Source organism: Ramlibacter sp. MAHUQ-53, from assembly GCF_052600055.1.
Genome location: NZ_JBQWTS010000003.1, coordinates 56629 through 280472, shown reverse-complemented (window position 1 = coordinate 280472; position 223844 = coordinate 56629). Strand labels below are relative to the sequence as shown.

Annotated in this window: 206 protein-coding genes, 2 tRNA genes and 1 pseudogene (1 of these 209 running past the window's edge); 87 read left to right on the top strand and 122 right to left on the bottom strand. The window is 71.3% G+C overall.

From position 1 onward, the window contains the following. The first annotated feature begins 91 nt into the window (after nt 1-91). Nucleotides 92-445, top strand: coding sequence for a c-type cytochrome (locus ACT80S_RS07295; protein WP_377414473.1), 354 nt, complete (start codon nt 92-94; stop codon nt 443-445). Nucleotides 446-469: 24 nt separating this feature from the next. On the opposite strand, the gene ACT80S_RS07290 is transcribed toward ACT80S_RS07295, so the two are convergent. From ACT80S_RS07290 to ACT80S_RS07260, 7 genes are all read right to left on the bottom strand, one after another. After that, nucleotides 470-1741, bottom strand: coding sequence for an amidohydrolase family protein (locus tag ACT80S_RS07290; protein ID WP_377414471.1), 1272 nt, complete (start codon nt 1739-1741; stop codon nt 470-472). Nucleotides 1742-1755: 14 nt separating this feature from the next. Further along, nucleotides 1756-2385 carry a uracil phosphoribosyltransferase gene (upp, locus tag ACT80S_RS07285; protein WP_377414469.1) on the bottom strand — a complete coding sequence of 210 codons (630 nt, stop codon included), beginning with the start codon at nt 2383-2385 and terminating at the stop codon, nt 1756-1758. 43 nt (nt 2386-2428) lie between these two features. Next, nucleotides 2429-3703, bottom strand: coding sequence for a URC4/urg3 family protein (locus tag ACT80S_RS07280; protein ID WP_377414466.1), 1275 nt, complete (start codon nt 3701-3703; stop codon nt 2429-2431). Further along, a complete protein-coding gene (locus ACT80S_RS07275; protein ID WP_377414464.1) occupies nt 3700-4971 on the bottom strand; it encodes a GTP cyclohydrolase II in 1272 nt (423 codons plus the stop codon). Before ACT80S_RS07275 ends, ACT80S_RS07280 begins: the two co-directional genes overlap by 4 nt. A gap of 95 nt (nt 4972-5066) precedes the next feature. Further along, nucleotides 5067-5372 carry a hypothetical protein gene (locus tag ACT80S_RS07270; protein ID WP_377414462.1) on the bottom strand — a complete coding sequence of 102 codons (306 nt, stop codon included), beginning with the start codon at nt 5370-5372 and terminating at the stop codon, nt 5067-5069. A 10-nt stretch (nt 5373-5382) separates the two neighbouring features. Further along, the gene (locus ACT80S_RS07265) at nt 5383-5853 is read right to left on the bottom strand and encodes a hypothetical protein (RefSeq protein WP_377414460.1); all 471 of its coding nucleotides are present in this window, start codon (nt 5851-5853) and stop codon (nt 5383-5385) included. A 108-nt stretch (nt 5854-5961) separates the two neighbouring features. Further along, nucleotides 5962-7500: a helicase HerA-like domain-containing protein gene (locus tag ACT80S_RS07260; RefSeq protein WP_377414457.1), complete on the bottom strand. Its 1539-nt coding sequence runs from the start codon at nt 7498-7500 to the stop codon at nt 5962-5964. A gap of 68 nt (nt 7501-7568) precedes the next feature. On the opposite strand from ACT80S_RS07260, the gene ACT80S_RS07255 reads away from it, so the two are divergent. The 10 genes from ACT80S_RS07255 to ACT80S_RS07210 all read left to right on the top strand — a co-directional run bounded on the left by ACT80S_RS07255 (nt 7569) and on the right by ACT80S_RS07210 (nt 16607). Then, nucleotides 7569-8294 carry a YebC/PmpR family DNA-binding transcriptional regulator gene (locus ACT80S_RS07255; RefSeq protein ID WP_377414454.1) on the top strand — a complete coding sequence of 242 codons (726 nt, stop codon included), beginning with the start codon at nt 7569-7571 and terminating at the stop codon, nt 8292-8294. Then, a complete protein-coding gene (purD, locus tag ACT80S_RS07250) occupies nt 8291-9577 on the top strand; it encodes a phosphoribosylamine--glycine ligase (protein WP_377414452.1) in 1287 nt (428 codons plus the stop codon). Before ACT80S_RS07255 ends, purD begins: the two co-directional genes overlap by 4 nt. Continuing rightward, complete coding sequence (gene hemF / locus ACT80S_RS07245; protein ID WP_377414449.1) at nt 9577-10500, top strand: oxygen-dependent coproporphyrinogen oxidase; 924 nt, start codon at nt 9577-9579, stop codon at nt 10498-10500. The genes purD and hemF overlap by 1 nt, the downstream gene beginning before the upstream one ends. Nucleotides 10501-10520: 20 nt before the next feature. Further along, the gene (gene nadD / locus ACT80S_RS07240; RefSeq protein ID WP_377414557.1) at nt 10521-11102 is read left to right on the top strand and encodes a nicotinate (nicotinamide) nucleotide adenylyltransferase; all 582 of its coding nucleotides are present in this window, start codon (nt 10521-10523) and stop codon (nt 11100-11102) included. After that, nucleotides 11102-11845: a ribosome silencing factor gene (rsfS, locus tag ACT80S_RS07235; protein ID WP_377414447.1), complete on the top strand. Its 744-nt coding sequence runs from the start codon at nt 11102-11104 to the stop codon at nt 11843-11845. The genes nadD and rsfS overlap by 1 nt, the downstream gene beginning before the upstream one ends. Continuing rightward, a complete protein-coding gene (gene rlmH / locus ACT80S_RS07230) occupies nt 11842-12309 on the top strand; it encodes a 23S rRNA (pseudouridine(1915)-N(3))-methyltransferase RlmH (protein ID WP_377414444.1) in 468 nt (155 codons plus the stop codon). Before rsfS ends, rlmH begins: the two co-directional genes overlap by 4 nt. Before the next feature lie 4 nt (nt 12310-12313). Continuing rightward, a complete protein-coding gene (locus tag ACT80S_RS07225; RefSeq protein WP_377414442.1) occupies nt 12314-12919 on the top strand; it encodes a Maf family protein in 606 nt (201 codons plus the stop codon). Nucleotides 12920-12924: 5 nt separating this feature from the next. Continuing rightward, nucleotides 12925-14409: a ribonuclease G gene (rng, locus tag ACT80S_RS07220; protein WP_377414440.1), complete on the top strand. Its 1485-nt coding sequence runs from the start codon at nt 12925-12927 to the stop codon at nt 14407-14409. A gap of 64 nt (nt 14410-14473) precedes the next feature. Then, nucleotides 14474-15616 carry a UDP-galactopyranose/dTDP-fucopyranose mutase family protein gene (locus ACT80S_RS07215; protein WP_377414438.1) on the top strand — a complete coding sequence of 381 codons (1143 nt, stop codon included), beginning with the start codon at nt 14474-14476 and terminating at the stop codon, nt 15614-15616. A 13-nt stretch (nt 15617-15629) separates the two neighbouring features. Further along, nucleotides 15630-16607, top strand: a complete 978-nt coding sequence (locus ACT80S_RS07210; protein WP_377414436.1) for a hypothetical protein — start codon at nt 15630-15632, stop codon at nt 16605-16607. Nucleotides 16608-16628: 21 nt separating this feature from the next. On the opposite strand, the gene ACT80S_RS07205 is transcribed toward ACT80S_RS07210, so the two are convergent. Genes ACT80S_RS07205 through galE form a run of 5 tightly spaced genes read right to left on the bottom strand, consistent with a single transcriptional unit; the run spans nt 16629 to nt 22576 of the window. Beyond that, nucleotides 16629-17453 (bottom strand): glycosyltransferase family 2 protein, encoded by an 825-nt coding sequence (locus tag ACT80S_RS07205; protein WP_377414434.1) that lies wholly within the window; start codon nt 17451-17453, stop codon nt 16629-16631. Then, nucleotides 17450-18712, bottom strand: a complete 1263-nt coding sequence (locus tag ACT80S_RS07200; protein WP_377414432.1) for an O-antigen ligase family protein — start codon at nt 18710-18712, stop codon at nt 17450-17452. Before ACT80S_RS07200 ends, ACT80S_RS07205 begins: the two co-directional genes overlap by 4 nt. Beyond that, nucleotides 18709-19806 (bottom strand): glycosyltransferase family 9 protein, encoded by a 1098-nt coding sequence (locus tag ACT80S_RS07195; RefSeq protein ID WP_377414430.1) that lies wholly within the window; start codon nt 19804-19806, stop codon nt 18709-18711. The genes ACT80S_RS07200 and ACT80S_RS07195 overlap by 4 nt, the downstream gene beginning before the upstream one ends. Then, complete coding sequence (gene msbA, locus ACT80S_RS07190) at nt 19803-21578, bottom strand: lipid A export permease/ATP-binding protein MsbA (protein WP_377414428.1); 1776 nt, start codon at nt 21576-21578, stop codon at nt 19803-19805. The genes ACT80S_RS07195 and msbA overlap by 4 nt, the downstream gene beginning before the upstream one ends. Continuing rightward, nucleotides 21575-22576 (bottom strand): UDP-glucose 4-epimerase GalE, encoded by a 1002-nt coding sequence (gene galE, locus ACT80S_RS07185; RefSeq protein ID WP_377414426.1) that lies wholly within the window; start codon nt 22574-22576, stop codon nt 21575-21577. The genes msbA and galE overlap by 4 nt, the downstream gene beginning before the upstream one ends. Nucleotides 22577-22658: 82 nt before the next feature. Here galE and ACT80S_RS07180 point away from each other — a divergent pair, with 82 nt between their 5' ends. From ACT80S_RS07180 to ACT80S_RS07150, 7 genes are all read left to right on the top strand, one after another. Next, nucleotides 22659-23423: a glycosyltransferase family 2 protein gene (locus ACT80S_RS07180; protein WP_377414424.1), complete on the top strand. Its 765-nt coding sequence runs from the start codon at nt 22659-22661 to the stop codon at nt 23421-23423. Further along, entirely contained in the window at nt 23420-24295 is an 876-nt protein-coding gene (locus tag ACT80S_RS07175) for a glycosyltransferase (protein ID WP_377414422.1), read from the top strand. The genes ACT80S_RS07180 and ACT80S_RS07175 overlap by 4 nt, the downstream gene beginning before the upstream one ends. Next, a complete protein-coding gene (gene tolB / locus ACT80S_RS07170) occupies nt 24292-25587 on the top strand; it encodes a Tol-Pal system beta propeller repeat protein TolB (protein WP_377414420.1) in 1296 nt (431 codons plus the stop codon). Before ACT80S_RS07175 ends, tolB begins: the two co-directional genes overlap by 4 nt. A 72-nt stretch (nt 25588-25659) precedes the next feature. After that, on the top strand, nt 25660-26220 hold the full coding sequence (gene pal, locus ACT80S_RS07165) for a peptidoglycan-associated lipoprotein Pal (RefSeq protein WP_377414417.1): 561 nt from the start codon (nt 25660-25662) through the stop codon (nt 26218-26220). Beyond that, the gene (gene ybgF / locus ACT80S_RS07160; protein ID WP_377414414.1) at nt 26220-27002 is read left to right on the top strand and encodes a tol-pal system protein YbgF; all 783 of its coding nucleotides are present in this window, start codon (nt 26220-26222) and stop codon (nt 27000-27002) included. Before pal ends, ybgF begins: the two co-directional genes overlap by 1 nt. A gap of 19 nt (nt 27003-27021) precedes the next feature. Next, on the top strand, nt 27022-27813 hold the full coding sequence (locus ACT80S_RS07155; RefSeq protein WP_377414411.1) for a tRNA threonylcarbamoyladenosine dehydratase: 792 nt from the start codon (nt 27022-27024) through the stop codon (nt 27811-27813). Nucleotides 27814-27878: 65 nt separating this feature from the next. After that, nucleotides 27879-27954 (top strand) — tRNA-Lys (locus ACT80S_RS07150). A gap of 56 nt (nt 27955-28010) precedes the next feature. Here the strand turns inward: ACT80S_RS07150 and ACT80S_RS07145 are convergent. Beyond that, nucleotides 28011-28841 (bottom strand): class I SAM-dependent methyltransferase, encoded by an 831-nt coding sequence (locus ACT80S_RS07145; protein WP_377414408.1) that lies wholly within the window; start codon nt 28839-28841, stop codon nt 28011-28013. Nucleotides 28842-29000: 159 nt separating this feature from the next. On the opposite strand from ACT80S_RS07145, the gene ACT80S_RS07140 reads away from it, so the two are divergent. Next, nucleotides 29001-29384, top strand: a complete 384-nt coding sequence (locus ACT80S_RS07140; RefSeq protein WP_377414406.1) for a hypothetical protein — start codon at nt 29001-29003, stop codon at nt 29382-29384. Nucleotides 29385-29527: 143 nt separating this feature from the next. Here the strand turns inward: ACT80S_RS07140 and ACT80S_RS07135 are convergent, their stop codons facing one another. Continuing rightward, nucleotides 29528-30886 (bottom strand): MBL fold metallo-hydrolase RNA specificity domain-containing protein, encoded by a 1359-nt coding sequence (locus ACT80S_RS07135; RefSeq protein WP_377414403.1) that lies wholly within the window; start codon nt 30884-30886, stop codon nt 29528-29530. A gap of 269 nt (nt 30887-31155) precedes the next feature. On the opposite strand from ACT80S_RS07135, the gene ACT80S_RS07130 reads away from it, so the two are divergent. Continuing rightward, nucleotides 31156-31683 (top strand): porin family protein, encoded by a 528-nt coding sequence (locus ACT80S_RS07130; protein WP_377414401.1) that lies wholly within the window; start codon nt 31156-31158, stop codon nt 31681-31683. 47 nt (nt 31684-31730) lie between these two features. Here ACT80S_RS07130 and ACT80S_RS07125 read toward each other — a convergent pair whose 3' ends face one another. The 6 genes from ACT80S_RS07125 to dapC are packed head-to-tail and all read right to left on the bottom strand — an operon-like array spanning nt 31731 to nt 38916. Then, nucleotides 31731-33680 (bottom strand): ABC-F family ATP-binding cassette domain-containing protein, encoded by a 1950-nt coding sequence (locus ACT80S_RS07125; protein WP_377414399.1) that lies wholly within the window; start codon nt 33678-33680, stop codon nt 31731-31733. Next, on the bottom strand, nt 33677-34540 hold the full coding sequence (prmB, locus tag ACT80S_RS07120; protein ID WP_377414397.1) for a 50S ribosomal protein L3 N(5)-glutamine methyltransferase: 864 nt from the start codon (nt 34538-34540) through the stop codon (nt 33677-33679). The genes ACT80S_RS07125 and prmB overlap by 4 nt, the downstream gene beginning before the upstream one ends. A 2-nt stretch (nt 34541-34542) precedes the next feature. After that, on the bottom strand, nt 34543-35691 hold the full coding sequence (gene dapE, locus ACT80S_RS07115; protein ID WP_377414394.1) for a succinyl-diaminopimelate desuccinylase: 1149 nt from the start codon (nt 35689-35691) through the stop codon (nt 34543-34545). Between the two features lie 15 nt (nt 35692-35706). After that, entirely contained in the window at nt 35707-36852 is a 1146-nt protein-coding gene (locus ACT80S_RS07110; RefSeq protein WP_377414392.1) for a PilT/PilU family type 4a pilus ATPase, read from the bottom strand. Nucleotides 36853-36883: 31 nt separating this feature from the next. Beyond that, complete coding sequence (dapD, locus tag ACT80S_RS07105; protein WP_377414390.1) at nt 36884-37708, bottom strand: 2,3,4,5-tetrahydropyridine-2,6-dicarboxylate N-succinyltransferase; 825 nt, start codon at nt 37706-37708, stop codon at nt 36884-36886. 5 nt (nt 37709-37713) lie between these two features. Then, on the bottom strand, nt 37714-38916 hold the full coding sequence (gene dapC, locus ACT80S_RS07100) for a succinyldiaminopimelate transaminase (RefSeq protein WP_377414388.1): 1203 nt from the start codon (nt 38914-38916) through the stop codon (nt 37714-37716). 107 nt (nt 38917-39023) lie between these two features. Between dapC and smc the strand changes: the two genes are divergently transcribed. The 4 genes from smc (at nt 39024) to ACT80S_RS07080 (ending at nt 46203) form a co-directional block, all read left to right on the top strand. Continuing rightward, entirely contained in the window at nt 39024-42539 is a 3516-nt protein-coding gene (gene smc / locus ACT80S_RS07095) for a chromosome segregation protein SMC (protein WP_377414386.1), read from the top strand. A gap of 85 nt (nt 42540-42624) precedes the next feature. Beyond that, the gene (locus tag ACT80S_RS07090) at nt 42625-43674 is read left to right on the top strand and encodes a cell division protein FtsZ (protein WP_377414384.1); all 1050 of its coding nucleotides are present in this window, start codon (nt 42625-42627) and stop codon (nt 43672-43674) included. Nucleotides 43675-43718: 44 nt separating this feature from the next. Then, entirely contained in the window at nt 43719-45773 is a 2055-nt protein-coding gene (gene ligA / locus ACT80S_RS07085) for an NAD-dependent DNA ligase LigA (protein ID WP_377414381.1), read from the top strand. 97 nt (nt 45774-45870) lie between these two features. After that, nucleotides 45871-46203 (top strand): KGG domain-containing protein, encoded by a 333-nt coding sequence (locus ACT80S_RS07080; RefSeq protein ID WP_377414379.1) that lies wholly within the window; start codon nt 45871-45873, stop codon nt 46201-46203. 19 nt (nt 46204-46222) lie between these two features. Here ACT80S_RS07080 and ACT80S_RS07075 read toward each other — a convergent pair whose 3' ends face one another. The 7 genes from ACT80S_RS07075 to ACT80S_RS07045 all read right to left on the bottom strand — a co-directional run bounded on the left by ACT80S_RS07075 (nt 46223) and on the right by ACT80S_RS07045 (nt 56130). Then, nucleotides 46223-47443, bottom strand: coding sequence for a hybrid sensor histidine kinase/response regulator (locus ACT80S_RS07075; protein WP_377414376.1), 1221 nt, complete (start codon nt 47441-47443; stop codon nt 46223-46225). Between the two features lie 154 nt (nt 47444-47597). Next, nucleotides 47598-48536, bottom strand: a complete 939-nt coding sequence (locus ACT80S_RS07070) for a sodium-dependent bicarbonate transport family permease (protein WP_377414373.1) — start codon at nt 48534-48536, stop codon at nt 47598-47600. Between the two features lie 84 nt (nt 48537-48620). Next, nucleotides 48621-50957 (bottom strand): ATP-dependent DNA helicase, encoded by a 2337-nt coding sequence (locus tag ACT80S_RS07065; protein ID WP_377414370.1) that lies wholly within the window; start codon nt 50955-50957, stop codon nt 48621-48623. 49 nt (nt 50958-51006) lie between these two features. Then, complete coding sequence (gene fahA, locus ACT80S_RS07060; RefSeq protein WP_377414368.1) at nt 51007-52320, bottom strand: fumarylacetoacetase; 1314 nt, start codon at nt 52318-52320, stop codon at nt 51007-51009. 16 nt (nt 52321-52336) lie between these two features. Further along, entirely contained in the window at nt 52337-52870 is a 534-nt protein-coding gene (locus ACT80S_RS07055) for a VOC family protein (RefSeq protein ID WP_377414366.1), read from the bottom strand. Nucleotides 52871-52896: 26 nt separating this feature from the next. Further along, nucleotides 52897-55239, bottom strand: a complete 2343-nt coding sequence (locus ACT80S_RS07050; protein ID WP_377414364.1) for a cytochrome P450/oxidoreductase — start codon at nt 55237-55239, stop codon at nt 52897-52899. Between the two features lie 87 nt (nt 55240-55326). Then, complete coding sequence (locus ACT80S_RS07045) at nt 55327-56130, bottom strand: IclR family transcriptional regulator (RefSeq protein ID WP_377414361.1); 804 nt, start codon at nt 56128-56130, stop codon at nt 55327-55329. Nucleotides 56131-56239: 109 nt separating this feature from the next. Between ACT80S_RS07045 and ACT80S_RS07040 the strand changes: the two genes are divergently transcribed. After that, nucleotides 56240-57217, top strand: a complete 978-nt coding sequence (locus tag ACT80S_RS07040; RefSeq protein ID WP_377414359.1) for a Bug family tripartite tricarboxylate transporter substrate binding protein — start codon at nt 56240-56242, stop codon at nt 57215-57217. Between the two features lie 81 nt (nt 57218-57298). On the opposite strand, the gene ACT80S_RS07035 is transcribed toward ACT80S_RS07040, so the two are convergent. After that, nucleotides 57299-57562, bottom strand: coding sequence for a DUF6139 family protein (locus ACT80S_RS07035; protein WP_377414357.1), 264 nt, complete (start codon nt 57560-57562; stop codon nt 57299-57301). A 187-nt stretch (nt 57563-57749) separates the two neighbouring features. On the opposite strand from ACT80S_RS07035, the gene ACT80S_RS07030 reads away from it, so the two are divergent. The 5 genes from ACT80S_RS07030 to ACT80S_RS07010 all read left to right on the top strand — a co-directional run bounded on the left by ACT80S_RS07030 (nt 57750) and on the right by ACT80S_RS07010 (nt 62892). Beyond that, complete coding sequence (locus tag ACT80S_RS07030) at nt 57750-58190, top strand: hypothetical protein (protein WP_377414355.1); 441 nt, start codon at nt 57750-57752, stop codon at nt 58188-58190. Nucleotides 58191-58318: 128 nt separating this feature from the next. Further along, entirely contained in the window at nt 58319-59389 is a 1071-nt protein-coding gene (locus ACT80S_RS07025; protein ID WP_377414352.1) for a response regulator, read from the top strand. A gap of 12 nt (nt 59390-59401) precedes the next feature. Then, a complete protein-coding gene (locus ACT80S_RS07020; protein WP_377414350.1) occupies nt 59402-59857 on the top strand; it encodes a MarR family winged helix-turn-helix transcriptional regulator in 456 nt (151 codons plus the stop codon). 83 nt (nt 59858-59940) lie between these two features. Further along, the gene (locus ACT80S_RS07015; protein ID WP_377414348.1) at nt 59941-60447 is read left to right on the top strand and encodes a CHRD domain-containing protein; all 507 of its coding nucleotides are present in this window, start codon (nt 59941-59943) and stop codon (nt 60445-60447) included. A gap of 93 nt (nt 60448-60540) precedes the next feature. After that, nucleotides 60541-62892: a YgiQ family radical SAM protein gene (locus tag ACT80S_RS07010; RefSeq protein ID WP_377414346.1), complete on the top strand. Its 2352-nt coding sequence runs from the start codon at nt 60541-60543 to the stop codon at nt 62890-62892. A gap of 17 nt (nt 62893-62909) precedes the next feature. On the opposite strand, the gene ACT80S_RS07005 is transcribed toward ACT80S_RS07010, so the two are convergent. Together ACT80S_RS07005 and pobA are read right to left on the bottom strand one after the other, a co-directional pair. Further along, nucleotides 62910-63782: a CoA transferase gene (locus tag ACT80S_RS07005; protein ID WP_377414344.1), complete on the bottom strand. Its 873-nt coding sequence runs from the start codon at nt 63780-63782 to the stop codon at nt 62910-62912. A gap of 71 nt (nt 63783-63853) precedes the next feature. Next, a complete protein-coding gene (pobA, locus tag ACT80S_RS07000; protein WP_377414342.1) occupies nt 63854-65026 on the bottom strand; it encodes a 4-hydroxybenzoate 3-monooxygenase in 1173 nt (390 codons plus the stop codon). A 127-nt stretch (nt 65027-65153) separates the two neighbouring features. Here pobA and ACT80S_RS06995 point away from each other — a divergent pair, with 127 nt between their 5' ends. The 7 genes from ACT80S_RS06995 to ACT80S_RS06965 all read left to right on the top strand — a co-directional run bounded on the left by ACT80S_RS06995 (nt 65154) and on the right by ACT80S_RS06965 (nt 71293). Then, nucleotides 65154-65912: an IclR family transcriptional regulator domain-containing protein gene (locus ACT80S_RS06995; RefSeq protein WP_377414340.1), complete on the top strand. Its 759-nt coding sequence runs from the start codon at nt 65154-65156 to the stop codon at nt 65910-65912. A gap of 140 nt (nt 65913-66052) precedes the next feature. Further along, nucleotides 66053-66694, top strand: coding sequence for a peroxiredoxin (locus ACT80S_RS06990; protein WP_377414338.1), 642 nt, complete (start codon nt 66053-66055; stop codon nt 66692-66694). Between the two features lie 21 nt (nt 66695-66715). Continuing rightward, nucleotides 66716-67711 carry a sulfate ABC transporter substrate-binding protein gene (locus tag ACT80S_RS06985; RefSeq protein ID WP_377414336.1) on the top strand — a complete coding sequence of 332 codons (996 nt, stop codon included), beginning with the start codon at nt 66716-66718 and terminating at the stop codon, nt 67709-67711. Nucleotides 67712-67715: 4 nt separating this feature from the next. Next, a complete protein-coding gene (cysT, locus tag ACT80S_RS06980; RefSeq protein ID WP_377414334.1) occupies nt 67716-68561 on the top strand; it encodes a sulfate ABC transporter permease subunit CysT in 846 nt (281 codons plus the stop codon). Between the two features lie 85 nt (nt 68562-68646). Then, complete coding sequence (gene cysW / locus ACT80S_RS06975) at nt 68647-69534, top strand: sulfate ABC transporter permease subunit CysW (RefSeq protein WP_377414331.1); 888 nt, start codon at nt 68647-68649, stop codon at nt 69532-69534. 82 nt (nt 69535-69616) lie between these two features. Beyond that, nucleotides 69617-70717, top strand: a complete 1101-nt coding sequence (locus ACT80S_RS06970) for a sulfate/molybdate ABC transporter ATP-binding protein (RefSeq protein WP_377414328.1) — start codon at nt 69617-69619, stop codon at nt 70715-70717. A gap of 69 nt (nt 70718-70786) precedes the next feature. Then, a complete protein-coding gene (locus tag ACT80S_RS06965) occupies nt 70787-71293 on the top strand; it encodes a disulfide bond formation protein B (RefSeq protein ID WP_377414555.1) in 507 nt (168 codons plus the stop codon). Nucleotides 71294-71560: 267 nt separating this feature from the next. Here ACT80S_RS06965 and ACT80S_RS06960 read toward each other — a convergent pair whose 3' ends face one another. From ACT80S_RS06960 to argA, 5 genes are all read right to left on the bottom strand, one after another. Continuing rightward, nucleotides 71561-75094, bottom strand: a complete 3534-nt coding sequence (locus ACT80S_RS06960) for a hypothetical protein (RefSeq protein WP_377414326.1) — start codon at nt 75092-75094, stop codon at nt 71561-71563. Between the two features lie 101 nt (nt 75095-75195). Beyond that, nucleotides 75196-76563, bottom strand: a complete 1368-nt coding sequence (locus ACT80S_RS06955) for an erythromycin esterase family protein (protein WP_377414324.1) — start codon at nt 76561-76563, stop codon at nt 75196-75198. Nucleotides 76564-76585: 22 nt separating this feature from the next. Beyond that, a complete protein-coding gene (locus ACT80S_RS06950) occupies nt 76586-77254 on the bottom strand; it encodes a phosphoribosyltransferase (protein WP_377414322.1) in 669 nt (222 codons plus the stop codon). Then, nucleotides 77251-77925 (bottom strand): dienelactone hydrolase family protein, encoded by a 675-nt coding sequence (locus ACT80S_RS06945; protein WP_377414320.1) that lies wholly within the window; start codon nt 77923-77925, stop codon nt 77251-77253. Before ACT80S_RS06945 ends, ACT80S_RS06950 begins: the two co-directional genes overlap by 4 nt. A 61-nt stretch (nt 77926-77986) precedes the next feature. Then, entirely contained in the window at nt 77987-79336 is a 1350-nt protein-coding gene (argA, locus tag ACT80S_RS06940) for an amino-acid N-acetyltransferase (protein ID WP_377414317.1), read from the bottom strand. Between the two features lie 169 nt (nt 79337-79505). Here argA and hrpA point away from each other — a divergent pair, with 169 nt between their 5' ends. Together hrpA and def are read left to right on the top strand one after the other, a co-directional pair. Beyond that, entirely contained in the window at nt 79506-83357 is a 3852-nt protein-coding gene (gene hrpA / locus ACT80S_RS06935; RefSeq protein WP_377414553.1) for an ATP-dependent RNA helicase HrpA, read from the top strand. Nucleotides 83358-83451: 94 nt separating this feature from the next. Beyond that, the gene (gene def, locus ACT80S_RS06930; RefSeq protein WP_377414314.1) at nt 83452-83991 is read left to right on the top strand and encodes a peptide deformylase; all 540 of its coding nucleotides are present in this window, start codon (nt 83452-83454) and stop codon (nt 83989-83991) included. 24 nt (nt 83992-84015) lie between these two features. On the opposite strand, the gene ACT80S_RS06925 is transcribed toward def, so the two are convergent. The 6 genes from ACT80S_RS06925 to map form a co-directional block, all read right to left on the bottom strand. Then, nucleotides 84016-85014 (bottom strand): DnaJ C-terminal domain-containing protein, encoded by a 999-nt coding sequence (locus ACT80S_RS06925; protein ID WP_377414311.1) that lies wholly within the window; start codon nt 85012-85014, stop codon nt 84016-84018. 51 nt (nt 85015-85065) lie between these two features. Further along, nucleotides 85066-85830, bottom strand: a complete 765-nt coding sequence (locus ACT80S_RS06920; protein ID WP_377414308.1) for an SDR family oxidoreductase — start codon at nt 85828-85830, stop codon at nt 85066-85068. 60 nt (nt 85831-85890) lie between these two features. Continuing rightward, entirely contained in the window at nt 85891-86244 is a 354-nt protein-coding gene (locus tag ACT80S_RS06915; protein ID WP_377414305.1) for an HVO_A0114 family putative DNA-binding protein, read from the bottom strand. Beyond that, nucleotides 86241-86525, bottom strand: a complete 285-nt coding sequence (locus ACT80S_RS06910; RefSeq protein WP_377414303.1) for a toxin-antitoxin system TumE family protein — start codon at nt 86523-86525, stop codon at nt 86241-86243. Before ACT80S_RS06910 ends, ACT80S_RS06915 begins: the two co-directional genes overlap by 4 nt. A 108-nt stretch (nt 86526-86633) precedes the next feature. After that, nucleotides 86634-89282, bottom strand: a complete 2649-nt coding sequence (locus tag ACT80S_RS06905) for a [protein-PII] uridylyltransferase (RefSeq protein WP_377414301.1) — start codon at nt 89280-89282, stop codon at nt 86634-86636. A gap of 5 nt (nt 89283-89287) precedes the next feature. Continuing rightward, on the bottom strand, nt 89288-90097 hold the full coding sequence (map, locus tag ACT80S_RS06900) for a type I methionyl aminopeptidase (protein ID WP_377414298.1): 810 nt from the start codon (nt 90095-90097) through the stop codon (nt 89288-89290). A gap of 136 nt (nt 90098-90233) precedes the next feature. Here map and purL point away from each other — a divergent pair, with 136 nt between their 5' ends. Beyond that, nucleotides 90234-94202 (top strand): phosphoribosylformylglycinamidine synthase, encoded by a 3969-nt coding sequence (purL, locus tag ACT80S_RS06895; RefSeq protein WP_377414296.1) that lies wholly within the window; start codon nt 90234-90236, stop codon nt 94200-94202. A gap of 26 nt (nt 94203-94228) precedes the next feature. Here purL and ACT80S_RS06890 read toward each other — a convergent pair whose 3' ends face one another. Next, nucleotides 94229-95164: an SAM-dependent methyltransferase gene (locus tag ACT80S_RS06890; RefSeq protein WP_377414294.1), complete on the bottom strand. Its 936-nt coding sequence runs from the start codon at nt 95162-95164 to the stop codon at nt 94229-94231. A 134-nt stretch (nt 95165-95298) separates the two neighbouring features. On the opposite strand from ACT80S_RS06890, the gene ACT80S_RS06885 reads away from it, so the two are divergent. Beyond that, nucleotides 95299-96099 (top strand): DUF2189 domain-containing protein, encoded by an 801-nt coding sequence (locus ACT80S_RS06885; RefSeq protein WP_377414292.1) that lies wholly within the window; start codon nt 95299-95301, stop codon nt 96097-96099. 30 nt (nt 96100-96129) lie between these two features. On the opposite strand, the gene ACT80S_RS06880 is transcribed toward ACT80S_RS06885, so the two are convergent. Next, on the bottom strand, nt 96130-98019 hold the full coding sequence (locus ACT80S_RS06880; protein ID WP_377414290.1) for a sensor histidine kinase: 1890 nt from the start codon (nt 98017-98019) through the stop codon (nt 96130-96132). Between the two features lie 7 nt (nt 98020-98026). Further along, nucleotides 98027-100012, bottom strand: coding sequence for a peptidase U32 family protein (locus ACT80S_RS06875; RefSeq protein WP_377414287.1), 1986 nt, complete (start codon nt 100010-100012; stop codon nt 98027-98029). Nucleotides 100013-100052: 40 nt separating this feature from the next. On the opposite strand from ACT80S_RS06875, the gene ACT80S_RS06870 reads away from it, so the two are divergent. Beyond that, on the top strand, nt 100053-100793 hold the full coding sequence (locus tag ACT80S_RS06870; RefSeq protein WP_377414284.1) for a heparan-alpha-glucosaminide N-acetyltransferase: 741 nt from the start codon (nt 100053-100055) through the stop codon (nt 100791-100793). A 57-nt stretch (nt 100794-100850) separates the two neighbouring features. On the opposite strand, the gene ACT80S_RS06865 is transcribed toward ACT80S_RS06870, so the two are convergent. The 5 genes from ACT80S_RS06865 to ACT80S_RS06845 are packed head-to-tail and all read right to left on the bottom strand — an operon-like array spanning nt 100851 to nt 104407. Beyond that, nucleotides 100851-101630, bottom strand: coding sequence for a peptidylprolyl isomerase (locus tag ACT80S_RS06865; RefSeq protein ID WP_377414282.1), 780 nt, complete (start codon nt 101628-101630; stop codon nt 100851-100853). 11 nt (nt 101631-101641) lie between these two features. Beyond that, nucleotides 101642-101932 carry a BolA family protein gene (locus ACT80S_RS06860; protein WP_377414280.1) on the bottom strand — a complete coding sequence of 97 codons (291 nt, stop codon included), beginning with the start codon at nt 101930-101932 and terminating at the stop codon, nt 101642-101644. Continuing rightward, nucleotides 101929-102489, bottom strand: coding sequence for a septation protein A (locus tag ACT80S_RS06855; RefSeq protein ID WP_377414278.1), 561 nt, complete (start codon nt 102487-102489; stop codon nt 101929-101931). The genes ACT80S_RS06860 and ACT80S_RS06855 overlap by 4 nt, the downstream gene beginning before the upstream one ends. Before the next feature lie 20 nt (nt 102490-102509). Continuing rightward, nucleotides 102510-102920, bottom strand: a complete 411-nt coding sequence (msrB, locus tag ACT80S_RS06850) for a peptide-methionine (R)-S-oxide reductase MsrB (RefSeq protein ID WP_377414276.1) — start codon at nt 102918-102920, stop codon at nt 102510-102512. After that, nucleotides 102917-104407 (bottom strand): protein adenylyltransferase SelO, encoded by a 1491-nt coding sequence (locus ACT80S_RS06845; RefSeq protein ID WP_377414274.1) that lies wholly within the window; start codon nt 104405-104407, stop codon nt 102917-102919. Before ACT80S_RS06845 ends, msrB begins: the two co-directional genes overlap by 4 nt. 114 nt (nt 104408-104521) lie before the next feature. On the opposite strand from ACT80S_RS06845, the gene ACT80S_RS06840 reads away from it, so the two are divergent. After that, the gene (locus ACT80S_RS06840; protein ID WP_377414551.1) at nt 104522-106162 is read left to right on the top strand and encodes a 3-(methylthio)propionyl-CoA ligase; all 1641 of its coding nucleotides are present in this window, start codon (nt 104522-104524) and stop codon (nt 106160-106162) included. Here ACT80S_RS06840 and ACT80S_RS06835 read toward each other — a convergent pair. From ACT80S_RS06835 to ACT80S_RS06815, 5 genes are all read right to left on the bottom strand, one after another. Beyond that, nucleotides 106110-108242, bottom strand: coding sequence for a hypothetical protein (locus ACT80S_RS06835; RefSeq protein WP_377414271.1), 2133 nt, complete (start codon nt 108240-108242; stop codon nt 106110-106112). The two genes, ACT80S_RS06840 and ACT80S_RS06835, sit on opposite strands and share 53 nt — an antisense overlap. A 19-nt stretch (nt 108243-108261) precedes the next feature. Then, nucleotides 108262-108681 (bottom strand): hypothetical protein, encoded by a 420-nt coding sequence (locus ACT80S_RS06830; protein WP_377414269.1) that lies wholly within the window; start codon nt 108679-108681, stop codon nt 108262-108264. 126 nt (nt 108682-108807) lie between these two features. Continuing rightward, complete coding sequence (locus ACT80S_RS06825; RefSeq protein WP_377414267.1) at nt 108808-109473, bottom strand: hypothetical protein; 666 nt, start codon at nt 109471-109473, stop codon at nt 108808-108810. A gap of 13 nt (nt 109474-109486) precedes the next feature. Continuing rightward, entirely contained in the window at nt 109487-109891 is a 405-nt protein-coding gene (locus tag ACT80S_RS06820; RefSeq protein ID WP_377414265.1) for a type III secretion system chaperone, read from the bottom strand. Next, entirely contained in the window at nt 109888-110292 is a 405-nt protein-coding gene (locus tag ACT80S_RS06815) for a type III secretion system chaperone (protein ID WP_377414263.1), read from the bottom strand. Before ACT80S_RS06815 ends, ACT80S_RS06820 begins: the two co-directional genes overlap by 4 nt. Nucleotides 110293-110468: 176 nt before the next feature. On the opposite strand from ACT80S_RS06815, the gene ACT80S_RS06810 reads away from it, so the two are divergent. The 3 genes from ACT80S_RS06810 (at nt 110469) to ACT80S_RS06800 (ending at nt 113638) form a co-directional block, all read left to right on the top strand. Beyond that, a complete protein-coding gene (locus ACT80S_RS06810) occupies nt 110469-110897 on the top strand; it encodes a PaaI family thioesterase (RefSeq protein WP_377414549.1) in 429 nt (142 codons plus the stop codon). Nucleotides 110898-110994: 97 nt separating this feature from the next. Next, entirely contained in the window at nt 110995-112626 is a 1632-nt protein-coding gene (locus ACT80S_RS06805) for an acyl-CoA dehydrogenase family protein (protein WP_377414261.1), read from the top strand. 58 nt (nt 112627-112684) lie between these two features. Next, the gene (locus tag ACT80S_RS06800) at nt 112685-113638 is read left to right on the top strand and encodes a glutathione S-transferase family protein (protein WP_377414259.1); all 954 of its coding nucleotides are present in this window, start codon (nt 112685-112687) and stop codon (nt 113636-113638) included. On the opposite strand, the gene ACT80S_RS06795 is transcribed toward ACT80S_RS06800, so the two are convergent. Then, complete coding sequence (locus ACT80S_RS06795) at nt 113625-114239, bottom strand: hypothetical protein (RefSeq protein ID WP_377414256.1); 615 nt, start codon at nt 114237-114239, stop codon at nt 113625-113627. The genes ACT80S_RS06800 and ACT80S_RS06795 overlap by 14 nt on opposite strands. A gap of 148 nt (nt 114240-114387) precedes the next feature. Here ACT80S_RS06795 and ACT80S_RS06790 point away from each other — a divergent pair, with 148 nt between their 5' ends. The 4 genes from ACT80S_RS06790 (at nt 114388) to ACT80S_RS06775 (ending at nt 120587) form a co-directional block, all read left to right on the top strand. Beyond that, nucleotides 114388-116715, top strand: coding sequence for a Tex family protein (locus ACT80S_RS06790; protein WP_377414254.1), 2328 nt, complete (start codon nt 114388-114390; stop codon nt 116713-116715). 95 nt (nt 116716-116810) lie between these two features. Continuing rightward, the gene (locus tag ACT80S_RS06785) at nt 116811-118343 is read left to right on the top strand and encodes a hypothetical protein (protein ID WP_377414252.1); all 1533 of its coding nucleotides are present in this window, start codon (nt 116811-116813) and stop codon (nt 118341-118343) included. Nucleotides 118344-118389: 46 nt separating this feature from the next. After that, on the top strand, nt 118390-119490 hold the full coding sequence (locus ACT80S_RS06780; RefSeq protein WP_377414250.1) for a patatin-like phospholipase family protein: 1101 nt from the start codon (nt 118390-118392) through the stop codon (nt 119488-119490). Then, nucleotides 119487-120587, top strand: coding sequence for an acyltransferase family protein (locus tag ACT80S_RS06775; RefSeq protein WP_377414248.1), 1101 nt, complete (start codon nt 119487-119489; stop codon nt 120585-120587). Before ACT80S_RS06780 ends, ACT80S_RS06775 begins: the two co-directional genes overlap by 4 nt. On the opposite strand, the gene leuD is transcribed toward ACT80S_RS06775, so the two are convergent. From leuD to ACT80S_RS06755, 4 genes are all read right to left on the bottom strand, one after another. After that, nucleotides 120538-121152, bottom strand: coding sequence for a 3-isopropylmalate dehydratase small subunit (leuD, locus tag ACT80S_RS06770; RefSeq protein ID WP_377414246.1), 615 nt, complete (start codon nt 121150-121152; stop codon nt 120538-120540). The genes ACT80S_RS06775 and leuD overlap by 50 nt on opposite strands. 5 nt (nt 121153-121157) lie before the next feature. Continuing rightward, nucleotides 121158-122585 carry a 3-isopropylmalate dehydratase large subunit gene (gene leuC / locus ACT80S_RS06765; RefSeq protein WP_377414243.1) on the bottom strand — a complete coding sequence of 476 codons (1428 nt, stop codon included), beginning with the start codon at nt 122583-122585 and terminating at the stop codon, nt 121158-121160. Further along, nucleotides 122582-123133, bottom strand: a complete 552-nt coding sequence (gene rraA, locus ACT80S_RS06760; protein WP_377414241.1) for a ribonuclease E activity regulator RraA — start codon at nt 123131-123133, stop codon at nt 122582-122584. The genes leuC and rraA overlap by 4 nt, the downstream gene beginning before the upstream one ends. 65 nt (nt 123134-123198) lie before the next feature. Continuing rightward, nucleotides 123199-124179, bottom strand: a complete 981-nt coding sequence (locus ACT80S_RS06755; RefSeq protein WP_377414239.1) for a Bug family tripartite tricarboxylate transporter substrate binding protein — start codon at nt 124177-124179, stop codon at nt 123199-123201. 158 nt (nt 124180-124337) lie between these two features. Here ACT80S_RS06755 and ACT80S_RS06750 point away from each other — a divergent pair, with 158 nt between their 5' ends. The 3 genes from ACT80S_RS06750 (at nt 124338) to ACT80S_RS06740 (ending at nt 127819) form a co-directional block, all read left to right on the top strand. Beyond that, the gene (locus tag ACT80S_RS06750; RefSeq protein WP_377414237.1) at nt 124338-125252 is read left to right on the top strand and encodes an alpha/beta hydrolase; all 915 of its coding nucleotides are present in this window, start codon (nt 124338-124340) and stop codon (nt 125250-125252) included. Further along, complete coding sequence (locus ACT80S_RS06745) at nt 125249-125752, top strand: GNAT family N-acetyltransferase (protein ID WP_377414235.1); 504 nt, start codon at nt 125249-125251, stop codon at nt 125750-125752. Before ACT80S_RS06750 ends, ACT80S_RS06745 begins: the two co-directional genes overlap by 4 nt. Nucleotides 125753-125842: 90 nt before the next feature. Beyond that, nucleotides 125843-127819, top strand: coding sequence for an O-antigen ligase family protein (locus tag ACT80S_RS06740; RefSeq protein ID WP_377414233.1), 1977 nt, complete (start codon nt 125843-125845; stop codon nt 127817-127819). Nucleotides 127820-127914: 95 nt separating this feature from the next. Here ACT80S_RS06740 and ygfZ read toward each other — a convergent pair whose 3' ends face one another. Further along, nucleotides 127915-128820 carry a CAF17-like 4Fe-4S cluster assembly/insertion protein YgfZ gene (ygfZ, locus tag ACT80S_RS06735; RefSeq protein ID WP_377414231.1) on the bottom strand — a complete coding sequence of 302 codons (906 nt, stop codon included), beginning with the start codon at nt 128818-128820 and terminating at the stop codon, nt 127915-127917. Between the two features lie 68 nt (nt 128821-128888). Between ygfZ and mltG the strand changes: the two genes are divergently transcribed. From mltG to ACT80S_RS06705, 6 genes are read left to right on the top strand one after another with little or no spacing between them, the layout of a single operon-like run. Next, the gene (gene mltG, locus ACT80S_RS06730) at nt 128889-129884 is read left to right on the top strand and encodes an endolytic transglycosylase MltG (protein ID WP_377414229.1); all 996 of its coding nucleotides are present in this window, start codon (nt 128889-128891) and stop codon (nt 129882-129884) included. Nucleotides 129885-129890: 6 nt separating this feature from the next. Continuing rightward, a complete protein-coding gene (gene tmk / locus ACT80S_RS06725) occupies nt 129891-130523 on the top strand; it encodes a dTMP kinase (protein ID WP_377414227.1) in 633 nt (210 codons plus the stop codon). Next, nucleotides 130520-131512 (top strand): DNA polymerase III subunit delta', encoded by a 993-nt coding sequence (locus ACT80S_RS06720; RefSeq protein WP_377414547.1) that lies wholly within the window; start codon nt 130520-130522, stop codon nt 131510-131512. The genes tmk and ACT80S_RS06720 overlap by 4 nt, the downstream gene beginning before the upstream one ends. A gap of 5 nt (nt 131513-131517) precedes the next feature. Further along, nucleotides 131518-131880, top strand: coding sequence for a PilZ domain-containing protein (locus tag ACT80S_RS06715; RefSeq protein WP_377414225.1), 363 nt, complete (start codon nt 131518-131520; stop codon nt 131878-131880). 43 nt (nt 131881-131923) lie between these two features. Beyond that, complete coding sequence (locus ACT80S_RS06710; RefSeq protein ID WP_377414222.1) at nt 131924-132727, top strand: TatD family hydrolase; 804 nt, start codon at nt 131924-131926, stop codon at nt 132725-132727. Between the two features lie 14 nt (nt 132728-132741). Then, nucleotides 132742-133389 carry an ankyrin repeat domain-containing protein gene (locus tag ACT80S_RS06705; RefSeq protein ID WP_377414219.1) on the top strand — a complete coding sequence of 216 codons (648 nt, stop codon included), beginning with the start codon at nt 132742-132744 and terminating at the stop codon, nt 133387-133389. Between the two features lie 120 nt (nt 133390-133509). On the opposite strand, the gene ACT80S_RS06700 is transcribed toward ACT80S_RS06705, so the two are convergent. Beyond that, a complete protein-coding gene (locus ACT80S_RS06700) occupies nt 133510-134304 on the bottom strand; it encodes a GNAT family N-acetyltransferase (protein ID WP_377414217.1) in 795 nt (264 codons plus the stop codon). A 145-nt stretch (nt 134305-134449) separates the two neighbouring features. Here ACT80S_RS06700 and ACT80S_RS06695 point away from each other — a divergent pair, with 145 nt between their 5' ends. Beyond that, nucleotides 134450-135382: a 1-phosphofructokinase family hexose kinase gene (locus tag ACT80S_RS06695; protein WP_377414215.1), complete on the top strand. Its 933-nt coding sequence runs from the start codon at nt 134450-134452 to the stop codon at nt 135380-135382. A 173-nt stretch (nt 135383-135555) separates the two neighbouring features. Then, nucleotides 135556-135900, top strand: a complete 345-nt coding sequence (locus ACT80S_RS06690) for a hypothetical protein (RefSeq protein WP_377414214.1) — start codon at nt 135556-135558, stop codon at nt 135898-135900. A 75-nt stretch (nt 135901-135975) separates the two neighbouring features. Here the strand turns inward: ACT80S_RS06690 and ACT80S_RS06685 are convergent, their stop codons facing one another. The 4 genes from ACT80S_RS06685 to ACT80S_RS06670 form a co-directional block, all read right to left on the bottom strand. Beyond that, the gene (locus ACT80S_RS06685) at nt 135976-136887 is read right to left on the bottom strand and encodes an LD-carboxypeptidase (RefSeq protein WP_377414212.1); all 912 of its coding nucleotides are present in this window, start codon (nt 136885-136887) and stop codon (nt 135976-135978) included. Continuing rightward, nucleotides 136884-138014 (bottom strand): tRNA adenosine(34) deaminase TadA, encoded by a 1131-nt coding sequence (gene tadA, locus ACT80S_RS06680; protein WP_377414210.1) that lies wholly within the window; start codon nt 138012-138014, stop codon nt 136884-136886. Before tadA ends, ACT80S_RS06685 begins: the two co-directional genes overlap by 4 nt. 46 nt (nt 138015-138060) lie before the next feature. Further along, nucleotides 138061-138447 carry a translational machinery protein gene (locus ACT80S_RS06675; protein ID WP_377414208.1) on the bottom strand — a complete coding sequence of 129 codons (387 nt, stop codon included), beginning with the start codon at nt 138445-138447 and terminating at the stop codon, nt 138061-138063. 65 nt (nt 138448-138512) lie between these two features. Further along, nucleotides 138513-139802, bottom strand: coding sequence for an MFS transporter (locus ACT80S_RS06670; RefSeq protein WP_377414206.1), 1290 nt, complete (start codon nt 139800-139802; stop codon nt 138513-138515). A 132-nt stretch (nt 139803-139934) separates the two neighbouring features. Here ACT80S_RS06670 and ACT80S_RS06665 point away from each other — a divergent pair, with 132 nt between their 5' ends. Beyond that, complete coding sequence (locus tag ACT80S_RS06665; protein WP_377414204.1) at nt 139935-140525, top strand: DUF2878 domain-containing protein; 591 nt, start codon at nt 139935-139937, stop codon at nt 140523-140525. Here the strand turns inward: ACT80S_RS06665 and guaA are convergent. From guaA to guaB, 4 genes are all read right to left on the bottom strand, one after another. Next, nucleotides 140476-142095 (bottom strand): glutamine-hydrolyzing GMP synthase, encoded by a 1620-nt coding sequence (gene guaA / locus ACT80S_RS06660; RefSeq protein WP_377414202.1) that lies wholly within the window; start codon nt 142093-142095, stop codon nt 140476-140478. The genes ACT80S_RS06665 and guaA overlap by 50 nt on opposite strands. A gap of 5 nt (nt 142096-142100) precedes the next feature. After that, complete coding sequence (locus ACT80S_RS06655) at nt 142101-142517, bottom strand: type II toxin-antitoxin system VapC family toxin (RefSeq protein ID WP_377414200.1); 417 nt, start codon at nt 142515-142517, stop codon at nt 142101-142103. Next, nucleotides 142504-142815, bottom strand: coding sequence for a type II toxin-antitoxin system Phd/YefM family antitoxin (locus ACT80S_RS06650; protein ID WP_377414198.1), 312 nt, complete (start codon nt 142813-142815; stop codon nt 142504-142506). The genes ACT80S_RS06655 and ACT80S_RS06650 overlap by 14 nt, the downstream gene beginning before the upstream one ends. 99 nt (nt 142816-142914) lie before the next feature. Continuing rightward, on the bottom strand, nt 142915-144390 hold the full coding sequence (gene guaB, locus ACT80S_RS06645) for an IMP dehydrogenase (RefSeq protein WP_377414196.1): 1476 nt from the start codon (nt 144388-144390) through the stop codon (nt 142915-142917). Between the two features lie 83 nt (nt 144391-144473). On the opposite strand from guaB, the gene ACT80S_RS06640 reads away from it, so the two are divergent. Then, nucleotides 144474-144956, top strand: a complete 483-nt coding sequence (locus ACT80S_RS06640) for a DUF4124 domain-containing protein (RefSeq protein ID WP_377414194.1) — start codon at nt 144474-144476, stop codon at nt 144954-144956. Nucleotides 144957-145021: 65 nt separating this feature from the next. On the opposite strand, the gene ACT80S_RS06635 is transcribed toward ACT80S_RS06640, so the two are convergent. Together ACT80S_RS06635 and ACT80S_RS06630 are read right to left on the bottom strand one after the other, a co-directional pair. Then, nucleotides 145022-145360, bottom strand: a complete 339-nt coding sequence (locus ACT80S_RS06635; RefSeq protein ID WP_377414191.1) for an RnfH family protein — start codon at nt 145358-145360, stop codon at nt 145022-145024. After that, nucleotides 145353-145793, bottom strand: coding sequence for a type II toxin-antitoxin system RatA family toxin (locus ACT80S_RS06630; protein ID WP_377414189.1), 441 nt, complete (start codon nt 145791-145793; stop codon nt 145353-145355). The genes ACT80S_RS06635 and ACT80S_RS06630 overlap by 8 nt, the downstream gene beginning before the upstream one ends. Nucleotides 145794-145851: 58 nt before the next feature. On the opposite strand from ACT80S_RS06630, the gene smpB reads away from it, so the two are divergent. Next, nucleotides 145852-146325 (top strand): SsrA-binding protein SmpB, encoded by a 474-nt coding sequence (gene smpB / locus ACT80S_RS06625; protein WP_377414187.1) that lies wholly within the window; start codon nt 145852-145854, stop codon nt 146323-146325. Between the two features lie 27 nt (nt 146326-146352). On the opposite strand, the gene ACT80S_RS06620 is transcribed toward smpB, so the two are convergent. Together ACT80S_RS06620 and ACT80S_RS06615 are read right to left on the bottom strand one after the other, a co-directional pair. After that, on the bottom strand, nt 146353-147570 hold the full coding sequence (locus ACT80S_RS06620) for a hypothetical protein (RefSeq protein WP_377414184.1): 1218 nt from the start codon (nt 147568-147570) through the stop codon (nt 146353-146355). A gap of 9 nt (nt 147571-147579) precedes the next feature. Next, entirely contained in the window at nt 147580-148059 is a 480-nt protein-coding gene (locus tag ACT80S_RS06615) for a CesT family type III secretion system chaperone (protein ID WP_377414182.1), read from the bottom strand. Between the two features lie 137 nt (nt 148060-148196). Here ACT80S_RS06615 and ACT80S_RS06610 point away from each other — a divergent pair, with 137 nt between their 5' ends. From ACT80S_RS06610 to ACT80S_RS06600, 3 genes are read left to right on the top strand one after another with little or no spacing between them, the layout of a single operon-like run. Beyond that, nucleotides 148197-148577, top strand: coding sequence for a COG4315 family predicted lipoprotein (locus ACT80S_RS06610; protein WP_377414180.1), 381 nt, complete (start codon nt 148197-148199; stop codon nt 148575-148577). A gap of 39 nt (nt 148578-148616) precedes the next feature. Further along, complete coding sequence (locus tag ACT80S_RS06605) at nt 148617-149135, top strand: sigma-70 family RNA polymerase sigma factor (RefSeq protein WP_377414177.1); 519 nt, start codon at nt 148617-148619, stop codon at nt 149133-149135. A 10-nt stretch (nt 149136-149145) separates the two neighbouring features. Further along, nucleotides 149146-149922 (top strand): anti-sigma factor family protein, encoded by a 777-nt coding sequence (locus ACT80S_RS06600; RefSeq protein ID WP_377414175.1) that lies wholly within the window; start codon nt 149146-149148, stop codon nt 149920-149922. 34 nt (nt 149923-149956) lie between these two features. On the opposite strand, the gene ACT80S_RS06595 is transcribed toward ACT80S_RS06600, so the two are convergent. From ACT80S_RS06595 to rimP, 8 genes are read right to left on the bottom strand one after another with little or no spacing between them, the layout of a single operon-like run. Further along, entirely contained in the window at nt 149957-151036 is a 1080-nt protein-coding gene (locus ACT80S_RS06595; protein WP_377414173.1) for an enoyl-CoA hydratase/isomerase family protein, read from the bottom strand. After that, nucleotides 151033-151908, bottom strand: coding sequence for a DMT family transporter (locus ACT80S_RS06590; protein ID WP_377414170.1), 876 nt, complete (start codon nt 151906-151908; stop codon nt 151033-151035). The genes ACT80S_RS06595 and ACT80S_RS06590 overlap by 4 nt, the downstream gene beginning before the upstream one ends. A 13-nt stretch (nt 151909-151921) precedes the next feature. Next, nucleotides 151922-153754: a translational GTPase TypA gene (typA, locus tag ACT80S_RS06585; protein ID WP_377414168.1), complete on the bottom strand. Its 1833-nt coding sequence runs from the start codon at nt 153752-153754 to the stop codon at nt 151922-151924. Between the two features lie 5 nt (nt 153755-153759). Further along, nucleotides 153760-154731 (bottom strand): tRNA pseudouridine(55) synthase TruB, encoded by a 972-nt coding sequence (gene truB, locus ACT80S_RS06580; protein WP_377414166.1) that lies wholly within the window; start codon nt 154729-154731, stop codon nt 153760-153762. After that, nucleotides 154728-155108 (bottom strand): 30S ribosome-binding factor RbfA, encoded by a 381-nt coding sequence (gene rbfA, locus ACT80S_RS06575; protein ID WP_377414164.1) that lies wholly within the window; start codon nt 155106-155108, stop codon nt 154728-154730. The genes truB and rbfA overlap by 4 nt, the downstream gene beginning before the upstream one ends. Before the next feature lie 21 nt (nt 155109-155129). Next, a complete protein-coding gene (gene infB, locus ACT80S_RS06570) occupies nt 155130-157976 on the bottom strand; it encodes a translation initiation factor IF-2 (protein WP_377414162.1) in 2847 nt (948 codons plus the stop codon). A 23-nt stretch (nt 157977-157999) separates the two neighbouring features. Then, nucleotides 158000-159490: a transcription termination factor NusA gene (gene nusA / locus ACT80S_RS06565; protein WP_377414160.1), complete on the bottom strand. Its 1491-nt coding sequence runs from the start codon at nt 159488-159490 to the stop codon at nt 158000-158002. A 1-nt stretch (nt 159491) separates the two neighbouring features. After that, complete coding sequence (rimP, locus tag ACT80S_RS06560; protein ID WP_377414157.1) at nt 159492-160061, bottom strand: ribosome maturation factor RimP; 570 nt, start codon at nt 160059-160061, stop codon at nt 159492-159494. A 402-nt stretch (nt 160062-160463) separates the two neighbouring features. On the opposite strand from rimP, the gene ACT80S_RS06555 reads away from it, so the two are divergent. After that, nucleotides 160464-161438 (top strand): hypothetical protein, encoded by a 975-nt coding sequence (locus tag ACT80S_RS06555; protein WP_377414155.1) that lies wholly within the window; start codon nt 160464-160466, stop codon nt 161436-161438. A gap of 12 nt (nt 161439-161450) precedes the next feature. Here the strand turns inward: ACT80S_RS06555 and arfB are convergent, their stop codons facing one another. Genes arfB through ACT80S_RS06530 form a run of 5 tightly spaced genes read right to left on the bottom strand, consistent with a single transcriptional unit; the run spans nt 161451 to nt 167389 of the window. Beyond that, a complete protein-coding gene (arfB, locus tag ACT80S_RS06550) occupies nt 161451-161861 on the bottom strand; it encodes an alternative ribosome rescue aminoacyl-tRNA hydrolase ArfB (protein ID WP_377414152.1) in 411 nt (136 codons plus the stop codon). After that, the gene (locus ACT80S_RS06545) at nt 161858-163516 is read right to left on the bottom strand and encodes an ABC transporter ATP-binding protein (RefSeq protein WP_377414150.1); all 1659 of its coding nucleotides are present in this window, start codon (nt 163514-163516) and stop codon (nt 161858-161860) included. The genes arfB and ACT80S_RS06545 overlap by 4 nt, the downstream gene beginning before the upstream one ends. Continuing rightward, nucleotides 163513-164550, bottom strand: coding sequence for an ABC transporter permease (locus ACT80S_RS06540; protein ID WP_377414148.1), 1038 nt, complete (start codon nt 164548-164550; stop codon nt 163513-163515). Before ACT80S_RS06540 ends, ACT80S_RS06545 begins: the two co-directional genes overlap by 4 nt. Beyond that, on the bottom strand, nt 164543-165577 hold the full coding sequence (locus tag ACT80S_RS06535; RefSeq protein ID WP_377414146.1) for a microcin C ABC transporter permease YejB: 1035 nt from the start codon (nt 165575-165577) through the stop codon (nt 164543-164545). Before ACT80S_RS06535 ends, ACT80S_RS06540 begins: the two co-directional genes overlap by 8 nt. A gap of 3 nt (nt 165578-165580) precedes the next feature. Then, entirely contained in the window at nt 165581-167389 is a 1809-nt protein-coding gene (locus ACT80S_RS06530; RefSeq protein ID WP_377414144.1) for an extracellular solute-binding protein, read from the bottom strand. A gap of 36 nt (nt 167390-167425) precedes the next feature. Here ACT80S_RS06530 and fabI point away from each other — a divergent pair, with 36 nt between their 5' ends. From fabI to ACT80S_RS06515, 3 genes are all read left to right on the top strand, one after another. Continuing rightward, complete coding sequence (fabI, locus tag ACT80S_RS06525) at nt 167426-168220, top strand: enoyl-ACP reductase FabI (RefSeq protein WP_377414141.1); 795 nt, start codon at nt 167426-167428, stop codon at nt 168218-168220. Nucleotides 168221-168341: 121 nt separating this feature from the next. Then, entirely contained in the window at nt 168342-168884 is a 543-nt protein-coding gene (locus ACT80S_RS06520; RefSeq protein WP_377414545.1) for a CesT family type III secretion system chaperone, read from the top strand. Between the two features lie 6 nt (nt 168885-168890). After that, nucleotides 168891-170189, top strand: coding sequence for a lipase family protein (locus ACT80S_RS06515; protein WP_377414138.1), 1299 nt, complete (start codon nt 168891-168893; stop codon nt 170187-170189). A gap of 26 nt (nt 170190-170215) precedes the next feature. On the opposite strand, the gene ACT80S_RS06510 is transcribed toward ACT80S_RS06515, so the two are convergent. Together ACT80S_RS06510 and ACT80S_RS06505 are read right to left on the bottom strand one after the other, a co-directional pair. Further along, a complete protein-coding gene (locus ACT80S_RS06510; protein WP_377414135.1) occupies nt 170216-172483 on the bottom strand; it encodes an Orn/Lys/Arg family decarboxylase in 2268 nt (755 codons plus the stop codon). An 89-nt stretch (nt 172484-172572) separates the two neighbouring features. After that, on the bottom strand, nt 172573-174183 hold the full coding sequence (locus tag ACT80S_RS06505) for a hypothetical protein (RefSeq protein ID WP_377414132.1): 1611 nt from the start codon (nt 174181-174183) through the stop codon (nt 172573-172575). A gap of 368 nt (nt 174184-174551) precedes the next feature. Between ACT80S_RS06505 and ACT80S_RS06500 the strand changes: the two genes are divergently transcribed. Further along, nucleotides 174552-174740 carry a hypothetical protein gene (locus tag ACT80S_RS06500; protein ID WP_377414130.1) on the top strand — a complete coding sequence of 63 codons (189 nt, stop codon included), beginning with the start codon at nt 174552-174554 and terminating at the stop codon, nt 174738-174740. A 376-nt stretch (nt 174741-175116) separates the two neighbouring features. On the opposite strand, the pseudogene ACT80S_RS06495 reads toward ACT80S_RS06500, so the two are convergent. The 4 genes and pseudogenes from ACT80S_RS06495 to ACT80S_RS06480 all read right to left on the bottom strand — a co-directional run bounded on the left by ACT80S_RS06495 (nt 175117) and on the right by ACT80S_RS06480 (nt 178020). After that, nucleotides 175117-176142: pseudogene (locus ACT80S_RS06495) on the bottom strand (CaiB/BaiF CoA transferase family protein). 37 nt (nt 176143-176179) lie between these two features. Continuing rightward, complete coding sequence (locus ACT80S_RS06490; RefSeq protein ID WP_377414128.1) at nt 176180-176980, bottom strand: SDR family NAD(P)-dependent oxidoreductase; 801 nt, start codon at nt 176978-176980, stop codon at nt 176180-176182. 547 nt (nt 176981-177527) lie between these two features. Then, nucleotides 177528-177785: a hypothetical protein gene (locus ACT80S_RS06485; protein ID WP_377414126.1), complete on the bottom strand. Its 258-nt coding sequence runs from the start codon at nt 177783-177785 to the stop codon at nt 177528-177530. After that, entirely contained in the window at nt 177775-178020 is a 246-nt protein-coding gene (locus ACT80S_RS06480; RefSeq protein WP_377414123.1) for a hypothetical protein, read from the bottom strand. The genes ACT80S_RS06485 and ACT80S_RS06480 overlap by 11 nt, the downstream gene beginning before the upstream one ends. 311 nt (nt 178021-178331) lie before the next feature. Between ACT80S_RS06480 and ACT80S_RS06475 the strand changes: the two genes are divergently transcribed. The 3 genes from ACT80S_RS06475 to ACT80S_RS06465 all read left to right on the top strand — a co-directional run bounded on the left by ACT80S_RS06475 (nt 178332) and on the right by ACT80S_RS06465 (nt 180352). Then, nucleotides 178332-178679 (top strand): hypothetical protein, encoded by a 348-nt coding sequence (locus tag ACT80S_RS06475; protein ID WP_377414121.1) that lies wholly within the window; start codon nt 178332-178334, stop codon nt 178677-178679. A 1137-nt stretch (nt 178680-179816) separates the two neighbouring features. Continuing rightward, a complete protein-coding gene (locus tag ACT80S_RS06470; RefSeq protein WP_377414119.1) occupies nt 179817-179981 on the top strand; it encodes a hypothetical protein in 165 nt (54 codons plus the stop codon). Nucleotides 179982-180016: 35 nt separating this feature from the next. Then, the gene (locus ACT80S_RS06465; protein ID WP_377414116.1) at nt 180017-180352 is read left to right on the top strand and encodes a hypothetical protein; all 336 of its coding nucleotides are present in this window, start codon (nt 180017-180019) and stop codon (nt 180350-180352) included. 11 nt (nt 180353-180363) lie between these two features. Here ACT80S_RS06465 and ACT80S_RS06460 read toward each other — a convergent pair whose 3' ends face one another. From ACT80S_RS06460 to ACT80S_RS06405, 12 genes are all read right to left on the bottom strand, one after another. After that, a complete protein-coding gene (locus ACT80S_RS06460; protein ID WP_377414113.1) occupies nt 180364-181032 on the bottom strand; it encodes a hypothetical protein in 669 nt (222 codons plus the stop codon). Between the two features lie 310 nt (nt 181033-181342). Further along, complete coding sequence (locus ACT80S_RS06455) at nt 181343-182578, bottom strand: VapE domain-containing protein (RefSeq protein ID WP_377414111.1); 1236 nt, start codon at nt 182576-182578, stop codon at nt 181343-181345. A gap of 200 nt (nt 182579-182778) precedes the next feature. Next, the gene (locus ACT80S_RS06450) at nt 182779-183801 is read right to left on the bottom strand and encodes a hypothetical protein (protein WP_377414110.1); all 1023 of its coding nucleotides are present in this window, start codon (nt 183799-183801) and stop codon (nt 182779-182781) included. A 43-nt stretch (nt 183802-183844) separates the two neighbouring features. After that, nucleotides 183845-184171, bottom strand: a complete 327-nt coding sequence (locus ACT80S_RS06445; protein WP_377414107.1) for a hypothetical protein — start codon at nt 184169-184171, stop codon at nt 183845-183847. Nucleotides 184172-184661: 490 nt separating this feature from the next. Continuing rightward, on the bottom strand, nt 184662-185873 hold the full coding sequence (locus ACT80S_RS06440; protein ID WP_377414105.1) for a tyrosine-type recombinase/integrase: 1212 nt from the start codon (nt 185871-185873) through the stop codon (nt 184662-184664). Nucleotides 185874-186072: 199 nt separating this feature from the next. After that, nucleotides 186073-186163 (bottom strand) — tRNA-Ser (locus ACT80S_RS06435). A gap of 29 nt (nt 186164-186192) precedes the next feature. Beyond that, nucleotides 186193-188202 (bottom strand): hybrid sensor histidine kinase/response regulator, encoded by a 2010-nt coding sequence (locus ACT80S_RS06430; RefSeq protein ID WP_377414103.1) that lies wholly within the window; start codon nt 188200-188202, stop codon nt 186193-186195. An 8-nt stretch (nt 188203-188210) separates the two neighbouring features. Then, nucleotides 188211-190136, bottom strand: coding sequence for a response regulator (locus ACT80S_RS06425; protein ID WP_377414101.1), 1926 nt, complete (start codon nt 190134-190136; stop codon nt 188211-188213). A 204-nt stretch (nt 190137-190340) separates the two neighbouring features. Next, the gene (locus ACT80S_RS06420; protein WP_377414099.1) at nt 190341-191474 is read right to left on the bottom strand and encodes a branched-chain amino acid ABC transporter substrate-binding protein; all 1134 of its coding nucleotides are present in this window, start codon (nt 191472-191474) and stop codon (nt 190341-190343) included. Nucleotides 191475-191586: 112 nt separating this feature from the next. Then, a complete protein-coding gene (locus ACT80S_RS06415) occupies nt 191587-191889 on the bottom strand; it encodes a hypothetical protein (RefSeq protein ID WP_377414097.1) in 303 nt (100 codons plus the stop codon). Then, nucleotides 191886-192320 carry a DNA polymerase III subunit chi gene (locus ACT80S_RS06410; protein ID WP_377414095.1) on the bottom strand — a complete coding sequence of 145 codons (435 nt, stop codon included), beginning with the start codon at nt 192318-192320 and terminating at the stop codon, nt 191886-191888. The genes ACT80S_RS06415 and ACT80S_RS06410 overlap by 4 nt, the downstream gene beginning before the upstream one ends. Further along, nucleotides 192320-193858, bottom strand: a complete 1539-nt coding sequence (locus tag ACT80S_RS06405; RefSeq protein ID WP_377414093.1) for a leucyl aminopeptidase — start codon at nt 193856-193858, stop codon at nt 192320-192322. The genes ACT80S_RS06410 and ACT80S_RS06405 overlap by 1 nt, the downstream gene beginning before the upstream one ends. A 44-nt stretch (nt 193859-193902) precedes the next feature. On the opposite strand from ACT80S_RS06405, the gene lptF reads away from it, so the two are divergent. From lptF to ACT80S_RS06380, 5 genes are all read left to right on the top strand, one after another. Further along, entirely contained in the window at nt 193903-195009 is a 1107-nt protein-coding gene (lptF, locus tag ACT80S_RS06400; RefSeq protein WP_377414091.1) for an LPS export ABC transporter permease LptF, read from the top strand. Next, a complete protein-coding gene (gene lptG, locus ACT80S_RS06395) occupies nt 195006-196106 on the top strand; it encodes an LPS export ABC transporter permease LptG (RefSeq protein ID WP_377414088.1) in 1101 nt (366 codons plus the stop codon). Before lptF ends, lptG begins: the two co-directional genes overlap by 4 nt. Next, nucleotides 196085-196471 carry a sirohydrochlorin chelatase gene (locus tag ACT80S_RS06390; protein ID WP_377414085.1) on the top strand — a complete coding sequence of 129 codons (387 nt, stop codon included), beginning with the start codon at nt 196085-196087 and terminating at the stop codon, nt 196469-196471. The genes lptG and ACT80S_RS06390 overlap by 22 nt, the downstream gene beginning before the upstream one ends. A gap of 66 nt (nt 196472-196537) precedes the next feature. Continuing rightward, a complete protein-coding gene (locus tag ACT80S_RS06385; protein WP_377414082.1) occupies nt 196538-197485 on the top strand; it encodes a CysB family HTH-type transcriptional regulator in 948 nt (315 codons plus the stop codon). Then, on the top strand, nt 197475-198644 hold the full coding sequence (locus tag ACT80S_RS06380) for a pyridoxal phosphate-dependent aminotransferase (protein ID WP_377414079.1): 1170 nt from the start codon (nt 197475-197477) through the stop codon (nt 198642-198644). Before ACT80S_RS06385 ends, ACT80S_RS06380 begins: the two co-directional genes overlap by 11 nt. Before the next feature lie 503 nt (nt 198645-199147). Here the strand turns inward: ACT80S_RS06380 and ACT80S_RS06375 are convergent. Beyond that, entirely contained in the window at nt 199148-201277 is a 2130-nt protein-coding gene (locus ACT80S_RS06375; RefSeq protein ID WP_377414076.1) for an AAA family ATPase, read from the bottom strand. Between the two features lie 261 nt (nt 201278-201538). On the opposite strand from ACT80S_RS06375, the gene ACT80S_RS06370 reads away from it, so the two are divergent. Together ACT80S_RS06370 and ACT80S_RS06365 are read left to right on the top strand one after the other, a co-directional pair. After that, nucleotides 201539-202132, top strand: coding sequence for a chromate transporter (locus ACT80S_RS06370; protein ID WP_377414074.1), 594 nt, complete (start codon nt 201539-201541; stop codon nt 202130-202132). Beyond that, entirely contained in the window at nt 202129-202701 is a 573-nt protein-coding gene (locus tag ACT80S_RS06365; RefSeq protein ID WP_377414071.1) for a chromate transporter, read from the top strand. Before ACT80S_RS06370 ends, ACT80S_RS06365 begins: the two co-directional genes overlap by 4 nt. A 25-nt stretch (nt 202702-202726) precedes the next feature. Here the strand turns inward: ACT80S_RS06365 and rlmB are convergent, their stop codons facing one another. After that, complete coding sequence (rlmB, locus tag ACT80S_RS06360; protein ID WP_377414068.1) at nt 202727-203470, bottom strand: 23S rRNA (guanosine(2251)-2'-O)-methyltransferase RlmB; 744 nt, start codon at nt 203468-203470, stop codon at nt 202727-202729. 94 nt (nt 203471-203564) lie between these two features. Between rlmB and ACT80S_RS06355 the strand changes: the two genes are divergently transcribed. Both ACT80S_RS06355 and ACT80S_RS06350 read left to right on the top strand, forming a co-directional pair. Beyond that, a complete protein-coding gene (locus tag ACT80S_RS06355) occupies nt 203565-204449 on the top strand; it encodes a c-type heme family protein (protein ID WP_377414065.1) in 885 nt (294 codons plus the stop codon). After that, on the top strand, nt 204446-206260 hold the full coding sequence (locus tag ACT80S_RS06350) for a protein kinase domain-containing protein (protein WP_377414063.1): 1815 nt from the start codon (nt 204446-204448) through the stop codon (nt 206258-206260). The genes ACT80S_RS06355 and ACT80S_RS06350 overlap by 4 nt, the downstream gene beginning before the upstream one ends. A 76-nt stretch (nt 206261-206336) precedes the next feature. Here the strand turns inward: ACT80S_RS06350 and ACT80S_RS06345 are convergent, their stop codons facing one another. Next, entirely contained in the window at nt 206337-207014 is a 678-nt protein-coding gene (locus tag ACT80S_RS06345) for an ABC transporter ATP-binding protein (RefSeq protein ID WP_377414061.1), read from the bottom strand. On the opposite strand from ACT80S_RS06345, the gene ACT80S_RS06340 reads away from it, so the two are divergent. Next, nucleotides 207013-207657 (top strand): arylesterase, encoded by a 645-nt coding sequence (locus ACT80S_RS06340; RefSeq protein ID WP_377414059.1) that lies wholly within the window; start codon nt 207013-207015, stop codon nt 207655-207657. The two genes, ACT80S_RS06345 and ACT80S_RS06340, sit on opposite strands and share 2 nt — an antisense overlap. Then, nucleotides 207654-208712, top strand: coding sequence for a tRNA 2-selenouridine(34) synthase MnmH (gene mnmH / locus ACT80S_RS06335; RefSeq protein ID WP_377414057.1), 1059 nt, complete (start codon nt 207654-207656; stop codon nt 208710-208712). Before ACT80S_RS06340 ends, mnmH begins: the two co-directional genes overlap by 4 nt. Before the next feature lie 73 nt (nt 208713-208785). Here the strand turns inward: mnmH and ACT80S_RS06330 are convergent, their stop codons facing one another. Continuing rightward, on the bottom strand, nt 208786-208989 hold the full coding sequence (locus ACT80S_RS06330) for a hypothetical protein (protein ID WP_377414055.1): 204 nt from the start codon (nt 208987-208989) through the stop codon (nt 208786-208788). 104 nt (nt 208990-209093) lie between these two features. Then, a complete protein-coding gene (locus tag ACT80S_RS06325) occupies nt 209094-210278 on the bottom strand; it encodes a PLP-dependent transferase (protein ID WP_377414053.1) in 1185 nt (394 codons plus the stop codon). Nucleotides 210279-210398: 120 nt separating this feature from the next. On the opposite strand from ACT80S_RS06325, the gene ACT80S_RS06320 reads away from it, so the two are divergent. Next, nucleotides 210399-211448: a Gfo/Idh/MocA family protein gene (locus tag ACT80S_RS06320; protein ID WP_377414051.1), complete on the top strand. Its 1050-nt coding sequence runs from the start codon at nt 210399-210401 to the stop codon at nt 211446-211448. Between the two features lie 19 nt (nt 211449-211467). On the opposite strand, the gene ACT80S_RS06315 is transcribed toward ACT80S_RS06320, so the two are convergent. The 13 genes from ACT80S_RS06315 to ispG all read right to left on the bottom strand — a co-directional run. After that, entirely contained in the window at nt 211468-211992 is a 525-nt protein-coding gene (locus ACT80S_RS06315; RefSeq protein WP_377414048.1) for a phosphoribosyltransferase, read from the bottom strand. Nucleotides 211993-212021: 29 nt separating this feature from the next. Beyond that, on the bottom strand, nt 212022-213353 hold the full coding sequence (locus tag ACT80S_RS06310; protein WP_377414046.1) for an adenylosuccinate synthase: 1332 nt from the start codon (nt 213351-213353) through the stop codon (nt 212022-212024). A gap of 29 nt (nt 213354-213382) precedes the next feature. Next, nucleotides 213383-214531, bottom strand: a complete 1149-nt coding sequence (locus tag ACT80S_RS06305) for an ATP phosphoribosyltransferase regulatory subunit (RefSeq protein ID WP_377414043.1) — start codon at nt 214529-214531, stop codon at nt 213383-213385. Between the two features lie 68 nt (nt 214532-214599). Next, nucleotides 214600-214791 (bottom strand): DUF2065 domain-containing protein, encoded by a 192-nt coding sequence (locus tag ACT80S_RS06300; RefSeq protein ID WP_377414040.1) that lies wholly within the window; start codon nt 214789-214791, stop codon nt 214600-214602. Between the two features lie 15 nt (nt 214792-214806). Then, the gene (gene hflC / locus ACT80S_RS06295) at nt 214807-215727 is read right to left on the bottom strand and encodes a protease modulator HflC (RefSeq protein WP_377414038.1); all 921 of its coding nucleotides are present in this window, start codon (nt 215725-215727) and stop codon (nt 214807-214809) included. A gap of 20 nt (nt 215728-215747) precedes the next feature. Beyond that, nucleotides 215748-217076 (bottom strand): FtsH protease activity modulator HflK, encoded by a 1329-nt coding sequence (hflK, locus tag ACT80S_RS06290; protein WP_377414036.1) that lies wholly within the window; start codon nt 217074-217076, stop codon nt 215748-215750. Between the two features lie 41 nt (nt 217077-217117). After that, nucleotides 217118-218320, bottom strand: a complete 1203-nt coding sequence (hflX, locus tag ACT80S_RS06285) for a GTPase HflX (protein WP_377414034.1) — start codon at nt 218318-218320, stop codon at nt 217118-217120. Nucleotides 218321-218390: 70 nt separating this feature from the next. Then, nucleotides 218391-218639 carry an RNA chaperone Hfq gene (gene hfq, locus ACT80S_RS06280; RefSeq protein ID WP_377414032.1) on the bottom strand — a complete coding sequence of 83 codons (249 nt, stop codon included), beginning with the start codon at nt 218637-218639 and terminating at the stop codon, nt 218391-218393. Nucleotides 218640-218722: 83 nt separating this feature from the next. After that, nucleotides 218723-220060: a ribosome biogenesis GTPase Der gene (der, locus tag ACT80S_RS06275; protein ID WP_377414029.1), complete on the bottom strand. Its 1338-nt coding sequence runs from the start codon at nt 220058-220060 to the stop codon at nt 218723-218725. Next, a complete protein-coding gene (gene bamB / locus ACT80S_RS06270; protein WP_377414027.1) occupies nt 220061-221221 on the bottom strand; it encodes an outer membrane protein assembly factor BamB in 1161 nt (386 codons plus the stop codon). It abuts the gene before it with no gap. Next, nucleotides 221218-221892 carry a YfgM family protein gene (locus tag ACT80S_RS06265; RefSeq protein WP_377414025.1) on the bottom strand — a complete coding sequence of 225 codons (675 nt, stop codon included), beginning with the start codon at nt 221890-221892 and terminating at the stop codon, nt 221218-221220. Before ACT80S_RS06265 ends, bamB begins: the two co-directional genes overlap by 4 nt. A 45-nt stretch (nt 221893-221937) precedes the next feature. Beyond that, the gene (gene hisS / locus ACT80S_RS06260; protein ID WP_377414023.1) at nt 221938-223248 is read right to left on the bottom strand and encodes a histidine--tRNA ligase; all 1311 of its coding nucleotides are present in this window, start codon (nt 223246-223248) and stop codon (nt 221938-221940) included. A 10-nt stretch (nt 223249-223258) separates the two neighbouring features. Further along, on the bottom strand, nt 223259-223844 hold the 3' portion of the coding sequence (gene ispG, locus ACT80S_RS06255) for a flavodoxin-dependent (E)-4-hydroxy-3-methylbut-2-enyl-diphosphate synthase (protein ID WP_377414021.1). The gene runs 683 nt beyond the window's last position; only the last 586 of its 1269 coding nucleotides appear in the window; its start codon lies off the right edge, out of view — the gene reads right to left on this strand; its stop codon occupies nt 223259-223261.

Here is a 223844-nt window from a genome sequence, read left to right as displayed (position 1 = left end):
GATCAACCCCGGCGGTTGCCAAGCGCGGGGCCAGCCACTACCGTTGCATCGGCATGTCGCCGAGGCAACAAGGACAAGAAGGAGAGAACGGATGCACAAGCAAGCAGCCCTGATGGTCGTCGCGCTGGCGGCGGCACTCCCCGCCCTGGCGGCGGACAAGATGCCCCTCGGCGAGAAGCTGGCCCGCGAGAAGCAGTGCATGGGATGCCATGACGTGCAGAAGGACGCGGCGGGTCCCTCGTTCGAGAAGATCGCGGCCAAGTGGAAAGGCAACAAGGACGCGGTGCGGACCATGGTGAAGACCATCCGCATGGGCAGCGAGGCCGCCGGCGGCCCGCACTGGGGCGTGGCCAAGATGCCCAATGACGCCGAGCGCCCGCAGGTCAGCGAGGCCGAGGCCCGCCAGCTGGCCAACTGGATCCAGAACCAGAAGCCGAAGAAGTGACCCGGGCCGGCCCGGGGCGCTGACTCAGGGCTGGAACGAGGTGCTGCCCGGGCGGCCGGGCAGGTGCAGGCGCGCGGTGGCCGGCGCCGTCTCGGCGACCAGGCGGCCGCGCCTGAACACCTTCAGGCGCGTGGCGCGCAGGCGGATCGCCTCCACCGGGTCGCGCGCCTGCAGCAGCACGAAGTCGGCGTGGCAGCCGGGCGCCAGGCCGTAGCCCTCGAGGTGCAGCAGCCGCGCCGGGTGGGTGGTCACCGCCTCGAAGCACTGGCGCATGCCCGCCTGGCTCGTCATCTGGGCCACGTGCAGGCCCATGTGGGCGGCCTCCAGGAGGTCGGCCGAGCCCAGCGCGTACCAGGGGTCCATCACGCAGTCGTGGCCGAAGGCCACGGTGAGTCCGGCGGCCATCAGCTCGGGCACGCGGGTCATGCCGCGGCGCTTCGGGTAGGTGTCGTGCCGGCCCTGCAGGGTGATGTTGATCAAGGGGTTCGCCACCACGCCCAGCCGCGCCTCCGCCATCAGCGGAATCAGCTTGGAGACGTAATAGCTGTCCATGGAGTGCATGGACGTGAGGTGCGAGGCCGTCACCCGCCCGTGCAGGCCCAGTCGCTGCGTCTCGCAGGCCAGGGTCTCCACATGGCGCGAGAGCGGGTCGTCCGACTCGTCGCAGTGCATGTCCACCAGCTTGCCCTGGTCGGCCGCGATCTCGCACAGCCGCCGCACGCTCTCGGCGCCTTCGGCCTGGGTGCGCTCGAAGTGCGGGATGCCGCCCACCACGTCCACGCCCATCGCGAGGGCGCGGCGCAGGTGGTCCAGCGCGCCGGGAGACCGCAGCGCGCCGTCCTGGGGGAAGGCGACCAGCTGCAGGTCCAGCCAGGGCGCGACGCGCCGCTTCACCTCCAGCAGCGCCTCCACCGCCCGCAGTGACGGGTCGCAGGTGTCGACGTGGCTGCGGATCGCGAGCAGGCCGCGCGCCACCGCCCAGTCGCAGTAGGCGAGCGCGCGCTCGACCAGCGCCTCCTGGGTCAGCGTCGGCTTGAGCTCGCCCCACAGGGCGATGCCTTCGAGCAGGGTGCCGCTGGCATTCACCCGCGGCTGGCCGTAGCTCAGGGTGGCGTCCATGTGGAAATGGGCGTCGACGAAGGGCGGGGAGAGCAGCTGGCCCTCGGCGTCCAGGGTCTCGCGGGCCGGAGCTTGCAAGCCCGGCGATACCTCGACGATGCGGCCTGCCCGCACCGCGACGGACATGCCGGTGCGGCCGTCGGGCAGCGCGGCGCCGGTGACGAGGAGGTCCAGCATCGGCGCGGTGCGCCCTACTTGGTGCCGAAGATGCGGTCGCCCGCGTCGCCCAGGCCCGGCAGGATGTAGCCGTGGTCATTGAGCTGGCGGTCGATGGCGGCGGTGTAGATCGGCACGTCCGGGTGGGCCGCCTGCAGCGTCCTCACGCCCTCGGGGCAGGTGAGCAGGCAGACGAACTTGATCGACTTCGGCTTGAGCTCCTTGAGGCGGTCGATGGCGGCGACGGCGCTGTTGCCGGTGGCCAGCATCGGGTCGACGACCACCACGTCGCGCGAGGCCATCTCCTGCGGCATCTTGAAGTAGTACTCGACGGCGGTGAGCGTCTTGGGGTCGCGGTACAGGCCGATGTGGCCCACGCGCGCGCCGGGCACCACGTTGAGCATGCCGTCCAGGATGCCGGTGCCGGCGCGCAGGATGGAGACGAAGACCAGCTTCTTGCCGTCGATCATCCGGGCCTGCATGGTCTCCAGCGGGGTCTCGATCTCCACCTCGTGCAGCGGCAGGTCGCGCATGACCTCGTAGGTCATGAGGGTCGCCAGTTCATTCAGCAGGCGGCGGAAGCTGTTGGTCGATGCCTCCTTCTTTCGCATCAGGGTGAGCTTGTGCTGCACCAGCGGGTGGTCGATGACGTGGACGTTGCTCAAGGCGGTTTTCCTCTTCTTGCAGGGGTGGGTTCCAGCCCCGAATCTAAAACACCGTGCCGTCGCTGGCCACGCGCAGGGGCGGCAGGCCGCCGCGAAGCTGCTGCGCCAGCTCGCGCCCGGCGGCCCAGGTGCCGCCTTCCAGGAGGCGGCCCAGGGGCAGGTGCGCGGCGTCCGTGTTCAGCTGCTCGCGCACCCGGGGCGCGAGCTCGTCGAGCAGGGCCACCGTCAGCGCGCGCCATTCGACGATGATCTCGTCGCCCGGGGCCCAGGTCTGGGCCGCGGCCAGCGGGTTGCGAAGGCGCAGGACGCCGCTGTCGATCATCAGGCCGCCGTTGCGGTACTCGGGCAGGCCGGTGAGGCGGTCGGTCCCGTGCACCTTCACCCCGCCCCACTCGAAGGGCTCGAGCAGGGAGTACGTGAGCCATTGCGAGAGCTTGTGGAATGGCACCCAGCCGTCGGTGGCGCCGTCGCCGCGCACCGCCGGGTGGCGCCAGCAGTCGCCCAGGGGCACGCCGCCGATGCGGTTGTCCGCGGGCCAGATGCCAGAGAGCGCGGCGAGGAGCTGGGAGAGGATGTCGTGGGCCTGGACATCGGCGGTGGGCGGCGGCGTGCCCGGGCCCAGGGGACTGATGATCATGTCGAACAGCCCGCCGGGGCGGCCGTCCTCGCCGAAGACCTCGGGCTGCTCGGTCATGACCTCGCCCAGGCGCCGCAGCAGGATGGCACGGCCCTCCAGGCCCACCAGCGGGTTGGTGGGCGTGACCTGGAAGGCCTGGGCCAGGTGGTCGGTGGCCAGCGCGCGCAGGCCGCGGGCGTCGGCCTGCAGCGGGCGGTCCCGGTCACTGGAGAACAGGCCGGCGCAGAAGGCGTGGAAGCTGGCCACCGCCAGGCCCTCGGAGCGGGTGTACTGCCGGCCGGTCGCGGTCTCGGTGTACTTCCAGTCGGCGCCGGCGCCGGCGTCCAGCAGCACGCTGGTCACGGTGAGGTCGATCATCGCGTGGATGCGGGTGACGGCGGTCTGCCCGGCGAGCAGGGCCTCGAGCTGGCGGCGGCGGTCGACGCCGCCAGCCTCGAAGTGCCGCCATCGACTGTGCAGGGGCACGCGCAGGTGCGGGTGCCGCTCGCGGGTGGTGCCGGCCACGCGGGCGGCGGCGCCGTCGAGCGCGGCGTCGTCGACCTCGAACCAGCCCGAGCCGCCCCGGCGCGCGCGCGCCAGCAGCTGCGCGCTGCGTTCGCGCACCGCCTGGGTGGTGCGCAGCACGCCGGCGGCGATCGCGCCCTCCGCGTGCGGGTCGGTGAAGGCCATCGCATCGTTCATTCCAGCTCCCTTCCTCGCGTGCGCCGAAGTCCCTCGGCATCCGGCGCCTCGCCGGGGGTGAAATAGCCCGAGGCCATCTTGGCCATGATCTCCACCTGCGCGTCGGCCGGCACCAGGCCGTCCGGGATGTTGACGCGCTCGCCGACCTCGATGCCCGAGCCGGTGATGGCGTCGTACTTCATGTGGCTCATGGACACCAGGCGGTGGATGCGCCGCACGCCGAGCCAGTGCAGCACGTCGGGCATCAGCTCCTGGAAGCGCATGTCCTGCACGCCGGCCACGCACTCGGTGCGGGCGAAGTACTGGTCGGCGGTGTCGCCGCCGGCCTGGCGCTTGCGGGCGTTGTAGACGAGGAACTTGGTGACCTCGCCGAGCGCGCGGCCCTCCTTGCGAGCGTAGGCGATCAGGCCCACGCCGCCGCGACCGCCCGCGTCAACCGGTTGCGCGCCGCGGATGCACTCCTCGATGGCGTGGGTCAGGTAGGGGCGGCAGGTGCAGATGTCGGAGCCGAAGACGTCCGAGCCGTTGCACTCGTCATGCACGCGGGCGGTGAGCTCGACGCCGGGGTCGGCCAGGTCCCGCGGGTTGCCGAAGATGTAGACGGTCTGGCCGCCGATGGGGGGCAGGAAGACCTCCAGGTCGGGCCGTGTGACCAGCTCGGGGTACATGCCCCCGGTCTCCTCGAACAGCACGCGGCGCAGGTCGGCCTCGCTGCAGCCGAAGCGCCGGGCGATGCCGGGCAGCCACCACACCGGCTCGATCGCCGCCTTGGTCACCAGGGCCGCGCCCTTGTCGGTGAGCAGGTGGCCGTCGGCGCGCAGGCGGCCCTGGTGCAGCGCCTCGATGACCTCGGGCAGGACCACGTGGGCCTGGGTGATGGCGATGGTGGGGCGGATGTCGTAGCCCTGGGCGAGGCGGTCGGCGAAGACCTCGGAGACCGTCGCGCCCCAGGGGTCGAGGCTGACGATGCGGCCCGCCTCGAACCACTGCGGGTAGGGGCCGATCGCGTGGGTGGGGGCGGTGTTGGTGAGGTCCGCGCGGTGGTCGCGGGCGAGGGCGCCGGCGGCCACCGCCAGGGCCCGGTAGACGCCATAGGAGCCGCTGTGCGCGCCGATCACGTTGCGCTGGGCCCGCTGGGTCGTGGTGCCCACCACCGGGCCGCGGGCCGCCGCCGACTCCGCGTTCCAGTGGATCGGCAGGGCCCCGTCGCCGCTGGCGTGCGACGTGAGCCGGATGTGGCGGGAGGGCGTCGGGGCGTCGGCGGGCATGGCGGTCGGTCCAGTTCAATCTAGCAGCGCGGGTCCTGCCGGGACGTTTGCAAGCGGCATGCCCGCGTCGCCGGACGGGACTCGCTCGGGCCGGCTCAGGAGGTGTCCTCCGGGCCGATGCGGGTGCGGCGCAGGGCGGGTGCGACGTGGCCGGCCGGCACCAGCCGGCCGCTCAGCGCCTGGCCGGTCGGCTGGGCGCCTTGGATCGCGCGCAGCACGGTCGTGGGCGCCTGGCTGGACAGCCGCGGCGCGGGGCTCGCGGCCTGGCGCAGGCCGGCGATGGGGGAGTGCGCCGGCAGGCCCTCGAGCGGGTTCGGGTCGGACGAGGCGTGGGCCTGCGGGGCTTGCGGCAAGGCCGGCGGCGGCGAGGCGACGGCGTGGGGCGGGATGCGGGTGGCCATGGGGCGGTCCTCAGGCGCGGTGCAGCTGCAGGTTGGCGGGGCGGGGCACCGGGTCCCCGCGACCGAGCAGCGAGGCGCGCAGCGCGTCCCCGAGCTCGGCGAGCTCCTCGATCGCCATCACGAAGGCGGCAGGCGAGAGGTCCAGCTCGAGCCGCTGGACCAGGCAGTACAGGCGGCCAGGCGTGTAGGCGCAGACCAGGCTGCGGCCCAGCGCGTCGCGGTCGGCGTTCACGCGAAGGAGCTCGCAGGCGAGGCGGCCGGCGTCGGCTTCGTCGTCGGGGATCTCGATGAAGGGGCGGATCGCATGGATGCAGTCCTCCTCGGTGGAAAGCTCGACCATGAGCTGCAGGGCGTCACGCGCGTCGGCGAGGGCGACCGAGCCTTCGTCGGGCAGCAGGGGCTGGCCGATGCGTCGGCCGAGCGCCGCGATCAGGCGGGCGAACTGGCCCCGGGCGTCGTGCGGGCGGTGGGCATGGCTCATGGCTCCTCCGGCGGAGAAGGTTGCTTCCTTGGATCTACAAGCTCATCCTTTTTTCTGATGAGCTTGTTCCCGATCCGCCGCGAAGTCAAGCCAGGGCCGGTGGCGGGCTCAGCGGCGGCCCTTGCCGCCCAGAATGCCGCCCAGCACGCCGCGGATGATCTCGCGGCCCACGCTGCTGCCGATGGTGCGCACCGCGGACTTGGCCATCATCTCGACGAGGCCCTCGCGCTTGCCGCCGCGGGGGCCGGTGGAGCCCAGGAGCAGGTCGCTGAGGACGCTGCCCCTGCCGGGCTCGCCCGTTCCGCCGGGCGCGCCCGTCGAGCCCGCCGGCGTACCGCCGCCGGCGGCGGGCGTGTCCGAGCCGGCCTGCGCGGCCCGCCCCTTGAGGCGTTCGTACGCGGACTCCCGGTCCACCGCCTGGTCGTACACCCCCGCCACCAGCGAGCCGGCCAGGAGGGCCTGGCGCTGGGCCGGGGTGATGGGGCCGATCTGGCTGCCCGGCGGGATCACGTAGGCCCGCTCGGTCTCGCTGGGGCGGCCCTTGGCATCGAGCAGGCTGACCAGGGCCTCGCCGACGGCCAGCTCGGTGATGGCGGCCTCGATGTCCAGGCCGGCCTTGGGGCGCATGGTCTCGGCCGTGGCCCGCACCGCCTTCTGGTCGCGGGGGGTGAAGGCGCGCAGGGCGTGCTGCACGCGGTTGCCCAGCTGGGCCAGTACGCTGTCGGGGATGTCCAGCGGGTTCTGGGTCACGAAGTAGACGCCGACGCCCTTGGACCGCACCAGGCGCACCACCAGCTCGATGCGCTCGACCAGCACCTTGGGCGCGTCGTCGAACAGCAGGTGGGCCTCGTCGAAGAAGAACACCAGCTTGGGCTTGTCCAGGTCGCCGACCTCGGGCAGCTGCTCGAACAGCTCGGACAGCAGCCACAGCAGGAAGGTGGCGTACAGGCGCGGGGCGTTGAGCAGCTTGTCGGCGGCGAGGATGTTGACCACGCCGCGGCCGCCATCGGCGGTCTGCAGGAAGTCGTGGATGTCCAGCATGGGCTCGCCGAAGAAGCGGTCGCCGCCCTGAGACTCGATCTGCAGCAGCCCGCGCTGGATGGCGCCGATGCTGGCGGCGCTGATGTTGCCGTAGCTGGTGGTGAACTGCTTGGCGTTGTCGCCCACGTGCTGCAGCATGGCCCGCAGGTCCTTCAGGTCCAGCAGCAGCAGGCCCTGGTCGTCGGCGATGCGGAACACGATGTTCAGGACGCCGGCCTGGGTCTCGTTCAGGTCCAGCATGCGGGCCAGCAGCAGGGGGCCGAGGTCGGAGACGGTGGCGCGCACCGGGTGACCCTGCTCGCCGAACACGTCCCACAGGGTGGCGGGGCAGGCGATCGGCTCGGGGGTGGGCAGGCCGCGCTCGCGGATCGCCTCGGCCAGCTTGGGCGAGAGGGTGCCGGCCTGGCTGATGCCGGTCAGGTCGCCCTTGATGTCGGCCAGGAACACCGGCACGCCGATGCGCGAGAAGCCCTCGGCCAGCGCCTGCAGGGTGACGGTCTTGCCGGTGCCGGTGGCGCCGGTCACCAGGCCGTGTCGATTGGCCAGGGCGGGCAGCAGGTGGCATTCGGCCTGGGCGTTGCGGGCGATGGGCAGGGGTTGGGCCATGGGGCGAAACGTAGAATGTCGGTCTTTCGCGCAAGCGTACCGTACAAGACCGAACAAGGACGATTCCCATGGCTGGACATAGCAAATGGGCCAACATTCAGCACCGCAAGGGCCGCCAGGACGAGAAGCGCGGCAAGATCTGGACGCGGGTGATCCGCGAGATCATGGTGGCGGCCCGCCAGGGCGGCGGTGACCTGAACGCCAACCCGCGCCTGCGGCTGGCGGTGGACAAGGCCAAGGCCGCCAACATGCCGGCGGACACCATCAAGCGCAACATCGACAAGGCCACCGGCAACCTCGAGGGCGTGCAGTACGAGGAGATCCGCTACGAGGGCTACGGCATCGGCGGCGCGGCCATCATCGTCGACACCATGACGGACAACAAGGTCCGCACGGTGGCCGAGGTGCGCCACATCTTCAGCAAGTACGGCGGCAACATGGGCACCGAAGGCTCGGTGGCCTTCCAGTTCAGGCACTGCGGCCAGCTGCTGCTGGCCCCCGGCACCTCCGAGGACCAGGTCATGGAAGTGGCGCTGGACGCCGGCGCCGACGACGTGGTCGTGGGCGACGACGGCTCCATCGAGGTCATCACCGCGCCCGGCGAGTTCGAGGCGGTGAAGAACGCGCTCGAGGCCGCCGGCCTCAAGCCCGAGGTGGCCGAGGTCACCATGCGACCGGAGAACACCATCGAGCTGGCCGGCGAGGACGGCCAGAAGATGCAGAAGCTGCTCGACATGCTCGAGGACCTGGACGATGTCCAGGACGTGTTCCACAACGCCGAGATCGCGGAATGAAGGTCCTTGTCATTGGCGGCGGCGGCCGCGAGCACGCGCTGGCCTGGAAGCTGGCGCAGTCCCCCAAGGTGTCCCAGGTCTACGTGGCCCCGGGCAACGGCGGCACGGCGCTGGACCCGCGCCTGGTCAACCTGGCCATCACCGACCCCGCGCAGCTGCGCGACTGGGCGCTGCAGGAGAAGGTGGCCCTGACCGTGGTCGGCCCCGAGGCGCCCCTGGCCGCCGGCGTGGTGGACATCTTCCGCGCCGCCGGCCTGCGCATCTTCGGCCCCACCCAGGCGGCCGCGCAGCTGGAAAGCTCCAAGGCCTTCTCCAAGGCCTTCATGAAGCGCCACGGCGTTCCCACCGCGGCCTACGACACGTTTTCCGACGCCACCCAGGCCCACGCCTACGTGGACCGCATGGGCGCGCCCATCGTGATCAAGGCCGACGGCCTGGCCGCGGGCAAGGGTGTGGTCGTGGCCATGACGCTGGCCGAGGCCCATGAGGCCATCGACTTCATGCTCCTGGACAACAAGCTCGGCGTCACCCACAACGAGGGCGGCGCGAGGGTGGTGATCGAGGAGTTCCTGCAGGGCGAGGAAGCCAGCTTCATCGTGCTGTGCGACGGCAAGAACGTGACGGCCCTGGCCACCAGCCAGGACCACAAGCGCCTGCTGGACGCCGACCAGGGCCCCAACACCGGCGGCATGGGCGCCTACTCGCCCGCGCCGGTGGTCACGCCCGATGTCCACGCCCGCGCCATGCGCGAGGTGATCCTGCCCACCATCAAGGGCATGGAGAAGGACGGCATCCCCTACACCGGCTTCCTCTACGCCGGCCTGATGATCGATGCGCAGGGCCACGTGAAGACCCTGGAGTTCAACTGCCGCATGGGCGACCCCGAGACGCAGCCGATCATGATGCGGCTGAAGTCCGACCTGTTCGACGTGATGATGGCGGCCACCTCCGGCACGCTGGACCAGGTCGACCTGGAGTGGGACCGCCGCGTCGCGCTGGGCGTGGTGATGGCCGCCGCCGGCTACCCCATGAACCCGCGCAAGGGCGACGCCATCACCGGCCTGCCGGCCGAGATGCCCGACGCCATGGTGTTCCATGCCGGCACGGTCCGCCAGGAGGGCCCGGATGGCCAGGTCCTCACTTCAGGCGGCCGCGTGCTGTGCGTCACCGCGCTGGCCGACTCGGTGAAGAAGGCGCAGCAGCGCGCCTACGAGGTGGTGCAGGGCATCCGCTTCGACGGCGCGCAGTGGCGCACCGACATCGGCTTCCGGGCCGCGCGCTGATGACGGCACCGACGCCCGCCGCCGTGCGCGACTACCTGCAGGGGCTGCAGGCGCGCATCACCGATGCGATCGCGGCCCTCGACGGCGGCGCCGGCTTCCTGGCCGATGCCTGGAGCAAGCCCGCTGGCGAGCGCCTGCAGGGCGACGGCCTGACCAAGATCCTCGAGGGCGGCGCCGTGTTCGAGCGCGCCGGCTGCGGCTTCTCGCACGTGCGCGGCCCGCAGCTGCCGTCCTCCGCCACGCAGCACCGGCCCGAGCTGGCCGGCGCGCCGTTCGAGGCCATGGGCGTGTCGCTGGTGTTCCATCCGCGCAATCCCTACGTGCCCACCGTCCACATGAACGTGCGCATGATCTCCGCCACGCCTGCCGGCGGCGGCGAGCCGGTGTGCTGGTTCGGCGGCGGCATGGACCTCACGCCCTACTACGGCTTCGAGGAGGATGCGAGGCATTTCCACCAGGCTTGCAAGGACTCGCTCGCCGCCTTCGGCGACGACAAGTACCCGCGCTTCAAGCAGTGGTGCGACGATTACTTCACCCTCAGGCACCGCAACGAGCAGCGCGGCGTGGGCGGCATCTTCTTCGACGACTTCTCCGAGCTGGGCCCCGAGCGCAGCTTCGAGATGCTGCAGTCGGTGGGCGACGCCTTCCTGGGCGCCTACCTGCCCATCGTCGAGCGCCGCCAGGGCCTGGCCTGGGGCGAGCGCGAGCGCAGCTTCCAGCTGTATCGCCGCGGCCGCTACGTCGAGTTCAACCTGGTCTGGGACCGCGGCACGCACTTCGGCCTGCAGTCGGGCGGGCGCACCGAGTCCATCCTGCTGTCCATGCCGCCGCATGCCACCTGGTCCTACCAGTGGCAACCCGAGCCGGGTTCGCCCGAGCACGACCTGTACACGAAGTTCATCGTGCGACGGGAGTGGGTTTGACGGGGCCGCGCCGGCTCGGCATGTTCGGCGGCGCGTTCGATCCGCCGCACCTGGCCCACGTGGCCCTGGCCCGCGCCGCCATCGAGCAGCTCGGGCTGGACGAACTGCGCGTCTTCCCCACGGGCATGGCCTGGCACAAGTCGCGGGCGCTGACCTCCGGGCCGCACCGCCTCGAGATGGCCCGGCTGGCCTTCGCCGAGGTGCCGCGCGCCGTGGTCGACCCGCGCGAGGTGCGCCGTGACGGCCCCACCTACACCATCGACACGCTGCGCGAGCTGCAGCGGGAATTCCCGCAGGCGCAGCTGGTGCTGGTGATCGGCGCGGACCAGGCCGAGGCCCTGGACAGCTGGCGCGAGGCCGGGGCGATTGCCCGTATCGCTACAATATCGATAGCTGAGCGCGCCAGGCCCCAGGAGCCTTCGGGCTCGTTCGATGCCTCCCGCGTGCCGGGCGGCCACTGGCAGCCCATCGAGCTGCCCTCCATGCCGTTCAGTGCCACCGACATCCGCGCCCGCGTTGCGGCCGGCCAAGGGATCGACCATCTGGTTCCCGCCCCGGTGGCGCGCTATATTGACCAACACCTTCTTTACCGACCGACCTGATGACCCAGCAAACCGCCGTCAAGAAAGACACCCAGCGCCTCCAGCGCGCCATCGTCGAGGGCCTGGAAGACGTCAAGGCACAGGACATCCAGGTCTTCAACACCGAGCATCTCTCCCCGCTGTTCGAGCGCGTGATCGTCGCCTCGGGCACCTCCAACCGCCAGACCAAGGCGCTGGCTGCCAGCGTGCGCGATGCCGTGCGTGACGCCGGCTTCTCCAAGCCGCGCATCGAGGGCGAGGACAACGGCGAGTGGATCATCGTGGACTGCGGCGCCGCCGTGGCGCACATCATGCAGCCCGCGATCCGCAACTACTACCACCTCGAGGAGATCTGGGGCGAGAAGCCGGTGCGCCTGAAGCTCGGCGCGCCCAAGCCGGCCCAGGCTGCTGCGCCCGCCAAGAAGGAGGCCCCGAAGAAGGAGCCCACCTCGCTTCGCCGCAGCAGCGCGGTGAAGACGGCCGAGCGCGCCGCCAAGGCGGCCGACGAGGCGGCCAAGAAGGCCCCGGCGAAGAAGTCCGCGGCCCGCAAGGCGGCGCCCGCGAAGGCCCCGGCCAAGGCGGCCGGCAAGACCGCGGCCGCCAAGCCCGCGACCGCCAAGCCCGCGGTGAAGGTCGCGGCCAAGGCTCCGGCAAAGAAGGCCGCCCCGGCGGCCAAGAAGGTGGCGGCCAAGTCCCCGGCCGCCAAGGCGCCGGCCAAGAAGGTCCCCGCGAAGAAGGCTGCCGCCAAGACGCCCAAGGCATGAAGCTGGTCGTCGTCGCGGTCGGCCAGCGGGTGCCCGACTGGGCCCAGACCGCGTGGGACGACTACGCCAAGCGCTTCCCGCCCGAGCTGAAGCTGGAGCTGCGCGCGGTCAAGACCGAGCCGCGCGCCTCCAAGACCGTCGAGGCGATCTACGCCGCCGAGCGCGAGCGCATCGAGTCGCAGATCCCCCGGGGCGCGCGCATCGTCGTGCTCGACGAGCGCGGCACCCACCTCACCACCCAGGCGCTGGCCACCAAGCTCAAGGACTGGCAGCTCGGGGGCGATGACGTCGCCCTCGTGATCGGCGGCCCCGACGGCCTGCAGCCCGCCTTCCGCCAGGCTGCCCATGAGCGCATCCGCCTGTCCGACCTGACCTTGCCGCATGCGATGGTGCGCGTGCTGCTCGTGGAGCAGCTGTATCGCGCCTGGTCGATCAACGCCGGCCACCCCTACCACCGCGAGTGAGTGCATGAAACCCGCCTTCGTCTACCTCGCCTCGCAGAGCCCGCGGCGGCGCCAGCTGCTGGAGCAGCTGGGCGTGGCCCATGAACTGCTGCTGCCCGATGCCGGCGAGGATGCCGAGTCCCTCGAGGCCGTGCTGCCTGGGGAGGCGCCCCTGGCCTACGTGCGCCGGGTGACCGGACTCAAGCTCGACGCCGCGCTCGCGCGCCTGGCGCGCCGCGGCCTGCCGCCTGCCCCGGTGCTGTGCTCCGACACCACGGTGGCCCTGGGCCGCGTGATCTACGGCAAGCCCGCCGACGCGCGCGACGCGCAGCGCATGTTGTCCGAACTGGCCGGCCACACCCACCGGGTGCTGACCGCGGTGGCGGTGGGCACGCCGCGCAAGCGGCGGGAGGCGGTGAGCGATTCGCGCGTGACCTTCGAGCCCCTGACCCGCGCCCAGGTCGCGGCCTACGTGGCCACCGGCGAGCCCCTGGGCAAGGCCGGGGCGTACGCGATCCAGGGGCGCGCCGCGATGCACGTCAGCCGCATCAGCGGCAGCTATTCCGGCATCATGGGACTGCCGATGCATGAGACCGCGCAGTTGCTGCGCGCCTTCGGCCTCCTGAAGTGAACCCCATGGCCCTCCAACAAGACATCCTGATCAACTGGTCCCCGCAGGAGACCCGCGTGGCCATCGTCGAGAGCGGCGCGGTGCAGGAGCTGCACGTCGAGCGCACGCTGGAGCGCGGCCTCGTCGGCAACATCTACCTGGGCAAGGTGGCCCGGGTGCTGCCCGGCATGCAGTCCGCCTTCATCGACGTGGGACTGGAGCGCGCCGCCTTCCTGCACGTGGCTGATGTCTGGCAGCCCCATGCCGAGCCCGACGCCGGCCGGCCGCCGGCGCCGCAGGTGCCGATCGAGAAGCAGGTGTTCGAGGGCCGGGCCATGATGGTCCAGGTGATCAAGGACCCGATCGGCACCAAGGGCGCGCGCCTGTCCACCCAGGTCTCCATCGCCGGCCGGCTGCTGGTCTTCCTGCCGCAGGACGACCACCTCGGCGTCTCGCAGAAGATCCCCCTGCAGCAGCGCGAGGCGCTGCGCCAGCGGCTGGTGGCCCTGGTGGGCACGCGCGAGACCGGCGGGGGTGGCGGCTTCATCCTGCGCACGAATGCCGAGGATGCCTCGGACGCCGAGCTCGCCGACGACATCGCCTACCTGCGCAAGACCTGGGCGCGCATCCGCCAGGCCGCCACCTCGCAGCCGCCCGGCACCCTGCTGCACCAGGACCTGAACCTGCTGCAGCGCGTGCTGCGCGACCTGGTGGGCGAGGAGACCCAGAGCATCCGCATCGACTCGCGCGAGCAGTTCGCCGCGCTGCAGGCCTTCGGCCAGGAGTTCATGCCGGCGGCCGCGGCCAAGCTGCAGCTGTACAAGGGCGAGCGCCCGATCTTCGACCTGTACTCGATCGACGACGAGGTCGCCCGCGCGCTGGGCCGGCGGGTGGAGCTCAAGTCGGGCGGCTACCTGATCGTCGACCAGACCGAGGCCCTGACCACGGTGGACGTGAACACCGGCGGCTATGTCGGCGCGCGCAACTTCGACGAGACCATCTTCAAGACCAACCTCGAGGCGGCCCAGGCCATCGCGCGCCAGCTGCGGCTTCGCAACCTGGGCGGGATCATCATCGTCGACTTCATCGACATGGTGCGGCCCGACCACCGCGACGCGGTGCTGGCCGAACTGAGGAAGCAGCTCGGTCGCGACCGGGTCAAGACCATGGCCGGCGGCTTCTCGCAGCTGGGCCTGGTGGAGCTCACGCGCAAGCGCACCCGCGAGTCGCTGGCCCAGGCGCTGTGCGAGCCGTGCCCGGCCTGCCAGGGCTCGGGCCAGGTGAAGACCGCGCGCACGGTCTGCTACGACATCCTGCGCGAGATCCTGCGCGAGGCCCGGCAGTTCAACCCCCGCGAGTACCGCGTGGTGGCCTGCCCCCGGGTGGTGGAGCTGTTCCTCGACGAGGAGAGCCAGCACCTGGCCGGCCTGTCCGACTTCATCGGCAAGCCGATCTCGCTGCAGGCCGACTCGGCGATGGGGCCGGAGCAGTACGACATCGTGCTGCTCTGAGGCCGGGGCCGGCCGCGCTGGGCCGGCCGATAGAATCGCCCGGTTCCACTCGCAGGGGGTCTCCATGATCGGAATCGCTGGCGCCGGCTTCTCCGGCGCCGTCATCGCGCGGCAGCTCGCCGAGGCGGGCCTGCAGGTCACCGTCCTGGACCGCCGTCCCCACATCGCCGGCAACTGCCACACCGAGCGCGACGCCCCGTCCGGCGTGCTGGTGCACCGCTACGGCCCGCACATCTTCCACACCGACGACGACGAAGTCTGGGCCTACGTGAACCGCTTCGGCCGCTTCATGCCCTACGTGAACCGGGTCAAGACGACGGTGCGCGGCGAGGTGTTCTCGCTGCCGATCAACCTGCACACCATCAACCAGTTCTTCCGCACCACCTGCTCGCCGCAGGAGGCGAGGGCGCTGGTCGAGTCCAAGGCCGACACCTCCATCACCGAGCCCAAGACCTTCGAGGAGCAGGCGCTGCGCTTCGTGGGCCGCGAGCTGTACGAGGCCTTCCTGGCCGGCTACACCCGCAAGCAGTGGGGGCTGGAGCCCTCGCAGCTGCCCGCCGACATCCTCAAGCGCCTGCCGGTGCGCTTCAACTACGACGACAACTACTTCAACCACCGCCACCAGGGCATGCCGGCGGACGGCTACACCGCCATCGTCGAGAAGATCCTGGACCACCCGGGCATCACGCTGCGGCTCGGCGCCACGCTGTCGCGGGACGACCTGGGCGCGTACGAGCATGTCTTCTACTCCGGGCCGATCGACGCCTTCTTCGGCCACGCCCTGGGCCGCCTGGGCTACCGCACGCTGGACTTCGAGGAGGTGCGCGCCGAGGGCGACTTCCAGGGCTGCGCGGTGATGAACTACGGCGACCCTTCGGTGCCCTGGACCCGCATCAGCGAGCACAAGCACTTCGCGCCCTGGGAGACGCATGCCGCCACGGTGTGCTTCCGCGAGTACAGCCGCGAGTGCGGGCCCGACGACACGCCGTACTACCCGATCCGCCTGGTCGAGGAGAAGGCCCAGCTCGCCGGCTACGTGGACCTGGCGCGCCAGGCCCGCGGCATCAGCTTCGTCGGCCGCCTGGGCACCTACCGCTACCTCGACATGGACGTCACCATCCGCGAGGCGCTGGACGCCGCCGCCGCCTTCCTGAAGCACCGCGCCGAGGGCAGCGCCCCGCCGGCCTTCTTCCGCTCGCCGCTCTGACCCGGGACCCGCCTTGCCGCAATTCAAGAAGATCTTCGTCGCCGCCCCCGGCAACACCGTCACCGGCGGCCCCGAGCTGCTGCACCAGCTGGTGCACGAGCTGCGCGGGCTGGGGCAGCAGGCCTTCATCTGCTACACGCCGTTCGAGAAAAGCTTCGAGTGCCCCGCGCCGTACCGGATCTACGACGCGCCCCAGGCCGCCTTCGAGGACGCGCCCGGCAACCTCCTGGTCGTGCCCGAGGTCTCGCCCGGCCTGGCCTGCTCGGTGAAGCAGGCGCGCGCCGCGATGTGGTGGCTGGCGGTGGACGGCTTCCTCGTGCACTCCGGCGAGTCCGCGCTCAAGGACCGCTGGCGCAACCTGCGCTACAAGCTCACCGGCCGCCGCCCCTGGACGATGCGCCCGCTGCGCCCGCTCCTGCACTTCGCGCAGTCGCAGTACGCGGTGGAGTTCCTGCGCGGGCACGGCATCGAGGCCGCGCCGCTGTCGGACTACCTGAACATCGCCCATGACGTGGCCGGCGAGGCCCAGGGCGAGGCGCCGCCGCGCGAGGCCCAGGTGGCCTACAACCCTAAGAAGGGCAAGGCGGTGACCGCGGCCCTGATGGCGGCCTGGCCCGGCATCCGCTTCGTGCCGATCGCCAACCTCACGCCCGCCGGCGTGGTGGACCTGCTGCGGCGCTCGGCGCTGTACATCGACTTCGGCCACCACCCGGGCAAGGACCGCCTGCCGCGCGAGGCCGCCATGGCGGGCTGCTGCGTCATCACCGGGCGGCGCGGCTCGGCGGCCAACCCGGTGGATATCCCGATCCCGCAGAAATACAAGCTCGACGAGCGTGCGCCCGGCTTCGTGCAGGCCTTCGGCGAGGTGGCGCGCGCGGTGCTGGCCGCACCGCAGGCTCATGCGCCGGATTTCGATGCGTACCGCGCGACGATCCGCCGCGAGCGCGAGGTGTTCGCGCAGCAGGTACGCGACGTCTTCACCCGCGACTGACGCGGGCGGCGCCCCGGCGCGTCAGCGCCAGACGAACTGGCCGTCCACCCGCTCGCCCTGCAGCGTCATGCCGAACTCGGCGAGTTCGGCCTCGCGCCAGGCGCGCTGGCGCTGCTTCAGGCGCAGCTTGTCCAGCTTGCGCTCGAGGAAGGACTTCCCCAGCAGCCGGTAGGTGGTGCGCGCGCTCAGGCCCTGCTTCTCCTTGAGCCCGCGTTCGCGCTTGAGGGCGCTGAGGGTGATGGAGCCGTAGTGGTGCAGCCAGGAGGAGCCGACGACGCCGGTCTGTATGCCGGCCTTGTCCAGCTCATGGAAGAACAGCGTGTCCTCGAAGCCCCACAGCGAGGGGGTGGCGCGGAAATAACCGATGCGCTCCCACACCGACTCGTGCACCACCAGGCACACCGCGTGGCGGGCGCCGCGGCGCACCACATGGCCCATGCGGCGCCGGGCGTCGGCGGCGAAGGCGTCGAGGTCGTAGTCGAGCGGGCCCTCGACCATGCCGGGCGAGACCACGTCGAGGCGGTGCTCGCGGGCGCTGGCGATGAGGTGGTCCAGCCAGCCGGCGGTGACGACCACGTCGTTGTTCATCACCACGCTCCACTCGGCCTGCTGCGCCAGCACGCCCTGGTTCCAGGCCACGCCGCAGCCCAGATTCTTGCGGTTGAGGATGATGTTGCCCAGGGGCAGGGTCTGCAGGTACTCGCGCGTGCTGTCGGTGGAGCCGTTGTCGACCACCGCGGCATGGCGCAGGTCGAAGCCGTGGCGCACCAGGCTGTCCACGCACTGGCGGGTGTAGTCGACCTGGTTGTAGCAGGCGAAGGTGATGCTGGCGTTGGGCTGGGTCACGGTTGTCGGGGTTGCAGGGCGATGGCGCCGAAGGCCGCGACCATCGTCCCGTAGAAGGTGGACAGGTAGACGAGGTTGGACACTTCGGAGGTGAAGCTGGCGGTGAGGTAGCCGCCCACCACCACCAGCCCCAAGTATCCCGCAGTGCGGGCCGGGCCTTCGCCGGCAAGCGCCGCGCGCGCGAACAGGGCCAGCGGCACGAGGTACAGCGCGGCCCGCGCGAGCAGGCCCAGCACGCCCATGCGCATCATGTGCTGCAGCCACTCGTTGTGGGTGCCGCTGTGGATGAAGGTCGCGCGCATCAGGTCGGTCCACAGCGCGGCGGTGGCGGGCAGCGCCTCGGGTGTCGGCAGGGTGGTGAAGCCCCAGCCGGCCCATGGGTGCTCGAGGAAGGCGGCCCAGGCCACCTGGAACAGCGAGAGGCGGATGCCGATGGAGGTGTCCGGGTTGGCGCCGGCGAGGTAGGCGGGGATCTCGGTGGCCACCAGGTCGACGCGGGTGCGGACCACGGGCGAGAGGGCGTACAGGGCCAGCGCCGCCAGCGCCAGCGCGCCCAGGGCCAGCGCCAGGTGCAGCGGCCGGCGCAGCCGCCCGGTGCTGGCCAGCCAGAGCAGGGCGAGCAGGGGCAACATGAGCCAGCCGGTGCGCGAGCCGGTGGCCAGGGCGATGCCCAGGCCGGCGAGCCAGCCGGCCAGCTTGAGGGCGCGCAGGGCCGCGGTGTCGTCCGCGCGGACCAGGAACAGCGAGAGGAAGCCGACCAGGGCCGCATGCTGCGCCAGCATCAGCGGGTCCATGAAGTAGCTGGCGACGCGGTCGCCCCAGTGGAAGCGGGCCGCGCCCGGCGCCAGCAGCAGCGCCGCGCACAGGAGCAGTGACAGCGGCACGGCCACGCCAGCCGCGCGCAGCCAGTCGACCCGGCGCTGGTGCAGGTACACCAGCAGCGCGCCGCCCAGGGCCACGCGCAGGGGCGGGTCCAGGTGGCGCGGCGCGAACTCGCCGTGCAGCGCCTGCGCCAGGGCCGTGAGCGCCAGCGGCGCGCACAGGGCGGCCACCGCCAGGGCCAGGGGACGGTGCGCCCCCAGGGCGCGCCAGCCGCCGGCGGCGGTGACGCGCCACACCGCCACCAGGCCCAGCAGGGTGCCGCCGGCATTGAGCCAGCCGCGCAGCACGAAGTAGGGCGCGACGACCGCGCCGAGCGCGAGGGCCAGCACGCCACCGGCGTCCTCGATCCAGCGCGGGCGGGCGAGGGCGGGGATCACGGCTGCTTCGGGTCCGCGACGGGGCGCACGATCTGCGCCAGGACGGTTTCGACCACCAGGGCGGGCGGGATCGACTGCAGGCAGTCGCTGCGGCTGTCCCGGTGGTCCTCGCAGCCGGCGCGGCCGCAGGGCACGCAGTCCTGCGGGCCCTGCAGGAGCGCCACGTTGCCCGCGACCTGGCGGCGGGCCGAGCGCTCGAACAGCTCGCGCGCGGCGGCCTTGGCGGGCCAGGGGGCCCAGCGCAGCGGGTTGGTCGGGCCGAACAGGGCCACCGTGGGCGTGCCCGTGGCGGCGGCCAGGTGGGAGACCGAGGTGTCCGGGCCGACGTAAACAGCCGCGCCCTCGAGCAGGGTGCGCAGCTGCCGGAAATCGAGCCAGCCCGAGGCATCGACCAGCGCCGGCGGCTCGGCCAGCGCCCGCAGGGGTTCGATGCAGGCCTGGTCACGCTGGCCGGCGCTGCCGGTGAGCACGACCTGGATGTCCCGGGCCAGCAGGGCGCGCACCACCTCGGCGTAGTGCGCCAGCGGCCACTGCTTGTACTCCCACATCGAGGGCGCATGCAGGGCCACGTAGCCGGGGCGCAGGCGGGCCGCGAGTTCGGCCGGCAGGGGGGCGGCGGCCGGCGGCACCACCTGGGGCACGCGCGGCGGGCCGGCGAGCCAGGGGTCGAGCAGGGCGAGCTTTTCGACGGTGACATGCACCGCGCCGCGGTCGCCGGCGATGGTCACCGCATGGTCCAGGAGCGCGCGCTTCCACCAGTTGCTGCCGCCGGCCTCGGGCAGCAGGCCGCTGCGGGTGCGCGCGGCCAGCCAGCCCAGGGCATGGGCGCGGTCGCCGGGCTGGGTGACCAGGGCCAGGTCGTAGCGGCGCCACAGCTGGCGCGCCAGGCGCCAGAAACCGCCCCAGCCGAGGCGGGCCGGTGTCTCGATGCAGGCATCGATGTCGGGGTTGCCGGCGAGCATGCCCAGGGTGCCCTGGAAGCCGAGCATCTCGATGCGGGCCTCGGGCCAGCGCCGGCGCGCGGCGCGCACCAGGGGGGTGGTCAGGAGCACGTCGCCGATCTGGCGGGTGGCGATGACCAGGATGCGCTTCATGCGGCGGCTGCGGCGCCCGTCGCCCCGGTGGCTGCGGCGGCGCCCAGTTGCAGCGCGTGCAGGCGGGCATACAGGCCGCCGCGGGCCAGCAGCTCGGCGTGCGAACCGCTCTCGGCGACGCGGCCCTCCTCGAGCACCACCACGCGGTCGGCATGCTCGATGGTGGAGAGCCGGTGGGCGATGATGACCGTGGTGCGGCCGGCCATGAGGCGGTTCAGGGCCTCCTGCACCAGGCGCTCGGACTCGGCGTCCAGCGCCGAGGTGGCCTCGTCGAGGATCAGGATGGGGGCGTCCTTGTACAGCGCGCGGGCGATCGCCAGGCGCTGGCGCTGGCCGCCCGAGAGCTCGGTGGCGTTGTGGCCGGTGACGGTGTCCAGGCCCTGCGGCAGGCTGCGCACCAGGTCGCCGAGGTTGGCCGCCTCCATGCAGCGCAGCACGCGGTCCCGGTCGGGCGTGTCCTCGAGGGCGACGTTGCGCGCCAGGGTGTCGTTGAACATGACCACGTCCTGGCTCACCAGGGCGAACTGCGCGCGCAGGGCGTCCAGGCGCCACTGCGCCAGCTCCACGCCGTCGAGCGCGATGCGGCCGGCATCGGGCAGCACGAAGCGGGGCAGCAGGTTGGCCAGGGTGGTCTTGCCCGAGCCCGAGGGGCCGACCAGGGCCACCACCTGGCCGGGGGCGATCTCCAGGTCCAGGCGGTCCAGGGCGGGGCGGGCGTCGTCACGGTACTGCACGGTCACGCCCTGCAGCGTGATGCGGCCCTCGGCGTGGCCCGCCGGGGCATGCGTGCCGCCGGACTCGGCCGGGATCTGCTCGACGAGGTCGATGCCGCGCTGCACCGCTGCCAGGCCGCGCGAGATCGGGCTGGCCGCCTCGGACAGGCGCTTGATGGGTGCGATCAGCATCAGGACCGCGGTGATGAAGGAGGCGAAGGTGCCGACGGTGATGCCGTCCTGCGACTGCCACAGCGCGATGCAGATCACCACCGACAGCGCCATCGCCGCCAGCATGTGCGTGAGCGGGGTGATGGCCGCCGAGGCCGCGGCGGACTTCAGGGCGAGGCGGCGCAGCACGCCGCTGAGGTCGGAAAAGCGGCGGGCCTGGCCGGGCTGCGCGCCGTGCAGGCGCACCACGCGCGCGGCCAGCACGTTCTCCTCGACCACGTAGGCCAGGTCGTTGGTGGCGGTCTGCGTGCTGCGGGCCAGGCGGTAGAGGCGGCGCGAGATGGTGCGCATGATCCAGCCCACGCCCGGCACCACGAGGAACACCACCAGCGTGAGCTGCCAGTTCAGGTACAGCAGGTACCCCATGAGCGCCAGCAGCGCCAGGCTGTCCTTGAGCAGGCCGATGACCGAGTTGACCAGCAGCGTGGCGCCGTTCTGGACCTCGAAGACCACGGTGTTGGACAGCGAGGTCGCGCTCTCCTCGCCGAACAGGGCCAGGCGCGCGTCGAGCACGCGGGCGAACATCGCCTTGCGCAGGGCGAGCAGGCCGTCCTGCGTGATGCGGGCCAGGGCGAGGTCGGCCAGGAAGCCGGCGCTGCCCCGCAGCGCGAACAGCAGCAGCAGGGCGGCCGGCACCATCCACAACGGGATGCCGTCGCCCTGGAAGCCCTTGTCCAGCAGCGGCTTGAGCAGGGCGGGCACCAGCGGCTCGGTGGCCGAGGTGGCCATCGTGGCCAGGGCCGCCACGACCCAGTAGCGGCGGGTGTTGCCGAAGTAGGGCGCCAGCCAGCGGACGGCGGACAGGTCGATGCCGAGAAAGCGGCTCACGCGGCGCGGGGGGCCCGGGCGAGCCGCTGTTCCCACTGCCAGGCGTGGGTGATGAGGGTGTCGAGGTCGCCGTACTGCGGCTGCCAGCCCAGCTCGGCGCGGGCACGCGCGGCGTCGGCCACCAGCGAGGGCGGGTCGCCGGCGCGCGGCGGGTCGTCGCGCAGCGGGATCGGGTGGCCGGTCACGCGGCGCGCGGCCTCGATGACCTGGTTGACCGAGTGGCCCAGGCCGTTGCCCAGGTTGTAGGCGGTGGTGGCGCCGCCAGCCTCCAGGTGCCGCAGCGCCAGGAGGTGGGCCATGCACAGGTCCTGCACGTGCACGTAGTCGCGGATGCAGGAGCCGTCGGGCGTGGCGTGGGTCGAGCCGTAGCGGGCGATCTCGGCGCGGCGGCCGGAGGCGACCTGCAGCACCAGCGGGATCAGGTGGGTCTCGGGGTCGTGGCGCTCGCCGAGGCTGCCGTCGGGGTGCGCGCCCGCCGCGTTGAAGTAGCGCAGCGTCACGGAGCGCAGGCCGTGGGCGGCGTCGTAGTCCTGCAGCAGGTGCTCCACGGCCAGCTTGCTGTGGCCATAGGGGTTGATCGGGTGGGTCGGGTGCGACTCGGGGATCGGCACCTGCACCGGGTTGCCGTAGACGGCGGCGGTGGAGGAGAAGATGAAGCGGCGGATCCCGTGGCCCCGCATCGCGTCGAGGAGCGAGAGGGTCTGCACCAGGTTGTTGCGCCAGTACTTGCCCGGCATCTGCACCGACTCGCCCACCAGGCTGGAGGCGGCGAAGTGCATCACGCAGGACGGCTTGAACTCATGGAACACGCTGGCCATGAAGTCGCGGTCGCCGATCTCGCCCACGCGCAGCGGTGCGCCCTGCACGGCATCGGCGTGCCCGGTGGCGAGGTTGTCCACGACCACCGGCTGCAAGCCGTGGTCCCGCAGCATGCGGACCATGTGCGAGCCGATGTAGCCGGCGCCGCCGGCCACGAGGACAGAGGACTCAGAGGGCATGGATGGGGGGTGCAATAATCGAACGACCGATCAAACCGGGAATTATGACGCGGTGCTCCCGGCCGCCGGCTTCCCTAGCTAAATGAAACGTCTGTCGATCATCATCGTGGCCAAGAACGAGGCCGGCAACATCGTGGACTGCGTCCGGTCCGCGCGTTTCGCGGACGAGGTGATCGTGCTGGACTCCGGCAGCACCGACCAGACCGCCGCCCTGGCCGAGGCCGAGGGCGCCCGGGTCGTCGTGACCGACTGGCCGGGGTACGGCCCGCAGAACAACCGGGGGATCGACCTGGCCACCGGCGACTGGTTCTTCTCCCTCGACGCCGACGAGCGCATCACCCCCGAGCTGGCCCGCGAGATCCGCGCGGCCATCGAGCGCGACGACTGCGACGGCTTCCGCGTGCCGCGCATCTCCATGTACTGCGGCCGCTTCATGTACCACGGCGGCTGGCGCCCCGACTACACCTGGCGCCTGGCGCGCGCCGGCCAGGCGCGGTTCACCGAGCACTACCTGCACGCCCACCTCGAGGTGAAGGGCCGCAAGGGCACGCTGCGCGAGTCCATCGTGCACTACAGCTTCCGCACCATGGAGTCGGTGATGGAAAAGACCAACCGCTATTCGTCCGCGGGCGCCCGCGACATGGCGGAACGGGGCCGCAGCGGCTCCCTGGGCAGCGCCGTCGCGCACGGCCTGTGGGCCTTCATCCGCACCTACTTCCTGCGCCTGGGGTTCCTGGACGGGCGCTGGGGCTTCATGCTCGCCGTGTCCAACGCGGAAGGCACCTACTACCGCTACCTCAAGCTCTGGTTGATGACGCAGGTCGCCGAGGACGCCCCGGGCCGATGAGGACCGGCTTCGTCATCGTCACCTACAACCGCAGCGATGCGCTGCTCGCCGTGCTGCGCGCGCTGGCGCCGCAGTGCCAGGCGGGCGACGTGATCGTGGTGGCCGACGACGGCTCGCGCCCCGAGCACGTGCGGGCGGTGGCCGAGGGGGCGCCGGCCGCGGCCTGCCCCGTGCTGCACCTGTGGCACCCCGACCAGGGCTTCACCGCGGGACGCGCCCGCAACCTCGGCGCCCTGGCCGCGCGCGAGGCCGGCGCCGACTACATCGTGTTCATGGACGGCGACTGCGTGCCGCATGCGGGCTTCGCCGCCATGCACCGGGCGCTCGCGCAGCCGGGCGCCTTCGTCAATGGCAGCCGCGTCCTCCTGAGCGAGCGCCTGACCGCGCGCGTGCTGGCCGGCGAGCTGGACCTCACCACGCTGGGCCTGGTGCAGTCGCTCAGGCTGCGGCTGGCGGGCGACCTGAACAAGCTGGCCCACCTGGTGCAGTGGCCCGGGCTGGCCGGCCGCCGCGAGCGCAGCTTCCGCTGGCGGGGCATTCGCAGCTGCAACTTCGGCCTGTGGTGGGACGACCTGGCGGCTGTCAACGGCTTTGATGAAACATTCAGCGGCTGGGGCCACGAGGACGCCGACCTCGTCCTGCGGCTGCACAATCAGGGGCTGGTCCGCAAGAACGGTCACCTGGCCACCGAGGTCTTCCACCTGTGGCACCGCGAGGCCAGCCGCCAGCACGAAGCCGCCAACCGCGCCCGGGTGCAGGCCCGCATGCTCGAAGGCACGCGCCGCGCTGCGGTGGGCCTGGAGCAGGCGCGCGGCGCCGGCGAGGTGAAGGTGACCCCACTGGCGCCCCTGCAAGGAGAACGACGCACATGAATTCCCTGGGAGATTGGTCCCGCCGCCGCGCCCTGGGCGCCACCGGCGCCCTCGGGCTGCTGGCCGCCGCGCCGGCCCTCGCGCAGTTCCGCGTGGAGGTCTCGGGCGTGGGCCTGACGCAGCTGCCCATCGCCGTCGCGCCGCTGCGCGGCGAGGGTGACGCGCCGCAGAAGATCTCGGCCATCGTGATGGCCGACCTCGAACGCAGCGGCCGCTTCCGCAGCATCGACAGCGCCGGCCTCGCGCTCGACGAAACCTCCCGGCCCGACGTCGCCCCGCTGCGCCAGCGCGGCGCCGACGCCCTGGCCGCCGGCAGCGTCACCCGCCTGGCCGATGGCCGCTACGACGTGCGCTTCCGACTGTGGGACGTGGTCAAGGGCGCCGACCTCGGCGGCCAGAGCTACGCCGTCACCGCCGGCGACCTGCGCCTGGCGGCCCACCGCATCGCCGACTTCATCTACGAGAAGCTCACCGGCGAGCGCGGCGTGTTCTCCACCCGCATCGCCTACGTCACCAAGGCCGGCAACCGCTACAACCTGTGGGTGGCCGACGCCGACGGCGAGAACGCCCAGTCGGCCCTGGCCAGCCCCGAGCCGATCATCTCCCCGGCCTGGTCCGCCAGCGGCACCCAGCTGGCCTACGTGTCCTTCGAATCGCGCAAGCCGGTGGTCTACGTGCACGACGTCGCCACCGGCCGCCGCCGCCTGCTCGCCAACTTCCGCGGCTCCAACAGCGCGCCGGCCTGGGCGCCCGATGGCCGCAGCCTCGTCGTCACCCTCAGCTACGAGGGCGGTTCGCAGCTGTACGCGATCGACGCCAACGGCGGCGAGCCGCGCCGGCTGATGCAGTCCGGCGGCATCGACACCGAGCCGGTGTTCTCCGCCGACGGCCGCAGCATCTACTTCGTCAGCGACCGCGGCGGGGCGCCCCAGGTGTACCGCGTGGCCTCCAGCGGCGGCTCGGCCGAGCGGGTGACCTTTTCCGGGAGTTACAACATCTCCCCCGCCATCAGCCCCGACGGCCGCTGGCTGGCCTACATCACCCGCAATGGCGGCGGCAGCTTCAAGCTGCAGGTGATGGAGCTGGCCACCGGCACCGTCACCAGCCTGACCGACACCACCGCCGACGAGAGCCCCAGCTTCTCGCCCAATGGCAAGCTGATCGTCTATGCCACCCGCCAGGGCGGGCGCGAGGCGCTCATGACCACCACGCTCGATGGCAAGATCAAGGCCAGGCTGGCGGGGCAGGGCGGCGACATCCGCGAACCCGACTGGGGGCCGTTCGGGCGCTGAGCGGCCCGGCCCCACCGTCACCCCCGACCCGATTCCGATTCGATTGACCAAGCAGTAGCAGGAGACCCCAGAATGCACAAGCACCTCACCCGCCTCGTCCTGGCCACGGCCGTTGCCGCCTTCCTGGCAGGCTGCTCCTCCAGCGTGAAGCTGGACGAGAACGTCCCGGTCGAGGACCGCAGTGGCAAGGCGGCGGGCACCGGTACCGGCGCCGGCGCGGGCGGCGCCAACCCCAACGCCACGCAGAGCCGCGTCGCCCCGGTGAACGCGATCGACCCGGCCAGCCAGGCGGCCGGCCCGGTGGGCGTGGCCCGCATCGTCTACTTCGATTACGACAGCTACGTCATCAAGCCCGAGTTCCAGTCGCTGATCGAAGGCCACGCGCGCTACCTCAAGGCCAACGCCGCGCGCCGCATCTCCATCGAGGGCCACACCGACGAGCGCGGCGGCCGCGAGTACAACCTGGCCCTGGGCCAGCGCCGCGCCGAAGCCGTGCGCCGCTCGCTGGGCCTGCTCGGCGTGGCCGACAACCAGGTCGAGGCCGTGAGCTTCGGCAAGGAGAAGCCGGCGGTGCAGGGCAGTGACGAGGCGGCCTGGTCGAAGAACCGCCGCGCCGAGATCACGTACCGCTGATGCGCGCCGTCACCCGCTCCCTGATGTCCGCCTGCGCGCTGGCGGCGGCCGCCTTGGCGGCCCAGCCCGCGCATGCGCTGTTCGAGGACGACGAGGCCCGCCGCGCCATCCTCGACCTGCGCCAGCGGGTGGAGGCCCAGCGCCAGGTCATCGAGCGCCAGGCCGAGGACCTGCGCAAGTCCGGCGACGACGCCAGCCAGCTGCGTCGCAGCCTGCTGGACCTGCAGACGCAGATCGATTCGCTGCGCGGCGAGCTGGCGCGCCTGCGCGGGCAGGACGAGCAGTTCGCCCGCGAGATCGCCGAGCTGCAGCGCCGCCAGAAGGACGTGGCCCAGGGCGTGGAGGAGCGCCTGCGCAAGTTCGAGCCGGTCAAGGTCACGGTCGATGGCCGCGAGTTCATGGCCGACCCCGCCGAGCAGCGTGACTACGAGGCCGCCCTCGGCGTGTTCCGCAAGGGTGACTTCGCCGCGGCGCTGGTCTCATTTGGCGATTTCACCCGCCGCTACGCCACGTCCGGCTACCGGGCCTCGGCGCTGTTCTGGCTGGGGAATGCGCAGTACGCGACGCGCGACCTGCGCGGCGCGATCGGCACCTTCCGCGCGATGCTGCAGGAGGCGCCGGACCATGCGCGTGCGCCCGAGGCCGTGCTGTCCATCGCCAACTGCCAGATCGAGCTGAAGGACACCAAGGCGGCTCGCGTGACGCTGACCGACCTGACCAAGGCCTACCCGCAGTCCGAGGCCGCCGCCGCTGCGCGCGAGCGCCTGGCCAAGCTGAAGTGACGCGGGACGCCTCGATCCCGTGACCGCACTCGACCTGGACGCCGACCTGCAGCGCCGCTTCGGCGGGCTCGAACGCCTGTACGGCGTGCTCGGCGCCGCGCAGATCCGCGAGGCCCATGTGGCCGTGGTCGGCATCGGCGGCGTCGGCTCCTGGGCCGCCGAGGCGCTGGCGCGCAGCGGCGTGGGGGAGCTGACCCTCATCGACCTGGACCATGTGGCCGAGTCCAACATCAACCGGCAGATCCACGCGCTCACCGCCACGGTGGGCCAGTCCAAGGTGCAGGCCATGCGCGAGCGCATCGGCCAGATTCACCCGCGCTGCACGGTGCACGGCATCGAGGAGTTCGTCGAGCCGGGCAACTGGCCGCACCTGCTGCCGCAGGGCGTCGACGCGGTGATCGATGCCTGCGACCAGGTGCGCGCCAAGGAGGCCATGGCCGACTGGGCGCTGCGCACGCGATCGCTGTTCATCAGCGTGGGCGCGGCGGGCGGCAAGCGCGAGGCGCACAAGGTCGACATCGACGACCTGGCGCGCACCACGCACGACCCGCTGCTGGCCCAGCTGCGCTACCGCCTGCGCAAGTTCCACGGCGCACCGCGCGAGGGCAAGGCGATCGGCGTGTCCTGCGTGTTCAGCCGCGAGGCGGTCGCACCGCCCGACGCCTCCTGCGCGGTCGAGGGCGATGGCTCGCTCAATTGCCACGGCTACGGCTCGGTCGTGAGCGTGACCGCCACGTTCGGCCAGTGCGCCGCGGGCTGGGTGCTCGATCGCATCGCGCGACAGGGCAGTCGTAAAAACGGAAAAAACTAGGTTATACTCATGGGCTGCGCTGCAATGATGAATTGCAGTGACACACACGGTGATCAGACCGTCGTGGGACGTTAGCTCAGTTGGTAGAGCAGCGGACTTTTAATCCGTTGGTCGCAGGTTCGAATCCTGCACGTCCTACCAAAATTTTGAAGAGCCTGTCGCGAAAGCGGCAGGCTCTTTTTATTTCCGGGCGCCGCCTACTTCCTCGCGACCACCTGCCCGAGGGCGATCCGCCCCTCCTGGAGGTTGCGTCCCTGGTTCTGCGCCATCTCCTTGAAGTCGGGCCCCAGCAGCAGGTGGAACCCGAGGGGCGGAAGGCCCTCGTTGCGGATCTTCTCGACCAGGGCCACGAACCACGTGCGCGCCGCTTCCGTCGTGTCGGACCAGTCGGTCACCGTGAAGCCGGCGTCCTCGACGAGCCGGCGCAACTCGGCCGGGGACACGAGGAAGCTGGTGTCCGGCGTGCGCGCCCACGGCACGGGATACAGCACCGGGCCGCCCGGGCCGGCCAGCACGTCGTAGATCGCCAGCGTGCCCCCCGGCTTCAGGACCCGGTGCATCTCGCGGTAAAGCCGGGGCTTGTCGGGGATGTTCATGGCCACGTGCTCGGTCCAGACGACATCGAACGCGCCATCGTCGAACGGCAGGTCGGTGGCGTCACCCTGCCGATACTCGATCCGGTCCGCGAGGCCGACCTTTTCGGTGAGCAGTGCGGCGGCGCGGCAGTATGCGTCGGTGAGGTCCAGTCCGGTCACGCTGCAGCCGAATTCCCGGGCCAGGCATCGCGAGGTGCCGCCGACGCCGCAGCCGACGTCGAGCACGCGCATCGAGGCGTCGAGCCCGGCGGCCCGCGCGAGTTCGAGCGTTGCCGCGCGGCCGCGGATATGGAACTCGTCGACCGGCGCCAGGTCCTGCGGCGTGAGGCGGCCGAGGTCCTTGCCCGCGCCTTCCAGCGCCGCCAGGATGACGCTGCCCAGGTCCGAGCGCGTGTAGTGCGCGGCGATGGATTCGTTGACGGGATTCGGCATCGGCGCACTCCTGTGCAGGTTGACCATCACCGAGGCCCGGTGAGGAACCTTCAGTCTAGGAGAGGACCCCTGCTCCCTCAAGGGCCGGGGAGCCGGAGTTGCGCATGCCCCGGGGCGCGTCTATACCTCTGGCCTGTCAACGCCCGTGAAGGAGTCCGCATGACGAACCCGGCTGCCTGGTTTCTGCGCCTTTCCGTCCTTTACCTGCTGGTCGGCGTTGGCCTTGGCCTGCACATGGCCGCCAGCCACGACCACTCGATGCACCCGGTGCATGCGCACCTGAACCTCCTGGGCTGGGTCACGATGGCCCTGTTCGGCCTGTACTACCGCCTCGTGCCCGAGGCCGGGCGCAGCGTGCTGGCCAAGGTCCATTTCTGGGTCTACGTGCCCGCGCACTTCGTGATGATGGTGATGCTGTGGACCCTGTTCACCGGCCGGCCGCAGGTCGAGCCCCTGCTGGCCGGCGCCTCCATCGTGGTGGCCCTGGGCTGCGCGGTCTTCGCGGTGGTCGTCTGGCGTTTCCCGCTGCTGCACAAAAATTAGGCGAAGTCTGGAGAGCGAGGCCTGGCGCGGCCTGCGCGGGTTTTCCACGCGGCTTTCCACAGCCTCGCCCACAGGCGCACGGGACAACTCCCCGGCCACCTTCGCGCGCCTGTGCGAGGGGCGGAGAACGCCAGGCGCGGGCCTCAGGCGAGATCCACCGTCTCCGTGTAGAACGGCATGTGGCAGTCCCACCCCAGGGTGCGCTCGATGCGCTGGCGCAGGGCGTCGGCCGCCGGCGGCTCGCCGTGCGTGATGAAGGTGGTCTTCGGGGCGCGCGAGAAGGTACCGAGCCAGGCCAGGATCTCGTCGGCGTCGGCGTGGGCCGAGAGGTGGTCGAGCTGGGCGACCTCGGCGCGCACCGGAACCTCCTCGCCGAAGATGCGCAGCGTCTTCGCCCCGCCGGCCAGGGCCGCGCCGCGCGTGCCGCCAGCCTGGAAGCCGGCCAGCAGGATGGTGTTGCGCTTGTCCGGTGCGAAGGCCTGCAGGTGGTGCACCACCCGGCCGCCGGTGGCCATGCCGCTGGCCGCGATGATCACCATCGGCCCCTTGCGCGCGTTCAGCAGGCGAGACTCCTCGGCCGACTGCACGATGTGCGCGGTGTTCTCGACCTCGGCGCACTCCTGCGCGCTGAGTCGCAGCTGCTCGTGGTGCTTGAGGTACACCTGCGTGGCGCTGGCCGCCATCGGGCTGTTCAGATAGACGGGCAGGTGGTGGATCAGGCCGCGCGACTTCAGCAGGTGGATGCAATAGAGCAGGCTCTGCGCCCGCCCCACGGCGAAGGCAGGGATCACCACCACGCCACCGCGGGCCGCGGTGCGGTTGATCACGTCGGCCAGCAGGTCCAGCGGGTCGCTGGCGAGGTGGGCGCGGTCGCCGTAGGTCGATTCGACCACGAGGTAGTCGGCCGCCTCGGGCGTGACCGGGGGCTTGAGCACCAGGTCGTGCGGGCGGCCGATGTCGCCGGAGAACAGCACCGAGCGGCGGCCGTCGTCGATGCGCACGAAGGACGAACCCGGCATGTGGCCCGAGGGCTGGAATCGCCCCTGCAGGCCCGGCGCCGGCGACCAGTCGCCGCCGTGCTTCACCGGCTTGAACTGCTTGAGGCAGCGCACCGCGTCGTCGCGCGTGTACAGGGGCAGGGCGGGCTGGTGCTTGCTGGTGCCGTGGCGGTTGTTGTACTCGGCCTCTTCCTCGAGCAGGTGGCCGCAGTCGGGCAGCAGGATGCGGCACAGGTCGTAGGTGGCGGGCGTGCAGATCACCGGGCCGCGGAAGCCGTTGCGCGCCAGCAGGGGCAGGTAGCCGGTGTGGTCGATGTGGGCGTGCGTGAGGACGACCGCGTCGATGCTCGCCGGGTCCACCGGGAAATGCGCCCAGTTGCGAAGCCGCAGCTGCTTGAAGCCCTGGAACAGGCCGCAGTCGACCAGCACGCGCGAGCCCTTGTGCTGGAGCAGGTACTTGGAGCCGGTGACGGTGTCGGTGGCGCCGAGGAACTGGAGGTGCATGTCGTGGATCCCTGTGGCGGACGGTGTCCGGTGCGCCCATAGCATAGTCGGGATGCCGGCAGGTTCCCGCTGGATCCGGGGCAACGGGCTTCAAGGTGACCACGGTCTGCATCCTCGGCGGCAGGGCGAAGGGCGGCCTCAATGGCGCGCCTTGTCACGTGCTTTCAGTCCGGACGGCGAGGGGATGGGACCAGTGGCCCGCGTCAGGTTTTGTTCATGGCCTGCTGTTCAGAATCGCCCCGCTTTTCAACATGAAAGGGAGCAAGCAATTGAACAAGTTCAGGATCATCGCCCTCGCTGCAATCACCCTGGCCGCCTCCGCGGCGCAGGCCCAGTGGTACGGGGAGGCCAACTACGCGCGATTCCGCATCAAGGAGTCGGATGTCGTCGGCGCCCTCAAGGCGAGTCCCGGCGGGCTGCTGATCACGGGTGGCTACGAGGTGCACCCGAACCTCGCGGTGGAGGCCTCGCTGGGCCTGCGCCTGGGCAGCGACGAGCTGACCGTCGATGGCCAGGGCACCGGCATCGACACCAAGCTGGACCGCCTCGTCGGCGTGTACGTGAAACCCAAGTACGCGATCTCCGACGACTTCGAGGTGTTCGCCCGCCTGGGCTACCAGAAGACCGATTTCAAGCTCTCCCTCGGCGGCGCGACCGCCACGGTCTCCGACAAGGAGCTGGCCTATGGCATCGGCGCCAGCTACCGCTTCGACAAGAACCTCTACCTGACCGGCGCCGTGATGCACCACGCCGAGAGCGTCAACGGCGTCCAGATCGGCCTGGGCTACAAGTTCTGAGCCCGGCCGGCCGTCCAGCCATGGAGCCACCTTCGGGTGGCCTTTTTTCATGCGCGCGCGGTCTCGATCCCCTCGATCTCGCCGGACAGCTCGAGCCAGCGCTCCTCGAGGGCCTCGAGCTCCTCGCCCACCGCCTTGAGGCGGCGGCCGGCGTCGGCGATCTCGGCCGGGGGCAGGGGCGTGGACAGGCGGGCCTCCAGGGCCGCCTTCTCGCCGTTCAGGACGGCCATGCGCGCCTCGGCCTTCTCCAGCTCCTTCTTCAACGGGCGCAGCTTCGTATTGAGCAGCGCGCGCTCCTTGGCCGGGTCGACGCGGGGCGCGGCGGGCACCACCGGCGCCGCCTCGGCGGCGGCGGCGCGGGCCTCCTCGCGCAGGCGGCGCGACTCCTCCAGCAGGTAGCGCTGGTAGTCGTCCAGGTCGCCGTCGAAGGGCTCGACCCTGCCGCGGCCCACCAGCCAGAACTCGTCGCAGACCGCGCGCAGCAGCGCCCGGTCGTGCGAGACCAGCATCACCGTGCCCTCGAACTCGTTGAGGGCCACCGACAGCGCCTCGCGGGTGGCCAGGTCGAGGTGGTTGGTGGGCTCGTCCAGCAGCAGCAGGTTGGGGCGCTGCCAGACCATCATGGCCAGCACCAGCCGCGCCTTCTCGCCGCCGCTCATGGTGCCCACCGTCTGCGAGACCATGTCGCCCGAGAAGTTGAAGCTGCCCAGGAAGTTGCGCAGCTCCTGCTCGCGCGCCTCGGGGCCGACCTCGCGGGCCAGGCGCACCATGTGCTCCAGCGGGTTGTCGCCGGGCTGCAGCACGTCCAGCTCCTGCTGCGCGAAGTAGCCGATGGACAGGCCCTTGCCCTCGGTGATGCGGCCCGCCAGCAGCGGGATCTCGTGGGCGATGGTCTTGACCAGGGTCGACTTGCCCTGGCCGTTGGCGCCCAGGATGCCGATGCGCTGGCCGGCCAGCACCGAGCGGTTGATGCCCCGCACGATGGTCTTGTCGCCGGCCTCGGTGCGGTAGCCGACCTCGGCGTCGGTGATCGCCAGCATCGGGTTGGGCAGGTTGGCCGGCTCCTTGAACTCGAAGGAGAAGTCGGCATCGGCCAGCACCGGCGCGATCTTCTCCATGCGCTCCAGGGCCTTGACGCGGCTTTGCGCCTGCTTGGCCTTGGTGGCCTTGGCCTTGAAGCGGTCGATGAACTTCTGCAGGTGGGCGATCTTGTCCTGCTGGCGCGAAAAGGCGGCCTGCTGCTGCTCCAGCTGCTGCGCGCGCAGGGTCTCGAAGGCGCTGTAGTTGCCGCCGTAGCGCACCAGCTTCTGGTGGTCGATGTGCAGGGTGACATCGGTCACCGCGTCGAGGAATTCGCGGTCGTGCGAAATCACGATGAGCGTGCCGGCGTACTTCTGCAGCCAGGCCTCCAGCCAGACCAGGGCGTCCAGGTCCAGGTGGTTGGTGGGCTCGTCCAGCAGCAGCAGGTCCGAGGGGCACATCAGCGCGCGGGCCAGCTGCAGGCGCATGCGCCAGCCGCCGGAGAAGCTGTTGACGGGGCGCTCCAGCTCCTCGACCTTGAAGCCCAGGCCGAGGATCAGGCTCTGGGCGCGGGGCACGGCGTCGTGTTCGCCGGCGTCGTGCAGGTCGGAGTGGGCCTGGGCGATGGCCATGCCGGCCTCGGCGTCGTCCGGGTTCGCGGCCACCGCGGCCTCGGCCCGCGCGAGGCGCTCGCGCACGGCCACCAGGCGGGTGTCACCGGCCAGCACGAAGGCGGTGGCCGGCTCGTCGGTCTCCGGCATGTGCTGGGCGACCTGGGCCATCTGCCAGTGGGCGGGCCGGCTGAAGTCGCCGGCGTCCTCGTGCAGCGTGCCGTTGAACAGGGCGAAGAGGGTGGACTTGCCGGCGCCATTGCGGCCCACCAGCCCGACCTTCTCGCCGGGGTTGAGGGTGACCGAGACCTGGTCCAGCAGCACCTTGACGCCGCGGCGCAAGGTGACGTCGCGCAGCGTGATCATGCGAGCAGGGCCTCGCGCGTGAGCAGCAGCACCTGGTCCTCGCCGGCGCTGGTGTCCAGCCACACCGCGGCCAGCCGCGGGAACGCGGCCTCGAAGTGCTCGCGCTCGTTGCCGATTTCCAGCACCAGCACGGCGCGTTCGGTCATGCGGGCGGGCGCGTCCTTCAGCAGCTGGCGGATGAAGTCCATGCCGTCGTCACCGCCGGCCAGGGCCAGCTCGGGCTCGGCGCGGTACTCGGCGGGCAGGGCGGCCATGCTGCCGGCGTTCACGTAGGGCGGGTTGCACAGGATCAGGTCATAGGCGCCGTCGACGCCGGCCAGGCCGTCCGAGTGCAGCAGGCGCACGCGGTCCTGCAGGTGGTGGCGCTCGACGTTGATGCGGGCCACGGCCAGCGCGTCGTCGGAGATGTCGGCGCCGTCCACCGCGACGTCCGGGTAGGCCATGGCCGCCAGGACGGCGAGGCTGCCGTTGCCGGTGCACAGGTCCAGCACGCGGCGGGTGTGCTCGCCCAGCCAGGAGTCGATGCTGCCGTCGGCCAGGAGCTCGGCGATGAAGGAGCGCGGCACGATGGCTCGCTCGTCCACGTAGAACGGGATGCCTTGCAGCCAGGCTTCCCTGGTGAGGTAGGCGGCGGGCTTGCGGGTGGCGATGCGCTCGGCGAAGAGGGCGTCGACCTGTTCGCGCTCGGCCCCGGTCACGGCGCGATCAGCCGCGGCGTCGAGGTCGTCCAGCGGCAGGCCCAGGCGCCACAGCACCAGCCAGGCGGCCTCGTCGAAGGCATTCGTGGTTCCGTGGCCGAAAGCCACCCCCGCGGCGGTGAGCTTCGCGGCCCCCGCCTCGATCAGTTCAATGACGGTCATGGTCAGCCCAGCGCGTTCAGTTGTTCCAGCGTGCGCCGGTAGATGTTCTTCAGCGGCTCGATGTCGGCCACGGTGACGTGCTCGTCGATCTTGTGGATGCTGGCGTTGACCGGCCCGAACTCGATCACCTGCGGGCAGATGCGCGAGATGAAGCGCCCGTCGCTGGTGCCGCCGGTGGTGGACAGCTCGGTCTCCACGCCGGTCTCGGTGCGGATCGCCTGCTGGATCGCGCCCACCAGCTCGCCCGGGGGCGTGATGAAGGGCTGGCCGCTGAGGGCCCAGGTAAGGGCGTATTCGAGCTCGTGCTGCTCCAGCACCTGGCTGACGCGCTTCTGCAGCGATTCGGCCGTGTGCTCGGGGGAGAAGCGGAAGTTGAAGTCGATCACCACCTCGCCCGGGATCACGTTGCCGGCGCCGGTGCCGCCATGGATGTTGGAGACCTGGAAGCTGGTGGGCTGGAAGAATTCGTTGCCCCGGTCCCACTCGATCGCGGTGAGCTCGGCGAGGGCGGGCAGCGCCAGGTGGATCGGGTTGCGCGCCAGCTGCGGATAGGCGATGTGGCCCTGCACGCCCTTGACGGTGAGCTTGCCGCTGAGGCTGCCGCGGCGGCCGTTCTTGATCATGTCGCCCAGCCGGTCCACCGAGGTGGGCTCGCCGACGATGCACCAGTCCAGGCGCTCGCCGCGTTCCTGGAGGCGGTCGCACACGACCACGGTGCCATCGATGCCGGGGCCTTCCTCGTCGGAGGTGATGAGGAAGGCGATGGACAGGGCCGGGTCCGGGGTGGCGGCGAGGAATTCCTCGACGGCGACGGCGAAGGCGGCGATCGAGGTCTTCATGTCCGCCGCGCCGCGGCCATAGAGCTTGCCGTGGCGGTGGTGCGGCACGAAGGGGTTGGAGTGCCACTGCTCCAGCGGGCCGGTGGGCACGACATCGGTGTGGCCGGCGAAGACCAGGGTGCGCGGCGAGCGGCCGGCGCGGCGGGCCCACAGGTTGGTCACGCGGAAGCTGTCGGGGCCGCTCTCGATGGTCTCGCAGGAGAAGCCCAGGGGCGCGAGCCGCTCCTGGAGGATGCGCTGGCAGCCGGCGTCATCGGGGGTGATCGAGCGCTGGGCGATCAGCTGCTCGACGAGGTAGACGGTCTTGTTCATGGGGCCGGTTGGCGGTCAGGACGGCTTGACGTCCAGCGTGATCTCGGTGAAGGAAGGCACGTCGTCCGGGTCCTCGGCGGGGCCGGACGGCGCAGGCGTGCTGAAGTCGTTCTGCAGGCGCCACAGCAGGTTGCTGGCCGAGTCGCAATGGGCCAGGCCCTCGGCCTGGTCGACGGCGCCGGTGGCGATGAGGCGGGCGATGTCCTGCTCGAAGGTCTGGGAGCCCTCGGCCATCGACTTCTCCATCGCCTCCTTCACCGCGGTGAAGTCGCCCGCGCCGATCAGCTCGGCGACGCGCTGGGTGTTCAGCATCACCTCCACGGCGGGCACGCGCCCGCCGGCCCGGTTTCGCAGCAGCCGCTGGCTCACCACCGCGCGCAGCGTGGCGGCGAGGTCTCCGAGCAGGATGGGGCGTACCTGCTCGGGGAAGAACGAGAGGATGCGGTGCAGGGCCTGGTAGCTGTTGTTCGCGTGCAGCGTGGCCATCACCAGGTGGCCGGACTGCGCGTAGGCGAGGGCGGCGGACATGGTGGCGGCGTCGCGGATCTCGCCGATCAGGATCACGTCGGGCGCCTGGCGCAGGCCGTTGCGCAGCGCCACCTCCAGGGACTCGGTGTCCGCGCCGACCTCGCGCTGGTTCACCACCGAGCGCTTGTGCTGGAAGATGAACTCGATCGGGTCCTCGATGGTGAGGATGTGGCCCGGCATCAGCTCGTTGCGCAGGTCCAGCATGGCCGCCAGCGTGGTGCTCTTGCCCGAGCCGGTGGAGCCGGCCATCAGGACCAGGCCGCGGCGTTCGACGACCAGGTCGGCCAGCACCGCGGGCAGGTTCAGGGTGGACAGCGCCGGGATCACCGGCGGGATGAAGCGCACCACCACCGCGCAGGTGCCGCGCTGGCGCAGCGCGGAGATGCGGAAGTTGCCCAGGCCCTCGACCGCGTGGCCCATGTTCAGCTCGCCGGTGCGGTCGAACTCCACGAGCCGGTCGTGCGGCACGATCTCGGCGAGCAGCTTGCGCGGCGCATCCGGCGGCAGCACCTGCTGGTTGATCGGCACGCACTGGCCGTGGATGCGGATCTGGGCCGGCGCGTGCGCCGTGAGGTACACGTCGGAAGCCTGCTTGTCCGCCATGAGGCGGAGGATGCGTTCCATGGTGCTCATGTCAGGCTCCCGGGTGCGCCCGTGCGCGGTCTCAATCGCGCAGCAGGTCGTTCAGGCTGGTCTTGGCGCGGGTCTGGGCATCCACGCGCTTGACGATGATCGCGGCGTACAGGCTGTACTTGCCGCCGTCCTTGGGCAGGCTGCCGGAGATCACCACCGAGCCGGCCGGCACGCGGCCATAGCTCACCTCGCCGGTGGCGCGGTCGTAGATCGGGGTGCTCTGGCCGATGTACACGCCCATGGAGATCACCGAGTTCTCCTCGACGATCACGCCTTCCACGATCTCGGAGCGGGCGCCGATGAAGCAGTTGTCCTCGATGATGGTGGGGTTGGCTTGCAGCGGCTCGAGCACGCCGCCCAGGCCCACGCCGCCCGAGAGGTGGACGTTCTTGCCGACCTGCGCGCAGGAGCCGACGGTGGCCCAGGTGTCGACCATGGTGCCTTCGTCCACGTAGGCGCCGATGTTCACGTAGGAGGGCATCAGGATCGCGCCCTTGGCGATGTAGCTGCCGCGGCGGGCCACGGCGGGCGGCACCACGCGCACGCCGGTGGCGGCCATTTCCTCGGGGGTGAGGTGGGCGAACTTGGTCTGCACCTTGTCGTAGAAGCCCAGCTCGCCGGCCTTGATGACCTCGTTGTCCTTCAGGCGGAAGGACAGCAGCACCGCCTTCTTGATCCACTGGTGCACGGTCCACTGGCCCACGCCTTCACGGGTGGCCACGCGCAGCTTGCCGGTGTTCAGCTGGGCGATGACGTGTTCGACCGCGTCGGCCACTTCCTTCGGGGCGGACTTGGGGGACAGGCTGGCGCGGTTCTCCCACGCGGTGTCGATGATCTGTTGCAGTTGCTGGGTCATGGGGTTCACTCGGTTCTGGATGGGACGCGGTTTTTGACGAATTGCACGATGCGCTGGGCCGCCTCGAGGCATTCCGCGGTGTCGGCCACCAGGGCCATGCGGATGCGGCCGGCGCCGGGGTTGTGGCCCTGGGCCTCGCGGGCCAGGTAGCTGCCCGGCAGGACCGTGACATTGTATTGAGCGAGGAGGTCGCGGGCGAAGTCCTCGTCGCTGCCCTGCACGCCGGCCCACAGGTAGAAGCCGGCGTCGGGCAGGGCCACGTCGAGCACGCCGGACAGCAGGGGCGTGACCTCGGCGAATTTCCGGCGGTACATCGCGCGGTTGTCGACCACGTGGGCCTCGTCGTTCCAGGCGGCGACGCTGGCGGCCTGGACCATCGGGCTCATGGCGCTGCCGTGGTAGGTGCGATAGAGCAGGAACTGCTTGAGGATGGCGGCGTCGCCGGCCACGAAGCCGGAGCGCAGGCCCGGCACGTTGGAGCGCTTGGACAGGCTGGTGAAGGCCACCAGGCGCTCGAAGCCGGCGCGCCCGATCTTGGCCGCGGCCTCCAGGCCGCCCAGGGGCGGCTCCTCGCGGAAGTAGATCTCGGAGTAGCACTCGTCCGAGGCGATGATGAAGCCGTGGCGGTCGGACAGCTCGAACAGCTTGCGCCACTCCTCCAGCGGCATCACCGCGCCGGTGGGGTTGCCCGGCGAGCACACGTACAGCAGCTGGGTGCGGCGCCAGACCTCCTCGGGCACGCTGTCCCAGTCGACCGCGAAGTTGCGGGCCGGGTCGCTGGGCGCGTAGTACGGGGTGGCCCCGGCCAGCAGGGCCGCGCCCTCGTAGATCTGGTAGAACGGGTTCGGGCAGACCACCACCGCGTCCCGCGTCGGGTCGATCACGGTCTGGGCGAAGGCGAACAGCGCCTCGCGCGAGCCGTTCACCGGCAGCACCTGGGTGGCGGCGTCCAGCGCCAGGCCGTAGCGGCGCTCCAGCCAGCCGGCGCAGGCGGCGCGCAGGGCCGGGTCGCCCGCGGTGGGCGGGTAGGCGGCGAGGCCGGAGAAGGCGGCCGTCATGGCCTCCAGCACGAAGGGCGGGGTCGGGTGCTTGGGTTCACCGATGCCCAGGCTGATCGGGCGGTAAGAAGGATTCGGTACAACGCCCGCGAACAGTTTCCGCAGCCGCTCGAACGGGTAGGGCTGCAGCTTGGCCAACAGGGGATTCATGCCCGGGATTATCCCCGGAGCGCGGCGGTCGCTCGGGTAACATCAACGATCCCCCGCCCGCAGCCGCTGCCCGCGGGGTTCTGCTTTCAACACACAGGATTCCACGCGTGCGCCTGACGTCGATCAAGCTCTCGGGTTTCAAGTCGTTCGCCGAACCCACCAACTTCATGCTCCCCGGCCAGCTGGTGGGCGTGGTCGGGCCCAACGGTTGCGGCAAGTCCAACATCATGGACGCGGTACGCTGGGTGCTGGGCGAGTCCAAGGCCAGCGAGCTGCGCGGCGAGTCCATGCAGGACGTGATCTTCAACGGCACGACCCACCGCAAGCCCGCCTCGCGCTCCTCGGTGGAACTGGTGTTCGACAACGCCGACCACCGCGCCGGCGGCCAGTGGTCGCAGTTCGCCGAGATCGCCGTCAAGCGCGTGCTCACGCGCGACGGCACCAGCAGCTACTACATCAACAACCAGCCGGTGCGCCGCCGCGACGTGCAGGACGTGTTCCTGGGCACCGGCCTGGGCCCGCGCGCCTACGCCATCATCGGCCAGGGCACCATCAGCCGGATCATCGAGTCCAAGCCCGAGGAGCTGCGCCTGTTCCTCGAGGAGGCCGCCGGCGTCTCCAAGTACAAGGAGCGCCGCCGCGAGACCGAGAACCGGCTCTCCGACACCCGCGAGAACCTGACCCGGGTCGAGGACATCCTGCGCGAGCTGAACGCCAACCTCGACAAGCTGGAGAAGCAGGCCGAGGTGGCCCAGCGATACAACCGCCTGCAGGCCGACGCCACCCTCAAGCAGCACCAGCTGTGGTTCCTCAAGCGCGCCGAGGCCGAGGTCGACCAGGTGCGCCTCAAGCAGGAGGCCGACCAGGCGGTCAACGACCTCGAGTCCCGCGTCGCCGACCTGCGCCATGTGGAGGCCGAGCTGGAGACCATCCGCCAGGCCCATTACGCCGCCGGCGACCAGGTGAACCAGGCCCAGGGCGCGCTCTACGAGGCCAGCGCCGAGGTGGGCCGGCTGGAGGCCGAGATCCGCTTCGTGGTCGAGGGCCGCCAGCGCGCCGAGCAGCGCCTCGCGCAGCTGAAGGAGCAGGCCGCCCAGTGGGCCGCCCGCCGTGACGACGCCTCGGCCGAACTGGAGAACCTCGCCGGCCTGGGCGTGGAGGCCGAGGAGCAGGCCATGCTGCTGGCCGCCCAGGTCGAGGACCAGGCGACCCAGCTGCCCGAGCTGGAGGAGGCGCTGCGCCAGGCGCAGGCCAAGTCCACCGAGCAGCGCGGCAGCGTGGCCCAGGTCCAGCAGCAGATCCAGGTGCTGGCGGCGGACCAGCGCAATATCGAGGAGCAGTCGCGCCAGCTGAACCTGCGCCGCGAGCGCCTGGCGTCCGACCGCAATGCCCTGGCCGCGCCCGACGAGCAGCGCCTGGCCGGCCTGCAGGAGCAGCTGGCCGCGGCGCAGGAGGCCGCCGAGGCCAGCGACGCGCGCCTGCACGAGCTGCAGGAGCAGGTGCCGGCGCTCGACGAAGACCGCCGCCACCGCCAGGGCGAGCTGAACGCGCAGACGGCGCGCCAGTCCGACCTCTCGGCCCGCCTCGAGGCGCTCAAGGCGCTGCAGGAGAAGGTGCGCACCGACGGCAAGCTCCAGCCCTGGCTGGCGAAGCACGGCCTCGACGGCCTGCAGGGCCTGTGGAGCCGCATCCACATCGAGGCCGGCTGGGAGAACGCCCTGGAGGCCGCCCTGCGCGAGCGCCTGGCCTCGCTGGAGGTGTCGCGCCTGGAGATGGTCAAGGCCTTCGCCGCCGACGCGCCGCCCGCCAAGCTGGCCTTCTACACCCCGCCGGCGGCGGCCGCGCCCGAGGCGGCCGGCGCGCTGCCGCGCCTGGCCGACCTGCTGCGCCTGAACGACGCCGGCCAGAAGGCCCTGCTGGCCGACTGGCTGCAAGGCTGCTTCACCGCCGCCAGCTTCGAGGACGCCCTGGCCCAGCGCGAGCGGCTGCAGCCCGGCGAGGTGGTCTACACCGCCGCGGGCCATGCGGTGAGCCGCCACAGCGTGAGCTTCTTCGCCCAGGACTCCGAGCAGTCCGGCCTGCTGGCGCGCCAGCAGGAGATCGAGAACCTGGACAAGCAGCTGCGCGCCCAGACCCTGATCCTGGAGGAGGCCCGCGGCGCCCTGGTGCGCGCCGAGGCCGCGTACACCGACGCCTCGCAGCGTCTGGTCGGCGTGCGCCGCGAGGCCAGCGAGGCCCAGGCCCGCGCCCACGAGCTGCAGGTCGAGACGCTGCGCCTGTCGCAGCTCGCCGAGCAGACCCGCGCCCGCAGCCAGCAGATCGCCGGCGACCTCGCCGAGGTCGATGCCCTGCTCGAGGAACTGCAGGAGCGCCGCGTCACCGCCGAGGCCCGCTTCGAGGAGCTGGACATGCAGCTGGCCGACAGCCAGGAGCGCCATGCCCAGCTCGACGAGCGCGTCATCGAATGCGAGCGCAGGCTGGCCGAGGCCCGCGAGCAGCAGCGCAGCCTGGAGCGCCGGGCGCAGGAGGCGCAGTTCTCGCAGCGTGCGCTGGACGCCCGCCGCGCCGAGCTGCAGCGCGCCATCGAGACCGCCACGCAGCAGGCCACCAGCATCGCCGCCGAGGAGCAGCGCGCGCACGACGAGCTCTCCCGGCTGACCGATGCCGCCGCCCAGGCCGGCCTGCAGAACGCGCTGGACCTGAAGCTGGAGCGCGAGAAGGCGCTGGGCGCCAAGCGCAGCGAGTACGACGACCTCACCGCCAAGCTGCGCGCCAGCGACGAGCGCCGCCTCACGCTGGAGCGCGCCCTCGACCCGCTGCGCCAGCGCATCACCGACATGCAGCTCAAGGAGCAGGCCGCGCGCCTGGGCCTGGAGCAGTACGCCCAGCTGCTGGCCGATGCCCAGGCCGACCTCGAGGCCGTGCGCCAGTCGGTGGAAGCCGGCGGCGTGCGCCTGGCCGGCCTGCAGGGCGAGATCGACCGCCTGAACCGCGAGATCACCGCGCTGGGCGCGGTCAACCTCGCGGCGCTGGAGGAGCTGGCCTCGGCCCGCGAGCGCAAGCAGTTCCTGGATGCCCAGTCGGCCGACCTGAACGAGGCCATCACCACCCTGGAGGACGCGATCCGCAAGATCGACGGCGAGACCCGCGAGCTCCTGGGGGGCACCTTCAAGATCGTCAACGAGCACTTCAGCCGGATGTTCCCGGAGCTGTTCGGCGGCGGCAACGCCAAGCTCGTCATGACGGGCGAGGAGATCCTCGACGCCGGCGTGCAGGTGATGGCCCAGCCCCCGGGCAAGAAGAACCAGACCATCCACCTGCTCTCGGGCGGCGAGAAGGCGCTGACCGCCATCGCCCTGGTGTTCGCCATCTTCCAGCTGAACCCGGCGCCCTTCTGCCTGCTGGACGAGGTGGACGCGCCGCTGGACGACGCCAACACCGAGCGCTACGCCAAGCTGGTGGCGAGCATGTCCAAGGGCACGCAGTTCCTCTTCATCTCGCACAACAAGATCGCGATGGAAATGGCAGAACAACTCATTGGCGTGACCATGCAGGAGCAGGGCGTCTCGCGCATCGTGGCCGTCGACATGGAGTCGGCCGTCAGCATGGCGGAGGTGGCATGAGAGCGCTGCGCCGGGCCGCCCCGAGCCAGCTCGCGCCCCCTCGGGGGGCAGCGACGGACACAACGTGCCGAGCGTGGGGGCAAGCATGACCGAGTTCTCCATGGGCCTCGCGGTCCTCGGTGGCGCGACGCTGCTGGGGCTGGTCGGATGGAACGCCTGGAGCGCGCGCCGCAACACGCCGCGCCAGCCCGAGCAGGCTGCCGCGCCGCCGGTGGAGCCGACGATGGCGCCCGGCGCCGTCCCCGAGCCGACCGAGCCCTCCCTCGAGGAGGACACGCCCCTGGGCCCGGTGCCCGCGCCCGAGCGCAAGCCGGGGCTGGACGCGCTGATCGACGTCATCGCCCCGATCGGTCTGGACGAGGGCCAGGTGGTCTCCGGCGACGCCGCCATCGCCGCGTTGCCCCACACCCGCCGCGTGGGTAGCAAGCCCTTCGCCGTCGAGGGCCAGAACGAGCGCACCCGCGAGTGGGAGGCGCCGGTCGCCGGCCACCGCTACACCGCCTTCCAGGCCGGCGTGCAGCTCGCCAACCGCAACGGCGCGCTCAACGAGATCGAGTTCTCCGAATTCGTGGTCAAGGCCCAGGCCTTCGCCGACGCGGTGGGCGGCACGCCCGACTTCCCCGAGATGCGCGACGAGGTGGCCCGCGCCCGCGAGCTGGACCAGTTCGCCAGCGCCCACGACGCGCAACTGAGCCTGAGCCTGCGCGCCCGCCACGCGGCCTGGAGCCCGGGCTACGTGCACCAGCACGCCGCCCGCCTGGGCTTCGTCGCCGGCGTGATGCCGGGACGCATGGTGCTCGCCTCGCCGGTGCCCGGCGCGCCGCCGGTCCTGGTGCTGTCCTTCGACACCCAGGCCGCCCTGGCCGAGGACCCGACGCAGGCCGCCCTGCACGAGCTCACGCTGAGCATCGACGTGCCCCAGGTGCCGCGCAGCGAGCAGCCTTTCGTGCGCATGCGCGAGGCCGCTGCCGCCCTGGGCCAGTCGATGGAGGGCGTGCTCACCGACGACCGCGGCCACCCGATCCGCCCCGAGGCGCTGGACGCCATCGGCGCCGACCTGGAGGGCCTGTACGACACGCTCGACGCGCGCGACCTGTCCGCCGGCTCGCCCCAGGCCCGCCGGCTTTTCAGCTGAGGCTTCCCCTGACTTCCGACCTGTTCGACGACGCCCCCGAGGGCGTGCCCGTCGCCGCGCAGGAGCGCGCCGACGCCCTGCGCGAGCTGCTGCACCACCACGCCCACCGCTACTACGTGCTCGACGCGCCGGAGATCCCGGACGCCGAGTACGACCGCCTGTTCCAGGAGCTGCAGGCGCTGGAGGCGCAGTACCCCTCGCTGGCCGTGCCCGGCTCGCCCACGCAGCGCGTGGGGGGCAGGCCGCTGGAGGGCTTCGCCAAGGTGCGCCACCGCGTGCCGATGCTGTCCATCCGCACCGAGACCGACATCGAGGACACCGGTGCGATCAACTTCGACGCCCGCGTGCGCCGCGAGCTGGGGCTGTCCGAGGACGCGCCGCCGGTGGACTACGTCGCCGAGCTCAAGTTCGACGGCCTGGCGATCAACCTGCGCTACGAGCGCGGCGTGCTGGTGTGCGCCGCCACCCGCGGGGACGGCGAGGTCGGCGAGGACGTGACGCAGAACATCCGCACCATCGGCCAGGTGCCGCTGCGCCTGCCGGCGGGCGTGCCCGAGGTGCTGGAGGTGCGCGGCGAGGTCTACATGCGCCGCGACGACTTCGAGGCGCTCAACGAGAACCAGCGCGCGCGCATCGCCCAGGGCCACCGGCACGAGAAGACCTTCGTCAACCCGCGCAATGCCGCGGCCGGCGCGGTGCGCCAGCTCGATCCCGCGATCGCCCGGCAGCGGCCGCTGTCGTTCTTCACCTACGGCTGGGGCGAGGTGGTCGGCGCGCCGGACTGGCAGTCGCACCATGAGGTGCTGCAAAGCCTCAAGGCCTGGGGCTTCCCGGTCTGCGCCCGCGTGCAGCGCGCGCGCGGCGCCGCCGAGCTCGTCGCCTACCACCAGGCCGTGGGCCGCGACCGCGACCAGCTGCCCTTCGACATCGACGGCGTGGTCTACAAGGTCGACAGCCTGGCGCTGCAGAAGCAGCTGGGCTTCGTCACCCGCGAGCCGCGCTGGGCGGTGGCGCACAAGTTTCCCGCGCAGGAGATGGTCACCACGGTGGAGGCCATCGACGTGCAGGTCGGCCGCACCGGCAAGCTCACGCCGGTGGCCAAGCTCAAGCCGGTGTTCGTGGGCGGCGTGACGGTCACCAACGCCACCCTGCACAACGAGGACGAGGCCCGCCGCAAGGACGTACGCGTGGGCGACCAGGTCATCGTGCGCCGCGCCGGCGACGTGATCCCCGAGGTCGTCGCCGTCGTCCCCGAGCCGCGCACGCACGACCACCCGCCCTTCACCATGCCGCGCCAGTGCCCCGTGTGCGGCAGCGAGGCGGTGCGGGAGGAGGGCGAGGCCGACTACCGCTGCACCGGCGGCCTGTTCTGCGGGGCGCAGCGCAAGCAGGCGCTGCTGCACTTCGCGCAGCGCCGCGCCCTGGACATCGAGGGCCTGGGCGAGAAGCTGGTGGACCAGGTGGTCGACGCCGGCATCATCCGCACCCTGCCGGACCTGTACCGCCTGGGCCTGGCGAACCTGGTGGCGCTCGATCGCATGGGCGAGAAGTCCGCGCAGAACCTGCTGGAGGGGCTGGAGCAGTCGAAGTCGACCACGCTGCCCCGCTTCCTCTTCGGCCTGGGCATCCGCCACTGCGGCGAGGCCACCGCGCGCGACCTGGCCCGCCACTTCGGCACGCTGGACCGGATCATGGACGCCAGCGTCGACCAGCTGCTGCAGGTGCCCGATGTCGGCCCGGTGGTGGCCGAGAGCCTCCACACCTTCTTCGCCCAGCCCCACAACCGCGAGGTGGTGGAGCAGCTGCGCGCCTGCGGCGTGCACTGGCCCGAGGGCGAGCCCGCGCCGCAGGCCCAGCTGCCGCTGGCAGGCAAGACCGTCGTCCTCACCGGCACGCTGCCCACGCTCTCGCGTGACGAGGCCAAGGAGCTGCTCGAGGCCGCCGGCGCCAAGGTGGCCGGGTCGGTGAGCAAGAAGACGCACTGCGTGGTGGCGGGCGCCGAGGCCGGCAGCAAGCTGGACAAGGCGCGCGAGCTGGGCATCCCGGTTCTCGACGAGGACGGTTTGCGGGACCTGCTCAACAACGGAGGAATTCTGTAGGACGAGAACTAATTAGCTACCACCGGCACCCACGGCCCCGGATGGCTCTTCAGAATTTGAAGCCTCATCCATGTCCAACAAATCAGGGAGAAGCCAAATGGACACTACCGGTAGCACTGTCACGTCCCCAGCCACCGCCGCCGACGAGGCGGCATCCACCCCCGAGGCCCGCCAGGCCGCCGCGAGCGCAGCGGCCGAGGCCCTCATCCCGCCACCGGCCCGCGCCAAGCGCGGTTTCGCGGTGCTCAGTCCCGAAAAGAAGCGCGAGATCGCGAGCATGGGCGGCAAGGCCGCCCATGAACACGGCCGCGCCCACCGCTTCACCAGCGAGGAAGCCCGCGCCGCCGGCAAGAAGCGGCACCAGCTGCGCATGCTCGCCGCGGCCCAGGCCGCCGCGGCGGCCGCCAAGGACGGCGGCAAGACCTCCTGAGCGGCCCGCCCTGCGGCGCTCAGGCCGGGGCCTTCACCCCGGCCAGCAGCGTCCGCAGGGCCTCCAGGTCGGCCGGCTTGGTGAGGTGGTGGTCAAACCCCGAAGCCTGCGCCCGCGCCCGATCTTCCGACGCCCCCCAGCCCGTCAGGGCCACCAGCACCGGGGGGCGTTTTCCATGGGCCTGCTGCGTGCGCAAGGCACGCGCGACGGCATAGCCGTCCATTCCCGGCAGGCCGATGTCCAGCAGCACCACGTCCGGCGCCTCGCGGGCGACCGCGGCCAGGGCCTGCGGGCCGTCGCGGGCCACCACCACCGCGTGCCCGTCCAGGCGCAGCAGCAGGGCGAGGCTGTCGGCCGCATCCTCGCTGTCGTCGACCACCAGGATCCGCAGGGGCGCCGGCGCGGGGCCGGCCGGTGGGGCGCCGTCCGCCCCTTCCGCCCCTTCCGCCCGGGGCGCTCCGGCGGCTGCCGGCGGCTCCACCAGGGGCAGGCGGACGGTGAAGCTGCTGCCCTGGCCCCGACCCGCGCTGGCCGCGGTGACCCGCCCGCCGTGCAGGCTCACCAGCGCATGGACCAGCGCCAGCCCGATGCCCAGGCCGGCGCGCGGCGCGTCGCGCTGGGCGCCGCCGGCAGGCAGCTGCGCGAACATGCGGAAGATGCGAGGCAGGGCCTCGGGCGGGATGCCGATGCCGTCGTCCCGGACCTGCACCACCGCCAGTCCCGGCTCTTCCCAGGCGCGCAGGCCGATATGCCCGCCGCGCGGGGTGTAGCGCGCCGCGTTGTTCAGGAGGTTCGACAGCACCTGGCACAGGCGGGTGTCGTCGCCGTCGACCCACAGCGGCGCGTCGGGCAGGTCCAGCTCGAAGGCATGCCCGGCATCGCGGATCTGCGGCTCGCTGATCTCGGTGGCGTGCTGGATCGCGTCGCGCAGGTCCACGCGCTGGCGCCGCAGGGCCAGCTTGCCGGCGCGCAGGCGGGACATGTCCAGCAGGTCCTCGACCAGTCGGCTCAGGTGCGTGACCTGCCGGTCCATCATCGCCAGGGTGCGCCCCCGCGTGTGCGGGTCGCCGGTGTGCCGCAGGACATGCAGGCCGTTGCGCAGCGGCGCCAGCGGGTTGCGCAGCTCGTGGGCCAGGGTGGCCAGGAACTCGGTGTCGGGCGGGCGGCCCGGCGGGGGCGCGCCCGCGGGGCCGGGCGGGGCGGCGGGAGGCGGGGGCGGCGTCGGGGGCGGCTGCGCCATGGGGGCGTCCCGGGTGGGGTGCGGCCAGTGTAGTGGCGCGCACCGCCGGCCCCGGGCCCGGCGTTCCCGGCCGTGGGCTTTGTTTCGTGACTTGGCTCCGGTAACCCTGCGGCCGCGGAGGCCGCCCCGCGCCCCGGGCCAGGCGATCAGCCGGTCAGGCCGTGAGCCAGCGCGCCAGCTGCACGTACAGCGGGATGCCCACCAGCAGGTTGAACGGGAAGGTGATGGCCAGCGCCGCGGTGATCGAGAGCGCCGAGTTGGCCTCGCTGACCGCGATGCGCATGGCGGTGGGCGCCGCGATGTAGCTGGCGCTGGCGGCCAGCGTCGCCAGCAGGGCCACGCCGCCCGGGGTCAGGTCCAGCAGCAGGCCGGTGCCGGCGCCTGCCAGCGCCAGCGCCGGGGGCGCCAGCAGGGCGAAGCCCACCAGCCGCAGGCCGTAGCGGCGGATCTCGGGCAGGCGCTCGCCCACCACCAGGCCCAGCTCCAGCAGGAACAGCGCCAGCACGCCCTTGAAGGGATCGATGAAGACGGCCTGCATCGCCGCCATGCCGCTGTCGCCCGCGGCCGCGCCGATCAGCAGGCCGCCCACCAGCAGCAGGACCGACTTGCCGAGGAACACGTCATGCCCGAGCTGCGCCCAGGGCGTCGTTTCGCTGCCCTGGCGGGGCCAGCGGGCCAGGAAGATGGCGGTGACCAGGCCGGGGGCCTCCATCAGCGCGACCCACAGGGCGGCGTGCGGCTCGAGCGCGAGCCCGGACTTCTGCACATAGGCCGCGGAGACCGCGAAGGTCACCACGCTCACCGAGCCGTAGTGGCCGGCCAGCGAGGCGCTGTCGGCGCGGTTGAAGCCCAGCCCGCGCAGCACCGGCACCAGGATGAAGGGAATGGCCGCGCCCAGGGCCAGGCAGCCGGCCACCTCGGGCAGCAGCTCGCCCAGGGGCTGGCGGCTCAGTTCAACGCCGCCCTTGAGGCCGATGGCCAGCAGCAGGTAGAAGGACAGGATGTCGTACAGCCCGTCGGGCAGTTTCAGGTCGCTGCGCACCAGGCGTGCAAGCAGGCCGAGAAGGAAGAAGAGGACGATGGGGTCGGCCATGGGGGCTCAGGCTCCAGGGGATCGGGATTCAGGCAAAAAAGCGCCGAATTGTCGCCGAATCCGTAATAACCCGAGTTCTGAGGCTCAGCCGGCCACCTGCGGCCGCCACCAGCGCGGCAGCATGGCGCGCACTTCGGGGCGGCAGAAGCGGTCGTCGATCAGCCAGACCACGCCGCGGTCCTCCCGGGTGCGGATCACGCGGCCGGCGGCCTGCACCACCTTGCGCAGGCCCGGGTAGAGGTAGGCGTAGTCGAAGCCCTGGCCGAAGGCGGCCTGCAGGCGGCCCCGCAGCAGCTCGTTCACCGGATTGACCTGGGGCAGGCCGAGGGTGGCGACGAAGGCGCCCACCAGCCGGTCGCCGGGCAGGTCGATGCCCTCGCCGAAGCTGCCGCCCAGGACCGCGAAGCCCACGCCGCGCCCGCCGGGCTCGAAGCGGGCGACGAACTCGCGCCGCGCCTCCTCGCGCATTCCGGCCGACTGCTGCCACTGCGGCACCCCGGGGTGGTCCTGCGCGAGGCGGGCCGCCACCGCGCCCAGGTACTCGTAGCTGCTGAAGAAGGCCAGGTAGTTGCCCGGGCGCTCGGCGTACTGGCGCGCGATGAGGTCGGCGATCGGGCCGACCGAGCGGGCCCGGTCGGCCCAGCGGGTGGAGATGCGCGGCGCCAGGCGCACCTCGAGCTGGTGGGCCTCGAAGGGCGAGTCCACCTCGACCCACACCGTGTCGGCGGGCAGGCCCAGCGTGTCGCGGCAGAACGCCGGCGGGCCGAGGGTGGCGGAGAACAGCACCGTGGCATGGGCGGCGGCGAAGCGCGGCGCCAGGTGCGGCGCGGGCAGGAGGTTGCGGATGCACAGCACGGTGGCGGGCTTGCCGCGGCCGATCCCGCCTCCGGCCGCGCGTGTGATGTCGAACACCGAGTGCGGCCCGAAGGTCTCGGCCAGCCGGGTGAAGGCCAGGGCATCGAAGAGGAACTGCTGCAGGTCGGCGGCGGCGGCATCCGGCGCGCCGGGAGGCGTCTCGGCCAGGTGGTCCGAGATCGCCGCTGCGGCCAGCTGCAGGGCCTTCACCAGGCGATCGGGCAGCGCGTCGCTGGCGACGTAGTCGCAGGCCTGGTCGCGGACCGCCTCGCGCCAGGCGCGGGCCAGCTTGTCCAGCGGCTTGGCCAGGGCCGCCGGGGCCCGCTTGCGCAGGCCCCGCAGCTGCAGCTCGTGCAGCGTGGCGGTGTACATGCCGCGCGCCCGCTCGAGGAGGTTGTGGGCTTCGTCCACCAGCACCGCCACCCGCCACGCCTGGTCCTGCGCCAGCGCGTGGAGCAGGGCGCTGGTGTCGTAGACGTAGTGGTAGTCGCCCACCACCACGTCGGCCCAGCGGGCCAGCTCGTGCGAGAGCCAGTAGGGACAGACCGCGTGCGCGCGGGCGACCTCGCGCAGCGTGGCCTGGTCGGCGGTGCCGGCCGCGAGCGCCTGGGCGCGGGCGGCCGGCAGGCGGTCGTAGAAGCCCTGGGCCAGCGGGCAGGACTCGCCGTGGCAGGCCTTGTCCGGGTGCTCGCAGGCCTTCTCGCGGGCGGTGAGTTCCAGTACCCGCAGCGGCAGGCCCTGGGGCGTGCGCAGGCGGGCCAGGGCGTCGAGCGCGAGCTGGCGGCCCGGGGTCTTGGCGGCGAGGAAGAAGACGCGGTCCAGCCCCTGGGCCGGCAGCGCCCGCAGCAGGGGGAACAGGGTGCCGACGGTCTTGCCGATGCCGGTGGGGGCCTGCGCCATCAGGCTGCGGCCCTGGCGCGCCGCGCGCCACACGGCCTCGGCGAGCTCGCGCTGGCCGGGGCGGAACGCGGCGTGGGGAAAGGGCAATTGCGCGAGCGCGGCGTCGCGGGCGGCGCGGTGGGCAGCCTCCTGGCGGGCCCACGCGACATAGGCCCGGCACTGGGCCTCGAAGAAGGCGCGCAGCGAGGCGGCGTCGTGGGCCTCCTCGATCACCGTTTCCTCGCCGCTGCCCAGGTCCAGGTAGACCAGGGCCAGGGTGAGGGCGGGCAGGCCGCGGGCCTCGCAGAGCATCGCGCCGTAGACCCTGGCCTGGGCCCAGTGCAGGGCGCGGTGGTTGGCGGGCTGGCGGGCGAGGTCGCCGCGGTGGGTCTTGACCTCCTCGAGGCGCCCGGCCACCGGGTCGAAGCCGTCCGCGCGGCCGCGGACCCGCAGCGGGCCCCAGTCGGACTGCAGCGGGATCTCGGCCTGGTAGCTCGCCGGCCGGCGGCCCGCGACCAGTTGGTGGCCCAGGAGGCCCTGGAGCCCGGTGGGCGAGGGGGTGAAGCGCAGGTCCAGGTCCCCCGCGCGGGCGGTGAAGCCGCACAGGGTCCGCACGGCCACGGTCAGGCCGGGCTCGGCGGCGGGTGCGGCGGCGGGTTCAGGTGCAGGCGGGAGCAGGGCGGCCATGGACCCCCCGATGCTAGGGTGTCCCGGACGGGCCCGCCCGTCCCAGGCCTCAGGCCTCGCGCGCGGGCAGCACGGTGCCGGTGCAGTCGCCGAAGCCGATGCGCGCGGCGCCGGGCTTCTCGCACCAGCCGCGCAGGGTCACGGCGTCGCCGTCCTCCAGCCAGGTGCGGGTCTCGCCGCCGGGCAGCTGCAGCGGCTGCTTGCCGCCCACCGTCAGCTCGATCAGCGCCGCGGCCTGGTCCAGCGTCGGGCCCGACAGCGTGCCGGTGCCGAACAGGTCACCCGGCTGCAGGTTGCAGCCGCCCACCGTGTGGTGGGCCACCATCTGGGCCACCGTCCAATAGGCATGGCGGTAGCTGGTGCGGCAGATGCTCGCGCCGGCGTCGCCCTGTGCGCGCATGCGCGGAGTCTGCAGCAGCACCTGCAGCTGGATGTCCAGCGCGCCCTGGGCGCGGTTGGCCTCGCTGTCCAGGTACGGCAGCGGCTGCGGGTCGCCCTCGGGCCGCGTGAACGGCACGCGGAACGGCGCCAGTGCCGCCATCGTCACCACCCACGGCGAGATCGTGCTGCCGAAGTTCTTGGACAGGAACGGGCCGAGCGGCTGGTACTCCCAGCCCTGGATGTCGCGCGCCGACCAGTCGTTGAACAGGCACATGCCGAACACATGGTCCTCGGCCTGCTGCATGGGGATGGCCTCGCCCTTGGCATTGCCCGGGCCGATGAACACGCCCATCTCCAGCTCGATGTCCAGCCGCTTGCACGGGCCGAACACCGGCGCGCTCGCGCCCGGCGGCATCGTCTGGCCCACCGGCCGGTGGAAGGACTCGCCGGAGATGCCGATGCTCGAGGCCCGCCCGTGGTAGCCGATGGGCACCCACTTGTAATTGGGCAGCAGCGGCTGGTCCGGCCGGAACTGGCGGCCGATGTTGGTGGCGTGGTGGACCGAGGTGTAGAAGTCGGTGTAGTCGCCGATGCGCGCGGGCACGTCGTAGGCCACGTCCTTTTGCGGCACCAGGCAGGCGGCCAGGGCGGCCTGCTGCGGCGCGCCCTCGCGCAGCGCCCGCGACAGCGCCAGGCGCAATGCGCCCCAGGCCCGCGGGCCCAGCGCCATCAGGGCGTTGAGCTTGTCCTGCGCGCCGGCCTGCGCCGCCTCGCCGGCCGGGCCGGTGAACACGCCCGCCTTCGCCACGGCGGCCAGGTCGACGATCGCATCGCCGATGGCCACGCCGCCGCGCCAGGGCTCGCCGGCGCGGCGGAACACCGCAAAAGGCAGGTTCTGGATCGGGAAGTCGCCGCCAGGCGCATTCGCGCTGGCCACCCAGCTGCGCAGCGCCGGGTCGTGGGTCTCGTTCAACAGGCTCATGGGACTGCCGGCTCCCTCAGGCGTGCGAGCCATCATGCATCCACGCGGCGTGCTTGGGCGCGCGCTTGGTGCGGCTCCACTCCTCGAGCATCTCGCGCTTGCACGCGTCCAGCTTTTGCAGCATCTCGGGCGTGCCCACGTCGGCCGCCAGCTCCAGGCGGTGGCCGTTGGGGTCGAAGAAGTAGATGCTCTTGAAGATCGTGTGGTTGGTCGGGCCGAGCACCTCGATGCCCGCGGCCTCCAGCCTGGCCTTGGTGGCCAGCAGCGTCTCCAGGCTGTCGACCTTCAGCGCCAGGTGCTGCACCCACGCCGGGGTGTTGGGGTCGCGGCCCATCTCCGGCTGGCCCGGCAGCTCGAAGAACGCCAGGATGTTGCCGTTGCCCGCATCCAGGAAGATGTGCATGTACGGGTCGGGCTGCTTGGTCGAGGGCACCTCGTTCTCGGCGATCGCCAGCACGAAGTTCATGCCCAGGTGCTTCTCGTACCACTCCACCGTCTCCTTGGCGTCCTTGCAGCGGTAGGCCACGTGGTGGATCTTCTGGATCAACATGTCTATCTCCTTCTCCTTGGAAAAAATCAGAGGGCCAGGACGATGGCCTGGCCGGCGGCCCGCGAGCAGCAGGCCAGCAAGCGGTCGTTGGCGGCGCGCTCGGACTTGGTGAGCACCTTGTCGCGGTGGTCCACCGCGCCCTCGACGACGCCCACCTCGCAGGTGCCGCACAGGCCCTCGCCGCAGTCGCAGGGCACGTCGAAGCCGGCGGCCTGCAGGGCCTGCAGCAGGGTCTGGTCGGCGCGCACCGCGACCTCGACGCCCGAGTCCTTCAGCGTGGCGGTGAAGGCGTGCTCCCTGGCCGGGTCCAGCGCCGAGCCCTCGGCGTGGAAATGCTCGAAGCGCAGCACGCCCTCGGGCCAGGCCTCGCTCATCGCCTCGAGCTCGGTGATCAGCCGGTCGGGCCCGCAGGCGTAGACCCGGGTGCCGGCGTCGACCTGCGCGAGGATCGCGGGCAGCGCCATGCGCCGGCCATCGGCCTTGAGGTAGAGCGTGAGGCGGTCCGCATGGTCCTGCTCCAGGCGGGACAGCAGCGCCATCCGGTCGCGGGAGCGGCCGGCGTAGTGGATCTCGTAGGGCTTGCCCAGGCGCTTGAGGCGGTCGGCCATGGCGAGCATGGGCGTGATGCCGATGCCGCCGGCGATGAGCACGAAGCGGCTGCCGGTCTCGTCCAGGCGGAACAGGTTCTTGGGGCCGGCGAGCTGCAGCGTGTCGCCGGGCGCGAGCGCGTCGCAGAAATGGCGCGAGCCGCCGCGTCCGCCTTCCTCGCGCTGGATCACCACCTGCAGCGTGCCGCGCGCATCCGCCGGCCCGCACAGGGAGTACTTGCGGCGGAAGCCGCCGGCGATCAGGTCGGCATGGGCGCCGGCGGTCCAGGCGGGCAGGGCGGCGCCGGCCGGGTCGGCGAGCACCAGGCGGACCAGGTCCTCGCCCTCGCGGTGCCTCTCGCGCACGACCACCGTGCGGGTGATGGTGTCCTTGGCCGGCGGGCCGATGTAGAAGGCGCTGGGCGCCTTCATCGCGGCCGGGTCGGCGCGCTCGGGGTTCTTCGCCGGGTCCCACTCCACCCACAGCGAGGCGGGGCCGCGGAACGAGGTGTTCGGCAGGAAGTCGGGCGCCTGGCCCTCGACCAGGCGCATGTGCGGCAGGCGCCGGGCGAACTCCTCGAGGAACACGCGCATCTGCATGCGGCCGATGTTCTTGCCCATGCACTGGTGGGCGCCGTAGCCGAAGGTGAGGTGTTCGACCGCGCTCTCGCGGTAGACGTCCACCTCGTCGGGATTCTCGAAGTGGCGCGGGTCGAAGTTGGCCGAGGCCTGCACGATCAGCAGCTTGCCGCCCTTGGGGATGGCGACGCCGCCGACGGTGGCATCGGCGGTGGCGACGCGGCGCCACGCGATGATGGAGCCGGCCACGCGCAGGCACTCCTCGACGGCGTTGGGGATCAGCGCCGGGTTGGCGCAGATGTCCTCCCAGGCCTGGCGGTGCGACAGCAGCGTCATGAACGCGTTGGCCGTGGCGTTGGAGGTGGTCTCGTGGGCCGCGGCCAGGATCGCCATCATCATCGAGCGCAGGTAGGACAGGGTGACGATGCCCGGGTGCTTGCGGTACTGGCGGATGGTCTCGTACATCCAGCCTTCGCCGTCGGGCTGGGCCATCATCCCGTCGAGGATGCCCTGCGCGGTCTGCCAGAAGCGGCCGACGTTGTGCGCGATCTCCAGCTGCTCCTGCGGCGTGGGGCGGCCCCAGGTGTTCAGCGTGTGGGCCACCGCGAACTGCCGCAGCTGCTCGGCGCCGTCGTCGGGCACGCCCAGGAACTTCAGCGCGATGTTCAGCGGGATCTCGTAGAACATCTCGCCCACCAGGTCGGCGCGGCCGTTGTCGATGAAGCGGTCCATGTACTGGCGCGCCAGGGCCCGCACCATGGGCTCGTAGCCCACCAGGCGCTCGGGCAGGAAGGCGTCCATCAGCAGGCGGCGGCGCTCCATGTGGTCCGGCTCGTCCTCGTTGACCATGGTGCGGTTCATCGCGAAGCCGTAGGACTGCAGGATCTCCATCACCTGCGGCGTGGCCGGCGTGATCTTCTCCAGCGCGATGGCCGGGGAGAACAGCAGGTTGTCGCGGAACACCGCCTTCACGTCCTCGTAGCGCGTCACCACCCAGTAGCCCAGTTGCGGGCTCCAGAACACCGGCTCCTGCTCGCGCGCCCAGCGCAGGTACTCGCCCGGCGCCTGCATGTAGGCCGGCTCGAACGGGTTGAAGGCGGCTGCGTTCGCGCTCACCGGGCAGCCATTGGGGGCGGCCAGGCCGGCGAGGGCCTGGTGGTCGACGGGGCAGCGGCCGGTGGCCGGGGCGGGAATGGCGTTCATGCGAGGGGGGCGGCGCGGAAAGTGCGGAATACTATTACGCAATGCGTAAATGATCAAGTGAGGCCCTGCACGGTCGCAGGGCGACCGTCAACGCGCCTCGAAGCCCATCGCGGCGCTGATCTCCGCCGCCTCGCGCATGACCAGGGGACAGATCCGGCCGTCGGGGCGGGCATCGAAGCCGTTGCTGGCGCCCAGCGCCGCGATCACGGCGCAGACCTGGCCGCGGGCGTCGAAGATCGGCGCGGCGACCGCGCTGATGCCCGGCAGCATGGTGTCGTTGACGATGGCGCAGCCGCGCTGGCGGATCGCGCGGCGCAGCGGGGCGATCGGGTCGCGCGCGTCCAGGTGGGAGCGCTGCTCGGGCGTGCCGGTGGCGTACTCCGACTCGGCCTTGGCCTGCATGTCGGCGTCGTCCCGGAAGGCCAGGAAGACCTGGCCAGTGGCCGACCACAGGACGGGCAGGACCGAGCCGGCGCGCATGTTGACCGTCACGGGTAGCGAGGGTTCCTCGATGCGCAGCACGGTCGGTCCCAGGTTGCCGAGCACCGCGATGAAGCTGGTGACCTGCAGGGACTCGCGCAGCCGCAGCAGGGCGCCTTCGCCCATGCGCACCGGGTCGCACTGGCGCAGGGCGGCCAGGCCGATGCGGATGCACTCCGGCCCGAGGTGGTACTGCTGCGTGGCCGGGTTCTGGGCCACCAGCCCCTCCTGGCTGAGGCTGGAGAGGTAGCGGTGGACCTTGGAGGCGCTTTCCTCCACGTCCTGCGCGATGGCGGTGAGGCTGGCCGCCCCGCCCAGCCGGGCGAGGGACTTGAGGATGACCATGCCGGTCTCGGCGGATTGGACCCGCTGGCGGCGGTCGGCGGCGGGCGTCGGGGGCGTGGTTCGCATGGGTACTGGGAGAGATCCGGTGTGGCTTTATTTACGCTATGCGTAATATGATTGCGAATTCTGCCTGTTCGGCCTTTCCCTGTCCTCCCCTGTTTCCAGGAGTCCTCCGATGCTGAATCGTCGCCACGCCGCCGGCCTGATCGCTGCGCTCGCCGTTGCCGCTGCCGCCCTGCCTGCCCATGCCCAGAACTACCCGGCCAAGCCGATCCGCTGGGTCGTGCCCTATCCGGCGGGTGGCGGCTCGGACTTCCTGGCGCGCACCATCGGCCAGCAGCTGTCGGCGCAGGTCGGCCAGTCCGTGCTGGTGGACAACAAGCCGGGCGGCAACACCGCCATCGCCGCCTCCGAGGTGGCGCGCTCGGCGGCCGACGGCTACACCGTCATGTCGGCCGACAACGGCACCATGGTGTTCAACCCGGCGCTGTACGCCAAGCTCTCGTACGACCCCGAGAAGGACCTGGTGCCGGTCACCCTGATGGGCCGCTTCCCGATGATCCTGGTGGTCGGCCCCAGCTCGGACGCGAAGGACGCCCGCGACTTCATCGCCAAGGCCAAGGCCGCCCCGGGCCGCATCAACTACGGTTCCGCCGGTGCGGGCAGCCCGCACCACCTGGCGATGGAGCTGCTCAAGGTCAATGCCGGCCTGCACATGGTCCACATCCCGTACCGCGGCGCCGCCCCGGCGCTGACGGACCTGGCCGGCGGCCAGGTCGGCGCGATGATGGTGGACCTGGCCGCCGGCGCCGGCTTCATCAAGGGCGGCAAGGTGCGCCCCCTGGCCGTGGCCAACGCCACGCGCCTGGCGCAGTTGCCCGATGTCCCGACCTTCGCCGAGCTCGGCTTCAAGGGCGTGGAAGCCGCGGCGCAGGTCGGCGTGGTGGCCCCCGCCGGCACCCCGGCCGACGTGGTGGGCGCGCTGCAGAGGCAGGTCGCGGCGGCGATCCAGCAGCCTGCCGTGCGCCAGAAGCTGGTGGACTTCGGCATCGAGCCGGTGGGCAGCACGCCGCAGCAGTACGCCGACCTCAATCGCGCCGAGGCGCGCCGCTGGCACAAGCTGATTCGCGACCAGAAGATCTCGCTGGACTGAGCGGACCGAGCGGGCTGAGCGGTCCCGGGACCGGGCCGGCCCGGCCGCTTCAGCCCGGCGCGGCCGGCCTGCGCGCGGCGCTCAGGCCTGTCCCTGCGCCTCGGCGGGCATCCGCGGCTGGCGCGCCAGCCCGGTGATGGCGTAGCCCTTTTCCCGCAGCTGCGGCCCCGGCGCGTCGATGCCGTACTCCTCGAACGCGGGCGCGTCCTCGTCCAGCTCGCGGGCACGGGCCTGCTGCTGCCACTCGGTGCTGGTGGCCTCGGGTGGGATCGGCCGCCCCGCGGGCACGGCCAGGTAGGAAACGCGTTGGCCGGCCTCGGGCCGGCAGTAGATGTCCAGTTGCATGGGGGTCTCCTTGCCGGCAGCGGCCGCAGCCGGCCGGTCGCCGTCCATTGGGCCACCGCCGGGCGCGGCCCGGGGCAACCGGCGGTGTGCTTTGCAAAGGGCGTCGAATGCGGCTGTGTCCGACAGCGGCCGCGCGGGGGGCGGACTAGGTTGAACTGGGGCACCGACCCCAGAGGAGTCCATTGCCATGCAGAACGTCGTCGCCACCTTCGACCACCTCTCCAACGCGCGCCTGGCCACGGAGCGCCTCGTCGAGGCCGGCATCCCGCGCGACCAGATCCACTTCCAGCCCGAGCCGGGCGCCGCCTTCCGGGCCCATGCCGGGCCGTCGCAGCCGCGGCCCGGCAAGCCGGGCTACCGCGAGCAGGGAGTGTTCGAGTCCATCGGCAGCTTCTTCGCCAACCTGTTCGAGAGCCACACGGACGAGTCCGGCATCTATGCCGAGGCCTTGCGCCGGGGGACCTGCCTGCTGCTGGTGCAGGCGCGCGATGCCGACGAGGCCCGCCACGCGGTCGACGTGATGGAGCACGCGGGCGCCGTGAGTCTGGAGGACCGCGTCGGCCAGTGGCGGCTGGAAGGCTGGGAGCGTCCGGGCCAGCAGGGCTCGCAGGGCGCGCAGCGTGCCTGATGCCTGATGCCTCGCGCCGGGCGGCCGCGCCGGGCTCGGGGCGTGCCGCGCTTAGGGATTTGGCCTAAGCCGGCCGCGCCAGTGCCCTAGGCGCGGAAGGCGCCGCCCGTGGTCTGATCCGGCGGACCATGGACGATGCCGTCGAATCCGCGTTCCCCGAGACCGTGCCGCCGCGAATGCCGCGGCTGCTGGTCGTGGACGACACGCCCGACAGCCTGTACCTCATGGCCCGCCTCTTCGAGGGCCGCTTCGAGGTGCTGCAGGCCGGCAGCGGCCGTGAGGCCCTGGCCCTGGCCGCCTCCGCGCCCGACCTGGACCTGGTGCTGCTGGACATCGTCATGCCGGACATGGACGGCTACGAGGTCCTGCGCCGGCTGCGCCAGCAGCCCGCCACCGCCGGCATCCCCGTCGCCTTCCTCACCAGCCTGGACGGCGAGGACCAGCAGCGCCTGGGCCGCGACCTGGGCGCGGTGGACTACCTGACCAAGCCGGTCGACCCGCTGGAAGTGGTGCGCCGCGTCGAGGGCCATGCCCGCGAGGTGCGCCAGGCCCGGCACCTGGAGGCCCTGGGCGAGCGGCTGTCGCGGCACCTGTCGCCCACGGCCTGGCACCAGTTGTTCCATGGCGCGGGCGCGGCCACCATCGGCTTCAGCTGCCAGGCCGCCACGCTGCTGGTGGTCGACGCCGCGCCGCTCAATGGCGAGGCCGCGGCGCGCCAGGCCTTCCTCGACGGCCTCGCCGACCTCGCCGCCGCCGGCGGCGGCGCGCTGGATGCCTATGGCCGCACCGAGGCCGCCCTGCTGTTCGACCACCCGCTCGCCGCCCTGCGCACCGCGCTGGCTTTGCAGGCCCGCCCCGAGGGCCGCGAGGCTCGGCTGGGGCTGCACCATGCCCCCTGCGTGGTGGCCCGCTTCCGCGGCCTGGGCGCCTGGGAGCGCACCCTCCTGGGCGGCGAGGCCCGGCAGGCGCGCGTGGCCACCGCGGGCGCGGGCCCGGGCGTGCTGGTGCTGTCCGCGCCGGCCTACGCCCTCCTGCGCGACGAGATCCAGGCCCGGCCCGATGCCGGCCTGCTGACCGGGAAATTCCTGGGCGACGGCCTGGCGCAAGCCTGGCTGGCGCCCGTCCCGCCGGCCGGGCCTGGGGCCCGGCCCCGCTGGCGCGACACCGCGGCCGGCCTGCCTGCCGCCGTCACACCCTAGGAGACCCGCCCGATGCCTTCCGCTGCCGACAACGCCCTGGCGCCCGAGAACCTGCTCACGTGGCGGCTGCACCGCCTGGGCAAGCTGACCGAGAAGGACACCGGCGATGCCCTGGCCGACGCCCTGGACCTGCCGCATGGCGAGGCGCGCTGCCTGGCCGCCGTGGGGCGGTTCGCGCCGCTGTCGGTGGTCGAACTGGCCCGGCATGCCAACCTGCACAAGGGACCCGCCAGCCGCGCCGCCCAGTCCCTGAGCGAGCGCGGGCTGGTGCGCAAGGCCGCCTGCCGGGACGATGCCCGCGGCGTCGTCCTCACGCTCACCGGCGCCGGGCGCCGCACCTGGAGCCGCGTCGTGCGCGTGCTCGCGCAGCGCAACGAGGATGTCTTCGGCTGCCTCAGCGCCGCCGAGCGCCGCCAGCTCGGCGCCCTCGTCGACAGGCTGATCGCCAACTCGCAGTCCGCGCGCTGAGGCGGTTGCGTGCCGGTCGCGGCGCGTGACATCATCGCGGCCCGACCGGCAAGAAAGGTGCAGCCATGATCTCCTCTCGCGTTGTGACTCGTTCCCTCCTCGTGGCCGCCGCTGCGGCGTCGGCCCTGGGCCTGGCGGCCTGCGCCGGCCACACCATGGGCCACCACCATGGCCACGCGGCGGGCCAGCCCGGTTACGGCGGCGGGATGCACCGGGCCATGGGCGCGCAGGCGGTGATGCTCACCGCCTCCCTCAGCGGCGCCCAGGAAGTGCCGCCGAACACCCGCCCGGGCACCGGCACGGCCGAAGTGCGCTTCGACAAGGACACCCGGGTGCTGACCTACAAGGTGACCTACAGCGGCCTGTCCGGGCCGGTGATCGGCGCCCACATCCACGGTCCGGCCGGCCCCGGCGCCAACGCCCCGGTGGTGGTGCCGTTCTCGCCCGCCGCCGACGGCTCCCTCAGCGGCACCGCCACCCTCAACCCCACCCAGGCCGGCGACCTGCTCGCCGGGCTCTACTACGTGAACCTGCACACCGCGGCCCACCCGCCCGGCGAAATTCGCGGCCAGCTGCGGCTGGCGCCCTGACGCCGGCCCCAGGCGCCGTGGGGGCAGGGGCCCGCCGGTAAAATCACGGGTCCGCCGCGCCGCTTGCGCGCGCCGGACCCCACCTCCCCCCGAATGAACGCCCCTCTCGACGTCTCCCTGTTCCCGCGCGCCGCCAAGCCGATCACCAGCTACCGCAAGTACTGGGCGGCGCGCTTCGGCACGGCCCCCTTCCTGCCGATGTCCCGGGAGGAGATGACCCAGCTGGGCTGGGACAGCTGCGACATCATCCTCGTCACCGGCGATGCCTACGTGGACCACCCCAGCTTCGGCATGGCGGTGATCGGCCGCACGCTGGAGGCGCAGGGCTTCCGCGTGGGCATCATCGCCCAGCCCGACTGGCAAAGCGCCGACCCGTTCAAGGTCCTGGGCAAGCCCAACCTGTTCTTCGGGGTGACCGCGGGCAACATGGATTCCATGATCAACCGGTACACCGCCGACCGGAAGATCCGCAGCGACGACGCCTACACCCCCGGCGACGTCGGCGGCAAGCGCCCCGACCGCGCCGCCGTCGTCTACTCGCAGCGGTGCCGCGAGGCCTGGAACGACGTGCCCATCGTGGTCGGCGGCATCGAGGGCAGCCTGCGCCGCATCGCCCACTACGACTACTGGCAGGACAAGGTGCGCCGCTCCATCGTGGTGGACGCCAAGTGCGACCTGCTGCTGTTCGGGAACGCCGAGCGCGCCATCGTCGAGGTCGCCCACCGCCTGGCCGCGCGCGAGCCGGTCTCGCAGATCACCGACGTGCGCGGCACCGCCTTCGTGCGCCGGGAGACGCCCGAGGGCTGGTTCGAGATCGACTCCACCGAAGTGGATCAGCCCGGCCGCGTCGACGAGCACATCAACCCCTATATGACCATTGCCGACCAGGCGAAGTCGCAGGGCAAGTCGTGCGCGAAGGAGGAGGGCGGCGACCCGCAGGGCGCCGGCGTGCAGCCCCTGACCTTCGTGGCGAACCCCGCCCTCGCGGGCAAGCACCGCCTGCCGCCGCGCGATCGCACGGTGATCCGGCTGCCGTCGTACGAGCAGGTCAAGTCCGACCCGGTGCTCTATGCCCACGCCAACCGCGTGCTGCACCTGGAGACCAACCCCGGCAACGCCCGCGCCCTGGTCCAGGCCCATGACGGCCGCGACGTCTGGATCAACCCGCCGCCGATCCCGCTGACCACGGCGGAAATGGACCATGTCTTCGGCCTGCCCTATGCGCGCAGCCCGCACCCCGCCTACGCCGACGAGAACGGCAGCCACGACGGCGCGACCAAGATCCCGGCCTGGGAGATGATCCGCTTCAGCGTGAACATCATGCGCGGCTGCTTCGGCGGCTGCACCTTCTGCTCCATCACCGAGCACGAGGGCCGCATCATCCAGAGCCGCAGCGAGGACTCGGTGATCCACGAGATCGAGGAGATCCGCGACAAGGTGGCGGGCTTCACCGGCATCATCTCCGACCTCGGCGGCCCCACCGCCAACATGTACCGCCTGGGCTGCCGCACCCCGGAGATCGAGGCGGCCTGCCGCAAGCCCAGCTGCGTGTTCCCCGGCATCTGCCAGAACCTCACCACGGACCACGGCCCGCTGGTGCACATGTACCGCCGCGCCCGCAGCCTCAAGGGCATCAAGAAGATCCTGATCGGCTCCGGCCTGCGCTACGACCTGGCGGTGCAGTCGCCCGAGTACGTGAAGGAGCTGGTGCAGCACCACGTGGGCGGCTACCTCAAGATCGCGCCCGAGCACACCGAGCAGGGCCCGCTGTCCAAGATGATGAAGCCGGGCATCGGCACCTATGACCGCTTCAAGTCGATGTTCGAGAAGTTCTCGGCCGAGGCGGGCAAGAAGCAGTTCCTGATCCCGTACTTCATCGCGGCGCACCCGGGCACCAGCGACGAGGACATGATGAACCTGGCCCTGTGGCTGAAGAAGAACGGCTTCCGCGCCGACCAGGTGCAGACGTTCTACCCCAGCCCCATGGCCACCGCCACCGCCATGTACCACTCGGGCCGCAACACGCTGCGCAAGGTGCACCGCGCGCTGCGCGAGGAGGACGCGGTGGATGTGGTGCGCGGCGAGCGCCGTCGCCGCCTGCACAAGGCCTTCCTGCGGTACCACGACCCGAACAACTGGCCGCTGCTGCGCGAGGCGCTCAAGGCCATGGGCCGTGCCGACCTGATCGGCAACGGCAAGCACCACCTGATCCCCAGCTACCAGCCGGCCACGGACGGCAGCTACCAGAGCGCGCGCCGCAAGAACTCCACGCCGTCCTCGGCGGCTTCGGCCTCCGCGCAGCCGGCCCAGGCCCGGCCGGCGCCCGGCACCACGGCGCGCGCCGCCCCGCGCAAGGGCCAGGTGCTGACCCAGCACACCGGCCTGCCGCCGCGGGTCACCGGCGCAGCCAAGCCGCGCGCCGGCGCGCCGCGCAAGCCGCGCTGAAGTCCGGGCCGGCAGCCTCAGGCCGGCAGGGTGTGCAGCGGCAGGTCGTGCCGGTGCGCGAGCGCCTCGAGCTCGGCGCGGGTGCGGCCGGCGAAGAACGCCGCCAGCGCCTCGCGGGTGGCCGGCAATGCCATCGCCTGCGGGTCGTCGGCCGTGAGGCCCGCCGCCTCGCACAGCGCCTTCGCGAAATGCGGCTCCAGGGCCGCCACCGCCACGCGGCCGTCGGCGCAGGCGTAGACCTGGTAGCCCGCGTGTCCGCCGCCGATGGTGGCGCCCGCGGTGGTCAGGCCCCAGCGGCGCGGCAGGGCGAGGTACTCCGCCGCCTCGGCCAGCCCGACCTCGAACGCGCGGCCCTCGCCGCCGCGTGCCAGCGCCGCCTGCAGGATCGCCTCCATCGCCATCAGCGAGCCGCCCATGTCGGCGTACAGCGTCGCCGGCAGCGCCAGGCCGGTGACCAGCCCGTGCTCGGCCTGGTAGGTCAGGTCGTGCCCCGGCACCTCGGCGGCTTCACCCCGCGCGCCCACGATGGACACATGGCTCACGCCCGGATGGCGCGCGTGCAGCGCCTCCCACCCCAGGCCCAGGCGCGCCAGGGCCGAGGGGCGGAAGGAGGTGAGGAGCAGGTCGCTGCGGGCCAGGTGCTCGTGCAGCAGGGCCTGGCCCTCGCCGGTCTTGAGGTTGGCGGCCAGGACGGTCACGCCCGCGTGCAGGTCGGCGTAGGCCTGCGGGCTGTAGTGCCGCATCGGGTCGCCGGCGGGCGGCTCGAGCTTGGTGCACTCGGCCCCCAGTGCGCGCGCCCGCATCAGGGCGGCGGGGCCCGGCAGGTTCAGGGCGAGGCTGAGGATTCGCAGGCCCGCGAGGGGACGCGGGGGCAGGGCGGAAGCGGTCATGGCGCGCAGGCTACCAAAGCCGGCGCGCCGTGACCGTCATCGCCTTGACAGAGGCGAGGCCGCCGCCCGCCTCACAGCGGCAGGCCGACGTAGTTCTCGGCCATCGCGGTGGACAGCGCCTTCGAGTTCACCAGGTAAGCGAGTTCGGCTTCCTGAAGCTTGCGGTCGATCGGCGAGTCCTCGGGGAAGTGGTGCATCAGCTTCGTCATCCACCAGGAGAAGCGCTCGGCCTTCCAGATGCGCTTGAGGCAGCGCTCGGAGTAGGTGTCGATGCCCTGCGCGCTCTTGTCCTTGTAGTACTCGATGAAGGCGCCGGAGAGGTACTTCACGTCGGTGGCGGCCAGGTTCAGGCCCTTGGCGCCGGTGGGCGGCACGATGTGGCCGGCGTCGCCCGCCAGGAACAGCTTGCCGAATCGCAGCGGCTCGGCCACGAAGCTGCGCAGGGGCGCGATGCTCTTCTCGATGCTCGGGCCGGTGACGATCTTCGCGGCCAGCTCGGGGTCGACGCGGGACTTCAGCTCGTTCCAGAAGCGCTCGTCGCTCCAGTCCTCGACCTTGTCCGTCAGCGGCACCTGCACGTAGTAGCGCGAGCGGGTCATGCTGCGCATGGAGCACAGGGAGAAGCCGCGCTCGCTGTTGCCGTAGACGATGGCGTGCGGCGACACCGGCGGGGTGTCGGCCAGCAGGCCCAGCCAGCCGAAGGGGTAGACCTTCTCGTACTCGGTGACGCGGTCCTTGACCGAGGCGCGCGCGACGCCGTGGAAGCCGTCGCAGCCGGCGATGAAATCGCACTCCAGCGTGAACGACTGGCCGTCCTTCCTGTAGGTGACCTTCGGGCTGGCGCCGTCGAAGTCGTGCAGCTGCACGTCGCTGGCCTCGTAGACCGTGGTCAGGCCGGCGGCGGCGCGGGCGTCCATCAGGTCGTGGGTCAGCTCGGTCTGGCCGTAGGCGGTCACCACCTTGCCGCCGGTGAGGCCGTGCACGTCGATGGGGTGGCGCTTGCCGCCGAACACCAGCTCGATGCTGTGGTGGATGATGCCTTCCCTGTCCATGCGCGCGGCCACGCCGGCCTCGCGCACCAGGTCCACGGTGACCTGCTCGAGGATGCCGGCGCGGATGCGGCCCAGCACGTACTCGCCGGTCTGGCGCTCGAGGATGATGTTGTCGATGCCGGCCTTGTGAAGCAGCTGGCCGAGAAGCAGGCCCGACGGGCCCGCGCCGATGATGGCAACCTGGGTGCGCATGGTGATGTCTCCTTGGAACCCGCTACTGTAGGCACGCCGCGCCGCCTTCCGGCGCCGCATCCCGAGGTGTTGTGCGATCATTGCCCCGTTTGCACGATGATCGTGCAAAGGACATGGAGGGCCGGGCATGGCGATCGCGAAGGCGGATTTCATCGAGGGCATCGCCCGGGGCATGGCGGTGCTGGAAAGCTTCGACACCGAGCGCCAGCGGCTCAACGCCACGCTGGCCGCCGAGCGCGCCGGCATCCCGCGGGCCGCGGCGCGCCGCCACCTGCTCACGCTGGCCCACCTGGGCTACCTCGAGACCGACGGCAGCCATTTCTGGCTGGCGCCCAAGGTGCTGCGCTTCTCCGGCAGCTACATGGCCTCGTCCCGCCTGCCGCGGGCCCTGCAGCCGACCCTGAACCGGCTGGCGGCGCAGACCGGCGAGTCCTTCTCGGCGGCGCTGCTGGACGACGACGAGGTGGTCATCGTCGCCCGGGGCGGGCCGACCCGGGTGCTGGCCTATGGCGTGCACCTGGGCGCGCGTCTGCCGGCCCATGCCACGTCCACCGGCCGGGTGCTGCTGGCGGCCCTGCCCAAGGCCCAGTTCACCGCCTGGCTCAAGGGCCGCTCCCTGGCCCGCCTGACCGCCCACACCGTGACCGAGCCCAAGGCCTTCCGCGCGGAGATCGAGGCGGTGCGGGCGCAGGACTTCAGCGAGGCGGCGCAGTCGCACGAACTCGGCGTCTACGCCCTGGCCGTGCCGCTGCGGGATGCCCGGGGCCGCACCGTCGCCGCGCTGAACGTGGTGGCCGGCGCCCAGCGCGCCGAGGGCGGGGCGCTGCGCCGCGACCTGCTGCCGGTGCTGCAGGACGCGGCCCGGGAGCTGCGGCCGCTGCTGTGAGGCCCGCGCGCGCAGGCAGCCCCCGAGCCTGGCGGGCGCCGCTTCATTCAATGCGCCGGATAAGCAAACAACGAGATGTTCGTTGGTCTTTCATAACCAAATCGCCACAATCCCGGGTCTTGATATACGAAAGGGAAGAAATGGCCACGCTTCGACTGGGCGACACCGCCCCGGACTTCGTCCAGGATTCGACCGAAGGCCCCATCCACTTCCACCCGTGGGCCGGTGATTCCTGGGTGGTGCTGTTCTCGCACCCCGCCGACTTCACCCCCGTGTGCACCACCGAGCTGGGCAGGACCGCGGCGCTGGCCGGCGAGTTCGCCCGCCGCGGCGCGAAGGCGCTGGCCCTGTCGATCGACCCGCTGGAGTCGCACAGCGCCTGGGTGAAGGACATCAACGAGACGCAGGGCGCCACCGTCAACTTCCCGATCCTGGCCGACGCCGACCGGAAGGTGGCCCTGCTGTATGACATGATCCACCCCAACTCGCTGGCCAATGCCACGGTGCGCAGCGTGTTCATCATCGACCCGAAGAAGGTCATTCGCGCCACCTTCACCTATCCTGCGTCCACCGGCCGCAACTTCGACGAAGTCCTGCGCGTGATCGACTCGCTGCAACTGACCGACAACCACAAGGTCGCCACGCCGGTGAACTGGCAGGATGGCGACGACGTGGTCATCGTCCCCAGCCTGCAGGACCCGGCCGAGATCGCCCAGCGCTTCCCGAGGGGCTACCGCACCGTCAAGCCCTACCTGCGCCTGACCCCGCAACCGAACAAGTGATATCGAGAGAGAGAGAACGCCATGAAGAAGCAACTGAAGACCCTCGTCGCGGCCCTGGCCTTCGCCGCCAGCGGCGCCGCCTTCGCGCAGCAGACCCTGCTGAACGTCTCCTACGACGTGGCCCGCGAGTTCTACAAGGACATCAACACCGCCTTCATCCCCGCCTACAAGAAGGCCACCGGCAAGGACGTGAAGGTCGACCAGGCCCATGGCGGCTCCTCCGCCCAGGCCCGCGCCGTGGCCGACGGCCTCGATGCCGACGTGGTCACCTTCAACACCACCACCGACATCGAGTTCCTCGCCGAAAAGGGCGTGGTCGCCAAGGACTGGGCGAAGAAATTCCCGAACAACGCCGCGCCGACCACGTCGACGATGCTGTTCCTGACCCGCAACGGCAACCCGAAGAACATCAAGGACTGGGAAGACCTGATCCGCCCCGACGTGAAGGTCGTGGTCGTCAACCCGAAGACCGGCGGCAACGGCCGCTACGCCTACCTGGCCGCCTGGGGCTACATCAAGAAGAAGGGCGGCTCCGACGCCCAGGCCGCCGAGTTCGTCGGCAAGCTGTTCAAGAACGTGCCGGTGCTGGCCCGCGGCGGCCGTGACGCCACCACCGCCTTCCTGCAACGCAACATCGGCGACGCGCTGATCACCTTCGAGTCCGAGGTCGTGTCCGTGGACAAGGAGTTCGGCGCCAACAAGGTGGACATCGTCTACCCGTCGATCAGCATCGTCGCCGAGAACCCGGTCGCCATCGTCGAGCGCACCGTGGCCAAGAAGGGCACCGGCGAGCTGGCCAAGGCCTACCTCGACTTCCTCTACTCCGAGGAAGGCCAGGAGATCGCCGCCAAGCACAACATCCGCCCGCGCAACGCCGCGGTCCTGAAGAAGTACGCGTCGGCCTTCAAGCCGATCCCCCTGTTCACCGTGCAGGAGCTGTTCGGCTCCCTGAGCGAGGCCCAGAAGGTGCACTTCAACGACGGCGGCCAGTTCGACAAGATCTACACCGTCAAGTAAGTCGATGGCCGCCACGCCCACGCCGGGCGGCACCCGCAAGGTGCTGCCCGGCTTCAATTTGACGCTCGGCTACACGCTGGTGTACCTGAGCCTGATCGTCCTCATTCCCCTTGCGGCCCTGGTCCTCAAGAGCCTCACGCTCTCGGGCGCCCAGTTCTGGGAGGCGGTGAGCTCGCCGCGCGTGATGGCGGCCTACAAGCTCACGTTCGGCGCCTCGCTGTTCGCCGCCGCGGTGAACGTGGTCTTCGGCCTGCTCGTGGCCTGGGTGCTGGTGCGCTACTCGTTCCCGGGCAAGCGCATCGTCGACGCCCTGGTGGACCTGCCGTTCGCGCTGCCCACCGCGGTGGCCGGCATCTCGCTGACCGCGCTGCTCGCCGGCAACGGGTGGGTGGGCCAGTACCTGGAGCCGCACGGCATCCAGCTGGCCTTCAACCCGAACGGCGTGGTGATCGCGCTGATCTTCATCGGCCTGCCCTTCGTGGTGCGCACCGTGCAGCCCGTGCTGGAGGACACCGAGCGCGAGCTCGAGGAGGCCGCCATGTCGCTGGGCGCCACCCGCTGGCAGACCTTCGCCAAGGTGATCTTCCCGGCCATCGCGCCGGCGCTGCTCACCGGCTTCGCCATGGCCTTCGCCCGCGCGCTGGGCGAGTACGGCTCCGTCATCTTCATCGCCGGCAACATGCCCATGGTCTCGGAAATCGTGCCCCTGATCATCATCGGCAAGCTGGAGCAGTACGACATCGCCGGCGCCACCGCGGTGGCCGTGGTCATGCTGCTCATGTCCTTCCTGATGCTGCTCGTGATCAACTCGCTGCAGTCCTGGCAGCGCAAACGCTCGGGGGGCGCATGAGAGCGCAGCGCAGGGCCGCCCCAAGCAAGCTCGCGCCCCCTCGGGGGGCAGCGCAGGACACGAAGTGCCAAGCGTGGGGGCAACCATGAGCCAGGGCAAGCACATCACCACCACCGAATCGGCCTGGGTGCGCTGGACGCTCACCGGGGTCGCGCTGGTCTTCATCGCGCTGTTCCTGCTGCTGCCGCTGGCGGCGGTCTTCACCGAGGCGCTGCGCAAGGGCTTCGGCGCCTACCTCGAGGGCCTGCGCGAGCCCGATGCCTGGGCCGCGATCAAGCTCACGCTGGTCACGGCCGCGATCTCGGTGCCGCTGAACCTGGTCTTCGGCGTCGCCGCGGCCTGGTGCATCGCCAAGTACGAGTTCAAGGGCAAGGCCTTCCTGACCACCCTGGTCGACCTGCCGTTCTCCATCTCCCCCGTCGTCGCCGGCCTGATGTACATGCTGGTCTTCGGCGCGCAGGGCTGGCTGGGGCCGTGGCTGGAGTCGCAGGGGATCAAGATCGTCTTCGCGGTGCCGGGCATCGTGCTGGCCACGGTCTTCGTGACCTTCCCCTTCATCGCGCGCGAGCTGATCCCGCTGATGCAGGCGCAGGGCAACGACGAGGAGCAGGCCGCGATCGTGCTGGGCGCCTCGGGCTGGCAGACCTTCTGGCATGTGACGCTCCCCAACATCAAGTGGGGCCTGATCTACGGCGTCATCCTGTGCAACGCGCGCGCCATGGGCGAGTTCGGCGCGGTGTCGGTGGTCTCCGGCCATATCCGCGGGCAGACCAACACCATGCCGCTGCACGTGGAGATCCTCTACAACGAGTACCAGTCGGTCGCGGCCTTCGCCGTGGCCTCCCTGCTCGCCCTGCTGGCCGTGGTCACCCTGGTGATCAAGTCGGTGGCCGAGTGGAAGCATGAACGAGAAATGAAGGCCGCGGCGGAACTGCCGCCGGAGCGGCCCGTCCTGACGCAGGAAGCAGCATGAACGCAGCGCAGAGCCGCCTCAAGCAAGTTCGCACCCCCTCGGGGGGCAGCGATGTACATGAAATGACGAGCGTGGGGGCCCAATGAGTATCGAGATCCGCAACGTCAGCAAGCAATTCGGCGACTTCCACGCCCTGCGCGACGTCTCCCTCCACATCGACTCCGGCGAGCTGGTCGCCCTGCTGGGCCCCTCGGGCTGCGGCAAGACCACGCTGCTTCGCATCATCGCGGGCCTGGAGTCGGCGGGGCAGGGCAGCATCCTGTTCTCCGGCGAGGACACCACCGACGTGCACGTGCGCGATCGCCAGGTCGGCTTCGTGTTCCAGCACTACGCGCTGTTCCGGCACATGTCGGTGTTCGAGAACGTGGCCTTCGGCCTGCGCGTCAAGCCGCGCCACCTGCGCCCCAGCGAGGCGCAGATCAAGGCCAAGGTGATGGAGCTGCTGAAGCTGGTGCAGCTCGATTGGCTGGCCGACCGCTTCCCCTCGCAGCTCTCGGGCGGCCAGCGCCAGCGCATCGCGCTGGCCCGCGCCCTGGCGGTGGAGCCCAAGGTGCTGCTGCTCGACGAGCCCTTCGGCGCCCTCGATGCCAAGGTGCGCAAGGAGCTGCGCCGCTGGCTGCGCCGCCTGCATGACGAACTCCATGTGACCAGCATCTTCGTGACGCACGACCAGGAGGAGGCCCTCGAGGTGGCCGACCGCGTGGTGCTGATGAACGCCGGCAAGGTCGAACAGGTCGGCTCGCCGCAGGAGGTCTGGGACCACCCGGCCAGCCCCTTCGTCTACGGCTTCCTGGGCGACGTGAACATGTTCCATGGCCGCGCCCACCAGGGCGAGGTGCACCTGGAGGGCCTGCAGCTGGCCGCTCCCGAGCATGCCGACGCCGAGGACGCCAAGGCGCTGGCCTACGTGCGTCCGCACGACCTGGACGTGGTGCGCTATGTCCAGGGCGCCGGTCAGGATGACCAGGGTCGCAGCCGCGGCATCGTGGCCCGCCTGGACCGCGCCATCGTGGTCGGCCCCATCGCCCGCCTGGAGCTGGTGCCGGTGGACGGCGGCGATCGCGTGATCGAGGCGCAGATCCCCGCGCAGCAATTCCGCGAACAGGGCCTCCAGGAAGGCGAGACCCTGCTGGTCACGCCGCGGCGCGCGCGCGTGTTCGTGCAGCCGGGCGCGGGCATTTGAACTTCCGGCTGAACATCCGGATCACAATGGTCCCGTTTCCCACCGAGTGACTCCCTCCTGATGTTCTCCCTGATCGACCGCTTCCTCGCCGCCCCGCGCACCGTCCTCGCCGCCATCGCCATCGCCTGCGTCGCGCTGCTCGCCTTCGGGCTGTACCTGCAGCACGTGGTGGGCCTGGAGCCTTGCCCCATGTGCATCGTGCAGCGCTACGCCATGATCGGCGTGGGCGTGGTGTGCGGCCTCACCGCGCTCTCTCGCTCGCGCGGCGTGCAGGTGGCGGGCAGCGCGGTGGCCTTGCTGTTCGCCGGCGGCGGCGCCTTCACCGCGGCGCGGCAAAGCTGGCTGCAGTGGTACCCGCCCGAGATCGCCTCCTGCGGGCGCGACTTCTACGGGATGATCGAGAACTTCCCGATCAGCCGCTCCATCCCGATGATCTTCCGCGGCAGCGGCGACTGCTCCGCGATCGACTGGACCTTCCTGGGCGGCACCATCGCGAACTGGTCGTTCGCGTGGTTCGTGGCCTTCGCCATCGCGCTGGTGGCGGTGGTGGTTCGGCGCGGCGGCCGGCGCGCCTAGGGTGTGTCATCGAATTCCCCGGGCCCGCGTTGGGGCGCAATCGGGATGGATTGCGCACCGACGGAGCGCGGCATGGGCTGATGCCCATGCAAGCGACGAGGCGTGCAAGACGCCCGATTTCGCCCCAACCCGAAGGGCTCCTGCCTTGGCGGGCGGTGCGCTGCGTTGCAAAACCGGGCAAGGCGTACAGCCTTACCCTGGGTTTTGCGCCTTGCGCCCCATCCCGCCACCGCAGGAGCGCGGGCCCGGGGAATCCGATGACACACCCTAGCCCGGGGCTGCATCCGGCCAGGACTTGCCGTCCTTTCCGGCCAGGGCTTCGATGGCCTCCCGGCGGAGGTTCGGGTTCACCCGAGCGTCCCGGCGGAGGGCGATCCGGATCAGGTCGCGCAGGGTGTCGCGCTCGCCCGGCTCCTTGAAACGCGCCAGGACGTCCTGGAAGGGTTTCAGCAGGGCGCGACCCCTCCCAGGTTCCGCATTCCGCATCTGCGCGGCCACCAACCGCGTGAGTGCGTCGTAGTACGGACGGTCGCTCACGGGGCGCGGGCCGAGGCGGGGCAGCAGGCTCCTCAGCACGGCCTGGGCCACCGGGGTCGGCAGCGGGCGCTGCGCCAGCGCTGCCATTGCCTCGAGGGCTTGGTCACGCGCGCCATCGCCGGAAAGGTTCGGTGGCTCGGCCGTCCCGTGGACGAGCCCGCACGCGAGGTCCTGCAGCAGGGCGTCCGGCAGCTGGCGGTGGGCCTCGTCCAGGGCCGCCAGCAGGCGGGAGCGGACCCAGGGGTCCCGGCCGGCCAGGCGGGCGACCGCGCGCAGGTCCCTGGTGATTGCGTCGCCCGGCGTGACGCGGTATTGCTTCATCCAGGCCACCAGGTCGCCCACCTCCAGGGTGCGCAGGTCGTCCTCCGTGGGCGCCGGCGCAGGGGCCATGCCCGCGGTCTGCGTCCTGACGGGCGCCTGCCGCTGGTAGGCGGGCAGGGTCGGCTCGACGCCCGGCTGCCCCATCGCGGTCCTCAGGGCCTCCGCGCTCTTGGCCAGGCGCCCGGCCAGCGGCGCCAGGGCGGGTGTCAAGGCAGGATGCCGCGTCAAGGTGTCCAGCAGCTGCCCGCGCATTGCCTCGAACGCCGCCACCGCCCGCAGCGCGGGCTCGGGCCCCTCCTCGTCGGGTGCCAGTTGCTGCGTTCCCTTCTGGAGGCGCGTGGCGGCGAAGCGCTCGTCGGCCAGGTTGTGGATGTCTTGCAGCATGTGAAGTTCATGCAGGGCGTCCCGACCCTGCGGCCCGCCCGCGGCGGGCGTCACCTGCGAGGACACGAAGGCGTCCAGCGCGAGGCGGTGGACATCCTGCAGGTCGACGCTGCCCCAATCGGCGGGCACCGCGGCGAACAGCGCGCCGGCCAGTTCGGCCTTGAGCGCCGGCGAGGCCAGGGGTTCGGGCAGCGCCGCCAGGTTCCTGAACGTGGCCTCCACGCCGGGCAGGTTCTTCGGCTTCACGCCGAAGGCCAGGCGGATCCAGGCTTCTCCCAGGGCGTCGCCGGGCTGCGGGCCAGGTGCCGGCTCGCCGGCGGGTTCGTCGTCCAGTCCGCCGGGAGGTCGGCCCAGCGCCGTTGGCGTCATTGCCGCCATCGCGCCGGCATCGCGGGCCAGGGCCCAGCCCTGCTCGAAGGCCTTGGCCAGGGCGGGCGCGCCGTCCACCAGCCCGGCGGTGGCGTCCTGCAGCGCCCGCAGCCGTGCGGCCGGGCGCTCACCCGAGACCTGCGGGCTGGCGTCGTCGGCGTAGGCCCGGCCGACGGCGGCCACCATGGCGGCGACTTCGTGCGGCGGCAGCCGGTGGCCCATCTCCCGGACATGCGCCAGCAGGGCCTCGCAACGCGCCAGCGTCGGCTCGATGTAGGCGAGCCGGGTCTGCGCCGGCCAGTACTGGACGACGGACGTGGCGAGCGACTGCAGGACGGCGGCGTGGGTGAAGGGCGGCGCGGCGCCGGGCGGCAGCGCCGCCAGCGCGTCGAGCAGCCGCAGGTCGTGGCGGCGCAGCACGTCGCCGGGGAGGCGTCCGTCAAGGAACGCCTTCGGATCCTCCTGGCCCACCGCCCCCCGGTCCTGGGAGTCCAGGTTCCCCGTGGCCATCCCGGTCTGGAGGCCTTCGAGGGCGGCGCGCAGCGCGGGCTGGCCGGCCCGGGCGGCCTGCCCGATGAGGCCGTCGCACAGGGCATCCAGGGCCGCGCCGGGATCGAATTCCGCTACCGGTGGGGACGGGTCCTTGAGCGTCGCGCGCAAGTCGTCCCTCTGGCGGCTGGACAGCGCCGCAGCGAAGCGCTCGGCGATGGTCCGCGCCCGCTCGGGCGGCAGGCCGGGCAGGGCGGCGGTGAACCGCGCCAGCAGGGCCTGCACCGCGGCCTGCGCGCCGGGCTGGCGCAGCGTGAACTCCATCAGCCGCGTGGCCAGCAAGGCGACGTCCGGGGTCGCCTGCGGCTCGTCGGCTGCGAGCAGGGGGCGCCGTGCGTCGTAGACCGGGACGCGCAGCAGCCGGTCGATGAAGGGCGCCAGGGCCTCCGGCGGCGGCGGCTCCCGGCCCGGGCTTTCCCGGTCCAGCAGGCTGAGCGCAGGCTCCAGCGAGGTGAAGTCCAGGAACCCGGCCAGCCGGGTGACGATGTCCGCCAGCACGCCGGCCCCTGCCGTGGCCGGCAGCTGGCGGAGGCAGGCCTCCGGCTTGTCGGTCGCGTCGCGCGGAGCCATCGCCTGGCGCAGGGCCCCGTCGTCACCGAGGTCGAGGAACAGGCGGGCCAGACCGGCGCGCCAGGCATTCGGGTCGCGGGGCACGCGCGCCTCCAGGCGGCCGATGACGGCTGCAAGCGTCTCGGGATCTTCCAGCGGGACGCCGGCGCGGCGCAGGGCCTGGGCCGCGCCGCACAGGGCCTCCGGCGCGCCGAGGTGCGGGGCCAGGAAGGCTTCTGCCGCGGCCAGGCGCGACGGGGCGAGCGTGATGAGCCCGGCCAGCTCGTCGTCCGAGAGGGCCGAGGCCGGGGCGGCGGCCCGGTCGGCACGCGCCTGCCGCAGCAGCTCGCCGACATGGCGCGACTCCGGGGCGCTCCAGGCGGGCATGGCGCACAGCAGCGCGAGCTCCTGGACGATGCTCCGGCAGCGGGGCGCCAGGGCGACGCAGCGCGTCGCGTTCAATCCCGTGGCCTCGAGCGCCAGCATTTCCAGAGCCTTCAGGTGGCCGGCCGGGTCCTTGCGCTCTCCAGGGGGAAGGGCGACCAGGGCTTCGCGCATCGCCCGGGCGGCCGCCTGCCGGGCGGGCGGGGCATCGCCGGCAGCCTGCATGAGCAGGGCGGCGGCCAGCTGGGGATCGGGCGCCTTGGCGAGATGGCCGGCCACCTCGGCCAGCGTGAGGACCGCGCGTCCCGCAGCCACGGCCTCGCCGTCGCCACCGGGGCGCCGCGTCCCCAGTGCTTCCCGCAGGTGCCCCGCGAGTGCGGCGGTCGCGGCCGGGGCCCAGGCCGCGAGGGTGCAGACCAGCCTCAACTGCTCTGACACGATCGCGGCCGCCCTGGTCTGCGCGGCGTCGCGCGCGGTGGACGGGTGCACAGCGACGGGCCGATTGCGCAACGGGGCCCTCGCCGCGTTGCCGCCCGGGTCCCCGGCGGGGCGAGCCGGCCGGGGCGAACCTGCCGGGGGCGCGGTCCGCTGGCCCAGGACGGTGTCGTAAGTCGCCTGCGGCCCGCTCTTGGTCTCGGACCGGGGCGCCCGGGTGCGGAAGTCCTCGGCGGACAGGTGGGCAGGACCCGGGCGGGCAGGGATCGTCATGGTGGACTCCGGTCAGGCAGTTCCCGGCTGCGTAACCGCGCGTCAGGCATGGTTCAGCTTTTCGCCGGGCCGGCGTTACGCCGGGGAGGGTCCCGGCGGGGTCAAAGCCCGGACGGATAGGTCTCCGGAGGCTCCGTCCCCGAGACCCAGCCCGACGCGGGTTCGAGCGGCTCGAGCGCCCGGGTCTGGTCGATGTGCACCAGCGCGTCGAATTGCGCCGGCAGCCGGGCGTCGAAGTAGTGGCTGGCCCGCTCCGAGCTGGGGAGGTAGACGACGCCGATGGCGCGCTGCAGCCGCCGGTGGTCCAGCAGCGCCTCGAGCGGCGGGTGGCCCCGCAGCGGCAGCCAGAACTGCGGCTCCCGCAGCACGTGGGCCGTCTCGTGGCCCAGGGCCTCGCAACTCCCGGGCAGGCCCTCGCGCACGCGCCGGCGGTGGGCCGGCTCGTCCCAGGCCGCGGCCGCCGTCACCGTGCCGCAGAAGGTGGTCATGCCGACCGACATCACCTCCGCGCCCCAGCGCTCGCGCGCCAGCTGCCCCACGTTCCACTCGCCCTGCAGGCCCATCTGGGTGGCCCGGGCATCGCCCAGGTGCGAGTTGTGCGCCCAGACCACCAGGCGCGGCGACGGCCCGCCCTCGGTGGCCAGGTGCCGTTCCACCGCCTGCAGGGTCTCGGCCATGTGGCTGTCCCTCAGGTTCCAGGAGGAGGCCCGGCGGTGGAACATGGTGCGGTAGTAGGCCTCGGCATTGCGCACCAGGCGGGCGTTCTGCTGCGCGTGGAAGGCCTCTTCGCGGGCCGCGGAGGCCCCGTACCCGTGGGCGGCCAGGTGCCGGTTCAACTCGCGCAGCTGGTCGACCACCTCGTCCTCGCAGCTCGGGCGCAGCCCGATGCTGGCGCCATAGCCGTAGGCCTCGGAGTCGCCGCCCTGGTGGTCGAAGCAGGCATAGCGCGCACGGGCGCGCCGGGCGGCCTCGGGGTCGGTGCGGTCCAGGTAGGCCAGCACCGCCTGGATCGAGCGGTGCAGGCTGTACAGGTCCATGCCGTAGAAGCCGGCCTGCTGCCGGTGCGGGTGGGTGGCGTTGTGCAGGTGCAGCCATTCGACGAACTCCCGCACCACGGTGTTGCGCCACATCCAGGCCGGGAATCGCTCGAAGCCGGCGAGCGCCTCGGCGGCGTCGCCGTCCTCGCTCACGCCGCGCACGTAGCGGTTGACGCGCCAGGCGTCGGGCCAGTCCGCCTCCGCGACGACGGCCGTGAAGCCGTGTTCGACGATGAGCCGCCGGGTCAGCGCCGCGCGCAGCGCGTAGAACTCGTGCGTGCCGTGCGTGGCCTCCCCGAGCAGCACGATGCGCCCCTGGGCGATGAAATCGAGCAGGGCGTCCTCGTCGGCGGGCCGCGCCAGGGGGCGCGCATGGGGCGCGATCGCATCGGGCAGGTCGGCCTCGGGGGGGCGCAGGCGCGGCGCGTTCATGGCGGCCCCTCGCGTCGCGGCCTCAGGGCCGGGGCGCCGGTCGCGGGGCCTCGGCCAGCAGGGCGCGGACCTCGTCGTCCTCGCACTGCGGGAATTCGCGGTAGAAGCGGCTCACCGCGTCGAAGGGCTCCGGGGTGGCGCTGAACACCGCCCGGTCCGCCCAGGGCGCGAGCCGCCGCGCCGCGGCGGCCGAGGCCAGCGGCGCGGCGACCACCAGCTCGCGCGGGGCCAGCTGGCGCACGGCGCGCGCCGCCACCTCGAGCGAGGCGCCGGTGGCCACGCCGTCGTCGACCAGGACCACGGTGCGGCCCGCCACCTCCAGCGGCGGCCGGCCGCCGCGGTAGGCGCGCTCGCGGCGCGCGAGCTCCGCGGTCTCCTCGCGGATCACGGCCTCGACCCGGGCGCGCTGCGCCGCCCCGGCCGGCAGGGAATCCAGCACCTGCAGGCCGCCGCTGGCGATGGCGCCCAGCGCGTACTCGGGATGGCCCGGCATGCCGATCTTGCGCACCACGAAGACGTCGAGCGGCGCCTGCAGCGCCCGCGCCACCTCCCAGGCCACCGGCACGCCGCCGCGCGGCAGGGCCAGCACCAGCAGGCCGGGCGCGTCCCGCAGGAAGGCCAGGTCGGCGGCGAGCGCGCGGCCGGCCTCGCGGCGGTCCGCGAAGGGCAGGCGCCGGCCCGCCGGGGTCATCCCGCCTCCGCCAGGGCCGGCAGGTGGGCGGCGAACCAGTCGGCCGCCATCTCGGCGGCGTGGGCCAGCACGCCGGGCTGGTCCAGCAGCGCGCCGCCGCCGGGGACCACCGCCAGGCTGCGCTCGCAGCGCAGGTGCTGGTAGGCGGCATCGTGGCTGGCGACGGCCTCGGCGTCCCGGCTGCCCGCCAGCAGCAGGGTGGGCGCGCGGATCGAGGCCAGGGCCGAGGGCCCGGCCTGGTCGGCCCGCCCGCCCAGGGCGACCACCGCGCCCACCTGGGTGCCGAGCCGGCCGGCGGCGATCAGGGCGGCGGCGCTGCCCGCGCCCAGGCCGCACAGGGCCAGGGTGGTGCCCTGGAGGGCCGGGTCGGCGGCGAGCCAGGTGATGGCCTCGAGGATGCGGTGGGTCAGGCGGGGAAGGTCGGGGCCGTGGTGGCCGGGGTGGGGCGGCGCCTGCTGCTCGCTGCAGGTGAGGAGGTCCAGCATCAGGCTGCCGATGCCGTGGCCGGCCAGGTGCCGGGCCACCGCCCGGTCCTCGGGGGCGTGGCGGCCCAGGCCGTGGCCGTCGACGAAGACCACCGCGGCATGGGCGCCGGGGGGCAGGCACAGGTCGCCGAGCAGGGTGCCTTCGGCCAGGGGAATGCGCACTTCGCGCGCGTGCAGGGTCTCCATGGGGCCACCTCCGGGCCGCATGATGGGCTGGCCCCCGCGCGCTGTCTGTAAGACGTTGCCGTCAGGACAGCTTTTTCACGAACACCATGCTGCGGCGGTCCCAGTTGTACTTGCGCTTGCGCGCCTCGGGCAGCCAGTCGGGGTCGACCTGCACGAAGCCGCGGCGCAGGAACCAGTGCATGGTGCGCGTGGTCAGCACGAAGATGCTGTCCAGGCCCATGGCCCGGGCGCGCTGCTCGACGCGCTTGAGGATCTTCTCGCCGTCGCCCTGGCCCTGGCTCTGGGGCGAGACGGTGAGCGCCGCCATCTCGGCGGTGCGGGCCTCGGGGTAGGGATAGAGCGCGGCGCAGGCGAAGATCACGCCGTCGTGCTCGATGATGGTGTAGTTGGCGACGTCGCGCTCGATCTCGGTGCGGCTTCGCTTGACCAGGGTGCCATCGCGCTCGAAGGGCTCGATCAGCTGCAGGATGCCGCCGACGTCGTCGGGCGTGGCCTCGCGCAGCTCCTCGAGCTTCTCGTCGATCACCATGGTGCCGATGCCGTCGTGCACGTAGACCTCCAGCAGCAGCGAGCCGTCCACCGCGAAGGGGATGATGTGGCTGCGTTCCACGCCGGCCTTGCAGGCCTTCACGCAGTGCTGCAGGTAGAAGGCGATGTCGGTGGGCTGCTGCGCTTCGGGCACGCGCGCCAGGATCTGTTCGGCGGTGGCCAGGGGCAGCTCGGTGTCGATCGGGTTGTCCTCGGACTCGGGCTCGCCGGGCTTCATGCGGATGCCGGGCACCTCGGACAGGAAGATCAGCTTGTCCGCCTGCAGCGCGGTGGCCACGCTGGTCGCGACCTCCTCCATGGTGAGGTTGAAGGCCTCGCCGGTGGGCGAGAAGCCGAAGGGGGAGAGCAGCACCATGCTGCCGGCGTCGAGGGTGCGGCTGATGCCGGCGACGTCGACCTTGCGCACCAGGCCGGAATGCTGGAAGTCCACGCCGTCGACGATGCCCACCGGGCGGGCGGTGATGAAGTTGCCGGAGATCACGCGGACCGTGGAGCCGGCCATGGGGGTGTTGGGCAGGCCCTGCGAGAAGGCGGCCTCGATCTCGTAGCGCAGCTGGCCGGCGGCTTCCTGGGCGCAGTCGAGGGCCACCTCGTCGGTGATGCGCAGGCCGTGCGAGTACTTGGCCGGGTGGCCCTTGAGCCGCAGCTGCTCGTTCACCTGGGGACGGAAGCCGTGCACCAGGACCACCTTCACGCCCATGCTCTGAATGAGCGCCAGGTCCTGGGCGATGTGCTGCAGCTTGCCGGCGGCGATGGCCTCGCCCGCCAGGCCGACCACGAAAGTCTTGCCCCGGTGCATGTGGATGTAGGGCGCCACCGAGCGGAACCAGGGCACGAAGGTGAAGTTGAAGACGGTGGACATCGCTGCGGTGGGTGGGATCAGCGGGAAAGTGTACGGGAAGGGCCCGGGAGCGCCCGCGGGGCGCTGGGATAATGGCGCGCCCTGCCTGCACCCCCGAGCCGCCTTGTCGTCCCCGCTTCGCATCACCTTCCCCGAATCCCTGCCGGTCTCCGCCAAGCGCGAGGAGATCATGGCCGCCGTGTCGGCGCACCAGGTGGTCATCGTCTGCGGCGAGACCGGCTCGGGCAAGACGACCCAGCTGCCCAAGATCGCCCTGGCCCTGGGGCGCGGCCGCCTGAACGCAGCCCCCGGCCAGCGCGGGCAGTTCATCGGCCACACCCAGCCGCGGCGGATCGCAGCCTCCAGCGTGGCCAAGCGCATCGCCGAGGAACTCGAGACGCCGCTCGGCGAGGTGGTGGGCTACAAGGTCCGCTTCCAGGACCGGCTCTCGCGCGACGCCTCGGTCAAGCTGATGACCGACGGCATCCTGCTGGCCGAGACCCAGACCGACCCGCTGCTCAAGGCCTACGACACCCTGATCATCGACGAGGCGCATGAACGCAGCCTCAACATCGACTTCCTCCTCGGCTACCTCAAGCAGATCCTGCCGCGCCGGCCCGACCTGAAGATCGTGGTCACCTCGGCCACCATCGACGCCGAGCGCTTCGCCCAGCATTTCGCCTCGGCCAAGGGCCCGGCGCCGGTGATCTACGTCTCGGGCCGCACCTTCCCGGTGGAACAGCGCTGGCGGCCCTTCGAGGAGACCCGCGAGCGCGGGCTGAACGAGGCCATCGCCGAGGCGGTGGACGAGCTGTGGACGGGGCACGCGGGCGGGGACATCCTGGTCTTCCTGCCCGGCGAGCGCGAGATCCGCGAGGCGGCGGACCACCTGCGCGGCCACCTCTCGCACAGCCCGCTCACGCGCGGCGCCGAGGTGCTGCCGCTGTTCTCGCGCCTGTCGCAGGCCGAGCAGGACCGCATCTTCGACAGCCACACCGGCCGGCGCATCGTGCTGGCCACCAACGTGGCCGAGACCTCGCTCACCGTGCCCGGCATCCGCTACGTGATCGACGCCGGCACGGCGCGGGTCAAGCGATACAGCTTCCGCAGCAAGGTCGAACAGCTGCTGGTGGAGCCGATCAGCCAGGCGGCCGCCAACCAGCGCGCCGGCCGCTGCGGCCGCGTGGCCAACGGCATCTGCATCCGCCTCTACGACGAGAAGGACTTCGCCGCCCGCCCGCGCTTCACCGACCCGGAGATCCTGCGCTCCTCGCTGGCCGGGGTGATCCTGCGCATGAAGTCGCTGGGCCTGGGCAATGTGGAGGACTTCCCCTTCCTCGAGGCGCCGCAGCGCCGGGCGATCACCGACGGCTACCAGCTCCTGGGCGAGCTGGGCGCGGTGGACGAGGCCAACGAGCTCACCCCCATGGGCCGCGAGCTCGCCCGCCTGCCGCTGGACCCGCGCGTGGGCCGCATGATCCTGGAGGCCCGCGAGCGCGGCGCGCTCGACGAGGTGCTGGTGGTGGCCTCGGCCCTGTCCGTGCAGGACGTGCGCGACCGCCCCCTGGAGGCGCAGGCCCAGGCCGACCAGCAGCATGCCAAGTTCGACGACGAGAAGAGCGAGTTCTCCGGCTACGTGAACCTCTGGCGCTGGATCCACGAGGCCCGCGGCGGCCATGGGGACACGCACAAGCTGTCCAACCGCCAGTACGAGCAGCTGCTGCGGCAGAACTTCATCAACATCCGCCGGGTGCGCGAGTGGCGCGACATCCACAGCCAGCTGCTCACGGTGGTGACCGAGCACAAGTGGCGGGTCAACACCCAGCCCGCCGACTACGAGGCGATCCACAAGTCCATGCTGGCCGGCCTGCTCGGGAACATCGGCTGGAAGATGGAGGACGGCGGCAACAACCCGGCCACCGGCGCGCGCGCCGGTACCCCGGGCGCGTCCTCCTCGGAGTACCTGGGCGCGCGCGGCATCAAGTTCCACCGCCATCCGGGAGCGCACCTGAAGAAGCGTCCCGGCCGCTGGATCGTGGTCGCGGAGCTGGTGGAGACCACCCGCCTGTTCGGCCGCGGCATCGCCAACATCGAGCCGCAGTGGATCGAGGAGGTGGCCGGCCACCTGCTGAAGAAGCAGCTGCTGGACCCGCACTGGGAGAAGAAGCAGGCCGAGGTGGTGGCGCTGGAGCGCGCCACGCTGTATGGCCTGGTGATCTACAGCGGCCGCCGCACGCCCTTCGCCCGGGTGGACCAGGCCGGCGCGCGCGAGATCTTCATCCGCGAGGGCCTGGTCGAGGGCCAGTGGGACACGAACCTGCCGTTCCTGGCCGCCAACCGCAAGCTGGTGAAGCAGGTCGAGGAGCTGGAGCACAAGTCGCGCCGCCAGGACGTGCTGGTGGACGACGAGCTGATCTTCGCCTTCTACGACCAGCAGCTGCCGGCCGATGTCTTCAACGGCCGCACCTTCGAGGGCTGGTACCGCACCGAGAGCCGCAAGAACCCGCAGCTGCTGAAGCTCACGCGCGACGAGCTGATGCGGCACGAGGCCGCGGGCATCACCACCCAGGCCTTCCCCAAGACGATCCGCCTGGGCGGCGTGGACTGCGCCACCGCCTTCCTGCACGAGCCGGGCGACGCGCGCGACGGCCTCACCGTCACCGTGCCCCTGTTCGTCCTGAACCAGGTCAGCGAGGAGCGCTGCGAGTGGCTGGTGCCGGGCATGCTGAAGGACAAGGTCCAGGCCCTGCTCAAGTCGCTGCCGCAGAAGCCGCGGGCGCGCTTCGTGCCGCTGCCCGAGTCGGCCGCCCGGCTGGCCGAGGAACTGTGCCGGCCCGAGGTGTTCGGCCACGGCGCACTGACCGACGTGCTCCTGAAGAAGGTGCGCGACGCCACCAGCCTCGACGTGAAGCGCACCGACTTCAAGCTGGACATGGTGCCGGCCCACCTGTTCATGAACCTGCGGGTGACGGACGAACATGGCCGCCAGCTCGGGATGGGGCGCAACCTCGGCGCGCTGAAGGCCGAGTGGGGCGCCAAGGCGCGCGGCGCCTTCCAGGCGCTGGCCTCGCTCAAGGCGCCGGCCGCCGCCCCCACGGGCGAGCCGGTGGCGGTGGCCGCGCCGTCGCCGGTGCGCGCCGAGCGGGTGGCCGCCGCCCGGGCCGCCGCGCCTGCCGCGCCGGCCCACGACGCGACCCAGCGCTACACCGCCTGGACCTTCGGCGAGCTGCCGGAGCTGATGGAGATCCGCAAGGGCGGCACCAGCCTGGTGGGCTTCCCCGCGCTGGTGGACCAGGGCGACGCGGTGACGCTGGAGGTCTTCGACGAGCCCGAGGTCGCCGCCGCGAAGCACCGGGCCGGCCTGCGCCGGCTCTTCGCGCTCCAGATCCGCGACGCGCTGAAGTACCTCGAGAAGAACATTCCCGACCTGCAGAAGATGGGCGTGGCCTACATGTCCCTGGGCACGGTCGAAGAGCTGCGCGCGCAGGTGATCGACCTCGCGCTGGACCGCGCCTTCCTGCTCGAGCCGCTGCCGGCCGACGAGGCCGCCTTCAGGCGCCGGGTGGAGGAGGGCCGCGGCCGCCTCACCCTGATCGCCAACGAGGTGGCGCGCCTGGCCGGCACCATCCTGGCCGAGTACGCCGCCGCCCTGCGCAAGATCAAGGACACCAAGAGCGCGCCCGAGGCCACGCAGGACGCCACGCAGCAGCTGCAGCGCCTGGTGGGCAAGCGGTTCCTGCACGACACGCCCTGGGCCTCGCTGCAGCACCTGCCTCGCTACCTCAAGGCCATCGTCCTGCGCCTGGACAAGTGGCGCGCGGACCCGGCGCGTGACGCCGCCCGGCTGACCGAGCTGAAGCCGCAGGAGCAGCGTTACTGGCGCCTGGTCGCCGAGCGCAAGGGCGCGGTGGACGACCGCATGCAGGAATTCCGCTGGCTGCTGGAGGAGCTGCGCGTGAGCTTCTTCGCGCAGGAGCTGCGCACGCCGCAGCCGGTGAGCGTGAAGCGTCTGGAAAAGGTGTGGTCCCAGCTGACAAGTTGAGGCCCTGCTGTCGGCGAAGGCTGGCATTGGCCCGCAGGGCACGTGATGCCGCAGCCCCAAATCCGGGCGCAGTTGGACAACTGAGAGGTTAGAGATGGCCGTTCGCGAGATCCTGAAGATGGGCGACCCCCGCCTGCTGCGCGTGGCGCAGCCGGTGACGGGGTTCGACACCGACGCCCTGCACCTGCTGGTGCTGGACATGGTCGACACCATGGCCGCCGCCAGCGGCGCCGGCCTGGCCGCGCCCCAGATCGGCGTCGACCTGCAGGTGGTGATCTTCGGCACCGACGCGCCGAACCCGCGCTACCCCGAGGCGCCGGTGGTGCCCCGCACGGTGCTGGTCAATCCGGTCATCACCCCGGTCGGCGACGAGGAGGAAGAGGGCTGGGAAGGCTGCCTCTCCGTGCCCGGCCTGCGCGGCGTGGTGCCCCGCTGGAAGCGCATTCGCTACACCGGCTTCGACCTCTTTGGCGACCCGATCGACCGCACGGTGGAGGGCTTCCACGCCCGGGTGGTGCAGCATGAGTGCGACCACCTGCTGGGGGTGCTGTACCCGATGCGGGTGAGGGACTTCCGCCGGTTCGGCTTCACCGAGGTGCTGTTCCCCGGGCTGGACGCGGGGCAGGACGACTGAGTCCGCGAAGGCCCGGCCGCCTCTTCAGTCCTGCTTCGCCGCCCAGGCCTTCACCCGCCGGTGCCATGCCGCCATGCGGTCTCCCGCCGGCGTGCCGGGCTTGCCGGTATTGGCGGCGACCAGCTTGTCGATGGCGGCTTCCTGCTTGGCGTCCAGTTCGTCGGGGAACTCCGGCACCACGGTGACGATGCAATCCCCGGCCGGCGCACCCGCCGTGACCGGCAGGCCCGCGCCCTTGATGCGGTAGCTGAGGGATCCGCGCTGCAGGCGCATCTGCCGCAGGCCATGGGGCGTGGGAACGTCGATCCAGCGGTTCGCCGTCCAGGCGAAGCCGTCCACCGGCAGCTCGCAGCGCACGGTGCCGTCGGCCTCGGCGGTGAACAGGTCGTGGGGCAGCACGCGCACCCGAAGACGCAGACGCACCGGCTGCCTGTGCCGCGGGCCCTGCACCTGGGCGAGCCGCTCGAAGCGGTCGCCGCTGCGCGCACCGGCCGGGACCTCGGCGCGGCACCGGTACTTGCGGGCCGGGGCCTGGCCGCTGCCCTCGCAGCAGGCGCAGGCGGCGTGCGTGGTGCCCTGGCCGCCGCAGTCGGCGCATTCGGCCTGGGTCGGCATCCACGCGAACCACAGGTGCTGGCGGACCTGGCCGGTGCCGCCGCAGGTGGCGCAGGCGGGCGGCGGTGACTGCAGTCCGCTGCCCTCGCAGGCGGCGCAGTCTTCCCGGACCTCGCCGCGCAATTCGCGCACGCAGCCGGTGACGACTTCCTCGAGGCTGATGCCGACCTCGTGCTCCACCACCGTCTCCGGCTCGGGCGGCGCAGGCGCCGCGTCCGCGGCCTCGGCCCGCGCCCGGCGGATCTCCTCCAGGGCACGGTTGATCCGCTGGGTCCGGGCCAGGGCCTGCGGGCTGTCGTTGCGGTCCGGGTGCCAGCGCGCGGCCAGCCGCCGCCATGCCGCCTTGACCTGCTCGTCGCTGGCGTCAGGCGCGAGACCGAGCTCCTCGTAGCACTCGTCGACGTTCAAGGGGTTCTCCGGGCGATATTGCTGCAGTGCAATATCGTACCGGAGGCCGGGTCAGGAGGCGCTCTGCGAGTCGCCGTCGATGGGGATGATCTGGCCCGAGATGGAGCGCGCCGCGTCCGAGGCCAGGAACAGCGCCATCGCGGCGATTTCCTCGGGCGGCACGAAGCGCTTGATCGACTGGTTGGCGAAGGCGGCGGCGCGTTCCTCCGCCAGGCTGCGGCCGCTGTGGGCGGCCCGGCCTTCCAGGACGCGCTCGATCCGCGGGCCCTCGACCGCGCCCGGGAGCAGGGCGTTGGCGCGGATGCCGAACTCGCCCAGCTCGCGCGAGAGCGTCTTGGTCAGGCCGATCAGGCCCCACTTGGAGGCGGCATAGGGGCTGCGGTTCGGGTAGCCGAAGCGGCCGGCGAGCGAGGACAGCACCAGGATCACGCCGTCGCCGGAGGCCTTGAGGTGGGGGATGGCCGACCGCGTGACGTAGAAGGTGCCGTTCAGGTTGACCTGCATCACGGCCTCCCAGGCGTCGGGGTCCAGGGCCTCGACCGGCGCGGTGGGGCCGGCGATGCCGGCGTTGTTCACCAGCACGTCCAGCCCGCCCAGGGCCTCCACCGCGTCGGCGACCATGCGCTCGACGGCGGCGCGCTGGCCGATGTCGCACTCGGAGGTGGTCACGCCCGGGCATTCGCGGCGCAGGTCGGCGAGGGCGGCGGCGTCGATGTCGCAGGCGTGGACGCGCGCGCCGGCGGCCCGGAAGGCCCGCACGATGGCGCGGCCGATGCCGGCGGCGCCGGCGGTGACGAGGACTCGTTGATCGTTCATGCAAGGTTCTCGGACGCAAGGCCGGGTCGGGCCTCGTGGTGACAGGCAAGGCGCGCGCGGTCAGGCGGCCTTGAGGTACATGTCGATGTGCATGGAGGCATAGGGGCAGACCACGCCACCGGCTTCGGTGCGTTCCAGCAAGCCGAGTTCCGCGAGGATGCCGACGTCCTCGTGGACGCGCTTCACGTCTCTGCCCACGAGGCGCGCCAGCTCGCGCACGGGGAGTTCGCCGCGTCCCTGCGCGGCCCGCACGACCTCCCAGCGCTTCTCTGTCAACCGCCCGAAGAACTGGGCGGGCGTTTCGAAGTTCAGGACCTCTCCCTGGTAATCGTCCGAATTGGCTGACCGAGCCGCCGCACGCAGCGCCTCCTTCCAGTCGGACTGCAGGGTGATGGTGAGGTAACGCTGCGTCATGACGCTCTCCTGGCGGACACCGCCGCAATGAAGTCCTCCACGAGCTGCTCGACGGAGGTGAAGTGGTAGGGCAGTTCCTTGCCGTCCAGGTGGCAGTGGTCCCCCTTGCCTCGCTCGTTGTCGAAGCCGACGATACGCACGCCACCGGCCACGTAGACCGCCCGGTACTTGTAGCCGTGCTCCGTGGGCGGGACGGGTGCCGGCACCTTCCAGACCACCAGTTCCAGGATCGAGCCGTCGGGGTTGACGTTCTTGAAGCGGGTGATCAGCCGGGCTGACATGTTGGCGATGATGCCAACACGCAGGCCAGTTGTCAAAATGCCACCAAATTGCGAGCCCGCCAGGTCCCTGGAGGCCGCGACCCGCCAGCGACCCGCGACGGCGCCTCCTCAGGCCGACAGCGCCTCGAGCAGCTCGGTCTCGATCTCGATCTGCCGCTTGTTTTGCTGCAGCTCCGCCCCGTCGATGAGGAAGGTGTCCTCCACCCGCTCGCCCAGGGTCGAGATCTTGGCCAGTTGCAGGTTGATGTGGTGGCGGGCCAGCACCCGGGCCACGCAATAGAGCAGGCCGGCGCGGTCGCTCGCGGAGATGGACAGCAGCCAGCGCTGGGCCTTCTCGTCGGGCGCCAGGCTCACGCGCGGCGCGATCGGGAAGCTCTTGACCCGGCGCGAGACCCGGCCGCGGCTCGGCGGGGGCAGCGGGCCGGCGGCGGCCAGGGTCTGGGCCAGGGTGGACTCGACCATCGCGACCAGCTCGCGGTTGTGTTCCGGCCCCATGCTGCCCACGACCTGGAAGGTGTCCAGCGCGCGCTGGTCCCGGGTGGTGTGGATGCGGGCGTCCAGGATGCTGAAGCCGGCCTGGTCGAAGTAGCCGCAGATGCGGGCGAACAGGTCGGCCTGGTCGGGCGTGTAGACCAGCACCTGCAGGCCTTCGCCCACCGGCGACAGGCGCGCGCGCACCAGCGGCTTGTCGCCGGTGTGGCTGCCGTCCAGGCCGGCGAGGTGGCGGGTGATGTGGCGGGTGTGCCAGGCGATCTCCCCGGCGTCGTGGCGCATGAAGTAGCCCACGTCCAGGTTGTCCCACAGGCGCTTGTGGGCGTCGTGGGGCAGGGCATGCAGGCCCAGCTGCGCCAGGGCCTCGCGCTGGCGCGCCTCGGTCTCGGCCTCGCGGTTCTGGGCGCGGCCGCCCAGCACCCGCAGCGTGGCGCGGTACAGGTCCTCCAGCAGCTTGCCCTTCCAGGCGTTCCAGACCTTGGGGCTGGTGCCGCGGATGTCGGCCACCGTGAGCAGGTACAGCCCGGTCAGGTGGCGGGCGTCGCCCACGCGCTGCGCGAACCGGGTGATGACCGCCGGGTCGCTCAGGTCCTGCTTCTGCGCGATGTGGCTCATGGTCAGGTGCTCGCGCACCAGGAATTCCATGAGTTCGGCATCCTCCTCCTCCACCCCGTGCTGGCGGCAGAAGGCGCGCACCTCCTTGCCCCCGAGTTCCGAGTGGTCGCCGCCGCGGCCCTTGGCGATGTCGTGGAACAGCGCCGCGGCGTACAGCAGCCAGGGCTTGTCCCAGCCGCCCGCCAGCTGCGAGCAGAACGGGTACTCGTGGGCATGCTCGGGCATGAAGAAGCGGCGCACGTTGCGCAGCACCATGAGAATGTGCTGGTCCACCGTGTAGACGTGGAACAGGTCATGCTGCATCTGCCCCACGATGCGGCGGAACACCCACAGGTAGCGTCCCAGCACCGAGGTCTGGTTCATCAGCCGCATGGCGTGGGTGATGCCCTCGGGCTCCCGCAGGATCGCCATGAACATCGCGCGGTTGGCCGGGTCGGCGCGGAACCTGCCGTCCATGAGGTTGCGGGCGTTGTACAGGGCGCGCAGCGTGCGCGCCGACAGCCCGGTGGCGCCCACCGTGGTCTCGAAGACGTGGAAGGTCTCCAGGATGGCGCGAGGCTCGCGCTCGTACAGGTCGTCGCTGGCCACCTCGATGCGGCCATCCTTCATCAGGAAGCGGTCGTTGATGCGGTGCGGCGGGTGGTTGTCCGGGGCGAGGCGCTCCTGGATGTTCAGGAGCAGCACCTGGTTCAACTGGGTAACCGCCTTGGCCGCCCAGTAGAAGCGGCGCATCAGCGCCTCGCTGGCGCGCTGGATGATGCGGCCGTTGTCGCCGATGCGGTTGCTGTCGCCGAAGCTCTCGGCCACCGCGGTCTGCAGGTCGAACACCAGCCGGTCCTCGCGGCGGTTCGACAGCAGGTGCAGGCGCGCCCGGATCAGGGCCAGCAGGGCCTCGTTGCGCTTGATCTGGCGCGCCTCGAAGGGCGTGGCCAGGCCGGTGCGGGCGAGCTCGTCCCAGCTGCGGCCCAGGCCGGCCGCCTTGGCCACCCACAGGATCACCTGGAGGTCGCGCAGGCCGCCGGGCGACTCCTTGCAATTGGGCTCCAGCGAGTACGGCGTGTTCTCGAACTTGTGGTGCCGCTGCTGCATCTCCAGCGTCTTGGCGGTGAAGAAGGCCTTGGGATCCATCGCCGCGTCGAAGCGGCGGGTGAACTCCCGGTACAGGCGCACCTGGCCCGCCAGCAGCCGGGACTCGAGCAGCGAGGTCTGCACCGTGACGTCGGCCTCGGCCTGGGCGATGCAGTCCGACAGGGTGCGCACGCTGGAGCCGATCTCCAGGCCGACGTCCCAGCAGTGGCCGATGAAGGCCTCGACCCGCGCCTTCAGGGCCGGGTCGGCGTCGACCTCGGTGCCGTCGGGCATCAGCACCAGCACGTCGACGTCGGAGTGCGGGTACAGCTCGCCGCGGCCGTAGCCGCCCACGGCGACCAGTGCGAAGCTGTCCGGGAAGGCCGCGGCCGCCCACAGGGCGCACAAGGTGGCGTCCGCCTCGCGGGCGAGGCCGTGCAGCAGGCGGTGGATGCCCCGGGTGGAGCTGCCGGTGGCGCGCAGCGACTCGAGCAGGGCGGCCTTGCGGCGCCGCCAGTCCTCGCGCAGGGCCGGCAGGTCCGGCGTGGCCGTGGGCGTGGTCGTGCCGGGGGCGCCGCTCATGCCGGTCAGGCTGCCGCGGTCACGAACGCCGGCGGCGGCGGGCTGCCGGCCGAGACGGTCAGCACCTCGTAGCCGGTGTCGGTGACCAGCACGGTGTGCTCCCACTGCGCGGACAGCGAGCGGTCGCGGGTGACGATGGTCCAGCCGTCGTTGCCATGCTCCTTCACCTCGCGGCGGCCCAGGTTGATCATGGGCTCGATGGTGAAGGTCATCCCGGGCTTGAGCTCCTCGAGGGTGCCGGGCCTGCCGTAATGCAGCACCTGAGGCTCCTCATGGAACTTGCGGCCGATGCCGTGGCCGCAGAACTCGCGCACGATGGAGAAACCGTTGCTCTCGGCGAACTTCTGGATGGCGAAGCCGATGTCGCCCAGGCGGGCGCCGGGCTTGACCTTGACGATGCCGTGCCACATGGCGTCGTACGTGAGCTGGGCCAGGCGGCGCGCGGCGATGGAGACCTCGCCCACCAGGAACATGCGGCTGGTGTCGCCGTACCAGCCGTCCTTGATGACGGTGACGTCGACGTTGACGATGTCGCCCTTCTTCAGCGGCTTCTCGTTGGGGATGCCGTGGCACACCACGTGGTTCACCGAGGTGCACAGGGAGGCGGGGTAGGGCGGGTAGCCGGGCGGCTGGTAGCCCAGCGTCGCCGAGGTGGTCCCCTGCTTCTGCATGTATTCGGCCGCGAGGCGGTCGATTTCCTTGGTCGTGATGCCCGGCTGGATGAAGGGCGTGAGGTAGTCCAGGACCTCGGAGGCGAGGCGGCAGGCGGTGCGCATGGCCTGGATCTCGCCGGCATCCTTGTACGTGATCGTCATGGGCCCGGATTATTCCAGAGGGGCAATGCAACTGCCGGCGACAGGGCCGCGCCCCGGTAAAATCGCGGATTGCCCGGCCGACCCCAGTCAGCGGCCCGCCCGGACCCCTCACCACCAGCCCCTCCCAGGCCCCACAGTGACCCTGCACATCACCGAATTCGAGGGCGGCGCCGCCCTCAGCGAGTTCCGCGTCCAGCAACTGCTTCCCCGCCTCCAGGCGGTCCACGGCAAGATCACCGGGCTCGCCGCCCGCTTCGTGCACCTGGCCGCCTTCGACCAGGCGCCCGAGGCCGCCGAGGTCCGGCGCCTGGCCGACCTCCTCACCTACGGGGACCCGTACGCCGGCGGCGCCGAGGGCGAGCTGATCGTCGTCACCCCGCGCCTGGGCACCGTCTCGCCCTGGGCCTCCAAGGCCACCGACATCGCCCACAACTGCGGCCTGGCCGTGCACCGGCTCGAACGCATCGTGGAATACCGGGTGCAGTTCAAGTCCGGCCTGCTGGGGGGCAAGCCCGCCCTCGAGCCGGCCCAGCGCGAGGCCATCGCCGGCCTGCTGCATGACCGCATGACCGAGACCGCGCTGTTCGAGCGCGCCGGCGCGCACCGCCTGTTCACCGAGCTGGAGCCGCAGCCGATGGAGCACGTGGACGTGCTCGGCGGCGGCCGCGCCGCGCTGGAGAAGGCCAACGTGGAATTCGGCCTGGCCCTGGCCGACGACGAGATCGACTACCTGGTGAAGGCCTTCACCGGCCTGGGCCGCAACCCCACCGACGTGGAGCTGATGATGTTCGCCCAGGCGAACAGCGAGCACTGCCGCCACAAGATCTTCAACGCCCAGTTCACCATCGACGGCGTGGCCCAGGACAAGAGCCTGTTCGGCATGATCCGCAACACCCACCAGCTGGCGCCCCAGCACACCGTGGTGGCCTACTCGGACAACGCCGCCATCATGGAGGGCAACGAGGTCGAGCTGTTCGTGCCCGCGGACAGCGGCGCCAGCGCCTACGGCAAGCGCGCCTCCACCCAGCACGTGCTGATGAAGGTGGAGACGCACAACCACCCCACCGCCATCTCGCCGTTCCCGGGCGCCTCCACCGGCGCCGGCGGCGAGATCCGCGACGAGGGCGCCACCGGCCGCGGCTCGCGCCCCAAGGCCGGCCTGACCGGCTTCACCGTCTCGCGCCTGTGGGACAACCCCAACGGCCGCCCGGCGCACATCGCCAGCCCGCTGCAGATCATGACCGAGGGCCCCCTGGGCGGCGCCGCGTTCAACAACGAGTTCGGCCGCCCCAACCTGGCCGGCTACTTCCGCGAGTACGAGCAGACCGTGGACGGCGTGGTGCGCGGCTACCACAAGCCGATCATGATCGCCGGCGGCCTGGGCGCCATCGACGCCGGCCTCACGCAGAAGATCCTGTTCCCCGCCGGCACGCTGCTGGTGCAGCTGGGCGGCCCCGGCATGCGCATCGGCATGGGCGGCGGCGCGGCCAGCTCCATGGCCACCGGCGCCAATGCGGCCGAACTCGACTTCGACTCCGTGCAGCGCGGCAACCCCGAGATCGAGCGCCGGGCCCAGGAGGTCATCAACCACTGCTGGAAGCTGGGCGAGAAGAACCCCATCCTCGCGATCCACGACGTGGGCGCCGGCGGCCTGTCCAACGCCTTCCCCGAGCTGACCAACGACGCCGGCCGCGGCGCGCGCTTCGACCTGTCCAAGGTGCCGCTGGAGGAGTCCGGCCTGGCGCCCAAGGAGATCTGGTGCAACGAGAGCCAGGAGCGCTACGTCATGGCCATCGCGCCGGAGTCGCTGGCCGAATTCACCGCCATGTGCGAGCGCGAGCGCTGCCCCTTCGCGGTGGTCGGCGTGGCCACCGAGGAGCGCCAGCTGGTGGTGGCCGACGAGAAGAACCAGGCCGTGGACATGCCCATGGACGTGCTCCTGGGCAAGCCGCCCAAGATGCACCGTGACGTGAAGACGGTGAAGCGCGAGGCGCCCCCCATCGACCTCACCGGCGTGAAGCTGCAGGACGCCGTGATCCAGGTCCTGGCGCATCCCACCGTGGCCTCCAAGCGCTTCCTGATCACCATCGGCGACCGCACCGTGGGCGGCATGACCCACCGTGACCAGATGGTCGGCCCCTGGCAGGTGCCGGTGGCCGACGTGGCCGTCACCCTGGCCGACTACCAGGGCTTTGCCGGCGAGGCGATGGCCATGGGCGAGCGCACGCCGCTGGCCTCGGTCGATGCCGCCGCCTCCGGCCGCATGGCCGTGGCCGAGGCCATCACCAACCTGCTGGCCGCGCCGATCGAGCTGCCCCGCGTGAAGCTGTCCGCCAACTGGATGGCCGCCTGCGGCGAGCCGGGCGAGGACGCCGCGCTCTACGAGACCGTCAAGGCCGTGGGCATGGCGCTGTGCCCGGCGCTGGGCATCGCCATCCCGGTGGGCAAGGACAGCCTGTCCATGCGCACCCAGTGGAAGGAGGGGGATGCGCAGAAGAAGGTCACCTCCCCGGTGAGCCTGGTCGTCACCGCCTTCGCCACCCTGGGCGACGTGCGCGGCACGCTGACCCCGCAGCTGGACGCCGCGCAGGACACCACCCTGGTGCTGGTGGACCTGGGCAAGGGCCGCAACCGCATGGGCGGCTCCATCCTGGCGCAGGTGCTGGAGCAGCCCGGCGGCGCGGTGCCCGACCTGGACGACGCGCAGGACCTGGTGAACCTGGTCAACGCCGTCAACGCCCTGCGCGCGCAGGGCCGCATCCTCGCCTACCACGACCGCAGCGACGGCGGCCTGCTGGCCGCGGCCTGCGAGATGGCCTTCGCCGGCCACGTCGGCGTGGCCCTGAACGTGGACCTGCTGGTCACCGAGGGCGACGGCATCACCGACAGCCGCGCCGAGTATGGCGACGCCAAGAACTGGGCCGGCCAGGTCAGCGCCCGCCGCGAGGAGCTCACGCTCAAGGCCCTGTTCAACGAGGAGCTGGGCGTGGTGCTGCAGGTGCCCACCGCGGTGCGCAATGAGGTCATGCAGGTCCTGCGCGAGCACGGCCTGAGCAAGCACAGCCACTTCGTCGGCACCACCCGCCCGCAGGCTTCGTCCATCGACGTGGGCAAGGGCGAGGTGCAGGTGTGGCGCGACACCAAGGCCGTCTTCAGCGCCACGCTGGCGGACCTGCACCAGGTCTGGGACAGCGTGAGCTGGAAGATCGCGCAGCAGCGTGACAACCCGGCCTGCGCCGACAGCGAGCACGCCCTGGCCGGCGAGCCGACCGACCCGGGCCTGCAGTTCGCCCCCAGCTTCGACCCGGCCGAGGACGTGGCCGCGCCGTTCCTGAACCTGGCGCGGCCCAAGGTGGCGGTGCTGCGCGAGCAGGGCGTCAACTCCCACGTGGAGATGGCCTACTGCTTCGACCGCGCCGGCTTCGAGGCGGTGGACGTGCACATGACCGACCTGCTGGCCGGCCGCGCGAAGCTCGGGGACTTCAAGGGCTTCGTGGCCTGCGGCGGCTTCAGCTACGGCGACACGCTGGGCGCCGGCATCGGCTGGGCCCGCAGCATCACCTTCAACGCGCCGCTGTCGGCGCAGTTCAAGGAGTTCTTCGCCCGCACCGACACCTTCGCCCTGGGCGTGTGCAACGGCTGCCAGATGCTGGCCGAACTGGCCGACATCATCCCGGGCGCGCAGGCCTGGCCGCGCTTCACCACCAACCGCAGCGAGCGCTACGAGGCGCGGCTGTCGCAGGTCGAGGTGCTGCAGTCCCCCAGCCTGTTCTTCCAGGGCATGGAGGGCAGCCGCCTGCCGATCGTGGTGGCGCACGGCGAGGGCTATGCCAACTTCGCCCGGCGCGGCGACGCGGCGAAGGTGATCGGCGCGATGCGCTTCACCGACCACCACGGCCAGCCCACCGAGACCTACCCGCTGAACCCGAACGGCAGCCCGGGCGGCCTGACCGCGGTGACCACGGCGGATGGCCGCTTCACGGCCATGATGCCGCACCCCGAGCGCGTGTTCCGCAACATCCAGATGTCCTGGACCGGGGGCGACATCAGCGCCGACAGCCCGTGGCTGCGGGTCTGGCGCAACGCCCGCAAGTGGGTGGGTTGATCACCCCGGGGTGACCCCGCGGGCGTTCAGGCGCAGCGCTCGCCCGCGGTGCGCCGGAAGGTGGCGCCGCGCGCCAGGGCCAGCGGCCCCGGCCCGCTGCGCAGGACCAGGGCGTCGCCCTCGGCCTGCAGTTCCAGCGCGCCGTCGCGGGTCTCCTGGGTGCGCAGCACGGCGCCGCGCAGGCGGGCCTGGATCTCGCGCACGCGGCCGCGCCGCTCGTACTGCCCGGTGACTTCCTGGTAACGCTGCGCCAGGCGCAGGCTGCTGCCGGTGAGCGGCCCCACGCCGCACCACAGGCCCTCCACGCGGGCCGGCACCACCCAGAAGTGGACCTTGCTTTGCTTCTCGCGGCCGACGGCCTTGTCCGGCACCGCCAGCACGCGGGTCTCGTCGGGCGCCCAGTCGCCCATGTCCCAGTCGTGCGAGACGACGCGGGTGCCGGGCTTGAGCGCCAGCAGCAGGGGCCGCAGCTTCAGGTTGAAGTCCGGCAGCAGGTACATGGTGATGACGCTGGCGGGCGTGAGGTCGGTCTCGAACAGGTCCTGCACCTTGAACTTCGCCTTGTCGGAGACGCCGGCGAGGCGCGCGGCGCGCTCGCTGCGCTCGACCAGGTCCGGCACGATCTCCACGCCCAGGCCGGTGGCGCCGAAGCGGCGCGCGGCGGTGACGACGATGCGGCCGTCGCCGGAGCCCAGGTCGATCACGTGGTCCGCGGCGCCGACGCCGGCGATGGACAGCATCTCCAGGGTCACATGGTCGGGCGTGGTGATGAAGGGGACCTCGTCGAGGAAGGCGGGCTGCGCGGGGACCGCGGGGGCGGCCTGCGGCGCCTGGGCCCGGGCGGGCAGGGCGGCCAGCGCGGCGGCGGCCAGGGCCAGCGCGGCGAGGTGGCGGGTCGTGCGGGCGACGCCGGCGATTCGGGTGGAGCGGGTGGCGGGCGTGATGCGGGCGACGGCGGGCATCGGGGTCATCCTGGCGGTGGGGGAGGTGGGAGCGGTTCGGGGCGCGGGAGTCGATCGCATGGGGGGCGACCATAGCACCACGGCGAGGGTTCCCACGAATGGCCGGTCGCGGCGGGGACGGCTGCAATCAGGCCATGACCCTGTCCGAGGAACCCGTACCCGCCACGCCGCCCGCGCCCGCCCGGCGCGAGCTGCGCGCCGTCTCGCTCGCCGACCCCTTCCGCTGGCTCGCCGCCGGCCTGCGTGACCTGCGCGCCGCGCCGGTGGTGGCCCTGTTCTACGGCGCCTGCTTCTGGAGCATGGCGGCCCTGCTCGGGGCGGTGTTCCGGCACGCGCCGGAGTACACCATGTCCTTCGTCTCGGGCTGCTTCCTGGTCGGCCCCTTCCTGGCGATGGGCCTGTACGACGCCAGCCGCCGGCTCGAGCGCGGCGAGCGCGCCAGCCTGTCGGAGTCGCTGACCTGCTGGGACAAGCGCCTGGGCAGCATGGGCCTGCTGGTGCTGGTGCTCCTGCTGCTGGAGCTGCTGTGGGGGCGGGCCTCGCTGGTCGTCTTCGCGGTGTTCTTCGACACCGGCATGCCCAGCACCGCCAGCGTGCTGCAGGCGGTGTTCAACCCGCGCAACTGGGAGTTCGTGGCGGTCTACACCGTGGTGGGCGGGGTCTTCGCCGGGCTGGTGTTCGGCACCTGCGTGGTCTCGCTGCCGATGATCCTGGACCGCGACACCGACGCCATCACCGCCGGCCTGTCCAGCCTGCAGGCCGTCACCGGCCGGCCGCTGCCGCTGCTGCTGTGGGGCGCGCTGATCGTCGCCGTGGTGCTGGGCGCGATGGCGCTGCCCTGGGCCGCCGGCCTGCTGGTGGCCGGGCCCTGGCTGGGGCATGCGAGCTGGCATGCCTACCGGGGCTGCTTCCGCTGGGTGGAGCCGCAGGCCTGAGGCCGGGCGGGGACGCCGCGGCCCGCGCCCTCACGCCGGTTGCGGCTGCAGCGGCAGGCCCACCACGAAGGTGCTGCCGCGGCCCAGGCCCGCGCTGTGCGCGCGCACCCAGCCGCCATGCAGGCGCACCAGCCCGCGCACCAGTGACAGGCCGATGCCCAGGCCGCCCTGCGCGCGGTCCAGCGAGCCGCGCACCTGGGCGAAGCGCTGGAACACCTGCTCCAGGGCCTGCGGCTCCAGGCCGATGCCGTTGTCGCGGACGGTGACGCGCACCTCGGCCGGCGTGGCCTCGGTGAAGACCTCGACCAGGCCGCCCGGGTCGGTGTACTTGGCCGCATTCGTCAGGAGGTTGGCGAAGACCTGGGACAGGCGCAGCGGGTCGGCGTCCAGCGTCACCGGCGGGTCGGGCAGGCGCACCTGCAGCGTGTGGGCGCGCTGCTCGATCAGGGGCCGGGCCACCTCGATCGCCGACTCCAGCACCCGGCCCAGGTCCGTCGGCTCGCGCTCCAGCAGGATGCGCCCGCTGTTGATGCGGGCGATGTCCAGGAGGTCCTCGAGCAGGCGCGCCATGGCGGCGGACTGGCGCTCGATCACCGAGACGGCCCAGGCGCGGCGCGCCTCGTCGGCCTGCGGCGAGCGCAGCACCGCCGCCGCGGCGCGGATCGGCGAGAGCGGGTTGCGCAGCTCGTGCGAGAGGGTGGCGATGAAGATGTCCTTGGCCCGGTTGTCCTCGTCGGCCAGGGCCCGGGCGACGCGCTCGGCCTCCAGGGCCTGGTCGCGGTCGGCCAGGGCGCGCACCACGTGGCGGCCGGCGGAGACCAGGGCGTCGCGCAGGGCGTCGAGCTGGCGCACGCCCGAGCGCCGGCCCGGCGGCGCCTCGCCGCGCGCCAGGCGCGGGGCGTCGGTGGCCATGCGGTCCACGGTGCGCACGATCCGGCGCGCCAGCAGCAGCGAGGCCGACAGGCCGACCAGCAGCAGCGCCAGGCCCACGCCCGCCAGGCGCAGCAGCGACTCCTGCAGCGCCGCGTCGGCCGCGCGCGCGGGGATGCCGGTCAGCGCGATCCAGCCATCGATCGTGGTGGCCCAGGCCCAGAGGTACTCGTTGCCATCCCGGGTCGGGAAGCGCCGCACGCCGGTGTCCCTGCTGGTCACGGCGCGCAAGGTCTCCTCGCTGGGCATGGCCCCGAGGAAGCGGTCCATCTCGCGGGTTCGCGCGAGGATGCGGTAACGCCCGTCCAGCAGCGTCGCGACCGCGCTGTCGCGGCCGGCGATGTGGCTGCCCATGATGCCGGCGAGGTGGACCGGGTCGAGCCGGGCCGACACCAGCCAGAGGATGCGGCCGGCCCGCCAGACCGGGTAGTTGACCGAGATGGCGAGGCGGCCGTCGGATCCGCTGGCGTGGAGGTCGGAGATCACGACCTGGTTAGTCTCGAAGACCTTGCGGTGGTGGTCCCCCAGGGGGATGCGCCCCGGCCCGCCGGCGGCGGGCGGGTACTCCAGCAGCACCCGGCCGTCCGGCGCCACCACGCTGAGGGTCTGCAGCCCGAGGTCGGCGCGGGTGACCTCGCGGATCTGCGCCGCGAGGTAGGGGAGGTCGATGCGCCCGGCCTCCAGGCCCGGGGATTCGGCCACCAGGCGCAAGGCCTGCCGGACATGGCTCAACTCGCGCTCGACGGAGGCCGCCATCGCCCGGTTGGTGGCGGAGAGCTCGCGCGCCGTGGCGGCGCGGGTCTGTTCGCCCATGAGGTGCAGCAAGACGCCGCTGAACATCAGCAGCGGCAGCACCACGATCACCGGCAGGGAGACGAGCAGCGGGTACAGGCCGACCGCACGGCGCGCCGCGGGCGGGCGTGGCTCTGCCGCCCCGGGGGAGGCCGGCCTTTCCTGGGAGTCTGCGGGGGCAGTCGGAAAGGCCGGCATGGCGGGCTCAGGGCCGTGGCACGGGCGGCCGGGTCCGGTAGAAGGTCAGGGGCGCCTCGGCCATCTCGCGCACCCGCTGGTTCATGACCGATTTCTTCATGCGCCCCACCACATGCATCTCGCAGGGCTTGCAGTCGAAGTGCAGGGTCAGCTTCTCCTTGCCGTTCACCAGCTGGAGCGGCTCGGCCTTGATCGTGCCCTTGACGCCGATCACGCCCTTGGCCTGCTTGGGACACAGGCTCATGGACCAGCGCACGCAGTGCTTGGTGATCATGAGGCTGACCTCGCCTTCCTCCTCGTGGCTCTCGTAGGCCGCGTCGATCACCTTGACGCCGTGCTTCGCGTAGAAGTCATGGGCCTTGTGGTTGTAGACGTTGGCCAGGTAGGTGAGCGTGTCCTCGGGGTAGGGCACGGGCGGCTCCACCGGCTGCCCGCGCAGCGGGCGCTGGTAGGCCTTGGCGCGGGCCTCCTCGAGGGCGGCCACGGCGTCGCGGCGCAGGGTGTTCAGGGACGAGGCCGGGATGAACCAGGGCTGCGACAGCTGCAGCTGGATGTCGATGGCCTCGAAGATCGTGTTGCCGAAGCGCGCCAGCTGCTCGGCGAGCCTGGACTCGCCGCGCGCCGGCTCCTTGGCATGGGGCAGGTCGGCGGCGCCGACATGGCCGTCCTCGTCGGTCAGCGTGAGGCGCAAGCCCCCGGGCGTCTCGGACAGCGTGGCCCACAGGCCGATGCGGCGGTCGCTGGACTTCTTCTCCAGCATGCGCACCCACGCCATGTCGCGGTTGCGGTTGATCTCGGTGCCCTTGCGCAGGTCGGGCATGCCGGCAATGGGGTCCTTGGGGAAGACGCGCCAGTGCCCCAGCTTGCCGGCCGGCTCGGCGCGGTTGATCGCCATGCCGACCAGTTCCTTGTGCAGGTCGTAGTAGCACAGGCCGTCGCCGTTGTGCAGCAGGGTCTGGGCGTCGCTGCACTCCAGATCCACCCAGTTGGGGCCGACGGCGGTGACCCAGCCGATGGCGCGGCCCGGGTTCTTGGGCGAGTCGAAGGCGCCGATGTCGTCCTTGCGGCCGTTGACGAAGTAGTCGGTGAACTCGCGGTTGAAGTTCTGGTTCGGGTCGGGCGTGAAGGTGAAGGTGGTGCGGCCGCTGGAGGCCCGCGCCAGCGGGCGGTCGCTGCCTTCGCGCTCCTCGATCAGCGCGTCGAACAGCCGGCGGTAGTGGGCGGTGATGTTCTTCACGTAGCCCATGTCCTTGTAGCGGCCCTCGATCTTGAAGCTGCGCACGCCGGCGTCCACCAGGGCGGCGAGGTTGGCGCTCTGGTCGTTGTCCTTCATCGAGAGCACGTGCTTGTCGTGGGCGATGAAGCGGCCCTTCTCGTCGACCACGTGGTAGGGCAGGCGGCAGGCCTGGGAGCAGTCGCCGCGGTTGGCGCTGCGGCCGGTGTGGGCGTGCGAGATGAAGCACTGGCCGCTGTAGGCCACGCACAGCGCGCCGTGGATGAAGAACTCCAGCTTGCAGCGCTCGGGGTCGATGGCGGCGTTGATCTCGCGGATCTGCTCCAGGGTCAGCTCGCGGGCCAGCACCATCTGGGAGAAGCCCACGTCCTGCAGGAAGCGGGCCTTGTCCACGGTGCGGATGTCGGTCTGGGTGCTGGCGTGCAGCTGGATCGGGGGCAGGTCGAGCTCGAGCAGGCCCATGTCCTGGATGATCAGGACGTCGGCGCCGGCGCGGTAGACGTCCCAGGCCATCTGGCGCGCGCCTTCGAGCTCGTCGTCGCGCAGGATGGTGTTGTGGGTCACGAAGATCCGCGAGCCGAAGCGGTGGGCGTGGCGGGCCAGGCGCTCGATGTCCTGCACCGAGTTGCTGGCGGAGACGCGGGCGCCGTAGCTGGGTCCGCCGATGTACACGGCGTCAGCCCCGTGGTTGATGGCCTCGATGCCGATATCGGCGTCCCGGGCGGGCGCCAGCAGCTCGATCTGGTGGTTGGCAAGCATGGGCGGGATTATCCCAGCGCGCTTCGGGTAAGGTCGGCCCATGGCCATCGCCGAAACCGCCCGTTACTCCCGCCTCGATGCCTGGCGCGGCGGGGCCGTGGCCTGGATGACCGCGTTCCACCTCGCCTTCGACCTGGCCTGGCTCGGCTTCTGGCGGCAGGACTTCTACAACGACCCGCTGTGGACGGTGCAGCGCACGCTGATCGTCAGCCTGTTCCTCGCCTGCGCCGGCGTCTCGCAGGCGGTGGCCCTGGCGCAGGGGCAGCCGGCCCGGCGCTTCTGGCGGCGGTGGGCCCAGGTCGCCGGCGCGGCGCTGCTGGTCACGGCGGGTTCCTGGCTGGTGTTTCCCCGCAGCTTCATCTACTTCGGCGTGCTGCACGGCATCGCGGTGATGCTGCTGGTGCTGCGGCTCACGGCGGGCTGGGGCGCCTGGCTGTGGCTGGCCGGGGCGCTGGCCCTGGGCGCGAAATTCGCCGCGGCCTGGGCGCATGGCGCCGGCCTCGCACCGGCCTGGCTGGACGCGCCGGCCTTCAACTGGCTGGGCCTGGTCGGGCGCAAGCCGGTCACCGAGGACTACGTGCCCCTGGTGCCCTGGCTGGCCGCGGCCTGGTGGGGCCTGGCCGCGGGCCAGTGGGCGCTGCGGCGCCGCCCGCACTGGTTCGCGGGGGCCGCGCCGGCGCCGCTGGCGTGGCTGGGCCGCTGGAGCCTCACCTGGTACCTGCTGCACCAGCCGGTGTTGATCGGCGCGCTGATGCTGGCGGCGACCCTGCGGGCCCAATGAAAAACGCGGCCCGGGGGCCGCGTCTGCTGGGGAGGCGGGCCGGCGGGCCGGCGGGCCTTATTCCACCTTGGCCTTGGCGCGCAGGTCGTCCTGGAACTGCTGCAGCTTCTGCTGCTGCAGCTGCTGCTGGATCTGCGGCTTGACTTCGTCGAACTTGGGCAGCTGGGCCTCGCGCACGTCGTCCAGGCGGATCACGTGGAAGCCGAACTGGCTCTTGACCGGGGCCTCGGTGACCTGGCCCTTGTTCAGCTTGACCATGGCGGCGGAGAACTCGGGCACGTAGCTGTTGGGGCTGGCCCAGTCCAGGTCGCCGCCGTTCGCGCCGGAGCCGGGGTCCTTGGACTGCTTCTTGGCGATCTCTTCGAACTTGCCGCCCTTCTTCAGGCTGGCGATGATGGCCTTGGCCTCGTCTTCCTTGGCCACCAGGATGTGGCGGGCCTTGTATTCCTTGCCGCCGTTGGCCGCGACGAACTTGTCGTATTCGGCCTTGGCTTCGGCGTCGGTGACGGGGCTCTTCTTCTGGAAGTCGGCGAACAGCTCGCGGATCAGGATGGTCTGGCGGGCCAGCTCCATCTGGGCCTTGAAGTCGTCGCTGCCGTCGAGGCCGCGCTTCTGGGCTTCCTGCATGAAGATCTCGCGGGCGATGACCTCGTCGCGGATCTGGTTCTTGATCTCCGGGGTGACCGGGCGGCCGCTCTTGGCGACCTGGGCGGCCAGGGCCTCGACGCGCGCGGAGGGAACGGCCTTGCCATTGACGATGGCGACGTTCTGGGCCGCGGCAGGCAGCGCGGCGCACAGGGCAGCGGCCGCGGCGGCGGCCAGGAGATGCTTCTTCATGGGGTTGTCCCTCAGGGAATCGGGGTAGGGGTTCGGACGATCTCGATGGCCAGCGCGTGCAGGCCCCGTGCGATGAAATCCTGCGCGGCATCATACACAAGGCGATGCTGCGCCACGCGGGGCCGGCCGTCGAACTGCGGGCAGGCGATGCGCACCCGGAAATGGGTGCCGAAGCCGGTGCCGTCAGCGCCGGCATGGCCGGCGTGCTGGTGGCTCTCGTCGATCACCTCGAGGTGCGTCGGCGACAGCCGCTGCGCGAGGCAGTCGTGCAGGGCCTGCGCGGTGATGCCGGTGCCGGTCATGGCCGCGGCGCCTCCTGCGCGTCCTCCGCATCGCCCTTCATGTGCCGGCTCAGCCAGATGCCCTGGCCCAGCACGAACACCAGCATCAGGCCGATGCCGCCGAACAGCTTGAAGCTGACCCAGGTGTCGGTGTCGAAGTTGAAGGCCACCCACAGGTTGATGACGCCCATCGCGGCGAAAAAGCCGGTCCAGCTCCAGGTCATGGTGCGCCAGGCCGGCTCGGGCAGCGACAGCTGCGCGCCCATGAGGGTGCGCAGGAAGTTGCGCTTGAACACCAGCTGGCCCACGGCCAGCGTGCCGCCCATGAGCCAGTACAGCACCGTCGGCTTCCACTTGATGAAGGTCTCGCTCTGGGCCAGCAGCGTGGCGCCGCCGAACAGGACGATCACGCCGAGGCTGAGCCATTGCATGGGCTCGACCTTGCCGGTACGCCAGCGCAGCCAGCCGATCTGCAGGATGGTGGCCACGATGGCCACGCCGGTGGCCCAGTAGATCCCGGCGACCTTGAAGGTCGCGAAGAACAGGATGATGGGGAAGAAATCGAGCAGGAGCTTCATGCGTCCGTCAGGGTCGGGTGTCAGGTCTCGGGGGTGAAATCGAGCGAGGCGGAGTTCATGCAGTACCGCAGGCCGGTGGGGGCTGGCCCGTCGGGGAACACATGCCCCAGGTGCGACCCGCATTGTGCACACACGGTTTCGGTGCGGACCATGCCGTGGCTGGTGTCGGTGATCTCGCGGATCGCGCCGGGCACGGCCTCGCTGAAGCTGGGCCAGCCGCAGCCGGCGTCGAACTTGGTGCGGGAGTCGAACAGCTTCGCGCCGCAGCAGATGCAGTGGTAGCTGCCGTCGGCCCATACCTGCTCGTACTTGCCGGTGAAGGGCCGCTCGGTGGCGGCGTGGCGGGTGACCTCGAAGGCGCGCGGCTCGGCGCCCTTGGCGGCCAGCAGGGCCTGCCACTCGGCCTCGGATTTGTGGATCGGGTAGGTCATGAGGAGCAGCTGATCTCGATGGAGGATGCCCAGTCGGGCGGGAAGCCGGCGTAGTCTGCCTCAAGCGCCGGGTGCTCGGCGAAGGGATCCTGCAGCAGCGCCAGCAGGCGGTCGACAACCGAGAAGTCGCCCGACTGCGCGGCCTGGATCGCCAGCTCGCCCAGGAGGTTGCGCAGCACGTACTTGGGGTTGGTGGCGCGCATGCGCGCGCCGGCCTCCCCGGCCTCCTCGGCCAGGCGTGCGGCATAGGCCGCGTGCCAGCGGTCGAAGGCGTCGCGGTCGGGGAACAGATCGCGCACCGGCGCCAGGGGGCCGCCGGCCACGTGGTCGGCCAGGCGGCGCCAGAAGATCGGGTAGTCGATGCGGCCCTCGGCGAGCAGGTGCAGCACGCCGTCGACCAGCGCACGGTCGGTCTCGCGCGGCGCGGACAGGCCGAGCTTGGCGCCCATGCGGGCCAGCAGCTCGCGCGGGAAGACCGTCTTGTAGGACTCCAGCGCAGCGAGCGCGAGATCGGGGTCGTCGATCACCGGCAGCAGCGCCTGGCCCAGGCAGAACAGGTTCCAGTAGGCGACGTTGGGCTGGCGGTTGTAGGCGTAGCGGCCGCCGGTGTCGCTGTGGTTACAGATGTGGCCGGGGTCGAAGGCGTCGAGGAACTGGAACGGGCCGTAGTCCAGGGTCAGGCCCAGGATGCTCATGTTGTCGGTGTTCATCACGCCGTGGCAGAAGCCCGCCGCCTGCCACTGGGCCACCATCGCCGCGGTGCGCTCGCTCACCTGCTCGAGGAAGGCCGCATAGGCGTTGCCGCCGAACCGCCCGGTGCCGCGGCACTGCGGGTACCAGCGGTCGATGACATGGTCGGCCAGCGCGCGCAGCTCGGCGTCGCGCCCGGCGGCCGCGAAGTGCTCGAAGTGGCCGAAGCGGATGAAGCTGGGTGCCACGCGCGTGACCACGGCGGCGGTCTCGATCGTCTCGCGCCGCACCGGCGCCGGCGAGCCGGTGACCATGAGCGCCCGGGTGGTGGGGATGCCCAGGGCCGCCATGGCTTCCGAGGCCAGGAATTCGCGGATGCTCGATCGCAGCACGGCACGGCCGTCGCCCATGCGTGAGTACGGCGTGCGGCCCGCCCCCTTGAGCTGGAACTCCTGCGGCCCGGCCGGCGTGTCCGCCTCGCCCAGGAGGATGGCGCGGCCGTCGCCGAGCTGGCCGGCCCAGACGCCGAACTGGTGGCCGCTGTAGACCGTGGCCACCGGGCGGGTGCCGGCCAGGGGCAGGTTGCCGGTGAAGGCCTGCACGGCGTCCTCGCCGCGCAGGGTGTCCGGGTCCAGCCCCAGCTCGCGGGCCAGGCGTTCGCTCAGGCCCACCAGGTGCGGCGCGGGCAGCGGCGTGGGCGGCAGGGGGGTGTGGAAGGACGGGCCGAGGCGCGTGAAGCCGTCGCGCCAGTCCAGGCCCAGGTCGAGGGCGGGAGCGTCCGCCAGGGTGTCGGTCATCGGGCGGATTGTCCCGCACCACCCCGGGCCCCCGGGCGCATGAGGGATTTCCGGGGCACCGCGGCCGCCGGCCCGGCGGGATACTGCCGCGCCTTGAACAAGACGGGAGAGCCCATGCGCGGCCTGATGCAAGACCAGCCCCTGCTGATTTCCAGCCTGATCACCCATGCCGAGCGGCACCACGGCGACACCGAGGTCGTCTCGCGGCGGGTGGAGGGGGACCTCCACCGCTGCACCTGGCGCGACGTCGCCGGGCGTGCCCGCCAGGTGGCGAACGCGCTGGACCGCATGCAGCTCGGCTTCTCGGACCGGGTCGCCACCCTGGCCTGGAATGGCTACCGGCACCTGGCGCTCTACTTCGGCGTGTCCGGCTCCGGCCGGGTGCTGCACACCCTCAACCCGCGCCTGCATCCCGACCAGATCGCCTGGATCGTCAACCACGCCGAGGACCGGGTGCTGTGCTTCGACGCCACCTTCCTGCCGATCGTGCAGGCGATCCATGCGCGCTGCCCCGGCGTCCGGCACTACGTGATGCTGTGCGAGGCCGGCGGCCTGCCCGCGGACAGCGGCATCCCCGGGCTGGTGGCCTACGAGGACTGGGTCGGCGCCGAGCCCGCCACCTACGACTGGCCGGTGTTCGACGAGAACACCGCCTCGAGCATGTGCTACACGAGCGGCACCACCGGCCACCCGAAGGCCGCCCTGTACAGCCACCGATCGACCCTGCTGCATGCCTACGGCGCGGCGCTGCCCGACGTGATGGGCCTGCGCGCGGCGGACGCGGTGCTGCCGGTGGTGCCGATGTTCCATGTGAACGCCTGGGGCATCCCGTACTCCGCGGCGCTGGTCGGCTGCAAGCTGGTGTTTCCGGGCCCGGCGCTGGATGGGAAATCGGTCTACGAGCTGATCGAGGCCGAGGGCGTGACCTTCGCGGCCGGCGTGCCCACGGTGTGGCAGATGCTGCTGGCGCACGTGGCCGCGGGCGGCCTGCGTTTTTCCACCCTGAAACGCACGGTGATCGGCGGCTCGGCGTGCCCGCCGGCCATGATCGACGCCTTCCGCGAGCGGTACGGCGTGGAGGTGCTGCACGCCTGGGGCATGACCGAGATGAGCCCGCTGGGCACGCTGTGCACCCTGAAGAACAAGCACCTGTCGCTGCCGCCCGGCGAGCAGGCCCGTCTGCGCCTGAAGCAGGGGCGGGCGATCTTCGGCGTGGACATGCGCATCGTCGGGGATGACGGCCGCGAGCTGCCCTGGGACGGCGCCACCGCCGGTGACCTGCAGGTGCGCGGGCCCTGGGTGGTGGCGCAGTACTTCAAGGGCGAGGGCGGCGACCCGCTGCGCCACGACCAGGGGGTGGACTGGTTTCCCACCGGCGACGTGGCCACCATCGACGCCGACGGCTTCATGCAGATCACCGACCGCAGCAAGGACGTGATCAAGTCCGGCGGCGAATGGATCTCCTCCATCGACATCGAGAACATCGCCATGGGCCATCCCGCGGTGGCCATGGCCGCCTGCATCGGCATGAAGCATCCGAAGTGGGACGAGCGCCCCCTGCTGGTGGTGGTCCGGCGTCCGGGGGCCGCCCTGACGCGCGAGGAGATGCTGGCGTTCTACGAAGGCAAGTCGGCGAAATGGCAGGTGCCCGATGACGTGGTCTTCGTCGACGCCATTCCCCTGGGCGCGACCGGCAAGATGCTCAAGACCCGCCTGCGGGAGACCCTGAAGGACTACCGCCTGCCGACGGCGTGACCGTGGTCCGGCGCAGCGCAGCCTCCACCGGCGCGGGGTCGGCCATGCGCACCGAGATCAGGTGGTGCGGCTCCACCAGGTACTCGCGGCGGCCCTTGGGGATCACGCCGCGCGGCAGGGGGCGGGGCAGGGGACGCTCGGTGCGCACCACGAAGGTGTCGCGCTGCCGCTCGACCAGGGTCACCCGCATGCCCCGCGGCGCGAAGACCGAGTCGCCCAGCGCATGCACCGTCTTGCGGCCTGCGGTACCGCCCGCGCCCTTGTGCAGCAGGTCCACCTTGCGCTGCTCGTGCAGGCAGCGGGTGATGCGTGCGAGGTTGGCGAAGTCCTTCCAGTTGCCGAAGCTGCGCGCGTTGTAAAGCACGCCCAGGACGTCGCGCTCGGCCTGCGTGAAGTCCACCCCGTCGGCCTCGGCCAGGCTTTCGATCGTGCGGCGGGTGGACGCCACCCGGTCCTCGTCGCCCTCGCGCAGGGGCTCGCCGGTGAGCTTGTGCGTAAGGTAGCCGCTGAGGCTGTCCACCGCCAGCCCGCGGGTCAGGCCGCTGGCCGGAAGGCCCAGGGCCTGCGCCGTGCCCTGGGCAGCGCCGCAGGCATACGCGCCCGGGTAGGCCGCGAGCAGTTCTCCCAGCAGCGTGCTGAAACGCAGCGCCGGCGACTGTGGCGTGCCCTTGCCGCCGAGGGCCACGCACAGCATCACCGGGGCGACGTTCGGCGCGGCATCCACCAGGGCGCGGGACTGCACGCCGCGGCCGGCCGAGCGCGGCTCGTAGGTTTCGGCCGCCGCCTCCTTGCGGGCCGCCTCCAGCCCCTCCAGCCAGGCCGCGTCGTCGTGGTGGCTGCCGCTCGCAATGGCGGGGACGGCCCCGCTGGCGAGCCGGGCGGCCAGGGGTCCGGTGACGGCCTTGGCCAGCCGGGCAGGGTCGGGAAACACGGCCACCCGCAGCTGGCCCGCCTCCAGCAGGTCGTGGGCGCCGAGCATGGGCTGCAGGGCGGCGCGTGCGGCGTCGTTGGCCCGCAGCAGGGCGTGCAGCATCATCACCTGCTGGAGTTTCTGCGGATCCCCATGGAGCAGCGCCTGGCGCAGCGCCCTGAGCGGGCGTTCCTCGAGCAGCTTGAGCAGCTGCCGGGTGCGGTGCCTCTGCGGCGGGTCATGCGCCAGGGCATCGGCGACCACGGCCAGGAAGTCGTGCGCCGGGGCGCCGTCCGCCTCGCCGGTGCAGGGCGTCATCAACGGGCTGGCGGCCACCGTCGCCCGGACCTGCCGGGGCACCAGGGCGCGCGCCACCGCGGCCCGGTCCCCCTGGACCAGGGCCGTGAGCAGGGTGTCTGGATCGCAGGGCAGGTGGCCCAGGTCCTGGCCGGTGATGTGCCCGTGGAGCGCCCGTTCCAGCCGGTCGGCCTCCTGGCCGGAGAGCCGCGCGGCCAGCTCGAGCAGTTCGCGGCAGCGGGGATGCACGAGCAGCGCCTGGACATCGCGGACCGCGCCCGCGGTGAGGCGGCCGGTGTTCGACTGCTGCGTGCGTTGGGCGTCGACCAGCAGGCCGTGGTGCGGTACCCACACGATGCGGCGCCCATCCGGCTTGCCGTCGCGGACGGCCGAGGTCGCCGAGCCGGCCAGGAGCCCGTGTTCCTGGGGCGTGGCCAGCAGCAGGTCCTGGCGGCCGGCGGCCAGGTCGGCGACCCAGGCCGCATCCCCGCTGGCGCCGGCCCTGCGGCGGGCCTGCGCGTACCGGCCCAGCGTGTCCTGGAGTGCCTCGCCCCGTGCCTTGAGCGCATGCAGGCGGGTGGCCGCACCGGCCGGCGTGGCCAGCCCCGCGCCCAGGGCGGCCTGCGAGGCGAGCACCCGGCCCGTGCCGCCGGCCTTCCAGGCCCGCCGGAACTCCTGCCCCATCCAGGCCAGCGTGCCGCCCTGCTCGACCGGGGTGAAGCGCGCGATCTCCCACGGGTCGATCGCCCCCGTGCCGCTGGCGGACACGCCCGCGGCGACGGCGGCCGCGGGCGTCGGGACGTCCGGCAGCGCCTGCGCGGGCGAGCGCGCGAGGCCCAGGAGGGCGGAAGGCAGCAGGGTCAGGGCATGCATGGCGTTTCCTTGGCGCGGGTCAGTGCGCCGGGCCTTGCGCGGTGGGCTGTGGCTGCCCCGCCGCGTCGGCGATGGCCGTCAGGCCGTGGGCGACGGCCACGCCCAGGCCGACTGCGCCGACCAGGAGCCAGGTCACGGGCACCGCCAGGGCCAACATGGCCACCACGGCGGCGGCCGTGACGAGGGCCGCCTTGAGGACACCGGCTTTCAGACGGTCCCAGGCAGAGGCGGCGGGCTGGGTGCGTGGCGCGAGGGTCTGTTCGGCAGGGGCGGCGGCCTGCTGCGAGAGCGGCACCCGGGTGGGCGGGAGCTGCGGGTGGGACTGGCTGGGCGATGACAGCGAACCTGAATCCGGCGTCACCTCGGCGCGCGCAGGGCGGCCGCAGCCGGTGAGGGACTGGAATCGAGCGGACAGGGTGTGGCACACCTCAGTGAACATGGGCTTCTCCGGAAGGGCGGGGCAGGGAGGGGGAAGGGACAGGCTCGCTCGATGCGGGCCTGCGGGCGGATCGGTAACGGCCGCCCCGGGTTGGTTCTGCGGGGCGTGTCGGCGCGGGGCCTGGGCTCAGTTCATCGGGGGCGCGTCGGCCGGCAGGTCCTGCGGAATCTCCGGCGCCGGGAAGTTCACCCGCTGCGCGTCGGCGACGGGGTCCGGCTGATGCGCCACGGGCGGAGGCTGATGGGGGAGAGGGAGAGGCTGATGGGGGAGGGGCTGAGGCTGATGGGGCTGAGGCAGTGCCTGATGTGGCACGGCCTGATGCGGCAAGGCGTACGGCGGCGCTGGCGGCAGGGCTGGAGCCCACCCGGGCGGCAGGGCCGGTTGCGGTGCGACGGCCTGCTTGTCCAGGCGGTCCAGGACCAGGGCCGCGATGCCGACGGCAACCGCGGCGCCCACCGGGCCTCCGGCCAGCGCGCCGATCACCGCGGCGCCGATGAGGGCGATGGCCCGGAACCACCGCTGCTCGATGCGCGGGTGGGCGCGGTGGTCGTCCAGGCTGGCGGCGGGCAGGCGTGGGACGGCCGCCGGCGCGACGGCTTGCCGATGCAGCGGGTGTTCGACGGGCGCGGGGACTTGGGGCTGGCCTTGCGCACCCGGTGGAGGGAAAGCCGGTTGGGCGAGGACGGGCTGAGCCAGGACGGGTTGACCGACTGCCTGGCCGACGGCCTGGTCGACCGGGTGAACGGCCTGGGGCTGCGCGACGCTGGGTTGTCGCTGGATGTTGTTGTTCATGGCACCTCCGGATTCAATGCACCAGCCGTTCACCGGCGAGCTGCCCGCGGGCGACACGGCTGGCGTCGGCCAGGCGGTCCAGGGCGGCCGCGAGGGCCGCGGCATCGAGCGTGTCGATCGGCAGCACCAGGCACAGGGCCAGCGCGCGGGCCTGCGGGTGGTAGCCGAAATGCGGGCGCCCGAGCTCCGACTGGGCGAGGTTGGCAAGCAGCGCGCCGATGAGGATCCCCTGAAGTTCGTCGGCGTCGGCCTCCCCCAGGCTGGCGGCGAGCCGCAGCTCGCCCTGCGCCGGCGCGAACTGGAGCTCGAGGGTGAGGTCGTCGGCGAACCGTAGCGCGCAGGCGCCGTGGGCATCCAGGCCCGGCGGCGCGATCCCCAGGTGGCGGGCGAGGTCGAAGAGCAGGTCGGCCGGGGTCATGCGGCCTCCGCCGGGGAGGGGAAGGCCGCCAGCCCGGCGCGCCAGGCCACGGCCCGGGCCAGGAAGCCCTCCAGTGCGCCGGCGAAGGCCGGGTAGGCCAGCCCCTCGGTGTCGAACCAGTGCTGGAGGAAGACCTCGCCGTCGAAATCGGCGCAGAGGACGCCGCAGGCCGGGCCGGGCGGGAACAGGTTGCCGGCGAGCAGGGCCTCGAGCAGGGTCAGGTCCTCGAGGTCGGCGCGCCCGAGGTGGGCGCGCAGGGCGAAGCCAGGGTGGCCGGCGACCGGGCCGAAGCGCACGACGGTGTCGTCGAAACGGATCGCGATGGCGCCGTCGGCATCGGGCGACGGCGGCGGGAAGCGCAGCTCGGCGCACAGGTTGCGGAGGATGTCGTCCAGCGGCATGGGCCTTCTCCTGCGGGGGATGCCCGCCACGCAGCCTAGTAACGGTCCCGGCAGGCGGGTTCCTGCCGGCCCCTGTTGCGACGGAGACACCGCCGCCCGCGCCCGCGGGCGCGGGTTGCGCGATGATCGAAGCCCTGCGAACCACAGCCCGAGGCCCCTGCACCTTGTCCGACTCCCTGTCTTTCGGCGTCACCATCCCCTTCGTCGAGCACCTGGGCTTTGCCCTGACCCGCTTCGACGGCGGCCATTCGGCGATCGCCTTCACCCCGAAGCCCGAGCACCTCAACTCCTTCAGCGTCTGCCACGGCGGCGCGCTCATGACCCTGCTCGACGTGACCCTGGCCACCGCCGCGCGCAGCGTGGACGCCGACATGGGGGTCGTCACCATCGAGATGAAGACCAGCTTCATGCAGCCGGCCAAGGGCGTGCTGCGCAGCGAAGGCCGGCTGGTCCACCGCACCGCCACGCTGGCGTTCGTCGAGGGGACGGTCTACGATGCAGCGGGCAAGGCCTGCGCGCACGCCACCGGCACCTTCAAGTACGTGCGGCGCCTGCCCACCGGCCCGCGCGAGGCGCAACCGCTCAACCTGATCCCGACCGACTGACACCCACTCCCCGGAGCGATCCGATGACCACCCCGATGTCCTCCCAGGCCGGCCCCCAGCGGCGCCGGACCGGCCGGGACTGACGGGGGAGGCGGGCATGGACACCGGCCGCGACGCGTTCAACCAGCCCGCGCCGCTGCCCGAGGGCGACCTGTTCGCCCGGCACCGGGCGATGCAGGACACGCTGCGCCATCTCGCCCCGGGGCTGGACACCGCCCCGCTGCATGCCCTGGGCCGGCTGGCCGGGTCGCGCGAGATGCAGGTCCACGCCCGGCTGGCCCATGTGCACGGCCCGCAGCTGCATACCCATGACCGCTTCGGCCACCGTGTCGACGCGGTCGAGTTCCACCCCAGCTACCACGCGCTGATGGCCGCCGCCGTGTCGGCCGGCCTGCACGGCGCGCCCTGGGCCGGCGGCTCGCACCTGGCGCGCGCGGCCGGCTTCATGCTGTTCACGGAACTGGAGCCGGCGGTGCTGTGCCCGGTCTCCATGACCTATGCGGCGATGCCGGCGCTGCGGCACAACGCGGCGATCGAGGCCGCGTGGCGGCCTGCGCTGACGGCCCGCGCCTACGACCCGTCGCCCCGGCCCTGGCAGGCCAAGGCCGGCCTGACCCTCGGCATGGGCATGACCGAGAAGCAGGGCGGCTCGGACGTGCGTGCCAACACCAGCCGCGCCGCGCCCGATGGCGAGGACGCCTGGGGCGTGCGCCACCGCCTCACCGGGCACAAGTGGTTCTTCTCCGCGCCGCAGTCCGACGCGCACCTGGTCATCGCCCAGGCGGATGCCGGGCCGACCTGCTTCCTCCTGCCCCGCGTGCTGCCCGAGGGCGGCCGCAACGCGGTGCGACTGGTGCGCCTGAAGGACAAACTCGGCAACCGCGCCAATGCGAGCGCGGAGGTCGAGTTCGACGGGGCGCTGGCCTGGCAGGTGGGGGAGGCGGGCCGCGGCATCGCCCGCATCCTGGAGATGGGCGCGCTCACCCGGCTGGACTGCGCCCTCGGCACCGCCGGCCTGATGCGGCAGGCCCTGTCGCTGGCCCTGGACCATGCCCGCCAGCGGCAGGCCTTCGGCCGGCCGCTGCTGGCCCACGACCTGATGCGCAACGTCCTCGCCGACCTGGCGCTGGAGTCCGAAGCCGCCTGCGTGCTGGCCCTGCGGGTGGCCGCCACGCTGGACCGCGCCGGCGACCCGCGCGAGGCCGCCCTGGGCCGCCTGCTCACGCCGGTGGCCAAGTTCTGGGTCTGCAAGCGCGGCGCCGCCTTCGCCCAGGAGGCGATGGAGTGCCTGGGCGGCAACGGCTACGTGGAGGCGGACGGGGAGGGCGTGATGGCCCGCATCTACCGCGAGATGCCGGTCAACTCCATCTGGGAGGGCGCCAGCAACCTGATGGCGCTGGACCTGCTGCGCGCGCTGCGCCAGCCGGGCGCGGCCGAGGCGCTGGAGTCGCTCCTCGGCCCGGCGCGCGGCGCGCATCCGGCGCTGGACGCCGCGATCGCGGCCTTGCCGGCACGGCTGGCGCGCGAGGCCACCGAGGACCAGGCCCGGCGGCTGGCGCAGGACCTCGCCCTCGCCGCGCAGGCGGCGCTGCTGTGGCAATGCGCGCCGGCGCCGGTGGCGCTGGCCTTCACCGCCTCGCGGCTGGCCCAGGCCGGCGGCGGGGCCTTCGGGCTGCTGCCGCCCGGCCTGCCGCTGGACGACCTGCTGGCACGCGCCATGCCGCACTGACCCCACAGGACGCACGCCCCGACGACGCCGACCGACCCGCACAGCGAAAGGATCCGCGATGAACGCACCCGCCCCCGACCTGCTCCTGCACCACTACCCGATGTCGCCGTTCTCCGAAAAGATCCGGCGGGTGCTGGCGCACAAGCGCCTGGCCTGGAAATCGGTGGTGGTGCCGGCGGTGCTGCCCAAGCCCGACGTGGTGGCACTCACCGGCGGCTACCGGCGCACGCCCTTCCTTCAGGTGGGGGCCGACATCTACTGCGACAGCGCGCTGGTGTGCGACGTGCTCGAGCACGTGCAGGCCGAGCCGCCGCTGTACCCGCCGCACCTGCGCGGCGTCTCGCGGGTGTTCGCGCAGTGGGCCGACACCACGCTGTACGGGGCCGCCATGGCCTACAACTTCCAGCCGCGGGGCGCGGCCCAGGTCTTCAAGGGCGACGATGCGATCGCGGCCGCCTTCGCCGCCGACCGCAAGGCCATGCGCACCAACATGACGGTGCTGCGGGCGCCCGATGCCACCAGCGCCTACCGCTCCTACCTGCGGCGCATCGCCAGCATGGTCGAGGAGCACGACTTCCTGTTCGGGGCGGATGCCTGCGTCGCCGATTTCGCCGCCTACCACCCGCTGTGGTTCACGCGGCACCGCGTGCCGGCCCTGGCCGAGATCCTGGCGATCACGCCCGCGGTGGGCGAGTGGATGGACCGCATCGCCGCCTTCGGCCCCGGCCGGGGCGAGGACTTCGCCTCGGCCGACGCGCTCGAGGTGGCGGCCCGCCACGAGCCGCGGCCCGCCGGCGAGAACCTGCTGGTGGACAGCGGCTTCCAGGACGACCATGGCATCGCCCTGGGCGCGCGCGTGACGGTCACGCCCGAGTCCTTCGGCAACGAGCAGACCGAAGGCGAACTCGTCGCCGCCACCCGCACCCACTACACCCTGCGCCGCGCCGACCCGCGCGCGGGCACGGTGCACGTGCATTTCCCCCGCATCGGCTACGTGCTCAGGCCGGCCTGACCGGCTCGGAGCGGAAGTCCGGCTCGCCCAGGCGCTGCCCGGCGGGTTCGCGCCGGGCGGGCGCCTCGGCCGGCTCGTACAGGGCCTGCGGCGGCCGCAGCGGGGCCTCGAGCGCCGGCTCCAGGCGGGCCAGCCGGGCGTCGACCCGCGCCTCCATCTCGCCCAGGCGCGAGGCCAGCGCCCGGTGCAGCTGCTCCAGCTGCGCGCGCTGGTCCCGCAGGCTGCGGGCCAGCGCCTGGTCCAGGGCGGAGGCGGCGGTGGCCTCGTGGTGGCGGGCGTCGCGCAGGTGCGTCTCCAGCACCTGGCGCAGTTCGGTGAAGCGCGAGGCCTCGGCGCGTTCGGCCAGCTCGCGCTGGGCCTGCAGCACCCGCGCCTGGTCGCGTTCCAGCCGGCGGTGGTGCGCCTCGCGGGCCGCGCCGCTGGCGACGAAGGCGACCACGGCGAGCGCCAGCAGGCCCAGCATCAGCAGGGGCAGGGGGACGGTGGCCGTGCCCCAGACCAGGTTCACCGGGGTCGGGCGGTTGAATTCCTCCCAGTTCAGGAGCGCGAAGACCACGACGGCCGCCGTGGCCAGAACGAGGAGCAGGGAGCGCAGGCGCATGGGGCCTCCGGGACGGGCGAAGTCGCCCAGCGTCGCCGGGCGCGGGCGGCGGCGCTGTCGGCGCCCGGCGCGTGCCGGCGTCCCCGGGCGGCGCGGGGGCGTGTGGCACACTCGCCCGTCCCGAAAACCTCCCCAGTTTCCCTCCCGAATGCAAAGCATCCGCAGCCAGATCGCCGCCGAGTTGAAGGTCCAGGAGCGGCAGGTCGAGGCCGCCGTCACCCTGCTGGATTCCGGCGCCACCGTCCCCTTCATCGCCCGCTACCGCAAGGAGGCCACCGGCGGCCTCGACGACGTGCAGCTGCGCGAGCTGGAGTACCGCCTGGGGTACCTGCGCGAGATGCAGGAGCGCCGCGAGACCATCCTGAAAAGCATCGAGGAACAGGGCAAGCTGACCCCGGAACTGCGCGCCGCGATCGAGGCCGCGCCGACCAAGCAGGAGCTCGAGGACCTGTACCTGCCGTACAAGCCCAAGCGCCGCACCAAGGGCCAGATCGCCCGCGAGTTCGGCATCGAGCCGCTGGCCGACAGGCTGTTCGCCGACCCCACGCTGGACCCTCAGGTGGAGGCCCAGGCCTTCGTGAAGGCCGAGAAGGGCGAGGGCGGCGAGGATTTCACCACCGTGATGGCGGTCCTCGACGGCGTGCGCGACATCCTCTCCGAGCGCTGGGCCGAAGACCCGGCCCTGGTGCAGTCGCTGCGCGAGTGGCTGTGGGCCGAGGGCCTGTTCAAGTCCCGGCTGGCCGCCGGCAAGGACGAGAACCACCCCGACGTCGCCAAGTTCCGCGACTACTTCGACTACGACGAACCCATCGGCCGCGTGCCCTCGCACCGCGCCCTGGCGGTGTTCCGCGGTCGCCAGCTCGAGATCCTGGAGGCCAAGCTGGTGCTGCCGGTGGAGCCCGAGCCGGGCAAGCCCTCGATCGCCGAGGGCCGCATCGCGCTGCACCTGGGCTGGAGCCATGCCGGCCGCCCCGCCGACGACCTGCTGCGCAAGTGCGTGGCCTGGACCTGGCGGGTCAAGCTGTCCCTCTCGAGCGAACGCGACCTCTTCGCCCGCCTGCGCGAGGACGCCGAGAAGGTGGCCATCAAGGTCTTCGGCGACAACCTGCGCGACCTGCTGCTGGCGGCCCCCGCCGGCCCGCGCGTGGTGATGGGCCTGGACCCGGGCATCCGCACCGGCGTGAAGGTGGCGGTGGTGGATGCCACCGGCAAGCTGGTGGACACCGCCACGGTGTTCCCGCACGAGCCGCGCCGCGACTGGGACGGCTCGCTGCACACGCTGTACAAGCTGTGCGAGAAGCACAACGTCAACCTCATCGCCATCGGCAACGGCACCGCCAGCCGCGAGACCGACAAGCTCGCCGCCGATCTGATCAAGCGCCTGCCCGGCGAGGTGCAGAAGGTGGTGGTCAGCGAGGCCGGCGCCTCGGTGTATTCCGCCAGCGAGTACGCCTCGCAGGAGATGCCCGATGTGGACGTGAGCCTGCGCGGCGCCGCCTCCATCGCCCGCCGCCTGCAGGACCCGCTGGCCGAGCTGGTCAAGATCGACCCCAAGTCCATCGGCGTCGGCCAGTACCAGCATGACGTGAACCAGGGCGAGCTCGCCCGCACGCTGGACGCGGTGGTCGAGGACTGCGTGAACGGCGTGGGCGTGGACCTGAACACCGCCAGCGTGCCGCTGCTGGCCCGGGTCTCGGGCCTGTCGCAGTCGGTGGCCAGGGCGGTCGTGCGCTGGCGCGAGGCGCATGGCGCGTTCAGGAACCGCCAGCAGCTGCTGGAGGTGTCGGGCCTGGGCGCCAAGACCTTCGAGCAGTCCGCCGGCTTCCTGCGCATCCGCGGCGGCGACAACCCGCTGGACATGACCGGCGTGCACCCCGAGACCTACCCGGTGGTCGAACAGATCATCGTGAAGCTGGGCAAGCCGGTGCAGGAGGTCATGGGCCGCGCCGAGATCCTCAAGCCGCTGCGGCCCGAGGCCTTCGCCAGCGAGAAGTTCGGCGCCATCACCGTGAAGGACATCCTGTCCGAGCTGGAGAAGCCGGGCCGCGACCCGCGCCCGGACTTCAAGGTGGCCCGCTTCAACGACGGCGTGGAGGACATCGCCGACCTGAAGGAAGGCATGGTCCTGGAGGGCACGGTGAGCAACGTGGCCCAGTTCGGCGCCTTCGTCGACCTGGGCGTGCACCAGGACGGCCTGGTCCACGTGAGCCAGCTCGCGCACAAGTTCGTGAACGACGCGCGCGAGGTGGTGAAGACCGGCGACATCGTCAAGGTCAAGGTGCTCGAGGTCGACCCGGTGCGCAAGCGCATCAGCCTGACCATGAAGCTCGATGCCGCCCCGGCCGGCGCGCGCCGCGACCGCGGCGGCGACAACCGCTTCGAGGGCGCCGGCCGCGGCTACCGCCAGCCGCCGCAGCAGCCGATGAATACCGCCATGGCCGGCGCGTTCGCCAAGCTGCAGGGCCTGCGCAAGTAGGGCGCTCCACTCGGCTGAGATGAACCCGCGGCCGGCGGCGGGTTCCGCAAGGCGGCGCCGGGGAGGGCCCCGGTTCCACCCCAAGGAGCCTTGCCGTGAAGCCGATCCACAAGACTGACGCCGCCCCCGTGTTCCGCCCCCCGGCGCCCGCACCGGAGGGCAAGGCCGACGGCCCCGGCGCCAGCGGCCCGGCCGGGAGCCGCTCGGTCGCGGTCCTCGATCCCGCCGCCCCGCAGAGCGCAGCCGCCCACGCGGCCCGCCAGCGGCTGCAGGACGCGGGCGAGCCCGAGCCCGAGGCCGGCTGTGGCGACCGCAAGTACGGGCCGGGCGCCATGGCGTCCCGGGTCACCGGGCTGGAAGGCGGCGCGGGCGACGCCGGCGGTTTCGACGGCGAGTTGCTGGGACGGCGCTGGGCGGCCGGCGGCGAGGACGGCGCCCGGGCCGAACGCCAGATCGACCGCTGGGTCGCCCGCCTGGCGGACCGCTGCCAGGCGGCCGACGGGAAGGCCGACGGGAAGGCCGGGCCCGAGCCAGGGAGTGCCGGACGGCCGCTGCGCGACGCCATCGCGGCGGTCGGCCGCGGGCTGGCCTGCGCCCCGCCCGCCACGCGCGAGCGCCTGTGCCAGGCCCTGGTGTCCAAGGCCATGGCGCCGGGCGCGTGGCTGGAGGGCACGGATTGGCGCCAGGCCGCCGGGGACGCCGTCCTCCTGGGCACCCTCGGCGCCTTGCACGCGTCGGCCGGCGCCGACGCCATCGCCAAGGACGAGCTGCTGCGGCTGGAGTGCGAGGTGCTCAAGGCCCGCGGCGACCTGGCCGCGGGGGACCGGCGCCGCGACCCGCGCTTCCCGTTGCACAAGGTCATCGCTGAACTCAGGAACTGGCGCGACGGCCTGGACGTGGGGCAGCTGTCGTACCTCCGCGCCTACCGGCTGGTCCGCTACCTGGCGCGCCTGGGCAATGCGGGAACGCTCGAGGGCAGCCGCCAGCTGGCGGCGGCGATGCAGGAGGTGTCGTCCGGGCGGCTGATCGCCATCTTCAACCAGTACGGCGAGCCGGCCTGGGCCGGCAGCGATGTCCTCAAGGTGATGATGCAGGGCTGCGGCGTGAACGCCGGCGCGGCGGGCTGTGCGGCCTGGGCCGTCGGCTGCGACCTGGACGACCTCGCCAGCCTGGAGCGCATGGACGCGAGCCCGGCCGAGGCCGAGACGGACGGGCCGGACTTCGGCACGGCGCGCGGCGCCCGGATCGTCGCCCGCCTGCGGGAACTCCAGCCCTCGCTGCCCGGCTGGGGCGAGCGGCACCTCGTGAAGGGCCTCTACCACCTGCGGACCCTGCTGCGGGGGCAGCCGTCCCGCGTCGACGCCGACCTGCGCGCCATGCTCTGGCAGTACGCGGCGACCGGCGAGGCGCGGGACGTGGTGGCGCTCGCCACCCAGTACGCGCGCTTCGCCGCCGGCCCGGGCCTCACGGGGCCGGGCTGCGAGGACCTGGCCGACGAGTTCGTCGAGATTTCCCTGCGCCCCCGGGGCGTCCCCGCGGCCGGCACGCGGGCGACCGGCGAGCGGCGCGCCCTGATCCTGGAGGGCCTCCAGGCCGGCTCGGGGCACCCGGGCTCCGGGTACCATTGATGGGTTAGCTGTCCCGCGGCCCGGTGCCGCCGGACAGGACGACCCGATGTCCCGCTCCCGTTCTCCTGCACTCGTCCTCCATGCCGGGCCCCGCGCCCGGCAGCACCTGCTGACCCACGGCCTGTCGCCGCGGGACATCGCCGTCATTCCCGGCGCGGCGGGCGGCCCCAAGGGCCTGGTGCTGACGGCGCTGGACCAGTTCCTCTTCGGCGAGTGGCTGCGGGGCAGCCGCCAGACCATCCACCTGGTGGGTGCCTCCATCGGCGCGTGGCGCCTGGCCACCGCCTGCCTGCCGGACCCGCGCGAGGCCTTCGAGCGCTTCGCCCGGGCCTACACCGGGCAGCGCTACGAGGTGCCCCCCGGGCGGCGGCACCCGACGGCGGACCATGTCTCCGAGCGCTTCGCAGGCAGCCTGCGCGCGTTCTACGACGGCCAGGTCGACGCCGTGCTGCGGCATCCCCGCTACCGCCTGCACGTGGTGGCCGCGCGCGGCCGGCACCTGCTGCGGCGCGAGCACCCCCTGGCCACGCCGCTGGGGTATGCCGGCGCCTTCCTCTCGAACGCGCTGAGCCGGCGCGCGCTGGGCGGCTGGCTGGAGCGGGTGATCTTCTCGACGGGGGAGGGTGGCCTGCCCTTCGCCGCGCATGACTTCCGCACCCGCCAGGTGCCGCTGAACGCGCAGAACTTCCACGCCGCGCTGCAGGCCAGCTGCGCCATCCCGTTCGCGCTACGCGCGGTGCAGGACATCCCCGGCGCGCCGCCCGGCGCCTACTGGGACGGCGGCATCACCGACTACCACCTGCACCTGAACTACCACGCGCCGGCCGGCGGCGGCGGCCTGGTGCTGTACCCGCACTTCCAGCGCGCGGTCGTGCCCGGCTGGCTCGACAAGGGCCTGCGCTGGCGGCATGGCGCCACCCCCTTCCTGGACAACATGCTCCTGCTCGCGCCCGATCCCGCCTGGGTCGCCACCCTCCCCAACGGCAAGCTGCCCGATCGCACCGACTTCGCCCGCTACGGCCATGGCGAGGGGGTGGCCGAGCGCACCCGGGCCTGGGACGCCGCGGTCGCGGCCGGCCGGCAGCTGGCCGACGAGTTCGCCGCCTGGCTGGACCGGCCGGACCTGTCGCGGATCCAGCCGCTGTGAGCCCCGGACGCGTCCTCGGCTGGGACCTGCTGCGCGGGCTGTGCGCGCTGGCGGTGGCCAGCTACCACCTGATGGTCTGGCAGGGCCTGGCCGACCTGCCGACCCTGGCCACCTACGGCGTCTACCTGTTCTTCCTGCTCTCCGGGGCGAGCCTGGCCTATGTGTACGGCGACGGGCTGCGTGACCCGCGCTCGGTGGCCGGCTTCCTGGTGCTGCGGTGGCTGCGGTTGGCGCCCCTGTACCTGGCGGTGTGCGTGGGCTTCCTGGCGATGCTGGCCGCGCGCGATGGCGCGTGGACCGACCAGCTCGGTTTCCGGCTGGCGCTCAACGCCAGCTTCGCCTTCGGCCTGTACGACCCCGGGGTGTGGGCCCTGGCCATCGGCGGCTGGTCGCTGGGCATCGAGTTCGTGTTCTACCTGGCCATGCCCGCCCTCGTGCGCGTGCTGCCGCGGCCGGGCCTGCGCTGGGTCGTGCTCGCGCTGCTGGTCGCGGTGCAGGCCGGCTGGATCGCCGCCACCGTGGGCGCGCACGGGCTGGCCGCGGCCAGCGTGGCCTACCACCAGGTGCCGGCCTTCGGGGCGTATTTCTTCGCCGGCTGCCTGGTCGGCTGGGCGCAGCGCCGGGGGCTGCCGCCGCTGTCCGCGCGCGCCGGGGCCGCGGTGTGGCTCGCCATGGGGGCGCTGCTGCTGGCGCTGGCTCCCGCCGTGCCGGGCGACGAGCTCGTGGGCTGGCGCGGCGTGCTGCTGCCGGCGGCCTGCGCGCTGTGCGTGTGGGCCAGCGGGCGGGTGGTGCTGTCGGGGCGGGCCGCGACGCTGGCGGCCTGGCTGGGGGACGTGACCTACGGCGCCTACCTGCTGCACCCCATGGTGTTCTTCGGCTTCACCTGGTTCGTCCTGCCGGCGTTCACCGGCACGCCGATCGAGCAGCTGCCGGCGGCGACGCGGTGGGCCGTGCTGGCGGGCGGGCTGGCGGTGACCTGCGCCCTGGCCAGGGCCAGCGAGCGCTGGTTCGAGCGCCCGCTGCGCAGCGCCGGCCGGCGCCTGCTGCCTACGCCATCCAGGGCTGGCGGGCCAGCGCGTCCTGCTCGAACCGCCTGATCTCGTCGGCCCATTGCAGGGTCAGGCCCACGGCGTCCAGGCCGTTCAGCAGCATGTGCCGCTGCAGCGGGTCGAAGTCGAAGCGCAGGCAGCGGCCGTCGCCGGGCGTGCGGATCTCGCCGGCGGCGAGGTCCACCGTCATCTCGCAGCGCGCCGGGTCGGCGGCCAGGGCCAGCAGGCGCTCCACCTCGGCGGCGGGCAGGCGGATCGCCGGCACGCCGTTGCGGGTGCAGTTGTCGCCGAAGATGCCGCCGAAGGTGGTGCCGATGACGCAGCGGATGCCCAGCTGCCGCATGCCCCAGACCGCGTGCTCGCGGCTGGAGCCGCAGCCGAAGTTCGGGCCGGTGACCAGGATGCGGGCCGCCGTCCAGGGCGACTGGTTCAGGACGAAGCCCGGGCGCGGGCGGCCCGGCGCCTCGAAGCGCAGGTCGTGCAGGAAGCCCTCGGCCAGGCCGCTGCTGCGGTCGATGCCGCGCAGGAACTGCTTGGGCATGATCTGGTCGGTGTCCACATGGGCGGCGGGCAGGGCGGCCGCCACGCCGGTGAGGGTGGTGAAGGGTTCCATGGTGTTCAGCCCTGCGCCGGCAGCAGGCGGCGCACGTCGGTGATCGCGCCGGTGACGGCGGCGGCCGCCACCATCGCCGGGCTCATGAGGTGGGTGCGGGCGCCGGCGCCCTGGCGCCCCTCGAAGTTGCGGTTGGTGCTGGAGGCGCAGCGGTCGCCGGCCTGCAGGTGGTCGTCGTTCATGGCCACGCACATCGAGCAGCCGGCCTGGCGCCACTCGAAGCCGGCCTCCTCGAACACGCGCGCGATGCCCTCGGCCTCGGCCTGGGCGCGCACCTGGGTCGAGCCGGGCACGGCGATGGCGCGCACGCCCGGCGCCACCTTGCGCCCGCGCAGCACGCGGGCGGCGTCGCGCAGGTCGTCGATGCGGCTGTTGGTGCACGAGCCGATGAAGGCATGGCTGATCGCCAGGCCGTCCATGGCCTGGCCGGGGGCCAGGCCCATGTACTCGAGGGCGCGCTCCATGCCGCGGCGGCGGGTGGGGTCGCGCTCGGCGGCGGGGTCCGGCACGGGCTGGCCGATGGCGCCGCCCTGGTCCGGGCTGGTGCCCCAGGTGACCATGGGCGCGACGTCCGTGGCGTCGATCGTGACGGTGGCGTCGAAGGCCGCGTCGTCGTCGCTGCGCAGGCCGCGCCAGGCGGCCACGGCCTGGTCCCACAGCGCGCCCTGCGGCACGCGCGGGCGGCCGTGGAGGTAATCGAACAGGGTGTCGTCCGGCGCGACGATGCCGCCGCGCGCGGCGGCCTCCACCGCCATGTTGCACAGGGTCAGGCGGCCCTCCACGCCCATCGCGCGCACGGCCTCGCCGGTGAACTCGATCACGTGGCCGCTGGCGCCGTCGGCGCCGATCCGGCGTATCAGGGCGAGCACCAGGTCCTTGGCGGTGACGCCCGGGCCCGGGCGGCCGGTGAACTCGACGCGCATCGACTTCATGGGCGTCCAGACCAGGGTCTGGGTCGCCAGCAGGTGCTCGATCTCGCTGCTGCCGATGCCGAAGCCGAGCGCGCCCATGGCGCCGTGGCTGGTGGTGTGGCTGTCGCCGGCGGCGATCACCATCCCGGGCAGCACCAGGCCCTGCTCGCTGGCCACGATGTGCTCGATGCCCTGGCGCGGGTCCAGCATGTCGTACAGCTCGATGCCGTGGCGCGCGCAGTTCTGCGCCAGCAGCGAGACCTGGGTGGCGCGCGCGGCGTCGGCGATGACCATGGTGCGGGCGCTGCGCTCCGGGGTGGTCGGGTTGACGTGGTCGACCACCGCGATCGTGGCCTGCGGCCGCCACACGCTGCGGCCCGCCGCATGCAGCGCGGCGAAGGCCTGCGGGCTGGTGTACTCGTTGAGGACCTGGCGGTCCACGTACAGCAGCACCTTGCCATCGTCGAGGGCGCGCACGGTGTGCGCGTCGACGATGCGGCGGTACAGGGTGCGGCCGCTCACCGCGGGGCCTGCGAGGCGGTGCCGGCGTAGGCCGCGGTCGCGGCCACCACGTCGTCGACGGCGATGTCGGCCTCGGTCAGGCCCTCCGGCAGGACGATCACGCCGTCCTCGTCGGCCACCAGCCGGCGGCCGGGGATGAAGGTGATCCCGCCGAAGGTGACCGGCACGTCCACCTCGCCGGCGCCGTCGCGGCTGCCGCGGCGCGGCACGGTGCCCAGGGCCTTGACGCCGATGTCCATGCCGTCGATCTCGAGGCAGTCGCGGATCACCCCGTTGATCACGAGCCCCGCCCACCCGTTGCGGCTGGCGACACCGGCCATGACATCGCCGAACAGCGCGCGCGCGACCGAGCCGCCGCCGTCGATCACCAGCACCTGGCCGTTGCCCGGCTGGTTGACGGCGTTGCGCATGAGGCCGATGTCCTCATGGCAGCGGATCGTGCGGATCGGGCCGGCGAAGGCGCGGCGCCGGCCGTAGCCGCGAAAGGGAAGGGCGCAGGCCTGGGCGTCCTCGCAGGCGTCGCACAGGTCGGTGGTCTTGGGGATCATGCGGAAGTCATCTCGGGTACTTCAGGGGGGGCGTGCGGGCCCTCGGGCCCGGCACGCGCTGGCGCTCAGTCGGCGCGGACGTTGGCTTCCTTGACCAGCTTGGCCCAGGCGACGGTGTCGGTGGCCAGGAAGCGGGCAAAGTCCTCGGGCGAGCCGCCCAGGATCTCGCCGCCCTGGGAGGCGATCTTCTCCGCCACGTCCGGCATCTTCAGGATGGCGGCGATCTCGGTGTTCAGCTTCTGGGTGATCTCGCGCGGCAGGCCGGCGGGGCCCATCACCGCGAACCACTGCAGCATCTCGGCGTTGGGCACGCCGGCCTCGGCCAGGGTGGGCACGTTGGGCAGCAGCGGCGAGCGCTTGGCGGCGGTGATCGCCAGCAGGCGCAGCTTGCCCGCAGCGGCGTGGGTCATCACGTTGGGCGGGCTCTCGAAGTTCAGTTCGACCTGGCCGGAGAGCAGGTCGACGATGGCCTGGCCGCTGCCCTTGTACGGGATGTGCGTCATCTGCGTGCCGGTGGCCAGCATGAAGCGGGCGGCGCCCAGGTGCTGGGCGCTGCCGCCGCCGGAGGAGGCGAAGCGCAGCGCGCCGGGCTTGGCCTTGGCCAGGGCCACGAAGGACTTCACGTCCTGCGCCGGCACGTTGGGGTTCACCGTGAGCAGCAGCGGGGTGCTGGCGACACGGATGATGGGCGTGAAGTCCTTGATCACGTCGTACGGCAGCTTGGGGTACAGCGCCGGGGCGACGGAGTTGGAGTTGCTGTGCGCCATCAGCAGGGTGTAGCCATCGGGCTTGGCCTTGGCCACCAGGTCGGCGCCCAGGGTGCCGGCGGCGCCGGCCTTGTTCTCGATGACCACGGGCTGGCCCAGGCGCTCGGAGAGCTTCTGGCCGATGACGCGGCCCAGGACGTCGGTGAAGCCGCCGGGGGCGAAGCCCACGACGATGCGCAGCGGCTTGTCGGGCCAGGCCTGGGCGAGCGCGGGGCCGGCGAAGGCCAGGCCGAGGAGGGCGGACAGCGCCAGGCGGCGCGGGAGCTTGAAGCGGGGCATGGGGTCTCCTGCGTGTGGGACGGAAAGCGGCGATTGTCACCGCTGCGCGGCGGCCTTCCTGTCATGTCCGCGTCCCGGATGCGGGCGCGCCGGCGGGCCCGGTTACGATGCCCCAGTTTTCCAGCCGACCGATGCCACACCCGCGACTCACCCCTGCGATGCGTTCCGTGCTCCAGCGCATGGCCCGCGCGGGCAAGCCTCCCCTGCACACCCTGCCGCCGGCGCAGGCCCGCGCCGCGTACGAGGCCGGCGCCGGCGTGCTCGAGATCTCCAGGCCGGCGCTGGCCCGCGTCGAGGACTTCACGATCCCCGCGCGCGACGGCCATGCGCTGCCCGCCCGCCTGTATGCCGGCGAGGGCGCGGCGCCGCGCCCCTGGCTGCTGTACCTGCATGGCGGCGGCTTCACCGTGGGCAGCATCGCCACGCACGACACGCTGTGCCGCGAACTGGCGCGCCGCAGCGGCTGCGCCGTCGTGTCGCTCGGCTACCGCCTCGCGCCGGAACACCGCTTCCCGGTGGCGGTGGACGACAGCTGGGACGCGCTCCAGTGGCTCGTGCGCGAGGGCACCAGCCTCGGCCTGGACCCGGCCCGCTTCGCCGTGGGCGGCGACAGCGCCGGCGGCACCCTGGCCACGGTCTGCGCCATCGCCTGCCGCGACGCCGGCCTGCCGCTGAGGCTGCAGCTGCTGGTCTACCCCGGCTGCGCGCCGCGTGCCGAGCTGCCGTCGCGCCTGCATTACCGCGAGGGCCTGCTGCTGGACGAGACGCTGATCGACTACTTCTTCGCCCAGTACATCGCCGAGCACGAGCGCGATGACTGGCGCTTCGCCCCGCTCAACGCCCCGGACGTCGACGGCGTCGCCCCGGCCTGGTTCTGCCTGGCCGAGTGCGACCCGCTGGTGGACGAAGGCCTGGCCTACGCGGACAAGCTGCGCGCCGCCGGCGTGCCCGTGCAGCTGGAGCTGTACCACGGCGTGGTGCATGAATTCATCAAGATGGGACGGGTGATCCCCGAGGCGCTGCAGGCCCATGCCGACGCCGCGCGGGCCCTGTCGGAGGCGCTGCTCGCATGAACGACGACACCCTGGCCCCGCTGCGCGCGCTGGCGGCGGACTTCAAGGCCGGCCTGCCGGTGCTGGCCGTGCGCACTGGCGACTGGGCCTCGCTGCGGGACGACGCGGCCCCGGTCCGCGTCCGGGTCTTCGTGCACGAGCAGGGCATCCCCGCCGAGATGGAGTGGGACCAGGACGATGCCACCGCGCTGCATGTGGTCGTGGCCAGCCGCGCCGGCGTGCCGGTGGCCACCGGGCGGCTGCTGCGGGGCGGCCCGGGCATCGCCAAGATCGGCCGGGTCGCGGTGCACGAGGCGCTGCGCGGCGCCGGCGTGGGCCGGCTGGTGATGCGCACGCTGATGGACGCCGCCCGCGACCGCGGCGACCGCGAGGTGGTGCTGCATGCGCAGCGCAGCGCCGAGGCGTTCTACCGCGACCTGGGCTTCATCCCGCGGGGCGAACCCTTCGACGAGGTGGGCATCCCCCACATCGAGATGGCCGCGCCGCTGCGGGCCGGCTGAGGCATGGCGCGCCACCGCAGCGCCCGTCCGGCGGCCCCGGCCGCCGCGCCCGCCATCCCGCCAGCGGCTGCAACCACCGCGACGACCTCGATGCCCGCCTGGCAGGACCGGCCCGCCGCGCTGCTCGCGCTGATGGCCCTGCTCGTGCCCGCCCTGGGCGTGCCCTCGGAGCTGATGCTGCAGGACACCTTCAAGTCCGCCGCGGTCGCCTTCCTCACGCTCGGTGCGGCGCTGGCCTTCTTCTGGGCGCAGCGCCGCGAGGCCGCGCCGGTCCACTGGCACGCGGTGCTGTGGCTGCCGCTGGCGCTGCTCGCCTGGGCGCTGGGCAGCATGGCCTGGTCGCATGCGTTCCTGGGCGGGGTGGAGGCGGTGCGCTGGACGCTGTTCACGCTGCTGGCGTGGCTGGCGATGCAGCTGCTGACCCCGCAGCGCCTGCCCTGGCTGGCGCTTGGGGTGCATGCCGGCACCGTGGCCTGCTCGCTGTGGGCGGCCTTGCAGTTCTGGTTGGACTGGCGTTTCTTCCCGCAGGGCCCGAACCCGGCCTCCACCTTCGTCAACCGCAACTTCTTCGCCGAGTACGCGGTGAGCGCGCTGCCGTTCTCCTGGCTGCTGCTGGCGCAGGCCCGCCGGCCCGCGGCCATCGCCGCGATGGCCGCGAGCACCGGCCTGGTCGTCGTCGCGATCGGCATGACCGGCACGCGCGCGGCGCTGATGGCGCTGTGGCTGCAGGTGCTGGTGGTGCTGCCTCTGCTCGTGTGGCGGTGCCGCCGCCAGGTGGCGCTGGCCGGCTGGGATGGCCGGCGCCGCGCCATCGCCGCGGGCGTGCTGCTCGCCACGATCGCAGTGCTCGGCGCGATCCCCACCGGCAACGCCCGCATCGCCGAGGAGGGGCGCGGCCTGACCCCGGCCGCCCGGGCCCTGGTCCGCACCCAGTCGATCCGGCCCGACGACCCCTCGCTGGGCCTGCGCATGCAGATGTGGCAGGCCACCGGCCGCATGGTCGCGGCGCACCCGCTGGCGGGCGTGGGTGCCGGTGCCTGGGAGGTGCAGGTGCCGCGCTTCCAGGCCGGCGGCGCGCAGCTCGAGACCGACTACTACGTGCACAACGAATTCCTGCAGCTGGTCGCCGAGTACGGCCTGGTGGGCTGGGCGGTGCTGGCCGGCCTGCTGGCCTGGCTGCTGCGGGTGGCGGCGGCCACGCTGCGGGATCGCGCACCGGCGGCGCAGGCCGAGGCGCCGTGGCGCGCCACGGCGCTGGCCTCGCTGCTGGTGCTGATGGTGGTGAGCCAGGTCGGCTTCGCCTGGCGGCTGGCGGCCACCGGGGCGCTGTTCGCGCTGTGCCTGGGCCTGCTGGCGGGCTCGCAGGCCCGGCTGGCGGCGCCGCGCCGGCTGGAGGCGTGGCCGATCCAGGGCTGGTCCGCGCAGGCGGCGCGGCTGGGGGTGATCCTGTCGGCGGGCGCGCTGGTGGTCGCGGCGATCATCACCGCCCGGGCCGCCGAGGTCGAGCGCAAGCTGGTCGAGGCGGCGCGGATCGCGCTGACCATCACCGCCTCCGGCCGCCCGCAGGACCCGGCCTGGGGCCCGGCCCGCGCGCAGATGCTGCGGCAGGTGGAGGAGGCGGTGGCCCTCAACCCGCACTACCGCAAGCTCACGCCGATGGTGGCCGACGAGCTCGCCCGCTGGGGCGACTGGTCCAACGCCACCTGGATCTGGGAGTCGGTGCTGGCCTCGCGGCCCTACGTCGTCGCGCTCCTGACCAACGCCGCGCGCGGCCACGCCAACCTGGGCGACGACGCCGGCGCGCGGGCCTACCTGGCGCGGGCCCTCGCGGTGCAGCCGGATGCGCCCTCGGTGCGCTCGCTGGAGGTGGTGCTGCTGGCGCGCGGCGGCGACGAGGCCGGGGCGCTGGCCCGGGCGCGCGACGCGGTGGCGCGCGGCGCCGCGGATGCGGACATGGTGCTGGCCGCCTTCGTGCTCGCGCGCCAGGCGGGCGACGACGCGCTGGCGGCGCGTGCCCGGGACCTTGCCACGCCGCAGCAGCGGGCCTGGATGGACCAGCAGCGCTGAAGGCCGCGGCGCGGGGCCGTCGCGACCCCGATGCCCCGGGCGCCACGGCGTCCCGATCCCCGTGCGAGCCGGATGCCGGGGGCCCGCCGTTGCCGTCAGATGTCCGCGAGCAGCTCGTACGGCAGCGGCTGCAGCGACAGCACCGGCCCGCCGGCCGCGCCCGCATGCAGGCTGCCGCCTTCCATGGCCGCCAGCTGCAGCGAGACGATGGCGTCCCAGCCGCCGCCCGGTGCCGGCGCGGCCTGGGCCACCAGGCCGCAGGGCTGCTCCGGGTCTGCCGAGTGGAAGATCTCCTGGCCGGCCTGCAGGGGCGCATCCGCATGGGCCAGCGTGGCGCGGCGCTTGAGCGTGCCGCGGAACTGGCTGCGGGCCACCACCTCCTGGCCGGGGTAGCAGCCCTTCTTGAAGTTGACGCCGTCGACCGACTCGTAATTGAGCATCTGCGGCACGAAGGCCTCGAACAGCGGCTGGCCCAGGGTGGCGACGCCGCTGCGCACCTCACCCCACAGCCAGGCCTCGTGCGCCAGCGCCGGGCCGGCTGGCTCGGGCGTGCCGGCCGGCGCCAGCCAGAGGGCGCGCGGCTGGCCGTCTGCGGGGTACAGGCCGACCACCTGCGCCTCGCCGCGCGCCTCGACGGCCCAGGGCGCGAGCGTGGCGCCGGCGGCCGCGCCGGCCAGCCCGCGCAGGCTGAATTCCGCGGTGGCATCGGTCAGCCTGGCCTTGGCGCGCAGCACGAACATCGACAGCCGCTTGAGCGTTGCCGGCAGCAGGTCCCGGCTCACCACCAGGGCGATGTCCTGCGGCCCCAGCGGCACGGCGACGAAGCTGGCCTGCATCCGGCCCTTGGCCGAGAGGAAGGCCGCCAGGCGCGCGCGTTGCGGCGGCAGCAGCAGGAAATCGTGGGTGAGTTGGCTGTGGAGGAACTTGCGGGCGTCCTCGCCGGCCGCCCGGATCACCCCGAGGTGGGGCAGGGCGGCCACGCCATCCAGTCGCGTGGTCATCGCTGAATTATCATCCCCGATCACCGTCCCCTGCCCGAACCGGGCCAGTCCCCATCTCCCCTTTGCTCGTGCGGCGCCTCCTCCTGAATGTCCTGATCGCCGCGGCCCTCGCCGCGATCGCCGTCGCCGGCAGCCTGCTGTGGTGGGTCCACCAGCCGATGGCGCTGCGCGCGCCGCGGGTGGACCTGTCCATCGAGCCCGGCACCCTGCCGCGCGAGGTGGCCCGCGTCGTGCGCGAGGCGGGCGTGGACGTGGAGCCGTTGCTGCTGTTCGCGTGGTTCCGCGTGTCCGGCCAGGCCCGCCAGATCAAGGCCGGCAGCTACGAGCTGGAGGCTGGCGTCACGCCGCGCGCCCTGCTGGCCAAGCTGGCACGCGGCGACGAGGCGTTGCGCGCCGTGACCCTGATCGAGGGCTGGACCTTCCGCCAGTTCCGCGCCGCCATGGCCCGCGAGGCCGACCTCAAGCCGGACACCGCCGGCCTGAGCGACGAGGCGGTGATGGAGCGCCTGGGCCGCCCCGGCGTGCCCGCCGAGGGCCGCTTCTTCCCCGACACCTACACCTTCAGCAAGGGCGCCAGCGACACCACCGTGCTGCGCCGCGCCCTGCAGGCCATGGACCGCAAGCTCGAGGCCGCCTGGGCCCAGCGCTCGCCGCAGGCCATGGCGCGTACGCCGGCCGAGGCCCTGGTGCTGGCCAGCATCGTCGAGAAGGAGACCGGCCGCGCCGGCGACCGCCCGATGGTCTCCGCGGTGTTCAACAACCGCCTGCGCATCGGCATGCCGCTGCAGACCGACCCCACCGTGATCTACGGCCTCGGTCCCGCCTTCGACGGCAACCTGCGCCGCGCCGACCTGGTGGCCGACACGCCCTGGAACACCTACACCCGCCGCGGCCTGCCGCCCACGCCCATTGCCATGCCGGGCAAGGCCTCGCTGCTCGCGGCGGTGCAGCCGGCCTCCAGCCCGGCGCTGTATTTCGTGGCCCGCGGCGACGGCAGCAGCCATTTCAGCCAGACGCTCGACGAACACAACCGGGCCGTCAACAAGTACCAGCGGGGGCAGTGAACGGGCATGGACCAGGGACTCTTCATCAGCTTCGAAGGCATCGACGGTGCCGGCAAGTCGACCCACATCGACGCCCTGGCCCAGGCCTTCGCCGCCGCCGGCCGGCGCGTCACCCGCAGCCGCGAGCCCGGGGGCACGCCGCTGGCCGAACGCCTGCGCGAACTGGCGCTCCATGAGCCCATGGATGCCCTGACCGAGGCCCTGCTGATGTTCGCCGCCCGCCGCGACCACCTGCAGCAGGTGATCGAGCCGGCCCTCGCCGCCGGCGGGGTGGTGATCTGCGACCGCTTCACCGACGCCACCTTCGCCTACCAGGGCGGGGGCCGCGGCTTCGACTGGGACACGCTGGCCCAGCTCGAACGCATGGTGCAGGGCAGGGCGGGGCAGGGCCTGCGCCAGCCGCACCTGACGGTGCTGTTCGAGCTGGACCCGGGCGAGGCCGCCCGCCGCCTGGCCGGCGCGCGCGTGCCGGACAAGTTCGAGTCCCAGCCGCTGGACTTCTTTGCCGCGGTGCAGGCCGGCTACCGCCGCCGTGCCGAGGCGGAGCCGGCCCGCTTCGCCCGCATCGATGCCGCGCAGCCGCGCGAGGCGGTGTGGGACGCGGTGCGCGGCGCCGTGGCCGCGCGGGGGTGGCTGTGACCGCCCCGTGGATCGCCGGCCAGGTGCGGGCCCTGCAGGCCCAGCCCGGCCACGCACTGCTGCTGCAGGGCCCCTCGGGCCTGGGCCAGTACGACCTGGCGCTGGGCCTGGCGCGGGCCTGGCTGTGCGAGTCGCCCTCGGCCGACGGCGCCTGCGGCACCTGCGCCAGCTGCCACGCGATCGACGTGCGCACCCACGCCGACCTGTGCTTCCTGATGCCCGAGACCCACATGCTGGCCCTGGGCTGGCCGCTGTCGGAGAAGGCGCAGAAGGAGATCGACGACAAGGCCCGCAAGGCCAGCAAGGAGATCCGGGTCGACGCCATGCGCGACGCGGTGGAGTTCTCCCAGCGCACCAGCGCCCGCGGGCGCGGCAAGGTGGTGGTGGTCTACCCCGCCGAGCGCATGAACGCGATCACGGCCAACACCCTGCTCAAGACGCTGGAGGAGCCGGTGGGCGAGGTGCGCTTCATCCTCGCCAGCGAGGCGGCGCACCAGCTGCTGCCCACCATCCGCAGCCGCTGCCTGACCCACACCCTGGCCTGGCCCCAGCCCGGGGAGGCGCTGGCCTGGCTGCTGGCCGAGGGCGTGCCCGAGGCCGACGCCGCAGTGCTGCTGCGCGCCGCCGGAGGCCGCCCGGAAGATGCCCTGCGCCGCGCCCAGGCCGGGCGCGATGCCCGCCAGTGGAGCCAGCTGCCCAGGGCCGTGGCCCGCGGCGAGGTCGCGGCCCTGGGCGACTGGTCGCCGGCCGAGGCGGTCGATGCCCTCCAGAAGCTGTGCCACGACCTGCTGGCCACCGCCGCCGGCGGCGTACCGCGCTTCTTCGCGGCCCAGGACCTGCCCGCCGGCGCCTCGCTGCCCCAGCTGGCGGCGTGGTGGCGTGAACTCGCCGCAACGATGCGCACGGTCGAACACCCGTTCAACGCCGGATTGATGCTGGAGTCGCTTGTGACCCGCGCGCGGGCGGCCCTACACTCGGGGCGTCCCTGAGCCTCATGAGCACGCCCCTCCCCACCCCGCCCCGGCCCAGCGTCATCCAGCTGGCGATCCGCGAGAAGGCCGCCCTCTACGCGGCCTACATCCCGCTGTTCAAGGAAGGCGGCGTGTTCATCCCGACCACGCGGGACTACAAGCTCGGTGACGATGTCTACGTGCTGCTGTCGCTGCCGGACGACCCCCAGCGCTACCCGATCGCGGGCAAGGTGGCCTGGGTCACCCCGGCGCGCGCCGCGGCCAACCGCACCCAGGGCGTCGGCATCCGCTTCCCGGCGGACGAGAAGTCCCGGCTCCTGAAGATCAAGATCGAGGAGATCCTGGGCAGCCACCTGGCCTCCGACCGGCCGACCCAGACCCTCTGATCCCTGTTTCCCCCGGGCGCCCGCGGGGCGCTCCCTCCGTGCCATGTACGTCGATTCCCACTGCCACCTGAGCTTCCCCGAGCTGCGCGAGCAGCTGCCCGCGATCCGCGAGGCCATGGCCGCCGCCCGGGTCGACCGGGCCCTTTGCATCTGCACCACGCTGGAGGAGTTCGGCGACGTCCATGCCCTGGCCGTGGCCCATGACAACTTCTGGGCCACCGTCGGCGTCCATCCGGACAACGAGGGCGTGCAGGAGCCCACGCTGGAGGACCTGGTGCGGCGCTCGGCCCTGCCGCGGGTCGTCGCCATCGGCGAGACCGGGCTGGACTACTACCAGATGGACGACCGCAAGGGCGGCCGCAGCGTGGCCGACCTGGAGTGGCAGCGCGAGCGCTTCCGCACCCACATCCGCGCGGCACGGCAGGTCGGCAAGCCGATGGTGATCCACACCCGCGCCTCCTCGGGCGACACGCTGGCCATCCTGAAGGAGGAGGGCGAGGACGGCTCCCCGGGCAGCGCCGGCGGCGTCTTCCACTGCTTCACCGAGACGGCCGAGGTGGCGAGGGCGGCGCTGGACCTGGGCTACTACATCTCCTTCTCCGGCATCCTCACCTTCAAGAGCGCGGCCGAGCTGCGCGAGGTGGCCGCCTTCGTGCCGCTGGACCGCATGCTGATCGAGACCGACAGCCCCTACCTCGCGCCGGTGCCCTACCGCGGCAAGACCAACTCGCCGGCCTACGTGCCCTACGTTGCCGCCCAGATCGCCCAGCTGCGCGGCATGACGCCGGAAGCGGTGGGCGAGGTCACCAGCGCCAACTTCGAACGCCTGTTTCCCGAGGCCCGATGATGATGAGAAGCTGGATGAGGTTTGTCGCTTATCTGGTTGTCATTATTGGAGTTTCTTCGTCGTTCGCTGGCTCGTACGAGGACTTTTTCACCGCCATCCGGCGTGATGACACCGGCACCCTCCGCCAACTCCTGCAGCGCGGCTTCGACCCCAACACGCCCAGCCCGGAGGGCCAGCACGGGCTCTACCTGGCGTTGCGGGACGAGGCGCCCCGGGTGGCGGAGCTCCTGGCCGGCTGGCCGCAGACCCGGGTCGAGCACCGCAACCTGGCCGACGAGAGCCCGCTGATGATGGCCGCGCTCAAGGGCCGGCTGGCGATCGCCCGCAAGCTCATCGAGCGCGATGCCGACGTCAACAAGCCCGGCTGGGCGCCGCTGCATTACGCCGCCACCGGCGGGCACCTGGACATGATCCGGCTGCTGCTGGAGCACCATGCCTACATCGACGCGGAGTCGCCCAACGGCAGCACGCCGCTGATGATGGCTTCGATGTACGGCTCCTCGGACGCGGTCAGGCTGCTGCTCGACGAAGGCGCCGACGCCAGCCTGAAGAACCAGCTCGGCCTGGACGCCCGTGCCTTCGCACTGCGCGTGGGCCGGCAGGATGTGGCGGACCTGATCGCCGCGAGGCTTCGGCAGAAGGCGCCCGCCGGCGCCTGGTGAATGCGGCCCCGACTGGGGCCGATCCATCGCCATGAAAATAACACGATGTGCGTTATGTCAAATAACGAATCGAGCGACGCCGGCAAGGCCGGCAGCGACCGCCCCCGCCCGCCCCTTGCCTCACCCGTCCTTGCGATCGACTTCGGTGCGCAGCACGGTGTAGCGGGTCAGCGCCTCCTGCGGCGCGACCACCCCGCCCAGCCGCTCGGCCAGCGCCATGACACGCGGGCTGCGGGTCTCGCCGATCACCGCCCGGTAGCCCGCATCGCCCGCACCCCGCGCCTGGGCCTGCTTGAGCGCCTTGCCGATGCCGTGCCCGCGAAGCTCCGGGTCCACCAGCAGCTGAGACACGCAGACTTCCGACGCCTCCAGTCCTTCATCCTTCAGCACGGCGGCTTCCTGGGGCGTCTGGGTGTGGCGTGGATGGGGATCCAGCGTCGCGCAGCCGACGACCCGGCCGTCGACGACGGCGATGAAGGCATCGTGGCGCGGGTTGCTCGCCATCCAGGCCTGTACCGTGGCGCTGGCCGGCCCGGGCGCGGTGCCTTCGTCGCCGGCCTCGTTGTCCGGCGCGCACCGCTCGAGGAACGCCTCCATCGGCGCCAGGTCCTTGGGCGTGGGACGCCGCACCAGCGCCTCGACGCCGCTGCGGGTGAAGAAGCGGATCTCCACCGGCGGCTTCACGGCCGCCAGGTCGTGATTGGCCCGCGGCTCGAGGGACGCGGCCTTGGCCAGCTGGCGCGCCCCCAACGGCGGGGCATCGGCCGGGGCCTGGGACAACGCCTGGGACAGCGCGCCGGGCACGCGCGGCGGCATGGGCGGCAGCCGCGTCGCCATGGGCCCGCCCGCCTGGCGCAGCGCGCTGCGGCCCAGGTTGCCCATCCATCCGAACAAGGAACTCACGGTCTTGAACATGTCGGCCTCCCAGTAGCGCCCGGCCACCCGGCCAGGCCGCGACGAGGTTAGGCCCGGGCGCGGCGCCGCGGGTCGCCCGTCCGGGTAAGCCCGGTGTGGCTCGAGCGCAAAACCGGGGATACCGCACAGTCCGCACAATAGGCCCATGGCCGCCTTTCTCACCGTCACGCTCAACCCTGCCCTCGACCTGAACACCACCGTGGACCGCGTGGTCGACGCCCACAAGCTGCGCTGCGGCGAGCCGGTCATCCACCCCGGCGGCGGCGGCGTGAATGTCGCCCGCGTGCTCCACCGCCTGGGCGCTGACGTGCTGGCCCTCTACACCGTCGGCGGCGCCACCGGCGAACGGCTCAGCCGCCTGGTGGTGGCCGAGGGCGTCCCCAGCCTGTACCTGCCGATCGGCGGCGAGACGCGCGAGAGCTTCACCGTGCGCGAAACCGCCACCGGCCATGAATACCGTTTCGTGCTGCCGGGCCCCACGCTCAACGACACCGAGTGGCAGGCGGCGCTGGACCGCGTCGCCACCCTCCCCTCGGTCCCGCGCTGCATCGTCGCCAGCGGCGGCCTGGCGCCCGGTGTCCCGGACGATTTCTACGCCCGGCTGGCCCGCCTGGCACGCGCCCGCGGGGCCCGCCTGGTGCTCGACACCGCCGGGCCGCCCTTGGCCGAGGCCTTGCGCGAGGGCGCCTGGATCGTCAAGCCCAGCCTGCGGGAACTCAGCGACCTCGTCGGCCGCCCCCTGGCGACGGCGCAGGCGCGGGAGGCGGCGGCGCGTGCCCTGGTGGACAGCGGGCAGGCGGAAGCGGTCGCCCTGTCCCTGGGCCCGGAAGGCGCGCTGCTGGCCACGGCGGAGGGCGTGTTCCGCGCGAAGCGGGTGGATGTCGCGGTCGCCGGCACCGTGGGCGCCGGCGACAGCTTCCTGGCCGGCCTGGTCTGGGCCCGCGACCAGGACTCGCCCTGGCCCGAGGCCCTGCGCACGGCCGTCGCCGCAGGGACCGCGGCGCTCATCAGGCCGGGGACCGAGCTGGCCCGGCCCGCCGATATCGAGGCCCTGCGCGGGCGTGTCGAGGTCGAGTGAGTACTCCGATTCAGGTGAGTTCTCACGAATGGTTACCAACCCGTTGATTTTTCTCTGGTTTTTACTGTCGCAATAAAAACACAGTCGGCTTGCGGAAGAGCATTCTCCGGAACTACTCTCCTGGACATGCCGATAGCTAAGTTCTCAGGACAGGTCACGCAGGCGGGAGTCGCATGCGCTGGCTGAAGCCGAACCTGCGAAGCAGCCTGTACGCCCTGCTCGGCCATGGCTCAGAGCCGTCGGCGGACCATGTCCACCTGGCCCTGGACCGCATCCGCGATGCGATGCTGGAACTGCTGGGCGAGGACGGCCAGGCCGCCTACCCGGCCTTCGTGCGGCGGGTGCGCTTCGCGGCTGATCCGCAGGCGCTGTGGTTCGCGCGCAGCGACCTCATGGGGGCGCTGGCGGCCCTGCACGGCGAGGCCCGTGCCCGCCAGCAGCTCGAGTCGGTGACGGCCATGTTCACCGGCCTGCTGCCGGCCAGCCTCGAGCCGCGGCCCTCGCGGCACCCGCGCTGAGCCCGCTGACGGCCTGATCCGCGCCGGCGGCAGGCGGCATTCCAAGGGGCCGCCTGCCCCGCGGGCCCTGCCCGCTCAGTGCGCGTGGCCCCAGAGCACCAGGGCGTCGCGGCCCTCCACCACCAGGTCGACCTCGCGGCCCACGGGCAGGACGACCTTGGTCGCCACATGCCCGAACGGCAGGCCAGTGAAGACCGGCGCCTTGACCCGGGTGCGCAGCCAGTCCACCACCGTCTGCAGCTTGAACCCCTTGTCGTGCGGCACCGCCTTGTAGTTGGTGAACTGCCCCAGCAGGATCGCCTTCTGCCGCCCCAGGAGGCCGGCGTGGAGCAGCTGCGTGAGCATCCGCTCGACGCGGTAGGGGTGCTCGTTCACGTCCTCCAGGAACAGGATGCCGCCGTCGGCGGGCGGCAGGTAGGGTGTGCCCACCAGCGACACCAGCACGCTCAGGTTGCCGCCCCACAGCGGGCCATGGGCGCGCCAGGGCTTCTCGCGCGCCTCGGCGCGGGGCAGCTGCCAGCCGGTGCCCTCCCCCGCCCCGCCGGCCAGGTCGTCGAAGCAGGCCAGCATGATGTCGTCGGGCTCGCCCTCGACGCCGAAGTCCTCGCCCAGGGCCGGGCCGGCCCAGGTGGTGGCGCCGGCGCGGGCGGCCACGGCGTTCTGGAGGGCGGTGAAATCGCTCAGGCCGACGAAGCGCGTGCCGCGCTCGATGGCGCGGGCCACCGCCTTGTAGCGGATGTCCGGCAGCAGCCGGGTCAGGCCGTAGCCGCCGCGCGTGATCAGGGCGATGTCGGCGCCGCTGGCGGCGGCGCGGTGGATGGCGGCCAGGCGGGTGGCGTCGTCCCCGGCAAAACGCATGTGGCTGGCGAAGGCGGCCTCGTCGACCTCGACCTCGTGGCCCAGGGCGCGCAGGCGGGCGATGCCGCGGCGCGCGGCGGCCTTGTCGCGCACCGCGCTGGAGGGGGAATAGATGTAGATGTGGCTCAAGCGGCGTCCTCGGGAAACTGGCCGAGGGCGCGTGCCGCGGCGAGCACGCCGTCCTCGGGGGAAATGGGGTCGGTCGGCGCCACCAGGCCCTCGAAGGCCCGCAGCGCGGCGCGGTGGCCGCGGTCGGGGAACGGGGCATCGAAGGCGTCGTGCGTGGCCGCATTGGCGCGCGGCTCCACCTGCAGCAGGCCGACGCAGCGCTCGGGCAGCGCCAGGCGCAGGCCCTTGCCCAGGGGCAGGCCGGCCGCCTGCACCACCACCACCTGGCGCAGGTCCAGGCGCAGCACCAGGTCACGCAGCACCGACAGGTGCCAGTCCAGGTCGTGCGCGGTTTCGCGCTTGGGCTTGTCGCTGCGGCCGAAGCCGGCGAGGTCGGGCGCCACCACGCGGTGGCCGGCGCGCAGGAAGACCGGGATCATGTCGCGGAACTGGTAGCTCCAGGCGGCCGGGCCGTGGACGCACAGCCAGGTGCGCGGCGCGTCCTGCGGGCCCTCGTCGACATAGTGCAGGCGCAGGCCTGCCAGCGACGGCAGGTCGGCCAGGTAGTTGGGCGTCCAGGGGAAGCCGGCCAGCGACTCGAAGCGGCTCTCCGGCGTGCGCAGCGCGTCCTCGCGCAGCGGCTGCCCGCCGGCGCGCTGGTCCTCGCGGCGCTGGCGGAAGAAGCCGCCGAGCAGCTCACCGCAGTCCTGCGCGAGCACGCCGCCCTCGATCGCGGTGTGGTGGTTCAGGCGCTCCTGCGCGAACAGGTCGACCACCGAGCCGGCGGCGCCGGTCTTGGGGTCCTGTGCGCCGTAGACGACGCGCGCCAGCCGGGCATGGAGCATGGCGCCGCTGCACATGGCGCAGGGCTCCAGGGTCACGTACAGCTCGCAGCCGTCGAGGCGGTAGTTGCCCAGGGCCTGGGCCGCCATGCGCAGCGCCTGCACCTCGGCATGGGCCGTGGGGTCGTGGCTGCCGACCGGGGCGTTGTGGCCGGTGCCGACCACCCGGTCGCCCTGCACCACCACGGCGCCCACCGGCACCTCGCCGGCCTCGGCCGCCCGCTGCGCCTGCTCGATCGCCAGGCGCATGAAGGCCTGGTCGCGGCGGGCCTTCTCGTCGCTGCTGGAAGTGGAAGGCTGTTGCATAGGCGGCGATCGTACCCGGGCGCGGCCGGGGACCGCCGCCGCGTCCTCAGACGGACAGGCGCATCCGGTCGGAAGCGATGAAGAACTTGCGCGCGTAGGCCAGGAGCTGGCCGTCGGTGGGATGGTCGGACGACTCCACCGACACCACCTTCTCGGCCACGGCCGGGTGCTGCTTCAGGAGGTACTTGTACAGGACGGTCTTCTCGGTGCCCGGGCCGGTCAGGAGGATGGCCTCGGCATCCTTCACGGCGGAGACGACCTGCTCCAGGTAGGCGCGGTCCTCGCCGGTGCGGCCGCCGTTGCCGCCGGCCTTCACGTGCAGGTGCGGCTTGTGGGCGGACTTGATGATGTCCGTCTGCGACTCGTCGCGGTTGAAGTGGATGACGTGGGCCTCGGTGTGGTCCAGCCAGGCGACGACGTGAAAGCTGTGCATGCGTTCCTTTCGAGTGTTGACGGACTCAGGTTAAACCCGCGGTCCGCCCCGCCCGTTGACGCACGTCAACCCGTGGTCGAAGCGCCTTCCATGGTCAGGTTGACCTGCTTTTTCCGCTGGCGCACGCGCAGGTACAGCCAGCCCGCGATCGAGAGGTTCAGGAGGTTCCAGCCGATGCCGTTGAGGAAGGCGGCGCGGTAGCTGCCGGTGAGGTCGAACACCCAGCCCGAGAGCCAGCCGCCCAGGGCCATCCCCACCAGGGTGGCCATGATCACCGCGCCCACCCGCGCGCCGGCCTCCTGGGGCCGGAAGTGCTCGCGCACGATGATCGCGTACGAGGGCACGATGCCGCCCTGGAACAGCCCGAACATCGCCGACACCACGTACAGCGACACCAGCCCGTCGAACGGCAGGAACAGCAGCAGCGCCAGGCCCTGCAGCGCCGACCCGAGCAGCAGCGTGGCCACCCCGCCGATGCGGTCGCAGATCATCCCCGAGACCAGCCGGCTGACGATGCCGCAGGCCAGCATCAGCGAGAGCATCTGCGCGCCGCGGGCGGCGCCGAAGCCGAGGTCGGAGCAGTAGGCCACGATGTGCACCTGGGGCATCGACATCGCCACGCAGCAGGCCACGCCGGCCACGCACAGCAGGAACTGGGCGTGCGCCGGGCGCAGGCCGAAGGGCCGGTCGGTGCCGCCGCTGGCGGCTGCGCCGGCCCGGGGCGCCGCCCCGTCCACCAGCGGGGGGCGCTGGCGCATGGCCAGCGACAGCAGCAGCATGCCGGCGCCGCAGGCCAGTCCCATGCCGATGTAGGTGTGGCGCCAGCCGATGGTCTCGATGCCCCACTGCACCACCGGCGGCCAGAACGAGCCGGCGACGTAGTTGCCGCTGGCGCACACGGCCACCGCGATGCCGCGGCGGCGGTTCCACCACAGGGCGGTGTCCGCCATCAGCGGGGCGAAGGTGGAGGAGCTCCCCAGCAGGCCGAGCAGCAGGCCGTGCGCGAGGGCGAAGGTCCAGATGCTGGCGGACAGGCCGGCCCAGACGAAGCCGCCGCACACCGCCGCGGCCCCGATCCACAGCACGCGGCTGATGCCGTGGCGGTCGGCGATGCGCCCCGTGAACAGGCCGCCCAGGCCCAGGGCGACCATCATCACCGTGTAGGGCATGGCGGCGTCGGCCCGGCCCACGCCGAATTCGGCCTGCACCGCGGGCAGCACCACGGAGACCACGTACATGCCGCTGTTGCCCAGGGTCACCAGGCCCAGCGTCGCGAGCAGGCGCCACGCGGCGTAGCGCGAGTCGATCAGCGCAGGGTCGGCCGGCGCGTGGCGCGCGGAGGCGGCGGATGGCATGGCCATGACTCTAAGGCCTGGCGCGTGCCGCCGACAGCCGCCTGGGGGACACGGCCCGGACCCGCCGCCGGCGGCGGCCGTGATTCACCCCGGGCGGCGCGGGGACGGGCACCTTCCTAGAATCCCCGCATCATGGATCGCCTGATCAATGCCCTGGGGTTCCAGGCCGGCTGGTGGGCCTGCGTGGCGGGCGTCGCGTCCGGGTACGAGGTGCCGGCGCTGGCCTTCTGCGGCGCGCTGGCGCTCGCGCACCTGTACACCTCGGCGCAGCCCGCGCAGGAGGCACGCCTGGCCGGCGCCAGCCTCGCGCTCGGCATCCCGCTGGACACCCTGCTGCAGCAGTTCTCGGTGATAGATTTCCACGGCCTGGCGATCGGGCCGCTCAGCCCGCTGTGGCTGTGGATGCTGTGGGTGCTGTTCGCGCTGACCCTGAATTCCTCGCTGGCCTTCCTGCAAGGCCGGCACTGGGCGCTGTCCGCGGCGCTGGGCCTGGTGTTCGGCCCCCTCGCCTATGCGGGTGGCGCGGCCCTGGGCGCCGCGTCGTTCGACGGCGCGCCCGGCCACCTCGCCGCGCTGGCGGGGGCCTGGATGCTGGCGCTCCCGGCGCTGGTGCAGCTTGCGTGCCGGAAGCGCCGGGCGCAGGCGCCGCGTGAGGCCGGGGCGCCCGCCCCGCTCACTCCCACTCGATCGTCGCGGGCGGCTTGGAGCTCACGTCGTAGGTGACGCGGTTGATGCCGCGCACCTCGTTGATGATGCGGCCCGAGACCTTCTTCAGCAGCGCGTAGGGCAGTTCGGCCCAGTCGGCGGTCATGAAGTCGCTGGTCTGCACCGCGCGCAGGGCCACGACGTAGTCGTAGGTGCGGCCATCACCCATCACGCCCACGCTCTTGACCGGCAGGAACACGGTGAAGGCCTGGCTGGTCAGGTCGTACCAGGTCTTGCCGGTCGACGGGTCGGTGAAGTTGCGCAATTCCTCGATGAAGATCGCATCGGCGCGACGCAGCAGGTCGGCGTACTCCTTCTTCACCTCGCCCAGGATGCGCACGCCCAGGCCGGGGCCCGGGAACGGGTGGCGGTACACCATCTCCGGCGGCAGGCCCAGGGCCACGCCCAGCTCGCGCACTTCGTCCTTGAACAGGTCGCGCAGCGGCTCCAGCAGCTTCAGGCCCAGCTGCTCGGGCAGGCCGCCCACGTTGTGGTGGCTCTTGATGGTGACGGCCTTCTTGCTCTTGGCGCCGCCGGACTCGATCACGTCGGGGTAGATCGTGCCCTGAGCCAGGAAGGTCGCGCCTTTGTGGCCGCCCGTGCCCGCCTTGAGCTTGGCCGCCTCGGCCTTGAACACGTCGACGAACAGGCCGCCGATGATCTTGCGCTTCTTTTCCGGGTCGCTCACGCCGGCCAGCTGGCCCAGGAACAGGTCGCTGGCGTCGACACGGATCACCTTCGCGTGCAGCTTGCCCTCGAACATGTCCATCACCATGTCGCCCTCGTTCAGGCGCAGCAGGCCGTGGTCCACGAAGACGCAGGTCAGCTGGTCGCCGATGGCGCGGTGGATCAGGGCCGCGGCCACCGAGGAGTCCACGCCGCCGGACAGCCCGAGGATCACTTCCTCGTCGCCCACCTGCTCGCGGATCTTCTGCACGGCCTCCTCGATGTGGTCCTTCATGACCCAGTCCGGCCTGGCCTGGCAGATGCCACGCACGAAGCGCTCGAGGATGGCGTGGCCCTGCACCGTGTGCGTGACCTCGGGGTGGAACTGCACCGCGTAGAAGCGGCGGGCCTCGTCGGCCATGCCGGCGATGGGGCAGCTGTCGGTGGAGGCCATCAGCTTGAAGCCCGGGGGCAGCTCGGTCACCTTGTCGCCGTGCGACATCCACACGTTGAGCATGCCGTGGCCCTCGTCGGTGGTGTAGTCGGCGATGTCCTTGAGCAGCTCGGTGTGGCCGCGGGCGCGCACGGCGGCGAAGCCGAACTCGCGCTTGTGGCCGCTCTCGACCTTGCCGCCCAGCTGGTGCGCCATGGTCTGCATGCCGTAGCAGATGCCCAGCACGGGGACGCCCAGCTCGAAGACGGCCTGGGGCGCCTTGTCGGTGCTGTCCTCGTACACGCTGGCATGGCTGCCGGAGAGGATCACGCCCTTGAGCTTGCCGTCGGCGGCGTACTGGCGGACCCAGTCGTCGGTCACGTCGCAGGGGTGGACTTCGGAGTAGACATGGGCTTCGCGCACGCGGCGCGCGATCAGCTGCGTGACCTGGCTGCCGAAGTCGAGGATGAGGATCTTGTCGTGTTGCATGGGGTTCAGGTGAGATCGGTAATCACGGGATGATCGAGCGCAAGGCAGGCGCGCAGCAACTGCTTGTCCATGGTGACCAGGGGCGCCTTGAGCTCGAGCGCCAGGTTCAGGTAGGTGCCGTCGTACGGTGTCAAACCCAAGGACTGGCACCAGGACCAGTACTCGAGCGGCGAAACGCGAATGGGTGCCAGGGACACCGGCAGGCGGCTGAGCAGACGCAGCACGTGCTGGTGTGCGCTGGGGGTGAAACGACCGCGCTGCAGTGCCTTGCCGGCGGCATGCAGGGCCTCGACATGGAACAGGGCCGGCGTGGTCGCGCTCTCTTCCTGGGTCATCACCCGGATCAACGCCTGCGATACCTTGTCGCCGCCCTCGTCCGGGAATGCCCAGCTGGCGAAGGCAGAGGCGTCAATCACCACCATGGCCGGCCTTCTTGCTGTCGTTCCACGCGCCACCGCGCTCGTCGCGGTCGCGCTTGTGTTCTTCCCAGAGCTCGGCAAAACCCGGCTGGCCCGCTCCCACCTTCGCGCGCAGGGCCTGCAGTTCAGCGACGATGGCCTGCCGGCGCGCCTCGATGCTGGGCTGCTCGGCGTCAGGCTCCCGGATCAGGCGGATCACCCGCTTGCCGTGGCGCGTCAGCACGACTTCCTCACCCTGCTCGACGGCGCGAATCAGCTCAGAGAGCTGGCTCTTTGCTTGATGGATGGGAACGGTTTGCATTCTGGCCCGAATCTCTGCAGATATGGTCAGATTTTAGCCGTGCCCATGAAAAAGGGCCAGAAGATTCTGGCCCTTTTGGGAGGTCATTCCACGGACACCTCACTCCGTCCGGTAGTTCGGCGCTTCCTTGGTGATCTGCACGTCATGCACATGGCTCTCGCGCATGCCGGCGGCGGTGATCTGCACGAACTCGGCCTTGTTGCGCATCTCCTCGATGCTGGCGCAGCCGCAGTAGCCCATGGAGGCGCGCAGGCCGCCCGCCATCTGGTAGACGATCGCCACCAGCGAGCCCTTGTACGGGACACGGCCCTCGATGCCCTCGGGCACCAGCTTCTCGGCGTTGGGGTTGGTGCTGCTGGCTTCCTGGAAGTAGCGGTCGGCGCTGCCCTGCTGCATGGCGCCGATGGAGCCCATGCCCCGGTAGCTCTTGTAGCTGCGGCCCTGGTAGAGGATCACTTCACCCGGGGCCTCTTCGGTACCCGCGAACATGCCGCCCATCATCACCGTGCTGGCGCCGGCGGCGATGGCCTTGCCGATGTCGCCCGAGTAGCGCACGCCGCCGTCGGCGATCAGGGGCACGCCCGAGCCCTGCAGGGCGGTGGCCACGTTGTCGATGGCGGTGATCTGCGGCACGCCCACGCCCGCGACGATGCGGGTGGTGCAGATCGAGCCGGGGCCGATGCCGACCTTCACGCCGTCGGCGCCGGCTTCGACCAGGGCCAGGGCGGCTGCGCCGGTGGCGATGTTGCCGCCGATCACGTCGACCTGGGGGTAGTTCTGCTTGACCCAGCGCACGCGCTCGATCACGCCCTTGCTGTGGCCATGGGCGGTGTCGACCACGATGGCGTCGACGCCGGCCTTGACCAGGGCCTCGACGCGTTCCTCGGTGCCGGCGCCCACGCCCACCGCCGCGCCCACGCGCAGGCGGCCGGAAGCGTCACGCGCGGCATTGGGGAAGCTGGTCTGCTTGGTGATGTCCTTGACGGTGATCAGGCCCTTGAGCTCGAAGGCATCGCCCACGACCAGCAGGCGCTCGAGCTTGTGCTTGTTCAGGAGGGCCTTGGCCTGCTCGGGCGTGGTGCCGTCCTTGTCGTTGACGGTGACCAGACGCTCACGCGGGGTCATGATCTGGCTGATCGGCAGGTCGTAGCGGGTCTCGAAGCGCAGGTCGCGGCCGGTGACGATGCCGACCACCTTGCCGCCCTCCACCACCGGGAAGCCGGAGAACCCGAGCTGCTCCTGCAGCTCCAGCAGCTGGCGCACGGTGTGCGAGGGCGAGACCACGAACGGGTCGCGCAGCACGCCGGACTCGTAGCGCTTGACGCGCAGCACCTGGGCGGCCTGCTCCTGCGCGGTGAGGTTCTTGTGGATGATGCCGATGCCGCCTTCCTGCGCCATGGCGATGGCCAGGCGGGCTTCCGTCACGGTGTCCATCGCGGCGGACACCAGCGGCAGGTTCAGCGTGATGTTGCGGGTCAGGCGCGTGGCCAGGGAGGTGTCCTTGGGCAGGACCTGGGAGAACGCTGGCACCAGCAACACGTCGTCGAAGGTGAGCGCTTTTCCGAGAAGGCGCATGTGAAAGGCTCCAAAAGACGGATTGTATCTGGCGGGTGCGTGCGGTTTTCCGCGGCCGGGCTGGGCGCTACACTGCGGCGATCATGCGCCTTCGTACTTTCCTCCTCGTCGCGGCCTGCGCCCTGCCCCTGGCGGTCCCGGCCCAATGGCAATGGATCGACGGCTCGGGCCGCCGGGTCTTCAGCGACCAGCCGCCGCCGCCGGGTGTCCCGGAGCGCAACATCCTGCGCCAGCCGACGCCGCGCACCCCCTCGGTGAACACCGGCGCCGAGCCCGCCGCGCAGGCCCCGGCCGCCACCCGCGCGGCGAGTGCGCAGCGCCCCGCCGCCAGCCCCCCGGGCGCCCAGGGCGCCGCCGAGGCGCGCAAGGCCGAGGAGGAGCGCATCGCCCAGGTCCGCGCCGAGAACTGCACCCGGGCCCGGGCCGCCAAGGCCACGCTGGACTCGGGCATGCGCATCGCCCGCATGAACGACAAGGGGGAGCGCGAGGTCATGGACGACGCCGCCCGCGCGGCCGAATCCGCCCGCGTGCAGGAGATCATCGCCAGCGAGTGCGCGGCACCCTGAGCGCCCCGGCGGCCTGCCGGCGCGGCGCGCCTGCTCCCTGAGCGCCTCGGTGGCGCGTCCCGGGCTCAGCGCCGGCCCGGCCGCTTCGAGAACAGGCCGGCCGTGCGGGCGCCCTGGCGCTGGAAGCGCTCGCGGCGGGCCACCTTCGGGTCCACCAGCAGCGGGCGCAGCACCTCCACCCGGTCGCCCTCGCGCAGCGCCTGCCCGGGCGCCGCCAGGCGGCCCCAGACCGAGAGGTCCAGCGCGCGCCCCCGCAGCTCGGGAAATTCGTCGTAGAGGCCGCTGGCCTCCAGTGCGTCGCGCGCGCATGCGCCTGCCGGCAGCCGCACGGACCATTCGCGCACCTGCCGCGGCGCCGGGCTCCAGGCCACGCCCACGCGGAGGGCGCCGTCGGCGTCAGCCATAGACCTGCTCGGCGCGCTTGACGAAGGCGTCGACCAGACTGCCGGCGATGCGGTCGAACACCGGCCCGACCAGCGCCGCCAGGGTGCTGCTGCGGAAGGCGTAGTCCAGCGTCAGCTCGACGCGGCAGGCCCGGTCCCCGGGCTGCCCCACCGGCGTGAAGCTCCAGTGGCCCTCGAGCCTGGAGAACGGGCCCTCGACCAGGCGCATGTCGACTTTGCGCCCGGGCACATGCTCGTTGCGGGTCACGAATTTCTGGTGGATGCCGGAGAACGCGATGCCGACCTCGGCATCCATGCCGTGCGCGTCGCGCGCCAGCACCGAGGCGCGGTCGCACCAGGGCAGGAACTTCGGGTAGGCGTCCACGTCGGTGACCAGCGCGAACATCTCCTCGGCGCTGAACCAGATCAGGACGGATTTATGGACGGTTTTCATGGAGAATTGCGGGCCCGCGCCGGATTGTAGAGAGCCGCTGCGCCCCCACATTCCGCCCATGTCCAAGAAGCCCGAGACCTCCACGCGCATCGCCGAGAACAAGAAGGCCCTCTTCAACTACCACATCGAGGAGCGCTACGAGGCCGGCCTGGTGCTGCATGGCTGGGAGGTCAAGGCCCTGCGCGAGGGCAAGGCGCAACTCACGGACGGCTATGTCGTGATCCGCGACGGCGAGCTGTACCTGATCGGGTGCCAGATCAACCCGCTCAAGACGGCCTCCACCCACGTCAACCCGGACGCGGCTCGCACCAAGAAGCTCCTGATGCACAAGGACGAGATCCGCCGCCTCATCGGCAAGGTGGAGCAGAAGGGCCACACCCTGGTCCCCCTCAACCTGCACTGGAAGAACGGACGGGCCAAGTGCGAGATCGCCCTGGCCAAGGGCAAGGGCGAGCACGACAAGCGCGACACCATTCGCGAGCGCGAAGGCAAGCGCGAGGTCGAGCGCGTCATGAAGCAGCGGCACCGCTGAAGCGCCCCGGGCCGGGGTGCCGGCCGTTCAGCGCCGTGGACCGGCCGGATCGAGGCCGGGCAACGGCCCAGGCGAGGGAGGCCGCCTTCCGCCGGCCGCGCGCCCTGCCCGCCTGAGGGCCGCCTCCTCCTCCGCGACCTGGATCTTCAGCGCCAGATCGATGTTCCTGTGCGGGGAGAAATCGGCGCCTTCCGTGCCCAGGCACGCGGCCTCCCTGCGCGAAGGCACCTCGACCAGGTAGCGCGTGCCGAAGGCGCCGACCGAGCCCTTCATCCCGAGCCAGTGCATGAGGCGCGACAGGCGATTGGCGGCCACCCAGTCCTCGCGGCAGCAGACCTCGGTCACCAGCGACGGCGCCCGTGCGCAGGCCGCCGGTCCCAAGGAGCGGCGGGCCATGTCGCCCAGGCGCATCGGCGCCAGCACCAGGGCCGGGACGCCGCAGCGCAGCGACGCGTAGGTCGCCAGCCCGCCGCCCATCGAGTGGCCCGTGAGGGACAGCCGCAGCTGCCGCTGCGGCGGCAGGCTGGCGTTGAGCTTCTCCAGGTGGGCCTGCACCCGGGCCGTCAACCGGGCCGCCTGGGTGAAGCTGGCGGGCGGCGCCAGGCCCAGGAGGTTGATCGCGCACTGCGTCACCTGGGACAGCCACCGCCCCTGGCCGCCAGTGCCGCCGAAGGCGATGACCACCTCGGTGCCCCCGCGCAAGGAGATCGACGCCGACAGCCCCGTCGCCGGGTCGTGCAGCGTGTTGGGCAGGTCCGCCAGCACGCGACCGGCGCCGCCGGGGCCGGTGACGCCCCGGTTCAACAGGCTCGAGCCGGTGATCTCGGCCGGCAGCAACGGCTGGCCGTCGACCTGCTCGCGGAACGCGTCGCGGAGCCCGGCCGTCTCGCAATCGTCCCGGGCGATCGGGTTGCCGGGATCGTAGGCGACGCGGCAGGCCAGGAAGTACGTCTGGATCGCCGGGGCCCATTCCCGGGGCACCCGGGGCAGGTCACGCCCGGTCTCCACGCACCGCATCGTCGTGGCCGCGCCTGCCGGCCCGGGGGGGACCCGGGCAGGAACATCGCCCGGCAGGGCGTGCCGGATCATGAGTCCGCCAGGCCCCACGCCGCGCGCCCGCAAGTGCGCGGCGGCCGGGGCGCCGCGGCCTGCCAGGCCGCGCGTCGCATCCTCGCGGTCGCTGCCGGGGCGCCGCACCAGCGCGTGGAGCCAGCCTGATGCCAGGGGGTCGTTGCCCGTGCGCATCGCCCGCCCTCACCCCGGCCTGCAGCCGTGCGCCTCGGAGGCCGGATCGGCCCATGGCCCGCCCAGGTCGGCCACCCGGGCGGCAGCCTCCTCCAGGCGGCCGGACAATTCCCCGGCGGTCGCACAGAAGCCGTCGAGGAGGGCCAGCAGGTCGTCGGGCGAGTCGAGCGTTCGGGTCGGCAGCCGCCAGGAGAACACCAGCAGCTGGGCATCCGGATCCAGTCCGATCGCGCCACCGCGGGTCTGCGCCTGGTGGAGGTTGCAGGCCAGGGCCGCGGTCATCAGCCCGGCGTCCGCGGTGCTCCCGAGCATCGCCAGGGCGCAGTGCAGGACGATGTCTTCCCCGTCCGGGCTGGGCGAGACGACGACCCCCTGGCCGTCGCCCAGCTCCAGGTAGAGGTTGCCGTCATCGGCCACGCGCACCCCCGCCGCCAGGGTCTCGTTCAACAGGGCAGCAAGCAGGTCGACCGGGGTGGCTGTCTCGCTCATAGCCCAACAGTAGTCTCCGGAGCCTGAGATGTAAATCGTTGAGACTAAATGTCGGGCGGCCTGCGGGAATAAACGCCGCCGCCAGGTCGTTCATGCATCGGGGACCCTTGTTCATCCCCCGACCTGGAGAAACGACCATGACCCTGCGCTCCGTGACCTGTGCCCTCGCCCTGGGCGCGCTGCTGGCCGTGCCGGCCGCCCATGCCCAGACCGCCCCTGCCAGAGCCAGCGACGGCGTGCTGGTGGGCGGCAACGGCATGACGCTCTACACCTTCGACCGTGACGCCGCCGGCTCCGGCAAGTCCGTCTGCAACGGCCAGTGCGCCGGGCTGTGGCCGCCGCTGATGGCCACCGCCGCCGACAAGGACGCCGGCGACTGGACCGTCATCTCCCGCGACGACGGCGGCAGGCAGTGGGCCTACAAGGGCAAGCCGCTGTACTTCTGGGTCAAGGACACCAAGCCGGGCGAGCGCACCGGCGACGGCGTGAACGGCATCTGGAAGCTGGCCCGCCCCTGAGCCGGGCCGGCCAGGCCGCAGGCGCACAATCGACCGTCGATGGCCCCGCCCGCCTCCCCGTCGGAACTCGCCGCCCACGTGGCGCAGCTGCGCCGCTATGCCCGCGCGCTGACGGGCGACCGCTGGGCCGCCGACGACCTGCTCCAGGACACCCTGGAGCGCGCCTGCAGCCGCTGGCGGCTGTGGGTGGCGGGCACCGACCTGCGCGCCTGGCTGTTCACCCTGATGCACAACCTGTTCGTCGACCAGGCGCGGCGGGCGCTGCGCCGTCCCACCGAGCCGCTCGACGAGCAGGCCCTGGAGGCGGTGGCGCAGGAACCCGGCACCGCGCAGGCGCTGGACCTGCAACGCTGCCTGATGCGCCTGCCCGAGGAACAGCGCGAGGTGCTGCTGCTGGTGACCCTGCAGGACCTGGCCTACGAGGATGTGGCGCGCATCACCGGCGTGCCGATCGGCACGGTGATGTCGCGGCTGTCGCGGGCCCGCGCGCGCCTGCGCGACCTGATGGAGGGCCGGGACCCCGCCGGCGCCCGCCCGGCCCTGCGGCGACTGAAATGAAGTGACCGCGATGAGCGACCCGACCTCCCCGCCCGCCGACGACGAGCTCCATGCGCTGGTCGACGGCCGCCTCGCGCCCGCCGACGCGGCGCGGCTGCAGGCGCGCGTGGATGCCGAGCCTGCGCTGGCCGCCCGGGTGGCGGCCTGGCGCCGCCAGCGCGAGCTGCTGCGCGCGCACCTGCGGGAGGACCTGGACGAGCCGCTGCAGCCGCCGCAGCGCGCGGCCCTCGAGGCGCTGGCGCGTGGCGGTCGCCGCCAGGCCGACTGGCGCCGCTGGGGCGGCAGGGCCGCCGCGGTGCTGCTCGCCTTCGGGCTCGGCTGGTTCGCCCATGGCCTGTGGCCGCGGCCAGCGCAACCCGGGCTGGCCTTCGCCCGGCAGGCGCTGGCGGCCCACGTGGTCTACGTGCCCGAGCAGCGCCACCCGGTGGAAGTCGAGGCGGCGCAGCATGACCACCTGGTGCAGTGGCTGTCCAGGCGACTGGGGCGCCCCCTCAAGGTGCCCCAGCTCGCGGCCCAGGGCTTCCAGCTGGTGGGCGGGCGGCTGTTGCCGGGGGAGAACGGCGCCCGCGCGCAGTTCATGTACCAGGACGCCGGCGGCGAGCGCCTCACGCTGTACCTGGGGGCGCTGCCCCAGGCCGGCGGGGAGACCGCCTTCCGGTTCACGCAGCAAGGGCGCGCCGCCACCTTCTACTGGGTGGACCAGGGCTTCGGCTATGCGCTGGCAGGCCAGCTGCCGCGGGAGCGGCTGATGGAAGTCGCGCGGGAGGTCTACCGCCAGGTCGGTTGACGCCGGGCAGCCGCCCGCGGGCCGCCCTCGCCTCTCAGAGGTCCCTCAGCGGGTGGGCGTGCGCGGGCCAGGGACTGGCGAAGAACGGCGCCACCATCGCCGGCGTCACGTCCTCGATGCGCGCCGGATTCCATTTCGGCGCGTGGTCCTTGTCCACCGCCAGGGCGCGGATGCCTTCCACCGTCTCGCTCGCGGCGCCGGGGCGCAGGGCAAAGCAGTGGCGCACCAGGTCGCGCTCCATGCGCAGGTCGTCGGCCAGCGAGAGCGTGCGGGCGCGCCGCAGCTGCTCCAGCACCACGTGAAGCATCAGCGGCGAGCGCTTGCGCAGCGTGGCCGCGGTGTCGCGGGCCCAGTCGCCCCCGTCCGCCTCGAGGGCGGAAACGATCGCGCCGACCGTGGGCAGCCCGAAGAACCGGTCGATGGCCTCGCCATGCGCTGCGAGTGCGCTGGCCGGGTGCGGGCTGCGGCGTTCGCGCAGGGCCTGCAGCGCCTGGACGCCGCCGCCGGCGAGCTGCTCCCACAGGCCGGGCAGTTCGCCGCTGTCCACCACCAGGTCGGCCAGGCCCACGGCCAGGGCGTCGGCCCCGGTGATCACCTGCCCCGTCAGCGCGAGGTACTCGCCCATGCGGCCAGGGCAGCGCGCCAGGAACCAGCCGCCGCCCACATCCGGGAACAGGCCGATGTGGGTCTCGGGCATGGCCATCTTGGTGCGCTCGGTGGCGATGCGCAGCGAGCCCGGCGCACCGTGCCCGGCGATACCCATGCCGCCGCCCATGATGATGCCGTCCATGAAGACGACATAGGGCTTGGGGTAGCGGTGCACCAGGTGGTTGAGGGCGTATTCCTCGGTGAAGAAGTCCTCCAGCTGCGGGTTGCCCGCCAGCGCCGCCTGGTGGAAGAAGCGGATGTCGCCGCCGGCGCAGAAGGCGCCGAAGGGCCCCTCCTTGCCCATGCCGCGGATCGCCACCGCGTCGATGGCGGCGTCCCGCTCCCATTCGCGCAGCGCGCGTGTCAGTTCGCGCACCATGTCCAGGGACAGGGCATTGAGCGCCTTGGCCCGGTTCAGGGTGAGCAGGCCCAGGCGGCCCCGGGTCTCGACCAGCACCTCGGTCATCGTCGTTGTCTCCAGCCTATGAGTTCGTTGGCGACCAGGGCGCCCAGCACGAGGACGCCGCCCGCCAGGACGGTGGGCCCGGGCGCCTCGCCGGCGCCGAGCCAGGCCCAGAGGATACCGAACACCACTTCGAGCAAGGACAGCAACGCCACCTCGGGCGCCTTGAGCACGCGGGCGCACACCACCGCGAGCGCGCAGGGAATCGCCAGCTGCGTCAGTCCGAGGAAGGCGAGCAGGCCCAGGTCGCGGGGCGTGGCCACGAAGGGCATGGCCAGGGGCAGCGTGGCCAGCGAGGACAGCACCGCGCCGGCGAGCACCGCGGGCACGAAGTCGATGTCCTGCCCGCGCGCGTGCGCGCGCTCGGCGATGGCCCAGTTGATCGCGGCTGCCAGCGGCACGGCGAGGGCCACGAGGGTGCCGGCGAGCTGCCCCTCGGCCACCTGGGTGCCGTACATCCAGGCGATGCCCAGGCCGGCGACCAGGATCGCGCCCCAGGTGCGCGCCGGGATGCGGTAGCCGGGAATGGCCATGCGCGCCACCAGCGCGGTGAGCAGCGGGCCGACCGCCATGGTCACCAGCACGCTGGCAACGGTGGTCAGCGTGAGGGCCACCATGAAGGCGGTGAACATCACGCCCCAGCACAGACCGGAGGCCCACAGGGCGGGCCCGGCGCGCAGCATGCGGGCGAACACGCCGCGCCCGCGCAGCATCGGCAGGATCACCAGCAGCGACAGCACCGTGAACAGGCTGCGCCAGAAGGTGACCTCGAAGCGCGCCGCGTGCTCGAGGTGGCGCGTGACCACGCCGGCGGTGGACCACATCAGGGTCACCGCCAGCATGCCGAGGACGGCCTGGCCGTGCGTCAGCCGCATCGGGTGCGCAGCGTCAGGCGGCTTCGCGCTGGGCGCGCTTGCGCTCGTGCTCCTTCAGGAAGCGCTTGCGCAGGCGGATGGTCTTGGGCGTGATCTCGACCAGCTCGTCGTCCTCGATGAACTCCACGCCGTATTCCAGCGTCAGCTCGATCGGGGGCGTGATCTTGATCGCGTCTTCCTTGCCCGACACGCGGAAGTTCGTCAGCTGCTTGGTGCGGGTGGCGTTGACCACCAGGTCGTTGTCGCGGCTGTGGATGCCGACGATCATGCCCTCGTACACCGCGTCGTTCGGCTTGACGAACATGCGGCCGCGGTCGTCCAGCTTGCCCAGGGCGTAGGTGAAGATCTCGCCGTCGTCCATGGAGATCAGCACGCCGTTCTTGCGGCCGCCGATCTCGCCGCGGTGGGCTTCATAGCAGTCGAAGATGTTGGAGATCAGGCCGGAGCCGCGGGTCAGGTTCAGGAACTCGTTGGAGAAGCCGATCAGGCCGCGCGCCGGGATGCGGTACTCCAGGCGCACGCGGCCGCGGCCGTCCGGCTCCATGTTCACCAGCTCGCCCTTGCGCTCGCCCAGGGCCTGCATCACGCCGCCCTGGTGCTGCTCCTCGATGTCGGCCGTCACCAGCTCGATCGGCTCGCACTTCACGCCGTCGATGTCCTTGAACACCACGCGCGGCTTGGAGACGGCCATTTCGTAGCCTTCGCGGCGCATGTTCTCCAGCAGGATGGTCAGGTGCAGCTCGCCCCGGCCGGCGACTTCGAACACGCCTTCCTCGTCGGTCTCCTTCACGCGCAGGGCCACGTTGTGCTGCAGTTCCTTCTGCAGGCGGTCCCACAGCTGGCGGCTGGTCACGAACTTGCCTTCACGGCCGGCCAGCGGGCTGGTGTTCACGCAGAAGTTCATGATCAGGGTGGGCTCGTCCACCTTGAGCATCGGCAGCGGCTGGGGGTTCAGCGGGTCGGTGATGGTCACGCCGATGCCGATGTCCTCGATGCCGTTGATCAGGACGATGTCGCCCGGGCCGGCCTCAGGGGTCTGCATGCGGTCCAGGCCCTGGAAGGTCAGCACCTGGTTGATGCGGCCCTTGACGGCCTTGCCGTCCGGGCCTTCCATCACGAGCACGTCCATCGCGGGCTTGAGCGTGCCGGCGCTGATGCGGCCGACGCCGATGCGGCCCACGAACGTGGAGTAATCCAGCGCGGAGATCTGCAGCTGCAGGGGCGCGTTGGGGTCACCCTTCTGGGCGGGCACGTGCTCCAGGATGGTGTCGAACAGGGCCGACATGTCGGGGCCCCACTGCTCACCGGGAGCGCCCTCTTCCTTCGAGGACCAGCCGTTGATGCCCGAGGCGTACACCACGGGGAAGTCGAGCTGCTCGTCGGTCGCGCCGAGCTTGTCGAAGAGGTCGAAGGCGGCGTTGATCACCTTGTCGGGGGCGGCGCCGGGCTTGTCCACCTTGTTCACGACCACGATGGGGCGCAGGCCCAGGGCCAGCGCCTTCTTGGTCACGAAGCGGGTCTGCGGCATCGGGCCTTCCTGGGCGTCGATCAGCAGCACCACGCCGTCCACCATGGACAGGGCGCGCTCGACCTCGCCGCCGAAGTCGGCGTGGCCGGGGGTGTCCACGATGTTGATGTGGGTGCCCTTCCAGCTCACGGCGCAGTTCTTGGCCAGGATGGTGATGCCACGCTCACGCTCGATGGCGTTGTTGTCCATGACGGTGTCGACCACCTTCTCGTGCTCGGCGAAGGTGCCGGACTGGCGCAGGAGTTGGTCGACCATGGTGGTCTTGCCGTGGTCGACGTGCGCGATGATGGCGATGTTGCGGATTTGCTTGGTGCTCATGAGGGTCAGGCTTCTTTCGAGCTCAGGATCTGCTGGATTTCGATGGGGCTCAGCAGACGCCCCGGAATCAGTTCGTTGGCCTTCACATGGGCCGTGCCCAGGAGGGCCGGCGGCGCTGCGCCGAACACGGCCACCGCCGCGGCATCGGGCCAGTCGCCACGGCGGCGCATGCCGGAAAGGAACCGGCCGGCATTCTCGGCGTCGAGCGTGACGCGGGTGTGGCCAGCCAGCAGGCTCTCGGGCGGCTGCAGGCAGGCCAGGCGCTCGCCCTCGCCCATCGCCTCCAGGTCGGCCAGCGTGATGCACTGGGACACGTCGTAGTGCCCGGTGGCGATGCGGCGCAGCGCGCTCAGGTGCGCGCCGCAGCCCAGCGCCAGGCCGATGTCCTCGCCCAGGGTGCGGATGTAGGTGCCCTTGCTCACGCGGGCGGTGATCTTCAGCGTCGGGTGCCCGCCAGGCGTGGGCGCGGCGGGTTCCAGGCGCAGGTCGTGGATGGTGACGTCGCGGGCCTCGCGCTCGACTTCCTCGCCCGCGCGGGCGTACTCGTAGAGGGCCTTGCCGTCCTTCTTCAGGGCGCTGTGCATGGGCGGCACCTGGCGGATCGGGCCGGTGAACTGCGCCCGCACCTGCGCCAGCCGCTGCGGCGCGAGGGCGTCAGCCGGGACCTCGCGGGTCTCGAGCACCTCACCCTCGGCGTCGCCGGTGGTGGTGCGCACGCCCAGCACGGCAACCGCCTCGTAGGTCTTGTCCGCCTCCAGCTGCAGCTGCGAGAACTTGGTGGCCGCGCCGAAGCACAGGGGCAGCACGCCGGTGGCCAGGGGATCGAGCGTGCCGGTGTGGCCCGCTTTTTCAGCGCGAAGCAGCCACTTGGCCTTCTGCAACGCGTTGTTGCTGGAAAGGCCGAGCGGCTTGTCGATCAACAGCACCCCGTGCACGGGGCGCCTCACGACCCGTACCCGTGGTGCGCTGAGGCTCATGCCGGCTCGTCGTCGTTTTTGGAACGCGAGGCGACCGCGCGCGCAATCAGCGCGTTCATGTCGGCGGCCTTCTCGGTGGTGCGGTCGAACAGGAAGTGCAGCGTCGGCACCGTGTGGATGTGCAGGCGCTTGAACAGGTGGTTGCGCAGGAAGCCGGCCGCCTGGTTGAGGGCGTCCTGGGTTTCCTGCGGGTCACCCACCAGCACGCTGAAGAACACCTTGGCGTGGGCGTAGTCCGGCGTGACCTCGATGGCCTGGATGGTGACCATGCCCACGCGCGGGTCCTTCAACTCGCGCGCGATCAGCTCCGTGAGGTCGCGCTGGATCTGGTCCGCGACCTTGAAGCTGCGGTTGACGGTCGATTTCTTCGCCGGCATGGGACTCTCCCGCGCAACGCCTTACAGCGTGCGCGCGATCTCCTTGACCTCGAAGAACTCGAGCTGGTCGCCTTCCTTGATGTCGTTGTAGTTGCGCAGCTTGATACCGCACTCGAAGCCTTCCTTGACTTCCTTGACATCGTCCTTGAGGCGGCGCACCGACTCGACCTCGCCCGTGTAGATGACCACGTTGTCCCGCAGCAGGCGGAACTTGCAGTTGCGGGTGACCTGGCCGGACGTGATGTACGAACCGGCGACCGTGCCGATCTTGGAGGCCACGAACACGGTGCGGATCTCGGCGGTACCGAGTTCCTCTTCGCGCTGCTCGGGCGCCAGCATGCCGGACATGGCGACCTTCAGCTCGTCCACGGCGTCGTAGATGATGCTGTAGTAGCGCAGGTCCACGCCATTGCCCTCGGCCAGCTTGCGGGCGCCGGAGTCGGCGCGCACGTTGAAGCCGATGACGACGGCCTTGGAGGCGATCGCCAGGTTGACGTCCGACTCGCTGATGCCGCCCACGCCGGTGTAGACCAGCTGCACCTTGACCTCGTCGGTCGAGAGCTTGAGCAGCGAGGCGGCCAGGGCTTCCTGGGAGCCTTGCACGTCGGCCTTGATGATGATCGGCAGGGTCTTGACCTCGCCGGAGCCGATGTCCGCGAACATGTTCTCCAGCTTGGCAGCCTGCTGCTTGGCCAGCTTGGTGTTGCGGAACTTGCCGGCACGGTAGGTCGCGATCTCGCGGGCGCGGCGCTCGTCGGCCAGCACCATGAACTCGTCGCCGGCCTGCGGCACCTCGGTCAGGCCCTGGATCTCCACCGGGATGGAGGGACCGGCCGTCTTGATGGTCTTGCCATCCTCGTCGATCATGGCGCGCACGCGGCCATAGGTCTGGCCGGCCAGCACCACGTCACCCACCTTCAGGGTGCCGGACTGCACCAGCACGGTGGCGACCGGGCCGCGGCCCTTGTCCAGCTGGGCTTCGATGACCAGGCCCTTGGCAGCGGCTTCCACCGGCGCCTTGAGCTCCAGCACTTCGGCCTGCAGCAGCACCTGCTCGAGCAGCTCGTCGATGCCCTGGCCCGTGCGGGCGGACACGTTCACGAACGGCGACTCGCCGCCGTACTCCTCGGGCACCACCTCCTCGACCACCAGCTCCTGCTTCACGCGCTCGGGGTTGGCGTCGGGCTTGTCGATCTTGTTCACCGCGACCACGATCGGCACGCCGGCCGCCTTCGCGTGCTTGACAGCTTCCTTGGTCTGGGGCATCACGCCGTCGTCGGCAGCCACCACCAGGATGACGATGTCGGTGGCCTGGGCGCCGCGGGCACGCATGGCGGTGAACGCCTCGTGGCCGGGGGTGTCCAGGAAGGAGATCACGCCACGCGGCGTCTCGACGTGGTAAGCGCCGATGTGCTGCGTGATGCCGCCGGCTTCGCCCGCGGCCACCTTGGTGCGGCGGATGTAGTCCAGCAGCGAGGTCTTGCCGTGGTCCACGTGGCCCATGACGGTGACCACCGGGGCGCGCGGCAGGGCCGGGCCCTCGGTCGCGCCGACGTCCTCGTCGGTGAACGCCTCGGGGTCGTCCAGGGCGGCGACGATGGCCTTGTGGCCCATTTCCTCGACCACGATCATGGCCGTGTCCTGGTCCAGCGGCTGGTTGATGGTGACCATCTGGCCCATCTTCATCAGCGACTTGATCACCTCGCCGGCCTTCACGGCCATCTTGTGGGCCAGTTCGGCCACGGTGATGGTCTCGGGCACGTGCACTTCCAGCACGCGCGCCTCGACCGGCTGGGCCTGGGACTCCTCGCGCTGGTCGCGGTCATGGCCGCGGCGGCCGCGGGGGCCGGAGCGCCAGTTGTTGCGGCCGACGCCGCCGGTGGCATCGCCACGCGTCGGGATGGCCTTCTTCTTGGCCGGGTCGCCCGCCCAGCTGGAGGACAGCTTGGCGGACTTGACTTCCTTGCCACCGCCGGAGGGGGCGCCGGCGCCAGGGGCGGGGCGGCCGGCCGGGGTGGCGGGCTTGTGCAGGGTGCCCTTGGCGGCGGGCTTGGCCTCGGCCGGCTTCGGCTCCTCGGGCTTCTTGGCGACCAGCACCTTCTTGGGCGCGGCCATCATGGCGCGGATGGCCTCGGCTTCGGCCAGGGCCTTGCGGCGGCGCTCCTCGAGGTCGCGGGCGCGCTGGGCCTCCTCGTCGGCGCGGGCCTTCGATTCGGCCTCGGCCTTGGCCTTGGCTTCCGCGGCGGCAGCGGCGCGGGCTTCGGCGGCGGCCTTGGCCTCGGCGGACGCTTCCTGCTTCTCGGCCTGGGCGGCGGCCTTCTTGGCCTCCTCGGCGGCGAGGTAGGCGGCGGCGCGCTCCTCGGCCTCGCGTTCCTTGCGCTCCTGGTCCTCGCGCTGGCGGCGCTTCTCGGCCAGGTCTTCCTCTTGGCGGCGGATCAGTTCGGCCTGGCGGCGGGCCTCTTCCTCGCGGCGGGCGAGGTCGGCGGATTCGGCGCGCGCGGCGGAGGCGTCGGCTTCCGCGGCTGCGGCCGCCTCGGGGGCCATCTCGGCGGGCGCGGCGACCTCGTCGTCCCGCTTGATGAAGGTGCGCTTCTTGCGCACCTCCACCTGGATCGTGCGGGCCTTGCCGGTGGCATCGGCCTGCTTGATCTCGGTGGTCGACTTCTTGGTCAGGGTGATCTTCTTGCGCTCGGGCGACGCCGTGCCGTGGCTAGCCTGCAGGTAGCCCAGGAGCTTCTGCTTGTCGGCCTCGGACAGGGCATCGGAAGGCGCGGACTTGGCCACGCCGGCGCTGCGCAATTGCTCAAGCAGCGTGTCGGGAGATTTCTTGAGTTCGCTGGCGAACTCGGCGACGGTCGTACTGGACATAGATTCTTCTGCCTCCCATCACATCACTCGGACGCGGCACCGGAGAACCAGTGCTCGCGTGCCTTCAGGATCAGCGCCTTCGCCTCATCGGGCGTCTGGCCGGTGATCTCGGTCAATTCGTCGACGGCCAGGTCGGCCAGCTCGTCGCGGGTGTGGATGCCGGCCTCGGCCAGCTGGGCAATCAGCGTGGGGGTCAGGCCCTCGAGCGTGCGCAGGTCCTGCGAGACCTCCTCGACGCTTTCCTCACGGGCGATTTCCATGGTGAGCAGCGCGTCCTTGGCGCGGGCGCGCAGCTCGTTGACGGTGTCCTCGTCGAGGGCCTCGATCTCCAGCATCTCCTGGATCGGGACGTAGGCCACTTCCTCGAGGCTGGTGAAGCCTTCGGCGATCAGGATGTCGGCGATCTCCTCGTCGACATCGAGCTTCTCCATGAACAGCTTGCGCAGCGTGCTGGTCTCCTCGGCCTGCTTCTGGGCCGATTCGTTGGCGTCCATGATGTTGATCTTCCAGCCGGTCAGCTCGGACGCCAGGCGCACGTTCTGGCCACCGCGGCCGATGGCGATGGCGAGGTTCTCCTCGTCGACCACCACGTCCATGGCGTGCTTCTCCTCGTCCACGACGATGGAGGAAACGTTGGCCGGGGCCAGGGCGCCGATCACGAACTGGGCCGGGTCCTCGGACCACAGCACGATGTCCACGCGCTCGCCGGCGAGCTCGTTGGTGACCGCGTTGACGCGGGTGCCGCGCACGCCCACGCAGGTGCCGATCGGGTCGACGCGCTTGTCATGGGAGATGACGGCGATCTTGGCGCGCGAGCCCGGGTCGCGGGCGCAGCTCTTGATCTCCAGCAGGCCCTGCTCGATCTCGGGCACTTCCTGGCGGAACAGCTCGATCATGAACTCGGGGGCGGACCGCGAAAGGATGATGGGCGCGCCGCGCAGGGTCAGGTCGACCTCCATGATCATGGCGCGCACGCGGTCGCCATTGCGCAGGTTTTCCTTGGGGATCATCTCGCCGCGGCGCAGGCGGCCTTCGACGCGGCCGCTCTCCACGATGATGTCGCCCTTGTCCATGCGCTTGACGGTGCCCACGAAGATCTTGTCGCCGCGCGACATGAAGTCGTTCAGGAGCATCTCGCGCTCGGCGTCGCGGATCTTCTGCAGGATCACCTGCTTGGCGGCCATGGCGCCGATACGGCCGATCGGCACGGAGGCGATCGGCTCCTCGATGTAGTCGCCGACCTCGGCGTCGGCGGCGCGGTCGAGGGCGTCCATCAGGAGCTCCTCGGCGTCGGGGTTCTGCAGGCCCTGCTCGTCGGGCACGACCAGCCAGCGGCGGAAGGTTTCGTACTCGCCGGTGTCACGGTCGATGGCCACGCGGATGTCGACCTCGCCTTCATACAGCTTCTTGGTGGCCTGGGCCAGCGCGGACTCGACCGCGCCGAAGACCACGTCGCGCTCGACGTTCTTCTCGCGCGAGATCGCCTCGACCAGCATCAACATTTCGCGGTTCATGTCACGACTCTCCTGCATCTTGCTTGGGGCGGCGCCCCTTGAAATCCACGACCGGCGCCAGGCGGGCTTCCTTCAGCTCGTCGAGCTGGAAACCCAGGGCCTGCAGCGGCGCCGGCTCCCTCTTCTTGCTCACTTTCTGGCCCGGCTTGGCCTGCGGCTCGTCGCTCCACACCACCTGCCAGCCGCCGGCCTCGGCGCGCTCGAGCGTGCCCCGGAATTTCTTGCGGTTGGCGGCCACCTGGCCGGCGGCGGCGGAGCCCATGGGGGCCTTGAGCGTGATGTCGACCTGCTCGCCCTCGAAACGTTCGAAGTCCCGCTCGTTGCGCAGGGGGCGGTCGATGCCGGGCGAGGACACCTCCAGGCGCTTGTAGTCGATTTCCTCGACTTCGAGCGTGTACTGCAGCTGCCGCGTCACCTTCTCGCAGTCCTCGACGTTGACGAACTGCTCGGCGCCGGGCGTCCAGGGCAGGTCGATGGTGATGCGCAGCAACCCGCCGGCGGAGCGTTCGATCTCCACCAGCTCGTAGCCGAGCCCGGTCACGGTTTGTTCGACGATGTCCTGTAGAGCCACTGGTATGGGGTTTGTCCTGTAATGCGTTCGGCCAAAAAAAACGGGCGGTTGGAACCGCCCGGTTTGGTCGTTAAGCGAGCATTGTAGCCTCTCGCGGCGCGGTTTGCAACGGGTCGTGTTGGTGCTCTACCGGAACTCGGGCGGGAGGTGAGGCCACTATGCGCCGAGGCGGTTGCCTCGAGCCCGCTCCTTTTTCCACACCAACGCCCACCCGCCATGTTCAAGTTCCCCATCAGCCTCCCAGCGCTCCAATCCTGGTTCGGTCGGTCGCAAGACACTGCAGCAGCGCCCCAGCCCCCTCGCAACGTTCCGACCGACGCCTCCGACGCGGACCGCGGGCCCGGGCGGACCCTCGAGGCGGACCGCCCCATCCCCCGCCGCAGCACGGCCACCGGAAGCGACTTGACGGGGCGTTCCCCTCTCAGCTTGCGGGAGCGCTATGTGCGCTGGGTCGCGGGGCGGGAAGCCCGGGCCGCGCTCCAACGCGAGGTCGCGGCGGCGCGCCGGGACCAGTTGACCCGGGAGTTCAGGCAGAGCGCAACCGCTTTGGTCCAAGCCGTGGCCTCCGGCCAGCCTTCCGCGTTCGAGCTGGCGGCGGTCCGGCAGCCCGGCCACGCGCTTCACGGCTACTTCGGCAGTGCCTACAGGCGTCAACTGACCGATCACCTCCATCGCAAACTCGCGGAGCTTTCACCGGAGCTGAGGTCGAGGGTGGTCCGAAATGCGACGGCGCAGATCGCCGGGGTCCGATGGGGCGCGCCCGACGAGCTCCGGTTCATCGTGGCTGCCGGGAGGCTGGCGCAGGAAAACGAGGGCCGCCACGCGTCACGCATCCCCCGGGCTGAAGGCGACGGCAAGCAACCGGAAGCGCGAGCCAGGACAATTTCGCCCGTGGCGCATGTCGGCGCGCGGGCCGGGAGCCCAGGCGTCGGCGCCTGGGTCCTGCGAATGATCGGGCGCCCTCGCCCCGAGGCGTCACTTTCGCCCAAATTCCAGGCCTTCAACGCCTGGCAGCGCGGGGATGAAGAGACTGCCGTGCGGATTCATCTGAGCAGCCTCAGCAGCACGCCGGCCTCGTCCCCGGACCGCTCCTCGACGGTGTACCCGCAGGAGGCGCCCGACGTGGCGCGCCCTCCCCTGGGTCAGGCTGGGCGCAAAATCCTGGTCCAGCGCCTGGAAAGACTGGCCCTGACCCGGAGTGAGCTCGCGGGGCTGCGCGGCGATGCTCGCCGGTTCAGTCGTGCGGTGAACGAGCTCCAGAAGTTCTGTGATCGCTGCGAAATCGACCTGGCGCTCATGAACGACGACGATCTCGTGGGTTACGTCGCTCCCACCGCCCGGAGCGACCGGGCCTCGCCGACAGGCCCCGACGCCTGACCCGGCCCCTCGTCAGCCCCGCACGGGTGCGCGCAGCAGCTTCACCTCAGCGCGCAGCTTCTTGCCCTGAAGCCGACGCTGGCGCGAAGCCCGCGTCGGCTTCGTCGCTTGGCGCACCTTGGGGGGCCGCGCCACGCTGTCCACCAGCTCCTGGAGCCGCCCGAAAGCCTCGGCCCGGTTCATGTCCTGGCTGCGGTGCTCCTGGGCCTTGATCACCAGCACGCCGTCGCGTGTGATGCGGTGGTCCCGCAGCGCCAGCAGGCGGGCCTTGTGGTCCTCGGGCAGCGAGGAATGCCGGATGTCGAAGCGCAGGTGGATGGCGCTGGAGACCTTGTTGACGTTCTGCCCGCCCGCGCCCTGCGCCCGCACCGCGGTGACCTCCACCTCGGCCGGGTCGATGGGCGTGGACGCCTGCGGGATCATGCGGCCGCCGCCACCAGGGCCTGGGTGTACGGGTCGCGCGGCGCGTCGAGCACCGCCTCGACCGGGCCGGACTCCAGGATCCGGCCGTCCTTCATCACCAACACCTCGTGCGCCATCGCCCGGATCACCTGCACGTCGTGCGTGATCAGCAGGTAGCTCAGGCCGTGGTCATGCTGCAGCCGCTGCAGCAGGCGCAGCACCTGCTGCTGGATGGTGACGTCCAGCGCGCTGGTGGGCTCGTCCAGCACCAGCACCTGCGGGCGCACGATCAGGGCCCGGGCCACGGCCAGGCGCTGGCGCTGGCCACCGGAGAACTCATGGGGGTAGCGCGCCAGCAGGCCCGGAAACTGGTCCTGCGTGAGGCCGACCTCGGCCAGCACCTGCAGCACCCGCTCGCGCCGCTGCGCCTCGGGCAGCGCCGGCTCGTGCACCACCAGGCCCTCGCCCACGATCTCCTCCACGGTCATGCGCGGGGACAGCGAGGAGAACGGGTCCTGGAACACCACCTGCACGAGGCGGCGCAGGGGCCGGTTGGCCGTGGTGCCGGCCTGCCAGCGCCGGCCGGCGACCTGGAGTTCGCCGCGGTGCGGCGCCAGGCCCAGCGTCGCCATGGCCAGGGTGGACTTGCCCGAGCCGGACTCGCCCACCACGCCCAGGGTACGCCCGGGCATCAGCCGGAAGCCGGCCTCGTGGACCGCAATGAACTCGCCCCGGCGGAACCAGCCCCGCAGTCCCGGGACCGGCACCGGGTAGGCGACCTGAACGCCGCGGGCCTCGACCGCGGGCCGGGCGTCGGGCGCCGGCGGGACCTCGGGCACGTCGCGCACCGGGCGGCTGTCGATCAGGCGGCGGGTGTAGGGGTGGGACGGCGCCGTGAACACGGCGCCCACCGGCCCCTGCTCCACCAGCCGGCCCTGCTCCATGACCGCCACCCGGTCGGCGAAGCGCCGCACCAGGTTCAGGTCGTGGGTGATGATCAGGACGGCCATGCCGGTCTGGCGCTGCAGGTCGGACAGCAGGTCCAGGATCTGACCGCGCAGGGTGACATCGAGCGCCGTCGTCGGCTCGTCCGCCAGCAGGAGCCGGGGGCGGGCCGCCAGCGCCATCGCGATCATGGCGCGCTGGCGCTGGCCGCCTGAAAGCTGGTGCGGGAAGGACTGGGCGCGCCGGGCCGGGTCGGGAATGCCGGTGGCGGCCAGGGCCTCCACCGCTGCGTCCCAGGCCGCGCGCCGGCCGAGGCCCTGTTTGACCTCCAGCACCTCGGCCACCTGGTCGCCCACCGTGAACAGCGGGTTCAGCGCGGTCATCGGCTCCTGGAAGATCATGGCGATGTCGTCGCCGCGCACGCCCAGCATCTCGCGCTCGGACAGCTGCAGCAGGTCGCGCGACGCGCCCTCGCCCGCCAGCCGCGCCGAGCCCGTCAGGCTGGCGCCCTGCACCAGCCGCAGCAGAGACAGCGCGGTGACGGTCTTGCCGGAGCCCGACTCGCCGACCAGGGCCAGCTTCTCGCCGGGCGCGATGTCGAAGTCGACGCCATGGACCACCGGGCGGCCGCCGAAGGACACGCCGAGCCCGCGCACCTGGAGCAAGGGCTGGTCCGGCGCCTCGCGCAAGGCGCCGCTGCCGGGGCGGGAAGAAAGCGGCCCGGCGCTCATGCCGACTCCTTGCGCGGGTCGAGCGCATCACGCAGCGCGTCGCCCATGAAGGTCAGGAGCAGCAAGGTGACAGCCAGCACGCCGAAGGTGGACAGCGAGATCCACCAGGCGTCCAGGTTGGCCTTGCCCTGGCTCAGGAGCTCGCCCAGCGAGGGCGTGCCGGGCGGCACCCCCAGGCCCAGGAAGTCCAGCGAGGTGAGCGCCAGGATGGCGGCACTCATGCGGAATGGCAGGAAGGTCACGACCGGGGTCATCGAGTTGGGCAGGATGTGCCGCCACATGATGCGCAGGTTGCCCACGCCCAGGGCGCGGGCGGCGCGCACGTAGTCCATCTGGCGATTGCGCAGGAACTCGGCCCGCACGTAGTCGGACAGGCCCATCCACCCGAACAGGGACAGCAGCACCAGCAGGAGCGCGACGCTGGGCGCGAAGACCGCGCTGAAGATGATCAGCAGGTACAGCTCCGGCATCGAGCCCCAGATCTCGATGAACCGCTGGAAGGCCAGGTCGGTGCGCCCGCCGAAGTAACCCTGCACCGCGCCCGTGATCACTCCCAGGAGGACGCCGATCGCGGTGAGCGCCAGCCCGAACAGCACGCTCACGCGGAAGCCGTAGATCAATTGCGCGAGCAGGTCCCGGCCGCGGTCGTCGGTGCCGAAGACGTTCTCGGGGGACGGTGCGGCGGGATTGGGCAGCTTCGCGAAGTAGTTCAGCGTCTTCGGGCCGTAGGGGTTGGGCGGGTAGATCGCCCAGTTGCCGCCCGCGGTGAGGCGCTCGCGGATGAACGGGTCGAGGTAATCGGCCGGCGTGGCGAAGTCGCCGCCGAAGGTCTTCTCGGGGTAGTCCTTGACCAGCGGGAAGTACCACTGCCCCTCGTAGCGCACCAGCAGCGGCCGGTCGTTGGACACGACCTCCGCGGCCAGGCTGGCCAGCACCATGAAGGCAAACAGCACCAGGCTCACGAAACCGAGCCGGTTGCGGCGAAAGCGCTGCCAGGCGCGGCGGCCGGGGCTGAGGGAGACGGGTTCAGTCAAATTTGACTCGCGGGTCCACCAGGACGTAACTCAGGTCGCTGATCAACTTGGTGACCAGGCCGATCAGAGTGAAGAGGTACAGCGTGCCCAGGACCACCGGGTAGTCGCGCCGGATCACGCTCTCGTAGCTCAGGAGGCCCAGGCCGTCGAGCGAGAACAGCGTCTCGATCAGCAGCGAGCCGGTGAAGAAGGCGCCGATGAAGGCCGCCGGGAAGCCGGTGACGATGGGGATCAGCGCGTTGCGCAGCACGTGCTTCCAGAGCACGCGGCGCTCGTCCAGGCCCTTGGCCCGGGCGGTCAGCACGTACTGCTTGCGGATCTCCTCGAGGAAGCTGTTCTTCGTGAGCATGGCCGTGACCGCGAAGCTGCCGAACACCATGGCCGTGACCGGCAGGCAGATGTGCCAGAGGTAGTCGACCACCTTGCCGGCCAGGCTCAGCTGCTCCCAGTTGGATGATGTCAGCCCGCGCAGGGGGAACCACTGCAGCTGCCCGCCGAACACCACCAGCAGCGCCACGCCCAGGACGAAGCCGGGGATGGCGTAGCCGACCAGCACGAACAGCGTGGTCACCAGGTCGAAGCGCGAACCCGCGCGCACCGCCTTGGCCACGCCCAGGGGCACCGCGATCAGGTAGGACAGGAAGAAGGTCCACAGGCCCAGGCTCACCGAGACCGGCAACTTCTCCTTGACCAGTTCCCAGACGTCCTTGTGCTGGTAGAAGCTCTTGCCCAGGTCGAAGCGGGCGAACTGTGACAGCATCTGCAGGAAGCGCTCGTGGGCCGGCTTGTCGAAGCCGTAGAGGGCCTTGATCTCGGCGATGCGCTTGTCGTCCACGCCCTGGCGGCCGCGGTAGCCGGCGCCGGAGGCCGCGGCGCCCTCCCCGCCCGTGTCGCGCCCCTGGAGCTGGGCGACCATCTGTTCGACCGGGCCGCCCGGCACGAACTGGATCACCGCGAAGGTGACCAGCAGCACCCCCAGCAGCGTGGGGATCATCAGCAGCAGGCGCTTGAGGATGTAGCTGGCCATGGCTTAGCGGTTCGAGGGCGAGGCCCACCAGGTGGACATGGCCCAGTTGTGGGCGTCGTAGTACGGCGGGATGGTGGCCGGCAGCTGGAAGCGGCCCGGCCGGTACCCGATCAGGAAGTTGCTGCCGTAGTAGTGCGGCACCGAGTAGTGGGCGTGGGTCAGCACCCGGTCGAGGGCGCGCAGGGCGGCGCGCAGCTCGGGGCGGGTGCGGGCCTGCACCACCTTCTGCAGCAGCGCGTCGACCGCGGGGTCGGCGATGCCCCAGTAGTTGCTGGAGCCGGGCGTGCGGGCCGCCTGCGACCCCAGCCGCTCGATCAGCTCGCCGCCCGGGGCGGTGCTGCCCGGGACGCGCGAGGACGTGAGCTCGAAGTCGAACTGGTCCATCTTCTGCTTGGCCAGGGAGAAGTCGACCTGCCGGAACGTGAGCTGGATGCCGAGCTTCTCCAGCGCCTTCTGGAACGGGGTGACGACCCGCACCAGCGAGGGCTGGTCGCTCAGGAACTCGATGGTGAAGGCCTCGCCCTGGGCGTTGCGCAGGGCGCCGTCGCGGTAGGTCCAGCCGGCCTGGGCCAGCAGGGCCTGGGCCTGGCGCAGGTTCTCGCGCAGGCTGCCCGGCGGCGCCGTGCCGGGCGACTTGGGCACCGGCCCGAAGACCTCGGGGCGAAGCCGGTCCTTCAGCGGCTCGAGCAGCGCGAGTTCGTCCGGGCCGGGCAGGCCCTGGGCCTGGAACTCGGAGTTGGGGAAGTACCCGTCGACCCGCTTGTACAGCCCGTAGAACAGCTGCCGGTTCATCCACTCGAAGTCGAACGCCAGGGCGATCGCCTGGCGCACCCGGATGTCCTGGAACTTGGGCTTGCGCAGGTTGAAGACGTAGCCCTGGAAGTCGCCGGGGTTGCGGTTCTCGAAGGCGCGCTTGGCCACCTCGCCCGAGTCGAACACCCGGCCCTTGTACTGGCGGGCCCAGTTGCGCGAGATGAACTCGCGCATGAAGTCGAACTCGCCGGCCTTCAGGCCCTCGAAGCGGGAGGTCTCGTCGAGGTAGGTCTTGAAGGTGATGCGGTCGAAGTTGAACAGGCCCTGGCGCACCGGCAGCCCGGCGCCCCAGTAGGTCGGGTCGCGCACGTAGGTCACGTCGCGCCCGAAGCGCAGGCTGGCCAGGCGGTAGGGGCCGGAGCCCAGGGGCGCGTCGGTCACCACCTGGTCGAAGGGCTTGCCGCGGCCCCAGTCGCGGCTGAAGACGGGCATGCTGCCCACCACCAGGGGCAGCTCGGGGTTGGGCACGGCGAAGTCGAAGCGCACGGTGCGCTCGTCCACGGCCACGGCATCGCGCACCTCGGCGAACAGCACGCGGTACTGGGGCGCGGCCAGAGGCCCGACCAGGGTCTTGTACGAGTGCACCACGTCGGCGGCGAGCACCGGCTTGCCGTCATGGAAGCGGGCCTTGGGGTGGAGGCGGAAGGTGGCGGACAGCCCGCCCGCCGGCACCGAGACATCCTCGGCGAGCAGCCCGTAGGCGGTGGTGGGCTCGTCGAACGTGCCGGTCAGCAGGGACTCGAAGACCAGCGAGGCCAGCGCGTGCGGCGCGGTGCCGCGCAGGGTGAAGGGGTTGAACTTGTCGAAGGCGGTGGGCCGCGTCGGCGGCACCATGCGGATCTCGCCGCCCTTGGGGGCGGCCGGGTTCACGTAGTCGAAGTGGGTGAAGCCCGGCGGGTACTTGATGTCACCGAACTGCGCGTACGCATGCCCCGCCCGGGCGGGCGCGGCGGTCAGGAGCAGGCACAGGAAGGCAAAGAACCACGGCAAACCTCGCATGCGACAATTCTGCCGATTTTTCACAAGCGAGCGACCATGGGATTCCTCTCAGGAAAAAAGTTGTTGATCACCGGGGTTCTGTCGAACCGTTCCATCGCCTACGGCATTGCCAAGGCCTGCCATGCGCAGGGGGCCGAGCTGGCCTTCAGCTACGTGGGCGAGCGATTCAAGGACCGCATCACCGAGTTCGCCGCCGAGTTCGGCTCCAAGCTGGTCTTCGACTGCGACGTGGGCGACGACGCCCAGATCGAGAAGCTGTTCACCGACCTGTCGGCGGTGTGGCCCAAGTTCGACGGCTTCGTGCACGCCATCGGCTACGCCCCGCGCGAGGCCATCGCCGGCGACTTCCTGGACGGCCTGTCCCGCGAGGGCTTCAAGATCGCCCACGACATCAGCGCCTACAGCTTCCCCGCGATGGCCAAGGCCGCCCTGCCCTTCCTCAATGACAAGTCGGCCCTGCTGACCCTGAGCTACCTGGGCGCGATCCGCACCGTCCCCAACTACAACACCATGGGCCTGGCCAAGGCCTCGCTCGAGGCCTCGGTGCGTTACCTGGCCGAGTCGCTGGGCCCCAAGGGCATGCGCGTCAACGGCATCAGCGCCGGCCCGATCAAGACCCTGGCCGCCTCCGGCATCAAGGGCTTCGGCAAGATCCTGAGCGTGGTCGCCGAGACTTCCCCGATCCGCCGCAACGTGACCATCGAGGACGTCGGCAACGTCGCCGCCTTCCTGCTGTCCGACCTGGCCGGCGGCGTGACCGCCGAGATCACCTATGTCGATGGCGGCTTCAGCCAGGTGGTGGGCGGGATCGCGGAGCCGGCCGAGGGTTGATCGCGGCCTTCCCCTGAAGAGCCCGCCATCGGCGGGCTTTTTTTCGTCCATCCGCGGAGCCTGGCCCGGCACCGGTGGCGCGCGGTTTGAAAATTGAATTCCTCCGTACTATTTTTCCGTGATGGCAGGATCAGGCCCCGGGCCCGCGCGGATCGCTCAGCTTCTGAACGAAGGCTTCGGCACAGGAGCCTCGGTCACGGAGGATGGCGTGCTCCACCTGCAGGCGCACGATGGCGTGGCTGTCGCGGTCTCACGCTCTCCGGATGGCGAAGACCTCGTCCTCTACGCTGCCCTCGCCGTCCTGGAGGGCCCCCGGGACGTGGTGCGAATGGTGACGGCCCTTGCCTTCAACCTGCACCAGCAAGAGACCCACGGCGGTGCGATCGGCCTGGATCTGGGCACGCGCACCCTCGTCTATTCCTGGCGCCGCCCGATCGAGGGGTGCAGTGACGAATTGGCCCTGCGGGCCGTGGCTGGCTTCTGCGATGCCGCGAGTTCACTCGCGGCCCGGCTGGCCGAGTGCGTGGCGGAGTTCGACGGCGACGAGCTCGACGAGCTGGAACGTCGGCTGGCGGCTCATGACCGCTGGTTCGCGGGGGGCGCGGAACTGGCGGCCCGCGAGGAACACCCAGGCAGCGCCCCGTCCCCCTGGCTTGGCCCTTGACTCCCCATGGCCGACACCATCGACCACTCCCTCGCCTCGAACTGGTTCACCGCGCTGGCGCCACGCCCCGACCTCGCGATCGGGCACGGCCTCAAGTACTTCACGCAGCAACTGGGAGCCTCGATCGCGGATATCGGGGCCGCCCTTTCCCGCCTTCGCGGCGGCACTGCCCCGGCGGTACCCCTGACACCGCCCGGTGACGTCCGCCCGCATGATGCGCCTGCCTCCGAACGACATCCCCCGACGTCCCTGGCGAAGTTGCGCTGCGCGGAGACCGGCCGATTGCATCCCGAACTTCCACCGGGGCGGTGCCAGGAGATGATCGCCGTCATGCGCCTCGCAGAACACGTCTACCGACCGCAGGCCTTTCCCGTGCGACCCCGGCCGTCGACGCCCGAGGAGGTCGCGGCCAGCGCCGATGCCTTCCTGCACCGGGTGCCGATGCCAGGCCTGGGTGTCCGCGAGAGTCCCGCCCTCCTGCCCCCGGCCCTGATGAATTCCTCTCTGTTGAACGCCGGGCTGGGTCCGCTGGTCGCCGCCAGCGAACGGGCCACGGCGGCCCTGGGCCGCGAGCCCTTGCCGGTGCCTGGACAGGTCCAGCATCACTTCCCGAACACCCTCCACGATCCCAAGACCGGCTTCACTGCCCTGGTGACGGTCAACCCGCAGCGGGAAGTGACGGTCACGTTCGGGGGTGCGGGCAACCAGCGCAATCGGGTCGGCTCAGGCGTGCGGGCCGTCCTGAACGTCCTCGGGCTGACGCCCCCCAAGAGCTTCGATCAGGCGGCCCTGATGACCCGCTTGCTGAAGCAGCACCTCGAATCGGTGAACCGGCAGCTGGCGAGCGCGCAACCTGCTCAGCCCGCGTACACCCTGAAGCTGGCGGGCCACTGCATGGGCGGTGCGATGGCGACTTATGCCGCCCTGCGCAACGACGTCGATGCGACGGTGATCGCGCCGCTGCGCCTGGGCCTGCTGGCTCGGGCCCGAGTCGGCCGCGAAGGCATGGCCCGCGCCGAGGCGCGCGTGACCGAGGTGGTCGTACAGACGGACTGGGTCGCGGACAACCGCGCGGCCCGGGCCTATGTCCTCCTCAATGTCCTGAGCCGGCTGTTCACCGGGCAGCGGGCGAACTGCGCGGGCGCCATCGGCAAGCGCTTTCTGGTGCCGTGCCCGACACCCGCCAACATCGAGGCCGACCTGCTGCGCAGGACGAATATCCGCATGGAACGCATTCCGGGCCTCGTGCGCGGCTTCGATCCCCACAACGAGATCGAAACCTGCCTGCGCATTCACGAGATCTGAGGCCCGCCAGGTCCGGGCGCGAAGGTTCAGTCGGCCTTCACGCAGTCCGCGAAGTACGCCGGCTTGCCGTCCTCCCCCACCTCCTCCACCAGTCCGTGGATGTCGGTCTCGAAGCCCGGGCACTGGGCGTTGAACTCGCGCGAGAACTTGAGGTAGTCGACGATCTTCTTGTTGAACACCTCGCCCGGAATCAGCAGCGGGATGCCGGGCGGGTACGGGGTGATCAGCGAGGTGGTGATGCGGCCCTCCAGGTCGTCGATCGCCACCCGCTCGGTCTTGCGGTGGGCGATGTAGGCGAAGGCATCGCTGGGCTTCATCGCCGGGGTCAGCGGCGAGGTGTAGATCTCGGTCGTCAGGCGCGCCACGTCGTACTTGGCGTACATCTCGTGCACGTGCTGGCACAGGTCGGCCAGGCCCATGCGCTCGTAGCGCGGGTGCTGCTGGCAGAACTCCGGCATGATCCGCCACATCGGCTGGTTGCGCGCGTAGTCGTCCTTGAACTGCTGCAGCGCCGTGAGCATCGTGTTCCAGCGGCCCTTGGTGATGCCGATGGTGAACATGATGAAGAAGCTGTAGAGGCCGGTCTTCTCCACGATGATGCCGTGCTCCGCGAGGAAGCGGGTCACGATGGATGCCGGGATGCCGGTCTTGGCGAACTTGCCGTTCAGGTCGAGGCCGGGCGTGACGATGGTGGACTTGATCGGGTCCAGCATGTTGAAGCCGTCGGCCAGGCTGCCGAAGCCGTGCCATTTGGCGTCGCGTTCCTCGCCCTGGATGATCCAGTCGTCCGCGCGGCCGATACCGTCCTCGGCCAGGTGGTCCGGCCCCCAGACCTTGAACCACCAGTCGTCGCCGTATTCCTCGTCGACCTTGCGCATGGCGCGGCGGAAGTCCAGCGCCTCCAGGATGCTCTCCTCCACCAGCGCGGTGCCGCCGGGCGGCTCCATCATGGCCGCGGCCACGTCGCAGCTGGCGATGATGGCGTACTGCGGGCTGGTCGAGGTGTGCATCAGGTACGCCTCGTTGAACAGGTGCCGGTCCAGTTTGCGGTTCTGCGAGTCCTGCACCAGCACGTGGCTGGCCTGCGAGATGCCCGCCAGCAGCTTGTGGGTGGACTGGGTGGCGAAGGTCAGCGACTCGCGCGGGCGCGCCCGCTTCTTGCCCATGGCGTGGTACGGGCCGTAGAAGGGGTGGAAGGCGGCGTGCGGCAGCCAGGCCTCGTCGAAGTGCAGCGTGTCCACGTAGCCATCGAGCATGCCCTTGATGGTCTCGGTGTTGTAAAGCACGCCGTCGTAGGTGGACTGGGTCAGCGTCATCACGCGCGGCTTGACCGACTCGGGGTCCACCCCCTGCAGCAGCGGGTTGGCGGCGATCTTGGCCTTGATGGCGGCCGGCTCGAACTCGCTTTGCGGGATCGGGCCGATGATGCCGAAGTGGTTGCGCGTGGGGCGCATGAACACGGGGATGGCCCCGGTCATGATGATCGAGTGCAGGATCGACTTGTGGCAGTTGCGGTCCACCACCACCACGTCGCCCGGGGCCACCGTGTGGTGCCACACCATCTTGTTCGAGGTGGAGGTGCCGTTGGTGACGAAGAAGCAGTGGTCGGCGTTGAAGATGCGCGCGGCATTGCGCTCGCTGGCCGCCACGGGGCCGGTGTGGTCCAGCAGCTGGCCCAGTTCGTCCACCGCGTTGCACACGTCGGCGCGCAGCATGTTCTCGCCGAAGAACTGGTGGAACATCTGGCCGATCGGGCTCTTGAGGAAGGCCACGCCGCCGGAGTGGCCGGGGCAGTGCCAGGAGTAGGAGCCGTCCTCGGCGTAATCGAGCAGCGCCTTGAAGAACGGCGGCTGCACGCTCTCCAGGTAGCTCTTGGCCTCGCGGATGATGTGCTTGGCCACGAACTCCGGCGTGTCCTCGAACATGTGGATGAAGCCGTGAAGCTCCCGCAGGATGTCGTTGGGCAGGTGCCGGCTGGTCTTGGTCTCGCCGTAGATGTAGATCGGCACGTCGCTGTTCTTGCGGCGCACTTCCTCGATGAAGCTGCGCAGGTTCAGCACCGCAGGGTCGAGGTCGGGGCCGGGCGTGAACTCCTCGTCGTCGATCGACAGGATGAACGCGCTGGCGCGGCTTTGCTGCTGCGCGAACTGGGCCAGGTCACCGTAGCTGGTGACGCCTAGCACCTCGAAGCCCTCGGCCTCGATGGCCTGCGCCAAGGCGCGGATGCCCAGGCCCGAGGTGTTCTCGGAGCGGTAGTCTTCGTCGATGATGACGATGGGAAAGCGGAATTTCATGGGCGGGCCTTCGGGCGCTGGCGCAGCGAAAAAGTCGGGACGAAACGCGAAGTGTATGCAAATCGCGTGACGGTCCCGCGACGGAAGCGTCAGCGCCGTGCCGCGGCACCCGAAAGCGCGTCCGCGAGCCTGGCGGCCACCGCGTCGGCCAGGAGTGCCGCCTTGCGCAGCGCCACCGAGTTGCCGGACCAGGCCAGCGCGGAGAACTCCCGCAGGGCGCGCTCGCGCCCCTCGACGAAACTGCGCTGCTCCTGCGAGGGCTTGCGGCCCGGGATGGCCAGCCAGGCCCCCTCCTGGAAGCCGGCGAGGAAGCCGACGACCTCGGCCACCGCCCTCTCCTCGGCCTGGGCCTCCTGCTGCCTGCGCCAGGCCCCCACCCGGGCCGTCGAACGCTCCAGGGCCGCCTTCACGGCGGGGTCGGCCGCCGCGCCCCCCTTGGTCTCGACTTCCACACTCGACGCCCAGGCCGCCCGCAGGCCGCGATCCTCCTGCTCCAGGCGCTCGTCCGCCTCCTCGGCGATGCGCTCGACCTGGTCGGCCCAGAGGGGGGCGGCCTGCGTGAGGGTCATCCGCAGAAGGGTGTCCTGCGTGTCCCGCTTCAGGTGGGCCGCCGACCAGACGCCCACCCCCGCCGACTCACGCCCCTGCCGCAGCAGCACCAGGAACCCGAGCCACTCGGCATCCTGCGGTCCTTCACGGGCGAGGCGGGCATAAGGCGCCTGCAGGCGGGCCGGGTTGTCTGCGGCCATGAGGCGCAGGGCGCTGGCCGCGAGCGAGAGCTTCCGAAGGCTGCCCATGCCCTCGACCTGCAGCAGCTGGACGGGATCGCGCGCGAGCAGCCGCCCCAGGGTGTCGGGCCCGGAGGCCAGCACCCGGCGGGTATGCGGGCCGCCCGCCGCTGCCCGCCCGGGCACCGGCGCATCGGGCGCCGGGCCGCCGAGTTCCAGCGCGCACACGAGCATGGCGTGCAGTTCCTCGCCCTGGTCGCGGCGGGCGCCGTCGACCCAGGCCCGCAGCGGGTCCTTCAGCCGCAGCAGCGCGGGGCCGGGGCCGGCGTCCCGGCGCCGCTGCGGCGGGTCGGCCCGCCGCAGGCCGAGGGCCAGGGCGGCCGCGTCGAGGGCATCACCCCGCTGGGCGACGGGGGCCAGCAGGTCCTGCACCAGCGCCTGCATCGCGGCGTCGCGGGGCACGCCGGCCGCGGCCAGGGCGCCGGCCAGCACCTCGCCCAGGGCGGCGAGGACCGGCGCAGGAAGCCGGCCGGAGCGCACGACGAGCCCGTCGGCCAGGGCCTTCAGCGCCGGGGCCGGCGGCAGCGCCCGGTACGCATCGAGTGCGTTGGCGACGACGACAGCGAAGGTGCGGGGTTCGATCACGCCGCCGACGCCCAGGTCCAGGACGCCGTCGGCCAGCTTCGGGGGCAAGGCCGCGGCGGGCCCGGCGCCGTCTTCCTGAGGGAACAGGACGCGCCGGTGACGCTGCGGCAGCGGTGCGCCAGTCTCGGGCGGCGGGTCGACCGCGGCCCGCGCGGGTGACTTCAGCTCCGCGGCTTGCAAGGCGTTGCCCACGAGGCGGCCGTGCAGGCGGGCCGACGAGGCGCCGACCCGGCTGGACCGGATCTCCTGGCGCTGATGCGCGGCGCCCGGGGGCGTGACCGGGAGTGCCCCGGGCTTGGAATGGGAAGGGGGCGAGGATCGATCCATCGTGCGGGCACCCGCTGACGCAAAGCGGCCAGTGTCAGCAGCGGCGTCGCGTCGGTCGCCAGCCAAGGGACCGGCGGCGTCCCAGCAGGAACGAAGCGGCCGCGTGGGCAGGCGGCCCGTGTGGAAGCGGCAGTGCCTCGGCGCACGCCAGCCACGGGCGAGGCAGCGAGCAGGCAAAGGGCGGCCCCCCGCTGGGCGCCGCCGGGCATCCTGGCGAACGAGGCAGGGATCCCGGAAACCTGATGGGGCGCGGCGCTCCCCCGGTACTGCGGTGCGGCGTGCCTTCCGGCGCCTGTGGCGCCCAGGAAGCCACGATGCCGATAGGGTGTCTTCCTGGACCCACGAGGAATTGTCCTGGAGCCTACGCAATGACAACGAACTGCGACTGCAATGAGGCCGTCAACGCCCTGAGGGAAGTCCAGAAGCTGCTGGAGTCGTTACTCGCGCAAGCCGACGAGGTCACCGCCGAGGTGGGCGTCGAACCGACCGCGCAGGAGGCCCTGACCTGGGCCCTCGCCGAAGTCGAGACGATGGTTGCGCGCCGTTCCAGCCACTAGCCTCGAGCGGTTCCCCTTTCTCGCCAATTGCCCCATGGAGCAGGACTGATGAACAGCAGTCGAATGATGAAGGCTGCAAGGCGCGTGCCCCGGAGGCCATCCCACGCTGCGGCGCCTATGCCCGCTCCACGGGGCAGCCCTGCCAGAAGCCAGGAACAGGCGCTGGCGGGCGCTGCCGCCATCACGGCGGCGCCAGCACCGGCCGCCCACCAACGACGAGGCGACACACGAAACAAGGCCGTGATGCCGCTGATTGGTGTCGGCTACTGGTCGGCGTCATACGTGAGCTTCACGGTCGACCTGATGACGCCGCATGCTGGTTTCGGCCTGGCAGGCTCACGGCGCAGCGCGTCGAAGAACTGCTCGCGATCTACAGTCAACCGGCCGGACAACAAAGGAAGCGGGGCGGCGGTAACCATGAACTTCTCATGGAGGAGCGAACGACATCCAGCCAGTGCTGCGTGTCCTGCTTCGCCAAGACTTCCTCGACCTCGGCGTACAGCTCGTCAATGTGGGTCAGCCGCGTGGAGACGTCACGCAAGCGCGGGTCTTCAAAGAAATCTTTTTCCCGCCCCATGATCTGGAAAAAGCCCTGCCACTGACGGTCACTGTAGACCAGGGCGCTGATGTACCCATCCCGCGTGCGGTAGGGCCTGCGAAACGCTGACAATTGACGGGCGTGCCCGCCCCGGTCCAGCAGCGGCTCAAAGGTCAGCCCGCCCATGTGGTCGGCGAGGACAAAGGACACCAGGGTCTCGAACATGGGGATGTCGATGCGCTGGCCCAAGCCGCTGCTCTGGCGTTCGATCACCGCGGCCAGCATCACGCCCACGGCGCTCAAACCCGTGACACGGTCCGCGATCGCGTTGGGCACATAGCGCGGCGCCTCACCCGTGCTGCGGTGGAAAAGCGCCGCCAGGCCACTGACGCCCTGAATCAGGTCATCGTAGGCCGGCAGGGCCGCATACGCACCATCCTGGCCGCAACCGAAGACACCCGCATAGATCAACCGGGGATTGACCGCATGCACGGCCTCCCAGCCCAGGCCCAGCCGGATCATGGCTTGAGGACGGATGTGTTAGACCAGGATGTCCGCACCTTCAGCCAGGCGGAGCAATGCCTGGCGTCCGCGCTCCTTCTTCAGGTCCAGGGCGATGCTTCGCTTGCTTCGATTGCTGTTGAGAAACAGGGCCCCCATTCCCGGATGCCGCGACGGCCCCGCGCTGCGCAGCGTGTCGCCCTAGGGAGATTCGACCTTGATCACATTGGCCCCCATGTCACCCAGGGCCTGCATGCAAGATGGGCCCATGACGATGGAGGTCATGTCTAGGACAGTCAATCCATGCAAGGAGCCTGAGGTGCGGCCAGGCTTGTGGCGAGGTTCATTCGTATCGTCAGGCATGACTCGTTCCATGGGCGCTTGCGACTGCGGGTGACCCTCAGCGCGCAGTAACGCCACCGTCAACAACCAGTTCGCTGCCCGTCACAAAGGAGGAGGCCTCACTGGCGAGGTAGAGCACCGCAGATGCAACGTCTTCAGGCTGGCCCACCCGACCCAGGGGATAGGCCTGCCTGGCTATCCGGTGCCCTTCTACGATGTTGCCTCCGCCGCGAAGGCGGATGGCGGCCTGCCCCATGTCGGTCTCGACAATGCCAGGATGAACCGAATTGACGCGGATGCGCTGGGGCGCCAATTCCAGGGCGCAGGCTTTGCTGAACAGGTGTACCGCACCTTTGGACAAGCAATAGACCGATGCCCCCGCCGCGCCACGCAAACCCGCCACGGAAGACATGTTGATGATGGATGCGGTGCTGCGACTGCGCCGGACAGGATCGGCCAGCAGGGGCAAGGCCGCGCGCGTCCCAAGAAACACGCCCTCGATGTTCGGTCCGTTGACCCGACGCAAATCTTCCAGGGAGGTTTCCGCCAAAGGCTTGACCATGAACACGCCCGCGTTGTTGACCAGCACATCGAGGCCGCCCCATTGCGCACGGGCCAGGTCGATCACGCGCTGCCAGTCGTCCTCACGGGTGACATCCAGGGCGGCGCAATGCGCCATGAACCCCTCATCGCCAAGTGTCTCAGCGATACGCTGAGCACTCTTCGGGTTGAGATCGGTCACCAGCACCGCGGCCCCGGCACGCGCCAAAGATTGGCATATCTCCGCGCCGATGCCTTGGCCGCCACCTGTCACAAGGCAGGCGCGCCCCCTCAGGTCAAAACCGCGCGGGTATTGCATTGAAGCATCCCTATTCATAGCTGGGTCCTCGTGAAGCTCGCTGGAGACGTTGAGGGCATCAACGCATGCGAGTGTGATTCGGACCGCCTGGAAGGTCTGTTACTTGCGCGACTGGGCCAGAGAAAAAAGCGCGTCCGGATGGACGGTTAAAGGGCGCCCCGACCTGCTTGAATGGAGCTGCCGAGTGATTGCTGGGAAGCGACTTTACGGGCTCCTCTCAGGGCTGATGTCAGAACTCGGTCCGACACAGGCTCTGATCATTGCCAAACGACGGCATGCTGCTGGCAATCTGGAATTTTTGGGGTGCCAGAGACCCCTCAATCAGCCCAGTGGAACGACGCACCAACCAGATGAAGGTTGATGGGTACGATGAGGGGTGACTAATGAAAAACGCCCCGGAAGGGGCGTCTTTGCTTGTGACCTGGCGGGAGGGCGTCATTCCCATCATGCCTTGAAACCCGCATGAATGCTCGATCTCGCCCATACATGCACACCGCGTTACCCGCACTGTTACCCACAGGCCCTCGTCGCTTGGCACTCTCGATTGTCACGCCAGCCCCTTGGGGGGCCGCTTCATCCGGCGCAGCATCAGGTTGTCGCTCCTGACCCGATACACGGCCAGCGCCATCCCCGCGTGGCGCAACACCACGTAGCCCAGTCCCTTGAACGTGACGTAGCCGCTGGTGTCGTCCGGGTGCCCGGCGTCCGCCTCGCTGGCGAACCATGCCACCTTGGCCCGCCGCGTTAGATCGGCGCATACCTCCTCCGCTGGAGGCTTGAACACGTGAGTTTGTTCACGCGGCATGGCGCAACGCCTCCAGCTCGTCAAAAGCATCCTGAAGCTGGGGCACGTGCAGTCGCTGTATGGCGATCAGAGCCGCGTGCGCGGCGTCATCCAGGGCATGGCCGCAGCGGGCCAGTACGCCTTCAATCAGGGCGTCCACGGTTTGCGCCGTGTTGCCCTGGCTCTCCGTCGCCAACTCGCAAAGGTCGTCGTTGCTGATGTCGCGTATCAGGCTTGCCGTGTTGATGTGGCTCATTGGTTTTGGCTCACAGTTGATTGTGATTTAAATGTAGTTCATCAATCATAGTTTGTCAATGAAAATATTGGCTTTAAGATGGCCTGAATGTGCTTTTTCGTTCGCCGCGCTGTTCACCTCGGGCGCGATGTCCGCAAGGTGTGGACCCGATGCGACGTGCCCTATGTGTTTGGCACTGCGCGTGCCTTGCGACCCCGGGGGGTGGGGACCACGACCGAGACCCTCCCCCGTACCTTCACGACCGGCTCTTTGCGCGGAACCAAAGTTGGGGGCTTGCGTCGATCGGCCAGTCAAGTACGATACATGTCAAATTGAATGGCATCGTGAACTCAAACCCCAAAAAAGGTACCGTTGCTATTGCAAATTGCGAGTTGGTATTCGAGTGCCCCAGAGACTGGCACAAGCTGACGCTAACAGCCACTCAGGACGTGAGGTATTGCGAGGCATGCGCAAAAAACGTGACGCTGTGCAAAACCGATCAGCAACTCCAACAACTTGCGGGCGCTGGCGCGTGTGTGGCCATAGAGCAGCCCCCTGTTAAGACTTTCCAAAATCAGCGGATCAGGATGGGGCTGCCACCGATGAGCGCAAAGGCAAAAGCATTCATCGAGGGTCTCGGCGATCTTAATTTTCCGCCGGACAAGAAGGATCTGCACTGAGTCGGAGCACGCGGAGCAGCGATGAATCGCTTTAGAGACACGAGCGAATCAAGTGGCCGACTGAGTTTCGAAGCTTGACCCTCTAAATGTTAAGGTTAGCATGCATATGAGGATTTTTAGTTCATTGTCAATTATTGGCGTCGCTGCGAGCCTGATGGGCAGTGCAAACTTGGCGAATGCGCAGTCTTCGGGATCGGTCAATCTAGTCTGTCGCGGCGCTCTTCCCTCGAAATTCGACGGCAGGGAGAAAGAGACAACCAACATTGAGGGAAGCAGCTTGAAGCTTGATTTGCAAGACCGTAAGGTGCGAATGCAGGGCTATCTTGGTGCGTGCATGAGTGATGAGGCCGCGCTAATCTCGGTCTCGGACGACTCGGTTTACTGGCAATGTCGGGGCGACAGTGAGTTGATCAGTTGGATGTCTAGTTTTACTCTAAATCGCCTTACTGGCGTCCTGCAAACGCGAGGCGTCTTGTCAACCAAGAACCCCGATCAAGCGGGATGGAGACACTCATACACCAGCGGTGAGATCCGATGTGAAATCGCGAGTCGACTGTTTTGATTGGCCGCTGGATGACTTTAGAGCTTTTATGATTAGCGGGACCTGACTGAGGATTTCCTGTTCCGTGGAGCGACACGAATAGGCACTGGAGGCATCAGACGTGGGGCCGGATAGGCGGTGTAAACCTTCTGGGCCGAGGCGATCTGCAGGGTGCTGCATATCGCCCCTTCGTCCTGCTCCTGTTTGGGTTGACCCAGCCAAATTTAATCGTCAAACTGACAAGCGACAGTCAATTGGGACTGTCTAACTCAAACATCGTCCTCGCGTCCTCGAAAGGGTTCAAGATGAAGAAGCTTGTTATTGCCTGCGTTCTGATCGTCTCCTCCATTTCCGCTGCTCTGGCTGCTTGCCCGCCCGGGACGCGCTACCAGTGCTGGCCGACACCTAGCGGCAAGCAGCAATGCGGCTGTTTCTAAACTGCTGAAGCGGATTTACCATCAGAGCCGGCGTATATGCCGGCTCGTTTTCAGAGCTTGCAGACTACTGAAGCCTCAGGGCGAAGTCTTCTGTGCGCGAGCAGCCTAGGCGGGTAATAGACCGTCGAATCAATGTGATTACATTTTTAAAGTAATCCTATGCAGCAGACCAAGCAGGATCGGCTCAAAGAGAAGTTTCGCAAGCGGATCGAGGCGCGAATCCAGGCGCTGGCGGCCAAGGGCCCGTCCAAGGCCAAACCTCGGGTGTGGGCGGACAAAAAGGAGGATCTGGTTCCGTTCGTCCTATCGAAGCCCGCGCAGTAGAGGCACCGATCCGGCCGTTTGAAGCGAACACATCCATGAATAACCCGCCAACCATCGGCGCAGCCACGGTCACGAACTGCAAGTTCGAGTACGAGTGCCCAAAGGACTGGTTCAAGCTGATGCCCACCGATCCGATCCCCTGCGACCGGCGGCATTCACGAAAGACGCAGATGACACCCAAGCAGCAAAGCGAGCAGCGCAAGCGGGTAATGGAGCAGCGAAGCAAGGCGGCCGAGGCGCATCGGGCTCAACTGCTGCCGGGGGCCAAGGTCAAAGTTTGGGCGGATCGCGCAGAGGACTTGATTCCTTTCACGCTATCGCAAGACGCGGCCAATCCGACTTCCCCCGAGGATCGGAAAGAACCAGACTAGCCGCGCGAGGCTCAGAATTGCCAGCGCTTCTTACGCGGCTTCCGGCGCGTGTCGTACTGGATCGGCACGTCGCGCAAATACGCCGCCGCCTGTTGTAGGTCTCGTTCGAACTCCAGCACCACGCTGGGCCAATTCGTCAACGTGATCCAGTTGCACAGCTCTCCCATGTGGTCAACAAACAACGTCAGCACTTCGCCGGCTACGGCCGGGGCTTGGCCCCGGCCATTGACAAGGTAGGCCGCTTCGAGCCGCGGCCGGAAATCCGCTTCGAACTCGTTGCAGTGCTGACGGATGCGGTTTCGTTCTGCCGCCGAGACTCCGGCCTCTACGAGGCCGTCATACAGCGCCTGTAATCCACGGCAGTACCGCCAGCCGAAGGTTTTCGCCACGTGCCGCAGTGCAGTGCGAGGGCGCTCGCGGGTCGCGTAGCCGGGCTCCCTGCCACATAGGCACCATGCGGCGGAACTTAGCGCGCGACCGACGTCGTTGAAGTGGTACATCGCGTCGGACCCGGCGGGCTCCATGCCGGTCTCCGTGTATCGCTCGCGGCGCCAGTCGCGGTACAGGTCGATTCTGCGCAGGGGGTCGTCGGGGACTTCTCGCAGGTGGGCGGCATATTCGTCGTCTGTGCGTTTGGCGCGGGCGCTCTTGTCGTACTCGGCGGGGATGGGGTGGATCATGGCTGGGTGCCTGTCAGGTGAGGTTGGAAAAGCGGGGTTGTGGTTGTCCGCGCGCCGTCGCGCTATGCGGCAACTGGGCGGCGGCATCGCGTGGGTGTTAGGCACCTAACAGTGCCGCAGTGCCACCAGTGCCGTGTTTTCCTAACCTTTCCTATTTTTATTTTTCCCATGTTTTTGATAGTTGATAACTACGTGACCCTGCAACCGGCATATTTCGCTCCAATCCCCTCTGAAAATCATGATTCGGGGCACAGTGCCACCCCACTCAGAAGGTGGCCCTGGCGCGGCACTGAAGGTGCCCCTTTGCCAATCAGTAAGCCATCTTTTTGGGGACTGCCAGCAGCCGCAGACCGTTAGCGCGACGGTCCAGCAGTGCCACCTCGCCCGGATTTCGCAGAAGGTGACCCTGTGCCGCCCACTGACTTTTGACGATATGCGCGGTCCTTGTCGCTTCCGATTTCTTCGGGTTCGGAATGCCGACTGCCTCACAGATTCGGGTCGCCGTCATCCACAGTAGCCCCGGGTGGCTCGTGCGGTTCTCCGAGGTGAGTGTTGATAGGTCAACCGATTCCCAGTTGAATTTCGCCGCGATGCGCTCAGTCAATGGGTCCACGGTTTCATGCTGGCGGTTGGCCGCGTTGATTGCGGTCAACAGGTCCGGCTCCAAGTTCCACCGCTCCCCGCGCTGATACAGGTGGAGGTACTGCGCCCAGACCTGTTGCATAACCTCCGGGGCCAGGGTGAGACAGCGGACCACCGCGATGACCCAGAATCGACGGTTGCCCGTTTCATCGACCAGGAAGCCCGATCCGTTCACCGTGCCCACGAAGACCGTGCGCCGCTTGAAGAAGGACGCGCGCCGCGCATACGGCAGTCTCACCTCGTCGATGTTATTGGTCAGGAAGCCCTTGAACTGGGCGATGTCGGCCTTGCGCATGGTCCCATCAAGCTCTCCCACCTCGGTGACGAATGCACCCGTGGCGCGGAGGATGGAATCCTTGTCCGATGGGTCGATGGTCACGCCCTCCGCCACAGCCCCCGGCAACGGCACGAGGTGTCGCACCCACCAAGTCTTCCCCACGTGTTGCGTACCCGCGATGACCAGCATCCCCGCCGCCGTGACGCCCTCCGGCTCCATCAGCGCGCCGACTCCTTGAAGCATCCATTTATGCAGAAGGCGGTGCGCCAGCGTTGCGGTTTCCGGGTCTTCCAGTTCTAGCGTGGCGGCGAACAGCGCCCGGCGGTCAACTCCGTCCCACGGCACTGCCGTGATCCAGTCCCGGACGGGGTGATACGGAGCCTGCCTTGCCAGAGCATCGACCAGTTCGGGCACGTTCTCGCGGTTCAATCCGTTTCGAACCGCCGCGTCACCAAGCAGGGTTAGCGCGGTGTTGGGGTCGTCATCTCGGGGCGAAATCAGACCGTTCTTGAACAACTCGGTGCGATGCGGCATCTCGTTGTAGGTCGCTCTCCAGCCTTCTAGGGCCATCAGCGCCGCGAGGTTGGGCGAGGTTGTCAGCGGCTTGATCTTCTGGCCGTCTCGCATTTGCCAATCCGGCAGGTGCGCTTCAAGAACCGCACGGGCAATTGGAGCAACCCGGCCACCCGGAGCAGGGATCACCCGCAAGGGATTGAGTACGACCTCCGAGGGTTGCTCGGCCGGTGGAGGTGCGGCCCCTGGTGCAGTCCCCGATGCGACCGCGCCAAGCATGTGTGGGGCCTTTCTGTAATTGAAGGGGCTGACACTCATCGTGCAATCCCCCCGTACAGACAGTCGGGGCAAGGAGATCGCTCACCCCAGGCACGGTGCCATGCCTCGCAACTCGGCGGCCCACCCGTGAAGCTGTCCATCTTGCGGTCTACCTCGCCCTGGTCGTAGTCGGGGTGCCCTTGGCTAATGGCGTGGCCCAACCCTTCACCTTCAACGGACAGGCGAGCCATTTGCAACGCCAGCAACCACGGTTGATAGGGGGTATCGGCTCCGCGATTTGCAATTGCCACGCGTAAAGCGGCGCAGTGCTTGATGACCTCCAGCATCGAGTAAGCCCTATGCCGGGGCGGCTCTGCGGCGCGGGCAACTCGACTGCGGGTGCCACTGCCCGGCGTGCTCTTGCCCGGCTCGTAGCCAAGTAAGCCGTCCAGCTCCTCCAGCGGGTAGATCGGGCCCGTGCGGTAAGCCTTGACCGTCTCGCCGGTTTTCTGGTGGATGGAGCCCGGCATTCGCATGATGCGCGCGGCGTCGGTTGTGATCGGCGCGTCGATATTCAGGGCGTTGCGCTCTGCGGTCCAAACAAAGGCGTCCGCGCGCCCCTGCCAGCTTTGGCGGTCCAGGTCCCGATCAAAGACGTGATACGCATGCGCCCCGCCTGAGCCTGTGAGCAGCACTATCGTGGGGATCAGGCCAGTGGACTTGGCGAACGCCCCCAGTGCCGCCTTGGTGTGATCCTCGCTGGCATGCCCATTCGCTTTGTTGGGGCCTTCAAGATCAGCCCATATGCAACGCAGGGAGTGAACCAACCCGCGCAGTCGCTGGCGTTTGCCGTTCGGGTGCGGGTGGAATGTGGCGGGGGTGAAGTAGCCCCCGTGCTGGCCCTGCGTGACCCGTTGAATGAGCGGGTTTGTTGCCTCCCCATCTTCCGGCCAGAAGTGGCGGGTAAGTTGGCCATCAGGGCCCGGCTGCACGGCGCAGCCCTTTAGATCGCCGGAGTCTTCGCCCCGGACAATGTGCAGGAATTCGATCCCCGGCACTTCGTCAGTAAAATCCAGCATGTAACGTCCTTTGCCCCGCCCCTGTTGGCGGGGCTTTTTGTTTTCAGGGAGCCTTGAGGGCTGTACTAGGGGTAATGAGGGCCGCAAGCCGTTTCGCGCTTGGCGATGACTCGTAGGCGATGCGCCGCTTCTCGCTCGCGATGCGTCGTTCAAGGTCCGCCACCTCGTTGCTCAGGATGGCGTGCACCTGTCTCAGCGCCTCCGCGCCCTTCACAGCTTCGGTGATGCTCAGGCGCACCCCGTGTTCATTTGTGGCCTCTCCGTTCGCCGCGGCCACAATCAAATCCGTGAGGGCGTTGATCGCCGCGTCGGACTTTTCTAGCGCGATGCGCTTTTCAGCGAGACGTGCCTGGAGTGCATCGAGATTCATGCCTCGATTCCGGCAGTGGTGGGGGTGTTCGCCTCTATCCAGCCTTGAGGGTCTCGGACCCACGCCTGAACGTCCGAGAGTCGCCAGCGCGTAAAGCGAGCCGAGCGGATTACTGGTGCTGGCAGTTGCCCGCGACTTTGGAGGTCGTAGAAGTAGCTACGCCCCATGCCGCACATCCTGGCGGCGACGTTTGCGTCAATGAGGGCGTCTGACTGAATGCCTTGGTCGATCTTGAGCATTGGAGGAACCCAAAGAGGCCGCTCACAGACTGTGCGCGGCTGTTGGCTTCGCTACCGTTCGTCAAGTGCCAGTGGCTTGTCTTGGGAAGGCTCCCCTCCTGGGGTGGCTAGGGCTTATCCGTGTGACGGAGTTCCTAGTTGGCGGTCGCAGTTTCCTGCGAACTGGTGTGGATATTAGCGCACCACTCCATCTAGCGTTTGAAGTTCCCTGTTGAGGTCCGCATGGCGGCCCCTGAACTTGTCCACTCCACTCACGCCGCAAGCCTCCGCAGCGGCAGCACATTCCCGCGGGCGACAGACTCCAAGTAATTGCCCCACCACGCCATCATCTCGGCCCGCTGCGGCAGGTACAGGGCGTGGTTGTAGGCCGCACTCACGGCGTTGCGCTCGCTGTGGGCCAGTTGCAGCTCGATGTGAGCGTGATCGAACTCATGTTCATGCAGGATCGTGGACGCGAGCCCCCGGAAGCCATGGCCGGTCATCTGCCCCTTGTAGCCCATGCGCTCCAGCGCTGCGAGGATCGTGTTGTTGCTCATGGGCTTGCCGTGGTCTCGCTCCCCCGGGAACAGCAACTCTCGGCCTCCTGTCACGGTCTGGAGGGTTCGCAACACGTCGATAGCCTGCGGCGACAACGGCACGATGTGCGGGGTCCGCATCTTCATGCGCTCAGCCGGCACATCCCAGCGTCCGGCCTCAAGGTCGAACTCTGCCCAGCGCGCCCCGATCAGCTCGCCCGTGCGAACGAACGTCAGCGCCATCAGCTTGATTGCCAGCCGGGTAACCGTGTGCCCCTGGTAGGCGTCGATCTTGCGCAGGAGCATCGGCAGTTCGCGGGCATCAACTCGCGCGTAGTTCTGCTTCGCCCTGGCCGGGAGGATGTCAGACGGCCTGATGTCCGTCGCTGGATTGCGGTTTGCCTTGCCGTGTGCGATGGCGTACCGGAACACCTGATTGCACATCTGGAGGCACCGCTTTGCGATGTCTAGCGCGCCCCGGGCCTCGACGGCTTTCGCCATGGCGACAAGTTCAGGCGCTTCGACTTGGGCAACAGGCCGCGCCCCGATCGCTGGGAAGACGTTCTGTTCCAGGCGCCGGATCACGTATTGGACGTGGCTGTCACTGCGAGAGGACTTCCACACGCCCCACCACTCACGGGCGACTGCTTCAAAGGTGTTGATTGTCTCGGCCTGCCTGATGGCTCGCGCCGTGTGCTTGGCTTGCACTGGATCGACGCCTGTTGCTAGGGTTCGGCGGGCATCGTCGCGCCTGACGCGCGCTTCCTTGAGGCTCACATCGGGGTACTGGCCCAACGAGGCTGTCCGCTCTTTGCCCTCGTGCCTGTATCGCAACTGCCATAGCTTGGAACCGTTGGGCCGCACCAGCAGATGCAGCCCTCGTTCGTCCGCCAGCCGGTACTTTTTTTCAGCGGGCTCGGCCTTCCGCACCTTGGTATCACTCAGCATCGTTTTCCCCTCAAATGTGGGTAACGGCGCGGGCTGCTGCGGGTAACCCGCTTATTACCCACACGGTTACCCGCAGGATACACAGGCTTCAACAGGGTACATGCGGACCCATGGAGACGCCAAGACTCCAAGCTACAGAGGGAAACCGGGGAAAAATGCCAGTGCTGCGGTGCTATGCAGTCCGTTGCGGACTGAAAACTGGCGGAGAGGGCGGGATTCGAACCCGCGGTGGGCTATTAACCCACACACGCTTTCCAGGCGTGCGACTTAAACCGCTCATCCACCTCTCCGGGAAGACCGTGATTGTAGCAGGGTTCCGTCACGCTTCCGCGCCTCGCGAACATAAACGCGGATCGGACAGCATCGCAAGCAGTTCATCGACATCCGCGGGCTTGACCAGGTGCCGGTCGAAGCCGGCCTGGGCCGAGCGCGTGCGGCTCTCCGCCTCGCCGTAGCCGGTGAGGGCGACCAGCACCGCGTCGCGCGTGGCCTCCTGGGCGCGCAGGTGCCCCGCCACCTCGAACCCGTTCATGCCGGGCAGGCCGATGTCCAGCAGCACCACGTCGGGCCTGAACTCGCATGCGAGCGCCAGCGCCGCCGGACCCTCGTGGGCCACGCGCACCTCGAAGCCCTCCATCTCCAGCAGCAGCGTCAGCGTCTCGGCCGATGCGGGCAGGTCGTCGACCACGAGGACGCGCCGGCCCCGCGCGCGGCCGCCGTCGCGCCGCACCGGCGGGCGCCCTGCCCCGCCGGCCGCACCGAGGTCTTCGCCTGCCCGCGCGGGCAGCCGCACGACGAACTCCGCCCCCCGGCCCGGCCCCTCGCTGCAGGCCTCGACCCGCCCGCCATGCAGTTCGACGAGGTGCCGCACCAGCGTGAGCCCGATCCCGAGGCCGCCCTGCGAGCGGTCCAGCGACGGGTCCCCCTGCACGAACAGCTCGAAGACATGGGGCAGGAAGGCAGGCTCGATGCCGCAGCCCTGGTCCCGCACGCGCAGCACCAGGCCGTCGGCCTCCATCGCGGCGCACAGGTCGATCACCGACCCGGGCGGCGAGAACTTGCTGGCGTTGGTCACGAGGTTGGACAGCACCTGCGCGAGCCGCACCATGTCCCCTTCCACCACCACCGGCGCCGGCGGCAGGGCCAGGCGCAGCGATTGCCCGCGCGCGGCGAGCCGCGGCGCCGTCGCCTCGACCGCGCGCTCGACGACCGCCGCCAGGGCCAGCGACTCGGGCTTGACGACCACCTTGCCCTGCACGATCCGCGAGACATCGAGCAGGTCGTCGATCAGCCGCGCCATGTGCTCGGCCTGGCGGCTGATCACGTCGCGCGCCCAGGCCAGGGTGGGCGGTGCGACGTCGGCGCCCTGCAGGATGTGGACGGCGTTGCGGATCGGGGCCAGCGGGTTGCGCAGCTCGTGCGCCAGCATGGCGAGGAACTCGTTCTTGCGCCGGTCCGCGGTGCGCACTTCGGCGTACAGGCGCGCGTTCTCCATGGCCATGCCGGCGCGGCTGGCCAGTTCGCGCGCCAGCGCCAGGCGGGCCGCGTCGAAGCAGCCAGCCGGCCCGTGCACCAGCAGGGCCCCGGCCGACGGTTCCCCCGGCCGCAGCGGGATGACGGCGCAGGCTTGCCCCTCTTCCTCATGGGCCAGGGCCTCGCCCGAGGCGAGCGCGCGCCCCGCCAGCGCGCAAAGGGGGCCGCCCAGGCGCGAGGCGGCATCGGACTCGATCAACTGGGCACGCTCGCCCAGCCGCGGCACCGCCAGCCGTAGCAGCGCGTCGCGCGTCTGCGCCAGGTCGAGCGAGCGGGCCAGGACCTCGCTGGCCTGGGCCAGGTAGTCGGCGCGGTCCACCGCCGCCTCGGCCGCGGCGCGCGCGGCCTCGGCCCGGGCCAGGGCCTCTCGCTCCTCGGCCCGTAGCTGGAGCTGCCGGTTCAGCCGGAACAGGTCCACGAAGACCCGGACCTTGGAACGCAGCACCTCGGGTACGACCGGCGAGGAGATACAGTCGACCGCGCCCAGCGCGTAGCCGCGCCGCGCCTGCAGGTCGTCGACATAGGCGGAAATGAAGACGATCGGCGTCTGCGCCGAGCGCCGGTGGCCGCGGATCAGGCGCGCGGTCTCGAGGCCGTCGATGTCGGGCATGTTGACGTCCAGCAGGATCACGGCGAACTCGTCGTCCAGCACCCGCGCCAACGCCTCGCAGCCCGAGCGTGCGGAGACGATGCGCTCGCCCAGGTCGGCGAGGATGCTGCGCAGGACGAGGTGCTTGTCCGGCTGGTCGTCCACGATGAGGATGCTCACGGGTTGCGGCGCTGTCGCGGGTTGCATGGCAAGCCTCAGGCGGGTGGCAGCCAGGCGCGCAGGACGGCCAGGAGCGCCTGCGTGTCGACCGGCTTGGACAGGTAATCCCAGGCGCCGGCGGCGATGCATTTTTCGCGGTCGCCCTTCATGGCCTTGGCGGTGACCGCCACCACCGGCAGCTCGCGGCCTTGCGGCAGGCGCCGGATCTCGCGCAGCGTGGCCAGGCCGTCGAGGGCCGGCATCATCACGTCCAGCAGGGCGACGTCGAGGCGGAGACCGGTGGCGACGCGCTGGATCGCGTCCCGGCCGTTGTCCGCCCAGACGATCTCCATGCCGTGCTCCTCGAGCACGGTGGCCAGCGCGAAGATGTTGCGCATGTCGTCGTCGACGACCAGGGCCCTCAGGCCGCGCAGCGAGGCCGCGGCCGCCGGCGGGCGCGGCGGCCCGAGGCGGCCGGCCAGCGCGCGCAGCGCGCCCTCGAGACGCGCCGGCTGCCACTGGGCCGGCGGCAGCACGCAGGCCGGCAGGTCGGCGAAGGCCGGGTCCAGCCGCAGGCGGCGCAGCAGGCGGGCGCCCGGCATGTCCGACAGGGCCGGCCCCAGCACCACCGCGGACGGCCGGGCATCGGCCGCCAGGCCCAGCGCCTCCGCGCCACCGCGGGCCGCCAGCAAGGTCCAGCCGGCGCGCCGCGCCGCCTCGAGGGCATCGGCCAACCGGTCCGCATCCGCATCCGCGGCCAGCAGCAACGGCCGGCCGCTGCGCCGTCGCGCGGCCGGCGGCGTCCCGAGGGCTGTGGCCGGATCACGCACCGGCCGCGGCCCCGCAGGCGCGGCGGAGCGCTTGCGCCGCGCCGCGGCCACGCGCGCTTCGGGCGGGGGCGGGCCGGCCCGCCGGCCGCTCCGCCGGCCCGGGGCATCCAGCGGCAGGAACAGCGTGAAGGTGCTGCCCCGACCGACCGCGCTGTCCAGCCGGATCTCGCCCCCGAGCAGCCGCGACAGCTCGCGGCTGATCGCCAGGCCCAGGCCCGTGCCGCCGTAGGTGCGGCTGGTGGAGCCGTCGGCCTGCTGGAAGGCCTCGAAGATGATCTGCTGCTTGTCGGCGCCGATGCCGATGCCGGTGTCCGAGACCGAGAACGCCACCACCCGCCGCGCCTGGCGCAGGCCGGGATGCTCCGCGCTCCAGCCGCCGCGCGCGTGGACGATGGACAGCCGCACCCGCCCCTGGTGCGTGAACTTGAACGCGTTGGACAGCAGGTTCTTCAGGATCTGCTGCAGGCGCTTGGCATCGGTGCGCATCGTCGCCGACGGGCGCAGGCTGCTGTCGACGGTGAACTCCAGCTGCCGGGCCTCGGCGACGTGGCGGAACGTGCGCTCGACAAAGCGCTCCAGGTCCGCCAGCCGCAGCGGCCCGATGTCGACCGCGACGGTGCCCGACTCGATCTTGGACAGGTCCAGGATGTCGTTGATCAGCATCAGCAGGTCCTGCCCCGAGGCGTGGATGGTGCGGGCGAACTCCACCTGCCGCAGGTTCAGGTTGCCCTCGGGGTTCTTCGACAGCTGGTCGGACAGGATCAGCAGCGAGTTCAGCGGCGTGCGCAGTTCGTGCGACATGTTGGCCAGGAACTCGCTCTTGTACTTGGAGGCCAGGGCGAGCTGCTGGGCCTTGTCCTCGAGCGACTGGCGCGCCAGTTCGACCTCGCGGTTCTTGCGCTCGACCTCCTCATTGCGGTGCGCCAGCAGGCGGGCCTTGTTCTGCAGCGCGGCGTGGGCCGGCTGCGGCCGTGCGCGCAGCGCGGCGACTGCGTTGAAGGCCGCGGCCAGCTCGCCCATCAGGCCCGGCCCCTCGGCGGGCAGCCGCACCGCGGTGTCGCCTTCGGCCAACCGCTGCAGCGCGGCGAGCAGGCGGTGCAGCGCGGCGTCGCTCGGGCGCGGGGGGGCATGGGGGCGGGCCAGGAGTTCCATGACGCGACGCAGCGTAGCGGCCTGCCCGTCGAGCCACAAACGCCCCGGTTACCCGGATGGGCCGCAAACCGAGTCCCCGTGCGGGCTGTAGGCAGGTGCCTACGCCATCACGCAAGCCCGCCCGACATGCGGTGCGTCGGGTAACAGACTCAGCAGAAAAGAAAAAGCCGCCAGGCGGCGGCTTTCTCGCGCGGGAGGACGCGCTCAGTTCAGCGGGGTCTTCTTGCCATCGCGGTACACGTAGAGCGTCATGGCGGGGTTCTTCAGTTCGCCATTGGGCTCGAACGCGATGTTGGCGGTCACGCCCTTGTAGTTGGTCTCGAGCAGCTTGGCGGTGTAGACCTTGGGGTCGACCGAGTTGGCGCGCTTCATGGCGTCGACCAGGACGAAGGTCGCGTCGTAGGTGTACGGGCTGTAGACCTGGAACTGGTTGGGGTACTTGGCGTCGTAGCGCTTCTTCCAGGCCTCGCCCCCGGGCATCTTCACCAGCGAGGCGCCGCCCTCGGCGCAGACCACGTTGCCCAGGGTCCTGGCGCCGCCGGAGAGCTTGGCGATCTCGGACGTGCAGATGCCGTCGCCGCCGAAGTACTTGACGTTGCCCATGCCCAGCTGCTCCATCTGGCGCAGCATGGGGCCGGCCTGCGGGTCCATGCCGCCGTAGAAGATGGCGTCGGGGTTGGTGGCCTTGATAGCGGTCAGGATGGCCATGAAGTCGGTGGCCTTGTCGGTGGTGAACTGCTCGCTCACGACCTGCATGCCCTTGGACTGCGCGGTGCGCTTGAACACGTCGGCCACGCCCTGGCCATAGGCCGTGCGGTCATCGACGATGGCCACCCGCTTGAGCTTGAGCGCGTCGGCGGCGTAGAAGGCCAGGCCGGCGCCCAGGGCGTTGTCGTTGGCGATGATGCGGTAGGTGGTCTTGTAGCCGGGGCGGGTCAGGTTGGGATTGGTGGCCGCGCCGGTGACGTGCGGGATGCCGCAGTCGTTGTAGACCTTGGATGCGGGGATGGTGGTGCCGGAGTTCAGGTGGCCGACCACGCCAGCGACCTTGGCGTCGCACAGTTTCTGTGCGGCGGCCGTGCCCTGCTTCGGGTCGGCGGCGTCGTCCTCGGCCTGAATCTCGAAGCGCACGCGCTTGCCGCCGATGACGGGGTTGGTGGCGTTGATGTCCTCGAGGGCCATGCGCACGCCGTTCTCGTTGTCCTTGCCGTAGTGCGCCTGGGCGCCGGAGATGGGAGCGACGTGGCCGATCTTCACCACCTGCACGTCCTGTGCGCCGGCCAGGCCCGCGGCAGCCGCCAGGGCGGCAGCCACGCCGAGCTTCAGTTCGAATTTCATGGGACTAAACCTCCGAAGTTGGGATTGGGTTGGGGGGGCTGCCCCGCAACCCGGCAACGGTATCGCAAATTTCACACCCGGCGGCCTAGAAGAACCACGGGGTGGCGAAATATCAACGCCCCCGCTCCTGCGCGAGCGCCTCCGCCACCAAAGACCGCACCACCGACTCAACCTCCGCCGCCACCAGCGGCGCGATGCCCCGGGTCTGCTCCAGGACCACCTGGGCCACCGCCTCGCGCAGGCGCTGCTCCAGGCCCTCGCTCACGCGCTGCATGATGCGGCGAACGAGCTGCTCCTCGGACGGCCCGGGCTGGCCTGCGGGCGCCTCGCCGGCGTCGTCCGGGTGCGCCTCCACCACCTCCGTGAGGGTGGGCACGAAGCGCGGCGGCGTGCGCGGCGTCGGGGTTTCGTTCATGCGGCGACGTCCTTCTGGTCGAACTTGGTCGGGGTGTGGCCGTGGGCGGCGTAGTGCTTCCAGCGCGTGCGGGCCTCCTGCAGCGCCGCCTCGTCCCGGCCGACCAGCTCGATCAGGCGCTCGAAGCCGTCGAAGCCCTCCGGCACCTGGGTGCCCAGGTTCACCAGCACCTGCCGGTGCGGCGCCGCGTGGGCGTCGGGCGCCAGGACGATCGGGCTGCGCGCCAGCACCGAGGCAGGCGCCGCCCCGGCGACGCAGTGCGGCAGGAAGTCCTGTGGGGAGAAGGTCCACAGGGCCTGGTCGAGCGCGCGCAGGTCCTGGGGTTCGGCCACCACAACGACGCGGGCGCCGCTGGCCGCGGCCTTGCGCAGCAGCCGGCAGGCGTAGGCGACCGGGTCGCCGAGGTTGACGTGGAAGCTGATGTCGGTCATCAGGCCTTGGCAGCCTTGGCCGGCTTCACGGCCTTGGCGGCCTTGGCGGCCTTGCCGGCGCCGCCGGCCCGGGCCGCCTGGCGCGCCCGGGGCGCCGGCGGCTGCACCTGCGACAGCAGGAACTGCACCAGCAGGCCCACCGGCCGGCCGGTGGCGCCCTTGGCGGCGCCGCCCTTCCAGGCGGTGCCGGCGATGTCCAGGTGGGCCCAGGGATAGGCCCCGGCGAACCGCTGCAGGAACTTGGCCGCGGTGACCGCGCCTGCGGGGCGGCCGCCGACGTTGGCCATGTCGGCGAAGTTGGTCTTGAGGCCTTCGCCGTACTCCTCGTCCAGCGGCATGCGCCAGCACGGGTCCAGGGCGATGTCGCCGGCCGCCTGCAGCGCCTGCGCCAGGCCATCGTCGGCGGCGAACAGGCCGCTGCGCACCGAGCCCAGGGCGATCACGCAGGCGCCGGTGAGCGTGGCGATGTCCACCACCGCGCGCGGCTTGAAGCGCTCGGCGTAGGTGAGCGCGTCGCACAGGATCAGGCGGCCCTCGGCGTCGGTGTTGAGGACCTCGATGGTCTGGCCGCTCAGGCTGGTGACCACGTCGCCCGGCTTGAAGGCGTGGCCCGAGGGCATGTTCTCGCAGCTGGGAATGAGGCCGACCACGTTGATCCGGGGCTGGAGTTCGGCCAGGGCGCGGAAGGTGCCCAGCACGCTGGCGGCGCCGCCCATGTCGAACTTCATTTCGTCCATCTCGGGCGCGGGCTTGATCGAGATGCCGCCGCTGTCGAAGGTGATGCCCTTGCCCACCAGCACCACCGGCGCCTCGGAGGCCGGGGCGCCCTGGTACTTGAGGACGATGAAGCGCAGCGGCTCCTGAGAGCCCTGGGCCACCGCCATGAAGGAGCCCATGCCGAGCCTGGCGACCTCCTTGGGACCGAGGACCTGCACCTCGAAGCCGCCGGCCTTCGCGAGCTTGCGGGCCTCCTCGCCCAGGTGGGTGGGGGTGGCGCGGTTGGGAGGCAGGTTGCCCAGCTCGCGGGCCAGCTCGATGCCGTGCGCCGTGCCGCGGGCGGCGAGGAAGTCGCCCCGCACTGCCTCGGCGTCCGGCACGCCGATCACGACCTTGGCCAGCTCGCGCGGCTCGCCCTTGGACTTGGTGGCCACGTACACGTAGCTCGCCTCGCTCGCGCCGGAGACCGCGCCGCGCACCGACGCGGCGCCGCTGCCGGCCGGCAGGCACACCGCCAGGCGCTTGATGCCGGCTCCGCGCAGCGAGGCGACGGCCGCGGCCACGGCGGACTGGATGCGGCGGCCGCTGCCGTCGCCCACGCCGGCCAGCAGCAGGCGCGGCGCGGCCACGCCGGCGGGACGCCAGGACTGCAGCGACTTGCCGGGCTTGGTCTCGAGGCTGCGGGCCTTGAGGGCGTCCGCCGCGATCAGCGAGATCGCGTCCTTGCCGGGCTTGAACCCCTCGGCCAGGAGCACCAGCATCGCATCGCACTTCTCCGCGCAGGCCGCGTCCAGGCCCAGGGTCTTCAGTTCAAAGTCCATAATCCCTTGTTCTCTCTCGAAGCCACTGCCACTACAGCGCGCCGATGTTATTCCATTCCTCCCTACGCAAGGAGCTCGCCCGCAGCTTCGGCGCGACCCTGGTGGTGCTGGTCACGATCGTCATGACGATGACCCTGATCCGCACCCTCAGCCAGGCGAGCAAGGGCAGCGTGAACCCGCAGGAAGTGATGATGGTCATGGGCTACACGGTGCTGGGCTACCTGGCGCCGATCCTGACCCTGTCGCTGTTCATCTCCATCGTCGGCACGCTCTCGCGCATGTACCGGGACAGCGAGATGGTGATCTGGTTCGCCGCCGGCCGCGGCATCGGCGCGCTGCTGCGCCCCCTGCTGCGGTTCTCCTGGCCGGTGGTCGCCGTGGTGGCCATCCTGGCCCTGGTCATGTGGCCCTGGGCCAACCAGCAGACGCGCGAACTCAAGGACCGCTACGGCAGCCGCGGCGACCTCGAGCGCGTCGCCCCCGGGCAGTTCCAGGAGTCGGCGCGCGGCAACCGCGTCTTCTTCCTGGACAAGGACACACCGGACAACAAGTCCGGCAAGAACGTGTTCATCGCCACCAACGAGAACGGGCGCGAGACCGTCACCTCGGCGCGCACCGGCCGCGTGGTCGTCCAGGGAGACAGCCAGTTCCTGCTGCTGTCCAACGGGCAGCGCATCGAGCGCTCCAGCGAGCGCACCGACCTCAAGGTGACCGACTTCGAGGAGCTGGGCAACCGCGTCGGCGAGGGCGGCCTGTCCCCACGCATCGAGCTGCCGGCGAATACCCGCAGCACGCTGACCCTCCTGGCCGAGCCCACCTCCGCCAACCGCGCCGAGCTGGCCTGGCGCCTCGGCCTGGTGATCGCCACCCTCAACTTCGTGGTGATCGCCATCACCGTCTCGAGCGCCAACCCGCGCGCCGCCCGCAGCGGCAACCTGCTGTTCGCGCTGTTCGCCTTCGTCCTGTACTACAACATGCTGAACATCGGCCAGAGCTGGATCTCCAGCGGGCGCGCCGGCTTCGCCACCTTCATGCTGGCGCTGCATGGCGGCGTCCTGGCCGTGGCGCTGCTGTGGCTGGCCAAGCAGCATCACAACTGGCGGGTCTGGCCGCGCCTGCGCCGTGCGCGCGCGCAGGGAGCCGCCACATGATGACCCTGCGCCGCCTCATCTACCGCGAGGTGCTGGCCGCGGTGGGCTTCGTCGCGCTCGGCTTCCTGGCGCTGTTCTTCTTCTTCGACTTCGTCGACGAGCTGCCCGCCGTGGGGCGCAGCGGCTCCGCCTACGGCCTGGCCAACGCCCTGGCCTACGTGCTGCTGCTGGTGCCCAGCCACCTGTACGAGCTGATCCCGATCGCCGTCCTGATCGGCACCATCTTCGTGATGGCGCGGCTGGCGCAGAGCTCCGAGTACACTATCCTGCGCACCTCCGGGCTCGGGCCAGGCCGCGCCCTGCGCACGCTGATGCTGCTCGGGGCGGCCTTCACCCTCGTGACCTTCGCCACCGGGGACTACCTGGCCCCGCTCGCCGACCGCTCGGCGCAGCTGCTCAAGGCCCGCTACCAGGGACGGCTGTCGGTGGGCCAGACCGGCGCCTGGCTCAAGGAGCGCCAGCCCGAGCACACCTACACGGTCAACGTCGCCGCCCTCACCTCCGATGGCAGCCTGCAGGGCGTGCGCATCTTCGAGGCCGACGACCGAGGCTTCCTGGTGACCCTGCTGCAGGCCCGGCGCGCCGAGTTCTCGGCGGCGGGCTGGCGCCTGCACGAGGTCGAGCGCACCGAGTTCCAGCCCGCCGCCTCGGGCAACATGGCGGCCCCGCGCGCCCGCCTGGAGACCCTCGAATGGCCCACCGGCATCACGCAGGAGATGGTCTCGGTAGCCCTGCTCAAGCCCGAGCGCATGCGCACGATCGACCTGTTCCAGTACATCCGCCACCTCGAGGCCAACGGCCAGACCTCGCAGCGCTACGAGATCGAGTTCTGGCGCAAGGTGTTCTACCCCCTCAGCTGCATGGTGATGGTGGTGCTCGCCCTGCCCTTCGCCTACCTGCACTTCCGCTCTGGCGGGATCACCGGCTACGTGTTCGGCGGCGTCCTGATCGGCATCAGCTTCTTCCTGCTGAACAACGTGTTCGGCTACATCGGAAACCTTCGCAACTGGTGGCCCTGGCTCACGGCCGCGGCCCCCGGCCTGATTTACTCATTTCTTTCCCTGGGAGCCTTCGGATGGCTGGTGCTGCGGCGATGAACCACGGCGTGATCCTTTTTGCCCACGGCTCGCGCGACCCGCTGTGGCGCCTGCCGATGGAGTCGGTGGCGGCGCGTGTCGCCGCGCGCTCGCCCGGCACCCCGGTGCGCTGCGCCTACCTCGAGCTGACCACGCCCGACCTGCCCACGGCCGCCGGCGAACTCGCCGGCCTGGGCCTGGCGAGCGTGGCCATCGTGCCGATGTTCCTGGGCGCCGGCCGCCATGTCCGCGAGGACCTGCCGCAGATCGTGGCCGGCCTGCGCGCCGCCCACCCTGCGGTGGACTGGCAGTTGCAGCGCCCCGTGGGCGAGGACGACCGGCTGCTGGACCTGCTCGCCGACCTTGCCTTGCCCGCCGCGCCCTGAGAGGTCCTTGGCGATTTTGTTAGAGGTTTATTGCATAATGAATTTCTCTTTTAGAAGAAATTCAATATGAACCTTCACCAGTTCCGTTTCGTCCAGGAGGCTGCCCGCCGCAACCTGAACCTGACCGAGGCGGCGAAGGCGCTGCACACCTCGCAACCCGGCGTCTCCAAGGCGATCATCGAGCTGGAGGAGGAACTGGGCGTGGAGATCTTCGCCCGCCACGGCAAGCGCCTGAAGCGCATCACCGAGCCGGGCCAGCACGTCCTCAAGAGCATCGAGCTGATCATGCGCGAGGTCGGCAACCTCAAGCGCATCGGCGAGCAGTTCAGCGCGCAGGACAGCGGCACGCTGTCCATCGCCACCACCCACACCCAGGCCCGCTACGTGCTGCCGGTGCCGGTCGCGCGCCTGCGGGAGGCCTACCCCAAGGTGAACGTGAGCCTGCACCAGGGCTCGCCCGACCAGGTGGCGCGCATGGTGCTGGACGAGGTCGCCGAGATCGGCATCGCCACCGAGTCGCTGGCCGACTACCCCGACCTGGTCACCCTGCCCTGTTACGAGTGGCAGCACGTGCTGGTGATGCCCACCAGCCACCCGCTGGCGGCCAAGGAGCGCGTGACGCTGGAAGACCTCGCGGCCGAACCCATCATCACCTACCACCCCTCGTTCACCGGCCGCACCCGGATCGACGCCGCCTTCGCCCATCGCAAGCTGCAGCCGCGCATCGCGCTGGAGGCGATCGACTCCGACGTGATCAAGACCTATGTCCGCCTCGGCCTGGGCGTGGGCATCGTCGCGGAGATGGCGGTGCGCGAGGACGGCGGCGGCAACGCCGACCTGGCGGTGCGCCCGCTGGGCCACCTGTTCGGGCAGAACGTGGCCCGGGTGGCCTTCAAGCGCAGCGCGTACCTGCGCAACTTCGTCTTCAAGTTCGCCGAGCTGCTGTCCGACCGCCTGGACCGCAACCTGATCGCCAAGGCCATGAGCGGCCATGTCAACGACTATGACCTCTGACACCCCGGTGCGCACGCCCGCCCTCGAGACCAAGCTGCCCTCGGTGGGCACGACCATCTTCACCGTGATGTCGGCGCTGGCCACCGAGCACCAGGCCGTCAACCTCGGCCAGGGCTTCCCCGATTTCGGCTGCGACCCGCGCCTGGTGGAGGCCGTGGCCGGCGCGATGGCCGCCGGCCACAACCAGTACCCGCCCATGCCCGGCGTGCCGGCGCTGCGCGAGGCGGTGGCCGCCAAGGTCGAGGCCCTGTACGGCCGCCGGTACGACCCGGCCACCGAAGTCACCATCACCGCCGGCGCGACGCAGGCCATCATCACCGCCATCCTCGCGGTGGTGCGCCCGGGCGACGAGGTCATCGTGCTCGAGCCCTGCTACGACAGCTACGTCCCCAACATCGAGCTGGCCGGCGGCACCGTGGTGCGCGTGCCGCTGGTGCCGGGCAGCTTCCGCCCCGATTTCGACCGCATCGCCGCCGCCCTCACGCCGCGCACCCGCGCGATCCTGGTCAATACGCCGCACAACCCCAGCGGCACGGTCTGGACCCGCGAGGAGATGCTGCGCCTGCAGGAGCTGCTGGCGCCGACCGACGTGCTGGTGATCAGCGACGAGGTCTACGAGCACATGGTCTTCGACGGCGCGGACCACCCCAGCGCCGCGCGCTTCCCGGGCCTGGCCGCACGCAGTTTCATCGTCTCCAGCTTCGGCAAGACCTACCACGTCACCGGCTGGAAGGTCGGCTACGTGGCCGCGCCTGCGCCCCTCACCGCGGAATTCCGCAAGGTCCACCAGTTCAACGTGTTCACCGTGAACACCCCGGTGCAGCACGGCCTCGCCGCCTTCATGGCGGACCCGGCGCCCTACCGCGAGCTGCCGGCCTTCTACCAGCGCAAGCGCGACCTGTTCCGCGAGGGCCTGGCGCGCACCCGGCTGCGGCTGCTGCCCAGCGAGGGCACCTACTTCCAGTGCGTCGACATCTCCCGGGTCAGCGACCTGTCCGAGTCCGACTTCTGCCAGTGGCTGACACGCGAGGTGGGCGTGGCGGCGATCCCGCTGTCCGCCTTCTACGGCGACGGCTTCGACCAGCGCGTGGTGCGCTTCTGCTTCGCCAAGAAGGACGAGACCCTGCGCGCGGCCCTCGAGCGCCTGGCCAGGCTCTGAGCGGCCCGGGCCGGGTTGCAGCGGTGCGACGTCATTGTTGTGGTCGTTGCAAGAGTTGCCGCGAACACAACCCGCGGGTAGACGGACTCCGATCGCCTGGGGGAAACGCCTCGTTCTTGCCCATGCCCATGCCCATCACTCGCCCGTGCCGTCGGAGGACAAGGCCGCCCTCGCCCCGCTCGTGGCGCTGCAGGCCAGGCCGCCGCCGTACCAGTCGGCCACGCCGGTGATCGACCGGCCGTTCGAGTCCCGCCACTGGATGGCCAGCCGCTTCTCCGATGGCCGCTTCGGAGTCCGGCACGGCGCCGACAGCCTCGAGACCCCGGCGCGGCAGACGGCCCATCACGGCTCCACGGGCTGCTGGTCGATGCCGGGTTCGAGCAGGAAACGGTGGTGGCCGAGCGGCGCGCCGACCTCGTGGCCTGCGAGGCCATGCGGCTCGACCTGCGCTGGCCGCACCTGGCTCACGCTCGAACCCGGCGGGGCCTGACGCGCCCGCGACCTCAGCCCGCGGGCAGCTCGATGCCCACGCGCGCGTGGAACCCGAGGCAGGCCGACTCGAACGCCCGGATCTCCGCCAGCGCCGCCTCCAGGCTCATCTCGCCGGCGGCCATGAGCTTGCGCGAGAGGTGCTCCGTCAGCGGCTTGCGTCGCGCCAGCAGGTCGCGGGTCTCGGCGTAGAGGCGCTCGCTCTGCGCCTCCATGATCCCCCGGGTCTCCTCGTCGACCGTGCGCGGCCCGTCCGCCAGCGCGCCGAAGTTCAGGCGCGTCTTGCGGTACATCCCCATCTCGCCCACCGCGTGGTGCAGCAGGCGGGTGACGCGGCTGATGTCGTTGTGCGCGCCGTTGGTGGTGCCCTCCTCCCCGAAGAACAGCTCCTCGTTGGCCATGCCTCCCAGGAGCACGCGCACGTCGTGCTCGATGTCGGCCTTGGTCTTGAGCAGGTTCGCGCCCTGCTTGTGGAACACGAAGCCCAGCGCGTTGTTGCGCGGGTTGGCCTTGAGCGAGATCTTGAGCGTCTTCATCTCGGCCTGGATGCGGCCCCAGTCCCCCTCGCAGCGCCGGCGCTCCTGCTCGAAGTCCACCAGGAAGTGGCCCCACTCGTGCACGGCGACGATGCGCCGGTCCCGCTCGCGGTCCTGGGTGGTGCTGGTGTTGACGTTGCCCACCAGCACGCGCTCGGCGGCCTGTGCCAGCGTCGCCGAGTCGATCAGCCCGCCGGCCTGCACCGCGCAGATGCCGGCCTGGTTGACGATGGTCTCCAGGTCCGCCGGGCTGCAGCCCTCGGTGACCTCGACCAGGTGGCGCAGGTCCATGTCCGGCGCCACCTTGCCGGCGCGCTGCGACAGGTAATGGCCGACGATGGACTCGCGCTCCTCGCGATTGGGCAGGCGGAAGTCCACCTTCATCTGGAAGCGGCGCAGCATGGCCTCGTCCATCTCCATCTGGCCGGCGTTGAAGTTGGAGGCCACGATCCAGATGATCTCGGCGTCGTTGCGGGTGCGCACGCCGTCGAGCACCGCCAGCAGCATGTTCTGCGTGTCGTCGTCGAACTTGCGGTGGCCGCCGCGCTTCATGAACAGGTCCTGCGCCTCGTCCAGGAAGACGATGCAGCGCTGGCGCCGCTTGGCCAGGGAGACGATGCGCGCCAGCGTGTTGGCGCCGCCGCCGACGTAGCCGGTCTCCAGGTTCACCGCCGAGTGGAACAGGATCGGCAGCCCCAGCGCCTTGGCCAGGTAGCTGGCCAGCTTGGTCTTGCCGGTGCCGGCCGGGCCGCTGAACATCACGTTGAACGGCTTGTCGATCCCGTAGGCGGCGTACTCGGCGCGGCGCTGGTACTGGTCCTTGATCTGGGCCACTTCGGACTTGATGTCGTCCATGCCCACCAGGTCGTCCAGGCTGCCCTGGACCTGCTGCGGCTCGATGAACTTCAGCGCCTTGTGCTGCCCGCGCAGCTGCATGAACAGGAACCCGAGCAGGCCCAGCGTCAGCGCGCCCGAGAGCAGGCCGCTGGCGCCGGCCTTCCAGGCGTCCTTCTCGGCCTGCGGGCGGGCGCCGGCGAAGCGCTGGTCCAGGCGTTCGACCATGGCCTGCGCGGCAGGCGACAGCTCCGAGCGCGGCACGAAGGCCAGGCGCGCGCCCCAGGGCGCGGTGACGGCCTGGTCGGAGAAGATCTTGGTCTCCAGGTCGGAGGGGTAGTAGGCATGCAGCCGGCCCTGCGACTGCACGAGGATGATGCGCTCGGACACGTTCCACAGCAGCGCCTGGTACACCACGGTCACCCGCTCCACCGGCTGCTGCGCCAGGAAGCCCAGCACCGAGCCGCCGCCGAAGACCACGGGCAGGCGGTCGTCCAGGCGCCACAGGCCCTCGGCCCCCTCCTGGCCGCCCATGCGGCCGACCTGCTCGGCGACCTGGGCATGCCGGTGCCACAGCGCCAGCGAGTAGGTGCCGCTGGCGGCGATCAGCAGGGCCAGGCCGGCCACCAGGGCCCGGACTGCCGGGCCCTGGACCGCGAACCAGTCGCACAGGCGCGCGACCGCGCGGCGCAGGCTGTGCCAGAGGCCGCCCGCGGGCGCCTCGTCCTCGGTGAATTCGTTGCGTGGGGGGGTGGATGCGGACAGGTCCGTCATGGGCTCGCTTTCTGGAAGATGGCCGACAGGCAGATCGGAGCGATCCTACGAACGCGGGCCGACGCCTGGGGGCCTGGCGCCGGCTCGAGCCCAACGAGGCCGCGATTCCGTGACCTTTTGCCGGCACGCGGATCGCGGGAACCGCGCAGGGCCTGCCGCTGTCCAACCGGTGCCGGGTTTTCTTTCAAGTTTCTTCCCCCGGCCTCTTCCCTCGGTGCTCACCGGCCCCGGGGGATTTTTTTGCGCGTCGATAATGCCGCGGTGAACGAACACGACAACGACGACAACCACGCGCCCCGCGCCCGGCCCCGCTCCCTGGCGGACCTGTTCATCTCCTTCACCTTCCTGGCCCTGCAGGGGTTCGGCGGCGTGCTTGCCGTGGTGCAGCGCGAGCTCGTCGAGCGCAAGCGCTGGATGACCCGCGAGGAGTTCGTGGAGGAATGGGCGGTGGCCCAGATCATGCCGGGGCCGAACGTGATCAACCTGTCCATCATGATCGGCACGCGCTACTTCGGCCTGCCGGGCGCGTGCGCGGCCGTCGCCGGCATGCTGGTGGCGCCACTGTGCGTGGTGCTGGCGCTGGCGCTCTTGTACAGCCAGTTCGCGGATTCGCCGCAGGTGGCCGGCGCGCTGCGCGGCATGGCTGCGGTGGCGGCCGGCCTGATCGGCGCCACCGGCCTGAAGCTGCTGCCGACCCTGCGCAAGCACCCCCTGGGCATCCCGGTGAGCATGGCCCTGGCGGTGGCCACCTTCGTGGCGATCGGGCTGCTGCGGCTGCCGCTGGCGCTGGTGCTGCTGGGCCTGGGCGCGATCGGCTGCGTGCTGACCTGGCGCAAGCTGGGAGGCGGCCAATGACGCTCGCCTTCTCCGCGGCCGACTGGCTGAACCTGCTGTCCCACTTCGCCTCGCTGTCGCTGCTCGCAGTGGGAGGCGCCATCACCACCGCCCCCGACATGCACCGCTGGCTGGTCGATCAGCAGGGCTGGCTCGGCGAGGAGCAGTTCTCCACCTCCATCGCCATCGCCCAGGCGGCGCCGGGGCCCAACATCCTCTTCGTCGCCCTGCTCGGGTGGAACGTCGGCCAGAACGCCGCCGGCCTGCCCGGCGCGGCGCTGGGCCTGCTGCTGGCGATGACCGGGATCATGGTGCCCAGCTCAGTGCTGACCTACGTGGCCGCCCAGTGGGGCCACCGCAACCGCGACCGGCTTGGGGTGCGGGCCTTCAAGCTGGGCATGACGCCGATCGTGGTGGCCCTGCTGGTCGCCACCGGCTGGATCCTCGCCACCGGCGGGCGCTACGACCTCTCGGGCTGGCCGCTGTGGGCGGTGAGCATCGTCACCGCCCTCGTGGTCTGGCGCACCCGCATCCACCTGCTGTGGCTGCTGGGCGCGGGCGCCCTGGTCGGGGCGCTGGGCTGGGTCTGAGCGCGGGCGCGGGCCCGGCAGCGCCTCAGAGGCGCTGGCGGCGCGCCTCGTAGAGGCACACGCCGCTGGCGACCGAGACGTTCAGGCTCTCGACCGCGCCGCACATGGGGATGGAGACCAGCTCGTCGCAGGTCTTGCGCGTGAGCTGGCGCATGCCCGGCCCCTCGGCGCCGAGCACCAGGGCCACCGGGCCCTTCAGGTCCACCTGGTAGAGGGTCTTGTCGGCGTCGCCGCTGGTGCCGATGACCCAGATGTTGCGCTCCTTCAGCTCGCCCAGGGTGCGGGCCAGGTTGGTCACCATGAAGTAGGGCACGGTCTCGGCGGCGCCGCTGGCCACCTTGGCCACCGTGGCATTGACGCCCACCGCGTGGTCCTTGGGCGCGATCACCGCGTGCGCGCCAGCGCCGTCGGCCACCCGCAGGCAGGCGCCGAGGTTGTGCGGGTCGGTCACGCCATCGAGCACCAGCAGCAGCGGCGCCTCGCCGCGGGCCTCGAGGGCATCGAGCAGGTCGTCGAGCGAGCGGGCGTTCTCGACCGCGTTCACCCGCGCGGCCACGCCCTGGTGGCCATGGCTGCCGGCGAGCTTGGCGATGCGCAGCGCGTCGGCCTCGATCAGGCGCACGCCGGCCTCGCGGGCCCGGTCCAGGAACTGGCGCATGCGGGCATCGCGGCGGGTGTTGTCGTAGTAGACCTCGATGATCGAGGCGGGCGAGGTTTTCAGGCGCACGCCGACGGCGTGGAACCCGAACAGGACTTTCGGTGCGGACATTGCCGCGATTATCCCGGGCCGGGCGGGGCAGGTTTTACAAGAGCGCGACCGTGGTGCGTGGCTAGAATCGCCGCCACCTTCAGGGAGTAGCACTATGGCATTAAGGTCGAAGTTCAACCTGGTGTTGACGACCGTCTTCCTCGCGGGCTTCGTCGCGGCCGGCCTCGTCTCCCGCCAACTGCTCCAGGACAACGCGCGCCACGAGGTGGTACGCGAGGCGCGCCTGATGCTCGAGGCCGCCTCCTCGGTGCGGACCTACACCGTGGACCACATCCGCCCGCACCTGGTGGGGCAGATGGCCGAGGTCTTCCTGCCGCAGTCGGTGCCGGCCTTCGCCGCCACCGAGGCGATCAACACCCTGCGCAAGACCTACGGCGAGTACAGCTACAAGGAGGCCACCCTCAACCCCACCAACCCGCGCAACCGCCCGGCCGACTGGGAGGCCGACGTGGTACAGCGGTTTCGCCAGTACCCGGACCTCGACGAGCTGATCGCCGAGCGCCAGTCGGCCAACGGCCGCAGCCTGTTCATCGCCAAGCCGATCCAGATCAACAACCCGGCCTGCCTCCAATGCCACAGCACGCCGGCCGCCGCGCCCCCCAGCATGCTGCGCGTCTACGGCTCGTCGAACGGCTTCGGCTGGAAGCAGGGCGAGGTGGTGGGCGCGCAGATCGTCACCGTCCCCATGGCCGTGCCCCTGGCGCATGCCGACCGGGCCTTCACCACCTTCATGGGGTCGCTGGCGGCGGTGTTCGCCGTGGTCTTCGTGGTGCTGAACCTGATGCTGACCTGGCTGATCCTGCAGCCGGTGCGGCGCCTCTCGCAGGCCGCCGACCGCATGTCCACCGGCGACTTCACCGAGCCCGAGTTCAGCGAGCGCGGCGACGACGAGGTGGTGCGCCTGGGCGCCTCCTTCAACCGCATGCGCCGCAGCCTGGAGAAGGCGATCCAGATGATCCGCCTCGAGTCGCGCGCATGACCCGGGCCCCCGACGCCGCGGACGCCGCCGCCCTGCCCGCCGGCACCCGGCTGGCGGAGTACGAGATCCGGCGCGTGCTGGGCGGCGGCGGCTTCGGCATCACCTACCTCGCGCACGACACCCACCTGGACCTGCCGGTGGCGATCAAGGAGTACTTCCCGGGGGAACTGCTCGCCCGCGGCGCCCAGGGCCGGGTGGCGCCGCGCACCAGCGGCCAGGCGCCCCGCCAGCGCTTCACCGCCGGCCTGCAGCGCTTCGTCGACGAGGCGCGCGCCCTCGCGGCCTTCCGCCATCCGCACATCGTCCGGGTGCTGCGCTACTTCCGCGCCCTGGGCACGGCCTACATCGTCATGGAGTACGAGACCGGCCAGCCCCTCAAGCACTGGCTGCAGCGGCAGGCGCCGCTGTCGCTGCCCGGCCTGCTCGCCGTCGTGCGCCCCCTGCTCGATGGCCTGGAGGCGGTGCACGCGGCGGGCTTCCTGCACCGGGACATCAAGCCGGACAACATCTACATCCGCAGCGACGGCCGCCCGGTGCTGCTCGATTTCGGCGCTGCCCGCCGCGTGCTGGCCGACGGCGAGATGACCAACATCGTCACGCCCGGCTTCGCGCCCTTCGAGCAGTACCACTCCCAGGGCGCGCAGGGTCCCTGGACCGACATCTACGCCCTGGGAGCGGTGATGTACTGGATGGTCACCGGCCGCAAGCCGGTGGAGGCCGCCGCCCGCATCCAGGCCGACGCCATGCCGGGCGCGTCCATCCTCGCCGACGCCACGGTCTTCGGGCGGGCGGTGCTGCACGCCATCGACTGGGCACTGCAGCCCGACGAACAGCGCCGCCCGCAGTCGGTGGCGCAGCTGCGCGCGGCGCTGGAGGGCGGCGAGGCTTCGGTGCCCTCGTCCTCGGGGAGCACGCCGGCCTCCCGGCCGGATATCGAGGCCCTGCGCCGGCGCAACCTCCTGTGCACCATCCTGTTCATCGACCTGGTGGGCTATTCGGCGCGCTCGGTCAACGAGCAGGCCGCGGCCAAGCGCCTCCTCAACGACCTCATCGCCCGCGCCCTGGAGCCGGTGCCTTTGCACACCCGCCTGGCCATCGACACCGGTGACGGCGCCGCGCTGTGCTTCCTGGGCGATCCCGAGGAGGCCCTGCACGTGGCCCTGCTGTTGCGGGACCTGCTGCGCCAGCGACCGGCCGCCGCCCTGCCCGCGCGCCTGGGCCTGCACCTGGGGCCGGTGCGGGTGGTGCAGGACATCAACCAGCGCATCAACGTCATCGGCGACGGCATCAACGTCGCCCAGCGCGTGATGGACTTCGCCCGGCCGAACGAGCTGCTGCTCTCGCGTGCCTGCCACGACGTCATCTCCCGCATCGCCGAGGGTGGTCCGGCCCTGTTCCGCCCGGCCGGCACGCGGGCCGACAAGCACGGCCGGCAGCACGAGCTGTTCGCGGTCACCGAGACGGTGCCGCCGCAGCCGGGGGACGGCCTGCCGGCCACCATTCCCCTGGCCAGCACAGGCCCGGGCCTGGCGGCGCGGCTGCTGCGCGAGGCCGGGGGCGGCGCGCCGCGGGCCCGGGCGGCGGAGGATGCGGCGGACTACCCCGCCGCGCCACGCCACGCGGCGCTGCAGGCCGTGGAGCAGGCGCTGTGCCGCGACCTCGGGCCGGTGGCCCGCCTGCTGGTGCGCCAGCAGCTCGAGGCCGGCGCCAGCCCTCAGGAGATGGTCGAGGCCCTGGCCCGGCACATCGACGTGCCGCAGCGGCGCGAGGCCTTCCGCCTGCTCGCCCTGCGGGCGCTGGGTGCGGCCTGAAGCGGCGGCCTGGGGCGGGGCACGATCCGCCCCAGGGCCGGCTGCGAGGCCTGCCGGCCAGGCCCCGTGCCGGGCCTCAGGCCGGCGCCGCCACCCGCCCGGCCTCGATGGTGATGCGGCGCTCGCAGCGCTGCGCGATCGCGCGGTCGTGCGTGACCAGCACCAGGGTCGTGCCGCGCTCGCGGTTCAGGTCGAACATCAGCTGCATCACCGTCTCGCCGGTGGCGAAGTCCAGGCTGCCGGTGGGCTCGTCCGCCAGCAGCACCGCCGGCTCGACCACGAAGGCGCGGGCCAGCGCCACGCGCTGCTGCTCGCCGCCCGACAGCAGCCGGGGGTAATGCCCGAGGCGCTGGCCGAGGCCGACGCGCGCCAGCATGGCCGTGGCCGCGGTGCGGGCGTCGCGGCGACCTGCCAGTTCCAGCGGCAGCATCACGTTCTCCAGGGCGGTGAGGTTCGCCATCAGCTGGAAGCTCTGGAACACGAAACCGATCTTCTGGGCGCGCAGCGCGGCGCGCTGGTCCTCGTCGAGCGCGAACAGGTCCTGGCCGGCCAGGCGCACCGTGCCGCGCGAGGGCGTGTCCAGCCCCGCGATGATCGACAGCAGCGTGCTCTTGCCCGAGCCCGAGGCGCCGACGATGGCCACCGTCTCGCGCGCGGCCAGGGCGAAGTCGATATCACGGAGAATGTCGAGGGTGCCGGTCGAGTCGGTCACGGACTTCCAGACATGCTCGACGGCGATGATGGATTCGGACATGAAATATTCAATGTGGGACCGCAGGCGCTGGGTGCTGGGCGCGCTGGCGGCGGCCGTGGCCGCCCCGGCGCGCGCGGCCGAGCCCGTGGTCCTGGTACTGGGCGATTCGCTGAGCGCCGAGTATGGCCTCAAACGCGGGACGGGCTGGGTGCGCCTGCTGGAAGCCCGGTTGGCGCAGGAGAAGATCGCGGCGCGGGTGGTGAATGCCAGCATCAGCGGCGAGACCACCGCCGGCGGCCGATCGCGCCTGCCCGCCCTGCTCGCCCAGCACCGGCCCACCCACGTGGTCATCGAACTGGGCGGCAATGACGCGCTGCGCGGCCTGCCCCTGTCCATGACCGAGGACAATCTCTCGCAGATGACCCTGGCCGCGCAGCAGGCCGGCGCGCGCGTGCTCCTGGTGGGCATGCAGCTGCCGCCCAACTACGGCCGTGAGTTCGGCGAGCGATTCGCCGCCCTCTACGACCAGGTCGCCCGCCGCCACAAGGCCGCCGCCGTGCCCTTCTTCCTCAAGGGCTTCGCCGAGGGGCCGGACGCCGCCCGCTACTTCCAGCCTGACCGGATCCACCCGACCGAAGAGGCCCAACCCCTGATGCTGGCCAATGTCTGGCCCGCGCTCAAGAAACTGCTTTCCGCCAAGTGACCGTCCAGATCCTCCCGGCCGCCGAGGCCATCGCACGCCTCGGCGAGTTCAGCGCCGTCATCGACGCGCGCAGCGAAAACGAATACGCCGAGGACCACCTGCCCGGCGCCGTCAACTGGCCCACCCTGAACAACGAGGAGCGCCACCTCGTCGGCACCATCTACAAGCAGGTCAACCCGTTCGAGGCGCGCAAGCGCGGCGCGGCGCTGGCCGCCGCCAACATCGCCCGCCATATCGAGCGCGAGCTGCTGCAGGTCCCGAAGGACTGGAAGCCGCTGGTGTACTGCTGGCGCGGCGGCAAGCGCAGCGGCTCGCTCTCCCTGGTGCTGGACCAGATCGGCTTCCGCGTGCACCTGGTCGAGGGCGGCTACAAGGCCTTCCGCACCGCGGTGCTGGAGGACCTGCCCCGCCTCGCGCAGCGCCTGGACTACCGCGTGGTCTGCGGCCCCACCGGCTCCGGCAAGACCCGCCTGCTGCATGCCCTGGCCGCGCAGGGCGCGCAGGTGCTGGACCTGGAGGGCCTGGCCAACCACCGCAGCTCGGTCCTCGGCCTGGTGCCCGGCGAGCGCCAGCCCTCGCAGAAGCACTTCGACACCCGGGTCTGGCAGGCCCTGCGCGGCTTCGACCCGGCGCGGCCGGTGTACGTGGAAAGCGAGAGCAAGAAGGTGGGCAACGTCTCGGTGCCCGAGGCCCTGATCCTGGCCATGCGCGCCAGCCGCTGTATCGACCTGCGCCTGTCCGACGACGAGCGCGTGGCCCTGCTGATGGAGGACTACGACTGGTTCGTCAAGGACCCGGAGTTCTTCTGCGACCGGCTGTCCACCCTCGTCGAGCTGCGCGGTCATGCGGTCGTGACGGGCTGGCAGGAGCGGGTGCGCGCCGGCCGCACCGAGGAGGTGGTGCGCGAGCTGCTGGTGCAGCACTACGACCCCATGTACGCCGCCTCGATCCGCCGCAACTTCACCCAGTACGCGCAGGCCCTGGCCCAGGGGGTGGACGACCGCTCGCCGGCCAGCATGGCGCGCGCCGCGGCGGAACTCCTGGCGCAAGCCTGAGCAGGCCCCGCGCGAAGGACACGCCGGCCTCCGGGGGCGCGCGCGACGCCCTGGGCTCTAGGGGGACTGAGGCTCAGCTGGAGGCGGAAGCCGCCTGGCCGGGCTGCATCGGCGCCGACGGCTCGCGGTCGCCGGCCTGGGCCAGGTGCTCGTCGTCCGACAGGCCCGCGGCCTCGGACGCCTTGCGATCGGCCTTGGCGCGCAGCTTCTCTTCTTTTTTCTGCTTCTTGGCCAGTTCACGCTGGCGCTTCTCGTAACCGTAATTCGGGGTGGCCAAGGCGCATCCTTTCGTGCAGGGCAAGGCGCCCAATGTAAGCGATTCGGCGGATCGGGGACAGCGCGCGTTTCCAGACGCAAGCGCCGCGTGCCGGGGCCGCGCCCTCAGCCCAGTGCCGCCAGCGCCTGGCCGAGGTCGGCGCGCAGGTCCGCCGCCGCCTCCAGGCCGGCGGAGAAGCGTACCAGCGTGCCCTTGCCTTGCCAGGTGCCCAGTGATGCGCTGCGCATCGAGGTGACGTCGTAGGGCACGGCGAGGCTGACCGGCCCGCCCCACGAATACCCCAGCTTGAACAGGCGCAGTGCATCGCAGAAGGCATCGACGCGGGCCCGGTCGTAGCGGGCGTCGAGCACCACCGAAAACAGGCCCGCCGCCAGGCCCTGCGGCCCGCACAGCGCCTGCCAGTTCGCATGCCCGGGCGAGCCGGGCAGCGCCGGGTGCAGCACCTGCGCGATCTCCGGGCGGCCCTGCAGCCAGGTGGCCAGCTCGCGGGCGGCCGCGTCGTGGGCGCGGTAACGCAGCTGGATGCTCGGCAGGGAGCGCAGCACCGCCTCGACATCGTTCGCGCCGACGCCCAGGCCCAGGCGCATGTGCGTGAGCTTGAGCCGCTGGTGCAGCGCCTCGTCGCGCGTGGTGATGCTTCCCATGAGGACGTCGCCGCCACCGCTGGGGTACTTGGTGAGGGCCTGCACCACGATGTCGGCGCCACCCTGGGCGAAGCCGTCGAAGGCCAAGCCGGCGCCCCAGGTGTTGTCCAGTGCGCTGGTGATGCCGCGCTCGCGGCACAGGGCGGACAGCTGCGGCAGCGGCGGGAACTCCATCGTGACCGAGCCGGGCGCCTCCAGCCACACCAGCTTGGTGCGGGCGGACAGGCGCCGCGCGAGGTCCTGCGGGTCCATCGGGTCGTAGCGCTGGTGCGTGATGCCCCACTGCGCCAGCTCGCCCTCGCACAGGGCCTTCGAGGGCCCGTAGACGTTGTCGGGGATCAGCACCTCGTCGCCGGCGCGCAGCAGCGCGAAGTCGACGTTGGCGATGGCGGCCAGCCCGCTGGGCGCGAGCAGGCACTGCGTGCCCCCTTCCAGGCTGGCGATGCGCTCCTCCAGGGTGAAGGTGGTCGGCGTGCCATGCAGGCCGTAGGTGTAGCCGGCCTTGTGCTTCCAGTCCCGCGCGCGCAGGGCGGCGACGTTCGGGAAGATGACCGTGGAGGCCTTGAAGACGCCGGCCTGCGGCGCGGCGAAGCCCGCGGGCGGCTGGTAGGGATGGTGGATCAGGTCGGTGACGCGGTCGCTCATGGGCCGATGGTAGCCGCCGCTGCCGTGCCCGCGGCGCCAGGGGCGGCTACAGTGGCGCCTCTGGCGCATCGTCCCGCCGTGCTGTCCCGACCTGCTTCCACCCACTCCGACCCCGCATCCATGACCCGCACCCGCATCGCCGTGGCCGGCGCCGGCCTCATCGGCCAGGCCCATATCGCCGTCCTGCAAGCCGAGCCCAGCGCCACGCTGTCGGCCATCGTCGACCCCTCCCCCGCCGCCGCCGCCATCGCCGAGCGCGCCGGCGTCCCGCTGTACCCCTCGCTCGAGGCCCTGCTGGCCGCCGACCGGCCCGACGGCGTGGTGCTGGCCACGCCCAACGCCCTGCACTTCCCGCAGGCCATGGCCTGCCTGGAGGCCGGCCTGCCGACGCTGCTGGAAAAGCCGCTCACGCCCACCGTGGCCGAAGGCCGGCGGCTGGTCGACGCCGTCGCCGCTCGCGGCGGCCGCCTGCTGGTGGGGCACCACCGCGCGCACAGCCCGATCATGGCCAAGGCCCGCGAAGTGGTGCGATCGGGACGCCTGGGGCGGCTGGTGGCCGTCCAGGGCAGTGCGATGTTCTTCAAGCCGGACCACTACTTCGACGACGGCCCGTGGCGCCGCGAGCCGGGCGGCGGGCCGATCCTGATCAACATGATCCACGAGATCCACAACCTGCGGATGCTGTGCGGCGAGATCGTCGCGGTGCAGGCCATGGCCTCGAACGCGGTGCGCGGCTTCGCGGTGGAGGACACCGTGGCCCTGAGCCTGCGCTTCGACAGCGGCGTGCTGGGCACCTTCATCCTCTCGGACACCGCGGCCAGCCCGCGCAGCTGGGAGCAGACCAGCCAGGAAAACAAGGCCTACACCACCTATGGCGACGAGGACTGCTACGTGCTGGCCGGCACCCAGGGCAGCCTGTCGGTGCCGACCATGCGCCTCAAGGCCTACCCCGACGCCGGCGCGAGCCGCTCGTGGTGGAAGCCGTTCGAGGCCAGCGTGGTGGAGATGGTGCGCGAGGACCCGCTGGTGCGCCAGATGGCGCATTTCGCGGCGGTGGTGCGCGGGGAGTGCGAGCCGCTGGTGACGGCGGCGGACGGCCTGGCCAACCTGGTGGTGGTGGAGGCCATCACCGAGGCGGCGCGCACGGGCCGCCTGGTGACCCTGGGCTAGGCGCCCAGGGCGTGGAAGCTCAGAGCTTCCACTTCTCCAGCAGCTTTTCGGGTCCCAGGCTGTCGTAGGACTCGAAGGGCTGGTGGATCCAGGGGTTGGTCGGCAGGAATTCGACCTGGTAGTCCGGCTCGAAGGTCGACACGCCCTTGGTCCAGATCACCGCGCTGCGCAGCTCGGTGATGGGCTTGTAGTTGTTCTTCAACTGGTCCACCACCTTGCGCAGGGTCACGCCGGAGTCGGCCAGGTCGTCGACCAGCAGCACGCGGCCGGCGATCTCGCCCTTGGGCGTGGTGATGTAGCGGGCGATGTCCAGCTGGCCCTGCACCGTGCCGGCCTCGGCGCGGTAGGAGCTGGTGGACATGATCGCCAGCGGCTTGTCGAAGATGCGCGAGAGGATGTCGCCGGGGCGCATGCCGCCGCGGGCCAGGCACAGGATGGTGTCGAACTCCCAGCCCGACTGGTACACCTTGAGCGCCAGCTTCTCGATCAGGTTGTGGTACTCGTCGTAGCTGACGTACAGGTGCTTGCCGTCTTCGGTCAACATGCGTGGTTTCCTCTTTCTGCAGTCAGGGTTCAGGCCGCCAGGTAGGGGTGGCGCATCATGATCGTGTGGTCACGGTCCGGGCTGGTCGAGATGATGTCGACCGGCACGCCGGTCACATGCTCGATGCGCTGCAGGTACAGGCGCGCGTTGACCGGCAGCTTGTCGTACTCGGTCACGCCCACGGTGCTGTCGGTCCAGCCTTCCATGGTCTCGTAGATCGGCTTGCAGCGGGCGATCTCGTCGGCGCCCAGGGGCAGGATGTCGATCTGCTCGCCATCGAGCTCGTAGCCCACGCACAGCTGCAGCTCCTTGATGCCGTCGAGCACGTCGAGCTTGGTGATGCACAGGCCGGTCAGGCCGTTGACCTGGGCCGAGCGCTTGAGGAGCGCGGCATCGAACCAGCCGCAGCGGCGCGAGCGGCCGGTGGTCACGCCCTTCTCGGCGCCCACGGTGGACAGGTGCCAGCCCACGGTGCCCTCGGTCTGCCAATCGAGTTCGGTGGGGAACGGGCCGCCGCCCACGCGGGTGCAGTAGGCCTTGGTGATGCCCAGGATGTAGTGCAGCATGCCCGGGCCCACGCCCGAGCCGGCGGCGGCGTTGCCGGCCACGCAGTTGCTCGAGGTGACGTAAGGGTAGGTGCCGTGATCCACGTCCAGCAGCGTGCCCTGGGCGCCTTCGAACAGCAGGTTGGCGCCGTCGCGGTGGGCCTCGTTCAGCTCGCGCGAGACGTCGGCGATCATGGGCTTGAGCATCTCGCCCAGGCGCAGGGCCTCGTCCAGGGTGGACTGGTAGTCCACGGCCGGCGCGTTCAGGTAGGTGGTGAGCACGTGGTTGTGCAGATCCAGCAGGTCCTTCAGCTTGGCGGCGAAGCGCTCGGGATGCTTGAGGTCCTGCACGCGCAGGGCGCGGCGGGCGATCTTGTCCTCGTAGGCCGGGCCGATGCCGCGGCCGGTGGTGCCGATCTTCTCGGTGCCGCCCTGCTCGCGCTTGGCTTCACGGGCGATGTCCAGCGCCGCGTGGAACGGCAGGATCAGCGGGCAGGCCTCGGAGATGCGCAGGCGCGAGCGCACCTCGACACCGGCCTTCTCCAGGCCGGCGATCTCCTCGAACAGCTTGGCCACCGACAGCACCACGCCGTTGCCGATGTAGCACTTCACGCCGGGGCGCATGATGCCGGAGGGGATCAGGTGCAGGGCGGTCTTGACCCCGTTGATCACCAGCGTGTGGCCGGCGTTGTGGCCGCCCTGGAAGCGCACCACGCCCTGGGCGCTCTCGGTGAGCCAGTCCACGAGCTTGCCCTTGCCTTCGTCGCCCCACTGGGTGCCGACCACGACCACGTTGCGACCAGTTGTCTTTGTCATCGAAAAACTCTCAGGAAAATTCAGTGTGTTCAGAGGGCCGACACGACCCAGGCGCCGGCCTGGCAGGTCAGCTCGCGGTCGCAGTGGAACTCGTCCACCCCGCTTTCGTGGCCCGGCAGGACGCAGACCACGGTCTCGCCGTCACGGCGCAGGCGCGCGATGGCCTCGCGCAGGCCGGCATCCTCGCCCCAGGGCGCGCGGATCGCGGCCTTGAGCGGGCGGCTGGCGGCCACGCCGACCAGTTCCTTCATGTCCAGGCTGAAGCCGGCGGCGGGCCGGTTGCGGCCGAAGACGGCGCCGACCTCGTCGTAGCGGCCGCCGCGCACCAGGGCGTCGCTGGCGCCGGGCACGTAGATGGCGAAACGCGCGCCGGTGTAGTAGCTGTAGCCGCGGACATCGCCCAGGTCGAAGCTCACGCGGGCACCCTCGACATGGCCGGCCAGCCAGCGCAGGTTGTCCAGCGCCTGGCGGATCTCGGGCAGCGGGGGCAGCGCCTTCACGGCCTCGCCGAGCACCGCGGCGTCGCCATACAGCGAGACCAGCGCGCGCAGGCCCTCGCGCGAGGCCTCGGGGAAGGCGCGGGTCAGCGCGGCGAGCTCGCTCGAATCCTTGGCGGCCAGTGCGGCATGCACGCGCACCAGGGTGGCGGCATCGGCGTTCACGCCGGCCAGCAGGGCGCGCACGATGCGGGCGTCGGCCAGGTCCACCGAGGGGCCCACCACCTGGGTGGCGCGCAGGCAGTCGAGGGCCAGCGCCAGGGCCTCGAGGTCGGCCTCCAGGCCGGCATGGCCGTAGATCTCGGCGCCGAACTGCAGCGGCTCGCGGGTGGCGTGCGGGCGGTCGGGGCGGGTGTGCAGCACCGGGCCGCAGTAGCACAGGCGGGTGACGCCGGGGCGATTGAGCAGGTGGGCGTCGATGCGGGCGACCTGCGGCGTGGTGTCGGCCCGCAGGCCCATCATGCGGCCCGAGAGCTGGTCGACCAGCTTGAATGTCTGCAGGTCCAGCGCCTCGCCGGTGCCCGTGAGCAGGGACTCCAGGTGCTCCAGCAGCGGCGGCATCACCAGCTCGTAGCCATAGCTGCGGGCGGTGTCGAGCAGTTCGCGGCGAAGCTCTTCGATGTGCCGGGCCTCGGAGGGCAAGACATCGGCGATGTGATCCGGCAGGACCCAGGCGGACATGGAAAGGGGGACGCTGTTAAAACCGGTATTTTACCGGCCAGGGATGGGGTCGCCCGCGGCGACCGTGATCAGGAGGTGACCCAGGCCAGGAGCAGCAGCCCCAGGACCACGCAGACCAGCCCGAAGAACCGCAGCTGGCCGTCGGCCAGCTGCGTGAGCTGGGTGATCGTGCGGCGCCAGCGGGCCGGGGCCACGAGGGGCACCAGCCCCTCGAAGACCAGCACCAGGGCGATGGCCGCCCAGAGCAGATCCCGGTCCACGCGCGCGCCCCGGGCTTACTTGCGCGGCGCGGCGGAGGCTGCGGGGGCGGCCGGCGCGTTGCCGGGGCCGCGGAAGGCCCGGAAGAAGTCGCTGCCCGAGGGGTCGAGGACCATCACGTCGCCCTTCTTGGTGAAGCTGGACTTGTAGGCCTCGAGGCTGCGGTAGAACTGGGCGAACTGCGGGTCGCGGCCGAAGGCGTCGTTGTAGACGCGCGCGGCCTCGGCGTCGCCCTCGCCCTTAATCTTCTGGGCGTCACGGTAGGCGTTGGCCACGGTGATCTCGCGCTGGCGCTCGGCATCGGCGCGGATCTTCTCGCCCTCGGCGGTGCCGGTGGAGCGAAGCTCGTTGGCCACGCGCTTGCGCTCGGACTCCATGCGGCGGTAGACCGACTCGGTGATGGCCTCGACATAGTCGGCCCGCGTGATGCGCACGTCGACCACTTCCACGCCCCAGGGCTTGGCGCCCTTGACCACGTCCTGCACCTCGCGCTTGACGTCGGCCATCAGCTGTTCGCGGGCGGTGGAGAGCAGCTCGCGCACCGTGCGCTTGTTGATCTCCTCCTGGAAGGCGTTGCGCACCACGCGATTGAGCTGGTTGGCGCCGGCCTGCTCGTCCAGGCCGACGTTGCGGATGTACTGCGAGGGGTCGGAGATGCGCCAGCGCACGAACCAGTCGATGACCACGCGCTGCTTCTCGGCGGTGAGCATGGGCTCGGTGTCGGCGCTGTCCAGCGTGAGCAGGCGCTTGTCGATGTAGCTCACGTTCTGGAACGGCGGCGGCAGCTTCCAGTGCAGGCCGGGCTCGGTGATGACGGCCTTGATCTGGCCCAGGGCATAGACCACGCCGAACTGGCGCTGGTCGACCACGAAGACGGTGGAACTGATGATGGCCAGGGCCACCAGCACGGAGGAGATGAGGAAACCGATCCTGTTCATGTTCTTGTGCTCCCTGCGGGTCAGCGCGTCTCGCGCTCGCGGCCACGGGTGGTGTTCTCACGCGAGCGCGAGTCGCCCGCGGCGGGCGCCGGCGCGGAGGGGCCGGCGGGCGCCGCCGGGGCGGCCGCGGCGGGCGCGCCTTCCTGCGCCACCTGCTGCATGATCTTGTCGAGCGGCAGGTACAGCAGGTTCGAGCCCTGTCGCGAGTCGACGAGCACCTTGGTCACGTTCTGGTAGATCTGCTGCATGGTCTCCAGGTACAGCCGGTCGCGCGTGACCTGGGGCGCGCGCTGGTATTCGGCCAGCACGGAGCGGAAACGCTGCGAGTCGCCCTGGGCCTGGGCGACGATGCGGCCCTTGTAGGCCTCGGCCTCCTCCTTCAGCCGCGAGGCCGTGCCGACCGCGCGCGGGATCACGTCGTTGGCATAGGCCTGGGCCTCGTTCTTGGCGCGCTCGCGCTCCTGGCCGGCCTTGAGCACGTCGTCGAAGGCCGCCTGCACCTGCTCGGGCGGGCGCACGCCGCCTTGCTGCAGGTTGATGCCCACGACCTCGACGCCGAGGTTGTAGCGGTCCAGGATGGTCTGCATCAGGGTGCGCACGCGCGGGGCGATCTGGTCGCGCTCGTCAGCCAGGGCCGAGTCCATGCGCATCTTGCCGACCACCTCGCGCACCGCAGTCTCGGCGGCGTGGACCACCGCTTCCTGCGGGTTCTTGCTCTCGAACAGCCAGGCGCGGGCGTCCTTCAGGCGGTACTGCACCGCGAACTTGATCTCGACGATGTTCTCGTCCTGCGTGAGCATGGCCGACTCGCGCAGGCCGGTGGCGCGGATCACGCTGTCGCGGCCGATGTCGACCGAGCGGATCTGCGTGACGGTGACCACCTCGTGGCGCTGGATCGGGTACGGCAGGCGCCAGTTGAAGCCGGCGCCGACGGTCGACTGGTAGCGGCCGAACTGGGTGATGACGGCCTGCTGGCCTTCCTGCACGATGAAGAAGCCGGTACCCAGCCAGATCAGGACGACCACCGCGGCCACCAGGCCGGCGCCGATGCCGGCGCTCTTCATGTCGGGCGGCTGCGCGCCGGCGCTGCCGCCATTGCCGCCATTGCCGCCGCGGCCGCCGAACAGGCCGCCGAGCTTGCGGTTGAAGTCGTGCCACAGCTCGTCGAGGTCCGGCGGGCCCTGGTTGGGGCCGCGGGAGCCGCCGCCGTTGGGGCGCTCACCCTCGGGGCGCGGGTTCTCGCTGCGCGGCTCGTCGCCGCCTCGCCCCCACCGCGGGTCGTTCAGGTTGAACATGCCCCGCAGGCGTTGCAGCGCCTGCGCGAGGAAGCCGGGAAAAGGGAGGTTCATGCGATGGCTTGTTTGACTTGTACTGGTGGCATTGTGCCGAATCAGGCATCCGCCTCTTGCATTTGAGGCTTTCTGTCATCGCCCTCGGCCCCGCCGCGGGCGCGGGCCGCCGCCGCGGCGTGCGCCGCCAGGACCTCACGCAGGGCCGGCAGGCCGGCGCCGGTGCGCGCACTGACGAACAGGCGCGGCACCGGCCGCCCTTCGAGCTCGTAGGTGTCCTGGGCCTGCCGCGGCTGCTGGCTCTCGGGCAGCGCGTCGACCTTGTTGAACACCAGGACCTGCGGCACGTCGGCCGCGCCGATCTCGTGGAGCACGCGCTGGACCTGGTCGATCTGCTCGGGAAAGCCGGGGTTGGCGGCGTCGACCACGTGCAGCAGCAGGTCGGCATCGGCCGCCTCCTGCAGCGTGGCCTGGAAGGCGTCGATCAGGCCGTGCGGCAGGTCGCGGATGAAGCCCACCGTGTCGGACAGCGAGACCGAGCGGCCGACGCCCTGCCCCTCCTCGCCGGTGGGTGCGAGGTACAGCTGGCGGGTGGTCGTGTCGAGCGTGGCGAACAGCTGGTCGGCCGCGTAGGCGCGGGCCTTGACCAGGGCGTTGAACAGCGTGGACTTGCCGGCGTTGGTGTAGCCCACCAGGGAGATCGTGTAGGCGCCCTGCCGCTCGCGCTGGCGGCGCTGGGTGCCGCGCTGACGCTTGACCTTCTCCAGGCGCTCGCGGGTCCGCTTGATGGCGTCGGAGATCATCCGGCGGTCGAGTTCGATCTGCTTCTCGCCGGGGCCGCCGCGCACGCCGGCGCCGCCGGTCTGCCGCTCCAGGTGCGACCAGCGCCGCACCAGGCGGGTGCTGATGTATTGCAGCCGGGCGAGCTCGACCTGGAGCTTGCCCTCATGGCTGCGGGCGCGCTGGGCGAAGATCTCCAGAATGAGCAGGGTCCGGTCGTTGACCGGCAGCCCCAGGTGCCGCTCGAGGTTGCGCTGCTGCGCGGGGCTGAGCGACTGGTCGAACAGCACCTCGGTGGCGCCGCTCTGTTCGGCCATGAACTTGATCTCGTCGGCCTTGCCGCTGCCGATGAACAGCGCGGCATCGGGCGCGCGGCGCTTGCAGGTGACGCGAGCGACGGGCTGCAGGCCCGCGGTCTGGGCCAGCAGGCCCAGCTCCTCGAGGCCGGCATCGAAATGGGGATCGCCAAAGTCCACCCCCACCAGGATGGCGAGGGCGGCTGGGCGTTGGGAAGCTTCTTGCAAGTGAGGGGCCCGGGCTGGGGTGGGGGCGGGTCGCCCGGGCTGTGGTGCAGGCCAGGCCCGCGGCGCGCCGTCAGGCGGCGGGGGTCTCCTGGCTCTCCGCCGCGTTGAAATTCACGGCGCGCCCGGGGACGATGGTGGAAATCGCGTGCTTGTAGACCATCTGCGTCACGGTGTTTCGCAGGAGGACCACATACTGGTCGAAGGACTCGATCTGACCCTGCAGCTTGATGCCGTTGACCAGGTAGATCGACACGGGCACATGCTCCCGGCGCAGGGTGTTCAGGAAGGGGTCTTGGAGGAGTTGCCCTTTATTGCTCACGATATTCTCCGTGTTAAGTGATTGTGTTCGGGAAGCCCCACCTTACCACAGCAAAGCTGCCGCGCAAGTAATCGTTGCGCGGCTCACTCCTTGTCCGCGTAGGGGTTCTTGGAGGTCTTCATCTCGATGCGCAGGGGCGTGCCGATCAGGTTGAACTCCTTGCGGAAGCGGCCCTCGAGGAAACGCTTGTAGGCGTCGGTCACGTGCTCCAGCGAGTTGCCGTGGACCACGATCACCGGCGGGTTCATGCCGCCCTGGTGCGCGTAGCGCAGCTTGGGGCGGAACATGCCGGCGCGCTTGGGCGACTGGAACTGCACCGCCTCCAGCAGCAGGCGGGTGAGCACGGGCGTGGGCATCTTGACCATGGCCGACTTGTGGGCGGCGCTGATGGACTGCCACACCGGGCCCAGGCCCTGGCGCTTCTTGGCCGAGATGAAGTGCAGCGCGGCGAACTTCAGGAAGGCCAGGCGCTGCTCGATCTGGCGCTGCAGCTGTTCGCGCTGGTAGTCGTCCACCGCGTCCCATTTGTTGACGGCGATGACCACCGAGCGGCCCGACTCGAGGATGTAGCCCGCGATGTGGGCGTCCTGGTCGGTCACGCCCTGGGTGGCGTCGAGCAGCAGCAGGACTACGTTGGCCGATTCGATGGCCTGCAGCGTCTTGACCACCGAGAACTTCTCGATCGCCTCGAAGACCTTGCCCTTGCGGCGCAGGCCGGCGGTGTCGATCAGCTCGTACTTCTGGCCGGCGCGCTCGAAGGGCACCGAGATCGCGTCGCGGGTGGTGCCCGGCATGTCGAAGGCGACCAGGCGCTCCTCCCCGAGCCAGGTGTTGATCAGGGTGGACTTGCCGACGTTGGGCCGGCCGGCGACGGCCAGCTTGATGAGGCTTTCGTCGACTTCGCCCTCCTCGTCGTCGGGCTCGGGCAGGCCCAGCTGGTCCAGCGCGATCTCGACCATGCCGCGGATGCCCTGGCCGTGGGCCGCCGAGACGGCCAGCACCTCACCCAGGCCCAGCTCGTAGAACTCGGCGAGCTGGTGGCCCTCCTTCATGCCCTCGGCCTTGTTGGCCACGAGGACGGTGGGCTTGCCCAGCTTGCGCAGGTAGTTGCCGATGTCGTGGTCCTGCGCGGACAGGCCGGCGCGGGCGTCGACGACGAAGATCACGACGTCGGCCTCGGCCACGGCCTGGCGGGTCTGCCGGGCCATCTCGACATAGATGCCGCTCTCGGCGGTGGGTTCGAAGCCGCCGGTGTCGATGACGATGAACTCGCGCTTGCCCAGGCGCGCGTTGCCGTAGTGGCGGTCGCGCGTGAGGCCGGCGAAGTCGGCCACGATGGCGTCGCGCGACTTGGTCAGGCGGTTGAAGAGGGTCGATTTGCCGACATTGGGGCGGCCGACCAGGGCGACGACGGGTTTCATTTACTCGGGGATGAAGCCGTGGACACCGCCATTGCGGGTGACCACGACCAGGGTGTTGCCGGCGAGCACCGGGGCGGCCGCGATGGCCGAGCCGTCGGTGGACAGGCGCTGGCGCAGGCTGCCGTCCTCGCGGGACAGCAGGTGCACGTAGCCGAAGGCATCGCCGATGGCCACGGTGCGACCGAGCATCAGCGGGGTGGAGAGGCCGCGCTGCAGCAGGGCCTCGTGGGTCCAGGCGCGCTCGCCGCTGTCGCGGCGCCAGGCGATGACCTTGCCGTCCCACTCGGTGCCGACGACCAGGCGGTCGTCGCCGGTGAGGCCCTCGGCGCCGTTGGCGCTGCGGGTCCAGGCCAGCTGGCCGCGGCGGGTGTCGACGCAGCCGACGGCCGACTGGAAGGCGCGGGCGCAGACACTGTCGCCCACGCGGCTGGTGCGGCCGACGAGGTCGACCAGGCGCTCGACGTCGTTGGTGCCGCGCGAGGTGGCGATGCCGGACTCCCAGCGGATCGCACCGGTCAGCGGGTTGAGGCCGGCGAGGCGGCCGCCCTGCCCCGCCACCAGCGTGTCGCCCACGGCCAGGAGCACGCCAGCCTGGCGCAGCACCAGCGCCTCGCCCGGGCGCTGCTGCGTCCAGAGCTTGCGGCCGTTGGCGGCGTCGAAGGCATGGATCGAGCGGTCGGCCGCGAGCACGAACACGCGCCCGCCGGCCACCAGGGGCGCGGTGAAGGACTGCACGCCCAGCGGCTGGCGCCAGGCAGGCTGGCCGGCGGACAGGACCACCAGTTCGTTGCCGCGGGTGACGACCGCAGCGAGCGGGCCGTCGCTGCCGACGCCGGCCGACAGCGCGCCACCGGCGGAACCGCGCCAGCGCTCGGCACCGGTGGCGGCGTCGAAGGCGGCGACGGTGCCGTCACCGGCAGCGGCCACAACCAGGCCGGCCGCGGGCTGCAGCGTCAGCGGGAAATCGACGCGGCCGATGCGGGCCGTCCAGGCCTGGCGCACCGGCTGCAGGTTCGGGTTGGGCTGGAGCTCGGCGGGCTTGAGCGCACCGCCGGAGCCGCCCAGGAAGCTGGGCATCCACGCACAGCCCGCCAATGCGGCGGCCGCGGCGGCCACGGCCAGGCCGCGGGCGATGCGCGCGCGCGTCGGGCGGGCGGTCATTTCGCGGGCGCGGCGGGCGCCGCGGCGGTGACGGCCTCGCCGCCCAGGGCGGTGAGCTTGACTTCCACCAGGCGGCGGTAGTCGTTGCGCGCATCCAGGCCGGCCAGCGCCTTCTTGTATTCGGCCTTGGCCGCATCCTTCTTGCCTTGCAGCTGGAGGATGTCGCCGCGACGGTCGGCGGCCAGCGCGGCGAACGCGGCCGGCAGGCCGGCGTCGAGCTGGCGCAGGGCGTCGTCATAGGCCTTCGCATCGGCCAGCAGGCCGGCCAGGCGCAGGCGGGCGACGGCCTTCAGGCCGTCGTCCGACGACTTCTCGGCCACCCAGCCCAGGGCGGCCTTGGCCGCATCGCCCTTGCCGCCCTCGGCCAGCGCGCGGCCGGCCAGCAGGCCAGCCTGCGCGGCGTACGTGGTGCCGCCGAACTTGTCCTTGATGTCAGCGAAGGCACGCTCGACCCGGGCCATCTCGCCGGACTGGGCGGCGCGGTCGACCTCGGCGAACAGCGCCGAGGCCTGGGCGGCCTGGCGGTTCTGCCACCAGTGCCAGCCGTTCCAGGCCGCGACGGCGCCGAAGGCGACGATCAGCACCCAGGTGATCAGGTTGCCGTACTTGTTCCAGAAGTGCTTGATCTCGGCAAGCTGCTCCTGTTCTTCGAGGTCGAGGTGAGAGGCCATGGGGTATCGGAAGTGTGCGCGCGATTGTAGTGACGGGCCCGGGCCTCAGGCCTTGAGGCTGGCGGCCCAGGCCGCCGGGCTGGCGAGCGGCTGGCGCGACTGGGCGCCGGCGCCGTCCCGCAGCGACTTGACGGTGACCTCGCCGGCGGCGAGCTCGTCGCCGCCGAAGATCAGGCCATAGCGCGCACCGCTGGCGTCGGCCTTCTTGAACTGGGACTTCATGCTGCCCATGCCCTCGGCGCCGGCGGCGTGCATCTGCACGCTCACGCCGGCGGCGCGCAGCGCCTGCAGCAGCCTGAGGACCTGCGGCATGGCCGCGGCGTCGGGGACGATGGCATAGGCGTCGGGCGCGTGGGCCGGCGCCTGCGCGCCCTGCTCCTTCAGCAGCTCCAGCACCCGTTCCACGCCCAGCGCCCAGCCCACGGCCGGCGCAGGCTTGCCGCCGATCTGGCCGATCAGGTAGTCGTAGCGGCCCCCGGCGCAGATGGTGCCCTGGGAGCCCAGGCGGTCGGTCACGAACTCGAACACCGTGAGGTTGTAGTAGTCCATGCCGCGCACCAGGCGCGGGTTTACCGTGTAGGGGATGCCGTTGGCTTCGAGGATGGCCTTGACGCCATGGAAGTGCGCCAGGGACTGCTCGCCAAGGAAGTCGATCAGGCGCGGCGCGCCCTCGACCATCGCCTGCATCGCCGGGTTCTTGGTGTCCAGGATGCGCAGCGGGTTGGAATGCAGGCGGCGCTTCGCGTCGTCGTCGAGCAGGTCGGCGTGGCGCTCCAGGTAGGCGATCAGCTCGGCGCGGTGCTGGCGGCGCTCCTCGGGCTGGCCCAGGCTGTTCAGCTCCAGCCGCCAGTCGGTCAGGCCCAGCTCGCGCCACAGGGCGCAGGCCAGCAGGATGATCTCGGCGTCGACGTCGGGGCCGGCGAAGCCCAGGGCCTCGGCGCCGATCTGGTGGAACTGGCGGTAGCGGCCCCGCTGCGGGCGCTCGTGGCGGAACATCGGGCCCATGTAGTACAGCCGCTTGCCGCCGTCGTAGAGCATGTTGTGCTCGTTGACCGCGCGCACCACGCCGGCGGTGGCCTCGGGGCGCAGCGTGAGCTGCTCGCCGTTGAGGCGGTCCTCGAAGGAGTACATCTCCTTCTCGACGATGTCGGTCACCTCGCCCAGGCCGCGCACGAACAGTGCGGTCGGCTCGACGATGGGGGTGCGGATGTTGCGGTAGGCGTAGCGCGCCATCAGCGAGCGCACCCGGTCCTCCAGCCACTCCCACTGCGCCGAGACCGGCGGCAGGATGTCGTTCATGCCCTTGACGGCGGCCAGGGGCGTTGCCTTTGCGGCGTTGTTGTTCTTCTCGGTCATGGAAAGGAAATCAGGCCGCCCCGGCGGAGCCGAAGCGCTTCTCGATGTAGTTCTCGACGATCTGCTGGAATTCGGCGGCGATGCCCTCGCCGCGCAGGGTCAGGGCCTTCTGGCCGTCGATGAAGACGGGCGCGGCCGGGGCCTCGCCGGTCCCGGGCAGGCTGATGCCGATGTCGGCATGCTTGCTCTCGCCGGGGCCGTTGACGATGCAGCCCATGACGGCCACCTTGAGCTGCTCGACGCCGGGGTAGCGCTGGCGCCACACCGGCATCTGCAGGCGAAGGAAGTCGTCGATCTGCTTGGCCAGCTCCTGGAAGGTGGTGCTGGTGGTGCGCCCGCAACCGGGGCAGGCGGTGACGCTGGGCACGAACACGCGCAGGCCCAGGGCCTGCAGGATCTCGGAGGCGATCACCACCTCCTGCGTGCGCGACTCGCCCGGCTGCGGCGTGAGCGAGACCCGGATGGTGTCGCCGATGCCTTCCTGCAGCAGGATGCCCATGGCCACGCTGGACGCCACCGTGCCTTTGGTGGCCATGCCGGCCTCGGTCAGGCCCAGGTGCAGGGCGTAGTCGCAGCGCGCGGCCAGTGCGCGGTAG

Coding starts and splice junctions, on each gene's coding strand:
- ACT80S_RS07295 (WP_377414473.1), top strand. CDS start 92: ATGCACAAGCAAGCAGCCCTGATGGTCGTCGCGCTGGCGGCGGCACTC.
- ACT80S_RS07290 (WP_377414471.1), bottom strand. CDS start 1,741: ATGCTGGACCTCCTCGTCACCGGCGCCGCGCTGCCCGACGGCCGCACC.
- ACT80S_RS07280 (WP_377414466.1), bottom strand. CDS start 3,703: ATGAACGATGCGATGGCCTTCACCGACCCGCACGCGGAGGGCGCGATC.
- ACT80S_RS07275 (WP_377414464.1), bottom strand. CDS start 4,971: ATGCCCGCCGACGCCCCGACGCCCTCCCGCCACATCCGGCTCACGTCG.
- ACT80S_RS07270 (WP_377414462.1), bottom strand. CDS start 5,372: ATGGCCACCCGCATCCCGCCCCACGCCGTCGCCTCGCCGCCGCCGGCC.
- ACT80S_RS07265 (WP_377414460.1), bottom strand. CDS start 5,853: ATGAGCCATGCCCACCGCCCGCACGACGCCCGGGGCCAGTTCGCCCGC.
- ACT80S_RS07260 (WP_377414457.1), bottom strand. CDS start 7,500: ATGGCCCAACCCCTGCCCATCGCCCGCAACGCCCAGGCCGAATGCCAC.
- ACT80S_RS07255 (WP_377414454.1), top strand. CDS start 7,569: ATGGCTGGACATAGCAAATGGGCCAACATTCAGCACCGCAAGGGCCGC.
- purD (WP_377414452.1), top strand. CDS start 8,291: ATGAAGGTCCTTGTCATTGGCGGCGGCGGCCGCGAGCACGCGCTGGCC.
- hemF (WP_377414449.1), top strand. CDS start 9,577: ATGACGGCACCGACGCCCGCCGCCGTGCGCGACTACCTGCAGGGGCTG.
- nadD (WP_377414557.1), top strand. CDS start 10,521: ATGTTCGGCGGCGCGTTCGATCCGCCGCACCTGGCCCACGTGGCCCTG.
- rsfS (WP_377414447.1), top strand. CDS start 11,102: ATGACCCAGCAAACCGCCGTCAAGAAAGACACCCAGCGCCTCCAGCGC.
- rlmH (WP_377414444.1), top strand. CDS start 11,842: ATGAAGCTGGTCGTCGTCGCGGTCGGCCAGCGGGTGCCCGACTGGGCC.
- ACT80S_RS07225 (WP_377414442.1), top strand. CDS start 12,314: ATGAAACCCGCCTTCGTCTACCTCGCCTCGCAGAGCCCGCGGCGGCGC.
- rng (WP_377414440.1), top strand. CDS start 12,925: ATGGCCCTCCAACAAGACATCCTGATCAACTGGTCCCCGCAGGAGACC.
- ACT80S_RS07215 (WP_377414438.1), top strand. CDS start 14,474: ATGATCGGAATCGCTGGCGCCGGCTTCTCCGGCGCCGTCATCGCGCGG.
- ACT80S_RS07195 (WP_377414430.1), bottom strand. CDS start 19,806: ATGAAGCGCATCCTGGTCATCGCCACCCGCCAGATCGGCGACGTGCTC.
- galE (WP_377414426.1), bottom strand. CDS start 22,576: ATGCCCTCTGAGTCCTCTGTCCTCGTGGCCGGCGGCGCCGGCTACATC.
- ACT80S_RS07180 (WP_377414424.1), top strand. CDS start 22,659: ATGAAACGTCTGTCGATCATCATCGTGGCCAAGAACGAGGCCGGCAAC.
- ACT80S_RS07175 (WP_377414422.1), top strand. CDS start 23,420: ATGAGGACCGGCTTCGTCATCGTCACCTACAACCGCAGCGATGCGCTG.
- tolB (WP_377414420.1), top strand. CDS start 24,292: ATGAATTCCCTGGGAGATTGGTCCCGCCGCCGCGCCCTGGGCGCCACC.
- pal (WP_377414417.1), top strand. CDS start 25,660: ATGCACAAGCACCTCACCCGCCTCGTCCTGGCCACGGCCGTTGCCGCC.
- ybgF (WP_377414414.1), top strand. CDS start 26,220: ATGCGCGCCGTCACCCGCTCCCTGATGTCCGCCTGCGCGCTGGCGGCG.
- ACT80S_RS07145 (WP_377414408.1), bottom strand. CDS start 28,841: ATGCCGAATCCCGTCAACGAATCCATCGCCGCGCACTACACGCGCTCG.
- ACT80S_RS07140 (WP_377414406.1), top strand. CDS start 29,001: ATGACGAACCCGGCTGCCTGGTTTCTGCGCCTTTCCGTCCTTTACCTG.
- ACT80S_RS07135 (WP_377414403.1), bottom strand. CDS start 30,886: ATGCACCTCCAGTTCCTCGGCGCCACCGACACCGTCACCGGCTCCAAG.
- ACT80S_RS07125 (WP_377414399.1), bottom strand. CDS start 33,680: ATGATCACGCTGCGCGACGTCACCTTGCGCCGCGGCGTCAAGGTGCTG.
- prmB (WP_377414397.1), bottom strand. CDS start 34,540: ATGACCGTCATTGAACTGATCGAGGCGGGGGCCGCGAAGCTCACCGCC.
- dapE (WP_377414394.1), bottom strand. CDS start 35,691: ATGAACAAGACCGTCTACCTCGTCGAGCAGCTGATCGCCCAGCGCTCG.
- ACT80S_RS07110 (WP_377414392.1), bottom strand. CDS start 36,852: ATGAGCACCATGGAACGCATCCTCCGCCTCATGGCGGACAAGCAGGCT.
- dapD (WP_377414390.1), bottom strand. CDS start 37,708: ATGACCCAGCAACTGCAACAGATCATCGACACCGCGTGGGAGAACCGC.
- dapC (WP_377414388.1), bottom strand. CDS start 38,916: ATGAATCCCCTGTTGGCCAAGCTGCAGCCCTACCCGTTCGAGCGGCTG.
- ACT80S_RS07090 (WP_377414384.1), top strand. CDS start 42,625: ATGACCGAGTTCTCCATGGGCCTCGCGGTCCTCGGTGGCGCGACGCTG.
- ACT80S_RS07080 (WP_377414379.1), top strand. CDS start 45,871: ATGGACACTACCGGTAGCACTGTCACGTCCCCAGCCACCGCCGCCGAC.
- ACT80S_RS07075 (WP_377414376.1), bottom strand. CDS start 47,443: ATGGCGCAGCCGCCCCCGACGCCGCCCCCGCCTCCCGCCGCCCCGCCC.
- ACT80S_RS07070 (WP_377414373.1), bottom strand. CDS start 48,536: ATGGCCGACCCCATCGTCCTCTTCTTCCTTCTCGGCCTGCTTGCACGC.
- ACT80S_RS07065 (WP_377414370.1), bottom strand. CDS start 50,957: ATGGCCGCCCTGCTCCCGCCTGCACCTGAACCCGCCGCCGCACCCGCC.
- fahA (WP_377414368.1), bottom strand. CDS start 52,320: ATGAGCCTGTTGAACGAGACCCACGACCCGGCGCTGCGCAGCTGGGTG.
- ACT80S_RS07055 (WP_377414366.1), bottom strand. CDS start 52,870: ATGTTGATCCAGAAGATCCACCACGTGGCCTACCGCTGCAAGGACGCC.
- ACT80S_RS07050 (WP_377414364.1), bottom strand. CDS start 55,239: ATGAACGCCATTCCCGCCCCGGCCACCGGCCGCTGCCCCGTCGACCAC.
- ACT80S_RS07045 (WP_377414361.1), bottom strand. CDS start 56,130: ATGCGAACCACGCCCCCGACGCCCGCCGCCGACCGCCGCCAGCGGGTC.
- ACT80S_RS07040 (WP_377414359.1), top strand. CDS start 56,240: ATGCTGAATCGTCGCCACGCCGCCGGCCTGATCGCTGCGCTCGCCGTT.
- ACT80S_RS07035 (WP_377414357.1), bottom strand. CDS start 57,562: ATGCAACTGGACATCTACTGCCGGCCCGAGGCCGGCCAACGCGTTTCC.
- ACT80S_RS07030 (WP_377414355.1), top strand. CDS start 57,750: ATGCAGAACGTCGTCGCCACCTTCGACCACCTCTCCAACGCGCGCCTG.
- ACT80S_RS07025 (WP_377414352.1), top strand. CDS start 58,319: ATGGACGATGCCGTCGAATCCGCGTTCCCCGAGACCGTGCCGCCGCGA.
- ACT80S_RS07020 (WP_377414350.1), top strand. CDS start 59,402: ATGCCTTCCGCTGCCGACAACGCCCTGGCGCCCGAGAACCTGCTCACG.
- ACT80S_RS07010 (WP_377414346.1), top strand. CDS start 60,541: ATGAACGCCCCTCTCGACGTCTCCCTGTTCCCGCGCGCCGCCAAGCCG.
- ACT80S_RS07005 (WP_377414344.1), bottom strand. CDS start 63,782: ATGACCGCTTCCGCCCTGCCCCCGCGTCCCCTCGCGGGCCTGCGAATC.
- pobA (WP_377414342.1), bottom strand. CDS start 65,026: ATGCGCACCCAGGTTGCCATCATCGGCGCGGGCCCGTCGGGCCTGCTT.
- ACT80S_RS06995 (WP_377414340.1), top strand. CDS start 65,154: ATGGCGATCGCGAAGGCGGATTTCATCGAGGGCATCGCCCGGGGCATG.
- ACT80S_RS06990 (WP_377414338.1), top strand. CDS start 66,053: ATGGCCACGCTTCGACTGGGCGACACCGCCCCGGACTTCGTCCAGGAT.
- ACT80S_RS06985 (WP_377414336.1), top strand. CDS start 66,716: ATGAAGAAGCAACTGAAGACCCTCGTCGCGGCCCTGGCCTTCGCCGCC.
- cysT (WP_377414334.1), top strand. CDS start 67,716: ATGGCCGCCACGCCCACGCCGGGCGGCACCCGCAAGGTGCTGCCCGGC.
- cysW (WP_377414331.1), top strand. CDS start 68,647: ATGAGCCAGGGCAAGCACATCACCACCACCGAATCGGCCTGGGTGCGC.
- ACT80S_RS06970 (WP_377414328.1), top strand. CDS start 69,617: ATGAGTATCGAGATCCGCAACGTCAGCAAGCAATTCGGCGACTTCCAC.
- ACT80S_RS06960 (WP_377414326.1), bottom strand. CDS start 75,094: ATGACGATCCCTGCCCGCCCGGGTCCTGCCCACCTGTCCGCCGAGGAC.
- ACT80S_RS06955 (WP_377414324.1), bottom strand. CDS start 76,563: ATGAACGCGCCGCGCCTGCGCCCCCCCGAGGCCGACCTGCCCGATGCG.
- ACT80S_RS06950 (WP_377414322.1), bottom strand. CDS start 77,254: ATGACCCCGGCGGGCCGGCGCCTGCCCTTCGCGGACCGCCGCGAGGCC.
- ACT80S_RS06945 (WP_377414320.1), bottom strand. CDS start 77,925: ATGGAGACCCTGCACGCGCGCGAAGTGCGCATTCCCCTGGCCGAAGGC.
- argA (WP_377414317.1), bottom strand. CDS start 79,336: ATGTCCACCGTCTTCAACTTCACCTTCGTGCCCTGGTTCCGCTCGGTG.
- hrpA (WP_377414553.1), top strand. CDS start 79,506: ATGGCCGCCGTGTCGGCGCACCAGGTGGTCATCGTCTGCGGCGAGACC.
- def (WP_377414314.1), top strand. CDS start 83,452: ATGGCCGTTCGCGAGATCCTGAAGATGGGCGACCCCCGCCTGCTGCGC.
- ACT80S_RS06920 (WP_377414308.1), bottom strand. CDS start 85,830: ATGAACGATCAACGAGTCCTCGTCACCGCCGGCGCCGCCGGCATCGGC.
- ACT80S_RS06915 (WP_377414305.1), bottom strand. CDS start 86,244: ATGACGCAGCGTTACCTCACCATCACCCTGCAGTCCGACTGGAAGGAG.
- ACT80S_RS06910 (WP_377414303.1), bottom strand. CDS start 86,525: ATGTCAGCCCGGCTGATCACCCGCTTCAAGAACGTCAACCCCGACGGC.
- ACT80S_RS06905 (WP_377414301.1), bottom strand. CDS start 89,282: ATGAGCGGCGCCCCCGGCACGACCACGCCCACGGCCACGCCGGACCTG.
- map (WP_377414298.1), bottom strand. CDS start 90,097: ATGACGATCACGTACAAGGATGCCGGCGAGATCCAGGCCATGCGCACC.
- ACT80S_RS06890 (WP_377414294.1), bottom strand. CDS start 95,164: ATGCCCGCCGTCGCCCGCATCACGCCCGCCACCCGCTCCACCCGAATC.
- ACT80S_RS06885 (WP_377414292.1), top strand. CDS start 95,299: ATGACCCTGTCCGAGGAACCCGTACCCGCCACGCCGCCCGCGCCCGCC.
- ACT80S_RS06880 (WP_377414290.1), bottom strand. CDS start 98,019: ATGCCGGCCTTTCCGACTGCCCCCGCAGACTCCCAGGAAAGGCCGGCC.
- ACT80S_RS06875 (WP_377414287.1), bottom strand. CDS start 100,012: ATGCTTGCCAACCACCAGATCGAGCTGCTGGCGCCCGCCCGGGACGCC.
- ACT80S_RS06870 (WP_377414284.1), top strand. CDS start 100,053: ATGGCCATCGCCGAAACCGCCCGTTACTCCCGCCTCGATGCCTGGCGC.
- ACT80S_RS06865 (WP_377414282.1), bottom strand. CDS start 101,630: ATGAAGAAGCATCTCCTGGCCGCCGCCGCGGCCGCTGCCCTGTGCGCC.
- ACT80S_RS06860 (WP_377414280.1), bottom strand. CDS start 101,932: ATGACCGGCACCGGCATCACCGCGCAGGCCCTGCACGACTGCCTCGCG.
- ACT80S_RS06855 (WP_377414278.1), bottom strand. CDS start 102,489: ATGAAGCTCCTGCTCGATTTCTTCCCCATCATCCTGTTCTTCGCGACC.
- msrB (WP_377414276.1), bottom strand. CDS start 102,920: ATGACCTACCCGATCCACAAATCCGAGGCCGAGTGGCAGGCCCTGCTG.
- ACT80S_RS06845 (WP_377414274.1), bottom strand. CDS start 104,407: ATGACCGACACCCTGGCGGACGCTCCCGCCCTCGACCTGGGCCTGGAC.
- ACT80S_RS06840 (WP_377414551.1), top strand. CDS start 104,522: ATGCGCGGCCTGATGCAAGACCAGCCCCTGCTGATTTCCAGCCTGATC.
- ACT80S_RS06835 (WP_377414271.1), bottom strand. CDS start 108,242: ATGCATGCCCTGACCCTGCTGCCTTCCGCCCTCCTGGGCCTCGCGCGC.
- ACT80S_RS06830 (WP_377414269.1), bottom strand. CDS start 108,681: ATGTTCACTGAGGTGTGCCACACCCTGTCCGCTCGATTCCAGTCCCTC.
- ACT80S_RS06825 (WP_377414267.1), bottom strand. CDS start 109,473: ATGAACAACAACATCCAGCGACAACCCAGCGTCGCGCAGCCCCAGGCC.
- ACT80S_RS06820 (WP_377414265.1), bottom strand. CDS start 109,891: ATGACCCCGGCCGACCTGCTCTTCGACCTCGCCCGCCACCTGGGGATC.
- ACT80S_RS06815 (WP_377414263.1), bottom strand. CDS start 110,292: ATGCCGCTGGACGACATCCTCCGCAACCTGTGCGCCGAGCTGCGCTTC.
- ACT80S_RS06805 (WP_377414261.1), top strand. CDS start 110,995: ATGGACACCGGCCGCGACGCGTTCAACCAGCCCGCGCCGCTGCCCGAG.
- ACT80S_RS06800 (WP_377414259.1), top strand. CDS start 112,685: ATGAACGCACCCGCCCCCGACCTGCTCCTGCACCACTACCCGATGTCG.
- ACT80S_RS06795 (WP_377414256.1), bottom strand. CDS start 114,239: ATGCGCCTGCGCTCCCTGCTCCTCGTTCTGGCCACGGCGGCCGTCGTG.
- ACT80S_RS06790 (WP_377414254.1), top strand. CDS start 114,388: ATGCAAAGCATCCGCAGCCAGATCGCCGCCGAGTTGAAGGTCCAGGAG.
- ACT80S_RS06780 (WP_377414250.1), top strand. CDS start 118,390: ATGTCCCGCTCCCGTTCTCCTGCACTCGTCCTCCATGCCGGGCCCCGC.
- leuD (WP_377414246.1), bottom strand. CDS start 121,152: ATGGAACCCTTCACCACCCTCACCGGCGTGGCGGCCGCCCTGCCCGCC.
- rraA (WP_377414241.1), bottom strand. CDS start 123,133: ATGATCCCCAAGACCACCGACCTGTGCGACGCCTGCGAGGACGCCCAG.
- ACT80S_RS06755 (WP_377414239.1), bottom strand. CDS start 124,179: ATGCCCCGCTTCAAGCTCCCGCGCCGCCTGGCGCTGTCCGCCCTCCTC.
- ACT80S_RS06750 (WP_377414237.1), top strand. CDS start 124,338: ATGCGTTCCGTGCTCCAGCGCATGGCCCGCGCGGGCAAGCCTCCCCTG.
- ACT80S_RS06745 (WP_377414235.1), top strand. CDS start 125,249: ATGAACGACGACACCCTGGCCCCGCTGCGCGCGCTGGCGGCGGACTTC.
- ACT80S_RS06740 (WP_377414233.1), top strand. CDS start 125,843: ATGCCCGCCTGGCAGGACCGGCCCGCCGCGCTGCTCGCGCTGATGGCC.
- ygfZ (WP_377414231.1), bottom strand. CDS start 128,820: ATGACCACGCGACTGGATGGCGTGGCCGCCCTGCCCCACCTCGGGGTG.
- tmk (WP_377414227.1), top strand. CDS start 129,891: ATGGACCAGGGACTCTTCATCAGCTTCGAAGGCATCGACGGTGCCGGC.
- ACT80S_RS06715 (WP_377414225.1), top strand. CDS start 131,518: ATGAGCACGCCCCTCCCCACCCCGCCCCGGCCCAGCGTCATCCAGCTG.
- ACT80S_RS06710 (WP_377414222.1), top strand. CDS start 131,924: ATGTACGTCGATTCCCACTGCCACCTGAGCTTCCCCGAGCTGCGCGAG.
- ACT80S_RS06705 (WP_377414219.1), top strand. CDS start 132,742: ATGAGGTTTGTCGCTTATCTGGTTGTCATTATTGGAGTTTCTTCGTCG.
- ACT80S_RS06700 (WP_377414217.1), bottom strand. CDS start 134,304: ATGTTCAAGACCGTGAGTTCCTTGTTCGGATGGATGGGCAACCTGGGC.
- ACT80S_RS06695 (WP_377414215.1), top strand. CDS start 134,450: ATGGCCGCCTTTCTCACCGTCACGCTCAACCCTGCCCTCGACCTGAAC.
- ACT80S_RS06690 (WP_377414214.1), top strand. CDS start 135,556: ATGCGCTGGCTGAAGCCGAACCTGCGAAGCAGCCTGTACGCCCTGCTC.
- tadA (WP_377414210.1), bottom strand. CDS start 138,014: ATGCAACAGCCTTCCACTTCCAGCAGCGACGAGAAGGCCCGCCGCGAC.
- ACT80S_RS06675 (WP_377414208.1), bottom strand. CDS start 138,447: ATGCACAGCTTTCACGTCGTCGCCTGGCTGGACCACACCGAGGCCCAC.
- ACT80S_RS06670 (WP_377414206.1), bottom strand. CDS start 139,802: ATGCCATCCGCCGCCTCCGCGCGCCACGCGCCGGCCGACCCTGCGCTG.
- ACT80S_RS06665 (WP_377414204.1), top strand. CDS start 139,935: ATGGATCGCCTGATCAATGCCCTGGGGTTCCAGGCCGGCTGGTGGGCC.
- guaA (WP_377414202.1), bottom strand. CDS start 142,095: ATGCAACACGACAAGATCCTCATCCTCGACTTCGGCAGCCAGGTCACG.
- ACT80S_RS06655 (WP_377414200.1), bottom strand. CDS start 142,517: ATGGTGGTGATTGACGCCTCTGCCTTCGCCAGCTGGGCATTCCCGGAC.
- ACT80S_RS06650 (WP_377414198.1), bottom strand. CDS start 142,815: ATGCAAACCGTTCCCATCCATCAAGCAAAGAGCCAGCTCTCTGAGCTG.
- guaB (WP_377414196.1), bottom strand. CDS start 144,390: ATGCGCCTTCTCGGAAAAGCGCTCACCTTCGACGACGTGTTGCTGGTG.
- ACT80S_RS06640 (WP_377414194.1), top strand. CDS start 144,474: ATGCGCCTTCGTACTTTCCTCCTCGTCGCGGCCTGCGCCCTGCCCCTG.
- ACT80S_RS06635 (WP_377414191.1), bottom strand. CDS start 145,360: ATGGCTGACGCCGACGGCGCCCTCCGCGTGGGCGTGGCCTGGAGCCCG.
- ACT80S_RS06630 (WP_377414189.1), bottom strand. CDS start 145,793: ATGAAAACCGTCCATAAATCCGTCCTGATCTGGTTCAGCGCCGAGGAG.
- smpB (WP_377414187.1), top strand. CDS start 145,852: ATGTCCAAGAAGCCCGAGACCTCCACGCGCATCGCCGAGAACAAGAAG.
- ACT80S_RS06620 (WP_377414184.1), bottom strand. CDS start 147,570: ATGCGCACGGGCAACGACCCCCTGGCATCAGGCTGGCTCCACGCGCTG.
- ACT80S_RS06615 (WP_377414182.1), bottom strand. CDS start 148,059: ATGAGCGAGACAGCCACCCCGGTCGACCTGCTTGCTGCCCTGTTGAAC.
- ACT80S_RS06610 (WP_377414180.1), top strand. CDS start 148,197: ATGACCCTGCGCTCCGTGACCTGTGCCCTCGCCCTGGGCGCGCTGCTG.
- ACT80S_RS06605 (WP_377414177.1), top strand. CDS start 148,617: ATGGCCCCGCCCGCCTCCCCGTCGGAACTCGCCGCCCACGTGGCGCAG.
- ACT80S_RS06600 (WP_377414175.1), top strand. CDS start 149,146: ATGAGCGACCCGACCTCCCCGCCCGCCGACGACGAGCTCCATGCGCTG.
- ACT80S_RS06595 (WP_377414173.1), bottom strand. CDS start 151,036: ATGACCGAGGTGCTGGTCGAGACCCGGGGCCGCCTGGGCCTGCTCACC.
- ACT80S_RS06590 (WP_377414170.1), bottom strand. CDS start 151,908: ATGCGGCTGACGCACGGCCAGGCCGTCCTCGGCATGCTGGCGGTGACC.
- typA (WP_377414168.1), bottom strand. CDS start 153,754: ATGAGCACCAAGCAAATCCGCAACATCGCCATCATCGCGCACGTCGAC.
- truB (WP_377414166.1), bottom strand. CDS start 154,731: ATGAGCCTCAGCGCACCACGGGTACGGGTCGTGAGGCGCCCCGTGCAC.
- rbfA (WP_377414164.1), bottom strand. CDS start 155,108: ATGCCGGCGAAGAAATCGACCGTCAACCGCAGCTTCAAGGTCGCGGAC.
- infB (WP_377414162.1), bottom strand. CDS start 157,976: ATGTCCAGTACGACCGTCGCCGAGTTCGCCAGCGAACTCAAGAAATCT.
- nusA (WP_377414160.1), bottom strand. CDS start 159,490: ATGAACCGCGAAATGTTGATGCTGGTCGAGGCGATCTCGCGCGAGAAG.
- arfB (WP_377414152.1), bottom strand. CDS start 161,861: ATGATCCCGCAGGCGTCCACGCCCATCGACCCGGCCGAGGTGGAGGTC.
- ACT80S_RS06545 (WP_377414150.1), bottom strand. CDS start 163,516: ATGAGCGCCGGGCCGCTTTCTTCCCGCCCCGGCAGCGGCGCCTTGCGC.
- ACT80S_RS06535 (WP_377414146.1), bottom strand. CDS start 165,577: ATGGCCAGCTACATCCTCAAGCGCCTGCTGCTGATGATCCCCACGCTG.
- ACT80S_RS06530 (WP_377414144.1), bottom strand. CDS start 167,389: ATGCGAGGTTTGCCGTGGTTCTTTGCCTTCCTGTGCCTGCTCCTGACC.
- fabI (WP_377414141.1), top strand. CDS start 167,426: ATGGGATTCCTCTCAGGAAAAAAGTTGTTGATCACCGGGGTTCTGTCG.
- ACT80S_RS06520 (WP_377414545.1), top strand. CDS start 168,342: ATGGCAGGATCAGGCCCCGGGCCCGCGCGGATCGCTCAGCTTCTGAAC.
- ACT80S_RS06515 (WP_377414138.1), top strand. CDS start 168,891: ATGGCCGACACCATCGACCACTCCCTCGCCTCGAACTGGTTCACCGCG.
- ACT80S_RS06510 (WP_377414135.1), bottom strand. CDS start 172,483: ATGAAATTCCGCTTTCCCATCGTCATCATCGACGAAGACTACCGCTCC.
- ACT80S_RS06505 (WP_377414132.1), bottom strand. CDS start 174,183: ATGGATCGATCCTCGCCCCCTTCCCATTCCAAGCCCGGGGCACTCCCG.
- ACT80S_RS06500 (WP_377414130.1), top strand. CDS start 174,552: ATGACAACGAACTGCGACTGCAATGAGGCCGTCAACGCCCTGAGGGAA.
- ACT80S_RS06490 (WP_377414128.1), bottom strand. CDS start 176,980: ATGCAATACCCGCGCGGTTTTGACCTGAGGGGGCGCGCCTGCCTTGTG.
- ACT80S_RS06485 (WP_377414126.1), bottom strand. CDS start 177,785: ATGCCGCGTGAACAAACTCACGTGTTCAAGCCTCCAGCGGAGGAGGTA.
- ACT80S_RS06480 (WP_377414123.1), bottom strand. CDS start 178,020: ATGAGCCACATCAACACGGCAAGCCTGATACGCGACATCAGCAACGAC.
- ACT80S_RS06470 (WP_377414119.1), top strand. CDS start 179,817: ATGCAGCAGACCAAGCAGGATCGGCTCAAAGAGAAGTTTCGCAAGCGG.
- ACT80S_RS06465 (WP_377414116.1), top strand. CDS start 180,017: ATGAATAACCCGCCAACCATCGGCGCAGCCACGGTCACGAACTGCAAG.
- ACT80S_RS06460 (WP_377414113.1), bottom strand. CDS start 181,032: ATGATCCACCCCATCCCCGCCGAGTACGACAAGAGCGCCCGCGCCAAA.
- ACT80S_RS06455 (WP_377414111.1), bottom strand. CDS start 182,578: ATGCGAGACGGCCAGAAGATCAAGCCGCTGACAACCTCGCCCAACCTC.
- ACT80S_RS06450 (WP_377414110.1), bottom strand. CDS start 183,801: ATGCTGGATTTTACTGACGAAGTGCCGGGGATCGAATTCCTGCACATT.
- ACT80S_RS06445 (WP_377414107.1), bottom strand. CDS start 184,171: ATGAATCTCGATGCACTCCAGGCACGTCTCGCTGAAAAGCGCATCGCG.
- ACT80S_RS06440 (WP_377414105.1), bottom strand. CDS start 185,873: ATGCTGAGTGATACCAAGGTGCGGAAGGCCGAGCCCGCTGAAAAAAAG.
- ACT80S_RS06430 (WP_377414103.1), bottom strand. CDS start 188,202: ATGCAACCCGCGACAGCGCCGCAACCCGTGAGCATCCTCATCGTGGAC.
- ACT80S_RS06425 (WP_377414101.1), bottom strand. CDS start 190,136: ATGGAACTCCTGGCCCGCCCCCATGCCCCCCCGCGCCCGAGCGACGCC.
- ACT80S_RS06420 (WP_377414099.1), bottom strand. CDS start 191,474: ATGAAATTCGAACTGAAGCTCGGCGTGGCTGCCGCCCTGGCGGCTGCC.
- ACT80S_RS06415 (WP_377414097.1), bottom strand. CDS start 191,889: ATGAACGAAACCCCGACGCCGCGCACGCCGCCGCGCTTCGTGCCCACC.
- ACT80S_RS06410 (WP_377414095.1), bottom strand. CDS start 192,320: ATGACCGACATCAGCTTCCACGTCAACCTCGGCGACCCGGTCGCCTAC.
- ACT80S_RS06405 (WP_377414093.1), bottom strand. CDS start 193,858: ATGGACTTTGAACTGAAGACCCTGGGCCTGGACGCGGCCTGCGCGGAG.
- lptF (WP_377414091.1), top strand. CDS start 193,903: ATGTTATTCCATTCCTCCCTACGCAAGGAGCTCGCCCGCAGCTTCGGC.
- lptG (WP_377414088.1), top strand. CDS start 195,006: ATGATGACCCTGCGCCGCCTCATCTACCGCGAGGTGCTGGCCGCGGTG.
- ACT80S_RS06390 (WP_377414085.1), top strand. CDS start 196,085: ATGGCTGGTGCTGCGGCGATGAACCACGGCGTGATCCTTTTTGCCCAC.
- ACT80S_RS06385 (WP_377414082.1), top strand. CDS start 196,538: ATGAACCTTCACCAGTTCCGTTTCGTCCAGGAGGCTGCCCGCCGCAAC.
- ACT80S_RS06380 (WP_377414079.1), top strand. CDS start 197,475: ATGACCTCTGACACCCCGGTGCGCACGCCCGCCCTCGAGACCAAGCTG.
- ACT80S_RS06375 (WP_377414076.1), bottom strand. CDS start 201,277: ATGACGGACCTGTCCGCATCCACCCCCCCACGCAACGAATTCACCGAG.
- ACT80S_RS06365 (WP_377414071.1), top strand. CDS start 202,129: ATGACGCTCGCCTTCTCCGCGGCCGACTGGCTGAACCTGCTGTCCCAC.
- rlmB (WP_377414068.1), bottom strand. CDS start 203,470: ATGTCCGCACCGAAAGTCCTGTTCGGGTTCCACGCCGTCGGCGTGCGC.
- ACT80S_RS06355 (WP_377414065.1), top strand. CDS start 203,565: ATGGCATTAAGGTCGAAGTTCAACCTGGTGTTGACGACCGTCTTCCTC.
- ACT80S_RS06350 (WP_377414063.1), top strand. CDS start 204,446: ATGACCCGGGCCCCCGACGCCGCGGACGCCGCCGCCCTGCCCGCCGGC.
- ACT80S_RS06340 (WP_377414059.1), top strand. CDS start 207,013: ATGAAATATTCAATGTGGGACCGCAGGCGCTGGGTGCTGGGCGCGCTG.
- ACT80S_RS06345 (WP_377414061.1), bottom strand. CDS start 207,014: ATGTCCGAATCCATCATCGCCGTCGAGCATGTCTGGAAGTCCGTGACC.
- ACT80S_RS06325 (WP_377414053.1), bottom strand. CDS start 210,278: ATGAGCGACCGCGTCACCGACCTGATCCACCATCCCTACCAGCCGCCC.
- ACT80S_RS06320 (WP_377414051.1), top strand. CDS start 210,399: ATGACCCGCACCCGCATCGCCGTGGCCGGCGCCGGCCTCATCGGCCAG.
- ACT80S_RS06315 (WP_377414048.1), bottom strand. CDS start 211,992: ATGTTGACCGAAGACGGCAAGCACCTGTACGTCAGCTACGACGAGTAC.
- ACT80S_RS06310 (WP_377414046.1), bottom strand. CDS start 213,353: ATGACAAAGACAACTGGTCGCAACGTGGTCGTGGTCGGCACCCAGTGG.
- ACT80S_RS06305 (WP_377414043.1), bottom strand. CDS start 214,531: ATGTCCGCCTGGGTCCTGCCGGATCACATCGCCGATGTCTTGCCCTCC.
- hflC (WP_377414038.1), bottom strand. CDS start 215,727: ATGAACAGGATCGGTTTCCTCATCTCCTCCGTGCTGGTGGCCCTGGCC.
- hflK (WP_377414036.1), bottom strand. CDS start 217,076: ATGAACCTCCCTTTTCCCGGCTTCCTCGCGCAGGCGCTGCAACGCCTG.
- der (WP_377414029.1), bottom strand. CDS start 220,060: ATGAAACCCGTCGTCGCCCTGGTCGGCCGCCCCAATGTCGGCAAATCG.
- bamB (WP_377414027.1), bottom strand. CDS start 221,221: ATGACCGCCCGCCCGACGCGCGCGCGCATCGCCCGCGGCCTGGCCGTG.
- ACT80S_RS06265 (WP_377414025.1), bottom strand. CDS start 221,892: ATGGCCTCTCACCTCGACCTCGAAGAACAGGAGCAGCTTGCCGAGATC.
- hisS (WP_377414023.1), bottom strand. CDS start 223,248: ATGACCGAGAAGAACAACAACGCCGCAAAGGCAACGCCCCTGGCCGCC.